Source organism: Sphaerisporangium sp. NPDC051011, assembly GCF_040653595.1.
GTDB lineage: Bacteria > Actinomycetota > Actinomycetes > Streptosporangiales > Streptosporangiaceae > Sphaerisporangium.
In genome coordinates, this window is the sequence record NZ_JBFAGG010000009.1 from 1 (window position 1) to 229,667 (window position 229,667).

Sequence of the window (229,667 nt, forward strand, 5' to 3'; positions counted from 1 at the left end):
GAAAACCCACACCACCTACGACCAAGCAACCGCATGGTCACACCGGCAACACGACCTCGCCGCTTGACATTCCGGCTCCAGGGATGTCTGACCCGCGACCGTCTCGGACGATCCAACGCCGTGGCGATCGGCCAGGACGCCCCTCACCGGAGTCCTGGCCCGACGCTGGTCCTTTGTGGCAGAGAGAGCGCCTAGGACGCCCCCCGGTGACGGCGGGCTCATTCCCGGTCGAGGATCTCATGAATGCGTTCGGAGATGCCGCCTTCGCCGCTGTGGCCTGCCCCGGCCGCGAGCAATCGCCGCTGGCTATTGCCGGGTAGATGTGCCTCGATCGCCTCTCGCGTCCACTCGGACATGGTCATGCCGCGTCGCTCGGACTCATGCAGCACGCGTGCAGCAAGATCATCCGAAAGCTTTATCGTGGTCCGCTTCACGTATGCCAGCATAATTTCTCACTTTCCGTCATAGTTTGGATTCAGAGCGAATCTGATCGCTCTGGTGACGGGCTCGGCGCCCGGCTTGGGAGTAGATGTGCCTCGATTGCCTCTCGCGTCCACTGGACACGGTCATGCCGGATGTGCCCCGTCTACCTCGCGCGCCGGTGGCCTCGCGTGAGTCCCGTCGCCCACTGCCAAACTATTTGGCTAATAGAGGTAGACAGATATTGGCTAGCATCCATTGAATATCTTCATGCAACCGCGAATAGACACGATCTTCGACGAGGGTGACATTCCCGAGGACCTCGAGCAGGCCGAGCTCGAGATCACGACTGATTACCACGTCACGGTCGCTCGCACCGGCAAGATGTGGACCGCCACCGTCGAGGACCTTCCGGACGGCCAGGTCATCAGGGCCCAGGGCGCGACCTGGGCGGAAACCCGCGACAACGTCATGGACTGCGTGCTCGACGCGCTCGCCCCGGACCCCGACACCGTGGGCTTCTACTTCGTGCCGGCCGACCCGGCGGCGGTGGAAGCGCTGAATAGCGTCCGCGACGCCCGCGTCGCACGCGTCTATGCCGAGCAGGCCGAGCGGGACGCTGTCCGCGGCGCCGTCCGCACCCTGATCGCCCAGGGCTGGACCAACCGCGACATCGGCAGCGCGCTGGGCCTATCCCACCAGCGCATCTCCCAGATCGCCCCGCGCGCCGCGGCTAGCATCTAAGACGTCCCCGATCGCCTGATTGGGACGAACTGCCGCTCTCGGGCTGGCTACCCGACACACACGGCGGCAGAAAGCCCCCGCCGGCCACGCGCCGACGGGGGCCTCCTCACTCCGGCCCCTGGGCCAGCTCCTACGCGCCAGTTATTCGCTTCCCCGGTTCCGGCGCGGCCGTCCTCCTTTACGAGCGCGACGCAGATTGTCGCCAGCGAAGGGAACGACCAGGCGGACGATGCCGTCGGCAGTAGCGCGGCAGGGTAGGGGATCGCTCCTCCAATAGCCCGTCGATGTCTTTGGCGGGAGTCAGCCGCTGGACGCGCGGAGTTAGACGCGGGGGCGGAGGGAATTGGACGATGATCGCCGAGGTCGCCGCAACCGTCACCGTTCGGATTCACAGAGAATCTGATCGCTCTGGTGACGGGCTCGGCGCCCGGCTTGGGAATGGTCCTCGCCTTCGGCTCGGGCTGTGTTTTCGAAGGGGGCCTGACGGCCCCCTTCGGCCCCCAGTCGAAGGGTTCCGCCCCTCGCGCTCCCCGGGCCGGGCCCTGCGTCGGCAATCAATCAACCCGGACCAAGAACCGGCCATGCGCCTTGCCGTGGACGAGGATGTGGGCTCCGCTGTGGTTCTACGACACGGGAACGCGGTCGGGTCGGCTGGGACCGATCGTCCACTCCTGGGAGAGGATGACCTCGCCGAACTTCGCGGAGAGGTCGCCTTTCGGGCTGCCGTTTGTGTCGCTGGTTGTGGTGTTTTCAGGGGATTGGCACGTTCCCACCGAGAGTAACAGGCGGCAGGCGTCACTGATCAAGGGGTCCTCGATGGCCTCCCGGGACCAGTCCCAGATCATCAGGCTCCAACGCTCGCCTTCATGCGGGGCGCGTACGTCGAGGTCGTCCAATTGTGGCGAAGTGATCATTGTGTACCGTCCTTCGAGGTCACCTGAGGCATGTGATCACTCCTTGAGGCATGTGGGTGTGGGGAGATAGGGGCGACGGCACGCTCGGCGGCGCCAACGTCTCACCGGAGAAGCGCGCCCCCCTCGCGCATCGTGCCCTCAGCATCGCAGCCGGGTACGACAATTTCCGCGCTCCGATCACGCCCGAGGAGCCCACCACCTCAGACCCTTGGCAGAGAGGTGCCGTCGAGAACCTTCGCCCTGCGGGCCATGGCCTCGGGCACCTCCCGCTGTGGCTGGAAGGGTTACGCTGGCTCATGTACGCCCCGGGTATCGCCACTGCTGTGCACGCGACCCGGGGCAAGCTGTTTTCGGCGCGGTGAACGTTTCTCCTCTTACAGCCCCGAGGTCATGATTCGGCGGCAGCGTCCGATTCGCCGGCGCAGGGTAGGGGATCGGTCCGACAGGGAGCCATGGCCCGGTGGAGTGGCGTAGGTAGGGCCTCGGTCGGTCGGGGCGTGAACCTGATCCGGGTGTTGTGGCGAGATATGGCCGACATGTCTTCTACGGGAAGGCCGGCCTTCATGCCATGGTGCTATCAATGACCGCACCGCCCGCCACCGCGGCCTCCGACGCCGAGCTGATCGCCGGCTCGCGGGCCGAGCCGGAGGCGTTCGCGGCGTTGTTCGACCGCTATTCGGCGATGCTGTACCGGTACGTGTCGCGCCGCCTCGGCCCCGAGGTCGCCGAGGATCTGGTCGGCGAGACGTTCCTGGTCGCCTTCCGGCGTCGTGACCGATACGACCTGACCTGCCCCGACGCCCGTCCCTGGCTGTTCGGGATCGTCACCAAGCTCGTCTCCCGCCACCACCGCACCGAGGCCGCTCACTACAGGGCGCTGACGCGAAGCCCGGTGGAGGCCGTCGCCGAGAGCCCGGCCGACCGGGTGGCCGACGGGGTGACCGCGACGGCGTCCCGCCCGCTGCTCGCCGCCGCGCTCGCGGGGCTCTCCAAGGGAGACCGCGACGTCCTCCTGCTGATCGCCTGGGGCGACCTCTCGTACGAGGAGGTGGCGCGGGCGCTCGGCATACCGATCGGCACGGTGCGCTCCCGCCTGAACAGGGCCCGGCGCAAGGTGCGCGAAGCACTCGGCCACACCAACCCGATGCGGGACGAGGAATGACCATGGACGACCTGACGATGCTTCGCGACCTCGGCCGCGACCTGGAGTACGAGCCGCCCGCCACGCTCGTCCGCCAGCGCCGCCGCCTCCTCGACGCGGCCACGGGCGTCCGCCGTCGACGGCGCATGCCAGGCTGGGTGGCGCTCGGCCTGGCCGCCGCGCTCACGGCCGTCGTCCTGGCCGTCCCGAGCCTGCTCCTGCGCATGAACGCGGCGAATGTCATGACCGACGACCTCGACTCGTCCCCGTCCCCAAGGCCCGTCAGAGCGCTCACGATCCTGCTGGTGGGCACCGGCGACCGGACGACGGGGAGTCGTGGGGACCGCGGGGGCGCTCCCACCGGCTCAGGGCAGGTCTCCGATGCCATCGTCCTGCTCCACCTGCCCGCCGATCGCAAGGACGTGACGGTGGTCAGCCTGCCGAGGGATCTGCTGGTGCGCATCCCCGACTGCCGGGCCTCACGGGGAACGACGGTGAAGGCCCACGCCGGGATGATCGGCTCGGCGTTCACGGCGGGCGGCATGCCGTGTCTGGCGAAGACGGTGGAGGAGTCCACGGACGTCCGCGTCGACCATACGGTGGAGATCCCCTACTCCGGATTCAAGAAGCTGGTGGACGCGCTCGGCGGGGTCGAAATCACGCTGCCGAAGGCCGTCAACGACCCGAAATCGGGCCTGCGGCTGCCGGCGGGACGCAGTCTGGTCAACGGTGAGCAGGCGCTGGCGTACGCGCTGGGCGACGGGTCCCATCTGGGGCGTATCGAGTGCCAGCAGCACCTTATGGGCGCCCTGCTGAAGAAGGCCGACTCGCTGTTCACCGAACCGGCGCGCATGTTGGCGTTCCTTGATACGGTCACGCGGTCGGTCACCACCGATGCCGGTCTGAACGTCGAGACGATGCTCGCCATAGCCGACGGCGTACGACGCGCGGGGACCCCCGCCGTCCACACCGTCACCGTGCCGGTACGCCGCAGCGCGGCCGACCCGCACCGGTTTGAACTGGACCGCCCGGCGTACGACCGCCTCTTCGCCCGAATGCGTGCCGAGTGACGCGCCGCCGTCGATCCGTGCTGGTGGCCGTTCTCATGGCCGCCGTCCTCGTCGGGTGCGGGATCGATCTCGGATACGACGACGGGTTCGACGAGCAGGTCTGTATGGACCGGGCCGCGAAAGAGAACGCGCTGTATCTGAAGGCGATGGAAGGCGCTATTCCCGCCGAGCGTCGCGTGGAGGTCAATGAGTGGAGCGGTTGCGACTCGGCGCCCAGTGGGGCAGAGCTTCATGTTTTCCTGGATCCGGACGCCGATCAGAAGACGATCCGCGGCTGGTTCGAGAGCGGCGGGTGGTCTTCGGGCCTGGCCCGGGAAATCGCCGCCCAATGTGGCACGACCTGCGCGTATGACAATGATTTCGTGAAGAAGGTCGGGCGCCGGGTCATCGGCGTGACGCTGGACGACAACTGGGTAGGGGTTCATGCCGCCGATCAGTGCTGGGACGACAACGGGTACCGATGCGAGTGACACTGGCGGCGGTTCCTGATGATTCCCGACCGTCTGCGGATGTCCCGGGACGTCCCTGAGCGCGCAGGCGAGATCGGTCCCTGAATTGATGACGCCCCATCCATCCTTGGATGTCCGCCAAGCCCTCCAGGCGCCCGACTGGAGGGCTTGGCGAGGATGGGGCTGAGCCGTAGGGACGGCGATCAGGTCGGCCGCCGGTGAAGATCGCTGGTGGGCATCGGCCAGCACGTCACCCTCACCGAGACCTGCGGGTCATCTGTGGGCTTGCGGTCTGACCCGGCGTCGGCGGTTCACCGCGGGTTCGGCGGTTGTGGCGCCGGGGATGAGCGTCGTGGTCAGGAGGTGGCGATGGTCACCCTTGGGAAGTCTTCCTGCGAGTTGGTTGGTGAGCAGGTCGACGGCGGTGGTTCCGGCTTCGGCTGAGCGGGCGGAGACGGTGGTGAGCTGGGGGTGGGTCAGCGGGGACGGGACGTCATCGCAGCCGATCACGCTGAACTCGTCGGGCACCGAAACGCCGCGCTCGGCCAGGCCGGCCAGCAGTCCTTGCGCCAGCATGTCGTCGAAGGCGATGACGGCGGTGGAACCGGAGGCCAGGAGCGCCTCGACGGCTTGCTTGCCCGCTTCGTACGACGACCGCCGCCCAGCGGTGATGGCCACCGACATGCCGCGTAGTTCGCCCGTCCGCTTGACGGTGTCGCGCCGCTGGCCGTTGGACCAGGAGCGTGTCGGGCCGCTCAGGTAGGTGATCTCTCGGTGTCCGAGCTCGGCAAGGTGGTTGACCGCTTCGGCCACGCCGCTCGTGGTGTCGATCAGCACGCGCGGTAGACCGGTCAGGTCGCGGTTGATCAGGACGACCGGGTGCCTTTTGGCGTGCGCCTGAATCACTACCTCGGTCATTCGGCTGGAGGCGATGACGAACCCGTCGACCTTCTGGGTGAACCGGGTCAGTAGCTGGTCCTCCTGCCGCGGGTCTTCGTCGGCGTTGCAGAGGAAGACCGAGTATCCCGCCAGGTCGGCCTGCCGCTCGGCTGCCTGGATCATCGGGGGGAAGAACGGGTTCGAGGTGTCCGCGACGACGAGCGCGAGGTTGTGCGAGCGGTTGATGGGCTGGGTGTCCGCGTCCGGGTTCGGCTGCTGGTATCCGAGTTCGGCGGCCACCGCCCGGACACGCCGGACGGTGTCGGCGCTGAGCCGGTGTGGCTGGCTGAAGACCCGTGAGGCGGTGGCCCGGGAGACCCCTGCCTTCTCGGCCACGGTGGCCAGGGTCGGCTTGCTCGGGCCGGTCTCGGGTGAGGGCATTGTCCATCACGCTCCTCGTCGGCGGCTGGGCTGCGGGAGTTAGGAGTGATCCCGATATTGGGCAACCGATTGCACACCATTTTTCCGCCTCTGACAAGAGCTGCGCGATTCACGTCTTCCAGCGAATCGGGGGTGGAACGAAGCAAGCCGGGTCGTTGTCCGCGACGACGTGTCACGGCGCCGCCGGGCCATGGAGCGTTGCCAAGCCGGACGCGGAGTAGGCCGCGCGGAGGGTGAGCTGCGCGGCACTGCCGCCTCCGGTGCGATCCAGGCCGAGCAGGGCGGCTCCGATCACGGGCGGATCGGACACGGTCTTCGGCACCGCGTTCGGGGCGGCCTCTGCCAGCAGTTTCGTCACGGTGTCGTTGAGCTGCGGGTGGCCTGCGGCCAAGACGCCGCCGCCGAGGACGACGTCGATCGGAGTGTCCAGGACTTCGAGCCGGCGCAGTGCGACGACGACCATCCTGACGATCTCCTCGGCCTGCCGGTGGACGACCGCCGAAGCGACCTCGTCACCCTGGGCGGCGGCGAGGAACAGGACGGGAGCCGCCTCCAGTCTCCTGGACGCCGGAATGTCGCCGAGATGGATCGCCTCGATGACCGCGGCGACCGACGGCAGGCCGAAGTGGTCCGGCACGAGTTCGGCCAGCAGCGTCGCCGGACCGCGGCCGTCCTCGGCTCGGGCGGCCGCCCAGTAGGCCTCGTCGGCCAACTGCCGTCCGCCTCCCCAGTCACCGGACAAGGCGCCCAGGGCGTAGAAGCGAGCCGTCCGCCCGTCGGGCAGCAGCCCGGCGCAGTTCATGCCGGTTCCGCAGACGACCGCGACGCCGCGCGGTTCGTCGACGCCGGCGCGTAGCAGCCCGAAGGTGTCGTTGACGACGTGGACCTGGGCAGCCCAGCCGCGATCCCGCAGGGCCGCGGCGAGGCGCTCCTCCTCGATCGGGAGGTCGGCGTTCGCCAGGGAGGCCGAGAGATCGGAGACCAGAGGCCCCCGGGTGAGGTCCAGCCCCGCCCGCTCCGCGGCCTGTCCGACGAGGGGAACAAGGCCCGCGACGGCAGCGGCCGCGCCTATCTGCTGTGGTTTGAATCCGCCTCCGCGAGCGGTGCCCAGGAGCGATCCGTCTGCGCCGACGATGGCGACGTCGGTCTTGCTGTTGCCGGCGTCGATCGCCAGGACACCGCCGGGGATCGTCGGCGGCGCCGTGGGGTCGGTGAGGGACGGCATCGTCACGCCCACTCCAGGTGGTGGCGATTGTGGGCCAGCAGCCGGTCGGTCAGCCCGCGCGCGAGATCGACCTGGCCGACGAGCGGATGCGCGAGCAGCGCTTCGAACACACGCTGCTCACCACCCTTCAGCGCCGCCTCGAGCGCCAGGTCCTCATAGGCCGAGACATGGGCGACCAGCCCGGCGTACAGCGGTCGCAGCGGCGCCACCGGTCGCGGCTCGGGCCCTCGCGCAGTGATCGTCGCCGGTACTTCGATCACCGCGTCGTCGGGCAGGAACGGCAGGGTGCTGTTATTGAGGGTGTTGACGACCTGGATGTCGCCGGTGTCGTTGAGCAGGGAGGACGCGAGCGCCACGGCCGCTTCGGAGTAGTAGGCGCCGCCGCGCCGGCCGAGCAGCGCGGGCTTCTCGTCCAAGTCGGGGTCGGCGTACATGTCGAGCAACTGCCGTTCGATCTCGGCGACCTGAGCCGCTCGCGACGGCTTCGCCTGCTGCTCACGAACCATCTGGTCGTGGGCGTAGAAGTAGCGCAGGTAGTAGGAGGGGACGACACCGAGCTGGATCAGCAGGTCGGCCGGAAGCTTCAGATCGGTGGCCAGCGCGTCGGCGTGCTCCGCGAGCAGTTTCGGCAGGACGTCCTCGCCCTCCAGGCGCACCGCGCGAATCCAGGTCAGGTGGTTGAGGCCGGCATGGTCGAGCGCCACCTTCTCGTAGGGTACGCCGAGCAGTCGCGCGAACCGCCGCTGGAATCCGATCGCCACGTTGCACAGCCCGACAGCGCGGTGACCGTGCGACAGCAGGGCGCGCGTCACGATCCCCACCGGGTTGGTGAAGTCGATGATCCACGCGCCGGGGTTGGCGCGCCGGACCCGGTCGGCGATGTCCAGGACGACGGGAACGGTCCGCAGCGCCTTGGCCAAACCGCCGGCGCCGGTCGTTTCCTGGCCGACGCATCCGCATTCCAGCGGCCACGTCTCGTCCTCGTTCCGTGCGGCCTGGCCGCCGATCCGTAGCTGGAGCAGGACCGCGGACGCGCCGTCGATGCCCCTGTCAAGGTCGGAGGTGGTGGTCACCCGGCCGGGGTGGCCCTGCTTGGCGAAGATCCTCCGGGCCAGGCCGCCGACGAGTTCGAGCCGGTCGGCGGCCGGGTCGACCAGCACCAGCTCAGTGATCGGCAACGAGGCGCGCAGGCGCGCGAAGCCGTCGATGAGCTCGGGCGTGTAGGTGGATCCGCCGCCCACGACTGCGAGTTTCAACCTTTGACTCCTGTGAGGGTGACGCCTTCGATGAAGGCCTTCTGCGCGAAGAAGAACACGATGATCACCGGCGCCATCACCAGCAGGGTGGCGGCCAGGGTGAGGTTCCAGTTGGTTTGGTGGGCGCCCTTGAACGACTCCAGTCCGTAACTGAGGGTCCAGGCGGCGGGGTTCTCGCTGGCGTAGATCTGCGGGCCGAAGTAGTCGTTCCAGAAGTAGAAGAACTGAAAGAGCGCGGCCGCGGAGATGGCGGGCTTGGCCATCGGCAGGACGATGCGGACCAGGGCGGTGAACTCGCCACAGCCGTCTATCTTGGCCGCATCGACGTAGTCCTTCGGGATCGTCAGCAGGAACTGGCGCAGCAGGAAAACGGTGAACGCGTCGGTGAACGCCATCGGGATGATCAGCGGCCAGAGCGTCCCCGTCAGATGCATTTGCTGCGCCCAGAACAGGTACATCGGCACGATCACGACCTGCGGGGGAAGCATCATCGTGGCGATGACGACCATCAGCGCCAGGTTCCGGCCGCGGAACTTGAAACGGGCCAGAGCGTAGGCGACGGGGATGCTGGACACGAGGCTCAGCACGGTGCCGAGCCCGGCGTAGAGCAGGGTGTTCTTCCACCAGGTCAAGAAGCCGGGCGTGTTCCAGACGGTGCGCAGGTTCTCCCAGTGCCAGGTGCTGGGCCACAGGTCCCGGGTGAGGGCCTGCTGGTCGCTCATCAGGGCGGTCAGGAAGAGGAACACGAACGGCAGCACGAAGAACAGTGCCGCCGCGACCGCCAGGGAGTGCACGGCGATCCACCGCAAGATCTTCGTGCGCCGCGCCGCTCGGGAGGAGGTGGTTCGGGCGACCCGAGAGGTGGCAACGGTCATCGTCATCGAGACCCTCAGTCTTTGGTGGACAGGAAGCCGCTGCCGCGGCGCATCAGCAGGGCGGTGAAGGCCATGGCCAGCCCGAACAGCACCAGCGCGATCACGCAGGCACCGCCGGTGTCGAAGCGCTGGAAGCCGAGGTGATAGATCAGTTGCGGGAGCGTCAGGGTGGATTTGTCGGGGTATCCGGGTTCGAACTGCTGGCCGGAGCCGCCGATGACGCCGCTGGCGACCTTTCCGGCGACGAGGGGCTGGGTGTAGTACTGCATCGCCTGGATCACGCCGGTGACGACGGCGAACAGGATGATCGGGGAGATGTTCGGCAGAGTCACGTGCCGAAAACGGTGCCACCGGCCGGCGCCGTCGAGCGAGGCGGCCTCGTACTGTTCCTTCGGCACGTTGAGCAGCGACGCCATGAAGATCACCATGAGGTCGCCGATGCCCCACAGCGCCAAGAAGGTGAGGGCGGGCTTGGACCAGTTCGGGTCGTTGAACCAGCCTGGTTGCGGCAGCCCGAGGTCGCCGAGCACGTTGTTCACCGGTCCGGTGCCCGGATTGAGCAGGAACGCGAACACCATCGTCGCGGCGACCGGCGGGGCGAGGTAGGGCAGGTAGAACGCGGTGCGGAAGAAGCCGCTGCCGGTCTTCACCTTGGTGATCAGCAGGCCGATGCCGAGCCCGAAAAGGACGCGGAGCGTGACCGTGACGACGACCAGCCACAGAGTGTTGCTGAGAGCCGGCCAGAAGAACGGGTAACCGGTGAACACGTATTCCCAGTTCTTCGGGCCGGTCCAGGTCGGTGGCGTGTATCCGTCGTACCGCATGAAGCTGAAGTAGACGGTGGAGACCAGCGGGTAGAGGAAGAAGACGCTGACGCCGACCAGCCAGGGGGACAGGAAGGCGAGGTTGCGCAGGGTTTCCCGGCGGCGCGTCCGGCGACGGTTCCGGCCACGTGCCGCCCTGAGGGCCGTTCGGACGGGTGGTGCTGTCATGTGATCCGATATCTCGTGCGTCGGGGAGTCGTCGGGAGAAGGTGGGTCACCCGGTCTGGGCGAGGTCCTTGTTGATCTGCTCCTCGGCGTTCTTCAGCGCCGCCGCCAGGTCGGTGATCTTGCCGGACTCGTACTGGTAGCCGAGATCCTTGAGGGTGAGCAGGTAGGCGCCGCCGTTCGGGGTGACCGGGGGGCTGATGGTGTTGGGGTTCTCGGCGATGCCGATGAAGATCTCCATGTAGGGATCCTTGGTCAGGTTCGGCGACTTGAACGCGTCGAGCGTCGACGGCACGTTGTGGATCGCGTTGGAGAAGTTCACGACCGCGTCGGTGTCGGTGGTGACGAACTTGGTGAACTCCCAGGCGGCGTTCTGCTTCTCGCTCTTGCTCGAGATACCGATGATCGTGCCGGCGAGGACGCCGCGGCCGTAGGTGTCGGCCTGGTCGTCCGGGACGGGCATCGGCGCGACGCCCAGGTCGAACGTGATGCCTGCCTCCTTGGCCATGCCAGCGCGCCACTCGCCGTCGAAGGCCATCGCGACCTGGCCGGTGTGGAGGGGGTTCTTGGCGCCGAACTCATCCCCGAAGGTCGCCCGATACTTCTCCAGCTTGGCGTAGCCGCCGAGGGCGTCGACGAGCTTCTTCTGGGTCTGGTAGGCCTGGACGACCTTCGGGTCCTGAGCGACGTTGGACTTGCCCTGGTCGTCGAAGTAGGTGAGACCGAACTGGAAGCCGTACTGCTCGATGCCCGCCTCGTAGCCGTGGAAGTTCGGCATGTAACCGAGTTGGCTGTAGGAGTCGCCCTTGGTCTTGGTGAGCTTCTTGGCGACGTCCTCGAACTCCGAGAACGTCTTGGGCGGCGCGGTGATCCCGGCGGCCTTGAAGGCGTTCTTGTTGTAGTAGAGCCCAAAGGAGTCGGCCAGCAGCGGGAGCGTGCACCGCTTGCCCTGGTACTGGGTGTAGTTCTGCATCGCCTTGGGGAAGGTGGCGTCCAGGTCGATCCCCGACTTGTCCAGGAACGGCTTCAGGTCGGTCAGTACGTTGGAGGAGCAGAACGCGCCGACGTTGGTGGTGGTGAACGACGACACCACGTCAGGGGCGGTCGGGCCGCCGGCCCGCAAAGCCTGCTTGATCTTGTCGTCGTTGATGTTGCCGACGGCCTTCACGTGGATGTTCGGGTGCTTGGATTCGAAGGCCTTGATGTTGGCGTCGATGGCGGCCACCTCGCTCGGCGCGCTCCAGCCATGCCAGAAGGTGATCGTGACGTCCTTGGTGGCGTCGTCGTCGGCCTTGGAGGCGGTCGGCGTTCCTGTGCAGCCGGCGACGAGCAACGCGAGGGCGGCGGCCGTCGCGAGCGCGGTATGAACTCGAGGCATGTCCTTCAGCTCCTGATCTTGACATGACACTGTGCGCGCACCTCCTCGGCCGACGGGTCGTCGACGCGTCCGGCGCCGCCACAGCGTGAAACCGTTAGGCCTCGTTTGGAAGGATCCCTAACAGAGGCGGCACATTAACGTGCACGCTCAGTGAATGTCAATTGCCGTTAGCGTGCACTTCTTCGCGCGGAACAGAAAGCGCCGTCGTAGGTCGAAGAAGGCTGAAACCAGGGCGTGACAGAGCCCATCGTGCACTTTATAGTCGCGCGCCGCCTGGCCGTTCGAGGGCTTGCGGGACTCCCAAAAATGGGGGGTGACAGTCCTGGGGGTGCACCCTATAGTCCCGACCAACACGCCAGGCGCCGCCCGGGTCGGGTAGCGCTTTTCAGTGAGGAGAAGAAATGGGAATCTCAGGTCGCCGGACGGCGGTCGCCGGCATCTCCGCGATGCTCGTGGCCGGGTCCATGATGGTGGGAACGGCCGACGCGGCCACCGTCGTGAGAGACGAGTTCAACTCGCTCAACACGAGCGTCTGGCACTGCGAGATCACCTGCCCCACGGTGTCGGGCGGGCTGGCCAAGTTCGACCTGCAGCCGGGCGTCGCGCCCAGGCGGACCGGCTCCTGGACCAAGATCGGATACAGGCCCACGCGCTACACCCGCGGCTCGTTCACGATCCGGTTCGCCCTCACCAAGAGGCCCACCAACCGTGCCGTCTGGTGGGGCCTGGCCCTGTGGGACGACGGTCCCGCGGCGGACGGGAGCCAGTTCAACGAGATCAACTTCGGCTACACCACGAACCAGAGCTTCACCAACACCCAGCTGCGCTTCGAGAGCGCCAAGCGCGGCAAGGACGTCTCGATCAAGGTCGACACCGGCGTCGACCTGTACGACGGGAAGTTCCACACCGGAACCCTCGAGTACGCCTCGGACTACGTGGCGTTCTATCTCGACGACCGGCTCCTCAAGGTGATCAACGACGAGAGCGTGGTCCCGACCGACCCGATGGAGCTCGTCATCGGCCCGCGCCTGGTCGACGGCAGCCAGCCGCTGGATCAGAAGTTCACCGAGACGGTCGACTACGTCAAGATCGAGACCTGATCGGCGCGGCCTCTCACCTCTCTTGAATAGAAGTTCTGGAGTGGGTGAGAGGCCGCCACGCGGACAACTGCTGGTCGTTGCGACGGCGCCGATATTCTGGCGGGATCGCAAAGACCGGCAGTTTTCTGTATGCATGAAACCCTCATCTCCTTTCCGATGGAGATTCGGCTTCTCCGAAGATTTCAGAGCAGCTTCAATCAGGCCGCTCATCTATGGAACGAGCAACCCTCAAAAAGAACCGGAGCCGATGGATCGGCTTCTTTGGTCAGCCGTCGGGCGGAATGGATTCTCTTTTCGCCTGCCCGTCGCCGGGTGAGCGCACATGGGCGGCGCGTCGGATGCACGGATCCACTGGGCGTGCCGTCATTCAAAGCCGAGTGGCATTGTCACCGCGGCGCAGATCTCGAACACGCCCTCCTCTCGGGGGAGTACGGCCTAGGCGCGGGGACGGAATACGGGCTTACGGCGGCGCGGGGAGCCGACCGCGGCGCCAGGGGTCTCGATCATGCGCGACATTGAATCGTGCAACCGGTTGTACGTCAAGGTTCGCGTAGTTCGTCCTGGCATGTCCTATGGGGGGTCCAGCAGCGGTGCCCGGCTGGCATCCAAATGGCCGGGAGGCGGTGGGGCGTCAGGCCCGCTGTGCGGTGGTGGCGCGGACGACCAGCGAGGTGTCCAAGAGAACACGTACGTCCGCGGCCGCGCTCGTGCCCGCGATCAGGCGCTGCGCCAGGAGATCGACCGCCGTGGCGCCCGCCTCGGCGGCGCGGGCCGAGACCGTGGTCAGCGGCGGATAGGTCTGGGCGGCCATGACGTCGTCACAACCGACGACGCTGAAGTCCTGCGGGACCGAGACCTGGCGCTCGGTGAGGCCGGCCATGACACCCTGTGCGAGAAGGTCGTCGAAGGCGATGACGGCGGTGGCGCCGGATTCGAGCAGACCGGACGCCGCCTGCCTTCCGGCGTCGTAGCTGGGAATGAGGCCAGGGAGTAGGACGGGCTTGACGCCCAGGCGCTCGCACGCGCGTCTGAAGGCCTTCTTCCGCTGCGTATTCGCCCAGGACCGGGTGGGTCCGCCCAGGTAGGCGACCTGCCTGTGCTGGAGCTGGGCGAGATGCTCCATCGCCTGGGTCACGCCGACCGACGTGTCGATGAGGACACGGGGGATACCCGGCAGGTCCCGGTTGACCAGCACGATCGGGCGGCGTTTGGCGTGCTCGCCGATCTGGGCGTTGGTCATCCGGCTCGCCGCGAGAATGAACCCGTCGACCTGGAGCGCGAGCTTTCCGGTCAGCATGTCCTCACGCGCCGGGTCCTCGGCCGAATTGCCGAGCAGGAGGGCCATTCCCGCGGCCTCGGCCCGCTCGGCGGCCGAGCCGATCAAGGGCGGGAAGAACGGGTTGGCGATGTCGGGCACGATCGCCGCCAAAAGCCCGTGCCGCCCGGTCGACAGGGCCTGGGCCACCGGGTTGGGCACGTAGCCGAGCTCGCGCGCGGCCTCCTGGACGCGGTTGACGGTGTCGGGGCGAAGGATCCTGGGGTTGCTGAAGGCGCGCGAGACGGTCGAACGGGAGACGCCCGCGAGTTTTGCCACGTTGGTGATCGTCGGCGCTGCGTTTCCGGACTCGGATCCGGTGGCGCGGGGAGGCATGGGGCGCAGCCTACCCATGCATCACCTCGCAAATGCAAGGTCATCAAGACATTGACGTACAACCGGTTGCACGGTTACATGACGCTCTCCGGGGACCTCCCGGGCTCTGATCTTCTGTGCCGCTCCGCGTGGAGCGGTGCTCTTCTGGCAGGAACGGTTCGTGATGCTCAGTCCCACCTCTGCCCTCAACATCCGCGTCAAGGATGATCCGATCATGGCGGGCAGGGCCGCGGCCGCGGAAGCCGCGGAGGCCCTCCGGCGAGCTCAGGCGGCGCAGGGCTCGGCGCGTGTCGTCTTCGCCGCCGCGCCCAGCCAGCGGCACCTCCTGGAGGCACTGGCACTTGAGGAAGAGATCGACTGGTCCCGAGTGACGGCCTTTCACATGGACGAGTACATCGGCTTGGATCCGGGCGCGCCGCAGCGCTTCGGCAACTGGCTGCGGACCGCGTTCTTCGATCGTGTTCCCCTGGAGGCGGTGCATCTCATCGACCCCGATCCCGCACCCGAGGCCGCGGCCGGCGCCTACGCCCGGCTGCTGGCCGAAGGGCCGATCGACCTGGTGTGCCTGGGGATCGGGGTCAACGGGCATCTGGCCTTCAACGACCCGCCGGTGGCCGATCTCGACGACCCGCAGGAGGTGAAGGTCGTGGAACTCGACGAGATCTGCCGTCGCCAGCAGGTCGACGACGGCGGTTTTCCGGACCTCGACCAGGTGCCCCGCCGGGCGATCACGCTGACCATACCCCGCCTGCTCGCGGCCGATCGGCTGGTCGCCGTGGTGTCCGGCAAGTACAAGAGCGAGGCCGTCCGGCGCACCCTCTATGACCCCATCGGCGCCGCCTGCCCCGCGACGGCACTGCGAACCCACCCCCGGTGCACGCTCTACTTGGACGCCGACGCCGCCAGTCTGCTCCCCTCGGGAGAGACAGATGAGGGCTGAGCGAAGTCTGAGCGGGCGGGACCCCGCCACCGGACGTCCGATGACCGTCACCGTCCGGGACGGCCTGATCGCCGCTGTCGAGGACGGCCCGAGCGGGGAGGACCACTGGATCTCCGCGGGGCTGGTGGACCTCCAGGTCAACGGATTCGGCGGGCACGACCTCAACGCCCACGGGCTGACCGTCGAGACCGTGATCGGCCTGGCCCGATCCCTCCAGCGCCAAGGTGTCACCACCTTCCTGCCCACGCTGATCACCGCGGAGCACGAGAAGATCAGCCACGCGCTCACCGCGATCGCGGAGGCGCGCCGGACCGATCCGCTCGCCGCCCACGCCATCCCCTACGTCCATCTGGAGGGCCCGCACATCTCCCCGCAGGAAGGCCCCAGGGGAGTGCACGACGAGCACCACATCCGCCCGCCCTCGCTGGCCGAGTTCGACGCCTGGCAGAACGCCTGCGGCGGTCTGGTCGGCATGGTCACTCTGTCCCCGCACTACCCAGGCTCGACCACCTACATCGCCGAGCTGGCCTCCCGCGGTGTTCACGTGGCGATCGGTCACACGCACGCCGACCCCGAGCAGATTCACGCGGCGGCACGGGCCGGAGCCCGGCTCAGCACACATCTGGGAAACGGTGCCCACGCGGTCCTGCCGCGGCACCCGAACTACCTGTGGAGCCAGCTCGCCGACGACGACCTGACCGCCTGCTTCATCGCCGACGGTCACCACCTGCCGCCGGATACCCTCACCGTCATGATCCGCGCCAAGGGGCTGGACCGATCCATCCTGGTCTCGGACGCCGTCGCCGTCGCAGGCCTGCCGCCCGGCCGGTACCGGACACCGGTCGGCGGCAGCGTCGAACTGCACGACGACGGCCGTCTGGTCGCCGCCGGAACCCCCTACCTGGCCGGAGCCGCACGTTCCCTCGCCGACGGGGTCGCCCACACGGTGCGGGCCACCGGGCTGAGCCTCGCGCAGGCCGTGCGCCTGGCCACCGTCCAGCCCGGGAGGTTCGCCGGCGGACGCGGACGGCTCGAGGTCGGGCAGCCCGCCGACCTCATCCGCTTCACCCACGCTCCGGGGGACCGCGAACTCGGAATCGACACCGTCTGGATCGCGGGTCAGGACACGCCCGGCTGAACGCCCCCTGCGCACCACACCGATCGCGGCCGCCCATCCGACATCTGGAGAACCGTGAAGATCACCGAGGCGCGCGTCATCGTCACCTGCCCCGACCGCAACTTCGTCACCCTCAAGATCGTCACCGACGACGGGCTGACCGGCGTCGGGGATGCCACCCTCAACGGCCGCGAACTCGCCGTCGCCGCCTACCTCACCGACCATGTCGTGCCGCTTCTCATCGGCCGGGACGCCGCACGCATCGAGGACATCTGGCAGTACCTGTACCGCGGCGCCTACTGGCGGCGCGGGCCGGTGACCATGAGCGCGATCGCCGCCGTCGACACCGCGTTGTGGGACATCAAGGGCAAGGCCGCCGGGATGCCCGTCTACCAGTTGCTCGGCGGCCGCTCCCGGGAGGGCGTCACGGTCTACGGCCATGCCAACGCCGAGACGGTCGACGGAATCCTGGAGGAAGTCGCCCACTACACCGCCCTCGGCTACCAGGCCGTCCGCGTGCAGACGGGCGTCCCCGGCCTCGCCTCCACCTACGGCGTCAGCGCCGACCGCATGTTCTACGAACCCGCCGACGCCGCACTGCCCACCGAGAACGTATGGTCCACTCCTCGCTATCTCGACCACGTCCCCGGGGTCTTCCAGCGGGTCCGCGAGGAGTTCGGCCCGCACCTGCGGCTCCTGCACGACGTTCACCACAGGCTCACCCCGATCGAGGCGGCGCGGCTGGGCCAGAGCCTGGAGCCCTACCACCTGACCTGGATGGAGGACCCCGTCCCCGCGGAACTCCAGGAGGGATTCCGGCTGATCCGCCAGCACACCACCACGCCCATCGCCGTCGGCGAGGTCTTCAACACCATCTGGGACTGCAAACGACTCATCGACGAGCAGCTGATCGACTACATCCGCGCCACCGTCGTGCACGCGGGCGGCATCACCCACCTGCGCAGGATCTTCGACTACGCCGCGATCCACCACGTCCGCAGCGGCTCGCACGGCGCGACGGACCTGTCGCCGGTCTGCATGGCCGCTGCCCTGCACCTGGACGTCAGCATCCCCAACTTCGGGCTGCAGGAGTACATGCGGCACACCGAGGCGACCGACGCCGTGTTCCCGCACACCTACCACTTCGCCGACGGCTACCTCCACCCCTCCGAAGAACCGGGCCTGGGCGTCGACATCGACGAGGAGCTCGCCGCCCGCCACCCCTACCGGCCCGCACAACTTCCCATCAACCGGCTTGAGGACGGCACGGTGCACAACTGGTGAAACGACTCAGCCTCTCCACCCTGGCGGCACTCCCCTCCGGGACGGACCTTCGCCTGCCGGACTACGACGCCGCCGATCTGCGGGTCGGGATCGTGCACCTGGGGCTGGGCGCCTTCCACCGCGCCCACCAGGCGATCTACACCGAGGACGGCCTCAACGGCGAGAACTGGGGAATCTGCGCCTACACCCAGCGGTCGGACGCCGCGGCCGCCGCGCTGGCACCGCAAGACGGCCTGTACACCCTCATCGAACGCGGGCCTGCCCCGGCTCCACCGCGCATCGTGGGTTCCCTGCGCGAGGCGCGGTCGGGGCCCAGCGATCCGGTGCCCGTCCCCGAGCGCATCGCCGACCCCGCCGTCCGCGTCGTCACCCTCACCGTGACGGAGAAGGGGTACCGGCTGGCCCCGACCGGCCGCCTCGACCACCAGGACCTCCAGACGGTCAGAGACGCCGCCCGCTTCGGCCTGCCAGACCATCGGCACGTCACCGTGGCCGGGCAACTGGTCGCCGGCCTGCGGCTTCGCCGCGACAGGGGCTCAGGCCCGATCACCGTCGTGTCCTGCGACAACCTGCCCGCCAACGGTCAGGCCGTCCACACCATCGTCCACGATTTCTGCGGCCTGCTGCCCGGCGGGGACACCCTGCCGCAGTGGATCGAGGACAACGTCGCGTTCCCCTCGACCGTGGTCGACCGCATCGTCCCCGCCGCGACGGACGCCGACCACGCCGACGCCCGTCGCGTCACCGGTCTCGACGACAAAGCCACCGTCGTCTGCGAACCCCACCGCCAGTGGGTCATCGAGGACCGCTTCGCCGCGCCCCGGCCCGCCTGGGAGAAGGCCGGGGCGACCCTCACCGGCGATGTGCGTCCCTACGAGGCGGTCAAGCTCCGAATGCTGAACGCGGCCCACTCCACCATCGCCTACCTCGGAGCGCTCGCCGGCCACACGACCATCGCCGAAGCGGTCCAGGACCCTCCCATCGCGCACGCCGCGGCCCGCCTGATGGCGGTCGACGCCGCGCCGACTCTGACTCCTCCGCCGGCCCTCGACCTGACCGCCTACCAGGACGACGTCCTGCGCCGCTTCGCCAATCCCGCCTTGGGGCACACGACCGCGCAGGTCGCCGCCGACGGCTCGGCGAAGCTGCCCATCCGCCTGCTCGGCACGATAGCGGACCGCCTCGACGCGGGCGAAGAACCCTCCTGGGCCGCGCTTGCCGTCGCCGCCTGGATGGTCCACATGGCCCGCCGCACCGACCGGCACGGCCGTCCGCTCACCGTCCGCGACCCGCTGGCGAGCGATCTCGCCCGCACCGAGGCGCTGCTGTCCCGGCCGCCCGCTCTGGTCGAGGCGTTCCTGTCGCATCGTGGAGTGTTCCCCGAACGACTCCACGACGACAACACCCTGCGAGACCTGCTGATCCACCACACACGGCGCCTTCTCTCCTGACCCGGCACCAGATCGACGACGATGAACACCAGGAGCGCTGACGGATGAGTGACGCTCCCTCATGAACGCTCTGCCTGACCACCCCACGATGAGCGTGGCCCGGGACGCGAAGGCCCTCGGCGCTGCGTGTTCTTTGTCGGAGCGGGCGATCACGATCGTCGCGTCCAGGTCCACCGGGATCAGGGCGCCGTCCACCCCGGGGGCGCGTTCGCCGGCGAGTGTCCACGCCCTGGCCCAGGCCGCGGCGCGGTCAGCGGCGGGTGCTCGTGATCAAGGGGAGGGAGCTGAGGCGGTGGTCCATGTGGTCGGCCACGAAAGAGGGGACCGGTAGGTCGCGTTTGGCTTGGGGCCAGGTGTCGAGCAATGCCGCGACGGTATCGGTGACGACCTGCGTCACCTGATCCACGTCGAGGCGTGCGCGTTGTGCGAGGTTGCGGAAGTTGTTCATCGTGATCAGCTTGGCGATCCGTCCGCCGTTCACCGGAAAGGCCAGTTCTTCGGCCCTGAACTCGTCATAGGACGAAACGGACACGAAGTCGTACGCCGGTGACAACCGGGTCGAGCGCCCATCGGGATAGCGCAGCGTCCAGTTCTTGAGGTGTGCGTCCAGGTTGCCGATCACGACGATCATGGTCAGTCTGCGCACATATTCCTCGATGTCCTGTGGGCAGACGGCGTTGATGAATCGTGCCAGGCCGGTGTAGGTGGCTCTGTCGTACTTCGTGTCCACGGAGACCTCCCGGACCTGGGCGAAGTCCTCCTGATGGACACGCCCTTCCGGCAGCCGGTCGAATCGTCGGACGGCGAACGCCATCTCCTCTGCGGAGATCAGTCCGTTGGGCAGGCCGGAGAGCTCCGCTCCGGCGAGGAGCTTGATGTCGGGTACATCGACGCCGACCAGCTTCGCCCAGCCGAGCATGGAGTACTCATTGACGGGAACCTCAGGGAATCGCCGATCGGGGAGCTTGACGATCCAGTCCCCGCCCTGCCCTGACATCGGCAGGACCAGGCCCTTGCCCTCCCACCTCATGGAGAACTTGGCCTGTACACCTGCCAGCGAGAACCGTACTTTGGCCAGGCTGTCGCGATCGGCTCCTTCAGCCAACTCCGGGATGGTGGAGGTGTCGGATTCCGGCACGACACGGACGGCTCCGGGCAGATCTTCGCCCAGGAAATTGAGCACCTGGAAATCGTGCGGGTTGGATCGGCCGAGCTCGCGGCCGATCAGACCGGGCAGTCCACTACCGGGCTCGGGGAGTAGGTTGGCGAACCACTCTGGTATCGAACCGCTCGCGGTCCTGCGCTTCTCCGGATTTACCTCAAAGCCTTGTCCCAGGATGGGGTGAATCGGCTCGATGTCGTCGTAGTCGAACCATGTGTTCCCGTCGAGGTAGCCGAGCGTGCCCACCCGGCGGTTCCCGAGGAAGACCCCGGCGGTCGCTCTATTGGTCAAGATCGTTGTCCTCGTCGAACAGAGCTGCCAGATCCGGCCCATCGCGGAAGCCGAAGAGCGCCTGACTCTGGACATGGTCGGCTATGACCTTTCGAACGATCGCGGCGCGTCTTTCCAAGAATTGTGACTCGTGGCCGGAACGCAGCATTTCCATGGCTTTGGGGTCGAGGCAGTGGCTGGCCAGTACCCGCTCGTCGAATTTATACCCGGACAACCCGAACAAGATGGAGAGGTAGTCACGATCTTGGGGTGGGTGGACGATGCGGTTCGCGATGCCTTTCCCCAGGTCGCTGGAGTCGTTGAGTATCGCCACCAGGGGAGCGCCTGCTTCGAGCAATTGAGCGGCGTCGATCGGCTCGCCGACGTAGTCACCGTACACGGAAATGCGCCGCGGGCTCCGGGACAGCAGGCCAAGAACATTGACCTTCGCCTGCGCGCGGTTCAGGCGCGTCTGAGAAAGGTCGGGTCTCCATGGGGATGCCGGCGGGAGAAGGTCGAGAAGCCTTCCCGCGCTGGCGGAGGGATCAGTGTGGATCGCTCCCGCGCCTTGCCGCACACCGACGGTGTTGCCCTGGGGAGCCACGCCGAGAACAGCGCCTCGCCAGATCCATCTGCGGAGCAGCTCGGCGGCTCTGCCCTCCGGCGGGCCGAACGTCGCCATGAACCTCGCCAGCACCGGTATGAACAGGGAGTACGGAAGCAGTTTGCTGTGAGGGATATGGGCTTCGTCGCGGAGGAAGTCGATCACATGTCCGAGCGCCGCCTCGGTGTCGACGAAGCTCTGATGCCGGTCCTGGTCGTCTTCGAACTCCTCGCGGAAATCGCGGTCCACCTTCGGATCGCGGATCGCCAGGAGGCTCTGCATGAGGATCTGCTCGGACAGTTCACCGAACCCGAACGTTCTGACGCTCGTGGCCAGTGTGCGAAGGTCGCTGGGCTTCTGTTCGGCGGAGATCGAGTGCAACGCGTTGAACACTTCCGCACTCTTGAGTGGTTTGCCGAAGGTGTTCATGCGATCGAAGATGTCACGCAAGGCGTTCTCGTCGTCACCGGTGACGACGTACATGGGGATCTTGTAGTCGCGTATCGCGGCGACCACTCGATCGGCCAGCGCGATCTGGTCATCGCTCAGATGCGGCCGGTCGCGAATCCAGGAGTTCGTTCTGGCGGTACTCAGGAGGAGGGCCATGGGCAACTGGTCGATCCCGGAGTGGGCGCGGCGCGGCAAGGACACGAATTTGCCGCTGCTCAGGTCAAAGTAGATTCGGAAACGCGGATCGACCGTGTCCTCGGTGGCGGTCAGCGCGGCGACCAGGCTGGTGATCCGCTGCTGCCCGTCCACGACCCAGAAAGCATCGCCGAGGGCAGGGGCCTCGAAGTTCAAATGCCCGATGACGACCGTTCCGACGTCTGCGGGGCGCTGCCAGACCAGGAGGTTCCCGATCGGATAGCCGCGCAGGATGCTGTCGAACAGTTCGGTGACGTCCCTTCGTTCCCACCTGTAGGAGCGTTGGAACGACGGCATTCGTATCTTTCCCTGCAATGCGAACTCGACCAGTTCGCTCGGGAGCACGCTGTCGACTTTTGGTCGGGTCACCGCCGCCATGCCGTCCTCCTCACGTCCGCTCGCCCTTCGTGGTGGACTTCCGCGACCGCCGAGCACCTGTTCGTCCTGATCGATGCTGATGCGAGAGGTTCGAACGCCTCGACATCGTCGGTGGTAAGGGAGTCGCCGGCCACAATTCCGCCTGGAGGCGACTGTACCGGGGCGGCCCTGCTGATGCCGCACGGTGAGTTCGCCTCCCGAGTCCGGTGCGGGCACCGTGCCCGTTCGGCGTGTAGATCCTTTACTGTTTTCACACCTGGCGATTACTCTCCGCGCTAGCGTCGATACGTTCCGTGTTGGTGTTCCGTTGGGGGTCCGGGCCGGTGGGTGTTCGCGTGGTCTTCATAGGCGGGCTGGGGCGCAGTGGCACCACATTGCTGGAGCGGCTGCTGGGAGAGGTGCAGGGGGTGGCGCCGCTCGGGGAGGTGGTCCATCTCTGGGAACGCGGCGTCATCGGCAAGGAGCCGTGCGGCTGCGGGGAGCCCTTCACGTCGTGTCCCTTTTGGCGCAGGGTGGGCATCCGCGCGTTCGGCGGCTGGTCGACGGGCCTGGCCGATCGCGTTCTGACGTTGAGGCGGCGCGTCGACCGCACCCGGCACATCCCGGCCCTCGCGGCCCGCCGGTGCCGGGTCGGGCTCAGCGGTTACACGCGGGCGTACTCGCGGGTGTACGAGGCGGCGGCGCAGGTCGCGGGCGGTCGTGTGGTCGTCGACTCCAGTAAGCACGCCTCTCTCGCGTTCTGCCTGCGTACGTCCCCAGTGGTCGATATGAGCGTGGTCCACGTGGTGCGTGACCCGCGCGCGGTGGCGTACTCGTGGCGTAAGCAGATCACCCGGCCCGAGGACGGCAGGCCGATGACGCGGTGGCCGCCCCTGTGGACGGCCGTCCACTGGTTGGTGCAGAACCTCGCGTTCGAGCTGCTGGCCCGGCGCGGCGGCACCGTCATCCGGGTCAGGTACGAGGACCTGCTGGCCGACCCGCCCGCCGTGATGCAGGCGTTGCTGGCCCGGCTGGGGCTCGGCGGCGTGGAGCTGACCTTCCTTAGGCCGGGGGTGGCCGAGCTGTCGGTCGCCCACACGTGCGCGGGCAACCCCATGCGCTTCGCGGCCGGGCCGCTGGAGCTGTCCCGGGACGACAACTGGTGCGACCGCCAGCCCCGCCTGCACCGCTGGCTCGTCACCGCGCTGACCTGGCCGTTGATGCTCCAGTACGGCTACCGCCCGCGCGACCGCCGCACGCCCGAGGGCGCCTGCGCTCCGTGGCTCACGGCCGGCGTCGCCGCGCAGGAGTGCCGATGAGCGGGTTCACGGTGCCGACGTCCGGGAAGGATCCCGTGGCCGTTGCCCTGGGTGAAGACCGCGATGCCGGGTGCGTCGGCCGACGTGGCACGCCGCCGTCCCCGGACGGTCACGGGGTGACTCCGGTCGTCGGTGTGGTGGTGCCGACCCGGGGAGACCGGCCTCAGCAGCTTCGGGCCGCGTTGCGGGCGGCGCTCGCGCAGGATTGCCGTGGCGGCGTGGACGCGGTCGTGGTGGTCGACGGTGGTGACGTCGCGGCGGTTACGGCGCAGGTGGCGGTGCAGGTGGCGGAGGTCGCCGCGCGGTGGCCCGGCCGGGTGCGCGTCCTGGCGAACCGGCTCACCCCCGGCCTGCCTGGCGCGCGCAACACCGGCATCGCCGCCCTCCGCACGCCGATGGTCGCCTTCTGCGACGACGACGACGTGTGGCTACCGGGCAAGCTGAGCGCCCAGCTCGACGCCCTCGCGGCCGATCCGGAGGCCGAGTTCGCCGCCTGCGCCATCGAGGTCGAGTACGGTGCCCGCCGCGCCGTCCGTCTCGCCGGCACCGGGCGCGTCACCGTCCGGCACCTCACCCGCTCCCGCATGATGATGGTCCACTCCTCGACGTTCGTGTTCAGGCGCGGCTCGATCTGGCCGGACGAGAGCGCGCCCGGCGGGCAGAACGAAGACTGGGACCTCGCGTTGCGCGCCGCCGCGCGCCATCCGATCGTGTACGTCGACCGGCCGCTCGTCCGCGTCCGCTGGGGCGGGTCCGCGTACGTCAGCCGCTGGGCCGACCGCATCGCCGGGCTCGAATGGATGCTCGCCCGCCACCGCGGCCTCGCCGCCGACCGCCGCGGCGCCGCGCGGGTCTACGGCCAGCTCGCCTTCTGCAACGCGGCGCTCGGACGCCGCCGCGAGGCCGGGCGGTGGGCCCTGCGCGCGTTCGCCGCCCGCTGGGGCGAGCCGCGCGCGCCGATCGCGCTGGCGGTGGCGGTCGGCCTGGTCCCCGCGCGTTCCGTGCTGAGCGCGCTGCACACCTGGGGGCACGGAATCTGATGACTTCTCAGGCTTTGATCGGGCGGTCCCGCGTGGTGATCGCGGGCCTCGTGGTGGACGCGCTCACCGAGGACGCGGTGGTGCGTCACGTCGTCGCGGCTGTGGGACGGGGGCAGGGCGGCCATGTGGTCACCCCCAACATCGACATCTGCCGCGCCTGCGCCCGAGACCCCGAGGTACGGGCCATCGTGGCGGGCGCCGACCTCGCCGTCCCCGACGGCATGCCGCTGGTCTGGGCGTCCAGGCTGCTGGGGACGCCCGTTCCCGCGCGCGTCACCGGCGCCGATTTGATCTGGTCGCTGTCGGAGGCCGCCGCGGCCAACGGGTTGTCGATCTACCTGCTGGGCGGGCCGCCGGGAATCCCGTGCAAGGCGGCCGAGGCGCTGAGCGCCCGTTACCCGGGCCTGCGCGTCGCGGGTGGCGCCGCCCCGCCGTACGGGTTCGAGAAGTCAGCCGAAGGGCTCGCGGCGGTGCGGCAGGCGCTCCTCGACGCCGACCCGGACGTGGTGTTCGTGGGTCTCGGCTTTCCCAAGCAGGACCGGCTGATCGGGCTGCTGCGGGCCGAACTGCCAGGGGCCTGGTTCGTCGGCTGTGGTGGCGCGATCTCGTTCGCGGCGGGCGTGGTGCGGCGGGCGCCGCTGTGGATGCGGCGCGCGGGGCTGGAGTGGCTGTACCGCCTGTCCGCCGAGCCGGGCCGCCTCGCACGCCGGTACCTCGTGGACGATCTTCCGTTCGCGTTACGGCTGCTCGCGATATGTCTGGTGAAGAGGCTTCTACGGCGGTGGCTCGGTTCGTAGCACTGTGGTGGCGTAGGTTCGCCGGGGTGCTCACCGTGCCATGGCGTCGGGCTCCTCGTCACGCCAGCGCGTGGTGAGTTCGACGATCTGGGCGATCTGGTCGGGGGTGAGCCGGTCGCGGTGGCCGACGAGGGCCTCGGCCGGGTCCATGGGACGGTACGCGGTGCGCGACAGGCCGGTCCACGTGAACGCCCGAGCGACGGCGCGATCGCGGGTCCGCGCGTGGTCCGGGCCGTGGTCCGGCGGGCTCTTTGGGATGGCACTCGCGGGCGCGGGCACACCTCTGGGCGTCCGTCGCGCTGTGGGCGCGGATGATCGGCCGATCGTCCTTTCCGCTCGGGACGACCAGGTCAGGCCGCACCAGGCGTACAGGTCGCGGTAGCGGGCCACCGGGTCGGTGACGAGGTCTTCGTATGAGACCAGCCGGACGCCGGGGTGGCGTTCGGCGAGGGTTTCGACGGTGGCGCGGGCGGCGCTCCACAGTGCGCAGGTCGTGGCGAGGGCGTCGTCGGAGCCGGCCAGGGGGCGCAGCGCCCGTACGTACGGGTGGTCGCGGACCAGTAGCGGCTGGCGTAGCAGCTCGCCCAGGTCGACGCGCCAGCCGAGGCGCTGCCAGCTCGCCACGAGGGACACCGGGTCGCGGATCATCAGGACGACGCGGCAGCCGAGCCGTTCGGCGAACCATCCCGCCGAGAACAGGGCGAAGGGGTCGTCCAGCAGTGCGCGGCGGCCCCGTATCCGGCCGAGGGCGAAGGCGGAGGCGTTCTTCGCCAGGCGCGCCAGGTCGCGGGGACGGTGGTTGCGGCGCAGTTCGGCGGCGTACCGGTAGCGCAGGGCCACGGTGTCGGTGAACGCGCGCAGCCACGGGTGCTCGTCGTCGGGGCAGATGTACTGGAACCTGTGGCGGACGTCGGCGTTCAGCACACCCGGGGAGCGACCTGGGGGGCGCTGCGGGTTGAGCGGCTCGTTGACGTACACCGCCTCGCCGCCGGCCGCGAGCATCTTCCCGGCCCAGCTTGTCCCGCTTCTTGGCAGCCCGGTCACGAGAATGGGCGCCTGGTCGGCAGGGGCCGAGTGCCGTGGACGCGTCCGGTCGGTGGGATCCGGGTGCCTTGTGCTCGCCTGGCCGGCGGTGGTGCTCGTCCGGTACGCGGGGGCGTCGCTCATGAGGTCGTCTCGGCTTCTTGTGGGATGGAGCTGGGGGGAGTCGAGGTGCTGTGGACGAGCCGTAGGTGCCGTGCTCCCGTGGTGTTCTGGGGAGCACGGCCTGGCGGCCCGCTGCGCCACAGGCGGAGCGACGGCAGGCTGTGAGGGCCGAAAGGGCGCAAACCGTACGTGCGGGAGATCTGGAACAGCGGGAGGAGGTTCTTGGCGAGCACCCCGGCCGACCAGCCGAGTGCGGCGCCGAGCGCTCCGTGCGACGGGACGAGGACGACGTCCAGGGTGATGGTCACCATGATCGCGGTGAGCATGTTGGCCATGCTGGAGGCGGTGTGCCCGGCGGCTGTCAGGACGACGTCCACCATGCCGCAGGCCGTCGCCACCATCATCGTCACGCCCAGGACGACCGCCACCCCCGCGCCGCCGCCGTACCCGTCACCGAACAGTCCGAGCAGCCACGGCGCGAGCAGGGCGTATCCCAGCCAGACCGGCCATGTGAGCACGACCAGCCAGATCGTGGCCGTCTGGTACAACCTGCGCGCCACGGACAGGTCGCCGTCCGCCATGGCACGGATCAGGCGAGGCTGGGCCGCCTGGGCGAGGCCCTGGTTGACGAGCTGGCCGACCACTTTGAAGCGGGTCGCGGCGGTGTAGACGGCGGCCTCGGCCGGGCCGGCGAGCAGGGCCACGACGACGACGTCGAGCCGCTGGAACACGGCCTGCACGGCCCCGCCGAACGCGCGCGGACCTGTGTAGCGCCAGAACTCGGACGTGGCACCGCGGGCCCGGCCGGCGCCGTCCTCGGAGGGGGGTGCGGTGTTGAGGTGGAGGGTGCCGCGGCCCTTGGTAGGAGGCATGGTGCTGCGGAGAGGAACGGCGTCGACCCGGGGGCTGGTCGTGCCGGCTTGGAGATCGGGCGTCGATCCTTTTCGGTGCTTGGCCGTGGTCCTAGAGGTGTACGGTGCCCGGTGGCCTAGCCAGAGGGCGGCGAGGAGCAGGACCAGGAAGGCGGGGGCGGACCAGGCGGCCGGGAGCGCCCACGCCCGTCCGGCCGCCGCGCCGGTCATGACGACTGCCCCGACGAGGACCAGCTGCGCTGCTGGTTGCAGGATTCCGCTGAGCAGCGTCGTCGGCCGCATCGTGCCGAAGCCGCGCGTGGCGGACACCAGCACGTCGGCGCAGACGATGACCGGGAGCGCGAGAGCGAGCGTGCGCAGGATCGTCGCGACCGTCTCCGGGGACGGGCCGGTGAGCGCGACAAGCCCGGCGACTGTGCCCGCGCCGAGATACACGAGAACGGCCGCGACGAGAGAGAGGACGACCACCGGGGTCAGGGCTGGCCGGAGGAATCGGGAAATATCGCGATAGCGCTCCCCTCGCGTCCGGGCGATGAAGTAGATCAAGCCGTTCCCGGCGTCCAGGCGCAGGATCCCCGCGACCATCAGGCACAGCGAGGTGGTCGTGAACATCACGCCCGCCGACGCGGCGTCCAGTCCTCGGGCGAGCACGACCACGAGCAGCATCTGCGACCCGGCGCTGACCACCGCTCCGGCCAGCCCGGCGAGACCTCCCTTCGCCAGCGCGCCCACACCGCCGTCCTTTGTGGGTGGGCGCTGTATTAGCGGCGCCATGTGGGGGTGTCTCCTAGCCAGTCGCGGAGTTTGTGGTCCCACGGGAGGAAGTGGTCGGACAGGCTCTTTCTCAGTGAGTCGGGCATTGTGGTGGGGCGCGGGCGGGCGTTGTGGCGTTCGAAGACGGGGTCGCCGAGGCGGGGGAGCCCTAGAAACTCCAGGACCTGGTCGTACACCGGCTCAGGCGTGGTGAAGAAGCGTCCGCTGTCGATCACGAGGATGCGGCGGCGGCCGACCACGGACTCCAGCCGCGCGAGTTGTTCGGCGTACTGCCCTCGGGTGACGTACGCGTGGTGGCGGTGGGCGGTGCTCCGCGCGTACGGTTCCGCGCACAGCCGCTCGATCTCCCCTTCCAGCCGCGCCGGCTCCAGCTCGACGGCGCGCTCGAACGACGGCTCCGTCTCGAATCCGCGCGCGAGCTCGTGGGCGTGGGCCGAGTACGCCCGTTCGACCGGGTCGCGGACCAGCACGATCATCTTCGCCCCGGGCAGGTCACGCGCCATGCGGTACGGGGACAGCGGATGGAACAGGTAGTAGGGAGACGACTCGAAGGCGAGCGGTCGCGTGCCGTACCTGCGCTCCAGCCGGTAGGCGGTGGTTTTGAGGGGGAAATGCGCGCGGTACCAGGAAAGCCCCTTCTCGTATGCGATGTCGAAGTAGTGGACACCCTTGCGCAGCACGGGTTTGAGGACGAGCGGGTGCTGGGCCAGCGCCCGGTACAGGGAGGTCGTGCCGCAGCGCTGCGCTCCGACGATCAGGAAGCAGGGCAGCAGGCGGCCGCCCACGGTGAGCCGCCCGGCGGTGTGGGACACGGCGTGCGCGGAGCGTTTGACGGTGGGGTTCATGTCAGGACCTCCTGCAGGTCGACGAGGGGGGACAGCCACCGTGACGGCGGGCCGAGGGGGTGGTGGCCATCCCGCTCGTGACGGTCGGCCAGGGTGATCAGGTAGCGGACGGCCGTCTCGCGGGCCTGGGCCGCTGACAGGCCGTACGGCGCGAGCGTGGGCAGGGCCTGGGCGAGGCATGCGGCGGCGGCGACATCGGGGGGCACGCGTCGTAGCGCGCGCTGGAAGAAGTGGTGGACCGCGTCGAACCCCAGCGGCACCCCGCTGCCGAACCGCTCCCAGTCCCACACGAGCAGCCGCCCGTCGGGGGAGGGAGCGATGTTCCAGGGCGAGAAGTCCCCGTGCCAGCAGTGACCACCGATCAGATTCGCTCGGGTGATCGTCGTGCCGAGGGGTTCGGGTCGGGTGGGCGTCATCGCGAAGGGCTCGGGTCGGGCGGTCGCCGTGTTGTGAGGTTCCGGGCGGGTGGTCGCTGTGCCGGAGCCTCCTGGGGGGAGGGGTGCCGTGTCGTGAGGGGCGTGGAGGCCCAGGGTGGCGATTTCCAGGACGGCCTGGGTGAGGAGAGGGCTGGGGACGCGGCGGAGGCGGCGGATCGGGAGGGGTGAGACGGCCAGGACCTCCAGGCCGTTCCAGGTGTCGTGGTGGAGGAGCGTGGGGGCGACCACCGTCTTCAGCGGGGTGGCCGCGAGCAGGGCGAGGGTCATGGCCTCGTGGCGGACGAGGGCGCGGGTGGGGTCCGTGTCGCCGATCTTGACGAAGGCGAGGCACTCGCCCGTGGACGCGTGGACCTCCAGGACGGGCTTGCGGTTCGCGCGCCGAGCCGGCCGCACGTGCAGGACGAGCCCGACGCGTTGCCCGAAGACTTCGCTCAGATGGCCCTCGATCGTGCCGGGACCGCCGGGCAGGCGGCGGCGTCCGGGCAGCCACCGCGACCGTGGGACGAGGCGCCGCGGCAGGAACCGGCTCGGCGTCAGCGCGTACACGGTCTCAGCGGTCGCAGCGGCGCCGCCGCACGTCGAGCCGGTGCCGCCGGATGCGCGGGGCCTGTCCGGGGTGCCGGTGTCGCCGTTCGGGCCGGGGTCCCGGGGGGCGGTGTTCACGGGCGGGTAGAGCAGGGTGATCACCTCGTCGAGGTAGCGGAGGCGGGCATGGCGGTCTCTCATGGGTTCACCGCCGGGGCCTGCATGGGGAGGGTCGACCGGCCGGTCATCGGCACCGTCGCCGGCGTGCCGTCCTCGGAGACCGGTGTGGCGCCCGCAGAGAGCGGCGTGCCGTCGTCGGGGATCGGTCTGCCGTTCCCCGAGAGCGGTGTGCCGTCCCCGCGGGCTGGTCCGGTGTTTCCAGGGATCAGGGTGCCGTCCCCGGGGGCTGGTCTGGCGTCGTCGTAGGCGGCGGCCGGGGGTGGGGGGTGGGCGTTGCGCCAGAGGAGGGCGTAGGAGATCAAGTACAGGCCGAGGGCCGTGACCAGTCCGTCGTAGATGAACATGTAGAGCAGTACGAGGATCATCACGAGCGTCCCCGCCTGCCCGATCGGTGTGCGGTCGTGGCGGAAGCGGCGGATGGCGCCCACGAAGAACCCGATGTACAGCGCCGCCCCCGTGAAGCCCTGCGTGATCAGCAGCAGCCACAGTTGCCCGTCGCTGCCGAGCGGCGGGTGCCCGCACTCGGCGCACCAGTCGGTCTTGCCGGTGGTGATGGTCTGGTAGCTGCCGTACGCGTTGCGGGTGTTGCCGAACCCGATGAACGGCGAGTGGGTGGCGGCTTCCATGGTGGCCGTGACGGTGAAGGCGCGGATGCGGTTGCTGTGTGGTTTGTCCAGGCGCTGGGACACGATGTCGGTCAGCGGCCCGGCGGCGAGGACGAGCGCCCCGCACGCAAGGCCCGCACCGACGAGGAAGCCCCGGCGCGGGCGCACGCGCACGACCACGTACGCCGCCGAGAGGGCGAGCCCGGCCCACAGCCCCCGGTTGAGCGAGTACACGATGGGGATCGCCGAGACCGCGACGACCGCGACGCACACCGCCCGCCGCGCGGGCCCGCCCCATGTCCACCAGCCGACCACGAACCAGATGAGCAGCACCGACAGGTTGCCGCCCCAGGCGTTGGCCCACTCGAAGGGGGCCTCGGGACGCGGCGCCGCGTGCCCGAGGACGTGCTGGATCTGCGCCGCCGTCGGATGGATCAGGTTGCGCACGTAGGAGTTGCCGCTGATCCAGGACGGCAGGATCGACTCGACAGGCGAGGTGAACTCGAAGCGCGGCGCGAGGACGCCGAGCAGCCCGCCCGCGACGGTGGTGAGGAACAGCACGCCGAGCATGCCCACCAGTGCCCGCTGCGGCAGTTCGCGTTCGGTGAGGTTGCCGAGGTAGAGCACCATGACGACCAGCGCGAGGTACAGGGTGAGCCGCATGGCGTACCCGAGGACGCGGCCGGTGCCGAACTCGCCGTACGTGCCGGGGGGCGTCTCGCCGAGCATGAGGGCGCTCACCAGGTACCCGGCGATGATCAGCATCCACAGCCCCATGCCCTTCGGGACCGTGATCGGGCGGCGCCGCCAGAGGACGACCGCCATCGGGCAGGCGACGACGATGATCGACAGCCCGCCGAACCCGAGCGCCCACCAGACCGGGTAGCCGACGAGGAACGCGGCGATGGGCCAGGCGGCGGGCGCGGGCAGCCGGATGAGGCCCCAGCGAGGGGTCACGAGGCCCGGACGGTGGAATCGGGCGGGTTGCGGCGGCCGAGCCCCGGACGGGTGCCGCCGGGCGTGGCGGTGGCCGACAGCAGGATCACCCCGAGCGGCGAGACCTCGGTGCGTCGTAACTGGCGGACGGCCTGCGCGAGCTGCTTGGAGCGCGCCGCGCGGCTCTCGACGACCAGCAGGGCGGCGTCCGCGCGGGCCGCCTGGTCGGTGCGCACCCAGATGGGGGCGAGGCCGGTGAGCGCCAGGCGCAGATCGTCGGCGATGGGCTCGGGGTCCACGCCGGGGGTCGCGCCGCGCACGAGCAGTTCGCCGCCGTCGCGCAGGTGCCGGGCGACGGCCACAGCTAGTTCGCGCAGCTCGCGGGCGTTCCCGGCCTTGGCGAGTACGGGCAGGCCGGTGAGCCGTTCGATGTCGGCGGCCGTCCTGAGCCGGGTGTCGAGGCGGTCGCGGAGCATGGCCGCCCCGGTGCCGGCGAGCAGCCCGAGGAACAGCCCGCTGCCGAGGTAGAGCGGCGGGCGGGGCTGGGTGGGGGACGCGGGCGGGCGGGCGTCGCTGATGACGCTGCCGGGCGTGACGGCGACGGTCTTGAGCGCGTCGTACTTGAGGGTGAGCGCATAGACCTGCCTGCTCAGGACGTTCTGCCGCTGGGCGGCGATGGTGCGCGCGGCCGAGCCGGGCGTCGTGCGGGGCAGCCCGGCGACGGTGGCCGCGAGCGCGGAGTCGACCTGGCGGAGTTTGCCGGACAGGGCCTTGAGCTGGGCGTCGATGGTGTGCTTGGCCGCCGACTCCCGGTTGGCGAGGTACCCCTTGGCGAACGCCTGCGCCCCGGCGGCGGCGGTGACCGGGTCCCCGGCGGTGTACGACACCGCCAGCACCGCCGAGTTGGGCGGGACGGTGACGGTGACGCGCTCGCGGAGCGCCTCGGGGTCGCCGGCCTTGAGCGTGCGCGCGGCCCGCGCGGCGACGACGGCGGACCGGGCGATCTGGGCCTCGGTGTCGAGGTTGAGCGGCTCGCGCTGGCGCTGGGTGGTCTGGTTGGTCTGGTCCTGCACGCCGGTCGGGGAGACGAGGATCTCGGCGGTGGCGGTGTAGGACGCGGGGGACAGGGCGAGCGCGATGCCGCCGAGGCACAGGCCGGCGAGCAGGAACCCGGCGAGTGTGACGCGCCGGCGCAGCAGCATCGCCCAGAAGTCGGCGAGCTCGCGGTCGGGCGCCGGGCCTGGGACGCCGTGGACTGAGGACGCCGGGTGGCTCATGGAAGCGGCAGACCTCTCGGTGCGGGGTCGTTCATACGTATCGGGGGTTTTCGCGGCGTTTCGGCGGCCATGGAAAAGCGCCGCCAGGCCGGGAACGGATCCAGAGAACTATAGGCACAACCCAAGATTTCTCGATCGCATACGAGTGTTTTCGTGGACGACGGCCCGGCGTGCGACTCCAATATGCGGATATGTCGCTCCAGGCGATGCCGCAGCTCAGAGGAGAGGGGGCGAGTTTCCGGCCGATCGGTCGCCTTTAGTGGGAAGGTGAATACCAGCCTTCTGGGGAAACGATTAAAGGGAGGTTTGGTCGTCTTGCGTAGAGTGGCGGGAATATGGTTTTTCGGCATCGGGCTCGCCGCCGGATGCGGCTTGATCGTCTACGCCGTGGCGTCGGTGAAACCATCGGAGCGGACCGTCGCGAGTGACCGTGCGCCCGGCACCGAGATGCCCGTCCCGACCGGCGCCCCCGGCTGCGTGGCCACGGCCAAGCTGATCCCGAGCTGCGGCGCGTGGTGGGGCGTCGCGCCCGACGTCTTCGGCGGCAGTCCGCCCACCGAGGCCATCGCCGCCGCCGAGCAGCGCATGGGACGCCGGGCCGACATCGTCCACGTGTACCACCGGGGCTGGGACCCGTTCCCCACCCCCCAGGAACTGCGCATCGCCAGGAAACGGCTGCTGCTGATCAACTGGAAGCCCTCCGTGCGCCGCACCTGGGCCGAGATCGCCTCCGGGGCGATCGACGACCGCATCGACCGCATCGCCGCGACGATCCGGCACAGGCTTCCCCGCCGTTTCTTCCTGACCATCCACCACGAGCCGGAGAACGACGTACGCGAGCAGCCCGGGTCGGGCATGACCGCCGAGGACTACGCCGCGATGTACCGCCACGTCGTGCTGCGCCTGCGCGACCAGGGCGTGCGCAACGCCGTCACGGTCATGACGTACATGGGCGCGCCCAACTGGGCCGCCAAGCCGTGGTTCGAACGGCTCTACCCCGGCGACGACGTGGTCGACTGGATCGGCCTCGACCCCTACGCCGACCACCGCGTGAACGACTTCGCCAACCTCGTGGACAAGAGGCGGGACGACCACGCCGACTGGCCCGGCTTCTACCGCTGGACGCAGCAGCGGTTCCCCGGCAAGCCGATCATGATGGCCGAGTGGGGCGCGTTCGAGCGGCATGGCGACCCGGGGTTCAAGGTGTCGTTCTTCAACTCGGTCCGCCGGCAGATCCGGGGATACCCGCAGATCAAGGCACTGGTCTACTTCGACTCACCGATCGCGCCGCGCGGCGACACCCGCTTCGACTCCACCGTCGCCGCCGGGCGCGCCTTCGCCGAACTGGCCCGCGCCCCCTACTTCAGCTCGACTCCCGTCCCGGACCACTGACCTGTTCGGGGCGCGGCGGTGTTCTGGAGTCCTCACGCGCGAGGGTGAGGAACGATCCCTCGCGCGTGAGGGAGGAAGAACGCCGCCAAAAGGGGCGCCCGGAACCCGCCGAGCCGGAGGCTCGGCCATAGGCACTGCGAGGTCAGCGCACCCAGCCGCCGGAGGTGAGCAGGCCCAGCACCGAGTCCACGGCGCGGTCGACGGACATGCCGGTGGTGTCCAGCGTCAGGTCGGCGTCGTCGGGCTCCTCGTAGGGGTCCGAGATGCCGGTGAACGCCGGGATCACCCCCGCCCGCGCCTTGGCGTACAGCCCCTTGCGGTCGCGTCGCTCGCACTCGGCGAGCGGCGTGGAGACGTGGACCAGGATGAAGTCGCCGCCGACCGCCTCCACCATGTGCCGCACCTCGTCGCGGGTCGCCGCGTACGGGGCGATCGGCGCGCAGATGGCCAGCCCGCCGTGCCGGGCGACCTCGGCGGCGACGAAGCCGATCCTGCGGATGTTGAGGTCGCGGTCCTGTTTGGAGAACGTCAGCCCCGCCGACAGCAGCCGCCGCACGACGTCGCCGTCCAGGTAGGTGACCGTACGACCGCCGCGTTCGAGCAGGGCGTCGTGCAGGCCCCGGGCGATCGTCGACTTGCCCGACCCCGACAGGCCGGTGAAGAAGACCACGACGCCGCGCCGGTGCGGCGGACCGGGCAGCGTGACGGGCTCGGGGCCGGCCATGTGCTCGTGGGCCCCGAACGCGGCGGAGACGTGCTCGCGCAGCTCCAGGTCGATCTCGGGCTCGCGTGGCGCGAGGGGGACGACGGCGACGGCGGTGCCCTTCGGCAGGGCGTCGCGGGCCTTGAGCGCCGCGCGCACCACGGCCGGGCCGCCCTCGCCGAAGGCCAGCGGCAGCAGCAGGATCGTCGCGTCCAGCTCGCGGGCGGTCGCGGTGATCTCGTCCAGGCTGTCCAGCGGGCCGCGCATCGTCACGGCCAGCACGGGACGCTCGCCCAGCTCGGCGCGGACCTCGGCGGGGGAGCGGCGCAGGCGGGCGAAGGGGCCGTGCTCGGGCGCGCCCAGCGAGGTGACGGGGCCCGCCACCAGGCCGTCGGCGGTGCGCTCGGTCACCTTCACCACGGCGACGGCGGCGCCCTCGGGGTCGCGCAGCGTGAGTTCCTGGCCGGCCGAGACCGGATGATCGGACGGCACGGTGAGCGTGACCGCGTCGGGCCAGGGCGCGCCGTCGGTGAGCCGCCCGTTCTCGACGACCGACGCGAGGTCGGCCGAGCCGAGGAAGCCGGTCAGCGGGGCGAAGGCCCCGGACAGCAGCAACTCCAGGTCGGCGAGCTCGTGGGCGTCGGGCACCCACTCCAGGACCGGTTCGGCGCCGGCCGTCGTCTGCTCCGCGTTTGCCACAGGGCTCAGGATATTGGCGCGCCACGTCCGCCACGGCCACGGAAGGCATGGCGCGGTCGCCGCCGGCGCGTCCAAGGGGCGCCGGGCCGCTCAGATCAGGGCCGCTCAGATCAGGGAGGCTCGGACGGGCGGCTCAGATCAGGCGGGCGAAGTGGTTCTGCGGTTTGCGGATCACCAGCGTGATCTCGTCTCGCGTGGCGGGCAGCCGGTCGCCGGAGAGGCGGGCGACCAGCTTGCACGCCGCGCGGGCCAGCCTGGCGTGCGGGCCGCGCAGCGCGGGCCCCGACGTCCCGGAATAGTCCTCGGCGATCATGAGCCCGCGCATCAGGCAGTAGGAGTGGATGCCCTCGCGGGAGGCGACCTGCTCGTAGATCGCCGGCAGCGGGCCGACCGCGCCCGCCGGGGCGAACCTCGGCCACAGCAGCCTGCGGAACCAGGAGGGCAGGGCGCGGTCGCAGAAGCCGTACGCCGAGGCGCGGTCGCGCATTCTGATCAGCAGCAGGCCGCCGGGGCGCAGCGCGTTGACCATGCGGTCGAGCACGAGCTCGGTGTGCCGCACCCGTTCCAGCAGGAAGGCGGCGTGGACGACGTCGAACGTGCGGGGCAGCAGGGGCGCGGCGCGCAGGTCGCCGAGGAACCGCGCGTCCAGGTCGGAGCGGCGCTCCGTCGAGGCGCGCAGCACGGGCAGGTTTTCGTCGATGCCGGTGACGCGGGTCTCGATGCGCTCCAGATCGATGCCGCCGCCCCGGCCGCACCCGGCGACCAGGATGTCCAGGCGCCGGCCGAGCTGTTCCGTTCTCAGCTCGCGGATCCGGAGGCTGAACACGTCCCCTTGGGTGGCGGGCCACCATCGAACCTCTGACATGTCACTCAGGGTAGTCATTGAAACCCTTTCTGTAGTGGATTTACTTTACGAAGCGGCCACCCCGGGCCAGAGGAGGCCCGCCGCGTCCGGGGCCGTAACCGTCCGGACCGCCCCGGACGGTTAGTCGCAGATCACCTTTATCGGACGGACGGGTGGTTCCCGGCATGACGGCGCCCGGGGGAAGTAGCCTTGAGGTTGACCCCGGCGACTCGACGAACCGGGGTCGCGCGCGTCGTCGTATAGTGCACAGGGCACCAGGTGGGTCGTCATGGGTGCCGTCTGTGGCGACGCGGTGCGCGAGGTGGGTCGCCGTGTGGGGTGTTCGAGTCGAGCGCCGTCCCCGGGCGAACGAGTAGGCGGGCCTGACCACGTGGGGGCATTTCTGATGAGTCTTTCCGGACTGCTCGACCTTGTCATCGCCGAACCTCGGCTCGCCGGGGCGCTGGACCGCTCCGGTGAGGACGTCAACCTGATCGCTCCGCCGGCCCTGCGTCCCTTCGCGGTGGCCGCGCTGGCCCGGCGGCGTCCCGTGCTGGCCGTCACGGCCACCGGGCGCGAGGCCGAAGACCTTGCCGCCGCCCTGACCGGCCTGGTGGGGGACGACGCCATCGCGGTCTTCCCCGCCTGGGAGACGCTGCCCCACGAGCGGCTGTCCCCCCGTAGCGACACTGTGGGCCAGCGCCTGGCCGTGCTGCGCAGGCTCGCCCACCCCGTCTCCGGCGACCCGGCCGCGGGCCCGCTGAGCGTGGTCGTGGCGCCGATCCGCGCCCTGCTCCAGCCGCTGGTGACCGGCCTCGGCGACCTGACCCCCGTGCGCCTGCGCTCCGGCGACGACGCCGACCTGGACGGGGTCGTCGAACGGCTCGTCGCCAACGGCTACCACCGGGTCGACATGGTCGAGAAGCGCGGCGAGGTCGCGGTGCGCGGCGGCCTGCTGGACGTCTTCCCGCCCACCGAGGAACACCCGCTGCGGCTGGAGTTCTGGGGCGACACGATCGAGGAGATCCGCTGGTTCAAGGTCGCCGACCAGCGCTCGCTCGAGGTCGCCGAGGGCGGCCTGTTCGCCGCGCCCTGCCGCGAACTGCTGCTCACCGACGAGGTCCGCGCGCGTGCCCGCGAGCTGGGCGAGGAGCACCCGGCGCTGAAGGAGATCCTCGACCAGCTCGCCGAGGGCATCCCCGTCGAGGGCATGGAGGCGTTCGCGCCCGTTCTGGTCGACGGCATGGACCTGCTGCTCGACCACCTGCCCGCCCGCGCGTCGGTCTTCGTCTGCGACCCCGAGCGCATCCGCGGCCGCGCGGTCGAGCTCGTCCACACCAGCCAGGAGTTCCTGGAGGCGTCGTGGATCAACGCCGCCGCCGGGGGTGAGGCCCCGATCGACCTCGGCGCCGCGGCCTTCCGTGACCTGTCCGAAGTGCGCCGCCACGCCCGCGAGCTCGGCCAGCCCTGGTGGACGCTCGCGCCGTTCGCCGCCATCGACCAGGGCGGTGGGCAGGAGGCCCACCCGGCCGCGCCCGGCCCCGGCGACGAGTTGTACGGCGGCAGCGAGGTCATCGAACTGTCCGCCCGCGAGGCCGAGTCCTACCGCGGAGACACCCAGCGGGCGCTCGCCGACATCAAGGGCTGGCTCGGGGAGGGGCGCGCCGTCGTGCTGCTCAGCGAGGGCCACGGCCCCGCCGAGCGCATCGTCGAGCTGCTCAAGGGCGTGGACGTCGCCGCCCGGCTGGTCCCGTCGCTGGACTCCGCCCCCGGCAGGGACGTCGTGCACGTCACCACCGGCCGCGTCGAGCACGGCTTCGTCGGCGACTCGGTGGCCGTCCTCACCCACCTGGACCTGGTCGGGCAGAAGGCATCGACCAAGGACATGCGCCGCCTGCCGTCCCGCCGCAGGAACATGGTCGACCCGCTCCAGCTCAAGGTCGGCGACCACGTCGTGCACGCCCAGCACGGCGTGGGCCGGTACGTCGAGATGGTGCAGCGCTCGGTGCAGGGCGCCACGCGCGAGTACCTGGTGATCGAGTACGCCAAGGGCGACCGGCTGTACGTCCCGACCGACCAGCTCGACGAGGTCACCCGGTACGTCGGCGGCGAGTCGCCCACGCTCAACCGCATGGGCGGCGCCGACTGGGCCAAGGCCAAGTCCCGGGCGCGCAAGGCCGTCAAGGAGATCGCGGGCGAGCTGATCCGCCTCTACAGCGCCCGTATGGCCTCGCCCGGCCACGCCTTCGCCGCCGACACCCCCTGGCAGCGCGAGATGGAGGACGCCTTCCCCTACGCCGAGACCGGCGACCAGCTCGAGGCCATCGACGAGGTCAAGCGCGACATGGAGCGCGCCGTCCCCATGGACCGGCTGATCTGCGGCGACGTCGGCTACGGCAAGACCGAGATCGCGGTGCGGGCCGCGTTCAAGGCCGTGCAGGACGGTAAGCAGGTCGCCGTGCTCGTGCCGACCACGCTGCTCGTCCAGCAGCACCTGTCGACCTTCGGCGAGCGGTTCGCGAGCTTCCCCGTCGTGGTCAAGCCGGTGTCGCGCTTCCAGACCGACGGCGAGATCAAGGCGACGCTGGAAGGGGTCAAGGACGGCGCGGTCGACATCGTGATCGGCACGCACCGCCTGCTCAACCCCGACATCCGGTTCAAGCATCTCGGGCTGATCATCATCGACGAGGAACAGCGCTTCGGCGTCGAGCACAAAGAGGCCATGAAGCACATGCGCACGCAGGTCGACGTGCTCGCCATGTCGGCGACCCCGATCCCGCGCACGCTGGAGATGGGCCTCACCGGCATCCGTGAGATGTCCACCATCCTCACCCCGCCGGAGGAACGGCACCCGATCCTCACCTTCGTCGGTCCGTACGACGAGAAGCAGATCGCGGCGGCCGTGCGGCGCGAGCTGATGCGCGACGGCCAGGTGTTCTTCGTCCACAACCGCGTGTCGTCCATCAACCGGGTGGCCGGGCGGCTGCGCGAGCTGGTCCCCGAGTCCAGGGTCGCGGTGGCGCACGGGCAGATGAACGAGCAGCAGCTCGAGAAGATCATGGTGGGCTTCTGGGAGCGCGAGTTCGACGTGCTCGTCAGCACCACGATCGTCGAGTCCGGCCTGGACATCCCCAACGCCAACACGTTGATCGTCGACCGCGCCGACAACTACGGCCTCTCGCAGCTCCACCAGCTTCGCGGCCGGGTCGGGCGCGGACGCGAGCGCGGGTACGCGTACTTCCTGTACCCGCCGGAGGCGCCGCTCACCGAGACCGCGCACGAGCGCCTCGCCACCATCGCCCAGCACACCGAGATGGGCGCCGGCATGTACGTCGCGATGAAGGACCTGGAGATCCGCGGCGCCGGCAACATCCTCGGCGCCGAGCAGTCCGGCCACATCGCCGGGGTGGGTTTCGACCTGTACGTCCGCATGATGGCCGAGGCCGTGCAGGAGCAGAAGGCCAAGCTGTCCGGCGAGGAGGTCACCGAGGAGCGCGCCGACGTCAAGGTCGAGCTGCCGGTCAACGCGCACATCCCGCACGACTACGTCACCTCCGAGCGGCTGCGGCTGGAGGCCTACAAGCGGCTCGCCGCGGTCGCCTCCGACGACGACATCGCCGCGGTCCGCGAGGAGCTCGTCGACCGGTACGGACGCCCGCCGCAGGAGGTCGACAACCTGCTGGAGGTCGCCCGCTTCCGCGTCCACGCGCGCCGGGCCTCGCTGACCGACGTCGCCCTCCAGGGCCAGCACATCCGGTTCGCCCCGGTGAGGCTGAAGGAGTCGCAGCAGGTCCGCCTCGACCGGCTCTACCCCAAGTCGGTCTACAAGGTGGCCGCCGAGACGCTGCTGGTGCCCGTGCCGAAGACCAAGCCGATGGGCGGCCGTCCCCTGCGCGACCTCGAACTGCTCACCTGGTGCACCGACCTGGTCGAGGCCATGTTCCTGGAGCCCGCGAGAGCCGCGGCCAGGCGATGACGGGTGATGACGGGGGATGATGGGCAGGGCCGTGGCTCCGTGACGAGACGGTCGCCGGGTTTGAGTAGAGTAGCCCCGCGTCTGCTGAAGGGACCGCTAGTGAAGTCGATTCGTGTGCGCGCTCTGCCGGCCGTCGCGGCCGCCGCGCTGACCTGCGTCGTGCTGACCGCCTGCTCGTCGCCCGTGAGTCTCGGCTCGGCGGCGACCGTCGGCGATCACCGCATCAGCTCCAGCGAGCTGAACACCCAGATCGCGGAGTACCAGGCGGCGCTGAAGAAGGCCAAGATCTCCGAGGAACAGCTTCAGATCCCCTCGGTGCCGCGCGCGATCCTCCTCCAGCTCATCTACTTCCGCCAGTTCGAGCAGTTCGCCCAGCGCAACAACATCGTCGTCACCGACGGAGACGTCGACAAGTTCATCACCGAGCAGGGCGGCATGCAGCAGATCGGCCCGGCGGCGCTCAGCAAGGGCGTCCCGCCGTCCGAGACCCGCGAGTGGATCCGCGCGGCCATCGTCTACCAGAAGGGCCTGGAGCGCTTCGGCGCCAACCTGACCGACCAGGCGTCGGTGCAGCAGGCCCAGCTCAAGCTGTTCGGGCAGATGGACACGGTCCCCGTCAAGATCTCCCCGCGCTACGGCACCTGGGACACCCAGCGTGGCCTGGTCGAGGAGGCCCGGTTCGGCAAGCCCGCCGCCGGCGCCGACGCGGCCGCCCCGCAGGACCCGTCCCAGCAGCAGGCCCCCGACCAGTCGGACCCCGCGGCCGGCCAGTGACGCTCGTCGTCGTCACGACCTCGCCCCGGGTGGCGCCGGGGCTGCTGAGCGGGCGGGCGTGGGCGGTCCTCGGGTCGGGGCGGGTGCTCACCGGCTCCGCCGACCACCCGCTGCTGCCCTACCTCGCCGAAGAGGACATCCCGGTCGAGGTCATGACGCCCGACCCGGTGGCGCTCGCGCGCGAGAGCCTGGACGCCACGATCATCTGGCTCGCCGCGCAGGACGGCGACGAGCCGTTCATGCGCGCCGTCGGCCGCGCCGCGCTCGACATGCCCGAGCCGCCGGTCATCGAACTGGTCCCCGGCTCCTACGACCTGCCGGGCGCGCGGTTCGTGGACATGGTCACCGTCATGGACCGCCTGCGGCGCGAGTGTCCGTGGGACGCGCGGCAGACCCACGAGTCGCTGGTGCCCTACCTCCTGGAGGAGGCCTACGAGGTCCTGGAGACCATCGAGGAGGGCGACCACGCCGCCCTGCGTGAGGAGCTCGGCGACCTGCTCTTCCAGGTGGTCTTCCATTCCCGCCTCGCCCAGGAGCGCTCCGGGGAGGACGGCGGCTTCGACGTCGACGATGTGATCCAGGACCTCGTCGACAAGCTGGTCCGTCGCCATCCGCACGTGTTCGCCGGGACCGTGGTGGAGGGCGCCGAGGAGGTCAACGCCAACTGGGACGCGATCAAGGCCGCCGAGCGCGCGGCGAAGGGCCGCGAGTCGTTGCTCGACGGCGTCCCCATGGGCCAGCCCGCGCTGTCCCTCGCCCTCGGGCTGCAGAGCCGCGCCGAGCGGGCGGGCGTCCCCGACAGCCTTTCGCGGGCGGTCGGGCAGGGCATCGGCCGTGAGCTGTTCGACCTCGTACGCCGCGCCCGCGCCGCCGGCCTCGACCCGGAGGCCGAACTACGCGCCGCCGCCCGCGACTACCGCGACCGCGTCCGCGCCTGGGAACGCTCCCCGAAGCCCGGCGAAAAAGCCTGACAGATTCGGGACGCCCCGAACCCGCCGCTCCGCAACGCCCGCCATCCCGGTTCGGGGCGCGGCGGTGTTCTGGAGTCCTCAGGCGCAAGGGTGAGGAACGATCCCTTGCGGCTGAGGGCGGAAGAACGCCGCCAAAAGGGGCGCCCCGAACCCGCCGTGCCGGAGGCGCGGCCATAAGTACAGCCCGATAGGCTCGGGTGGCAAACCGTCCGTCACCACATCGCGCAACGATGGCGCGGTGAAGGGTTCCGGGGGCCCGACCCCGGGCTGACAATCTAGGAGCGCTTCGTGGCTGCCATCGAGGCCATCACCGCCCGCGAGATCCTCGACTCCCGGGGCAACCCGACGGTCGAGGTCGAGATCCTGCTCGACGACTACAGCACCGGCCGCGCCGCGGTCCCGAGCGGTGCGTCCACCGGCCAGTTCGAGGCCGTGGAGCTGCGGGACGGCGACGAGCGCTACGGCGGCAAGGGCGCCCAGAAGGCCGTGCTCAACGTCACCGACGAGATCGCCGAGGAGCTCATCGGCTACGACGCCGAAGAGCAGCGCCTCGTCGACCAGGCCATGATCGACCTCGACGGCACCCCCAACAAGAGCCGTCTCGGCGCCAACGCCATCCTCGGCGTCTCCCTCGCCCTGGCCAAGGCGGCCGCCGACAGCGCCGACCTCCCGCTGTTCCGCTACGTCGGCGGGCCGAACGCCCACGTGCTGCCGGTGCCGATGATGAACATCCTCAACGGCGGCGCGCACGCCGACAGCAACGTCGACATCCAGGAGTTCATGATCGCGCCGATCGGCGCGTCCACGTTCTCCGAGGCCGTGCGCGTCGGCGCCGAGACCTACCAGGCGCTCAAGAGCGTGCTCAAGCAGAAGGGCTACTCCACCGGCCTCGGCGACGAGGGCGGCTTCGCGCCCAGCCTGCCGAGCAACCGCGACGCCCTCGACCTGATCCTCGTCGCCATCGAGAAGGCCGGGTACACCCCGGGTGAGGACATCGCGCTCGCGCTCGACGTCGCGGCCACCGAGTTCCACTCCGGCGGCGTGTACACCCTGGACGGCAAGGGTAACTCCTCCGACGAGCTGATCGCCTTCTACGAGGACCTGGTCCGCTCCTACCCGCTGGTCTCCATCGAGGACCCGCTGGACGAGGAGGACTGGGAGGGCTGGAAGGCCATCACCGCCGCCCTCGGCGGCAAGGTGCAGCTCGTCGGCGACGACCTGTTCGTCACCAACCCCGAGCGCCTTGAGCGCGGCATCCGCGAGGGCGCCGCGAACGCGCTGCTGGTCAAGGTCAACCAGATCGGCACGCTGTCGGAGACGCTGGACGCGGTCGACCTCGCCCACCGCAACGGCTACCGCTGCATGATGAGCCACCGCTCCGGCGAGACCGAGGACACCACGATCGCCGACCTCGCCGTCGCCACCAACTGCGGCCAGATCAAGACCGGCGCCCCGGCCCGCTCGGACCGCGTCGCGAAGTACAACCAGCTCCTGCGCATCGAGGAACTGCTGGACGATGTCGCCCGCTACGCGGGTCGCGGAGCTTTTCCGCGCTTCCAGAGCTAGTTTTCTCCGTACGGCTTGCGCGGATATGCGCGCAAGCCGTACGGACCTGGGAGGAGCATGAGGAAACGACCGCAGCTGACGGGCAGGGCCGCGATCCTCGCGGTCGTGGTGTGCGCGATCGCCATGAGCCTCGCCTATCCCGTCCGCGAGTACGTCGCCCAGCGGCGCCAGATCGCCCAGCTCGAGCAGCAGCAGGCCCAGGCCCTGAAGGATCTTCAGGAGCTCGACGAGCGCGGCAGGATGCTCGCCGACCCGGCGTACATCGCGCGGCAGGCCAAGGCCCGGCTGCACTTCTGCGAGGTGGGCGAGAAGTGCATCGTCCTGCGCGACGCCTCGAAGAAGGCGCAGCGTCCCAAGCCCGGCGCGGCCCCCGCGGCGACGCCTCCCTGGTACCAGACCCTGTGGGAGTCGGTGGAGGCCGCCGACCGCGGCACCGGCCGCCGCGCCGAGCCTTCGCGCACCCCGGCCCCGTAGGGCGCCCGGAGCGCGCCGGGCCACGTATCGTCTCAGGGGGGCCCGGCGCGACGAGCCGACGCGCCCGGGGAACGTCCGTGAAGACCGCGCCGGGAGATCCCGGGCGGGGGAATGCTGGGGAGCAGCCGACGATGGTGGATCCGGCCGACGTGGCCGTGGTGGAGCAGCAGCTCGGCAGGCCGCCGAGGGGTGTGCGGGCCGTGGCGCACCGCTGCCCGTGCGGGCTGCCGGACGTCGTGGAGACCACTCCCCGGCTGCCGGACGGCTCGCCCTTCCCGACGCTCTTCTATCTCACCTGCCCGAAGGCGGCCTCGGCCATCGGCACGCTGGAGTCGTCCGGCGTGATGAAGCGCATGCAGGCCCGCCTCGCCGAGGATCCTGCCCTGGCCGAGGCGTACGCGCGCGCCCACGCCGGGTACGTCGAGCGGCGCGACAAGGCCGCCTCCGAGGACGGCGTCGAGCCTCTGCCCCACGGCATGCAGAGCGCGGGCGGCATGCCCGACCGCGTGAAGTGCCTGCACGCCCTGGTGGGCCACGAGCTGGCCGTGCCGGGCTCCAACCCCTTCGGCCGCGAGGCCCTCGACGCCCTGCCCGACTGGTGGTGCGACGGCCCGTGCGTCCAGTCGGGCACACCAGTCCCAGAGGCCACTCCAGAGGGCGCCTCCGCGGCCCCCAGAACCCCCCAGGAGGACGTATGACGCGCGTCGCGGCCATCGACTGCGGGACCAACTCCGTACGTCTCCTGATCGCCGACATCGACGACGGCGCCGCGCCGGCCGACGTCGAGCGGCGCATGGAGATCGTCCGCCTCGGCGAGGGCGTCGACCGCACCGGGCGGCTGGCCCCCGAGGCGCTGGAGCGCACGTTCACCGCCATGCGCGGCTACGCCAAGCTGATCGAGGACCACGGCGCCGCGCGGGTGCGCGTGGTCGCCACCAGCGCCACCCGTGACGCCGCCAACCGCGACGACTTCACCACCGGGGTCCGCGACATCTTCGGCGTCGACCCCGAGGTCGTCACCGGCGCGGAGGAGGCCCACCTGTCCTTCCTCGGCGCCACCACCGGGCTCACCGGCGTAGAGCACCCCGTGCTGGTCGTGGACATCGGCGGTGGTTCGACCGAGTTCGTCCTCGGCTCCTCCGACGTCGACAGCGCCCTGTCGGTCGACATCGGCTGCGTCCGCATGACCGAGCGCCACCTGGCCTCGGGCGCGACCCCCGAGGCCGTGGCGGCGGCCGTCGCCGACATCGAGGCCGCCCTCGACCGCGTCGCCGAGGCGGTCCCCGTAGGCCGCGCGCGTACGCTGATCGGCCTCGCCGGCTCGGTCACCACCGTCGCCGGCATCGCCCTCGACCTGCCCGCCTACGACCCGGCCCGCATCCACGGCGCCAGGGTCGCGGCCGCCCGCGTCCACGAGGTCTCCCAGCGCCTGCTCGCCATGACGCACGACGAGCGCGCGGCGATCCCCGTCATGCACCCGGGGCGGGTCGACGTCATCGGCGCCGGCGCCCTCATCCTGGACCGCATCCTCGCCCGCCACGCCTTCCCCGAGGTCCTGGTGAGCGAGCACGACATCCTCGACGGCATCGCCCGCAGCCTTCTCGGCTGAGCTCCAGCGGCTGAAGGCCCGAGCGGGCCCGGGTAAGTGGTCCCCGGCACACGGGTCACGCCGTCCGCAGGGGGGAAGGCGGGCGGGGCAGCTGTTCGCGTGTTGTTCACCCCGTGAGCGAGTGACGGTTCAAAAGGGCAGGGTGCGTCACCTTAGGTTCTCAGAGCCGGACCGGCAGATCTTGAACGATGACCGAAGGAAGCACCGTGCCCTCTCGCGTACGTACCGTCTTTGTGGGAGCGACCGCCGTGGTCGCCTCCCTGGCCCTGCCAACCGCGAGCTTTGCCGACCACGACCATGACCGGGACAAGAAGTCCTCCGTTTCGACGGGTCCCACCACGACCGTCTCGCCATACGTCCTTCCCGTCGCGAACGGCGTCAGCATCACCTCGCTCCTGACCGTCGGGGACAAGCCGGCGGGCAATGGTTACCGGATGGTCGGCATCCCCGACGGCCTCGGGGCCTACCGGAACGGCCGTGACCTGACCGTCTACATGAACCAGGAACTCGGCGCGACCTCCGGCATCGTGCGGGCGCACGGCCAGAAGGGCGCCTTCGTCTCCAAGCTGCAGATCGACGCGCGCACCGGCGCGGTCAAGAGCGGCTCCGACCTGATCACGTCCGTCAAGTACTGGGACTACCCCGGCCAGACGTGGGGGAGCGCCCCCGTGGCGCCGGCGGGTGCGGCCGCGGGCACGCATGTCGCCGCCTTCAACCGCTTCTGCTCCGGCGCGCTCACCGACCTCGGCCAGCTGTTCAACCGGCGGACCGGCAAGGGTTACTACGGCCGCGTCTACTTCGCCAACGAGGAGGGCGGCGACGAGAGCCGTGCCTTCGGCGTCACCGCGGACGGCCAGGCCGTCCAGCTTCCGCGCCTCGGCCTGTTCTCCTGGGAGAACACCCTGGCCGCGGAGAACAAGACCGACACCACCCTCGTGCTCGGGAACGAGGACGGCGGCTCGGGTCAGATCCGCGTCTACGCCGGGCGCAAGCAGTCTTCCGGCTCCCCGGTGGAGAAGGCCGGCCTGACCAACGGCACGCTGGGCGTCATCGACGTGGCGAGTCACGCGGTGGCCACCGACGCCGAGTTCCGCGCCAAGTACGGCAAGAACGCCCCGGTCAAGGTGACGGTCAACCAGCTCGACTGGACCGTGAACGGCAAGCAGCAGAACATCGACGCCGAGAAGGCGGGCCTGAGCCTCAACCGCATCGAGGACGGCGCCTTCGACCCGAACCGCCCCAACGACTACTACTTCGTGACGACCGCGGGCGGCGACTCCACTCCGGCCCAGGCCGGGGTGCCGCGCAACGGCGGTGGCCTGTGGCGGCTGCGGTTCGCCGACATCGAGCGTCCGGAGAAGGGCGGCACGCTGACCCTGCTGCTCGACGGCAGCGAGGCGCCGTACCTGAACATGCCCGACAACATTGCGATCGACCACGAGGGCAACCTGCTCCTGCAGGAGGACCCGGGCAACAACCCGCACATCTCTCGGGTGCTGGCGTACCGGATCAAGGACGGCGCTCTCGGCGTCCTCGCCCAGTTCGACCCCAAGCGCTTCGCCCCGAACGCCGACCCCGCTTCGTTCCTGACCACGGACGAGGAGTCGAGCGGCATCATCGACGCCAGTGACCTGCTCGGTGAGGGCACGTTCCTCCTCGACGCGCAGGTGCACACCGCCAAGGGCCTCGCTGTGGGCACCGGTCCGGGCACCGTCGAGGAGTACGTCGAGAACGGCCAGCTGCTGACCCTGACCGTGAAGTCATGGAAGTCGGTCTACGCCGCCAAGTGACGACACGAACGGCCCTTCCCGGCATCGCCCGGGGAGGGCCGTTCCCCATTGCCGGGGTCCCGGCTCGTCGTGGCCGTGCATGGTGTGCGGGCAGCGCGCGGAGCTGGCACGATCGGACGTATGAGTCACGTTCCCCCTGGTAGTGGATGGCCGGGCGACCCGGCCACGCCGGAAACGCCTGTGGCGGCCGGGCCCGAGGACGTGCGGGAGCTCGCCCGCGAGAGCCGTGATCTCAGGGAGCTCACCGCGAGGCAGTCGGTGTGCCGGGCGTGCCCGCGGCTGGTGGAGTGGCGCGAGGAGGTCGCGGACGTCAAGCGCCGGGCGTTCGCCGGCGAGACGTACTGGGGACGGCCCGTCGCGGGGTGGGGAGACGACAAGCCGCGCGTCCTGATCGTCGGGCTGGCCCCGGCGGCGCACGGCGGCAACCGCACCGGACGGGTGTTCACGGGCGACCGCAGCGGCGACTGGCTGTTCGCGTCCCTGTACCGCACGGGCCTGGCCGCCCAGCCCACCAGCACGCACGCGGCCGACGGCCAGCGGCTGATCGGCGCGCGCCTGGTCGCCGCCGTCCGCTGCGCCCCGCCGGCCAACAAGCCGACGATCGAGGAGCGCGCCACGTGCTTCCCGTGGCTGGTCCGCGAGCTGGAGCTGGTCGCCGACCCGCTGCGCGTGATCGTCGCCCTGGGCGGCTACGCCTGGCAGGCCGTCTGGCCCGCGCTGAAGGCCGCCGCGTACACCCTTCCCAGCCGCAGGCCGCCCTTCGGCCACGGCGTGGAGGTCGAGATCGCCTACGACGGGACGCCGATCCGCCTCATCGGCTGCTACCACCCGAGCCAGCAGAACACCTTCACCGGTCGCGTCACCGACCAGATGCTGGACGCGATCTTCGCCAGGGCCGCCGAGCTGGGAGGGTAGGGCGGTGCGCCGCCCGGCCGTGGGTGAAGTGCGGCACTAGAGGAAAGTTTCACGGAACTTCACCGGCGAAACCCGGGCGATGTGCGCCTTCCAGGAAAAATCTTGGTTCTGCGCAATTATCCGATTGGCGCTGAGACCTCCTCGTGACGTAAGATTGTGAATGGTTTCACAAGCGACCATGCGCAAAGGGGCACTTACGTGGACCACAAGGCGAAGCACATCCTCATCGTCGGTGGAGGGTACGTCGGTCTCTACACGGGCCTGCGGCTCCAGCGCGGCCTGCGCAAGGAGCTCGCGTCCGGCAGCGTCCGCATCACGGTCATCGACCCGCAGTCCTACATGACCTACCAGCCCTTCCTCCCGGAGGCCGCGGCGGGCAACCTGTCCCCGCGCCACGTCGTCACGCCGCTGCGCCGGGTCCTCCCCAAGGTCCGCATCCTCAACGGCAAGGTCACCAAGGTCCATCACGAGAACAAGACCGCGACGTTCGTCCCGAACTCGGGCCCGAGCGAGGAGATCGCGTACGACGTCATCGTCATGGCGGCCGGGTCGATCTCCCGCACGCTGCCCATCCCGGGCCTCGCGGACGCCGCGATCGGCTTCAAGACGGTCGGCGAGGCCATCGCGCTGCGCAACCGCGTCCTGGCTCTGTTCGACCGGGCCGACTCGACCGAGGACGAGCAGGTGCGCCGCCGCGCGCTGACGTTCGTCGTCGTGGGCGCGGGGTTCGCGGGCGTGGAGGCGCTGGCCGAGCTTGAGGACATGGGCAGGGACGCGGTGAAGTACTACGACTCGCTCAGCGAGAAGGACCTGCGCTGGGTGCTCGTCGAGGCGAGCGACCGCATCCTGCCGGAGGTCGGCCCCGAGATGGGCCGGTGGACGCTGGAGGAACTGCGCGAGCGCGGCATCGAGGTCAAGATGGAGACGCTGCTGAAGTCCTGCGTGGGCGGCAACGTGGTGCTCTCCGACGGCGAGGAGTTCGAGGCGGCCACGATCGTCTGGACGGCCGGCGTCAAGCCGAGCCCGGTCGTGAACGCCGGTGACCTGCCGCTGGACGAGCGCGGGCGCGTCAAGACCTCGACCAAGCTGACCGTCGTGGGCGTCAAGGACGCCTTCGCGGCCGGAGACGTCGCGGGGGTGCCCGACATGACCAACCCCGGCCAGTACTGCGCGCCCAACGCCCAGCACGCCGTCCGCCAGGCCAAGGTGCTGGCCGACAACATCGTCCGTAGCATCCGGGGGCTCCCGCTCGAGGACTACCGGCACAAGTACGCGGGGTCGGTAGCGGGGCTCGGCCTGTACAAGGGCGTCGCGAACGTCTACGGGGTCAAGCTTCATGGATTGCCTGCGTGGTTCATGCACCGGACCTACCATCTGTCCCGGGTGCCTACGTTGAACCGCAAGGTCCGCGTGGTCGCCGACTGGACCCTCGCCCTCTTCTTCAAGCGGGAGACCGTCTCGCTGGGCGAGATCGAGTCGCCTCGCGAGCAGTTCAAGGCGGCCGCCGCCACAGGCTGACGGCCTCACGGTTCCGGTACGGCTCGCGCCTGCACGACTCGGGCGCGGGCCGTACTGTTCTGTGGAGGGATAACGAAGGTGACGCGGTGAATTCTGGCGAGTTGAGCGGTCTGTTGTTCATTGCCCGAGTCGCGAGGGCGCGGGGCGTATACGGTTATCTTGCGCAGTACGGAAGGAAGAGCAGAGACGTGGGCTCTGACCCGTTACGCAAGTGTGGTCCGTTACGTATGATTTACGGCGCCCCCGTAGCCCAATGGCAGAGGCAAACCCCTTAAAAGGGTTCCAGTGTGGGTTCGAGTCCCACCGGGGGCACCCCTGCCGACTATATGAAACACCCCTGATGGCAGTAACGCTCCCGAAGAGCTATATCCTTGTCGGTTTGGCGCTCGCCACGGGACATTCTGGGTAAGCCCAGAAACCCCCCAAGAGGCGGACCGCTTCCCCTCCGCCGTGAATCGTTACCATTCCGTGCCGTCTCGCCGTTATCGGCTCCCGGCCCCCGCCAAGCCGCTCTCCGGCCCTACGGCGGCTCCCGCGGGCGAACGACCGCCGGGCGGTTCGGAACGGCAAACGACTTCTGGAGCGTATAGCCCGAAAAAACCGGTTTTCCGAAGAACGTAACGTAACAAGCCTCCTTATCCCCGCGAATCTCGCCACGCGTACACCGCGTCCCGTAGCATCCGCCCCCGCCCGAATCCCGCGGCGGGGCGCCAGGCCCGCCGCCTCCCGCCGGGCCTCCGCCGCAGGTGATCGAAACGCAATGTTCGGGGCGGAACTCGGGTGCGGGGCCGGTCGTTGTACCCGTTGCCGCTGGAGGTCGGTGTGTGCCGAAGTCCGGGGGCGATTCGCGCCAGGGTCTCTCCTGGCGCAATGACGGATGTAAAGCTATGCGCTACAGGCGGCACTCCCTGTGAGGCTCGACCGAACAGGCTGATCGCAGGTCGCAGTGGAGGCAGTGATGCAGAGCAGGAACCCGGTTCTCAGCAAACTGGGCCGAAACAACCAGTCCGGGGCAGGCTACGGCGTGAGCCCGCAGTACCTGCAGGACATGTACAACGCCCCGTCGTACGCACCGCCCACCGCGACGCGGCCGATGACGATCGACGACGTCGTCGTCCGGGGGTTCATCACCCTCGGCACGCTGGTGGTGGCGGCCGCGGCGGCCTGGTACCTCAACCTCGGCTGGGGCGTCGCCGCGCCCGCCGCGATCGTGGGACTGGTCCTCGGCCTGATCGTCTCGTTCCGCCAGAGCACGAACCCCGCGCTGATCCTCGGATACTCCGTCGCCTACGGCATCGCCATCGGCGTGATCAGCAAGATGTACAACTATCTGTACGAAGGCATCGTGTTCCAGGCGGTGCTCGGCACGATGGTGGCCTTCGCGGGCGTCCTCGCGGTGTACGCGCTCAAGGTCTTCCGGCCCACGCCGAAGTTCACCAAGTTCGTCGTCGCGGCGGGCTTCGCCGCGGTCGGCCTGATGCTGCTGAACTGGATCGTCAGCATCTTCACCCACGGCGGGCTCGGGCTGCGCAGCGACAGCCCCATCGGCTGGATCTTCAGCGTCGCGATGATCCTGCTCGGCTGCTTCTTCCTGCTCCTCGACTTCGACTCGATCGAGCAGGGCGTCCGCGCCGGCGTCCCCGAGAAGTACTCCTGGCTGATGGCCTTCGGCCTCACGGTGAGCCTCGTCTGGCTGTACCTGGAGATCCTCCGCTTCATCAGCTATTTCTTCAACAACGACTAAGGATTTCGGTCAGGACGTCCCGCCGCCGGGCGGCGGGACGTCGATCCTTCCGGCATGCTCACCTGAGCTTTGGGTAAGCCCACAGAACGCCACCAACGATCTACCTCGTGTAAGGGAAGCCTGGCCATTAGGGTCTTGCCATCGCGGGGCTGGTGATGCAGTGTCTAGCAAAAGAGGCTTCACTCATGGAGGTGCCCATGTCGTTGAACCACTCACCGGAGACGCAGAACAAGCTGATTGCCAGGGTTCCGGACATCACCGGACGCGCACTCCCAGAGTGGTTCCAAGCCATCGACAACGGCCCGGCGTTCCTTCGTTGTGACGAGCGGGCCAACTGGCTCGCCGACGAGCACGGGCTGACCCATGGCTACGCGGCCGCGATCGTCATCGAGCACGAGCGGCAGCGCCGTTCGCGTATGGGCTACATGTAAGCCCTACGCCCAGCCCAGTGCGCCCACGTCAGCACACGACGTGGGCGCACATGTTGTGTGGGGGCCGGGTCATCATGAAGACATGGATCTCGACAAGGCCCGTGACTTCATCCGAAACAACCACCCACGTTCAGCATGATCTGGGCGATCAGCTGAGCCGCTCCAGCACCATGGCCATGCCCTGGCCGCCGCCCACGCACATCGTCTCCAGGCCGATCGACTTGTCGTGGAAACGCAGGCTGTTGATCAGCGTGGAGGTGATCCGGGCGCCCGTCATGCCGAACGGGTGCCCGACGGCGATGGCGCCTCCGTTGACGTTCAGCCGGTCCAGGTCGATCCCGAGCTCCTGGTAGGACGGGATGACCTGCGCGGCGAAGGCCTCGTTGATCTCGACCAGATCGACGTCGCCGATCGCCATCCCGGCCCGTCCGAGCGCCTGCCGGCTCGCCTCGACGGGCCCGAGACCCATGATCTCGGGTGAGAGGCCGGTCACGCCGGTCGACACGATGCGCGCCAGGGGCGTGATGCCCAGCTCCGCGGCCTTCACGTCGCTCATCACGATCACCGCGGCGGCGCCGTCGTTCAGCGGGCAGCAGTTGCCCGCGGTGACGGTGCCGTCGGGCCGGAAGACCGGCTTGAGCCGCGAGACCGCCTCGTAGGTCGTGCCGGCCCTCGGCCCGTCGTCCTTGCCGACGACCGTCCCGTCGGGCAGCGTGACCGGGGTGATGTCCCGCTCCCAGAAGCCGTTCGCGAGGGCCTTCTCGGCGAGGTTCTGCGACCGGACGCCGAACTCGTCCTGCTCCTGACGGGTCACGCCCTTCAGCTCGGCGACGTTCTCGGCGGTCTGGCCCATGGCGATGTAGACGTCGGGCAGCAGGCCCTTCTGGCGGGGGTCGCGCCACTCGGGGCCGCCGCCCTCGGCCCGCTTGTCGGTGCGCCCCTTGGCGTCCAGGAACAGCGGGTTGGTGGTCTCGGGCAGGGTGTCGGAGTTGCCCTTGGTGAAGCGCGAGACCATCTCGACGCCCGCCGAGATGAAGATGTCCCCTTCGCCCGCCTTGATGGCGTGGAAGGCCATGCGCGTGGTCTGCAGCGACGACGAGCAGTAGCGCGTGACCGTCGTGCCCGGCACGCCGTCGAGGCCGAGCAGCACCGCCACCACGCGGGCCATGTTGAAGCCCTGCTCGCCGCCCGGCAGGCCGCAGCCCAGCATCAGGTCGTCGACGTCGTTCGGGTCGAGCTGGGGGACCTTGTCGAGCGCGGCCTTGATCATCTGAACGGTCAGGTCGTCGGGACGGATCTCCTTCAGCGACCCCTTGAAGGCTCGGCCGATGGGCGAACGTGCGGTCGCGACGATGACTGCCTCGGGCATGTGGCTCTCCTGAGTTCGTGGCCGGGCGGGGCTCCCACTGCGGAGGTTACCGCGCGGTAGGCCGGATGCCACGTCACGGGGGCCTAGAAACAGAACTATGTACGGTAAACAGGGCCCCGGCGCGCGACCGCGGGCCCTCGGCCGCCGCAGCGGCGGTCAGCCGTACATGCCAGGGGCGGCGGCCTTCGCGTCCTCCACGGCGTTCAGCGCGCCCTTCTCGTCCCGCCAGAGGCGCCAGCCGTCCTGGCCGCCGGTGAACCACACGGGCGGAGCGCCGGACCCGGGCACGCGCTTGCCGGTCGCCAGGTCGAACTCGCACAGCGATGCCACCGAGTAGAAGCCTCCGGGCGCGCCGGCGAGCGGCAGCGGCTTGGGGTCGGTGACGCAGAACGACCAGCCGCGCCGCCCGCCCACGGGGGTGGGCCGGCCCGAGGGCAGTTCGAACGCGGCCCCGGACGCGCCGGGCTTGAGGAAGTCGAGCCGCGCCATGTCGCCGGGGAAGGCCAGCCACCAGCCCGTGCCGGGCACCTGGTCGGCGGTGATCTGGCCGAGCACCCGGCCGGACACCGGGTCGAGCCGGGCGAAGCCGCCGTACTGCCCCCGCTCGTCCACGGGGCGGACCACCGGGGCGTACCCGGGGCTGCCGCTCGGGTACACGCGGACCACCGACGGCCGGAGCCAGTTGACCGTGCCGTCCGCGAGGGCGACCGAGAACAGGCCGAAGGACGACGCCTTCTTCTTGCCGGGAGGGGTGTACGGCGCGACGTACCCGACCAGGTCGCCGCCGGACGCGCCGAAGGCCCAGCCGCCGGACAGGTCGACGCCGGGGCTGAGCGCCTGCTCGACGGGGAGCCGCCAGGCGGGCTTGCCCGTCTTCACGTCGTGCGAGGCGAGGACGGGGTGCGTGGCGAGGTGGAGCATGACGACCTTTGAGGAGTCGGACCATTCGACCTCGGCGATGCCGGGCACCTTCCACAGCACCGTGCCGGTGAGCGGGTCGAGCACGACCATGCGCGCCGAGGCCAGCGCGGTGTTCTCCGACAGGCACAGGCGGCCGCCACAGGGCTGCGGGCCGAAGGTCGAGTGCACCGGGCGGGTCCAGAGTTGGCGCCCGGTGCGCGCGTCACGGGCGACGAGCGTGGCGTTCCACGTGCGGCCCTTGCCGCCGGGCCCGGCCGGGGCGACCGCGGCGACGACCGCCTGGCCGGGGGTGGTCTGGACGGCGGCGGGCGGCTGCACCCCCATGCCGGGCAGCCGGCCCGCGATCTCCGCCGGGTGCGCCCACAGCTTCTTCCCGCTGCTCAGGTCGAGGGCCGCGGTCTCCAGCGAGCCGTCCGGCGTCATGGAGGTGACGGTGGCCACGCCCGCGGCCACGGCGGCTCGGCTGACGGCGTTGACCTCGGCGTTGCGCCAGGTGCGATGGGTCTCCTCGGTGGCCGCCTTGCTGGTGGAGCAGCCGGTGAGGGCGAGCACCCCGGCGAGCGCCAAGGCCGGTTTCGTGAGGGGCCGGAACACGGGCATTGCACTCCAATGTGGGCAGAGTGACGACTCTGCCGCGGAGGGTGACCGTCATCAGGCGGTACGAGGCATGGCCCCCGGCCGGCGGCGAAGGATCGCGGCCCATCTTCCCTGGGGGCCGGTCGCGCGGCCGGCGACGCGGGTCGCGGTGACCTCGGTGCCGGGCTCCTCCGCGGCGATGGCCGCCGCGAGGTAAATCGATTGGGATGCCTCGCCGCGCTCGGATTCAGGCTCGGGCCACAACCCCAACGCAGCGCATACAGACGGTAGCACTACGTTAGCGGACTGTTGGTAGCCTCGAAGAGATGGGTGATATCGATCGGGTCCGAACATCTCGCCCGGGTTCATGTCGAATTCCGGCCCGAGGACGTCGGCGAACGCCACCGTGCGGCCGCCCTCCTCGATGACGGCCACCGTCTGCGCCGCCGCGAGCTGGCGGCTCCACCGCCGCGTCACCCAGCGGAGCGGCTGCCCGATCGGGCGAACCGTACCCAGGTCCGGACATGTGCCGACCACGACCTCCGCGCCCGCCTCGCGCAGCCTGCGCACCGCCGTCTTCAGATGCCCTACGGCCAGGGGGGGCTTGGTCTGGGTGGTCACGTCGTTCGCGCCGACGAAGATGACCGCGATGTCGGGGTCGGTGCGCAGGGCGCGGTCCACCTGGAAGGGCAGGTCCGCGGAGACCGCCCCGGAGCGCCCGAAGACGCTCAGCCGCACGGGCCGCTCGGCCACCGCCGCGAGGCCGCCGGCCAGCTGCACGGCGGGCGTGGTGTTCGGGTCGGTCATGCCGAGGCCCACCGACGTCGAGTCGCCCAGCATCACCATGTTGATCGGGTTGACCGGGTTGATCGGCTCGGCTGTCCCCTCAGAGGCCCACGTGCCGTAGAGCCCGTCGGCGTCCGGCCCGTCCATGCCGTGCGGGCGCCCGACCATCTTGCGCGCGAGCAGCGCCTCGGCCATGAGCAGGCCGTACACGGCCGCTCCCAGCGCGGTCGCGCCTCCGCCTCCGAGCGCGGCCGCGGTCGCGATCCGGCGGGCCGCCCGAGCGGTCCCCGGCGTCCAGATCACCATGCCCGCTGTTCCCTTCTTTGGTCCGTATTTTACGTCGTTGTTTGGTTCCGTCCTGGTTTCACGGGGTGCAGTGACCACGGCTTACGTGGTTCCTGGCTGGTTTTCTGGGTTGCCGCCTGTTTTGAGCACTATGATCGCGGCGGCACCGGTACGCGTGGGGCGCGACTCGCGGACGCCTGTCCCTTGAGGCGGTGGTCGTGACGGTACGGTGAGTAGTTGAACACGCTGGACGACCACCTGACCCCCTCGGAACTCCGGCATCGGTAAGCTGACAAAGCTCGGTAAATGAGGTGTTATTCCCGGTGCGCGTACACGATTCGCTGATCGAGCTGATGGGCAACACTCCGCTCGTCCGGCTGCGCAAGGTCACCGCCGGCGTGCCGGGTCAGGTTCTGGCCAAAGTGGAATATTTCAACCCTGGCGGCTCGGTGAAGGACCGCATCGCGCTGCGCATGGTGGAGGCGGCGGAACGCTCGGGCGCGCTGCGCCCCGGCGGCACGATCGTGGAGCCCACCTCGGGGAACACGGGCGTCGGCCTCGCGATCGTCGCCCAGGACAGGGGCTACCGTTGCCTGTTCGTGGTGCCGGACAAGGTCGCGCAGGACAAGATCGCGGTGCTGCGGGCGTACGGCGCCGAGGTCGTCGTCTGCCCGACGGCGGTGGCGCCCGACCACCCCGAGTCCTACTACTCGGTCTCCGACCGGCTGGCCCGCGAGATCCCGAACGCCTGGAAGCCCGACCAGTACTCCAACCCGGAGAACCCGGCGAGTCACTACCACTCGACGGGGCCCGAGATCTGGGAGCAGACCGAGGGACGCATCACCCACTTCGTCGCCGGCGTCGGCACGGGCGGCACGATCAGCGGCACCGGGCGCTACCTCAAGGAGGTCTCCGGTGGGCGCGTGCAGGTCATCGGCGCCGACCCGGAGGGTTCGGTCTACTCCGGCGGGTCCGGGCGTCCGTACCTGGTCGAGGGGGTCGGCGAGGACATCTGGCCCGCCACCTACGACACCACGGTCGCCGACCGCGTGATCGCGGTCTCCGACAAGGATTCCTTCGGCATGACCCGCCGACTGGCCCGCGAGGAGGCGCTGCTCGTCGGCGGCTCGTGCGGCATGGCGGTCGTGGCGGCGCTCCGGGTGGCCGCCGAGGCCGGTCCCGACGCCGTCATCGTCGTCCTCCTCCCGGACGGCGGGCGCGGCTACCTGTCCAAGATCTTCAACGACGACTGGATGGCCGACTACGGCTTCCTCACCAGCCCGAGCGAGGAAGGGCTGGTCCGAGACGTGCTCGGCCGCAAGACGGCCGGCCTGCCCGAGTTCGTCCACGCCCACCCGCACGAGTCGGTGAGCACGGCCATCGCCATCATGCGCGAGTACAGCGTGTCGCAGCTCCCGGTCATGAAGGAGGAGCCGCCGGTCATGGCGGCCGAGGTCGTCGGCTCGATCGTCGAGCGCGACCTGCTGGAGGGCCTCTACCGCGGCAAGGTCTCCGGTGAGGACCCGATCCAGGACCACATGTCCGCACCGCTGCCGATGATCGGCGCCGGCGAGCCGCTCTCGGTGGCGATCGAGGCCCTGGAGAAGGCCGACGCCACGGTCGTCCTGGACGACGGCAAGCCCGTCGGCCTGGTCACCCGCCAGGACCTCCTCGCCTACCTCGCCAGCGGCACCGCCTAAAGAGGCGCCCCGTTAAGCACAGGGAACCAGGCGCGTACTTCCCAGGCACCGTCGGGGGCGGGGCCGGCGAACATCCGGCCGCCCACGGCGGTGACCCGCTCGCTCATGCCCACCAGCCCGAACCCGCCGCCGAGCCGTGAGAAGCGCGGGTCCGACCCCGACCGGTGGTTGCGTACGCGCAGTACGGCCCCGCCCTCGGCGTGCCTCAGGTCGGCCTGCACCCAGCGGGCGCCGGGGGCGTGCCGGCGGACGTTGGTCAGGGACTCCTGCAGGACGCGGTGCAGGGTGGTGAGCACCTCCGGGGCCATGGACGCCTCGCTGACGCCCTGGGCGATGTCGAAGGCGACCTGCGGCCCTCCGGCGGCGAAGCGCTCGACCAGCAGGCGCAGGTCGTTGAACGTGACCCCGGGGTTGCGCGCCGCGTCGTCCTCGGCGCGCAGCACGCCGACCAGCCGGCGCATGGACGTCAGCGCCTCCGACCCGGCCCCGGCGATCGCGTCGAGGGCGGGCACGACGGCGTCGGGCCGCTGCGCGGCGACGGTCCTGGCCGCCTGGGCCTGGACGACGATGCCGGTGATGTGGTGGGCGACGAGATCGTGCAGTTCCCTGGCCAGTTCCAGGCGTTCGGCCCTGCGGACGGCGTGGACGGTCTGCTCGCGGCGTTCGACCTGGTAGCGCAGGTAGCTGCCGATGCCCATCGCGACGGCCCAGAGGACGAACAGCATGAATCCCCACAAGACGGCCATGTTGTCGGGCGTGCGCAGGCCGCTGTTCAACTGCAGGGCGAACATCGACAGCACCGTGAGGACGACGGCGGTCCGCAGCGGGCGCACCCAGCGCAGGACGCCGACGGTCAGCAGCAGCAGGGCGCCGCTCTCGGCGAAGCCGGGGGAGCCGCGCCACCGGAGCGCGAACATGACGATCGAGACGGCCACCGAGATGGCCATCAGCAGCACGACGCCCTGGACGCGGAACCGCCGCCGCCACAGGTAGGCGCCGATGCCGACCAGCCCGATCAGGGGGACGGCGACCTGTCCGTAGCGCAGCAAGGCGGCGAGCGCGAAGTCGGCGAGCAGGAGCACCACGAGCCAGCAGACCAGCGCGATCTCGCTGATCCGCTGGATCCACCAGACGATCCGGGGGGCGTCCCTCACGGACATCGAGCGTAAACCGGACGGCGGACTACGGGATCGGCCATTCGGACGATCGGCCGATGGTCATCTCGAACTTCCTGGCGAGGCGCGACGGGTATCGCGGCGGCGATGCTGGATCGTGAATGGAGGGGAAATGACTGTCTTCGGTGTGATCCTGCTCATCCTCGGCGTGTGCTCGTTCGCCCTTCTGGCCCTGGCCGACCCCGTGCTCCTCTCGCGCGTCGGCCGCGGGGGGACGGGCGAGGACCTCTAGCGCCTCCCGGCCACGCCCGCCGCGTCCACTGCGTCCACTGCGTCCACTGCGTCCGCCGGGTCCACCGGCTCCGGGGAGGGAGCCGGTGCCGGCCTCATGGCCTCCGGGGCGGTGTCCGGCCACCACGCCCGCCCGCCGAGCGTCGCGGCCAGCCCCGGGACGATGACCAGCGCCAGCCCCGCGCCCCCGGCCGCCAGGCACAGGCCCGACAGGACGCCCGAGCCGCCCGCGGTCAGCGTTCCCGCGGCCAGCAGGGCGGCCAGGGCGGGCGGGCCCGCGTACTTGACCGCGAGCGCCGAGCCGGTCCGCGGGTCGCGACCGGCACGGGTGGCGGCGCGCACCCTGGCCAGGACGAGCACCGCCGACGCGACGCTCGTCACCAGGGAGAACATGAACACGGCGAGCTGCCGGCCCGGGTCGGCGGCGGCCGTCCCCGCGGCCCACGCGACCAGCAACCCGCCGGTGGTCACGTAGATCGGGGCGACGAGGCTCCGGAGCACGAGCGCGAGCACCAGCGCGACCAGCACCCCGGCGACCGCCATCACCGTGAAGGGCAGCGGCTCGGGCTCCAGCACCGGCCCGGTCGCCCCCATCGCGAGGATCAGCGCCGCCGTCACGGCCGTCCACGCGCCTGGCCGGGCGACGACGGCCCGTCCCAGCCGCGCGAGGGCGGTCGGCGGCCCCGTACGGCGCCGCCCAGGCCACGCCAGGGAGCCGCCCAGCACCGCCAGGACCGCCGGCACGAGGGTGAGGACGACCAGCATCTGGACCGCCGAGGTCAGCGCCAGGGACGGCCCGAGGCCGCGAGGCAGGGCGCCGAGGGGGAGGGCGGCGCAGGCGGCCATCCAGGCGGCCCCGGAGGTGGCGACGACCGCCCCCACCTGTTCGAGGGCGGTGACGACGGCCCGCGCGGGCGGCTCGGCCGCGTGCAGGCGTTCCCGGACGCGGTGGGCCAGCATCGTGGCGGACCCGGCGGCGGTGCCGTAGGCGAACACCTCGGGGGCCGGGGGCAGGCCGAGGCCGATGAGCAGCCCGGCGGACAGGCAGTGGACGGCGACCGCCGCGAGCACGGCCGTGAGCGCCGCGGCCGGGGATCTGAGCACGACGATCAGGACGAGGAGCGCCAGGACCGTCCCCGCCGCTCCTCCGGGGCCGGCGGGCAGGGGCCCGTAACCGCCGGGAAGGGCCTCGGGCCAGGTGACCAGCGCGGCGGCGAGCACCGCGAGCCAGGTGGCGAGCACCCAGCCGGCGCGGCGGGTGGTGAGCCCGCCGATGACGTCGAGCATCGTCTTGGTCCCGTCGTCGGCCGTCGCGGGCGGAAGCCGCCTTGACGTCCCCGACCGCGGCGATCATGTCCGTTTCATGACCGGTACGTTCACCACGATGACTCGACAATAAGGATGTTCCGCCCTCCTGCCATCGGACGATCGGCCGATCCAGGGCTCGTTCTTCCGCCGTAGGGGACCGAGCAGGGGCTCCTCCTCAGGATGGGGCGATAGCGTGTGTGCATGATAGAAGGTTTCGAGACATTGGCCGTTCACGCAGGCCAGGAGGCCGATCCGCATACCGGCGCGGTGGTGCCCCCGATCTACGCCGTGTCCACCTACAAGCAGGACGGCGTCGGCGGGCTCCGGGCGGGTTACGAGTACAGCCGCTCGGCCAACCCGACCAGGACCGCGCTGGAGGAATGCCTGGCCGCCATCGAGGGCGGCACGCGCGGCCTGGCGTTCGCCTCCGGCCTCGCCGCCGAGGACACCGTGCTGCGCGCGGTCTGCGCCCCCGGCGACCACGTCATCATCCCGGACGACGCCTACGGCGGCACCTACCGCCTGTTCGCCCAGGTGCTCTCGCGCTGGGGCCTGCTCTTCGACCCGGTCCCGCTGCACGACCTGGACGCGGTGCGCGCCGCCGTCCGTCCCGAGACCAAGGCCATCTGGGTCGAGACGCCCACCAACCCGCTGCTCGGCATCGCCGACATCGAGGCGCTGGCCTCGATCGCCCAGCAGGCGGGGGCGCTGCTGATCGTGGACAACACCTTCGCCTCGCCCTACCTCCAGCAGCCGCTGGCGCTCGGCGCCGACATCGTCGTCCACTCGACCACCAAGTACGTCGGCGGGCACTCCGACGTGGTGGGCGGCGCGCTGGTGGTCCGGGACCGCGACCTCGGCGACCGCCTCGCCTACCACCAGAACGCGATGGGAGCCGTCGCCGGGCCGTTCGACGCCTGGCTGACGCTGCGGGGCGTCAAGACGCTGGCCCTGCGCATGGAGCGCCACTGCGACAACGCCGAGCGCGTCGTCGACCTGCTGCTGTCGCACCCGCGGGTCACCGAGGTGCTCTACCCAGGGCTGCCGGGCCACCCGGGCCACGAGATCGCGGCCAAGCAGATGCGGCGCTTCGGCGGCATGGTGTCGTTCCGGGTCGCCGGCGGCGAGGAGGAAGCCGTGCGGGTGTGCGACCGCACCAAGCTGTTCACGCTGGGCGAGTCGCTCGGCGGCGTCGAGTCGCTGATCGAGCACCCGGGGCGCATGACCCACGCCTCGGTGGCGGGCTCCGCGCTGGAGGTGCCGTCCGACCTGGTGCGCCTGTCGGTGGGCATCGAGACGATCGGCGACCTGCTGGCCGACCTCACCGAGGCGCTGCGCGACTAGCGGCCGCCGTCGCGTCCCGGGCTCAGGGGTTGAACCAGACCATGAGCACGAGGATCACCAGCCAGATCAGTGCCGTGATCGACGAGAGCATGGCGATCCTGCCGGTCTGCACCTTGGCGTCGTCCTCGGGGGTCTCGCTCGACAGCACGCGTACGGCGGTGCGCTGGTCGCGTTCGATCATGACCAGCAGCACCGCCGCCACGATGAACAGCGTCATCGAGACGGACAGGTAGGGCTTGGCCAGGGCGCTGCGGCCCAGGGCGATCCCGAACAGGAACACCGCGAGCGTCAGGACGCCGAAGACGCGCGTGGTGCGGTGCAGGTGCCGGAGCACGCCGACGTCCCGGGCGCGGATATAGCGCGGCGTGAAGCTGGTGGCGACGGTCACCGGGCCGATCGCGAAGATCGCGAAGCCGATGTGCAGCCAGAGCAGAAGCTTGTCCAGGAACGACATGCCGCCGAGGCTATCGCCTGGGTGATCAGCCAGGGAACGGTCTCGGCCCAACCGCGGGCAATCTCACGACCGGGGGACGTCGTGCGCGCCCATGGCGGACTCGGCGATCTCGTCCGCCTCGTCCTGCTTGGGCGGGGTCTGCGCGTGGAACCGATTGTTGACGGTGAGTTCGAACATCGTGACGGTGAGGACCATCACGAGGAGGAGAGCGACCGCCGCGATCATGGCACCCTCCTTTCACGACAGGCGAAACGGCGGAACCGCCTCAGGGGGGCCGTCGTCGGCATACTGCCAATAAATATCCTCGGCGCTTGCATTTGGATAGGCAACCGATTAACGGTCGGCGGGCGCCTCGGAATGCCAGTGATTCCATCGTTCCCGGCACGCCGCAACGATAAGGGTGATTGTCCGCAAATCCGGCGTTGAGCAGGGCGGGGCAGGGGCGGCGGCCTCAGCGGGCGCGGCGGGACCGCAGGAAGTCGCTGACGACGTACTCGCCGAGCCGGTCGGCGCTCGGCGAGAACACGCGCCCGCCGTTGCGCCGGGCGACCTCGTCCACGAACTCCTTCAGGCGCTCGTCGGTGGCCAGCATGAAGACGTTGATCGTGGCCCGGCGCCGGGTCATCTTGTCGACCTCGGAGAGCGTCAGCTCCAGCGTCTCGCGGGACGGCGGCCACTCGAACCAGTAGCGGCCGTTGCGGGTCAGGTGGGCGGTCGGCTCGCCGTCGGTGACGACGATCACCACGGGCTCGAAGTCCGGGTGCCGGTCCAGGTGGCGTCCGGCGATGAGCAGGGCGTGGTGCAGGTTGGTGCCCTGGACCATGTCCCATTCGAGGCTCGCCAGCTCCTCGGCCTGGAGCACCCGGGCGTAGTTGGAGAAACCGATGATCTGCACGGCGTCCCCGGGGAACTTCGAGGCCACCAGCGCCTGGAGCGCCAGCGCGGTCTGCTTGGCGGGCGCCCAGGTCTGGCGCAGCGCCATCGAGTACGACAGGTCGACCAGCAGGCACACCGCCGCCGCGGTCCGGCGCTCGGTCTCGGCCACCTCGAAGTCGTCCACCGACAGCGACACCCGGCCGCCCGCGCCGCCGCGCCGCACGCCGTTGACCAGCGTGCGGACGACGTCGATGGGCTGCTCGTCGCCGAACCGCCACGGGCGCGAGGAGCCCGTCAGCTCCCCGGCCGCGCCCGCGTCCCGCTGGTCGTGGTCGCCCCTGCGCCCGGCGTCCAGGGAGTCGAAGACGCGCCGCAGGGCGGTCTCGCCGAGCCGGCGCACGGCCTTGGGCGTGAGCTCCAGCTTGCCGCGCTGGCGGCGCAGGTAGCCCTGGCGCTCCAGCTCGCGCTCGATCTGCCTGAGGGCCTCCAGGTCGTCCACGGCGGACCGGCCGAGGGCACGGCGGATCGCCGCCTCGTCCACGTCGTCCAGCCGGGCCCCGGGGTAGTCCTGCTGGAGGGCCGCCTCCAGGTCGTTCAGGTCGGCGAGCTCCTCCAGGGCGGTCACGGCGTCGCCCATGCCGAGGCCCTGCTCGCCGTCCATGCGCTCGGAGGAGTCCCAGTTGAGGTCGGGGCGGCGGGCGTACAGGGACTGGCTGAGGCGGGCCATCTGCTCGGCGAGGCCCGCGTCCTGGAGGGTCTGGTCGATCAGCGCCTGCAGTTCGGCACGCTGCTCGGGGGTCATGGAGGCGAGCATCCGCTGGGCGGCGGCGGCGCGGCGGGCGAGAATATCGATGAGTTCATCGAGGTTACGGGGATTTTCCGGAAAGAAATCCCGGTATTTCTCCATGAACTGCTCGAAATCATTTTGGGTGTGCTCGCCGCGCGCGTCCCGGTCGAGCATGTCGTTCAAATCCGACATCATCTGCCGAACCCGGTTCATCGCCTCCGGGTCTGGATTCGCCAGGGCTTCGCGCATGCCGCGGAACCGGCTGTCGAGCACCTCCCGGCGCAGCAGATCACGCAGTTCCTCGAACGTCTGCCGCGCCGCCGCCGAGCGCCACTCGTACGAGCCGAGCCGCTGGACGGCGCTCGCCGTGTCGGACGGCACCGAGTCCAGCTCGACCTCGCGCAGCCGCGCCTCGTCGGAGGGGTCGGGGAACAGCTCGGCGCGCTCCTGGCCGATGGCCTTGTCGAGCAGCGCGCGGGCGCGGTCGAGCGTGCCGGAGAGATTGCCCCGCTCGGACAGCTCACGGCGGCGCCTGCGCACCTCGCGCAGCAGCTCGTCCAGCCCGCGCCGGTCCGGGGCGCCGGGCAGGCCGCGCCGGAGCAGATCACGAAGGGAGTCGAGGGGGGTGGAGCCCTGCAGGATCGCGTCGCCCATCTCGTCGAGCGCGGCGCGTACGTCGTACGGCGGTGCCAGCGGATCGGGTCCGTCGTGGTACTCGCCGTATCGGTATCCGCTCATCACTTGGCAGCCTAATCGTCAGATGTCCGATGTGCGATGAAGTGACCGATCCAGGGAACGCCTCGCGGGGCGGCGTACCGAAGCCGGCACGCCGCCCGCGGGAAACGCGCCTCAGGTGCGGTAGACGGCCCCGCCGTCCACCTCGTCCTTGGACAGGCGCCGCATCAGGAAGAGGCCCTCCAGGGCGAACTCCAGCGCCGCGGCGGCGTGCCCCGGAGACTCGTCGCCCTCGCCCATGCCCACCGCGGACATGATCTTGGCGAGGCCGTTGACCTGGCCGATCCGCTGGAGCAGGTCGGTCGCGGTGGTCAGCTCGCCGGACTCGATCTGGACGCCCTCGGTGAACTTGTCCAGCAGCGCGGACAGGTCCATGCCCCCGAGCGTGCCCCGGAAGGTCTCGGCGACGGCGCGGCGCAGCAGGTGGGCGAGCACCTCGACCTCGCGGCCCTCCTCGCTGACCTCGAACTCGACCTTGCCGCGCAGGGTCGGGACGACGGCCGGAAGGTCGGCCACCCGGGTCACCGGACGCTCCTCGCCGGTGATCGCGGCCCGCCGTACGGCCGAGGCGGCGGCGGTCTCGGCGGCGGCGATGGCGAAGCGCGCCGAGACGCCCGAGCGTGAGTCCACCGCCGTGGACTCCCGGACCAGGCGGGTGAAGCGGGCGATGACCTCCACGATGTGGTCGGGGAGCTCGGCGCTCAGGCCCGCGCCGTCCTCGGTGGCGAGGGGGAGCCCGTTCTGGACCTTCCAGTTGAGGGCGGCCTCCTGGCGGATGAGGTCGAGCTCGTCCTCCAGCGAGATCGGGTAGTGGGTGCGGATCTCGGCCCCGAAGCGGTCCTTGAGCGGGGTGATGATCCGTCCGCGGTTGGTGTAGTCCTCGGGGTTGGCGCTGGCGATCAGCAGCACGTCCAGGGGCAGCCGCAGGTTGTAGCCGCGCACCTGGATGTCGCGCTCCTCCAGCACGTTGAGCAGGGAGACCTGGATGCGCTCGGCCAGGTCGGGCAGCTCGTTGACCGAGAAGACGCCGCGGTTGGTGCGCGGCACGAGGCCGTAGTGTACCGTCTCCGGGTCGCCGAGCGTGCGGCCCTCCGCGATCTTGATCGGGTCGACGTCGCCGATCAGGTCGCCGACGGAGGTGTCCGGCGTGGCGAGCTTCTCGCCGTACCGGTCCTCCCGGTGCCTCCAGTCGACCTCCAGGTCCTCGCCCCGCTCGGCCGCGAGCTTGACGCAGCGGACGCACGCCGGCGCGTACGGGTGGTCGTTGATCTCACACCCCTCGATCACGGGCGTCCACTCGTCGAGCAGGCCGGTGATCGTGCGGATCAGGCGCGTCTTGCCTTGGCCGCGCTCGCCGAGCAGCACCAGGTCGTGTCCCGCCAGCAGGGCCCGCTCAAGATGGGGGAGCACGGTCTCGTCGAATCCGACGATGCCCGGGAATCTGGGCTCGCCTGCGCGTAACCTGGCGAGCAGGTTCTCGCGGATCTCCGCCTTGACCGTGCGATAGGTGTGTCCACTTTCGCGCAGGTCACGCAGTGTGCGGGCCTGCGGGGTCTCACTTCGCGGTGTGGGCGATTCATGCACGGGAACGAGACTACGTCGCGGGGGAAGCTTGTGGCAGCTTATACACATTTCGGATCTTGACCATTGTGTGACGCTACGCGCGCGTCGTTACTCCCGTAGTGGGGAGAATCCGGCCAAGAGGGTCAAAACCCAGCGACACACAACGACTCGCGCGGAAGGGGAGGCGAGGCGTGTGGCAGTGCTGACGAGCCGGTTCGCGGACGGTCTCGCCGTGGGCTCCGACCTGGAAGCCGTCGCCGAGCAGGCGGTGCGCCAGGCGCTCTCCGGCCTGTCGGGTCCGCCGGACCTGGTGTGTTTCTTCATCTGCGGAGAGGACCCCGACGAGGTCTCCCGCGCCGGGCTGCGGGCCATGCGCATGGCGCCCGGGGCCCAGGTCATCGGGTGCAGCGCCACCGGCGTGATCGGCGACAGCCAGGGCGTCGAGCACACCTCGGCGGTCAGCGCCTGGGCGGCCAGTCTGGACGGCGCCCGCGTGACGACGTTCGTCCTGGAAACCCTGCGCATGGAGGATCGGTTCGTGATCATCGGTCTTCCCGACCGCGATCCGGACGACCGGGTGGCGATCCTGCTCGCCGACCCGTACAGCTTCCCCACCGACGCCTTCGTCGAGCACTCCTCCGACGTCCTCGGCGACCTGCCCCTGGTCGGAGGGCTCGCCAACGGCATGCGCGGCCAGGGCTCGGTCCGCCTGTTCGCCGGCGGCGAGATGTACACCGAGGGGGCGATCGGCGTCATGCTGAGCGGGCCCGTCAACGTGAGCACCGTCGTCAGCCAGGGCTGCCGCCCGATCGGCCCCACCATGGTCGTCACCCGCTCCGAGGACAACCTGCTGCTCGAACTCGCCGGCCAGCCCGCGCTCGCCCGCCTGGAGGACATCGTCAGCGGGCTCGACGAGGACGACCGGGAACTGGTCGCCTCCGGGCTGCAGATCGGCATCGCCATGGACGAGTACGCCGAGAGCCACGAGCGGGGCGACTTCCTGATCCGCGGCATCCTCGGCATCGACCCCGAACGCGAGGCCGTGGCCGTGGGCGACGTGCTCGACATCGGCCAGAGCGTCCGCTTCCAGGTCCGCGACGCCGCCGCGGCCGACGAGGACCTGTACGAGCTGCTCGACGCGCACGTCGAGGAGCGCGGGCGCATCGACGGGGCGCTGCTGTTCTCCTGCAACGGCCGGGGCGCCGCCATGTTCGGCAGTCCCGACCACGACGCGCTGGCGCTGCACGACACGCTCGGCCCGATCGGCATGGCCGGGTTCTTCGCGGCCGGCGAGGTCGGCCCGGTCGCCGGCCACAACCACGTCCACGGCTTCTCGGCGTCCATCCTGGTCTTCTCCAGCCGCCCGGACGGCCCCGGCGGCGAAAGGGCCGCGCGCCGCGTCTGACGCCCTGACGGTGCCGGGTTCGACGCCTTGATGACGTCGGGTCCGGCTGGTGGCGCCGGGTCCCGTCGATGGTGCCAGGTCCGATTGATGGTGCCAGGTCCGGCGCCGTGACGCCCTGAGGGCGCGAGGGCCTGACGCCCTGGTGACCGCCGTGCTCGCCCGGCATGTGATCCTGTACATCGCGGGCGCGCGGGTCCCGCGACGGAGTAACGGACGTTCCCGCTCCGGACGTCTGGGAGGCAGGGCTCAGGTGACGTACGACGCGGCGCACGGCGCGGGGATCACACGGAACGCGGACCCGGCGGACGGGTCCGGCGCGGTGCTGGCGGTCGACATCGGCGGGACGAAGTTCGCCGCCGCCCTGGTCGGCCCCACGGGGCAGATCATCGTGGCCGACCGCGTCGCCACCCCGCCCGGCGGCGACGCCGAGGCCCTGTGGGAGGCCCTGGCCGCGCTGGTGGACTCCGTCGTCCGGCGCGTGCCCGGCGCCGATCCGATCGGCGTTGGAATCGGCTGCGGCGGTCCGATGAGCTGGCCCGACGGCCACGTGTCCCCGCTCAACATGCCCGGATGGCGCCGCTTCCCGCTCCGTGACCGGCTCGCCGCGCGCTTTCCCGGCGTGCCGGTGCGCATCCACAACGACGCGATCTGCATGGCCGCCGCCGAGCACTGGCGCGGAGCGGGCCGGGGCAGCGACAACATGCTCGGCATGGTCGTCTCGACGGGCGTCGGCGGCGGCCTCATCCTGGGCGGCCGCCTGATCGACGGCGGCACGGGCAACGCCGGGCACATCGGGCACGTCGTGGTGGACCCGGACGGCCCGGCCTGCGAGTGCGGCGGCCGCGGCTGCCTGGAGGCCATCAGCCGCGGCCCCGGCCTCGCCTCCTGGGCCCTCACCCAGGGCTGGATCCCGGGCTCCGGCACGGAACCGGCAGGGCCGGACAGGCCGGACGTGGCACTGAAAGCGGTCGCGACGCCCGGCGTGGAGGCGGCAGCGGTCGCGACGCCGGGCGTGGGGGCGGCAGCGGCCGAGACACCGGGGGTGGGGTCTGACTTGGGAGCTGTGGCGTCCGAGGGGGTGGGCGCGCCTCGTGGGCCGGCGGCCGGAGGGTTGTACGTCGAGGCGGCGCGGGCCAGCGGCCGTCAGCTCGCCCTCGACGCCGCCGCGGGCGACCCGATCGCGCGAAGCGCCTTCACCCGGGCCGGCCGCGCGCTCGGCATCGCCATCGCCTCGGCGACCCACCTGTGCGACCTGGACCTCGTCACCATCGGCGGCGGCCTGTCCCAGGCGGGCCCGCTGCTGTTCGAGCCGCTGGAGCAGGCCCTGCGCGCGCACGTCCGCATGGAGTTCGCCGCCCGCGTCCGCGTCGTCCCCGCCGCCCTCGGCCAGGACGCCGGCCTGATCGGCGCCGCCGCCCTGATCCTCGCCGAGGACCACTACTGGACCGGCCCCTTCTGAGGCAGGCCTTGCCTGAGCCGCCCGACCAGGCGCCTCCGACGTCTGTCCGGCCGATGTGCGGCTACGGTCGTGGTCCGCGCGCTTCACGGCAGGGATGCCGGCTCTCTCCCAAGGGCGATCCGTGCGGGCGGTTGCGCGCCGCCGGTCGGACACGCCGGACGCCCTATCACGGGGACGAATGGGGTGGAACAGGCTGGTCGCCACAGGCGTCCTAATTAGACCGATTTATACCCTCATGCTGCGAAAAGTTCACCGGAGCTTTGGCGGTCTTTGCCTTTATCTGACCCGATTTGAGCGGAGATCCTGACGAGTGTCGTAACACCCCCGCAAGGAGGCTTCGTGCACACCCTGCAACGCCCCCGGCTCGCCTGGCCCGCGCGGCTCACCGTCCTGCTCGCCACCCTCATGTCCCTGACCTTCGTGGCGGGCGTCACCCCCGCCGACGCGGCGGTCTACAGCTCCTGCACCATCTCCCGCTGCTCCGACGCCCGCTACGCCGCGAGCGTCTGGTCGAGCAAGGGCTACCCGACCACCGCCGGCTGGTACACCTGGCCCGACGGCCGGTACAACTACACTGGCGGCACCTTCCAGAACCGGGAGGGTCAGCTTCCCGCTGGCGGCACCTACAACGAGTACGACGTGTACTCGCGGGCGCGCGGCGCCGCACGTGACGCGTACCGGATCGTCGTGAGCCGCAGCACCGGCGCGGTTTGGTTCTCCCCGAACCACTACACCGACTTCTACAGGCTCTAGGAACTTCCATGACATCCGCCGCACGTCCACTGCCGCACTGGCTGACGGTGTCCACCGCCCCGGCGCCCGCCGCCGGGGATCCCGGCCGGGGTCACGGCGACGTCGTGGACGGGCGCGCGTGTCGCACCCGCGCCGCCTTCTTCGAGGAGGCGGCGCGGGCTCTGCGCCTGCCCGGCTACTTCGGCCGCAACTGGGACGCCCTGGCTGACTCCTTCCGCGACCTGACCACCGCTGGCAAGGTCGCCCTGGTCATCGACCACGCCGAGGACCTCCTCGCCGACGAACCCCCCGCCCAGCTAGCCACCCTCCTCGACATCCTCGCCGAATCCGCCCAAACTGGCCTAACCACAACCCTCCACACCACCCCCGACGCCCAACCAACCCTCCACACCCGCCTCACCGCCGCCTTCAACTGAGGGCAGCCCGACCGCTCCCCCCGGCCCTGGGCGCTGATTCGCCGATGAGCGCTCGTCGGCTGTTGTAACGGTTTGCGGGCCTTCGTCCAAGCAGGTGTGTAAGCAGGCGGACGACGAAGGGAGTGAGGCCGGTGCGCCTCAGACAGGCCGGGCCGGGGGAGATGGCCGGCGATCCGGAGGCCTTCGAAGCCTTCTACCGGCGGCACATCGACGAGGTGACCCGATTCCTGGCCCGCCGCGTCGACGACCCCCACACGGTCGCGGACCTCGTGGCGGAGGTCTTTCTCGCCGCGATCGACTCCGCACACACCTACCGTCCCGCCCTGGGGAGCGAGACGGCCTGGTTGTACGGCGTGACGCGCAACACCCTGCTGGCCGAACGGCGGCGGGCCGCGCGGGAACTCCAGGCCGGGCGGCGCATCGCGGGCCGCCGGTTGCTGGAGGCGGACGACGTCGCGCGCCTGGAGGAACGGATCGACGCGGAGGCCTCGGCACGCGAGGCGCTCGACGCCATGCGCGAACTGCCGGAAGGCGAGCGGGCGCTGCTGGAACTGGTCGTGGTGGACCAGCTCACCCTCCCGGAGGCCGCCTCCGTTCTTGGTATCCGCCAGGGCACCGCCCGTGTGCGGCTTCACCGCGCCAGGCGGTCGCTCCGGCGCGTTCCCGGCGTCGTGCCGCCCCTCGTCATGGAAGGACTCAGATGAACGGCACTTTCGAGGACAAGCTGCTCGGAGAACTCAAGGCGTACATGGCCGCGGGGCCGCAGAGGGAGCACGCCCCCATTCGTCGCAGGGTCGGCAGGCTACTGCTGGCCGCAGGTGTCGTCGGGGTCGCCGCCGCGGCGGTGGTCGTCGTGCCCTGGGCGACCGGATCCGGATCGCCCGCCTACGCGGTGACGAAGAACGCCGACGGGTCGGTGACCCTCACCCTCCGCGAGTTCCGCGCCCCGGAGACGGTGGAGAGGGATCTGGCGGCCGCGGGGGTGCGCGCCGACATCGCCTATATGCCCCTGGGCAAGCGCTGTGACGTGAGCCGGTACCGGCCCCTGGACGCGGATCAGGCGAACTTGCCGACCAGGGAGGAACTGGAGAGCAAGGACCCCGGGGTACGGGCCAGGGTCCGCGAGAAGCTGGAGAGCAGGCCGTCCGGCAAGGCCGTGCGACTGTGGGACGGCATCACGATCTACCCCCGCCGCATCGCTCCCGGGCAGACGTTGGTGATCGACATCGCGGAGAATCCGCGAACGCCGACCGTCAGCGATCCGGGCGTCGAATGGCAGTTCAGCGCCGGGCTCACCGAAGGCCCGGTCCGGCCGTGCCGGCCGGTCGACGATCCGTCGGCGTTCCGCATCGGCGACGCGACGCCTCCGCCGGGAAGCTGATCTCGGTGCCGTCGTGCCGTGCGGCGTCCGGAAGGCGTACGGCACGACAGGGGCGGGCAAGCCCTCTCATGGGGTGACACACGAGGGCGGCCCGGTGGCGGTGGTCAGTGAGGCGGAGTGGGAGACTTCGGGCATGGCGCGCCCTGAGGTGACCTACGACGACGTGGTCGCCGCACGTGAGTTGCTGGACGGCGTGATCGTCCAGACACCGCTGTTGCATTCCCGGCTTCTGTCGGAGATGGCCGGCGGTCCGGTCTATCTCAAGTGCGAGAACCTCCAGCGGGCGGGTTCGTTCAAGGTACGCGGTGCCTATGTCCGGATTGCCCGGCTCAGCGAGGAGGAGCGGTCGCGCGGGGTCGTGGCCGCGAGCGCGGGCAACCACGCGCAGGGGGTCGCCCTGGCGTCCGGGCTGCTCGGATGCAAGGCGATGGTCTTCATGCCGCACGGCGCGCCGCTGCCCAAGGTGGAGGCCACACGCGCGTACGGCGCCGACGTGATCTTCGCCGGGTCCACGGTGGACGAGGCGCTGGCCGCCGCGCGGCAGCACGCCGAGGAGACGGGGGCGATCTTCATCCACCCGTTCGACCACCCCGACGTCGTGGCGGGACAGGGCACGGTCGGGCTGGAGATCCTGGAGCAGCTCCCCGAGGTCGGCACGATCACGGCGGCCGTGGGCGGCGGCGGGCTCGCCGCCGGGGTCGCGCTCGCGGTGAAGTCGATGCGTCCGGGGGTGAGAATCGTCGGCGTGCAGGCCGAGCGGGCCGCCGCGTACCCGGCCTCGCTCGCCGCCGGGCACCCCATCCTGGTGGAGCCGGCCTCGACCATGGCGGACGGCATCGCGGTCGGCCGTCCCGGCGACATCACCTTCGAGATGATCCACTACCTGGTCGACAGCGTGGTCACCGTCTCGGAGGAGTCGCTGTCGCGGGCCCTGCTGCTCTGCCTGGAGCGGACGAAGCTCGTGGTCGAGCCCGCGGGCGTGGCCGGGGTCGCTGCCCTGCTGGAGCTGCCCCGCGCCTTCGAGCCGCCCGTCGTGGTGGTGCTCTCCGGCGGCAACATCGACCCGCTGCTGCTCTCGCGCGTCCTACGCCACGGCCTGTCGGTCGCCGGGCGCTACCTCGCGTTCAGGATCCGCCTGCCCGACCGCCCCGGTGCCTTGGCCACGCTGCTCGCCCGCCTCGCCGACCTCGGCGCCAACGTCCTGGACGTCGGCCACGAGCGCGTGAACCCGCGCCTGCACCTGGACGAGGCCGAGGTCCTGCTCCACCTGGAGACCCGCGGCCCCGTCCACTGCGACGAGGTCCTCGCAGGCCTCCGCCGCTTCGGCTACAAACTGATCTTCAGCTAGATCCTTGACTTGGCGGATGTGAGGGCATATAGCCGTGTTCGCGGTCAAGCGGCGGCAATGATTTTGAGGGCGAGCGCTCGCAGCGGGGCGATCCTCGTACGAGCGGTCCCGTGATAGACGGCGTTGGTGCAGATGACCAGGTAACGACCCGTCTCCGGAGCCAGGTAGAGACTCGTGCCGGTGAAGCCGTGGTGATAGGCGATCCGGCCCCCTTCGATCAAGATCCACGACAGCCCGCGTTCAAGGCCCGGCTCGATCGTGGCCTGTGGAATCAGGCTCACCCGTAGCCAATCCCCCAAACTGGAGGTGGAATCTGTGTACGCGGTGAGCAGATGCACGGCGTAGGTGGCCAGGTCCACACCACTGGAGAAAACGCCGGCGTGCCCCGCAACGCCGCCCAGCAGCGCGGCGTTGTCGTCGTGCGCGGCGCCCCAAATGCGCGGGGCGCCAGGGATGCGTTCTTCGGTCGGCGCGACCTGTGGCGTGCGGGCGATGGGCCCAAAGGTGGTGAACGGCATGCCGAGGGAGTTCCACAGATCGTCGGTGATCTCGTCCAGTCGCCGCCCGTTGACGTGTGCCAGGGCCAAGCCGAGCAAGATATAACCACGGTTGATATACCGGTGAGCGCCGGGGGCGTCTTCGAGTGGTTCGCGGCACAGGAGTTCGTAGAGCGGCGCGTCGGCGCCGCGATACTGGTCCAGACGGGTGGAGGCCCGCAGGCCAGAGGTGTGTGCGAGTAGTTGACGTAGGGTCGCTTCACCGCTGGGCGCTTCGCCGTTCATCGCGGGCAGGGCGTCGCGGATGGGCGCGTCAAGATCGAGCAAGCCGAATTCGAGAGCAGACCCGATCAGGGGCCACGTTGCGACGACCTTCGTCAACGAGGCGATGTCGTATCTGGTGTGCTCGGTTGGCGTGAGGTCGCCGAGTTCGGGCGCTACTGTGCCGGCCGCTAGGACGTGCCGGTCCCCGGCGGCCGTGCCGTAGACCACGACACCGCCGGGAGTGGCGCCGAGAGCGACCACCTGGTGCAACATCTCGGCGAGCCGCGCCGTGTCGTTGGCGGTGAACGGTAGGGACATTCTCTAAGCCTCCGCATCGGTGGTGATGTCGGCGCCCAGCGCGACGAGGTTGGCCGGCAACCGGCCATAGCCGCGCCGCAAGTGGTACACCCCCCGGATCGTAGAGGTCCCCTCCGCTGCCAGGGTGGCGATCAACAGCGCCGTCACAGCCCGGATGTCGGCGGCCTCCACCTGGGCGGCGGTGAGCCGTACGGGGCCACGCACGTGGATCGTCGCGCCGGTTGAGGAGATGTCCGCGCCAAAGGCACGCAGCCCCGTGACGTGGGTATCGCGGCGGGGATAGACGCACTCGTGAAGTTGATGCGTCCGGGGTCAGGATCGTCGGCGTGCAGGCCGAACGGGCCGCCGCGTACCCGGCCTGATGGGCCTCGCCTTCGGCTCGGGCTGTGTTTTCCTGGGCCTGACGGCCCCATCACGCTTCGCGGCCTTCCCCCGGCTCATATGTGAAAGGGCCATGCCGCGCCGACGTGGCATGGCCGACACGTCACCCGAGATCGCCCCTCTTCAGGCCGCCAATGAATGCCTGCCATGCATTGCCGCTCAGGCGCACGAATGGTCCGCTCGGGTTCTTCGAGTCGCGGATCGTTCTGCCGCTGCCGGGGAGGGAGGCGACTTCCACACAGTTGTCGTTCGAGGTGCTGCGAATACTCTTGCGCCAGGTGAGCGCGGCGCTGCGATCCACTGTTCACGCCTCTATTCGTGTTGAAGTTGCTCATGGCGGAGCTGTGCGTCCGGGTCACCGATCACGGGCCTGACCTGCCTCGGCATCTCGATCTCGGCATGGACGCCGTTCACGGCCGGGGCCTGCTCATCGTCGCCGCCCTGGCTGACGAGCATGGTGTCACTCCGTCCGCCGGTGGTCCCGGCAAGACCGTCTGGGCCCGCTGGTGGCACACCTCTCAGGCGTCCGGCGAGCCCCTCGGCACGTCCGTCACCCGCACGCCCGAGGAGCCGCGCGCCGCCGAGTGACGGATGCCTCTTCTCACCTGGAGGGTCAGCGCAGGGCGGGGCGTTCGGGTTTGTAGAGCCAGGCGTCGAAGAGGTCGCCGAGTTTGCGGCCGGACATCGACTCGGCGAGTTTGATGAACTCGTCGGTCGTAGCGTTGCCGTATTTGTGCTGGGTGGTCCAGGTCCTGAGCAGGTCGAAGAACTTCTGGTCGCCGATGCGCTCGCGCAGGACCTGGAGGGTCATCGCGCCGCGGATGTAGACCGAGTTGTTGAACAGGTCCTGCTTCTGGGCGATGCCCGGGGGGTACCGCCACATCGGGGCGTTTTTGGCGCTGTAGTAGTCCTCGAAGGTCTTGGCGGCGCTCAGGCCGCCGTTGTGCTCCGACCACAGCCATTCGGCGTACGTCGCGAAGCCCTCGTTGAGCCAGAGGTCCCGCCAGCGGGTGATGCTGACGCTGTCGCCGAACCACTGGTGGGCCAGTTCGTGGGCGATGATGCTCTGGTCGGGGTCGAAGCCGCCGTACATCGGCTTGGTCTGGTTCTCCAGGGCGTAGCCGGAGGAGAAATCGTCGATCACGCCGCCCGTGGACGAGAACGGGTATGGCCCGAAGACCTTCGACCAGTAGTCGGTGACCGTGGCCGAGGTCGTGTAAAGGTAGTCGAGCCGCCGGCGGAACGCCGGGTCGGTCGCGGCGTACACGGGGATGCCGCCCGGCGATCTGCCCGTCTTCACGTCGAACTTCCCGAGCGTGATCGTCGCGAGGTAGGTGGCCATCGGATGGGACTCGCGCCAGGAGAACGTGGTGGTGGGCCCGCCGTTGACCGGCTTGCCGCGCAGCTCGCCGTTGGCGATGACCGTCGTTCCGGCCGGGACGGTGATGTCGAAGTCGAAGGTCGCCTTGTCGGCGGGGTGGTCGTTGGACGGGAACCAGGTCTTGGCGCCGTTGGGCTCGCTGGTGACGAACGCGCCGTCCTTGGTGGGGATGAACCCGTATGTGCCGAGGTTGGATGAGTTGCGCACAGGGTCCGGCTTGCCGGCGTAGTCGACGGCGACCTCGAACGACGAGCCCTTCGCGATCTCCGTGGCGGGGCTCACGGTCAGCTCGTCCCCCTCGCGGGTGAAGGTCGCGGCCCTGCCGTCGACGGTCACCCTGCGGACGGTGAAGCCGTGCAGATCGAGGTTGAACCGCGAGAGGTTCTGGACGGCCTTCGCCGTGACGCTCGTCACGCCGGACAGGTTCTTGGTCGGCGGGTCGTAGGCGAGCTTGAGCCCGTAGTGGGCGACGTCGTAGCCGCCGTTGCCGTCCGTCGGGAAGTCAGGGTCGCCGATGCCCGCCGCGCCGATCGAGCCACCGGTGTCGGACGCCTGGGTGCCGCCGGGCGCGGGAGCCGCCGTGGGAGGCGTGGCGGGCATGGTCGCGCCGTTCGAGGGGGCGCAGGCACCGGTTCCGAGGAGGGCCGCCGACAGCACGGCCGTCGTCAGCCGCTTGGGCCACAAGAGCTGCATGTCTCGCAGCCTACGCGAGAAAGCGCAGGTCATCAGGCATCTACGACGATGGTAGAGGCGGCTTTGTCATGCAAAGCCTGCTTCTTTCCATCGAAGAGAATCCACAAAAGGTTTAGCAGACCGAGGCAACACACCATGCTGAAGATGCCATACAGGGCTTCTCGGACGGCCGCCTGCCCGGCCGTCACCGGCTCCTGGGTGGGGTCCTGCACGACGCGCAGCCGCATCAGCTTCTTGCCGGCCGTCTGACCGCGCCAGAAGGCCGTCAGCAGCCAGAAGTAGAGGAACCAGATCAGCCCCAGCACGATCCCGTTGCCCGTGTGGACGGCGGTCACGTCCCCTGTGGGCCCCCGCTCCACCGCCGTGGTGGAGAACGGCGAGGTGAGCACGCCCACGATGACCAGGTCGATCACGCCCGCGACCAGGCGCCGCACCCGGCCGCCGAGTGGCGCCGCCCGGCGTCCGTACGGCGGCTCGTCGGCCCCGTAGCCGTACGGCGGGGTGTGGCCGCCGTACGGGGGCTCGCCTGGTGGCGGTCCGTCGTACGGCGGCCCGGTCCCGGGTGATCGCATGAAGCGTTGATCACCAGGCGGCGCTCACCGCAAAGCCGGGGTCGCGCAAAGAACGATCACAGGTTGCCGCGGCGGTCCTGCTCGCGCTCGATGGCCTCGAACAGCGCCTTGAAGTTGCCCTTGCCGAAGCCGAGGGAGCCGTGCCGCTCGATGAGCTCGAAGAACACCGTCGGGCGGTCCTGCACCGGCTTGGTGAAGATCTGCAGCAGGTAGCCGTCCTCGTCGCGGTCCACCAGGATGCGGTGCCGCTTGAGCTCCTCGACGGGGGCGCGCACCTCGCCGATGCGGGCGCGCAGCTCGGGGTCGTCGTAGTAGGAGTCCGGCGTGTTCAGGAACTCGATCCCGGCCTCGCGCATGCGCTCGACGGTCCGGATGATGTCGTTGGTGGCGAGGGCGATGTGCTGGACGCCCGGGCCGCCGTAGAACTCCAGGTACTCGTCGATCTGGGACTTCTTCTGGCTGACCGCCGGCTCGTTGAGCGGGAACTTCACCTTGCGGGTGCCGTCGGCGACGACCTTGGACATCAGCGCCGAGTACTCGGTCGCGATGTCGTCGCCGATGAACTCGGCCATGTTGGTGAACCCCATGACCTTCTTGTAGAAGTCCACCCATTCGTCCATCTTGCCGAGCTCGACGTTGCCCACGCAGTGGTCGATGGCCTGGAAGAGCCGCTTGTCCGGCGGCGCCACGATGGGCTCGGCGGCCACGTAGCCGGGCAGGTACGGGCCGCTGTAGTTGGCGCGGTCGACCAGCGTGTGGCGGGTCTCGCCGTACGTGGCGATGGCCGCCGTCACGACCTTGCCGTACTCGTCCTCGACGACGTGGGGCTTCTCAAGACCCCGCGCGCCCGCCTTCACCGCGTGGGCGTAGGCGGCCTCGACGTCAGGGACGTCCAGGGCGAGGTCGACGACGCCGTCGCCGTGCCGCGCCACGTGGGAGGCGATCTCGGTGTCCGGGCGCAGGGAACCACGCAGGACGAAACGGGCGCTGCCCGAGGTCAGCACGTAGGCCGCCTCGTCGCGGCTCCCCGTCTCCGGGCCCTTGTAGGCCACCAGTCGCATGCCGAAGGCCGTCGAGTAGTAGTGGGCGGCCTGCTTTGCGTTGCCCACCGCGAAGACCACTGCATCCATGCCATGTACGGGAAATGCATCGCTCATGAGGCCAACTCTCAGATGTTGTGGCCTATATGTGCAAGCGTTACTAATTTTAGTGGACAAGTTGTCTGGCCAAACCGCCTCAAGGGCGGTAATCTTGTACAGCATGACGATCGACGGTCTGGACGTGCGCCTGATCTCCCTGCTCGCCGCCGAGCCGCGCGTCGGCATCCTGGAGGCGTCGCGCAGGCTCGGCGTCGCCCGGGGGACCGTCCAGGCGCGGCTCGACCGCATGGTCGAGAACGGAGTGATCACCGGGTTCGGGCCGGACATCGACCCGGCCGCCCTGGGGTACCGGGTGACCGCGTTCGTCACGCTGCAGATCCGGCAGATCGCCGGGCACGACCCCGTGAGCGGGCTGCTCGCCGCGATCCCCGAGGTGCTGGAGGTCCACACGATCACCGGCGGGGACGACATGCTGTGCCGGGTGGTCGCGCGCAGCAACGCCGACCTGCAACGGGTGATCGACCTGATCGTGGACGTCGAGGGCGTGATGCGCACGTCGTCGGTGATCGCGCTGGACACGCCGGTCGCGTACCGCGTGCTGCCGCTGGTGGCCGACACGCCCCGGCACACCGCTTCCTAGCCCGGCCGGGGTCCGCCCGCCTGGAGTCCCGGGTCCTGGGTCCGTCGGCGGCTTTCGCGGCCCGACGTTTCGGACGAAGTCGTGGCAATCAGCAGGCGCCGTCCGTACCGATCCGGGGTAACCGGGAGCGTCTCCCATGCATCCACCTGGAAATCTGCGAGCCTGTTCATACAGAGATCGACCGGTCACTCGACGCGCCGGACATCGGTGTTTATGGTTTATCGTGAACGATCCGCCCAGCTCACGGGGGTAGCTGAGCCGCAGATCGGGGGGACGCCGTGCGGGACGCAGGGAAGAAGCGCCGGCCGAGGCGCCGTCTTCTCCACCGTTTTCTCATCGCGGGTGGCGTGGCCATCCTGGGAGCCGTCGGGCTGCTGGCGCTCGCCTGGTTCCTCACGCCCATCCCCGACACGACCCAGAAGGAGGCCACCGCTCAGGGGTCTGTGTACTACTACCGCGACGGCAAGACCGTGCTGGCCTGGCAGGGGGTCAACCGCAAGAACGTCTCGATCGACAAGGTGCCCGTCCCGGTGCGTGACGCGGTCATATCCATAGAAAACCGGACTTTTTACCAGGATCGCGGCGTCTCACTCCAAGGGACGGCCCGCGCGATGTGGTCGACGTTCACCGGCAACCAGGTGCAGGGCGGCTCCACGATCACCCAGCAGCTCGTCCGGAACTACTACAGCGGGCTCGGCCAGGAGCGGTCGATCGTCCGCAAGCTCAAAGAGATCATGATCGCGCTGAAGGTCGACCAGTCCAAGCCCAAGTCCTGGGTCCTGGAGCAGTACCTCAACACGATCTACTTCGGGCGCGGCGCCTACGGCATCCAGGCCGCCGCCCAGGCGTACTTCGGCACGGACGTCGACAAGCTGACCCCGTCCCAGGGCGCCTACCTCGCGGCGGTGATCCAGCAGCCGTCGCGGTTCGCCAACCCCAAGGGCACCGACCTGGACGCGGTCAGGGCGCGCTGGCAGACCGTCGTGAACGCGATGGTGCAGACCCGGTCGATCACTCCCGCGCAGGCCGCCGAGATGGCTTTTCCCACGCTCGCCAAGCAGAAGAACCTCCTGTCGGCGACCGGCCAGAAGAGGTACATCCTCGCCCAGGTGCAGGCCGAGCTGAACCGCCGCGGATACTCGGACGAGGACATCCAGCAGGGCGGCCTGAAGATCACGACGACGTTCGACAAGAAGCTCATGGCGATCGCCGCGCGGGCCGTCACCGACACCCTGCCCGACGGCACGTCCGGCAAGGTTCGCACCGGCCTCGCCGCCGTCGACCCGGACACCGGCGAGGTCGTCGCCTTCTACGGCGGCAGGGACGCGTCCAACCAGTACGACAACGCGTTCTCGGCGAAGGTCCAGGCCGGGTCCACCTTCAAGCCGTACACGCTCGCCGCGGCGCTGGAGAACGGACTCGACCTCAACACGCTCGTCGAGGGCAACTCGCCGATCCGCGTCGCCTCCGCCAAGGACCCGATCCCGAACGCCGGCGGTGCGTCCTACGGCTCGGCCATCGACCTCGTCGAGGCCACCCGCGACTCCGTGAACACCGCCTTCGTCGACCTCGCGCAGAAGGTCGGGCTGAAGAAGGTCGCCCAGGCCGCCGAGGCGGCGGGCATCCCGGCCGCTCAGATCGCCAAGCAGAAGAACTACCCGACCTTCCCGCTCGGCACGGCGTCGGTCAGCGCCGTCCAGCAGGCGTCCGGGTTCGGCACGTTCGCGGCCGGCGGGATGCACCACGACGCGCACGTCATCCGCTCGGTGACCGACGCGAAGGGGCGCATCAGCAAGTTCACCGCCAAGGGCGTGCGCGCCTACAGCGAGAACACGGCCGCCGACGCGACGTACGCCCTGCGGCAGGTGGTCGAGGGCGGCACGGGCACCGCCGCGCGGCTGTACGACCGCCCGGTCGCGGGCAAGACCGGGACGAGTGACTCCTCCAGCTCCGTCTGGTTCGTCGGGTACACCCCGCAGCTGGCGGCGGCCGTGAACATGTTCCGCGACGACAACAAGACCGTCAGCGTGCCCGGGTACGGCGCGCTGTACGGCGGGTCGCTGCCGACGCAGGTCTGGCGGGCGTTCATGTCCGAGGCCATGGCCGGCAAGCCGGTGCAGGACTTCCCGGCGTCGTCCTACGAGCAGCAGTACAACAACTGGTACGGCGGCTGGGGCGACAACGGCAACGCCTGGGGGAACGGCAACGGCGGTGACGCCGGGTTCAAGAACCGCCAGAGGCCCGACAGGGCCCCGCGCGACCACCGGCCCACCACCGGCCCCAACGACTCCCCGCCGAGCGGCCCCGGCCCGTCCTCCCCACCCGACGACCACGGCGGCGGCCCCACCGCCCCCGGCCCCGGCCCCGACGACCCGGACGGGCAGATCCCGCCCCCGGACCAGCCCCCACCGGAAACCCCACCTCCACCAGCCTGACCCCTCCCGCAGGTGATGCGGAGACCCGGTCCGATCGGCCTGACCCGGCCCGCGGGTTGATGCCGCCCAGCCCCCGCTAGCCGGCCGTTAACGCGCGGAGTTCGCGGGTGAGGTCGGACGGGGTCGTCACGGGGAGGCGGCAGGTGAAGTCGCGGCAGACGTACGCCGCGGGCTCGCCGCCGACCAGGCCGCGCCCACGCATCAAGGGCACCTCGCCGTCGCCCAGGGCGATCACCGTTCCCGGTACGCCCGCCATGAGCGCGGCCCGTCGCAGCGCGGCCGTCCGAGGATCGTCCACGGGACCGCTGATCGCGACCTCCGGCGGCCCCGCCAGCGCGGCCTCGGCCACGGCCAGGCCCCACCCGGCGAACCGTGCGTGCCGCTCGGCGAGCACCGACACCGCGCCGAGGGCGGACTCCGCGGCCTCGCGGTGCCGCGCCGAGCCGGTCAGCGCCGCGTACGACAGCAGCGCCCCCGCCGCCGCGAACTGCCCGGACGGGGTCGCGTTGTCGGTCGGATCCGCGGGACGCTGGAACAGCCGCTCGCCGTCGTCCGCGGTGTCGAAGAAGCCGCCCGAGCCGTCGGGGAAACGCTCCAGCACGGTGTCCAGCAGGGCGCCGGCCCGCTCGAACCAGCGAGCCTCACCCGTGACGCCGTACAACGTCAGGAACCCCTCGGCGACGTCGGCGTAGTCCTCCAGGACACCCGCGTTGGGGCCCACCCGGCCGTCCCGCGAGGTGCGCGCCAGCCGCGACCCGTCGATGTGCACGCGGTCGAGCAGCTCGGCGGCCTCACGCGCCGCGCCGACCAGGTCGGGACGGCCGAACAGCGCCCCCGCCTCGGCCAGCCCGGCGATGACGAGGCCGTTCCAGGCCGCCACCACCTTGTCGTCCCTGCCGGGACGGACGCGGGCGGCACGGGCGGTCAGCAGCTCGGCGCGCACGTCGTCGAAGACGGCGCGGTCCGCGGGGTCGGACGGCAGGCGCAGCACCGACGTGCCGTGCTCGAAGGTGCCCTCGCCGGTCACGCCGAACATCGACGCCGCCCACGCCCCGCGCTCCTCGCCGAGGACCTCCGCGAGCTGCGCGGGCGTCCAGACGTAGAACCGGCCCTCCTCGCCCTCGCTGTCGGCGTCGAGCGCGGAGGCGAAGCCGCCCTCGGGGGTGCGCATCTCGCGCAGAAGCCACTCGGCGGTCTCCACCGCCACCCGCCGAGCCAGGGGAGACCCGCCGGACCGCCACCAGTGCGCGTAGACCCGCAGCAGCAGCGCGTTGTCGTACAGCATCTTCTCGAAGTGGGGGACCACCCACGCGGCGTCCACGCTGTACCGGGCGAAGCCGCCGCCGAGCTGGTCGTAGATGCCGCCCCTGGCCATCGCCTCCAGAGTGCGGCCCGCCATGTCCGCCGCCTCGGGGGTGCCGTGGCGGAGCAGGAACTCCAGCACCATGGACGGCGGGAACTTGGGCGCCGACCCGAACCCGCCGCGCGCGGCGTCGAAGCCGCGGGCCAGGTCGCGCACGGCCTCCTCGGTGACGCGGCGCGTGGGCGCGGGCCCCGGGGGCAGGGCCGTGGCCTGGTCGAGCGCCTCGACGACCTGGGCCCCCTGCGCCAGCACGGCGTCACGCTCGCTCGCCCACGCCTGCGACACGCCCGCCAGCAGCCGCTGGAACTGCTGCCGGGGGAAGTAGGTGCCCGCGTAGAACGGGTGGCCCGCCGGGGTGGCGAACACCGTCATCGGCCAGCCGCCGTGGCCGGTCATGGCGGTGGTGGCGCTCATGTAGACCGCGTCCACATCGGGACGCTCCTCGCGGTCGACCTTGACGTTGACGAACTGCTCGTTCATCAGGCGCGCCGTCTGGGCGTCCTCGAAGGACTCGTGCGCCATGACATGGCACCAATGGCACGCGGAGTAGCCGATCGAGACCAGCAGCGGCACGTCGCGGCGGCGCGCCTCGGCGAAGGCCTCCTCGCCCCACGGGAACCAGTCGACCGGGTTGCCGGCGTGCTGGAGCAGGTAGGGGCTCGTCGCGTCCTTCAAGCGGTTCATCAGACCTCCCCCGCGTACGCGGCCGCGTACGTCCGGATGACCGGCGGCGCGCCCGTCACGCGCCGTGCCCGCACCGTCGTTCCAACCCTAGCCCGAGGCTCCGACGGAAAATCCCAGGCGGCTCAGGCGCTTCTCAGATACCGGACGGACCGTATCTCCGTGCGGATGGCCGGACGCGGCCGTGGCACTTCCCGGACTGATGATCGCGGTTTAGGTTCCAGGAAGTGACTCCTCGGGGTACCCCATATCGCCGGTTTCTAGGAGAAGCTCCATGCGATTCACCCTCCGCAGGGGGTTCGGCGTCGCCACCGCGACCATGACCCTCATGCTCCCCCTGGTGTGGGCCGGACCGGCCGATGCCGGGTCCTCAGATCCCGACATCGCCGCATTAGCCCGTACGATCTCCGCGCCCGGCGTCGAGAAACACCTGCGGAAACTGCAGGAGATCGCCAACGCCAACGGCGGCACCCGCGCCGCCGGCACGCCTGGTCACGCCGCGTCCCGCGACTACGTGGCGGCGCAGCTCAAGAAGGCCGGCTACAAGGTGACGCTGCAGTCGTTCCCCTTCGACTTCTTCCAGGAGAAGTCGGCCGCCGCGCTCCAGCGGATCTCTCCCGACCCGAAGGTCTACACGCCGACCCCGCCCGACAACGGATCCCTCGGCGACTTCGCCACCATGACCTACTCGGGCTCCGGAGACGTCACCGCGCCGCTGCAGAAGGTCGACCTGGTGCTCCCGCCCCCGCCGACGCCCGGCTCCACCTCCGGATGCGAGGCGAGCGACTTCGCCGGGTTCACCCCGGGCAACATCGCCCTGATCCAGCGCGGCACCTGCACCTTCCAGGCGAAGGCGGCGAACGCCCAGGCCGCGGGCGCCAGCGGCGTGATCATCTTCAACGAGGGGCAGCCGGGGCGGACCGAGACCAACCGCGGCACCCTCGGGGACTCCAGCGTCACGATCCCGGTGGTGAGCGCGAGCTTCGCCGTCGGTCAGGAACTGGCCGCGCCCGCGTCGTCGGTCGTCCGGCTCAGGACGGACACGATCAGCGAGAAGCGCACCACGCAGAACGTGATCGCCGACTCGCGGTGGGGTGACCCGAACAAGGTGGTCCAGCTCGGGGCGCACCTGGACAGCGTCGTTCCGGGGCCGGGCATCAACGACAACGGGTCGGGCAGCGCGGCGATCCTGGAGGTCGCCTCCAAGATCGGCTTCCTGCCGACCAAGAACAAGCTGCGGTTCTCGTTCTGGAGCGCAGAGGAGCTCGGCCTGCTCGGCTCGGAGCACTACGTCGCCACCCTGTCCGCCGCGGACAAGGCCAGGACGAAGCTCTACCTCAACTTCGACATGGTCGCCTCGCCGAACTACGCGCTCAAGATCTACGACGGTGACGACTCCGACGCCACCGGCGCGCCCGCCGGGCCGCCCGGATCCGACGAGATCGAGGAGCTCTTCGAGAAGTACTTCGACACCCTGCGCCAGGGCCACGTGGGCACCGACTTCGACGGCCGGTCCGACTACGGCCCGTTCATCGAGGCCGGCATCCCCGCCGGAGGTCTGTTCACCGGCGCCGAGGGCATCAAGACGCCGGCCGAACAGGCGCTGTTCGGCGGCACCGCCGGGGTCGCCTACGACTCCTGCTACCACCAGTCCTGCGACACCATCGCGAACATCAACGGCAAGGCCCTGGCGCTGAACACCGGTGCCATCGCCACCGCCGCCCTGGTGTACGCGTTCAGCCGCGACCTGCCCGGGCCCGACACCAGGCCGGCCACCGCGGCGCGCACCACCGCGCCGCAGGCCCACGTCCACGCGCACGACGCGTCGGCGAGCTAAGACGCCGTCCGGACGGCCACGTGGCCGGGCGCTCACGCCGAGCGCCCGGCCACACTGGTGCCGGGACCGGTCAGATGATCGGGCAGCCCTCGCCTGGGACCGTGAGCGAGGTCCGGACATGGCTGATGACGACCTCGACGCCTTGATGTGAATCGCGTTGACCGTGAAAACGGCGAAGACGGCGCCGCTCGGGTGGCGGGGCGCCGTCTTCGGCTGAAGTTCTCGGGATCGCGGGGGTGGTCAGCCGGCGGTGACCATGAGGGCAATGCCGATCAAGATGACGATGGGGATCAGCCACATGATGGCCTCGATCGCGAACTCCTTGTACATCCTCGTACTACTCCCTTGCGATGATCTCTCAGGTCGCGCATGGCTTCGATGCAGCTTAACCGCATGTCACCCATGCCACGAGCGTCTCGCCCCAGCCATCCCGCCTCGACGACCATGCCGATCCCGCACCCGAGAAGGTGCTGAGAGACGACGCGACTGATTGGAACCGTATTTCTTTGGTGAGCGCTCTTTCCAAGTTTTCGTGTCCTCGGAAGAGTTGGTTGATCACACCGTTCATCATCACGCACTGAACAGGTGGGTGTTCGGTTCGCGGGCGGCGGGGGTCAGTTCTGGGTATTGGGTGACTTGTACGCCTGCCGCTTCGAGGGTTTCGGTGCCGGTGCAGTCGGCGAAGAGGGTCGGTTCCTGCCAGGCGTAGACGACGCGGGGGATGCCGGCGGCGAGGATCAGGGCCGTGCAGCTACGGGGGCGGGACGCGCGGGTGGTGCAGGGTTCCAGGGACGTGTAGATCGTGGCCGTGGCCAGGCGGGGGTCGTCGGGGGCGAGCTTGGCCAGGGCGGCTTCCTCGGCGTGGTCGTGCGGGGCGGTCTCACGGGAGTAGCCGGTCGCGAGGACGCCGCCTTCGCCGCCGACGATGACCGATCCCACGGCGAACGCGGTGAAGGACCTGGGACAGCGGCGAGAGAGCTCTACGCACTTGTTCAGCCACCGCAGGTCGGCCTCGGTGTCGTACTCAGGCGGGTTCGCGGTCATCGGTTCGTCGGTCATCGCGGCCGGTCGGAGGTGTGGTCGGCGGGCAGGTAGCGGAGGAGGACGACGTCGCCGATCGGGCGGGCCTCGGCCAAGGTCATGGGGTTGGCCGGGTTGTGAGGGAAGGCGCCATCGGTGACGAAGCGCGTCGCCCTGGAGTCGCCGACGAAGAAAGGGGCGATGACAAGGTGGAGTTCGTCGACCAGGCCTGAGGTCAGGAAGAGGGTGTGGACGGCCTGGCCGCCCTCGACCATGAGGCGGGTGACGCCGCGCTCCGAAAGGTCGGACAGGATGGCAGGGAGGTCGAGCGGGTCGCCGGCGTCCACGATGGTGGCGACGTCCGCCAGGCGGTCGCGGGCCTTGTCCGCGCAGGGGCTCGTGGCGTACACGATCTTCTCGACGTCGCCGAGGGAGAAGAAGCGGCGGCCCGGATCCAGGTCGCCGTCGCGGGTGATGGTGACCTTCAGGGGCGTCTCGGTGAGCCCGCGGGCGACGCGGTCCGCCCGCTGGGCCGGAGAGCGTACGAGCAGCCGGGGGTCGTCGGCGCGGATCGTCCCCGCCCCCACGAGGATGGCGTCACATCCGGCTCGGACCTCGTCCACGCGGTCGAAGTCTGCCTGGTTGGACAGCGCGAGCGGCGCGTCCGAGGAGTCGTCGATGTAGCCGTCGATCGACATCGCGACCGACAGCAGGACGTACGGGCGCTTCGCCAACCGAGAACCTCCACGACGGATGCCTACCATCATGGACCTTTCCAGGGCCGGCAGAGCACGTGACCCGCTCTTCGCGCGGGACGCCGATCCCTGGGACGAGCCGGGACGCGCGGCGTCCACGACCGTACGCCCGGGCGACCGCCGCACCAGGCGCCGATTTCGCCGTCGTCCCTATCACCGTCGCGGCGCCCAATTGGGGCTGTGTGGGGAGAGAGGGAGGGTGGCCCCAGGGTTAGGCGGTGGCGGTGGTGGCCTTGTCGAGCCAGGTTTGGACGAGGCGGATCACCACGGCCTCCACTACCAGCATGGCGGCCTTGGCGAGGACGGTGGCAAGGAAGCTGTACACGGTAACCTCACAGGGATTTAGGGGTGCTTCATCCATAATGCGGGATGTATGCAGTGATTTGTCCCATTTGAGGTGACTGTTTGGTGAACGTATGGTGACTCCGCGTCAGTGGTCCCCGGACGAGCCCCCCAGCCGCGTCACAACGCCCGCCACCGTCCCGCTGGCGAGCCCGATTCCCCAGCCCACAGGCCCGATCGGCCGGCAGCCGAACATGTGGCTGAGCCCGGGCACGGAGATCACCACGAACAGGGACACCAGCGACATCGACGCCGCGAGCAGAACCGTCCGGTCCCTGCCCCCGGCTGCCAGCGTCTGCGCGAGCTGGGCCGACACCAGGCCGATCAGCCCGACCGTGTCGGCGCGCGTGGCCGTGCCCGTGACGCGGGCGAGGGCCCACGACATCGAGGCCGCCGCCGCGGTGGCCGCGGCCCGGGTGTAGATGTCCCGGGTGAGCGCGTCGCCGAGTGACGCCTCCGGTCCCTCGGACAGCAGCGTCTCGGGGCTCGTCGCGCTCGGCGGGCGTATGGCGACGGCGAGCGCGGGCAGCATGTCGGTCAGCAGGTTGACCAGCAGCAACTGGCGGGCGTTCAGGGTGTTGCGCCCGGCGACCAGGTTGGACCCGACGGTGAAGACGATCTCGCCGAGGTTGCCGCCGAGCAGGATGCCGAGCGCGTCGCGGACCGAGCTCCACATGGCCCGCCCCTCGACGATGGCCTCCACGATCGTCTCGATGCGGTCGTCGGTGACGACGACGTCCGCGGAGGCGCGCGCGGCCGGGGTGGCGCGGGAGCCGAGCGCGACGCCGACGTCGGCGAGCCGGATGGCCGGGGCGTCGTTGGCGCCGTCCCCGGTCACGGCGACGACCTTGCCCGCCCGCTGGAGGCCCGCGACGATGCGCGCCTTGTGCGCGGGGGTGACCCGGGCGAAGACGGAGACGTCCGGCAGCAGCGCGGCCAGCGCGGCGTCGTCCACCCGGTCGAGCTGCGGGCCGGTCATCACGCGCAGGTCGCCTTGGAGGTTCAGCTCGGCCGCGATGGCCTCGGCCGTGCTCGGGTGGTCTCCGGTGATCATGACGACGCGGACGCCCGCGCGGGCGAGCCGCTCGACGCTGCGCGCCGCGGTGGGCCGGACCGGGTCGGCGAGCCCGAGGAAGCCGAGGAAGCACAGCCCGTCGATGCGCGATTCGTCCAGATCGCGACGGCTGGACGCGGCCCGCTCGGCGACGGCGAGCACGCGGTAGCCCTGCTGGGCGAGCCGGTCGACCTCCTTGGCGAGGGACGTGGCGGCCTCGTCGTCGAGGGGCGCCACCTGCCCGTCGCTGAGCATCGTCGTGCAGCGCGTGACCACGACCTCGGGCGCGCCCTTCACGGTGAGCACGTGCGGCTGCCCCGAACCCGGCCGCGAGGGCCGTCGCGTGCGGGTCGGCGGCGGGTCGCCGGGCTCGGTCGTGCCCAGCACGGCGTGGTAGCCCCGCGCGGACTCGAACGGCAGCTCGGCGATCCGATGCCAGCCGGGAAGCCCCTCGGTGGGGTCGACCCCGAGCTTCTCGGCCCCGTTGACGACCGCGCGGTCGGTGAGGTGCGGGACGACGCGCTCGCCGTCGAGGTTCGGGCCCGCGCGCAGCGCCGCCGCCAGGATGCGCCGGAACTCGGGCGGCAGGTTCTCGGCGGGGAGCTCCACGCGGCCGTCGGAGATGCTGCGCAGGCTGATGTGCCCCTGGGTGAGGGTGCCGGTCTTGTCGAAGCACAGCACCTCGACCCGTCCGAGCGCCTCGATGGTCGAGGGGTTGCGGACGAGCGCCTCGTGCGCCGACAGCCGTTTGGCGGCGGCGAGCTCGGCCACGGTGGCGATGAACGGCAGTCCTTCGGGGACGGCGGCGACGGCGAGGTTGACCGCCGGGGCGAGCGCTCCGGCGATGGGGGAGCGGCGCATCAGGTTGGTGGCCATCAACAGGACGCCAGACCCTATCGCGACCGGCATGATCTGCCTGCTCAGCGCGCGCAGCCGCAGCTCGACGCCGGTCGGCGGCGCCTGGACGTCCTCGAACTCGGCGGCGCGCCGCGCCTCGGTCGCCGTGCCGGTGGCGACGACCACGGCCAGGCAGTAGCCCGCCGCCACGGTCGTCCCCTGGTAGACCATGGAGCAGCGGTCGGCCACCGCGAGCGCGGCGGTCGGCAGGACGGACTTGGCGACGAGCTGCGACTCGCCGGTCAGCGGCGCCTCGTCGACCTCCAGTCCCCGGGCCTTGAGCACCCGGCAGTCGGCGGGAACGGCGTCGCCCGAGCGCAGTTCGATGACGTCGCCGGGCACGAGGTCGTCGGCCGTGGCGGACTCCGTCCCCGACGGGCGGCGCACGCGCACGGGGATCGCGGTGGCGCCGGTCAGGCGGTGCAGCGCGCGGTCGGCGTTGTTGCGCTGGGCGCCGCCGATCAGCCCGTTGACGGCCAGTACGCCCGCGATGAGCACGGCGTCCAGGGCGGACCCCACCGACGCCGACACCCCCGCCGCGGTGGCCAGCACGGGCGTGAGCGGGTTGGCGAGCTCCTCGGCGGTCGCGCGCAGCAGGGACGGGGGTCCGGTCTTCCGCCGGGTCCGGGAGGCGCTCCTGCGGCGGACGGCTTCCTCCTGGGTGAGCCCGTGGACGGTGGAGGACAGGCGTTCCAGCACGTCGGTGGCGGGCAGGGCGTGCCAGGGCGTGCGGTCGGGGTATTCGGGCAGCCCGAGGCGGCCGAGGTCGCGGGCCGACCACGCGCCCGTGGCCAGCGCGACCATCGACGCGCAGTCGCCGGCGAGCTGCACCCGGCGCACCGATCCGGCGGCGGGGGCGAGCAGCGTGAGCCCGGCCCCGAGCGCGGCCCCGGCGGCGGAGACCTTCATGCCGCGCCGGCTGGCGGCCCGCGCGGGGGCGAGGGCCCGCAGCAGCAGGTAGGCGACGTCGGGCCCGCCGAACACGTCCGCGTCCCACGGCGGGCGCCCGGACTCGGCCAGCACGCCGATGCCGAGGTCGGCCTCGCGCAGCCCGCGGCGCGCGCGGTGGGCCACCACCGCGACGCCGTGCCCGTCCCGCTGGAGGGCGCGTACCGACGAGGCCAGCCGGTCGCCGCCCTCGGTGAACGCCTCGACGCCGAGCCGCCAGGGGAGGCTCGGGTCGCCGCCCGCCAGCACCACGCGGCACGTTCCACGGGCCGCGCCGACCAGCGCCTCGGCGTACGGACGCACCTCGGGGACGACGCCGACGTAGGCCATGTTCCGGCCCTCGAAGGTGACGGCGACGGGCCGGACGCCCTTGTCGCTCCAGTGCGGCGCCCCCGCCGGCATCGCGGCGAGCGGCTCGGCGGCCCAGCCGTCCCGTTCGTGGCGTACGGTGGCGTCCGCGCCTTCGAGCATGGTGTAGATGCGGGCGTGCAGTTCGTCCACGTCCACGCCGGAGCCCAGGGTGATCACTTCGTGGACGGTCCAGGTGGCGGCCGTCAGCACGTCGGCGTCGAAGACCACCGTGTCGACGCGGTCCATGCCGCGCAGCGCGTCGCGGTCCAGCACCAGGGCGTCGCGTGTCGCGGCGGCGCGGCCCACGGTGGTGACGAACGCCTCCCGGCCGAGCCTGGCGGCCCTGGGCGTCGCCGAGACGAGCATCGCGAGCGCGCGCTCCCGGTCGGCGCCGACGGCGGCGGTGACACCGTAGGACGCCAGCGCGCCGACGCTGAGCGAGTCGGCGTACCGCTCGATCGGCCCGGAGGGCAGGGGGACGGGGCGCGGGGTGGTGGCGGCCCGGATGTGGCGGTAGGAGCCCTTCTTGGCGGCGAACCGGCCCTCCATGCTCTTCCACGCCCGCACGCCCGCGCGCGCCTCGGTCAGGCGTCCGGCGGCGGCGACGGAGTCGATGACCAGTCCGAACGGCCGCAGCGCGATCGTCTGGGCCGTGAAGCGCGTGGTGGCGAACATCAGGTTCGCGGTGGGACGCCCGACGCGGCGCTCCAGCTCGCTCCGGACGCGCGGGGTGGCCTCGGCGAGTTGCAGAAGCGCGGGCAGCGCGGCGGGCGCCTTGGCCACGCGCGTGATCCGGCCGACGACCGTCATGCCCACGCCCGCGACGCTCGCGCCGAGCTCTATGAGCGCGCGGGCGTGGTGGTCGGCCCCGTGGCGCGCCGTACACGGCACGTCATCGGCCTCCTCGGCGACGTCCATCTCGTCCACGATCGCCAGGAGCTTCCCGGTGTCGATGGACTTGGGGTCGCATGCCACGAACACGAAGCCCATCGCCCCGTTGACCTCCGCGCGCTCGGCCCCGCCGATCTCGCACAGCCGTTCTTCGAGGGCGCGGGCCGCGGCGGCGCCTCCGGGGCCGCCGGCGTGGCGCAGCTCGACGCGCACGCCGCCCGCGCAGTCGTGGACCCGCCGGGTGCCGGGCAGCAGCCCCCGGACCGGTCCGGGGAGCAGAGAGGCCAGCGCTGAGACCGGACCCCTGAGTTCACGCAGCAGGAACACGACGCCTCCGGGAGCCCGGTGCCAATACAGCGATCAGACCGCGTCGGGCCCGCGGTCTGATCGTTCGATCATAAGTGTGCCCAGGTCAGGCGCTTGGACGCCTCTCCGGCGAAGTGTCGGATTTCTGGGTGGCGGCGGCGTTACGCGACGCCGTGGCGCCGGTGCTGCGCGAGGACGTGCTCCCGGTGGCGCGCGTGGACCGGGGTGTGGTGCCGGTCGTACGTGACGCGGCCCGCGTCCCCGCGCGGGAGGTCGTCGCGCGCGTGGTGCCACGCGTCGTCCTGCTCGTGGACCTGCCGGTGGTGGTGGTCCGCGCGCCGGTGGTCGTGGACGGCCGCGCCGCCGCTTCGGACGGCTTGCGCTCGGCCCCCTTGGCCGCGGCGGCGCAGGCGCGCTGGGCGATCAGCGTGCCGGCCCCGATTGCGGCGGCCACGGGCCACTCCAGCAGGCCGACGGCCGCGAGCAGGCCGAGCCCGCCGTAGTAGGCGATGCGCTCGGGCGGCGGGAGGAAGGTCCTGGCGGTCTCCATGGCCCGGTTCATTTCCTGGCCGCGGCGCCGTGTCCCGCCCATCAAGCGCGGCATTCTCGGCATGTGGGGCCGGTGGACGCTCACGCTGACGACCGGCGTGTCCATACTGAACAGGTCGCCATCGTGTTCGGCCGCCGACGGCGTGCCTGTTCGACCGGTGCGTGACGTCTGGGTCACGGTCATAGCCCCCTCCTCAAGGTGCGAGGAAATACCTCATTTCACCTCCTGCCCAGCTCAAGGGCCATCACAAGGGCCTTTCATCCCGTCCTTCCAAATTCTTGGTCAAGCGGAAAGGCCGCCTCCGGGGCGCGCGTCGTGCCAACCGAGGGTGTGACGCTGTCGCGTTCGCCGCCATGAGCGTAATCTCAGAGGGCGTGAGGCTGGATCTCGACTTCGTGTGTGAGTACGCGGGCCGCCCCCCGGGCCGCCTGACCAGGCGGGACATCGCGCGGGCCCTGCTCGCCGTGCCCACCGGCCAGGCGCTGGTGGCCCTTCCCGACCTCCGCCGGGCGATGCTGGCGGCCGGTAACCCGCTGTCGGCCCGGTTCTGGGACTCGGCGAAGGCCACCCTGGCGTCCATCGAGATGGGCGTGGCCACGGTGGGGGACGTCCAGCGGTGGCTGGAGGCGACCGGCACCGAGCCGATCCTGATCACCCGCGCCTACTTCGTCTGGCCCGAGGAGGGCGAACGCGGGCCGGTGGCCTCGGAGCTGCACGACCGGCTCGTCGCCCACCTGGAGGACCAGGTCGCCGGCGGGCACATTGACCCCGACCGCCTCGCGTCCGGCGACACCGCAGCCCGCGAGGTGTACGAGGACATCCAGGACCGCTGGCTGATCTCGCCCCTGCCCGACGGCCGGGTGCCCGGTTCGGCGGTCAACGACGAGCTGGAGGAAGGGCTGTTCGCCACCTGGGACGAGGAGGAGGCGTTCGCCCTCAGCGAGCTGCGGCGGGTGCTCGCCGACCTGCCCGAGCCCGACCTGCCGTCCGACGACCTGCGGGACGCCGCGCGGCGGCTGCGCGTCCTGCTCGACGAGCCCGGCTACCCCGGCTCGGTGCTCAGGGCCTGCGCCGGCATCGACGACGAGCCGCTGCCCGAGAACGACACCGAGCTGTGGCTGACGGTGGCGGCGGGCATCGCCAGCCCGGTCTCCGACCTGCAGGACGAGGACGCCCACCAGTTCTGGAACCTGCAGGCCGAGCTCAGCGAGGAGGACGCCGCGCTGGCCGCGCTGTGCACGATCCACCACGCCGACTGGCTCGCCGCCGTGACGGCGCTCGTCCGGCGCGGGCCCGGCGTCCTCGCCTCCCCGGAGCGGATCGCCCGGTTCGTCGCCGAGTCCGAGGACATCGACGTCGAGATGGACGACCCCGAGGACCTGCGGACCACCGAGGAGCTGTTCACCTCGGTGATGCCGCTGTGGAAACGGCTCGGCATCGTGGACCAGCGGGGGATCCTCACCCCGCTCGGCTGGTGGGGCCTGCCGAAGGCGCTGGAACTGGCCTGGTCCCCGAGCTGAGCGTCCGAGCCCGGCTCTCGTCCGGCCCCGGGTCGTGGCCGGCGCGGGTCAGTGAGCCGGTGCGGCGGCCTCGGCCTCCGGCGGGTTCTCGGCCAGCAGGTCCTGGTACTCCGGGTGCCGCTCGATGTAGCGCGCGACGAAGGGGCAGAGCGCCACGACCTTCAGGCCGGTGTCGCGCGCGCCGTCGAGCGCCACGCGGATCAGGCGGCTGCCGAGCCCGTGGCCCTCGTACTCGTCGCCGATCTCGGTGTGCGTGAAGATCATTCGATCGGCGCGCAGGCGGTAATCGGCGAACCCGGCCAGATTTCCGTCGACCCGGATCTCGAATCGCCTGGCCTCGGCGTTGTCGGCGACTTCGACCGCATGCTCCATGGACGGCTCCCTCTCAGGTAGGACGGCCTCGGGGGTGGGACGATGCCTCAGTGGGTGCCGTCGGCCCTGCGCCCGGACCCGGACTCGCCGGGCGTGGACGTGGACGCGGACTCGGGCCCCGGCGCCGGCTCGGACGCCTCGCGCTTGGCCAGATCTTCCTCGTGCGGAACCTCGATCTTGGAGATCTGGCGGTTCATCGACTTCACCAGGAAGTACAACGCGACGCCGATGGCCGCGACCACCAGGAAGCCGAGGAGCCCGGGCCCGACCGGCGCGGCCGGCGCGGCGGCGGCCGCGAGTGCGGTGAAATCTGTCACCCGTCAAGTCTGCCACCCGGTGGCCGGGCTCCCGTCAGTACCTCCGTCAGTGGCGGGCGGACGCGACCTCGTCGGTGTGGATGCCCGCGAACAGATCCTTCTCCGGCAGCTCGGTGTCGACCAGCGAGCGGGCCAGGTGGTAGTCCTCGGTGGGCCAGACCTCGCGCTGGAGGTCGCGCGGGCACACGAACCAGGTGCCGTCCGGGTCGACCTGGGTGGCGTGGGCGAGCAGCGCCAGGTCGCGCACCTCGAAGAAGTCGCCGCAGTGGACGCGGGTGGTGACCTCCCACTTCTGCGGGCGGTCCTCCCAGCGGGAGATCCAGTCGGCGTACGGGGAGCCGATGCCGCGGTCGGTCATGGCCGTGTGCAGGGCCTCGAACCGGGCCCGGGTGAAGCCCATGTGGTAGTAGAGCTTCAGCGGCTGCCACGGCTCGCCCAGCTCCGGGTAGCGGTCCGGGTCGCCCGCCGCCTCGAAGGCCACGACCGAGATCTTGTTGGTCATGATGTGGTCGGGGTGCGGGTAGCCGCCGTCGTCGTCGTAGGTGAGGATCACCTGGGGCCTGAACTCGCGGACGGCCTTCACCAGCGGGGCCGCCGCGATCTCGACCGGCTGCAGCCCGAAGCACCCCTCGGGCAGCGGCTCGTTCTCGTCCTCGGGCAGGCCGGAGTCGACGAAGCCGAGGAAGGACTGCCGCACGCCGAGGATCTCGCGGGCCTTCTCCATCTCCTGGCGGCGCACCTCGGTGATGTTCTCGAGGACGTCGGGCCGGTCCATCTTGGGGTTCAGGATCGAGCCGCGTTCACCGCCGGTACACGTGACGACCAGCACGTCGACGCCCTCGGCGGCGTAGCGGGCCATCGTCGCGGCCCCCTTGCTCGACTCGTCGTCTGGGTGCGCGTGTACGGCCAGCAACCTCAGGGGTGCAACCACGGCTCGGTCTCCTCAAGTGTCCAGGACAGCTCTCAAGAGAGGTTATTTTCTCTTGGGGCGGCGCGGAGGGCGGTCGCCCCGCGGGGGACAATTGTCTCGTGCAACGTCCGGAGACCGCTGGGAGATTCCGCCATGTCCGAAAGAGGTACCGGTTCGCGTGCGGACGGGCCGGTGCTGGGCACCCCTGACTCCTTCAGGGAGCGTCCCGGACGAGGCGGGCGGGTCGGGCGATCCCTGTTCTTCGCGGTCGTCGCCGTCATCGTGGTCGCGGCCATGGGCGGCTGGGGCTATGTCATGATGTCCGCCAAGGGGAACCCCGAGGTGCTCACCGAGGTGATCGCCTTCGAGGTCGAGGGGCCCGGTTCGTTGACGGTGACCTTCCAGGCGCACAAGCCGGCCGACCGCGAGGCGGAGTGCCGGCTGCGGGCGACCGACACCGAGCACGTCGAGGTGGGCACCAGAAGCGTCACCCTCCCCCGCGGGCAGTCCGATGTCCGGCTGACCGAGCGCGTGCAGACAAGCGCGCGCGCGACTTCGGGCGACGTGCAGTACTGCTATCTCGTACAATGAGACTTTTGGGAAAGCGTTCGGGGGCGGGTTAATTTGTTAGTCTCCCCCAATTCGAACGCTCGCAACTCTCACGAGTACGCAAGGAGAACCCGTGGTCGACTCCCGCGAAGAGAACGTCACCTGGCTGACGCAGGAGGCGTACGACCGTCTGAAGTCGGAGTTTGAGTATCTCTCGGGACCCGGGCGTGTCGACATCGCCAAGAAGATCGAAGCCGCCCGCGAAGAGGGCGACCTCAAGGAGAACGGCGGTTACCACGCCGCGAAGGAGGAGCAGGGCAAGATGGAGGGCCGCATCCTCCAGCTCCGCCAGCTTCTCGACCAGGCCAGGGTGGGCGAGGCCCCCCGGGCCGAGGGCGTTGTCGGCCCCGGTATGACCGTGACGATCCGGTTCGACGGTGACGACGACGAAGTGACGTTCCTGCTCGCCTCGCGTGAGGAGAGCGGCGCGCCGATCGACGTCTACTCGCCGAAGTCGCCGCTCGGTGCCGCGATCAACGGCAAGAAGATCGGAGAGAAGGCCACGTACACGATGCCCAACGGCAGGTCGAACACCGTCGAGATCCTCGAGGCCGTCCCCTACATCGGCGGCTGAGCGCGGGCGGGGGCGCCGTTTCTCGCGGAGTTCCGTGGCTTCCCACAGCTGCCCCGGGCCTGGTCCGACGGCTGGGGCCGGGTAACTTGGTCCGCCGGAGCATGGCTCCGGCGGACCAAGACTGTTTAGGGTGAACTCCGGACATCGGCGACAGAGTCCGCAAGAATCAGGCATTGACCGGCTTGTGCTGAGATCAGGCTGTATGGGGGGAACGTGCTCGATCGGCGACCGCGTGGCTCGACCGTCGTCCGAAAGAGCCTCGTCCGCGTGCTGAGCGGCGTCCGTGACCAGCTCGGCGGCGCGCTCGCGGAGGTCCGCGAGGACCTGAGCTTCCACCCCGGCCTCCAGCCCACGCCGCGCCGGCTCCCGTCCCGGTGGCTGCGCCGTACGGTGCCGCTGATCGCGGTGGGGCTGGTCACCGTCCTCGCCGTCGACCTGGTGGTCATCGGCGAGCTGAACAAGCGGCAGCCCGACGTGGTGGCCGCGACCGCTCCCCGCGACTCGGTGCCCCGGCGCGAGGGGTACGTCGCCGCGGCCGGCGAGCTTCCCGTCGGGCCCACGAGGCCCATGGTGGCGCCGCTGGCAGGGCTGCGCGCGCCCGACCTGTTCGTGGTCTCGCGCCGCACGCTGCCGGTGGCCGCCGTCCGCGCCGTCAACGCGTACAAGGGCGTCAAGTCCGTCGAGGTCACCGACGCGGCCGACGTCATGATGGGCGGCAAGCGCGTGCAGACCATGGGCGTGAACCCCTCGACGTTCCGCGCCTACACCCCGCGCTCCACGGCCAGGTCGGACGCGCTGTGGAACAGCGTCGCCGCCGGGGACGTCGCGGTGTCCTTCGTGCTCGGCAGCGACGGCGGCGTGGTGCTCGGGTCGACGCTCGACGCGGGCGGCACGAAGATGCGCGTCGGCGCGTACGCGACCATGGGCATGGGCCTGATCAACGCCGTGGTCTCCCAGCAGACCGCGCGCGCCCTCGGCATCCCCGAGGGCAACGCGATGGTCGTGAGCGCGCCCGGGGTCGACCTGGAGAAGCTGCGGCTGGCGATCCTCAAAGCCTTGCCGAAGGGCACCCAGGTCGCGCTGATCAACCCGGTGCTCGCGCGTCCCACCCAGGCCCGCACCACCTGGCCGGTCAGCGCGTTCATGTCGCCCGACCAGATCCGCGTCGCGCTCACCGCCGCCGCGAGCAAGCTCGGCCGGCCGTACGTCTGGGGCGCCGAGGGGCCGGACACCTTCGACTGCTCCGGGCTCGTGCAGTGGGCGTTCGGGCAGGCCGGGGTGCGGATGCCGCGGGTCACCCACCAGCAGTGGGTGACCGGCCCGCAGATCCCGCTGGCCCAGGCCCAGCCCGGCGACCTGCTGTTCTGGCGCAGCGACCCCACCAACCCGGGGTACATCTCGCACGTCGCGATCTACTGGGGCGACGGCAAGATGCTGCAGGCGCCGCGCACCGGCGACGTCGTGAAGATCTCGCCGATCTCGACCAGGAACCTCGCCGGGGTCGTGCGGGTGAGCCCCTGGGTGGCCGCCCGCGTCCGCTGACGCGCCGCCCGCGGGTGTTCAGGGCTGGAGCGGCATGCCCCGGCCCAGGAAGACCAGCACCTCGTCCATCAGCTCGGCGAGGGGCCGCGCGCCCTCCAGTTCGACCCAGCGCTCGACGGCGACGATCCAGGCGCCCATGACCGCGCCCGCGAACACGCGCACCTCCATGTCGCCGGGGGAGCGGCCGGTGCGCCGGGCGGCGACGTCGGTGAGCATCGTCATGCTGGCGATCTGGCCCTCCACCATGCGGGAGCGCAGCGCCGGGATCGACCAGATGAGCCGGATGCGCCGCAGGATCGTCTGCTCGTCCTCGGCGAAGACCTCGGTGAAGACCTCGCTCACCGCCTTCCGCACCGCCTCCAGTGGGGAGAGGGACGCGGGCTGCCGCAGGTACGCCTCGGCGATCAGGGGGTCGTAGTCGTCCTGGATGACGACGTCTTCCTTGGTGGGGAAGTAGCGGAAGAACGTGCTGGGCGAGACCTCCGCGGCCTCGGCGATCTGCTCGATCGTCGTGGCGTCGTAGCCCTGCTCGGCGAACAGCCGCATGGCGTGGTCCTGGATCGACCGCCGGGTCTTGGCCTTCTTACGCTCACGAAGGCCGGTGTGCGGAGGTGAGCTCATCTCCCAATTGTGGCGTGACCGGCGGCCATGGCGCTCCCGGCGTCCCCGATCGCTCTCACCGACCACCGTCGCCCTGCCCCTTGATGGTGCGGTGTCGAGGTGTAATCTCGATTACATGGATACGGACGAATCAGTGATCATGTCATGGTTCACCGGGCGACTGCCCGAGCAGTGGTTCGGCGGGCGGCACGAGTTCGTCATCGACCGCGAGGAGATCGCGGTCGTCGGCGCCCTGCCTGTGCCGGCCGCGGCCGAGGAGGCCACCGGGGCCGAGCGGGCGGCGCTGCTGGACGGTCACATCCAGCGCTTCCGCGAGGAGACCCGCGAGCGGCGTATCGAGATCGCGCGGGAGGCCGAGCACCGCTTCCGCCGCAAGGTCTCCTGGGGGGTCTCCTGCGGCGGCGAGACAGTGATGTTCACCACCCTTTCCATCCCCGTCATGACCCGCCTGCGCCAGCAGGAGCGGCGCGTGCTCGACACGCTCGTCGCGGCGGGCGTCGCGCGCAGCCGCAGCGACGCGCTGGCGTGGTGCGTGCGGCTCGTGGGCAGCCACACCGACACCTGGCTCGCTGACCTGCGCGATGCCCTTCAACACGTGGATCGCGTGCGTTCCGAGGGCCCTGATCTGAATACGTGAATTGGACTGAACCAATGACACGAGAGGATTAGACCACTCGAATTGGCCTATACCAATGCGGGCCCCGGAACCCGGTGGGCAGTGCCCCCGGCGGCCGGGGCCCGCACTTTTAACCCGGTAAAGCGTGGGTAGACTGCCCGGCACCATGCGCGGCCCTCTGCCTGCTACGACACCAAGATCGGCGTGGCGGGCGGTGGCCACGGCGGGTGCCCTGGAATTTCGTGCGGCGAAAACGAAAGTGAAATACGCGGGACCGATCTCCCTTTTTTGAGGGTGCTTGAACCTCCGTTTCACCGACTGGTCTACGCCAATTGGATTCGGGGCGATTCGTCGTTGAAGATGTTTGGCCTAAGAGTAAGGAGCCGGCCCAGTGGCAGTTTCCATTGATTCCATCGAGACGACCGCGCCGACCTCCTGCGCGGAGCTGGTCGCGTGGGTGCGGGAGATCGCCGAACTGACCCGTCCGGACCGCGTCGAGTGGTGCGACGGCTCGGAGGCCGAATGGACGCGGCTGACCAACCTGCTCGTCGAGCAGGGCACCTTCACCCGTCTCACCAAGCGCCCGAACAGCTTCTACGCCGCCTCCGACCCCTCCGACGTGGCGCGCGTCGAGGACCGCACGTTCATCTGCTCGGAGGACCCCGAGGATGCCGGGCCGACGAACAACTGGATCTCGCCCAAGGAGATGCGCGCGACCTTCGACGACCTGTTCAGCGGCTGCATGCGCGGGCGCACGATGTACGTCGTGCCGTTCTGCATGGGCCCGCTCGGCGGGGAGATCTCGCAGCTCGGCGTCGAGATCACCGACTCGCCGTACGTCGCCGTCTCCATGCGGGTCATGACCCGCATGGGCGAGGAGGCCCAGCGGCTGATCGAGGAACGTGGGGAGTTCGTCCGCGCCGTCCACTCCGTCGGGGCGCCGCTCGCGCCCGGGCAGCGGGACGTGTCGTGGCCGTGCAGCCCGACGAAGTACATCAGCCACTTCCCCGAGACCCGGGAGATCTGGTCGTACGGCTCGGGGTACGGCGGCAACGCGCTGCTCGGCAAGAAGTGCTACGCGCTGCGCATCGCGAGCGTGATGGCGCGGGACGAGGGCTGGATGGCCGAGCACATGCTCATCCTCAAGCTCACCCCGCCGTCCGGGCCGGCGCGGTACGTCGCCGCGGCCTTCCCGTCCGCCTGCGGCAAGACCAACCTCGCCATGCTGCGCCCGACGGTCCCGGGCTGGAAGGTCGAGACGATCGGCGACGACATCGCCTGGATGCGCTTCGGCGAGGACGGCCGCCTGTACGCCATCAACCCCGAGGCGGGCTTCTTCGGGGTGGCGCCGGGCACCGGGCAGACGACCAACGCCAACGCCATCGCGACGCTGTGGGGCAACAGCATCTTCACCAACGTCGCGCTGACCGACGACGGCGACGTGTGGTGGGAGGGCCTCACCGACGAGCCGCCGGCGCACCTCACCGACTGGCGCGGGCGCGACTGGACCCCGGACTCGCCCGAGCCCGCCGCTCATCCGAACGCCCGCTTCACCACCCCGGCGTCCCAGGCGCCGACGATCGCCCCCGAGTGGCGCGACCCCAAGGGCGTGCCGATCTCGGCGATCCTGTTCGGCGGGCGGCGCGCGACGGCCGTCCCGCTGGTGACCGAGTCGTTCGACTGGCGGCACGGGGTGTTCCTCGGGGCGAACATCGCCTCGGAGAAGACCGCCGCCGCCGAGGGCACGGTGGGCGAGCTGCGCCGCGACCCGTTCGCGATGCTGCCGTTCTGCGGCTACAACATGGGCGACTACTTCGGCCACTGGATCAAGGTCGGCACGATGACCTCGCCGGAGAAGCTGCCGCGCCTCTACTACGTGAACTGGTTCCGTAAGGACGCCTCGGGCCGGTTCTTGTGGCCGGGCTTCGGCGAGAACATCCGCGTGCTGAAGTGGGTCGTCGAGCGCCTGAACGGCGAGGCGGACGCCGTCGAGACGCCGATCGGGCTGCTCCCGGCCGAGGGCGCGCTCGACGTCGAGGGCCTCGGCCTCGGCGAGGAGCAGCTCGGGACGCTGCTGTCGGTGGACCGCGAGGTGTGGCGGCGCGAGGCGGAGCTGATCCCGGACTTCTTCGAGACGTTCGGAACCCACCTGCCCCGGGAGCTGTGGGAGGAGTACCGCTCCCTGGTCGCCCGGCTGGGCTGATTTCGGGGGAGGTTTGGGGTGTTATGTCCGAGATGAGGCGGCTAGTGTAATTCTTATGCCTCATCGCGTAGGTCATCCTTGACCGTGCCACTCGGGTCGCCCGCGCCCCGTTCGCGGCTCCGCGCGCCGTCCGCGCGGAGCCGGCACGCGTGCGCCGCACGGTCCGGACCCCGGCCTCCCTCTCCCGGTGCGACCTTTGTGGCGGCGATGTGAAGACATCGTGAAGACGCCTTCCCCGCGCGGTCCGGTGGCCGAAGCTGGGGACGGGCGAGCGCCCGGGCACGTGATAATTGCGTGTTGTCAACGTCCGGATGCGGACGGGCGGCGAAGGGGAGGCTTCCATGGGCGTGCGCGACCTCGTGTACCGGCTGTACGAGCGCCGTCTCGAGTCGAAGCTGTCCTCCGACCAGATACCCCGCCATGTGGGCGTCATCGTCGACGGCAACCGCCGCTGGGCCCGGGCGATGGGCCTGCGCGACGTCAGCCACGGCCACCAGAAGGGCGCGGACAAGATCTCCGAGCTGCTGGAGTGGTGCCGCGAGGCGGGCGTCGAGATCGTCACGGTGTGGCTGCTGTCCAGCGACAACCTCTCCCGCCCCAAGGAGGAGCTCGACCAGCTCGTCGAGATCATCGAGGACACCGTCCAGGAATGGGTCGCCGGCGGCTGGCATATCAACCCTGTGGGCGCTTTGGACCTCTTGCCCGACAGTACGGCGAGAATTCTCAAAGAAGCGAAAGAAGTGACATCACGACGTCCTGGCCTGATTGTGAACGTTGCAGTTGGGTATGGAGGAAGACGTGAGATCGCTGATGCGGTGCGCTCCCTCCTCCAGGAGCACGCCAGCAAGGGCGCGAGCATCGAGGAGCTTGCCGAGGTCCTCGACGTCGAGCACATCGCGGAGCATCTCTACACGCGCGGCCTCCCCGACCCGGATCTCCTCATCCGGACCTCGGGAGAGCAGCGGCTCTCCGGCTTCATGCTCTGGCAGAGCGCCCACTCAGAGTTCTACTTCTGCGAGGCCTACTGGCCTGACTTCCGCAGGGTCGACTTCTTGCGGGCGCTTCGCTCGTATGCCGCGCGGCACCGACGGTACGGCAATTGAAACACGCGGTGAAATACATCTATCTCAGCCGTTCACGCTGTTGGGCCGGAGAACTTCACGACGTACCGTAGCCAGTAGGCAGTTCGATACGGCCTACTTCGGGAGAGGGTCCGCCTTGCGTCGCCACACGACGAGGAGGGCCGGTATCCGGCGTCGCCTCGCGGGTGCGCACGACCGGGCCCGGTCCGTTCACCACCTCATCTGGCAGGGCGCTCAATCCTGGCGCCCGGGGGAGAACGCGTGGCAGTGTCCTCGAGCAACCCGTCCACCGAATCCGGTGCGTCGTCCAGGCGCACCTACATTGTGGACACCTCTGTCCTCCTGTCCGACCCGGCGGCGATGAGCCGCTTCGCCGAACACGAAGTCGTCCTACCGATCGTCGTCATCACCGAGCTGGAGGCCAAGCGCCATCACCCGGAGCTGGGGTACTTCGCCCGCAAGGCCCTCCGCTTCCTCGACGATCTGCGGGTGCGGCACGGCAGGCTGGACGAGCCCATGCCGATCGGCGAGGGCGGCACCATCAGGGTTGAGCTCAACCACAGCGATCCCGCGATCCTCCCGGCCGGATTCCGGCTCGGCGACAACGACACCCGCATCCTGACCGTGGCACGGTCCCTCGCCGCCGAGGGCAGCGACGTCGTGCTCGTCTCCAAGGACCTCCCCATGCGGGTCAAGGCCGCCTCGATCGGCCTCTCCGCCGAGGAATACCGCGCCGACCTGGTGGTGGAGTCCGGCTGGACCGGCATGCACGAGCTCCAGGTGACGACCGATGACATCGAGGGGCTGTTCGAGAACGGCAATCTGGAGCACGAAGAGGCCCGCGAGCTGCCCACCCACACAGGCCTGCGCCTGCTGTCCGCCCGCGGCTCCGCGCTCGGGCGCGTCCTGCCCGACAAGTCCGTCCGGCTGGTGCGCGGCGACCGCGAGGTGTTCGGCCTGCACGGACGCTCGGCCGAGCAACGCATCGCCCTCGACCTGCTCATGGACCCCGAGGTCGGCATCGTCTCCCTCGGCGGGCGCGCGGGCACCGGCAAGTCGGCCCTGGCCCTGTGCGCCGGCCTGGAGGCCGTCCTGGAGCGCCGCCAGCACCGCAAGGTCATCGTCTTCCGCCCCCTCTACGCGGTCGGCGGCCAGGAACTCGGCTACCTCCCGGGCACCGAGAACGAGAAGATGGGCCCCTGGGCGCAGGCCGTGTACGACACGCTCGGCGCCGTCACCACGCCCGAGGTGATCGAGGAGGTCCTCGACCGGGGCATGCTGGAGGTCCTGCCGCTCACGCACATCCGCGGTCGCTCGCTGCACGACGCGTTCGTCATCGTGGACGAGGCCCAGTCGCTGGAGCGCGGCGTCCTGCTCACCGTGCTGTCGCGCATCGGCGCCAACTCGCGCGTCGTGCTCACCCACGACATCGCCCAGCGTGACAACCTGCGCGTGGGACGGCACGACGGCGTGGTGGCCGTGGTGGAGAAGCTCAAGGGTCACCCCCTGTTCGCCCACGTCACGCTGACCCGCTCCGAGCGCTCGCCGATCGCGGCCCTGGTGACCGAGATGCTGGAGGACATCACCCCCTGAGCCGGGGCGTCCGCGTCACGGCGGGAGGTTCACGCTGGGGGCCGCGAGATCGTGGTACTCCTTGCAGGTGTGCTCGCCGAGCGCCAGCGGCCCCTTGGGCGTCGTCTGAGTGATCTTCACGGCCCAGATCTCCTCGCGCAGCCGCGCTGTGCAGGTGATCTGGGCCATCGCCGTCCTGCCGAGCCGTCCCGGCCCGTTGACGATCACGTGCAGGCGCAGGCCCACGGGGTTCTCCGGGTCGTTGCGCACGCCGCTGTCCACCCCGTACCGGCCGACGACGCTCTGCTCCAGCCGGAAGCCCCGCAGCGCCGTCCCGAGGCCGTCCCCCGGCTGCCTGCCCACCTCGAACAGGGCCGTGACCAGATCCTCGACGGCCGGTGACGCGGTGGTCACGTTCTTCGGCGCGAGCCTTCCGTCCCGCAGCAGGTAGATCGTCGCCGCCGCGCCCCGGGCGCTGATCACCGGCGCGGGCCCGTCGTCGTCGACCCCCGTCGGGTCCACCCCGCAGGCCGCCGCCCCGGCCAGGGCCAGCGCCGCGACGGCGCACGTCAGGGCTCTCCGGGCGCTCATGGGTGGGGGATCCAGACGGTGAAGCGGGTCCCGGGGTCGCACAGCTCCACCCGGATCGTGCCGCCGTGCAGCTCGGCGTTGGCCTTGGCGATCGACAGGCCGAGCCCGCTGCCCTCGCTGCGCGCCCGTCCCGCGCCCACCTTGTAGAACCGCTCGAAGACGTGGGGCAGCGCCTCGCGCGGGATTCCCTGGCCCCGGTCGCGCACCCTGACCTCCAGCCCGCTGCGCAGGCGCCGCGCGGTGACGCTCACCGGCGGCGCGCCGTGGATGAGGGCGTTGCCCACCAGGTTGGCCACGATCACGTCGAAGCGGCGCGGGTCCAGGGAGAACGACAGCCCGCGCGCGACCTCCAGCCGCACCCGGCCCGTCCAGCCGCGGATCTCCAGGCAGTCCGCCAGCGCCACGCCCACGTCCACGTTCTCCCTGACCAGCACGGCCGTGCCCGAGTCCAGCCTGCTCGCCTCGATGAGGTGCTCGACCAGGACGCGCAGCCGGTTGATCTCGCGCACGACGATGTCCACGGCCTTGCCGGCGTCCGGGGGAAGGCGCTGCGCCTCCTCGGTCAGCATGTCGGTCACGGCGGTCATCGCGGTGAGCGGCGTGCGCAGCTCGTGGGAGACGTCGGCCACGAACCGCCGCGACATCGCCTCCAGCGCGCGCAGCTCCGACACCGTCTGCTCCAGCGCGGAGGCCGTGTCGTTGAACGTCGCGGTCAGCCCGGCCAGCTCGTCGCGGCCGTGGACGGGCAGGCGCGTGTCCAGGCGCCCGGCGCCGAGGGCCCGCGCGGCGTCACCCAGCCTGCGCACGGGCAGCAGGACGCTGCGCGCCGACACCAGCGCGACGGTCAGCGCGATGGCCAGGGTGATCCCGGACGACTGGGCGAGCGCGGTGCGCAGCCGCGCGAGGACGCCGTCCTCCTCCTTGAGCGAGACGAAGACGAACACCGTCATCCCGGTCGGCCGCACCGCGCCCGTCTTGGTCAGCCGGTGGACCTGCGTGCCGATCAGCAGCCAGGGCTCGTTCCGGATCAGCAGCCGCTGGTGGACCAGCCGGGAGGCGGCCTTCAGGCGCAGCTCGACCGGCACGTCGTCCAGGCCGAGCGTGGTTCCGTTGCTGAGCCGCTCGCGGTCGCCGTACTTGAGGATCACCTGCCGGTCGGGACCGTCCAGCGACTCGGCCAGGTTGGCGAGGTCGTTCTCCGACACCGCCGAGGCGGGCCACAGCAGGTCGCTGGTGCCGATGGGGATCGATATGCGCTGCAGGATGTCCCGGACGTCCGAGATGGCGCCGTTCTCGGCACGTTCCAGGAGCGCGCGGCGGACGAGCTGGTACCCGATGCCCGCGACCAGCGCCGAGGCGGTCACCGCCACGAGGATGAAGGTGATGACCAGCCGCGCGCGCAGTCCCGTGGGGCGGCGGCGGCCGATGTTCACGGCGGGCTGAAGCGATACCCGAATCCGCGGACGGTGTGGATGTACACCGGTTCGGCGGGGACGGGTTCGATCTTGGCGCGGATGCGCTGGACGCAGGCGTCGACCAGCCGCGAGTCGGCCACGTGGTTGTGGTCCCAGACGGCGCGCAGGAGGTACCGGCGGTTGAGCACCTGGCCGGGGTGGCGGACCAGTTCGAGCAGCAGCCGCAGCTCGGTGGGGGTGAGGTGCACCTCGCGGCCGGAGAGGGTGACCTTCAGCGCGCCGCGGTCGATCACCAGGTCGCCGAAGCTGATGCGGTCGGAGGAGGCGGACTCCAGACGGCGCAGGACGGCGCGGATACGGGCGTCCAGCACCCGGGGCTCCACCGGCTTGACGACATAGTCGTCCGCGCCCGCCTCCAGGCCGACCACCACGTCGAGGTCGTCGCCGCGGGCGGTGAGCAGGATGATGGGGAGCGAGTCGAGCCTGCGGATGCGGCGGCACACCTCCACGCCGTCGATGCCGGGCAGCATCACGTCCAGGATGACGATCTCGGGGCGGCGGGCGCGCACGTGGTCCAGGGCCTCTTCCCCGGTCGCGTAGGCCGTGACGGAGTGGCCCTGCCGCGTGAGGGCCAGCTCTAGGCCCGTACGGACGGAGGGGTCATCTTCAACCAGGAGGATGCCGGCCATCCGCACATTATTGCTGAAAGTCCGATATCCCCTTCTCTGTCATGGGACTGTGACGCGGTGCCGACGCGACCCCGACACCCGTCATGCACGCTGGGCCCTGGAATGTGTCGGCGTCCCGCCGCCCTCCGGTGCGGGGATCCGGAGGGCGGATCACGGGGGCGGTGTGAGGTAAGTCACATTATTTGCGAAAAGTGCACGTTACCGGCCAGTCAGGTCATGTAACGGTCAAATAACTTCCACGTTCCGGTTGCGAAGTACCCCCCAAGTCAAGGCAAGCTCATAGGCCGTGAGCTCAGGTCAGCAGTTGCGCGACAAACGAGGCGGACGGGACGACGCAGACGTCCGTCCTCCCCGCGGCCGCGCCCGCCCGAAATCGGCGCGCGGGTCCTGGATCACCCCCAAGCGCGTCGCCGGCATCGGGCTGACCCTCGCGGTCGTCGCGGCCCTCGGCGTCTTCACGGTCAAGACCATGAAGGAGAACGAGGCCGCCGCCGCGAACCCGCTCTCACTCGACGACCTCACCCGCATGGCCAACGACCCGTTCGCGCCCGACGCCAAGACCGACGCGCTCAAGGCCGCCGCCGCGCAGGCCCAGCGGGCGCGGGCCATGAAGGACGCCCGCGAGCAGGACGGCCCCGAGTGGGACTCGGTGAAGATCGTCAAGGAGGCTCCGGGAGGCGGCGGCTTCACCCCGCAGGCGTTCCCGCCCGGCTCCAAGCCCGACCCCGGCAGCAACAAGGCCATCGGCCAGAAGATGGCCGCCGCCAAGGGCTGGACGGGCGAATGGGGCTGCCTCGAGAAGCTCTGGGACAGAGAGAGCCACTGGAACGAGCGCGCCATGAACCGCAGCAGCGGCGCGTACGGCATCCCGCAGGCCCTTCCCGGCAGCAAGATGGCGAGCGCCGGCGGCGACTGGCAGGTCAACCCGGCCACGCAGATCGCCTGGGGGCTGGGGTACATCGCGGCCCGCTACAAGTCGCCCTGCGGCGCCTGGGCGCACTCGCAGTCCACCGGCTGGTACTGACGCCTTTCCCCTGATCCACCGGCCCGCGCGTGGTGTCCAGACGGGCGCGAAACTCTTGGTCAGAGTTGTTCGAGGTTTCGGCAAGCCTGACCATCCGCCGGGGGTGTCCGGCGCACGCTTGCCCACATGGGTGTCAAGGTCAGCGTGGTCGTACCGGTATCGGAGCCGGGGCCGGACGACGACGCGTTCGACGCGTGCGTGCGCTCGCTCCTGGAGCAGACCATGCCGTCGGACGAGTACGAGGTCATCTTCGCCGACGACCGGTCCGGGGACGGCACGCGCGAGCGCCTGGACGCGGTCGCCGCCGTCCGGCCCAACGTGCGCGTCCTGCACCTGGAGCACACCGGGACGCCGGCGCGCGGCCGCAACGTGGGCCTCGCCGTGGCGCGCGGCGAGTACGTCTACCTGCTCGGCCAGCGTGACCGGCTCGAACGCGTCGCGCTGGAGATGATGTACCGCGCGGCCGTCGAGGCCGACGCCGACATCCTCATCGGCAGGCTCGTCCGCGGCGACAACCCGCCGCAGCGGGCCTTCAGCCGCAACCGCGAGCGCGCCGACGTGCTGCGCGACCGTCTGCTCGCGCTGCCCACCGCGCACAAGCTGTTCCGCCGCGCCTTCCTCGAAGCGCGCGAGATCCGCTTTCCGGACATCGAGCCCGAGCTGTCGGAGCAGGCGTTCGTCGTCGAGGCGTACCTCACGGCGAAGGTCATCGCGATCCTCGCCGACCAGATCTGCTGCCACCTCGGCCCGCCGAACGAGCGCCGGCCCGACCCGGTGGCGTACGCCGCGGGCCTGCGGGCGATCCTCGCCATCGTCGACGCGCACAGCGACCCCGGCGACCAGCGCGAGCGGCTGTACGCGCACGTGTTCCGCGCGGGCGTGCTGCGCCTTCTCGGGGGACGGCACCTGCTGTCGGCCCGCTCCGACCAGCGCGCGGCGCTCTTCGCCGAACTGCGCGCGCTGACCGCCGAACGGTTCCCCGAAGAGCTGGACCGCCATCTCCCGGTCCATCTTCGTGCCCGGGCAGTTCTGGTCAGATCCGGTGAACTCGGGCGTCTGGTGGCCCTCAGCGACGCGTCCAGGGGCATTTCCGTCCGTGCCGAGCTGCGCGAGGTGCGCTGGGACGAGGACGCCCTGATCATGGACCTCGCGGTCGAGCTCCTCGGCCCCGACGGCGCGCCCATCACCTTCCGGGCCGACGGCGACCGCCTGTACTGGACACCCCCCCTCGCCGGGCTCGACCTCCCGGCGCCGCTGGCCGACGTCACCGAGGCCGTCGCCCGCGCCCGCATGGAGGTCTACATCCGCCACCAGGACTACGGGCTGATCTTCTTCATCCCCGTCCACGGCGAGGTGTGCCGCGCGCGGGAGGGCGACCGGGTGCGCGTCTGGGCCGTCGGACGGGCCCGGCTCGACGTCGGCGCCGCCGCGATCGGCCGCCCGCTGCGCTCGGGCGAGTGGGAGGTGCACGTGCGCATGTACGGCGGCGCCCAGCAGGCACGCACCCGCGTCGCCGGTCGCCGCGGCGCCCAGCTGAGCTGCGTCGGCGTCCTCGCCGGACGGCCGCGCAGGCTCGTCATCCCCTGCTGGTCGGAGCAGCGGGAGCTCAGCGTGTGCGTCGAACCCCGCTCGTTCGCCGAGTCCATCGTCCTGGTCTCGCCCGGCGCCTCGGTCACACACCGCGAGGGCAACGTATTCGTCGTCCTGCCCGTCCCGTACGTCCCGCCGAGCGGCGGGCCGCCCGCGGAGCTGGTGCTGCGGCAGCACGCCGGCCGGGGACGGGTCATCACCGTGCCCGCCCTGGTCGAACCGGGCGTACCCGGACGCTTCCCCGGCCAGCTCGTCGCCAAGGTCCCCGTCCGCCGCCTTCCCAGCGAAGGCCACCTCGGCAACGGCCTGTGGACGCCCCACCTGCGCGTCGACGGCAAGGAGTCGTCCCTGCGCTTCACCCTGGAGATGGCCCGCGGCCGGGCCAGGATCCAGGCGACCGGCGAACCCGCCGCGCTGGCGGTCCGCCGCTCCGCGCTCGGCAAACTGCTGTCCCACCTGCCCGGCGGCAAGTACCCCCTCCGCCTCGCCCAGGCCCTCCAGCAACGCTACCTGCCGTCCCCTCCACCGGACTGAGCGTCCTCGGGCTTCGGCGGCTCGGGCGGGGTGGTCATAGAGAGGACGTCGAGCAGGCCGTCGAGCCCGGCTTCGGTGAGCTTGCCGTTCTCGAGGTGGCCGCGTTCGATGACCACCTGCTTGATGGTCTTGCGCTCCTTGAGGGCCTGCTTGGCGATGGCGGCGGCCTCCTCGTACCCCACGTAGCGGTTGAGCGGGGTCACGATGGACGGCGAGGACTCGGCGTACTCCCGCAGGCGCTCGGTGTTGGCCGTGAGACGGTGGACGCACTTGTCGGCCAGCAGCCGGGACACCGCCGCGAGCAGCCGCGTGGACTCCAGCACGTTGCGGGCGATGACCGGCATCATCACGTTCAGCTCGAAGGAGCCGGACGCGCCCGCGAACGTGACGGCCGCGTCGTTGCCGATCACCTGGGCCGCCACCATGCACACGGCCTCGGGGATCACCGGGTTCACCTTGCCCGGCATGATCGACGAGCCGGGCTGGAGGTCGGGCAGGTTCAGCTCGCCGAGACCGGCGCGCGGGCCCGAGCCCATCCACCGCAGGTCGTTGGCGATCTTGTTGAGAGAGACCGCGACCACGCGGAGCTGCCCGGACAGCTCGACCAGCGCGTCCCGGGCGCCCTGGGCCTCGAAGTGGTCCCTGGCCTCGGTGAACGGCAGCCCGGTGGCCTCCCGGAGCTTCTCGATGACCTGCCGCGCGAAGCCGGGCGGGGTGTTGATGCCCGTCCCGACCGCCGTCCCGCCCAGGGGCAGCTCGGCCAGCCGGGGCAGCGTCGCGCGCAGGCGCGCGATGCCGTTCTCGACCTGGGTCGCGTAGCCGCCGAACTCCTGGCCGAGCGTCACCGGCGTCGCGTCCATGAGGTGCGTACGCCCGGCCTTGACCGTCTTGCCGAACACGTCCGACTTCTGGCGCAGCGCCACGGCCAGGTGTTCGAGCGCCGGGATCAGCTCGTATACCACGTCCACCATCGCGGCCACGTGGATCGACGTCGGGAACACGTCGTTGGAGGACTGTGAGGCGTTGACGTGGTCGTTCGGGTGGACCGGCCGGTCGAGGCGCTCCTCGGCGAGCGTGGCGACCACCTCGTTGGCGTTCATGTTGGACGAGGTGCCCGAGCCGGTCTGGAAGACGTCGACGGGGAACTCGTCGTTCCATTCGCCCTCGGCGACGTCGGTAGCGGCCTCCGAGATGGCCTCCGCCATGCCGGCGTCCAGCACGCCCAGCTCGCCGTTGACCTCCGCCGCGACCGCCTTGATCAGCCCGAGCGCCGCGATGTGGGCGGGTTCGAGACCGCGCCCCGATATCGGGAAGTTCTCCACGGCCCGCTGCGTCTGCGCCCGCCACTTGGCCGCCGCCGGGACGCGCACGTCGCCCATTGAGTCATGTTCGATCCGGAAATCCTCCATGACCCCAGTCTTGCCCCAAGAGCCCCAAGGTGCGCCGACCCGGGGTGGCCTGGGCCTGCTCTAGGAGCTTCCGGATGGGGTGATCCTGGCTAGGAGAGGGTGAGCCCGGCCTGCTCTAGGAGCCGCCGGGCGCGCCGGCCCGGGCCGGGCGGAAGGACGCGAGGACGGCCGCGAGCTGCGGCCAGTGCGCGTCCCACCGGGACTGCGGGGTGGACCAGTAGATCGCGTACGTCGAGCCGCCGGGCACCGCCACCCAGCGCGACAGCACGCGGACCGGGCCCGAGGCGGCGGTGTAGGTGAACTCCCAGTCGGCCACGTCCGTCCCCGGGTACGGCGTCGGGCGCTTCATGGTCAGGCGCAGCCGCTCGTACCCCGGATACGTGCCCGCCGCGAGCGCGCGTGCCTCCGCCGCTTTGGCCGTGTTCAGGATGTCGGCGCTGCTCTCCGGCGAGCGGCTGACCCGCGCCGCGCGGACGTCGCCGTGGGCGCCGAAGCCGACGCTGCGGCCCTTGACCGTGCTCTGGAACTCCTCCGGCAGGTCGATGGCGTAGCCGCTCAGGTCCTCGTAGCGGCGGAAGCCGGCGGCGGGGGCCGTGCTCGGGGTGGGCTGCTCCACGGAAGCCGCGCCCGGGGTGGGCTGCTCCACGGAAGCAGCGCCCGGGGCGAGTCGCACCTCGGGGGCCGTGCCCGAGATCGGCCGCCCGTCGGGAGCCGTGCCCGGGGCGGGTCGTCCTTCGGGGGCCGAGGCGCTGACGGGTTCGGTGTCGGTCGCCAGGCCCGGCGTACTCGGCCCCGTGACGGAACCGCCGTCGCCGGAGGTGCCCAGCGGGCCCAAGCCCTTGGCGCCCCCGGTGTCGGAGAGCGCGGCGACGGCGAGCATGACGATGGCCACCAGGCCGAGCAGGGCCACGGCGATCAGGACGATCATCCCCGCCGGGCTGTTACCCCGAGGGGCGGCCGTCTGCTGGAAGGAGAACAGGTCGGTACCGAGGCCTCTCTCCTGGTGGACGCCTTCTGCTTGGGGGTCTTCTCCGTAGGGCATCCCGGATGCGGGGGCCGCCGAGCCCGGTGCGGGTGTCGCCGACGCCGGGGAGACGCCCGGCGTCGCAGGCGTGCGCGTCCCGGGGGCGGATACAGGTCTGGACGGCGCATCTGCTCTGGACGGCGCATCGGCCTGGGAGGCGGCGAAGCCGGTGGGCGGGGTGGCGTCCGACGGCGCGGTCGACGTGCGCGGTCCGATCTGCTTGGACGGCGCGCTGACCTGCGCGGGGGACGGCGGGCGCGTGGGCGCGTCCGAGACGGACGCGTCCGAGGCCGACGAGGCCGGGACGGACGCGGCCGTACGACCGTCGGCTTCGGGACGGCCGGAAGAACCTGCCGGACGTCCGTGCGGGGTCGCGACGTGCTGCGACGGCCCCGCCGCCCCGGCGGTCCCCGGCGGCGAGAAGGGCTCGGCCGTGCGGGACGGAGTGCTCCCGGCCGTACCCGATGACGGGCTCATGGCCGTGATCGGGGGGAGTAGGCCCACCATTGTGGCCTGGTCGTCCTCCTCCTCGGCACCGTCGCGGTCGTCGTCCGCCGCGCGATCGACGGCCGGGGGCGCGGGCGGGGTGGGGCCGGGGGAAGCCTTACCGGCGGTCGGACCGTTCGGGGGAGTCTGGGGGTTCACGCCGGGAATGCGCAGTCCGCCCTTGGGACGGATGACCACCATCGTCTGGTCTGGGTCCGGCTCCGCCTCCGAGCCGTCCGTGGCACGCGGCTCCCACGCGGTACCGCTCCCCGCCTCCCTGGCCGCTTCCACCGGCGTCCTGGTCCCCGAACCCACCGGGGGCACGCCTATGGACTGGTGAGCCGGCCTCCTGCCGGCGCTGGTGTTCTGGCCCGTGCCTGCGGCGGGAGGAGGTTCCGTTGAACCGGGGCCCGGCTTCGCGGAAGTGGTGCTGGGCCTGGCTGAAGCCGGGGCGGGCTTCGCTGGGGCGGGAGTGGGGTTCGCGGGGTGGGCCGGTGGGGCCGCCGGGTTGGGGGTGGCGTTTGCCGTGGCTGCGGTGGGAGGAGTTTTCGTTGAACCGGGGGTGGGGTTCGCGGAGTCGGTGGAGGGGTTCGCTGGGCGGGCGGGTGGGGTGGGGGGTTGGTTTGTGGTGGAGGGTGGTTTGGCTGGTGTGGTGGCTGGCTTCGGCTTTGGGGTGGGGGTGTCGGTGGAGGGTGCGGGGGTGGCGGGGGTTCGGGCTATGGCGCGGAGGAGGGCGGTGGCGCGGTCGCGGGTCAGGCGTTTGGTGTGGTCCTTTTCCAGGAGGGCTTCGAGGACGGGGCGGAGGGGACCTGCCTGGGTCGCGGGGTCGGCCTGTTCGGTCATCAGGGCGGCGAGCGTCTCGCCGACCGTGCGGCGTTCGTACGCGGGCCGTCCCTCGACGGCGAAGTACAGGGTGGCGCCGAGCGACCACAGGTCGGACTCGGGGCCGGTGTGGTCGCCCCGCGCGCGCTCGGGGGCCGTGTAGCCGGGGGAGCCGATCACCATGCCGGTCTCGGTGATGTTGCTGTCGCCTTCAGCCTTGGCGATGCCGAAGTCGGTGAGGACGACGCGCCCGGTCTCGGTGAGCAGTACGTTGGCGGGTTTGACGTCGCGGTGCAGGATGCCCTGGTCGTGGGCGGCGCCGAGCGCTCCGAGCAGGTCGAGCCCGATCTCGGCGACGAGCCGGGGCGGCAGCGGTCCCTCCTCGTCGAGCACCTGGTCCAGCGATCTGGCCTCGACGAGCTCCATGATGATCCAGGGGCTGCCGTCGACGACGATGGCGTCGTGGACGGTGGCCACGGAGGGGTGGGTGATCTTCGCGGCGGCCCGGCCCTCGCGGATCATGCGCTCCCGCAGCTCGTCGCGCTGCAGCTCGCTGAGCCCCGGATCGTGGCGGATCTCCTTGACGGCGACGTCGCGGCCGAGGAGGCGGTCGTGAGCCCGCCAGACGGTGCCCATCGTCCCCCGGCCGAGGGGAGCGATCAGCTCGTACCTGGAGGCGAGCAACCGCGTCTGCTGTTCCGGCATGAGTAAGAAGATAGCGATTCCGTCTTGGGAATTGCTTTCGCCTCACTTACGCATGTTTTTTGGCCACAGGCGACGCGGAAGCAGAATCTTCACAAGTGCGGACAATTGCCGCCTCATCGGGCTCGGCTCGGAGCTCGCCGGAGTGCGGCGGCGGCCCAGCGCGGGGTCGGGCGGCTTGCGGTGCGATCCCTCGGACGACCGGCGCGGCGCGCGCGGCATCGGCACAGGCCCGGCGGAGGGCGTGGTCGGCGTGGGCGCGACGAGCGGGCGCTCCGGCCGGTGGTCGGTACGGTGGTCGGCGCGGTGCTGGCCGCGATGGGACGTCTTGCGCGGAGCCGGCGCCGCGCCGTGCGGCGGGCGCGACACGTTGGCAGGCGAGGACTGCGGCGCGACCGGGACGGCGGCCTGCCGGTGCGGGGCCGTGCGGTGGGCCGGGCCGCCCAGGGGCTCCTCGGCAGACCCGCCCGCCGCGACGCGCGCGAGCATGAGCGAAGCCCGCATCGCGTCCAGCCGGGCCTCGGGGTCGATCTGCAGCAGCCCGCGCAGGATGGGCGCCAGCGGCCCCGCCAGCTCCATGGGGATCGGCTCGCCGCTGGTGAGCGCGGCCAGCGCCGCCGCGGCAGTCCGGCGCCCGTGCAGGCCCCGGCCCTCGACGGCGGTGTACAGGGTCGCGCCGAGCGACCACAGGTCGGCCGCCGGGCTCGCGCGGTCGCCGAGGACGCGCTCGGGCGCGATGTACCCGGCCGAGCCGAGGACGATGCCGGCCTGCGTGATGGACGCGTCGCCCTCCAGCGCGGCCAGGCCGAAGTCGGTGAGCACCACGCGGTCCTCGGTGACGAGCATGTTGCTCGGCTTCACGTCGCGGTGCAGGATGCCCTTGGCGTGGACGGCGCGCAGCGCGCCGAGCACCTGATGGCCGATCTCGGCCACCCGGCGCGCGGGAAGCGGCCCCTGCTGCTTGACGAGCTCCTCCAGCGAGCGGGCGTGCAGGAGCTCCATGACGATCCACGGCCGGTCGTCCTCGGTGATGACGTCGAAGACCGTGATGACCGAGGGGTGGGTCACCATGGCGGTCGCCCGGCCCTCGCGTTCCGTTCTCGCGCACAGCTCCGCGCGCAGGTCTTCGTCGAGGACGAGCGGGAGCCGGACTTCCTTTACCGCGACGTCGCGGCCGAGCAGCCCGTCGTGGGCGCGCCACACCGTGCCCATGCCGCCACGCCCCACGGGCTCGAGAAGCCGGTATCGCGAGGCCAGCTCGTATCCGGACGGGGCGCGCATGGGGGGCAGCTTACCGATTCGTTTATCGCCGCCTGTAGAGGCCATGCCGATTCTCTGTTGAGGTCTTCTGTCAAATGCAGTCAGATTCTGCGGCCGATGGTGAGCACGGGGCCGGTGGCGTCTTGGAAGAAGTCGTCGCCCTTGTCGTCAACGACGATGAACGCCGGGAAGTCCTCGACTTCGATCTTCCAGACGGCCTCCATGCCCAGCTCCGGATATTCCAGGACCTCGACCTTCTTGATGCAGTCCTGGGCGAGCCGGGCCGCCGGGCCGCCGATCGAGCCGAGGTAGAAGCCCCCGTACGTCTTGCAGGCGTCGGTGACCTGCTTGGAGCGGTTGCCCTTGGCCAGCATGACCAGCGAGCCGCCCGCGGCCTGGAAACGCTCGACGTAGGAGTCCATGCGGCCGGCGGTCGTCGGGCCGAAGGAGCCGGACGCGTACCCTTCGGGCGTCTTGGCCGGCCCGGCGTAGTAGACGGCGTGGTCCTTGAGGTAGTCGGGCATGGGCTCGCCCGCGTCCAGGCGCTCGGCGATCTTCGCGTGCGCGATGTCGCGGGCGACGACCAGCGGGCCGGTCAGCGAGAGCCGGGTCTTGACCGGGTAGCGGGTCAGCTCGGCGAGGATCTCGCTCATGGGCCGGTTGAGGTCGATCGCGACCACATCATCCGACAGGTGCTCGTCGGTGGTCTCGGGCAGGAAGCGGGCCGGGTCGGTCTCCAGCTTCTCCAGGAAGACGCCCTCAGGCGTGATCTTGGCGAGGGCCTGCCGGTCGGCGCTGCACGAGACGGCGATGGCCACCGGGCACGAGGCGCCATGCCGGGGCAGGCGGATCACCCGGACGTCGTGGCAGAAGTACTTGCCGCCGAACTGCGCGCCGATGCCGAGCCGCTGCGTGAGCTCGAAGACCTTCTTCTCCATTTCGAGGTCACGGAAGCCGTGCCCCGACGTCGAGCCCTCGGTGGGGATCGTGTCGAGGTAGCGGGCCGAGGCGTACTTCGCGGTCTTGAGCGCGAACTCGGCGCTGGTGCCGCCGACGACCACGGCGAGGTGGTACGGCGGGCAGGCGGCCGTGCCGAGCGAGCGGATCTTCTCCTCGAGGAAGGCCAGCATGCGCTTCTCGTTCAGGACCGCCTTGGTCTCCTGGTAGAGGAACGACTTGTTGGCGCTGCCGCCGCCCTTGGCCATGAACAGCAGCTTGTACTCGTCGGGGTGGCCGTGCGGGTCCTCGGCGTACAGCTCGATCTGGGCGGGGAGGTTGTCACCGGTGTTCTTCTCGTCCCACATGGTCAGCGGGGCCATCTGGGAGTAGCGCAGGTTGAGCTTGGTGTAGGCGTCGTACACGCCGCGCGAGACGTGCTCGGCGTCGGCGCCGTCGGTGAGCACGTGGCGCCCGCGCTTGCCCATGACGATGGCGGTGCCGGTGTCCTGGCACATCGGCAGCACGCCGCCGGCCGAGATGCTCGCGTTCTTGAGCAGGTCGAGGGCCACGAACCGGTCGTTGCCGCTGGCCTCGGGATCATCGATGATCTTGCGGAGCTGGGCGAGGTGGGACGCGCGCAGGTAGTGGGAGATGTCGTGGATCGCGGTCTCGGTGAGCAGCCGGAGCGCCTCCGGGTCCACTTCGAGGAATGTACGGCCCGCCGCCTCGACCCGCCGCACGCCCTCGGCCGTGATCAGACGGTATTCCGTCTCGTCGGGGCCTAGCGGAAGCAGGTCGGTGTAGTCGAATCCGGGCATCTCGCCTGTACTCCTTCGTACTCCTGGACTCGTGGACGCCATGGGGACGGCAAGGGTTCCTCGTCCGCGATTCGTCCGCGATCGCCGCCGCCCAGTGCAGAGTACGGCCATCGCCGGAGTCTTCCTTACCCGGGGGCCTCCGCTCTTGGGGGAATCGTGGTGTGCTGCTTACGTCTTCTGGGCGCCCGGGGGCGAATACCCAAATATGCGCGTTCGATAATGAAGGTACGCGCGACATCCAAGATCGGGGGAATCATGGATCCGGGCTATTTCGTCGTGGTCATCTTCGGGGTTCTCGTGGTGGCCGCCGCCCTGGGAGTCGCGCTCGTCACCATCGTCCTGAACGGCATCAAGGGCGAGCACGCGCAGTGGCCGGTGCGCCCCGAGCGCCGCGCGCCGTCCGAGAAGCGCGCGCTCACCGGCCCCGCCCGGCGCGCGGAGATCCGCGGGGACGCGGGCGGCGAGCATCCGGAGTGGACCGGCCGCGAGCTCGCGGGCGACGACCTCAGGCCGGTGGGCACGCACGAGCACAGGCGGGCCGTCCCGGGACGGGCTCGCTGGTGGTGAACCAGCTCGGAAGGACCCGGACGTCCCGCCCGGACGGGCGGCGTCCGGGCCCGGTCCGGCGCGCATCGCCGGTGAGTTGGCCAAGACCACAGTTCATCTGAATGTCAGGACAAACTATTGACTCCGCGCACTCTGGTACTTAGAACTGGGGACGGATCGTCAAGAGCTGCGGAGGCGGTATGCGTGTGGGTCTGCTGGGTCTCGGCCGGATCGGGGCGTTCCACGCCGCGACACTCGCCGCCCACCCCGAGGTCGGCGAGTTGGTGGTGGCGGACGCGGACGCGACCAGGGCCGAGGAGATCGCCGCGCGGGTCGGCGCGGTCGCCGGTGACGCCTTCGACGCCGACGCCGTCGTGGTGGCCACCCCCACCTCCACCCACGCCGAGCTGATCCTGAAGGCCTGCGCGGCCGGGATCCCGGTGTTCTGCGAGAAGCCCGCCGCCCCGACCCTGGAGGAGACCGCCCGCGTGGCCGAGGCCGCGAAGGACGGCGGCGTGCTCGTCCACATCGGCTTCCAGCGGCGCTTCGACGCCGGGTACGCCGCCGCCCGCACGGCCCTGCGCTCCGGCGAGGTCGGCGACCTGCACCGCGTCCACATGCTGACCGCCGACCCGCGCCCCCCGGCGGCCGAGTACGTCCCGCTCTCGGGCGGTATCTTCCGCGACTGCCACATCCACGACTTCGACATCCTGCGCTGGGTGACCGGCCGCGAGGTCGAGTCGGTGTTCGCCACGGGCGCCAACCGGGGGGCCGCGTTCTTCGCCGAGGCCGGCGACGTGGACACCAGCGCCGCCCTGCTCACCCTCGACGACGGCACCCTGGTCACGATGCAGGGCTCGCGGTACAACGGCGCGGGGTACGACGTGCGCATGGAGCTGGCCGGAACCCGCGGCACGATGGTCGTCGGCCTGGACGAGCGCGTCCCCCTCACCTCGGCCGAGCCCGCCGTCGACTTCCCCAAGGGCGAGCCCTGGCCCGACTTCGGCGCCCGCTTCGAGGCCGCGTACATCGCCGAGATCGGCGCCTTCCTCGCCGCCGTGCGCGACGGCGGCCCGAGCCCCTGCACCGCCGAGGACGCCCTCGCCGCCCTGCGCGTCGCGGAGGCCGCCGAGCTGTCCCGCCGCACCGGCAGGCCCGCGCGCGTCGCGGAGGTGACCGCGTGACCGCCCTGACTCTGAAGATCGCGGCCGCACCCATCTCCTGGGGCGTGTGCGAGGTGCCCGGCTGGGGGTACCAGCTCGACCGGGAGCGCGTACTCGGCGAGATGCGCGCGCTCGGCCTCACCGCCACCGAGCTCGGCCCCGACGGCTTCCTGCCGCCGTCCCCCGAGCACCGCCGCACGCTGCTGGACTCCTACGGGCTGCGCGGCATCGGCGGTTTCGTCCCGGTCGTCCTGCACGACCCCGGCCACGACCCGGTCCCCGAGGCCCGCGCCACGCTGCGCGCGTTCGCCGAGGGGGACGTCGAGACGGTCGTGCTCGCCGCGGCGACCGGCGCCGACGGCTACGACGCGCGCCCGGTGCTGGACGACGAGGGCTGGAAGACCCTGCTCGGCAACCTCGGGCGGCTGCTCGCCGAGGCCGCCGATTTCGGGCGGGCGATCACCCTGCATCCGCACGTCGGGACGATGATCGAGAACCGGGAGGAGGTCGACCGCGTGCTCGACGGGTCGGACATGCCGCTCTGCCTGGACACCGGCCACCTTCTCATCGGGGGCACCGACCCGCTCGACCTGGTGTCCAGGGCCGCTGCAAGAGTCGCACACGTTCACCTCAAAGACGTGGACGCCACGCTCGCCGCCCAGGTGCGCGCCGGAAAGCTCACCTACACCGAGGCCGTCCGCGCCGGCATGTACCGGCCCCTCGGACGCGGCGACGTGGACGTCGCGGGCATCGTGTCCACGCTCACCGCCGCCGGATACGACGGCTGGTACGTCATGGAGCAGGACCTGATCCTCGACGCAGAGCCCCCGGCGGGCGAGGGCCCCGAGGCCGAGGTCCGCGCGAGCCTCGCGTACCTCGCCTCCCTCGCCTCTCTCGGCTCGCCGGCGGAAGGCCGCGCATGACCGAGGTGCTCACGATCGGCAGGGTGGGAGTCGACCTCTACCCCCTGCAGATCGGCGTCTCGCTGCGCGAGGTCGAGACCTTCGGCAAGTACCTCGGCGGCAGCCCGACCAACGTGGCCGTCGCCGCCGCCCGCCTCGGCCGCGACGCCGCCGTGATCAGCCGGACGGGCGCCGACCCGTTCGGGGCGTTCGTCCACGACGCGCTGCGCTCCTACGGCGTGGACGACCGGTACGTGACCGAGGTGCCCGGGCTGCCGACGCCGGTCACGTTCTGCGAGATCCACCCGCCCGACCACTTCCCGCTGTACTTCTACCGCTTCCCCAAGGCCCCCGACCTGGAAATACAGACCCAGGAACTGGACGTGGCCGCGATCAGCCGCGCGGGCCTGTTCTGGGCGACGGTCACCGGCCTGTCCGAGGAGCCCTCGCGCGGCGCCCACTTCGCCGCCTGGGAGGCGCGTGGACGGGCGCCGCTCACCGTCCTCGACCTCGACTACCGCCCCATGTTCTGGTCCTCGCCGGACGAGGCGGGGCGCTGGGTGCGCGAGGCCCTGCGGCACGTCACCGTGGCCGTGGGCAACCTGGACGAGTGCGAGGTCGCCACCGGCACGCGCGACCCGCGGGAGGCGGCCAAGGCGCTGCTCGGCATGGGCGTCGAGGTGGCGGTCGTCAAGCAGGGGCCGGGCGGCGTGCTGGGCATGACCGCGGAGGAGACCGTCGTGGTCCCGCCCGTGCCGGTCGAGGTGGTGAACGGCCTCGGCGCCGGCGACGCGTTCGGCGGCGCGCTGTGCGACGGCCTGCTCGCCGGGCGCGGCCTGGAACAGGCGCTGCGGTTCGCCAACGCCGCCGGGGCGATCGTCGCCGGACGGCTGGCCTGCGCCCCCGCCATGCCCACGACCGAGGAGGTCGAGGCGGTGCTGGCGCGCCTCGTCGAGGACGGCGACCACGCGAGGGGGATCGATGCGTGACGAGGACCGCGGGAAGCTCTCCGAGTACCGCGCCCGCTACCCGGAGAAGATCGCGCAGGCCGCCGCCGAGCGCCGGCGAAGGCCGCTGCTGGCCGGGCGCGACCAGCTCCTGATCATCGCGGCCGACCACGCCGCCCGGGGCGCGCTCGCCGTGCGCGGGCGTCCCATGGCGATGGCGAGCCGCGTCGACCTGCTCGACCGGCTGCGCGTCGCGCTGGCCAGGCCCGGCGTCGACGGCCTGCTCGCCACCCCCGACATCGTCGAGGACCTGCTGCTGCTCGGCGCCCTGGACGACAAGGTGGTCATCGGGTCCATGAACCGCGGCGGAATCCACGGCGCCGCGTTCGAGTTCGACGACCGCTTCACCGCCTACGACACCGACACGATCGTCCGCATGGGCCTCGACGGCGGCAAGATGCTGTGCCGCGTCGGCCTCGACTCGCCCGAGACGGCCCGTACCCTGGAGGCGTGCGCCGGGGCCGTCACGAGCCTCGCGCGGCAGGGGCTCGTCGCCATGGTGGAGCCGTTCTGGTCCCGCCGCGACGCGGGCGGCGGCACCCGGAACGACCTGTCCCCGGATGGGGTGATCCATTCCATCCACGTCGGGCAGGCGCTCGGCGCGACCTCCGCGCACACCTGGCTGAAGATCCCGGTGATCGACGAGATGGAACGGGTCATGGAGGCCACCACCCTGCCCACCCTGCTGCTCGGCGGCGACCCGACCGCCGCGCCCGACCAGGTGTACTCCTCCTGGGGCAAGGCGCTGCGGCTTGCCGGCGTGCGGGGGCTCGTGGTCGGGCGCGCGCTGCTCTACCCTCCAGACGACGATGTGGCCGCGGCCGTCGACATCGCCGCCGGTCTATTGGAGGTGTCCTGATGTCGTACATCCCCGCGGGTTCCACGGCGGCGGCCCCCTGGGCGCTGTGGATCTCCCCCGCGAGCGCCGGCTGGACGTACGCCGGGCTCCGCGCGCTCAACCTCTCCGGCGAGACGGTGGAGTTCGAGACGGGCGACGAAGAGATGCTGGTCGTGCCGCTGTCCGGCTCCTGCGTCGTCGAGTGCGACGGCGAACGCCTGGAGCTCCAGGGGCGTGAGTCGGTCTTCGCCGGCGTCACGGACTTCGCGTACCTGCCCGTCGGGGCCACGGCGCGCGTCACGGGCCGGGGCCGCTTCGGCATGCCCACCGCGCGCGCCACCCGTCGCCTGCCGGTGCGGTACGGCGCGGCGGCGGACGTCCCGGTCGAGGTGCGCGGGGCCGGGCAGGCCAGCCGTCAGGTCAACAACTTCTGCGCGCCCGAGGCGTTCGAGTGCGACAAGCTCATGGCCGTCGAGGTGCTCACCCCCGGCGGCAACTGGTCGTCCTACCCGCCGCACAAGCACGACACCCCCGGCGAGGGCGAGGCCGTGCTGGAGGAGATCTACTACTTCGAGGGCGGCCCCGGCTACCAGCGGGTGTACGGCGTACCGGGCCGGCCGATCGACGTGCTGGCCGAGGTCGGCTGCGGCGACGTCGTCCTCGTCCCGCACGGCTACCACGGGCCGTCCATGGCGGCGCCCGGCTACGACCTGTACTACCTCAACGTCCTCGCCGGTCCCGGTGAGAAGCGGTCCATGGCCTTCTGCGACGACCCCCGCCACGCCTGGATCCGCTCCACCTGGGCGGACCAGCCCGTGGACCCCCGCGTCCCCATGACCCCGCCCGCCGAGCCCAAGGGGAGGTGACGGCATGAAGACCGTCAGGCTGACCGTGGCGCAGGCGCTCGTGCGGTTCCTCGCCGAGCAGTGGAGCGAGCGCGACGGCGTGGAGCAACGCCTCATCGCCGGCTGTTTCGGGATCTTCGGGCATGGCAACGTCGCCGGCATCGGCCAGGCGCTCGCCGAGCGCGGCGCGGGCCTCCACGACCCGCTGCCGTACTACCTGGCCAGGAACGAGCAGGCCATGGTGCACACCGCCGTCGGTTACGCCAAGACCCGCAACCGGCTGTCCACCTACGCCTGCACGACGTCCATCGGCCCCGGAGCCACCAACATGGTGACCGGAGCCGCGCTCGCGACGATCAACCGGATCCCGGTGCTGCTGCTGCCCGGCGACATCTTCGCCACCCGCGCCGCCGGAGCCGTCCTGCAGGAACTGGAGGACCCGCGGTCGTACGACGTCAGCGTCAACGACTGCCTGCGCCCGGTGTCCCGCTTCTTCGACCGGATCAACCGGCCCGAGCAGCTCCCGTCCGCCCTGATGGCGGCCATGCGCGTCCTGACCGATCCCGCCGAGACCGGCGCCGTGACGCTGGCCCTGCCGCAGGACGTCCAGGCCGAGGCGCACGACTGGCCCGCCGAGCTGTTCGAACGCCGCGTCTGGCACGTCGCCCGGCCGATCCCGGACGCCGCCTCGGTCGAGCGTGCCGTCGAGGTCATCAAGTCGTCCCGGCGCCCGCTCATCGTCGCGGGCGGCGGCGTGATCTACAGCGAGGCGTGGGGCGAGCTCACCGCGTTCGCCGAGAAGCACGGGGTGCCTGTCGGCGAGACCCAGGCCGGCAAGGGCGCGCTGCCGGACGACCACCCGTGCGCGCTCGGCGCCATCGGGCACACCGGCACCGCCGCCGCCAACACCGTCGCCCGCGAGGCCGACCTGGTGATCGGCGTCGGCACCCGCTACACCGACTTCACCACCGCCTCGCGCACCCTCTTCGGCGACGCGCGCTTCGTCAACCTCAACGTCACGGCGTTCGACGCGGCCAAGCACGCCGGGATCATGCTCGTCGGCGACGCCCGCGAGGGGCTCGCGGTGCTCGACCTCGGCGGCTGGCGGGCCGACCCCTCGTGGACGGCGCGCGCCGCCGGGCTGAGCCGCGACTGGCGGTCCAAGGTCGCGGTGCTCCAGGCCGGGGAGGCGCTCACGCAGCCGGTCATGCTGGGCGTGCTCAACGAGGTCGCGGGCACGGACGGGGTGGTCGTCAACGCCGCCGGGTCGATGCCCGGTGACCTGCACAAACTGTGGCGGGCCTCCGACCCGAAGGCGTACCACGTCGAGTACGGCTACTCGTGCATGGGGTACGAGATCGCGGGCGGCCTCGGCGTCAAGCTCGCCGCGCCGGAACGCGAGGTGTTCGTCCTGGTCGGCGATGGGTCGTACCTCATGATGGCCCAGGAGATCGCCACCGCCGTCCAGGAAGGGCTCAAGCTGGTCGTCGTCATCGTGGACAACCACGGCTTCGCCTCGATCGGCGGGCTGTCGGAGTCGGTCGGCGCGCGGCGGCTCGGCACGTCCTACCGCATGCGCTCGCCCGAGGGGCACCTCGAGGGCGCGTACCTGCCCGTGGACCTCGCCGCCAACGCGGCCAGCCTCGGCGCGGACGTCCTGCGCGCCACCGATCCCCACGGCTTCCGCGTCGCCCTCCTCAAGGCCCGCGAGGCCGGGACCACGACGGTCGTCCATGTGGAGACCGTCCCCGGCCCGAGCGCGGAGACGACGGCCTGGTGGGACGTCCCGATCGCCGAAACCTCCACGACCCCCGCGCTCCGCGAGGCCTACGACGACCACAAACGCGCCCAACGCCCCTATCTCTGACCCCCACCCCGCGGGCGCAACGCCGGCCGTCCCGGGGCCCATTGACCGGTTGAGGGTGTAACCGTAGCCTTACCGAACTTGAACCAGCCTCATGTTTAGTGGAGGCCGCAGTGCCCACCCCCCGAGACCGGCGTGCGCGCCTCGCCACCTTCGCCGTCTTCTTCGTCCAGGGCCTGACGTTCGCCACCCTGCTCACCCAGGTGGCCGCGCTGCAGGAGAAGCACGGCCTCAGCGACGGCGAGCTGTCCATCCTGCTGCTGGTGGTGCCGGTCATCGCGGGCGTCGGCAGCGTTCTGGCCGGTGAGATCGCCAAGCGACGCGGCAGCCGGGTCGTACTGCGAATCGCGCAGCCGCTTGCGGGGTCGGTCGTCGTGCTCGCCGGACTCGCCGCGAACGTCCCCCAGCTCGTCGCCGCCAACGTCCTGTTCGGGCTGTGCCTCGGGTCGGTCGACGCGGGCATGAACATGCAGGCGGTGGCGGTCGAACGCCGGTACGGCCGGCCGATCCTGACCGGGTTCCACGCGCTGTGGAGTGCCGCCGCCGTCATCGGCGCGGCGTGGGCTTCGGCGGCGGGCGTGATGGGGCTCGGCCTTCCCGCGACGTTCGCGGTCGCGATGGCGGCGGGCGTCGTGGTCGCCGTGGTCGCGGGGCCGACGCTGTGCGCTCCCGAGGAGGAGCATGTGGAGCCGGTCGCGGACGCGCTTCCTCCGGGGTCCTCGGCGTCGCCGCGTTTCCCCTGGAGGCCGATCCTGCCGCTGTGCCTGGCGATGGCGTTCCTGTACGTGGGGGACGCGTCGATCTCGAACTTCGGCTCCGTCTACATGGACAAGATCATGGACGCGTCGGCGGCCGTCATTCCGCTGGCGCTCGGGGCCTACCAGGCGACGACGTTCGTGGTCAGGGTCGGTGGTGATCTGGCCGTCCGCCGGTACGGGCCCGCGGTGATCGTCCGTATCGGCGGGGCGCTGGCGGCGCTGGGTTTCGCCGGGATCGTCGCGGCGCCGAACCAGCCCCTGGCGGTCGTCGCGTTCGGGATCGCGGGCGTCGGCCTGTCGGTGGTGGCTCCGCAGTCGTTCTCGGCCGCCGGACGGCTCGACCCCGCGGGCACGGGCGTCGCCATCGCCCGCGTCAACATGTTCAACTACGTCGGTTTCATCGTGGGAGCGGCCCTGGTGGGCGGCATCGCGGACGCGGCGAACTACCAGATCGCGTTCGCCGCCCCGCTCGTTCTCGCCGCCGCCATCGTCGCCCTGGCCCCCGGCTTCCAGCCGAACCGCCCTGCCCGCCTCCCTCACCCGACCCAGGCCTGATCGGCGTGCGGAGGGCGGCCACGGCTCAGCGTGTGAGGGTGGACAGGGCGAGGGCCGAAGGCGCTGCCGTTACAGGGGAGCTCAGGGCCAGACGCGGTCGCGGGCGGGAACGTCGGGCGGCGGCGAGACACGGACGGCGCGGGTCTCCTGCACGGTGAACTCGTCCACCACGTGCCGGTTGTGGAGGAGAAAGCCGATCAGCCCGGCCACGGCCTGCGCCCCGAGTACGGCGTGCGCCCGTCCGGTCAGCAGGTAGATGTGGGGAGCCGAGAGCTTGTCCAGGTTGAAGCGGTTGCCATGCCGGTGGACGTCCCGCAGCGTTTTAACCGGGATCGGGCGGTGGGAGATGAACCACACGGCGACGTCCCAGGCGACCCATTCCGGGTCGGGATCGGTCGACTCCACGAAACAGGTGACGCAGCCCGCACGCGCGTCGTACCCGTGAGGGCACGCCCAGTAGGCGGCGTCGTCCGGGTGGATCACGCGGCGGGCTCCTTATGGCGCGGATCGGCGATCGGCGCCCTCCGGCGAGCGGCGCCGCCGGAACGACCGAGGTCATACGATTCTGGCTGATCTTCCGTCCTGATGTACTGACCTGGCGGTTTTCGACCCGTGGCGCGGCGGGGGTACGCCCTGGGCGTGACGGCGGTTAGTGTCGAATCGTGGAAGCCGAGCGCGGAGCGCGCCATGATCGCTGGGGCGCCCGATGGAACGAGCGGGGCGTTCCGGCCCTGCGGCAGTTCCTGACGGGCGTGCTCAGCAGCACGCAGAACGGCCCGGGGCCGGCCCCGTCCGACCTGCGGGCGTCCGATGACGATCGCGAACGCGTGGTGGCCGTGCTGCGCGACGCCGTGGCGGACGGCCGCCTGACCCATCTCGAGCACGAGGAGCGCGTCGAGCGTGTGTACGGCGCCCGCACGCTGGGCGAACTGGCCGCGCTCACCGCCGACCTGCTGCCCGAGGACCTCCAGCCCCTGCGCGCCGACGGCCGGCCGGTGATGGCGTTGTTCCAGTCCGAGAAGCGGGAGGGCCGCTGGGTCGTGCCCTCGCGGTACTCGGTGACGGCCGTCGGCACCGGTGTGACCCTGGACCTGCGCGAGGCGCTGCTCCAGAGCGCCCACATCACCGTGCAGGCCACGGTGGTGGGGGCGACGCTGACGCTGATCGTCCCCGAGGACGTCCATGTGATCATCCCTGCCTCGGCCGTGCTGGGCGGGAAGAAGAACCACGTACCGAAGTCGCCGACGCCGGGCGCGCCCGTCATCGAGATCACCGGCATGATCATGATGGGAAACGTCGTGGCGAAGTCCCCCAAACCTCCCCGGCGGGGCTGGGGCCGCCGGGGCTGACATCGGGCCGAGGCTGAAGATCAGGTGGCGGTGTCGAAGTTGATGGCGCTGTAGGCGCGCAGCTTCCAGAGCTGGTGCTCGCTCTCGACCTTGCGCACGGTGCCCGAGCGGCCGCGCATGACCAGCGAGTGCGTGACGGCGACCCCGGAGCGGTACCGCACCCCGGCCATCAGCTCGCCGTCGGTGATGCCGGAGGCCGCGAAGAAGACGTCATCCGAGGTCACCAGGTCGTCGGTGGTGAGGACGCGGTCCAGGTCGTGCCCGGCGTCCAGCGCGCGGCGGTGCTCGTCGTCGTCCCGCGGCCACAGCTTGCCCTGGATCACGCCGCCGAGGCACTTCAGCGCGCAGGCCGCGATGATGCCCTCGGGGGTGCCTCCGATGCCCATCATCATGTCGATGCCCGTGTCCCGGCGGGCGGCCATGATCGCCCCGGCGACGTCGCCGTCGGTGATGAACTTGATGCGCGCCCCCGTCTCGCGGATCTCCTTGACGAGCCGCTCGTGGCGGGGCCGGTCGAGCACCACGACCGTGACGTCGGACGGCGAGCAGTCCTTGGCGCGGGCCACCGCCTGGATGTTGACGGCGACCGGGGCGTTGATGTCCACGGCGTCCGCGGCCTCGGGCCCGGTGACCAGCTTGTCCATGTAGAAGACCGCCGACGGGTCGTACATCGAGCCGCGCGGGCTCACCGCGATCACCGATACCGCGTTCGGCATGCCGAGCGCGGTCAGGCGGGTGCCGTCGATCGGGTCCACGGCGACGTCGCACGCGGCGCCGCTGCCGTCGCCCACGCTCTCGCCGTTGTAGAGCATGGGGGCGTTGTCCTTCTCGCCCTCACCGATCACGACGGTGCCGTCCATGGACACCGTGTTGATCAACTGGCGCATCGCGTTCACCGCCGCGCCGTCTGCGCCGTTCTTGTCACCGCGGCCCACCCAGCGCGCCGCGGCCATCGCCGCCGCCTCGGTGACGCGGACCAGTTCGAGAGCGAGGTTACGATCGGGAGCGCGCTCGCCCGTGGCGAGTGCGGGTGGTACGGACGTCTGTTCCGACATGGCGAAAAGCCCCTCTTATCCACACGAACGTCGATCGGGACGCCCTGTACGGGACCTACCAGGTTCCCTGCTTCTTAATCCAGCCGACGCCAACGATGGTAGTTGTCTCACTTCGACGGCCGACGGGGGGATACTGTCGCCCTCATGAGCAGTGACACGGAACGACCGGTGGCAGTGCGCACCTCGGAACGCGGCGCCGCCACACGGGGAGCGCTGCTGGACGCCGCCCGGGAGATATTCGTCACACGCGGCTTCGCCGATGCCGGAGTCACCGACGTCGTTTCCCGTGCGGGGGCCAGCGTGGGCTCCCTGTATCACCACTTCTCCGGCAAGGCCGACCTGTACCTCACACTCTTCGAGGAATTCCAGGTCCGCCAGACCCAGCGCACCAAACAGGCCGTCCAGGCGGCGCGCGCCGAGGGCGAGACCGACCCGATGCGGCTGTTCATCGCCGGAGCCCGCGCCTACCTCGAAGGGTGCTTCGACGAGCGCGAACTGGCGGCCCTGTTCCTGCGCGGGGACGGCCCGCCCGGGTTCGAGGTGATCATGCGCGACCGCATGCGCCAGTGGGCCCGGCGCAACGCCGCCCTGTTCGAGGACGACGAGGGCGCGCTGGTCGTGGTGATCACGGGGGCGCTGGCGGCGGCCACCTCGGAGATCACGCTGTCCCAGGACGTCGAGGCCTCCCGCGTGCTGGCCGAGAACGTCCTGACGATCATCAGCCAGGTCCACCGCCCGTAGTCCGGACCCCGCGGCGGGGTGGCTCGCGTCCCGGACCGCCGGTCGCGGCCGGTAATCTTGCTGGTCGTGAGCCGTTTCACGCAAGGCTTCTACGGGTACGCGTTCGCCCTGCTGTTCTGTCTGGCGATCGTCGGCATCTTCCTGCTGATCACTCCGCAGAGCCGCACTCCGCACATTCCGCGGGTCGACTACTCGGTGACCGTCAACAACCTCCGGCGCGCGGCTCCGTACGAGGTCAGGACGCCCGAGCCGGTCCCCGCCGGCTGGACGCCCAACAGCTCCGAGGTCGACCAGGACAAGTACGTCACCTGGCGGCTCGGCTTCGCGACCGCCAAGGGGTCCCACGCGCTGCTCGCCCAGAGCGACGAGCCCGCGCAGGACTTCGCGAACCGGCTCGCCAATAGCGACAAGGTGATCGGCAGCAAGCAGATCGGCGGGCAGACCTGGCAGCAGCGCTTCCGCGAGGACAAGAACCAGCGCACGCTGATCAGCCTTCAGCCCGGCGTCACCATCGTGGTCACGGGCCTGGCCGACTGGGACGAGCTCACACAGCTCGCGGGCTCGCTCAAGACCCAGCCCAGGCTCACCACCACCCCGGCCCCGCCGGGAAGCGCCACCCCATCTCTGATCCCCTCCTGACGTCCCCGATCCGCTCCTGACGAACGGACGAACGGACGACGTGGGGCGGCGGCAGGTCGCGTCGAAGTCGAAGCTGTGTGAGCGCCGAAGTCGAAGCGGTGTGAGCGCCGTGGGCCGCCCGCGCGGTCAGGCCGGGGGCCATCCGCGCGGTTAGAACGCCTCCGCGGCGCCGTCCGCGGTCAGAAGGGCGCTTCCTCGGAGCCGTCCTCGGCCTCCTCGCGGCGGGCCATCGCCGCCGCCAGCCGGACGCGCGCCCCCTGGAGCCACTCCTCGCAGATCGCGGCGAGCCGCTCGCCGCGCTCCCACAGCTCGATCGACTGCTCCAGCGTGAGCCCGCCCGCCTCCAGGCGGCGCACCACGTCGGTCAGCTCTTCACGGGCCCGCTCGTACGACGGGGTCTCAGCTTTCTGCTCGGCCACGTCCCCACCTTACGGGCATCGGGGCGCCACGACCGGTCATGAGCCCGGCTCGCCGCCGCCCGGCCGACCGCTGCCCGACCGACCGGCGCCCTGCTCGTCGGCGCCCGGCTTGGACACCATGACGCCCACCCTGCCGTCGGAGAACCGCAGGCTGAGCTCCTCGCCGCCGCTCACGTCCGCCGCCCGCCGCACGACCTCGCCGGACGGGAACTGCACGATCGCGTAGCCGCGTTCCAGGGTGGCCGCGGGGGAGAGGGCGACCAGGCGGGCGCGCACGTGCTCCAGGGCGTCCTCGGCGCGGTCCAGGGACGAGCCCAGGCAGCGGCGCGCGCGGTCGCGCAGGCCGTCGACCTGCTCGGCGCGGCGCTCGATCTCGCGGACCGGATCGGCCAGCGACGGCCGCGAGCGCACCGCCGCCAGCCAGGACGCCTCGCGGTCGAGCCCGCCGATCACCACGCGCCGTCCCCGGTCGCGAAGCTGCCTGATCAGCGTCATCTGCTCCCCGACGTCCGGGACGATCTTCTTCGCCGCGTCGGTGGGCGTCGAGGCGCGCAGATCGGCCACCAGGTCCAGCAGAGGGTTGTCCTGCTCGTGGCCGATCGCGCTGACGACGGGCGTCCGGCACGCCGAGACGGCCCGGACGAGCGACTCGTCGGAGAAGGGCAGCAGGTCCTCCAGCGACCCGCCGCCCCGGGCGATGACGATCACGTCGATCTCGCGGTCGGCGTCCAGCTTGTGCAGGGCCTCGGTGACCTCGGCGACGGCGTACGGGCCCTGGACCGCGACGGCCTCCACCTTGAACCGCACGGCCGGCCAGCGGCGCCGGGCGTTCTCCAGCACGTCGCGCTCGGCCGCCGAGTCACGGCCGCAGATCAGCCCGATCGTGCCGGGCAGGAACGGCAGCCGCCGCTTGCGGTCGGCGTTGGCGAGGCCCTCGGCCACGATGATCTGCCGCAGCCGCTCCAGCCTGGCCAGGAGCTCGCCGATGCCCACCGGGCGGATCTCCAGCGCGGTGAAGGCGAACGAGCCCCTGTTGACCCAGAAGTCCGGCTTGACCAGCACGACGACCCGGGCGCCGTCCACCGGCCGGGGGACGGCCGTCTCGTAGACGTTTCGCGGGCAGGTCACCCGGGCGGACACGTTGGCCACGGGGTCGCGCAGCGTCAGGAAGACCGTGCCGCCCCGGGACGACAGCTCGGTGATCTGCCCTTCGGCCCATACGGTGCCGAGCTTGCCGATCCACTGCGCCACCATCTGCAACACCGAGCGGATGGGCAGCGGCTGCTCCGGTGAAGTCTTCGCGGCCATGCGGGCAGCCTACAAACGATCCCGGTTACTCTCCCGCTTCCAGCTTGGCGAGGCGCTTGGCGTACATCTGGACGATCTCGTCGCGCGCGGAGGTCTTCCGCTCGTACTCCAGCAGCTCGCGGATCTGGTCGGCGGACTTGCCGCGCATGCGGGCGCGCAGGGAGGCCATGGTCAGCTGGGAGTAGCCGGGCAGGGGCTCGGCCAGGGTGGACGTGGTGCCCGCCTCCGATATGGGCGCTGCGGTCGCCGTGGCCGCCTCGGGGGTCGCCGGGGTGCCGGCGGTGGCGGCGTCGGCGAGTTCGCCGGCGTCGGCCTTGGGCTTGCGCGTCCGCGGCTTCGCGGCCGGCTTGGCGGCTGTGGTCGCGCGGGGCTTCCTGGCCCTCGGCGCGGGCTTCACCGTCTCCGCCTCGGGGGTCACGGCGGCGTCTTCGACGGTGGCGGGCTCACTCGCGGCTTCGGCGACCGTCTCGGCAACCGGTTCGGCGGCGGGTTCGGTCACGGGCGCGGCGACGGGCTCGGTGGCGGGCTCGGCGACGACCGCCGCGGCGCGCTCGGCGGCCTTCGCGACCGGCTCCGCGGGCTCAGGGGTGGGCTTGGCGGCTTCCGAAACCGGCTCGGCCGCGGGTTCCGCGACCGCTTCGGCCGTGGCGTCCGTGACCGGCTTGGCGGCGGTTTCCGTGCTCGGCTGGGCCGCGGCCTCGGACACCGGCTTCATCGTGGGCGCGGGCGGCGCCGGCGGGACCGGCGTCACGGCCGGCCCGGCCTTGGGCGTGGACCCGTTGGCGCTCTCCTCCACCGGGGCGGCGGCGCGGGGGGCGAAGATGACCGGCTCGCGCCGGGCGGGCTTGCGCACCTCCTCTTCCTCGTCTGGGAAGAAGAGGGGCTCCACGGGCTCGACGGGCTCGGGCGCGGCCTTGGCCTGCCGCGGCGCCCCCTCGTCGTCATCGGTGAGCAGCCGCTTGATGCCCGACCGGATGCGGTCGCTGATCATCAGCGCCTGCCCGACGCCGGTGAGGGCGGTCTGCAGCACGGTGAGGGGAAGGTCCTTCGCCTTCTCCTTGAGCTCGCCGGGGTTGGTGATGGTTTGCCGGACGTTCTTGGCCATGGTGCGGACGATGTCGCTCAGTGACATGCCGGCTCCTACAAGATCTGAAAATGGACGGCCAGTCTGTCCTGAACTGTGCCGATTGAGTGCAAAGGGGCGGACGGACACTGCCGTCGCACACTCCCTCAAGCATAGGAAAGCAGATAAACGGTACGTGCCCACGTAACACAAGCTCATGGCCTCCCGGGAAGCCCCGAGCACATAGCATGAGCACATGACTTCGGAGACGCCTGTGACCCGTCGTGTCCTGGTGGCCAAGCCGCGCGGCTACTGCGCGGGGGTCGACCGCGCAGTCCAGACCGTCGAGAAGGCCCTCGAGCTGTACGGCGCGCCCATCTACGTCCGCAAGCAGATCGTCCACAACACACACGTGGTGAAGACGCTCGAAGAGCGCGGCGCGATCTTCGTCGACGAGACCGAAGAGGTCCCCGAGGGCGCGATCGTCGTCTTCTCCGCCCACGGCGTCGCCCCGATCGTCCACGAGGAGGCCGGGCGGCGGTCGCTGAAGACGATCGACGCGACCTGCCCGCTCGTCACCAAGGTGCACAACGAGGCCAAGCGCTTCGCCGCCGCCGACTACGACATCCTGCTGATCGGCCACGAGGGCCACGAGGAGGTCGAGGGCACGGCGGGGGAGGCCCCGGCCCACATCCAGCTCGTCGACGGCCTGGACGGCGTCGGAAGCGTGAAGGTGCGCGATCCCGAGCGGGTCGTGTGGCTGTCCCAGACCACGCTGTCGGTGGACGAGACCACCGAAACCGTCACAAGGCTTCGCGAGCGCTTCCCCAACCTGATCGACCCGCCGAGCGACGACATCTGCTACGCCACGCAGAACCGCCAGGTCGCGGTGAAAGAGATCGCCCAGGAGGCGCAACTCGTCATTGTCGTCGGCTCCACCAACTCGTCCAACTCCAAGCGCCTGGTCGAGGTCGCCAAGGACGCCGGGGCGGACGCGTCCTACCTGGTGGACAACGCCTCGTTCATCCAGGACGAGTGGCTGGAGGGGGTCACCACGGTCGGCGTGACCAGCGGCGCCTCCGTGCCCGAGGAACTGGTCGAGGGCGTGCTCGCCCGCCTCGCCGAGCACGGCTTCGCGGACGTCCAGGAGGTCGAGTCGGTGCCGGAGAGCGTCCGCTTCGCCCTGCCGCACGAACTCCGTCGCAGCCTCCGCACCAACACCCACTGACCCTGTTCGGGGCGCGGCGGTGTTCTGGAGGAGGAGGGAGGAAGGGGTGAGGAACGAGCCCCTTCCGAGTGACGACGGAAGAACGCCGCCTCCGGGGCGCCTCGAACCGCCGTGCCGGAGGCGCGGCCATAGGCACCGCCCCCGAAGCCACTGCCTGCCGCCGTCCCTCGAACGCGCTGATCTCCGCCGTCCCTGGACGGGTCGACTGCCGCGGTCTCTCGAACGGGTTGACCGCCGCCATCCCTGGACGGGCTGATCTCCGCCGTCCCTCGAACGGGGCTGATCTCCGCTGCCCCTGGAGGTGTTGACTGCCGACGTCCCCGGACCTGGTACGCCCGCTGGGGTCGAGGGACGACAAGCTGAGGCGACATTTCCGACTTTTTCCGGACTCGTGGCTGATCCGCGTCAGGTCGTGTCGATGATCACGTCCGCGCGGTCGCGTACGCGGTCGGCGGTGAAGTACGCCTCCTCCTGCCGCGCCCACCGATCCCAGTGCGGAGCGTACGCCGCCCCGTCCTCGGGACGGCCGAGCGCACGCGACTTCCTGATCGCGAGCGGCGCCTCCACCCAGATCAGCGACGACACGTACGGCCGCGCGGCGAGCGCCCCGGTGCCCACGCCCTCGACGATCACGACCTCCGACGGCGGCAGCTCGCGCCACTCGGCGTACGCCTCCAGCGCCCAGTCGTAGCGCCGCCAGCGCGCGGCCCTCCCGGCCGCGAGGGGACGCAGCACCCACTCCACGAGCCGTTCCACGCCGCCCAGCAGGCCGTCCCAACCGGGATACAGCGCATCCATATGGACAAGACCAGCGTCCAGTTCGGCGGCCAGCGCCCGGCCCAGCGTCGTCTTCCCCGCCCCGGACGGCCCGTCCAAGGCCACCACCCACGCCGGGCACGCCTCGCCCCGAGCCCGGCCCGCCTCGGCGCCCGTGCGGCCCGCCTCGGCCCGCGCCAGGCCCGTCCTGGCCCGCGCACGCCCGGCGCGCAGCCCCGAGCCCAGCTCCGCGGCCATGCGGGCGGCGGCGATCGTCCCGGGCTCAGGCACGCGATCAGAGCCAGGCACGCGCTCACGCTCACGCGAGGACCCGGCGGACACCCCCGCGTCGGACCCTCGCCAGCCTTGCCGGACCTTCGACAGACCCCGTCAGTCCTTGGATTCCCTCGGCGAGCCGTACACGCGCGGCTCGAAATAGCCCTCAGGCTCCGGCGCGTAGACCGGCACGTCCCCGGGCTCGGCGGCCTGCCGTCCCTGGGCCTTCGTCCCCTTACCGGCGGGGCCTCCGGAGGTCTGCGCACCGGCCGGGCCGGTGGAGGACTGAGCGGCCCGGTTCGCCCGCAGCTCGGCACGCAGCTCGACGACGTTGTCCGGCAGGCCGCGGAACCAGGCCACCCCGAGCACCAGCACCGAGCCCGCGAACAGCCAGGGAGCCCCCGCCGAGAGATCGGTGAAGAGGCCGACCCCGAGGGCCTGGATCAGCGAGGGCGCGCCGAACGTGCCGATCACGGCGCTGATCAGAGTGGCGGCAAAGAACACCAGCGGAGGGGTGACGACGAGGGACAGCAGCTCACGCGGCTGCACGAGCAGCACCGCCGCCAGGCAGGCCACGCAGAAGACCAGCCCGACGATCACCGAGGACCCGGCCGCCTCGGCGACCAGCGTGCTCACGAATACGAGCGCGATCGCGCCCCGGGCGGTCAGCCTGACGCCCGGTCGCGCTCGCTCCTGTGTCACCACTGTCGCCCCTCCCGGCCTGGTCGGCGGCATCACGGCCGGCGGGTCGGCCCTACGACGAGTCTCGCGCCAACTTACCGTTCACACGAGTGCCCGGGTACGCGCTTGCCGTCTCTTCACCCGCCGGTGGCGGGCTCTCTGCCTCCCCACGGACGTCCCCGGCGTCCTCCTGGGCGTGCTCGGCGTGCTCGGCGTTCACCGGTTCGCCGAGCGGTTCGCCGGCCGCGGCCTCGTCGTGCTCGTGAGGCTCGTGCGGCTCTTCCTCCGCCACCAGTTCCGGCATCGCGGGCTGCCTCGGCATGTCCTCCACCAGCTCGGGCGCGGGCAGCGGGCCGTCCACGACGCCGAGATCGCTCAGCTTGCGGGCGCTCACCAGCACGCGCCCCTCCAGCGACCCGACGCTCTTGTTGTACGCCACCACGGCCCGGCTCAGCGCCTTGCCCACCGCGTCCACGTTCCGCCCGAGGACGCCCAGCCGCTCGTACAACTCCTTGCCCAGGTCGAACACCGCGCGCGCGTTCTCGCTCAGCGCCTGCTGCTGCCAGGCGTACTGCGCCGTGCGGAGCATGGTGATCAACGTGGTCGGGGTGGCGATGTGGACGCGCCGCGCCATCGCGTGCTCCAGCAGCCCCGGGTCCCGCTCCAGCGCGGGCGACAGAAACGCCTCGCCGGGGACGAAAAGGACCACGAACTCGGGAGCCGGGCTGAACGCCTGCCAGTACGCCTTGGAGGCCAGCCGGTCCACGTGGTCGCGCAGGTGGCGGGCGTGGGAGTCCAGGCGGGCGTCCTGCATCTCGGTCTCGCCAGTCTCGGCGGCCTCGAGATAGGCGGCGAGCGACACCTTGGAGTCCACGACGATGTTCTTGCCGCCCGCGAGCCGGACGACCATGTCGGGCCGTACGACGCCGTCGGCGGTCGTGGCGCTCGCCTGCTCGTCGAAGTCGCAGAACCGGGCCATCCCGGCGATCTCGGCGACCCTGCGGAGCTGCAGTTCCCCCCACCGGCCCCGCGCCTCCGGCCGTCGCAGCGCCCGCACCAGCGCCGACGTCTGCGCCTTGAGCTGCTCGGAACTCTGCCGGACGAACTCCATCTGCTTGCCCAGCTCGGCACGGGCGACGCGGTGGCCCGTCTCGCTCTCGCGCAGCTGCTCCTGCACCTTGGCCAGGGTCTCGCGCAGCGGCGCCACGAGGTTCTCGACGGCCTGCCTGCGCTGCTCCAGGTCACCGGCAGCGTCCGCCCGGGAGGCGGCGAGGCGACTCTCGGCCAGCTCCAGGAAGCGCAGGTTGTTGACGTCCAGCGCCCGGTTCGACAGCGTCTGGAAGCGCTGGGTCATCTGCTCCTCGACGTAGGCGACCTTCTCCTCGGCGGCGAGGGCCCGGGCCTCGGCCAGCGCGACCTTCGTCTCGGCCTGGGACGCCCGCGCGCCCGCGTGTGCCCGGCCCACGTAGAAGCCGATGACCAGCCCGGCCGCCAGCCCGACGGCCAATTGGAAGGCGAGTGCCATCACGTCCATTTCCCGCATGATTCCAGTCCGCGCCTCCGCCCGTGTCCGCGAAGGGGCCGCGGCACCGTAAACTCGGCGAACGTGAGCCTGAGCATCGGCATCGTCGGCCTGCCCAACGTCGGCAAGTCCACGCTTTTCAACGCGCTGACCAAGAGCGGCAACGCGCTCGCGGCGAACTACCCGTTCGCCACGATCGAGCCCAACGTGGGCATCGTCGGCGTGCCCGACCCCCGGCTGGCGAAGCTGGCCGAGGTCTACGGTTCGGTGCGCATCCTGCCGGCGAAGGTCGAGTTCGTCGACATCGCGGGCCTGGTCAGGGGCGCCTCGGAGGGGCAGGGGCGGGGCAACCAGTTCCTCGCCAACATCCGCGAGACGGACGCGATCTGTCAGGTCATCCGCGTCTTCAGCGACCCCGACGTCACGCACGTCGACGGAGAGATCTCGCCCCTGCGCGACATCGAGACGATCAACACCGAGCTGATCCTCGCCGACCTCCAGACGATCGAGAAGGCGCTGCCCCGGCTCACCAAAGAGGCGAAGACCAACAAAGACCGCAAGGGGACGCTGGAGGCCGCCGAGGCCGCGTCCAAGGTCCTCGACTCCGGCACCACGCTGTACGCCTCCGGCCTCGACCTCGCCGACCTGCGCGAGCTGCACCTGCTGACGGCCAAGCCGTTCCTGTACGTCTTCAACCTCGACGCCGACGAGCTGATCGACGAGGACCTGCGCACCCGCCTGTCGCAGCTGGTCGCCCCGGCCGAGGCCGTCTTCCTGGACGCCAAGATCGAGTCCGAGCTGGTCGAGCTGCCGGACGACGAGGCGCTGGAGCTCCTGCAGTCCGTAGGCCAGCAGGAGTCGGGCCTGACCCAGCTCGCCCGCGTCGGTTTCGACACCCTGGGCCTGCAGACCTATCTCACGGCCGGTCCCAAGGAGACCCGCGCCTGGACGATCCGCAAGGGCGCCACCGCCCCGGAGGCCGCGGGCGTCATCCACACCGACTTCCAGCGCGGCTTCATCAAGGCCGAGGTCATCTCCTTCGACGACCTGATCGCCGCAGGCTCCATGACGGCGGCCCGTTCGGCGGGTAAGGCGAGAATCGAAGGCAAGGACTACGTGATGCGCGACGGCGACGTGGTGGAGTTCCGCTTCAACGTGTAGCGGGTGCTATACGACCACGTCGCTGATCTGGCGAACATGCAGATCAGAAGGGGTCGGGCCTTTCGAGGCCGGGCCCCTCGTTCTGCCGTGCTGGGATGGTGCTGGGAAACCTGACCGCCAGGTCCCCGGGGTGCTTCGCTACGAGCCCGAGGACGGCCCGGTGCTCTCGTTGATCGGCACCTTTGAAGACCGCATCATGACGACGCACACTCCAGGCGTCGTGGCGGTCCACGAAGGGCACCAGACGTGGGATGTGATCCACGGTGCGGCCGAGCAGCGCGAGATCACCCTCCTCGGCTGCGTCCCGACTGGCGGCAAGCGAACCTTTGGCGCGCGGGTGAAGAGCCCTGACAAGCAGACCGTGGTGGCGACGACGGCGCACGTCAGTAGCGAAGACGAGGCTGGTGGACGTGACCACCGCTGTCGTGATCCTCAACCTGTTGAACGAGCTGGGGTTGTCGACCGAGCGCCAACGAGAGATCGTGCAGGAGCATCCGCAGCTCCGCTCCACGGCCAGAAGTGCACGGGAGTGGCTGGTCGCGCGCGGAGTCGGTTCCTGAGTCCGGTCGCTCGCCACTGAGAGGGGCCCGCGCGGCGGTCAGCCGATTCACTGTTCGTTGATACGATCCGAGTGCTATCATGGCTGATATCAGTTGAGGAGGTGGCCTGATGCCAGCCATCGTCGTCCGCGGGCTCGAGGAGTCCGTGAAGAAGCAGCTCGCCACCCAGGCGAAGGAGCACGGCCGCTCCCTGGAAGCCGAGGTCCGCGACATCCTCACGAAGGCCGCGCGCCGGCCCCACATCGGCCTGGCGCTCATGCGGGCGGCGCAGGAGGCTGGCGGGATCGACGATCTCGTCATCCCTGAGCGCAACGACGTCGCGCGAGCGATGGACTTCGAGTGATCGTCCTCGATACGAACGTCATCTCGGAGATCTTCCGGCCGCAGCCTGATGCCCGCGTCGTCGCGTGGCTGGAGTCCCTCGCCGGTGACGTCGCTATCACATCCGTCACACTCGCCGAGCTCCTGGCCGGCGTGCGCCGTCTCCCGGATGGTCGCCGCAGGTCGGCGCTGAGCGCGATGATCGAGAGCGCGTTGCACCCCTACCGGGAGACCAAGGCTGTGCTGGCCTTCGACGACGAGGCGGCAGACCACTACGCCGAGGTGCTCGTCGCGCGCGAGCAGGCAGGGCTGCCGATCAGCACGGCCGATGCCCAGATCGCCGCGATCTGCCGGTCTCACAAGGCCGCGTGCGCGACCCGGAACACCAAGGATTTCGCGCAGACCGGGGTCGAATTGCTCGACCCCTGGACCGGCTGACTCCCGACTCCCTTGATATGACCGACGCCGGCACAGTCGGTGCTGACTCCCGCTGCCGTCGTGCTCCTCGGGCGGAACTTCCGAAAGAGTTCCGGCACGGAGGCCGTCGATCCCGCAGCTGGGCTTCGGGGTCTGGCAGGTCTCCTCCTCGCAGATTGTCCCCACCGTCACTGCCGCCCTGGAGGCCGGCTACCGTCACATCGACACGGCCGCCGCCTACGGCAACTAGCGGGGCGTCGGCCGGGCGGTCCGCGAGTCGGGGATCCCGCGCGAGGAGTCGAGCTGCCGGACGACGAGGCGCTGGAGCTCCTGCAGTCCGTAGGCCAGCAGGAGTCGGGCCTGACCCAGCTCGCCCGCGTCGGTTTCGACACCCTGGGCCTGCAGACCTATCTCACGGCCGGTCCCAAGGAGACCCGCGCCTGGACGATCCGCAAGGGCGCCACCGCCCCGGAGGCCGCGGGCGTCATCCACACCGACTTCCAGCGCGGCTTCATCAAGGCCGAGGTCATCTCCTTCGACGACCTGATCGCCGCAGGCTCCACGACGGCGGCCCGTTCGGCGGGTAAGGCGAGAATCGAAGGCAAGGACTACGTGATGCGCGACGGCGACGTGGTGGAATTCCGCTTCAACGTGTAGCGGGTGCTATACGACCACGTCGCTGATCTGGCGAACATGCAGATCAGAAGGGGTCGGGCCTTTCGAGGCCGGGCCCCTCGTTTGCCGTGCTGGGATGGTTCTGGGAAATCTGACCCCTCGCCCGGGGAGGGCCGCCCAGGTGGCCGGGCCCGCTGGGCCCGTGGAAACCGCCGGGCTTGGCGTCGGGGGAGGACCGCGTAGAGGGCGGGAAGCTGCGCGGTCTGAACGGTCCCGACGAGGATGCCGCTCTGGGCCGCGGTGCCCGGTGTCTCGATACCCTGTCGCCATGACCGGTTCTGCTGCCCCGGGGCGTCCTCGCAGTGAGGCCGCCCGTGTTGCCGTCTTGCGCGCCGTCGACGACCTGCTCGTCGAGGTCGGCTATTCCGCGATGACCATGAAGGGCATCGCGGAGCGCGCCGGAGTGGGGCGGATGACCGTGTACCGGTGGTGGCCGACCAAGGCGCACATCCTCGTCGAGGCGTGCGACAAGGACGCGCGCAGCGAGCTGACCGTCACCCTGCATGCTGATCCGGTGCGCACGATGGCCGATTTCCTGGTCACGTTGGGCCGCTTCCTGACCGTTTCGCCCGCAGGGGTGGCTTACCGGGCGCTGCTGGGGGAGGCTCAGCACGATCCCGAGTTGGGTCGGCTGGTGGCCGAGGCCGATCTGCTGGCCGCGCCGGCCGGTGCCGTGCTGGAGCACGTCGGCACCCGGCTCGGCGGGGTGCCGCAGGGTCAGAGCGGCGTCGCGGAACTGTGCGGTCCGCTCGTGCTCATGGTGATGACCGGCGCGCCGGTTCCCTCGCGCCCGACCCTGCGGGCGATGGCCCGCCGACTGGCCACGGCCTGGGCCTGACCTGCGGCGGGTGCGCAGCTCCTCAGGACGCTGAGGGGATGTATGCCAGGCCGTGGGCGCCGGGCTCGGCGCGCTTGGGGATGTCCAGCCGTGCCAGCCTCTTCAGCGCGGCCAGGTCGATGACGTCCACGGTCGACTGTATGACGCCGGCGACGTAGCCGAGCGCGCCGTCGGGCGAGGAGGTCATGGTCAGAGGGCCGCTGCCCACATCGAGGGAGCCCAGCTTCTGGTGGTCGAGGGCCGAGAACACCGTCAGCCGGCCCGGCTCGCGCTCGGGCAACCCGTCGCCGGCCTCAGGCCGTACCCCCATCTCCCCGGCCAGCAGGCGCCCGGTTGAGGTCAGGTGCACCGGGACCACCACGCTGGCGGTGGGCAGGACGTCGATGACCGCGCGCCGCACCGTGTCGATCACCCGGATTCCGTTGGGTGCGGACGGCTTGGGGCCGCCGAAGGAGGCATAGGGCGCCGCGGTGTAGACCCGGGAGCCGTCCTGTGACACGGCGATTCCCTCACTGCCGGGCACCTCGATCTGATCGGTGAGCGTACCTTCGATCAGGTCCACGACGGACACGAACGGGGCTTCCTTGTTGCTGGCGTAGCCGGTGCGCCCGTCGGGCGCGGCGACGAACCAGTGCGGGCCCGGCGCGCCGGTGTCGATCCTGCCGATCACCTTGCGGGTGTGGGTGTCGATGACGACCACACCGCCGGGGTGGCTCGTGGAACCCTCCACGCTCACATACAGCCGCCCGCGGGGGGCGTCGAGCGCCAGGCCGTGCGGAGCCCACTCCGGGGCCAGGTCGACGACCTGTACGATCTCTCGCGCGTCGGGGTCGATCACAGTGAGTTCGCTGCGTCGGCCGCTGTTCGCGTGGTAGTAGCCCGAATGGTAAGCATGAGCGCACCACAGCAGCCGCTGTGTGGGGTCGAAGCACAGCTCGTGCGGTTCGGCCAGTACCTCCAGGGTGCCTAGAAGCCGGTCTGACGCGGCGTCGAAGAAGGACACGGTCGGGCCGCTCTGGCTGACCACGGCCAGCACATCGCCGGCGTAGGGGTCACGGTCTAATTGCTGCACGTCTACCTCGCAGTGACAGGGGCCCCGCACGGCGCGGGGGGCTTTCGAGTCTCCGAGCCCCCGGACAATGACCGCAATGCAAAGATCGGCAAGGGGTCGTTCCGGTCTGAGCAACTCCTTTCGCAGGAGGTACCAGTTGGATTTGAATCTGCTCGCCGTACTCGACGTGCTCCTGCAAGAGCAGAGCGTGACCCGGGCCGCCGAACGGCTCGGCTCCTCACCCGCGGCGGTCAGCCGCAAACTCGCCACCCTCAGGCGGATCACCGGCGACGGGCTGCTGGTCCGCGCCGGCCAGCAGATGGTGCCCACACCGCGGGCCCTGGAACTGCAGGCCGAGGTGCGCGCGCTCATCGAACGGACCGAATCCGTACTCGCCCCCGCCGGCGCACTGCGCGCCGCCGACCTGGCCCGAACGTTCACCATCCAGGTCGGCGAACTGCTCCAGATCAGCCTGGGCGCACCGCTGCTGGCCCGGCTGCGCTCGCAGGCCCCCGGGGTGCGCGTCGTCTTCTTGCCCGAGACCCTCGAGGACACGCCCGCACTGCGGCAGGGCGTGGTGGACCTGGAACTGGGTGTGCTCGCGCATCTTGATCCGGAGATCCGCTCGGCCCGGCTGGCCACCGTGCCGATACTGGCCGCGGCCCGCAGCGGGCACCCCCTCTTCGATGGCCCCATCGACGCCCGCCGGTTCGCCGAGGCGGACCACATCAGCATCTCCCGCACCGGCAAACCGCGCGGCCCGCTCGATGCGGCGCTGGCCGACCAGGGCCTGTCCCGCAACGTCACGGCCGTGGTGCCCGACCACTTCAGCGCGATGATGCTGGCCAGAACGACCGACCTGGTGTGCTTGACCATCGCCGCCGCCGCGACCGACACCATGGCCGAGCTGGGGCTGCGCACCTTCCCCATCCCCCTGGATGTTCCGCCCGTCGTCATCGGCATGGCCTGGCACCCCAGGCACCACACCGACTCCGCTCACCGCTGGTTCCGCACCCAGGTCCGCGCCACCGTCACCGAGCACATCGCCCGCCACACGGCCACCTGACCGGACGGACCCGGCGCAGACGGAGCAGATACGCGGCGCCCACCCCTCCTCTGCTCGCCGCACGGGCACCACCACCCCGCGTTAACGAGACATCATGCATCGAATCGTGTAGGGTTTCTATACGGCGTGACTCGAAACGGTGGGTGATGGTGGTCCCACCCCACCTGTGCTGCTTTCGTGCGACGCCCCTCAGTAAAGGAGGGCCCACCAATGCCCACACGCGGCACCCAAGACCGCGCCCGCCTGCAGGCCCCGTCCCTGAACCGCTCGCGCAGGCGGTGGGCCGCGAGTGTGAGCGCCGTCGCGCTCGCACTCGGCCTGACCGCCTGCACGAGCAGCGAGGACACCCGGCCCGCCCCGGGTGCGAGCAAGCCCTCCAGCAACGGCTTCCTCGCCTCACCCGGGGGCTCCGGCGATCCGTATCCGGCGATCCTTCAGCGCGCCGACGCCTTCAAAGCCGCCCTCACCGAGAAGCAGCGCGCCCAGCTGCTGCAGCCCTACACCTTCGAGAACGCCTCCAACTGGCACACCTACCCGCAGTGGTACCTCGGAGACAGCGGACGCGTCGGACTGGACCTCGGGACCCTTTCCGACGAGCAGTGGGACGCCCTGAACGCGCTGCTCGCCGCCGCGACCGGCACCGGCAAGAATGAGGGCTTTGACGAGATCCAGCAGCACCTGACAGCCGACGACCACCTCCGCCAGATCGGCGCCGGAGACGGATACGGACGGGGCGACTTCCGCGTCGCCTTCCTCGGCAAGCCGTCCCCGACGGGGGCCTGGCAGCTGCAGTTCGGCGGGCACCACCTCGCCCTGTCCAACACCTACAGTGACGGCGCCCTGGTCGGAGCGACACCCTCGTTCCGCGGCATCGAGCCCCTGGACCCGTTCCGGTACCAGGGCAACACCTACGCGCCCGAGCGCCAGGAACACCAGGCGTTCGTGACCCTGCTCGACTCGCTCAACGCGGCCCAGCGGGTGAAGGCCGAACTTGATCAGAAGTTCGCCGACGTCCTCCTCGCGCCCGGCAAGGACTGGGCCTTCCCGGCCACGCCCGAGGGCATCGCTGTGTCCTCGCTCAGCGACCGCCAGCGCGCCCTGGTCATCGCGGCGATCACCCACTACGTCCAGGACATCGACGACGCCGACGCCGCGGCAATCCTGAAGAGGTACCAGGGCGAACTCGATGAGACGTACCTGAGCTACTCGGGTTCGACCTCGATGACCTCGGCCGGCGACTACGTGCGGATCGACGGGCCGTCCCTGTGGCTCGAAATGGTCATGGACACCCCCTACACGATGGACAAGCCCCACCCGCACGCGGTGTGGCGCGACAAGACCACGGACTACGGCGGTCTCGGCCGAGCGAGCTGACGCCCGTCAGCCGCCCGACCGCCTCCTCCTCCCTCTTCTTCTGCTGTAAGCGACTGGAGACCCATGTTGCCCCTGCGCTCCAAGCGTGCTGTGCACACCGCCACCGTGACCGCCGTGTGGGAGCTCACCCCGCGGATGGTGCGCGTCACAGCCACCGCCGAGACCTTTATCGGCCTGGAAGTACGTCCTGCCCAGGACATCGAACTGTTCCTGCTGAACGCCTCCGGCCTACCCGTCAAACGCCGCTACACCATCCGCAGCTACCGCCCCGGTCAAGGCGAGATCGACGTCGATGTCTTCCTGCACCGGCACGGCCTCGGCAGCGCTTGGGCCTCCACCGTGCAGCCAGGCGACACCATGGAGTTCGCTGGGCCTCGCGGCAAACTCGAGCTGCGCCCCGCCGACTGGCACCTCTTCGTCGGCGACGAGGCGTCCGTGCCGGCCATCTCGGCCCTCACCGAAGCACTCGGCGAGCAGGCCGCCACCTTCGTCGTCGCCGAAGTGACCGACGCCGCCGACGAACTGCCGATGCAGGCGCACTCCGTGCGCTGGCTGCACCGCCGCGATCATCCGACCGGCACGACCGCACTGGTCGAACCGGCCGTCCAGGACCTCCCCCTGCCGCCGGGCACGGGGCACGCCTACCTCCTCGGCGAAAGCCGAGTCGTCAGCCGCCTGCGCACCCTGATGCCGGCCCTCGGCGTCCCCCACAACAACATCTTCGCCAAGGGCTACTGGAATGCCCCCGGCCGCGACCGCAGCTGACCCACTCCAGCCACCCCGCTCACCCTGCCCGGCGCGCGAGCCGCAAGAGAAGCCGGGCCGGACGCGCACCGACCGCATGTCGCAACTGCCCACGAAAGCCATATTCCAGAACAACCCCCACCATTCAGCGCAAACCATTGAAGGGATCGCAGCATGGCCCGCATCGCACTCATCACCGGCGGCAACCGCGGCATCGGCCGCGCCTCCGCCCTCGCCCTCGCAGACGACGGCACCGACGTCATCGTCACCTACCGCTCCAACCCCGACGAGGCGAAGGAAGTCGTCGCCGAACTGACAGAACGCGGCCGCACCGCCCTCGCTCTCCAGCTCGACACCACCGAGCACGACAGCTTCCCGGCCTTCGCCGACGAGCTCCGCCGCAACCTGCAGGAGCATTGGGGGCAGAGCCAGTTCGACATCCTGGTCAACAACGCCGGCTTCGACCGCCTCACCCCCTTCGGTCACATCGACCCCATCACCATTGACGACCTCTACGCCGTCCACGTGAAGGGGCCGATCCTGCTGACTGAGCTGCTTGCCTCGACGGTCCGCGACGGCGGGCGTGTGCTGTTCACCTCGAGCGGGCTGACGCGGTACGTCGCCAACCCCAACTACTCGGTGTACGCCTCCATGAAGGGAGCCATCGAGGTGTACACGAAGTACGCTGCGAAGGTGCTCGGCTCCCGGGCGATCACGGTCAACGTCATCGCTCCCGGGGCGACCGCGACCGATTTCGCCAACGGTGTCATCCGAGACAACGACGACTACCGGGCCATGGTGACCGCCAACCACGCCTTCGGACGCGTTGGGGAACCGCAGGACATCGGCGGCGCGGTACGCGCCATCACCGCCGAAAGCGCCGGATGGATCACCGCCCAGCGCATCGAAGCCTCCGGAGGGCAAAGCCTCTAACCTCAGCACCACGTGTGGCACAGAGCCGGTGACGCCAACGCGGCGTTCACCGACTCCACCGCATGCGGTGCCGCTGGTGCCCGGGGCGAGCTGGGCGGTCAGGCGTCACCGGCCGCAGGAAGGCCGCCTCACGGGGCCCCGGTGGCCATCGAGCCCGACCGGATCCTCCCGGTCGGGCTGCCGCCGCTGCTGTCCGCCGCCGCCCGGCGCACCTCCTGGGGGCTTTCGCCGCCAACGCCAAAGTCATCTACAACACCGATGGTGCGTGCACTCGGACCGGTACAGGGCTGTGTGGGCGGGCCGATCGCAACCGGCACCGAACCCGCATCACCGTGTGCCGCGGGCGAGCCGTGTGTGCTGCACGGCGGCGTCGGTAAGCACGACGGCATCGGTGAGGGCATTGACCAGGCGGGCTCCGCCCTTGCGGTATTCCGCCGCGGTGTGGCCCTCGCCGGTGTGCACGCCCACAGCGACGCCCCGGTCGATGCAGCGCCGCACCACGTCGGCGATGATCCCGGCCATGTGCTTGTCGTGCGGCGTGGCGGCATGCCCCAGCGCGCAGGCCAGGTCCACCGGACCGATGTAGACGCCATCGAGCCCGTCGAGGTCGAGGATCTGGTCCAGATCGCCGAGCGCCTCCCGGGTCTCAAGCACGATGAACCGCAAGGGGTCTTCGGCGCCGGGCATGAGCGGCCCGTAGGAGCGCACGCCGGTGGGAGCGTACCGGCAGAAGCCGAGCACCTCGGCCACGTGCTCCACGCCGTACACGTTCGGGAGGAAGACGCCGTGGGCCCCCAGATCGAGGGCGCGGCCGATGTCGCCGACCGTGGAACTGCGCACCCGAGCGAGTGGTGTCACTCCCTGACTGCTGACCGCCGCACAGATGCCTGGAAGGTCGGCTTCGCCGGCGCTGCCGTGCTGCAGGTCGGTGACGAAGTAATCGATTCCGCCCGCCCTGGCGATCAATGATGCTGCGGCCGTGCTGGGCAGCGTGCTCCAGGCGCCGATGAGCGTCTCGCCCGCGGCAAGCCACGCGCGCAGGCCGCGGGCCGCTGCCGGATTTGTTGGGTCGTTCATCTGTGCCTCCAGTGGCGTGTCGACGATGCCGCGCTCCCGGGCCTGCCCGCTCGCCCGGCCAGGACGTGGCGATCCCCGTCGTGTGTGGTGCCGCAGCGTCCGCCTCGTTGTTCACTACGTTGCGAGCAGTTGCTTCCAGCCCGCGCGCAGGCCGGCTGCCGCCCCGCGCAGCAGCACCGCGTCGCTGCTCATGGCGAGCAGGCGATAGCCGCGGTTCAGCAAGCGACGGGCCTGCTCCGGGTCCGCGCTCGCCGCAGTGCCCAGGAAGACTCCGCCTTCGGCACAGGACTTCTCCAACGCGGCCAGCAAAGACGCCGTGCCGTCCGCCGCCGTGGAACCCACGGCGGCGGACAGATCGGCCGGGCCGACCAGCAGACCATCGACGCCGGGGACGGCGGCGATCCGCACCGCCTCGTGCACGGCCCGCGGGCTTTCGATCTGCATCAGGAGCGTGCTGCTGCTGTTTTGCGCGGCCATGTACGCGGACTGCTCCGTGAGACCCCATCGCCCCGCACGCGCGCTGGTGGACAGCCCGCGGGATCCCAGAGGCGGGAACTTCACCCTCGCGACGACGGACTCGGCCTCCTGCACCGATTCGACATTCGGCACCACGATCCCGGCGGCACCGTTGTCGAGGGCGACTTTGGCCACGGAACTCGCATGATCGGGGATGCGGACCAGCGCCTTCAGGTCGAGGGCGCCGGCGATCGACAGCATGGCCGACAGCGTCGACGTGCTGATCAGCGAGTGCTCGAGATCGATGATGACGAAGTCCAGGCCTGCCGCCGCAGCGATCTCCACCGTCTCAAAGGTGTCGAGCTTGAGCCAGGTACCGATCACAGGGCGCCGGGAGCCGGACGTCCAGGCAGGGCCGGTGCCGCTCAGAGCATTCTCACCCATCGCTGCCGCGATTCAGCGCGGCAGCGGCTGCGGGCAGGTCGCTGTCGTAGGGATTCAGCACCCAGCCCTGAGCGGTGAAGTCCTGGCGTGGCGGGGAGAACACGTCGATCATCTGGTTCGGCCCGCGGCTGACGCTGTTGGCGGTGTGCACCACCCCGGGCGGGATAACGGCAATGGCAGGGCTGTCGTACGCCAGGTGCAAGTCCTCGCTCCACTCGCGGAGATCGGAGGTCCAGGGCGTTCGCCAGTGATGTACGTAGGAGCCCTTCGTCGTGATGCAGCACTGCTCGAAGTCGGCGTGGCTGTGCGGCGACAACCGCGTCACATCGCGCGCCTCTCTCTCTGTCTCGAGCAGATTGGCCATGATGTTGCTCGACGCGATGATGCGCCCGAACCGCCCGGGGGTTGGGGGGTAGGGGGCCATCGGGTAGAACCTGACGCCGGCCTGGAGCCCCGGGACCCGCCGGGTTCGTGCGTCCCCGATCCCCGGCACGGGGTCCGCGAAATCCGGCTCGTTGAGCGCTTCGGGGACCTCGGCGAGATCGGCGAAGGCTGCTGCTTCGATCACTGTCGCGTTCGCGTGTGCGGTCAGGATGGCCGGCCCTGCGGCGACGAACATACCGGCGCAGTCCACCGGATACCGGCCGATGTCGAAATCGAGGGTCACCGGTTCGTCGTCGTGCGGCACGAGCACGATGCGGTCGGAAGCCGCGTGAAGCAGAGGGACGGCATCGCCGGGGACCAACTCGTAGTAGGCGACGACGAAGTGGGAGAACCTCACGTGCCAGATACGGGTCCCGCCCGCCGTAGTGGAACTCGGACTGATCTCATGCAGCCGGAAAAGCCTCGGCGTGCCATAAGAGGACGGCGGCGCCGCCCTGTCACGGCTGAGGTCGAGACTGCTGCGGGGATCGCTTCGGTGGTACACAAGGACCTCACTTTCGCGAGCCTGAGGTGATGGTCAGCGCAGCCCCACGGGCGGTACCGCAGGTCGACTCGACTCGATGAAGAGTGGAGTTATCACTCGGCGGGCGATCAGCAAGGTGTCTCCCACCGCTGCGTAACTGTCGGCGACGTCGGCGACGACGATCGGGGACGCGAAGTCGAATGGCGGCCGCCCGTCCGCACCGAACAGCAGCATGATCGACCCCCCACCGAGAGCGCCCCGACCGTCCCGGAACGAGGACACGTTGGTGAACACGTGGCGCGCTGTGCGGGGACCCCGAGCCCGCCGGGCCGCATAGGCGCGGCCGATCTCGTCTCTGCCGGTGCAGGACCGGCCGTCGTACTCGAAATAGCCGTCCTCGGTGAAAAGGAGTTCGGTATCCGCTCCCTCATCGAAATCGACCCGTCGCGCGAACTCGTAAACGAGTCGCTCCACCTCTCGATGGCGGCCGGCCTGGACCTCCCCGTCGATCGGGGCAGCGCGTTCCATGGTCTCCTCCTCGAAGAATCGAATGGGCCTGCCGTTGCCGAGCGATGCCGTCCGCATGGGAGCCGACGGCACCCGGCCGATGCCGCTGCTGCCCAGCTGACTGGGCTCCGTGCGGCCATCGCCCTACCACCCGCCCGCGTGGCCGTGCGCCGCGTCCCTTGCAGCTGGCATGGGGCGGTCAGGCGCGCCCGCACCACGATCGCTGCTGCACATCCATTCGCGTGCTATGCGTGTCCAGAATCACGCGCACTCCGACATGGCAGCAATGCAATAACCGGCAATCGATCATTTCTCCAGGCGAAACGGAAATGGCCTCGGCAAAGCCGGGAAGCAGCCAGACCCTGGGCGTGAGCGATCACGCGCTGAACCTGTCTGGAGCGGTAACGACTTGCGACGGACGGCCGCCTGCCTTCGCGGCGTTCTGCGTGATGCTGCGCGCGTCAGGCCTCCGGGGCAGCAGGTCATCGCCGGTCGAACGCATCACCTACGTGCGCCCCCGTCCTCTCGTGTCGGGGCGACGGGGAGGCCAGGTTAACTAGACATCATGTCTCGTAATGCCCTATGTTTCGAGGCATGAAGATTCGTAATTCGTCGGGCCTCCTCGGCTTCCTGGTCGTGATCGCCGGGCTGGAGGCGCTCGCCACGACCGCGATGCTGCCGTTCGTCGTGGTGTGGGCGCACGACACCGCCGGGCTCAAGGGGGCCGCGGCGGGCACGCTGTTCATGGTCCAGGCGGTGGGCGAGTTCGGCGCCGGACTCGTCGTCGGCCGCCTCGCCGACCGTTGGGGGCGGCGGCGGGTTCTGGTGCTCTCGACGTTCGGGATGGCGCTCGGATACGGCCTGCTCGCCATTACCTCCGGGCCGGCGGCATCCATCCTGCTGTTCCTCGCCGCCGGCATCTTCGAGTCGGCATTCCACCCCTCGATCGGCGCGCTCGTCGGAGACGCGGTGCCCGCGGACCGCCTGGTGTCCTCGTTCGGCTTCATACGCGTCGCCTACAACGTCGGCCGCATCGTCGGCCCCATGCTCGGCGCGCTCGCCGCGCTGGTCGCGACGTCTATGGTCTTCGCCCTCACCGGCGCGATGCTGCTCGTCGCCACACTGCTCGCCCTGGCTTTTCTGCCGGCCGATCTCGGCAGCCACGCCGAGGCCGATGACGAGGAGCCCGAGGTCCCGCCGGGCACGCTCCTCGCCCTGGTACGCGACCGCGGCCTGCTCACGTTGGTCATCTCAGGCGGCCTGATCAGTGTGACGTTCACCTGGTTCGAAAGCGACGGGCTCCTGCTCTTGCGGCATCAGATACCGCTGACCCAGACCGCCTACGCCGGGCTGTTCACGGTGGCCGCCGCAGTGATCGTGCTCGCGCAGTGGCCCGTCTCCCGCATCACCTCCAAGACACCGGCCGGACCCACCATGCTCGTCGGCGGCGTGTTGCAGGGCATCGGACTTGCCGCACTCGCCTTCGCCGCCACCGGATACCAGGTTCTCGTCGGGGCGGTCGTGCTCATGGCGATCGGCGAAGCGATCTACGGCCCCGTCCTGTCCACGGTGGTCGCCCGGCGGGCCGGTAGCAGCCGACGCGCCAGCTACATGGCGGCACTCTCCATCTCCGAAGACATCGGCAGCGCCATCGGGCCGACATCGGGCCTCGCGCTCGCGGACAGGACCCACGCAACCCTGGTCTGGGTCATCGGTGGAATCCTCTCCGCTGTCGCAGGCGCGCTGAACGCTTTCGTGAGCGCACGCTCCGCCACATCGCGCTCCGAGCCCACCCCTGAGAGCCCCGTGCAGAAGGAGCCGTTGAGGACTTCCCCGGACGCCCCCTAAACGCCTACGGAACCTGATCGACCCGGATGCCGGGTACCGGGAACGGGTGCTGCGTGCCGCCCTGCTGGGACTTCGCAGCCGCAGCCAGGACCGACGTACGCTTGGGCTCCACGGTCTTCTGTGACGAGCGCTGGGTCCCTCTTGTCGGGTAGCGGCGACGCATTGCTGCGCCGGCGCCCCTTCAATGTCCGACAGGCGGCGGTGTCCACCTGTTCAGTCGGTTTCCCAGAGGTAGGACATCGGGAGGCTGGTGAGGCGGTCGCCGAAAGGCAGGGGGGTGTCGGTGAAGCTGAGCACCACGCCGTGCATGAAGTCATCGCCGAGCGCATCTCTCAGCTTGCCGAGTTGAGCGAAATCCTTGCCCGTGACGGTGAGGGCCGTCTTGACCTCGATCGCCGCGACCCGGCCGTCCGGGGTCTCGGCGACGATGTCGACCTCGCTCCCGTCGCGGTCGCGGAAGTGATGAAGCTCGGCTCGCGTGCGCGACCAGCCGAGCTGTTTGCGCAACTCGTTGACGACGAAGGTCTCGCCCAAAGGCCCTCTTCGCTTGTCCTCGGGCCGGAGGAGCCCTCTCGTGTCGGCCCCGAGGAGGTGGCTTGCCAGTCCGGTATCCGTCAGATACGACTTCGGGCGCTTCCTCGCGCGGTTCGTGAGATTTCGGGACCAGGCTGGTAGCTCATGGACCAGATGGGTAATACGCAGGAAGCCGGTGTACGCGTCCACGGTGTCGCGGGCCAGTCCGGTGTCCGCGTGTAGCTGCGTCATCACCAGCTCGTTGGCGGTGCGGGCCGCGAGCAGCCGGAGCAGACGTGGAAGTTCGCCGGCTCGCTTGGCCCCGGTCAGGTCGGCGATGTCCCGCTGGGTCACGGTGCGAACGAGACTGTCGAACCACGGGCCGCGATCGTCGGAGTGCATCCTGACGGCCTCGGGGAACCCGCCACGGCAGATCGCGTCCAGATAGTCCTCTCGCTGGACGTCCGAGCGTGGCCCGCTCTTCAGACTCGCGGGGTCCTCGAACAGCCGGTCCAGGAAGGCGTCGGGCCGCCCACGCAGTTCTCCTTGGGAGAACGGCCAGAGGTCGAAGAACACGGCCCGCCCCGCCAGGGACTCGGAGAGTCCGGGCACCGACAGGAAGTCGGCCGAGCCGGTCAGCAAGTACTGACCGGGCATGTTGTCCCTGTCCACCTGTAGCTTTATCGCCCGGATGAGGTTGTCGCCGGCAAGCTGTACCTCGTCGATGACTCTGGGAGGGGTGCCCAGTGTGGCGAAGCCCTCGGGATCGACGATCGCCGCTGCCAGCGTGTCGTCCCTGTCCAACTGCCTGAACGTTCCCTGGGCACCCAAAAGCTCTTTGGCCAACGTCGTCTTGCCGACCTGGCGGGGGCCGCCGACCACGACAACGCGGTACGCAGCGAGCGCACGCTCGATCCGAGCTCTCAACCGTCGTGGGATCTGGTCCGACATGCCTGCTGACCTCGCAAACCTTAATTTCGCGGTGGCTCTGGTAGGCAGTTTGCCAGAGGTCTGGTAGTCATTTCGCGGACTTCCCGGTAGTCATTTTGACGATCTTGTTGCCCGAGGCGACGCGGAACTCATCGGCATGATCCAGCAACTCGATCACGATCAGGTCGGCCTCGTGTTGCCCGCACTGGCGGCGTCCGCCGCGGTTCTCGACGTAGGCGGCGCGCAGGATCAGGTGGCGGTCATCAGAGGGATCTGCCGGCTCGACCGGGCGCGGTTCGCCGGGGTGGTCGCCTTCGACGACGCCGTGGAGACGGCCCGTGTCCAGCTCGCCAGCTCATCTGTCGGCACATTATGGGATGCGCAGACCGCCGAGGCCGCGCTGCGCCGCCGCGCCCCGATCCTCACCCTCGACCACGGCCGCTGGAAGGAAGCCGTCCACGAAACCGCCGGCGCGCTGGCCGTGATCGAAGTAGCCGACCTGGACGATTGAGCCGACGCCTCCCCAGCCGAACTCTCCCGCGGCCTCAGGCGGCTCCCCGAGCCCTGCTCACCGAACTCCACGCCACTGCCCCGGCCTCGCTGATCTTTGAAGAAGCCTCTGCTCGGCCTGGCTGCGGTACGGCTGGCTTACTGGCGGAACTCCCGGGATCACTCGGTGCGGCACGGCCAGTTCCGTAAGCACAGTTCGGCCCCGAGTCAGCGGTCCTGGGCGGCCACGGGTGTCGAGCCGTTCTTCTCGGCGTCGGCGAAGAGAAGGGTGGGCTCGGCGAGGATGTCGCGGTCGGCCTCGCTCTTGTAGATCTCGTCGACGCTGCCGAATCGGGCCTTGGAGTAGTCGAGGTCGAGGAAGGCGGCGGCCTGGCGGACCGATGCCTCGTCGGGGCCCTCGATCTCGACGAAGGTGGGAAGGTCCGGCCAGGTGTCGAAGTCGAAGGCGACCTCGCCGAGGCGCCATTCCTCTCGGTAGTTCTCCTGGTAGCGGACCTCGTGCATGCCGAGGTGGCGGAGGATCTCGGCCATGGCGTGCAGGTCGGTGACCTCGGTTTCGATCTCGGTGGTGCCGTCGATCGTGGTGGAGTCGGTGACCTGCTTGAGCGTCAGGGTGGTGCGGGTGCCCTCGTCACGCAGGCGGACCCAGGCACCGCTGTCGAGGGCGTCGTTCTCGAAGATCTTCCGGGTGAGGAGAGTGCGCGGGAACGCCTGGACGGCGCCCAGGGCGGTTAGCTTCGCCTGGAGGTCGGCGACGTCCACCGACAGGAACTTGGCCTCGTATTCGTGCTTCATGTTTCCCCTTATCGGCTTGCTGACTGGGTTACTTGGGAGTGCGGGCTGCCAGGAGCAGGCCCATGCGGTGAGTGTGGTCCTGGAGCCGGCCGACGTGGGCCCGCTCGGTGAATTCGCCGGTCCGCAGTGTCAGCAGGACGGTCCAGGCGTTGGCGAAGTGGCGGCTGAGCCTCTCGGGGGAGGTGTAGTGCTCGGTCAGGTGGTGGCGCTGTTCGACGGGCATCATGAACTCCGCTCCGAACAGGCCGTTCGGACGCACCAGGAGCTGCATGCGGGCGACGAACTCGGCGAGTGGGCGGTGGTGGTTGGCACTGTAATGCCAGGAACAGCTCGTCCAGATCGCGTCGCAGAGGGTGTCGAAAGGGTTGGTGTCGAGGAAGTCCTGTTCTACGACCTGGACTCGGTCGTAGAGCTCTTCGAGCTTGAGCCGGTCGAGCAGCCCCATCGCGTGGGCGTTGACGTCACCCGGAAGTTGGACCTCGCCGCCGTGGAGGGCCTGCGGGTCACGCTCGATGGCGATGACGCGGTAGCCGGCGACGGCCAGCGGTAGGACGAACTTGCCGTCGCTGGCGCCGATCACTGCGACCGTGGCGTCAGGGGAGGTGTGCTCCTTCAGCACGGCGAGGAACTGGGGGAAGAACGTAAGGGTGTGCTCCCACGGGCTCTGTGTCTGCACGGTGGTGGGCTCCTTGGGCGTCGGTGGCGAGGATGGCCTTGACGACCTGGTCCGGTTCGAGGCCCGTGGTGTCGACCCGGTGCATCGGGAACTGGGTGTAGGCGTCGGCGATCCGGTCGGCGGCGTCTTCGCCGAGGGCGTCCCAGCGGGAGATCGGCTTGTGCCGTTCGGCCAGGCGGCGCTGGCGCTCGTCCTCGGCGCACACGAGCTGGTAGGTCACGGGTTGTGGCAGGTCGGGTGGCAGCGTGGCGCCCAAGCGGGCGCCGAGCGCCTGGTGGTTGGCCAGGCAACGGGCGAAGTAGCTCTCCACCACAACGGGGATGCCCGCGGATAGATAGCGCTGGATCTCGTCGACGGCGGTAAACAGCGCGGAGAGGTAGAAGCACATCCGTGCCTCGACGTTCTGCCGTATGTCGATCTCCCGACGAAGCGGTTGATAGAAGATCGGCACCGTGGGAACGAGGACGGCCTCGCGGGCTGCCGAGAGTAACGGCGCGATGGTCGACTTACCGGTACCGCGCAGTCCTTCGAGGCTCTCGAACAGTGGCAGGTCAGACACGACCGTACACCACATCGGGCACGGCGAGCGTGAGTTCGTCCGTGTCAGAGGGCCGGTGGAGGATTCGGTCGGCGAGCTTGTCGTACCAGAAGGCGTGGGAGTCCTTGCCGACGGCCTTGCACGACATGGTGAGCGCGCCGCGCGGGTCGGCCTCGATCCGCTCGATCTCACGCGGGCCGCTGACGGGAGCGCAGACCTCCGGGGCACCGTCGGCGGACAGGTCCTCGTCAACAACGACTTCGATGGCCAGGTCGGACGTCTGGAGCTGCTCGCGCAGGCGGGTGTAGGCGGCGGGGTCGGTGACGAGGAGCTCGGGGTGGTCGGCGGCGTTGCCGACCGGCCGCAGGCAGTGCAGCTTCAGCTGCCGTGCGCCGAACTCCTGGAGGGTGCGGGCCAGCGGGAGAACCTCGTCGATGTTGCGGGAGGTGACCGTCATGGTCGCGCCGGTGGTGACGCCGAGCTCTCGTGCGAGGTCGAGTGCGCTGAGAGCGCCCTGGTAGCTGCCGAACTTGCGGATGCCATCGTTGGTCGCGCCGATCCCCTCCAGCGAGATCCGCAGGAAGTCGAGGTACGGGGCGATCTCGGTGAGCCGGCGCTCGATCCGGTAGCCATTGGTGCAGATCTCGACCTGCAAACCGAGCTGCTGCTTGGTGTGCCGGACCACCTGGGTGAGGTCCCTGTAGACGAATGGCTCGCCGCCCAGGAGCGTGACCGCCTCGGTGCCGTACTGGTCGCGCATGAGGGCGAGGAGGTTGATGGCCTCTTCGGGACTGAAGGCGTCTGTGTGCTTGAGCCGCTCGCCGTGGAAGCAGTGCAGGCACTCGAAGTTGCAGCGGTACAGCAGCTGCAGGTACAGCATCCGGATCCTACGGATCCCGGTGACTTCCTCGATCACATGGGCCTCCCTCGGCCAGTTGCCTGGTAGAGACCCGATCGTTTCGGAGGGCGGCGGGACCGCATCACCACGTACGTGGACAGTTAAGGGACGTCCTGGGACGTTTTCAGCGCGCCGCAAAGGACTCCAGCCGGATGAGGAGCCCGGCCGTGTCTGACAGGTCCGGGAGGACGACGGACGCTCCAGCGGCTTCCAGTTCGGCCTGGCTGTGGATGCCCGTGGCGACCGCGATGATCCCGGAGCCGGTGGCAAGAGCTGCCTCGACGTCCCTCGGCGTGTCTCCGACCAACACGACCGGGACATCGATGGACAGGCCGCGGTCCCGATGGACGCGCTCACGGGCGACGGCGACGAGATCGGGACGCTGCTCGGCGTCGGCACCGTAGGCCCCGACGGCCAGGTCCAGCAGTGGATCGAGGTCGAAGGCAGCCAGCTTCACACGGGCGTTGGCCGCGATGTTGCCGGTCAGCACTGACGACACCCAACCAGCCTGCACCGATGCCGCCTTGAGTGCATCGCGGACGCCTGGAAGCGTCACCCCGCGCCTGCGGAGGTCATCGAAGCGCTCCCCGCCGGCCCGGGTGAGGGCGGCCTCGATGGTCGGCCAGTCCGGCTCGGGAAGATCGTGCCGACGGAACATGTCGCGCATGATCAGGCGATCCGTACGGCCCTCCGTTGACGCTGGCAGGCTCGGCGATACACGGGTCAGCGCGGCGAAAGCGGTGGCATAGATCTCCTTGCTCACCCCTGCGTTCTCGATTAGCGTGTGGTCGATGTCCCACAGGACGATGAGCTGCATACCGCCAACATAAGCACCTTCTCATACCATCAGCTCCAGCAAACGTCCCACAACGTCCTTGCGCTCCTCCGCTTGCCTCGGCTTGTATAGCCTCCGTGAACGAGCGACTTCACTCCGTACTCGCCCAGCGAGGCGTCTCACCCGAGTCGCTCGCCGAAGCCTGCGAGGTGGACCCCAAGACCGTCGGTCGCTGGCTCGGCGGGCGGGTGCCCCACCCGAGGCACCGCTTCCGTGCCGCCCAGCACCTGCGTGTCGAGGAGACCTTCCTCTGGCCCGCCCCCCAGCCACGCGCAGGCCGGCGGACCGGCGGGTTAGGCACCGAACTCGTCGGCACCTACCAGAACCGGGCCAGCGTTCCCCGAGATACGTGGCTCACCCTGCTGGCGGAAGCCCAGCAGCAGATCGACGTCCTCGTCTTCTCCGGCACCTTCTTTGCCCAGTCCAACCCACACGTCGCCAAGATGCTCGCGGAACGCGCCGCCGAGGGAGCCCAGGTACGCCTGTGCTTCGGCGACCCGAGTGGGCAGGCCATTGCCGTCCGGGGCCGCGAGGAGGGCATCGGCGACACCCTCGCCGCCAAGATCCGCGCCTCCCTCACCTACTACCGCCCCCTGCTGACCGAGGAAGGCTGCACGGTGAGGCTGCACGACACCACGCTGTACAACTCCCTCTTCCGCTACGACGAAAACCTGCTGGTCAACCCGCACATCTTCGGCCAGCCGGCCAGCGCCAACCCCCTGCTCCACCTCAAGCGCGTGGATGCCACCGGCTGGTTCGACAACTACGCTCAGAGCTTCGAAGCCGTCTGGGCCACCGCACGGCCCTGGACGCCCGACCAGGAGGGGACCGCCACGCATGGGCAGGACTGAGTACTACAACGACCCCAACGCCCCCAAGGCCAACACCCTCATCCCCGCAAGCAACCTGCTCGTCGTCGACGACCACGGCGCCATCCTGCTCCAGCGCCGCCGCGATACCGGCCAGTGGGCCCTGCCCGGTGGCGCCCAGGACATCGGTGAGACCGCCGCCGAATGCGCCGTGCGCGAGTGCCTGGAGGAGACCGGTATTCGCGCCGAGATCACCGGCTTCCTCGGCGTCTATACCAACCCGAACCACATCGTCGCGTACACCGACGGCGAGATCCGCCAGCAGTACGAGAACACCTACATCGGCCAGTCCATCGGCGGCGAGCCCACGATCAACGACGAGGCCGACGGGGTCCGCTTCGTCCAACCCGCCGACCTCGACCAGTACGACATCCACCCCAGCATGCGCCAGCAGATCGGCGACTACCTCGCCGGCACCTACCCCTACCTCGGCTGAGCCACCAGCGCGGCCTCCACCCGCACCACCGCCGCGAAGATCTCCGGCGACGCCCGACGAATGAACCGCCCCACCACGCTGCCCGCGCCGTACCGGCTGACAATCTCCACCACCCGCGCCTCGGCCGTAGTCGGCTCCCCGTCGGGCGTCGTCGTCATGTCACACCACACCAACGCGTCCACCAGAAGCTGGTCCTCCAGTAGCGGAAACTCCCCCTCCAGCACCTCCCGCAGCCCACGTTCCTCAGCCTCCAACAACGCGAACGAGTGATTCGCCACCAGCCGCACCAGCCTCTCATCAGCACCATGGGCATCACGAAGGAACCGGGCACCGTCAAGGGGATGGAACCCTGTCACCGCCAGCCTCGGCGCGTACCCGATGTCGTGCAGGATGGCAGCCGCGCGAAGGAGACCTTGCTGGTCAAGCGGCAGGGGAGCGAGTTGACTCGCACGCGCTGCCACCCCCTGGGAATGCGCCCACCGCCGAGGACGGACTCCAGCAAGCTCAGCTGCGGCGAGTTCCGTGGCCCACCGCTCAAGGTCGTCCTTCATGCCTCCGTACCTGCCCAACGGTGCCAGAAACACGACGACCGGGCGCGGTTCGCCGGGGTGGTCGCGTTCGATGACGCCGTGGAGACCGCCTCGCGTACAGCTCGCGAGTTCATCTGTCGACACGTTGTGGGAGGCGCAGACCGCCGGGGCCGCGCTGCGCCGTCGCGCTCCGATCCTCACCCTCGACCACGGTCGGTTGGAACGAAGCTGTACATGAAGCCTCCGGCGCGCTGGCCGTGATCGAGGTGGCCGACCTGCACGATTGAGCCGGACGCCTTTCGGTGGGCTGTCCTCCAAGGCTCTGCCCTCGAACTCCCCGCTTGAACTCACCCTCTCCTTGGAGAAGCCGCTACTCAGCCTGACGGCTATCTCGTAGCGCCCCGGGTCCTTTCCCACGACGTGTCTCGTGGTGGTTCTCGGGGCGTGGTTCGGTGAGGGCGCGCGGGCCGTAGTGCGGAGTCGACGGCGGCGCGAAGGTCGGGGAAGCGGTCCAGGTGATTGCGAACGGTGATGGGGCTCTTGTCCAACCGCCTGGCCGCTTGAGGGATGGACAGGCCAGCCGCGAGCAGTGAGGGCAGCCGGGGATGCCAACTGGTGTCCGGGGCGGGGCCGTGCAGTCGGCGAGCGCGTCGGGTTTCGGCCTGCCTGTAGAAACTCCGGTCGGCGTGGAAGTGTTTGTTGAGAGTGGCCGGGCTCACGCCCAGCCTCTCCACCGCGGCCTTGAACGTCAGGCTGCCTTTCACCAGGCGCAGGAATTCGGCGTGCCAGGCGGTGTCACGGCGGCGGGCCATCATCGGGCACGTCCGAGAAGCAGTAGTTCCCACAGGTCGGCGAGGGGGGCGTATCGCAGCCGGGGGCTTTGGACGGTCGTCTGGCCGGGGGCGGTGCGTTCGATGTGGCCGTGCCCTCCTGCCGTGATCAGGTAGTACACGACCGGCTTGCACTGGCAGGTCCAGCGGACTACCCGGCGCCGGTCCTCGGCCTGCGTGGCGCGCTGCCAGTCGATGGGGACGCTGTCGGGCTGTGGTTCGGGTACGTGCGGCCCGTGCCCTACGGTGCCGCCGGTCGGCGTGAGGGGCGTCATCCGGTGCCCTCCCGCTGTGCCCGGCCGGTGACGACCGCAGCGCAGTCCTGGCACATCAGCACGCCCGGCATCCATATGACCCGCGACCCGGAGATGTCCGCGACCCGAACCTTGATGCCGCATGCCGCAGTGGCCTCGGCACGGGGGACGGCGGCGGACCATCGCACGGCGTGTTCGGTCATGGACCCGATCACCAGTGCCACGGCGTACAACCGGCCGTCCCGACGCGGGGCGCCGCCTGTGGTCGCTGGGGCTTCGAGACCATCCGGCGTGCGCCGCCCGGTCGTGGGCGGAAAGTAACCGCCCACAGAGATTCGCGCCGTCGGCCCGAACCCGTACGGATCGTCCTTGATCTCCTCGGCGGCCCGCGCCGGCTGGACAGGTTCGGGGGCGTGCGCGTCCGGGCCGGTCATGCCACCCACGCCCACGGTTCCCCCGACCCGCTCACCGTCCCCGCAGGAGCACCCAGTTCGGCCTCGCGCATCAGTTCGCGCAGTTCGTCTACGGTGGTGGCCTCGATGCGCAGCGGGGCGTGTGCGTGCCAGAGGGCGATGGCGACGAATCGACGGCATCCCACGCCGTAGGACACGAACCAGCCCGGCTCCAGTTGGTCGAGTTGGGCGGCTGCGGCCCGTTTGGCTGGATCCCAGCGCCGGGACTCCACCTGTACGGGCGTCGCGCCGATCCGGTGCCGCCCCGGTTCGCGGTTCACGCGGCAGCCCCGAACTCGTGAGGTTGGACTCGGTCCTCGCCGCGCCCGTACGGCCGGACTTGGTTCTCGTCGCGCCGGTACGGCTGAAGCCGGTGTTTCCCGTGCTGGTACGAGTCGGCGGACCGGTCGCGGTCAGGGCCGGGGGAACGGACATGGTCGAACGGGACGGCCGACGTCAGGGGCCGCGCGTGCCTGGGCAGGTGGGGAACCGCGGGCGGGTGGAGCCTCAGCGGACGTACGGGGGCCGCCGCCGGCAGCGAGCCGCCCAGCCCGAGACGCCGCCGCGCGTCCAGACGGGCGCGCATCTGGGCGGGCGTCGGCTGCTCCCACTGGTGGTGACGGCGGTGGGGCAGGCTGGAGGCATCGTGCGCGTGCGGCGGGTGCCCGCACCAGCGACAACCAAGCGGCAATGGCGGGGCATCGGCCCCCCAGCGGATCCTAGTCTTAAGCATGGGTCAGGACCTCGATTCCTGATCAAGGCCCCGGGTTCCCGGTGTTACCGCACCGGGCCGGGGCCGCCAAGCGATTCGCATGACGTGCTGCCATGCAAACAGGCGGCCGGTTACCGTGGCAGAGTTGACCTGTTGCTCTCCGTGGCGAGTCAACATGGTCAACACCCGTCGATCCCCCAGGACAGGCCATGACGATGACCTTCGGTGAGCGGATGCGAGTCCTTATGGGTGAGCGCGGGATGTCGCTGCGCGGGCTCGCCAAGACGATCCACTACGACGTCGGTTATTTGTCAAAGGTCGCAAATGACCGTAAATGCCCGTCACTTCAGGCGGTCCAGAGGATCGATGGCGCGTTGGAGGCGGGCGGCGAGTTGGTCGCGCTCGTGCAGGCCGGTGCTACGTCCGGTACGCGGGATGGGGGCTTCGCCTTCGATGATGAGATCGATGCTTTGGAGTTCGCGGAGCGCGTCGCCGCCAGCGATGTCGGGAATGAGACGCTGACCAGGCTGGAACTGGCCATTGACGATCTGGCGACGGCTTATCCGAGTACGCCACCGGGGGAGCTCCTCGAACGCGTTCGCCGCCACTTGTCCTACATCGCGCGCCTGATCGATGCTCGTAAAACTCTTTCCGAGCATCGGCGGCTGCTCGTCGTCGGTGGCTGGCTCTCCCTGCTCGCCTCGACATGCCACGTCGATCTGCGCCAGTTCCCGGCCGCCACAGCCCGTCTTCGAACGGCCGCCCAGATGGCGCGGGAAGCCGAGCACGCCGAGATCGCGGCTTGGTGCCTGGAGACCGAGGCGTGGCAGGCCGTCACGAATGGCGACTACCGGCGGGCCCTGAGCTTGACCCAGGGCGCGCAGACGGTCGCGCCGCGAGGAGGCTCGGCGTACATCCAGGCGACCGCCCAGGAGGCCAGGGTGTGGGCGCGTCTGGGCGCGGGACCGGAGACCCGTGACGCGCTCGACCGCGTCGCCGCGTTGGTCTCCCCGCTGCCGATGCCCGAGCGCCCCGAGCACCACTACCAGTACGACCCCGCGAAAAGCGACGCCTACATCGCGACGACCCTGTCATGGCTCGGCGATCGGGCGGCCGAGCCGTACGCGCGGCAGGTGATCAGGCGCCTGGAATCGACCACGGATGGCCCGCCACGTCCGCGCAGAGCGGTGAGCGCGCGGCTGGACTTGGCCCTGGCCCTCCTCGCCTCCGAGCAGTTCGACGAGGCAGGGCAGCTCACGCTCACGGCCGTGACCAGTGGCCTGCTCGTCCCCTCGAACTACTGGCGCGCCCGTGAAGTGATCGCCGCCATCGAAGCACGGCGTATGTCTGCTTCCGGCGAGCTACGCGAGGCATACCGGGAACTGTATGCGCCTACTCGTTCAGGCCAGCGGTGACCGAGGACGCGTAGTTCCAGCTTCCGGTCTCTGCTCTCCTGGCTTGAGGTCAGCGGGGAGTTCGAGGGGCGGCAGGTCGTCGCCGGGAGATGCCGCCGAGGCTCGGAGGTGAGGTCCCTGGGCTGGAGGTGAGAACCTTTGGCGGGCTGAGCTGCGGTGATGCGCGGGGCGATATCAGTGCGAACTTGATGAGGATATTAGACATCTATAGCTATGGTCGTGTTTCCTCATCATCTCTGATGGACGAAGGCAAGGAAGAGGCTGTGCTGCGGGATCGGTCGGGGGCCGGGGCGAAGATCGGACGGCTTGTCGCCATTGGGGCGGCGGCGGGAGTGCTGGTGGCGGGGATCGCCCTGCCGACGGTCGGAGGCGCGGGCTTCGGCCTGGTGTCGGCGGCCAACGAGATCGACCTGAAACCGGAGGGCCTGCCAGAGCCGCCGCCGGCCGAGGTCTCGATCGTCCAGGACGCCAAGGGCAAAGAGATCGCGCGGTTCTACGAGCAGTACCGCCAGGTCGTCGGGCTGGACGCGATCGCCCCGATCATGCGGACGGCGATCGTCTCGATCGAGGACTACCGCTTCTACGAGCACGGCGCGATCGACCTGGAGGGCACGCTGCGCGCGCTGGCCACGAACCTGCGGTCCGGCGGGGTGAGCCAGGGCGGGTCGAGCATCACGCAGCAGTACGTCAAGCAGGTGCTGCTGAACTCCGCCTCCACCCAGGAGGAGAAGAACCAGGCGGTCGAGGCGAGCTACGCGCGCAAGCTCAAGGAGCTGCGGTACGCGATGGGGGTCGAGCAGAAGTACGCCAAGGACGAGATCCTGGCGAAGTACCTCAACATCGCCTACTTCGGCGCGGGCGCATACGGGGTGGAGGCGGCGGCGAAGCGGTTCTTCGGTGTCAGCGCGAACGACCTCACCCTGCCGCAGGCGGCGACGCTGGCGGGCGCCGTTCAGAGTCCGTACGCAACCGACCCCAACCTGGGCAGGAAGCAGCGTGAGCGGTTGCTGAACCGGCGCAACGTCGTCCTGGGCCGGATGGCCGAGTTGGGCAAGATCACCGCGGCGGAGGCGGCGCAGGCGAAGGGCGCCAAGCTCGGCTACAAGGGTACGAAGCTTCCCGGAGGCTGCGAGACCAGCAAATATCCGTACTTCTGCATCTACGTCCGCAACGAGATCCTGAACAACCCCGACTTCGGCGCGACCACGAAGGCGCGCGGGCAGTTCCTCAACCGCGGCGGGCTGACGATCAAGACGACGATCGACCCGTCCATGCAGGCCGCCGCGGACAAGGCGATCAGGAAGTGGGTGAGCCCCTCCGACAACCCCGTCGCGGCCGAGGCACTCGTCCAGCCGGGCACCGGCGCGATCAAGGCCATGGCGGCCAGCCGCGAGTACGGCCGGAGCAGGGCCCGCAACGAGATGTCCTACAACCTGGTGGCGGACGCGGCGCACGGCGGCGGCGTCGGCTTCCAGGCGGGTTCGACCTTCAAGACGTTCACGCTGCTCACCGCCCTGAGCGAGGGCTACAAGATCGACGACGGCATCAGCGCCGGGGCCGGCTTCCGCGCCTCGGGGTACTCGGCGTTCAAGGACTGCAAGGGCCAGAACATCGGCGACCCGAGCCACACCGTCACCAACGACGAGGGATCGCCCGGCTGGAAGACCCTGCAGACCGGCACCTGGCAGTCGGTGAACACGTTCTTCATGGAGTTGGAGCAGCGCGTCGGGCTCTGCGACGTGGTCAAGACCGCCCAGTCGCTGGGCGTCCACCGTTCCGACGGCGGCAAGCTCCAGCAGTACGAGACGTTCACGCTCGGCATCAACGAGATGGACCCGGTCACCGTGGCCACCGCGTACGCGGCGATCGGCGCCCGCGGCCAGTACTGCGCGCCCATGGCGATCAGCCAGATCACCGACAGGGACGGGAAGGTCACCACGTACAGGCCGAAGTGCAAGCAGGCGCTCGACCCGGAGGTCGCCGACGCGGCGGCCGACGTGCTGTCCGGCGTGTTCACCAAGGGCACGATGCGGTCGGTGGGCGGCATCGGCCGCGACGCGGCGGGCAAGACCGGCACCACCGACGCGTACGCCAGCGCGTGGTTCGCCGGGTTCACCCCGGATCTCGCGGGCGCGGTCAGCATCGGCGACCCGCGCGGCTCCCAGCAGCACAAGCTGATCGGCGTCACGATCGGCGGCCGGTACTACGGGTCGGTGTTCGGCGCGAGCATCCCGGGTCCGATCTGGAAGGACACGATGCTGGCCGCGCTGAAGAACGTCGACCCGACGCCGTTCACGGCGATCAACGCGGACCGCTTCGGCGGTTGCGGCCAGAGCTGCCGTCCCGCGCCGTCCACCCCCGACCCCAACGCCGGGGACGGCGACCCCAACGTCTTCACCATCCCCAACGGTCGCGACGGCACGGGTGGCGGCGACCCCTTCGCGGGCACTCCCTGACCTGCCGGTTTGCGCGGGTAGTAAGGCGTGGCCGTCAGGTAATCCAGGTGGGGTCGCGGGGACGCGTACTCTCCTTTGTTTGGGTCGGTTGTGCGTCTCCGCGAGGGTCGGCGGCCGTGGGTGTGGCCGTCCGGCGTCGTGCGCGCGCGGGCGGCCCCGGGAAGGGAGGTCGGTGCGTGCGGACGTGTCGCCGTCTCGCGACCGGTCCCGGCGCCTCCGTTCCCGCGCGAAGTGATCTCCTGCTCACGTACGGTACTGGCAGCACCGGCAGCACGGAGAGCTTGGTGTGGATCGGCCCGCGCGCTGCGATTAGGCGGTTGAACAGGAGTTATGCCGTAATCGCATGCCGCGCTCATGGTGTTTTGATGTCCGGTGCGAGCTTTGTCCCTAGTGCGAACTTTGTCGCGGAGGTCGATGGTGGCTCGCGTGCGGACGCAGGCGCTGTGTGCCGTGTGAACTGGGCGGTCGCGTTCCCGAAACCGGAGGAAGACCGACTTGGTCTGCTACGGCGATGCCTGCAGCATGGGCGTGGCTTTCCTGGAACAATTGGTGAGGCGGCTAAAGTGTGAATACTTCACCATGGATAACGGGATCGATAGTAAGACGAGAGCGCGCCAGCCGGGGGGATCGGCGCGAGCGGAGGCGTGATGGCTCGCAGGTCAAACGTCCAGCACGGTCCGCGGACCGCTGGCGAAAGCGAGCATTCGACGTACCCTCCCTCGCCCTACGACCCGGATCCTGAGCGCGTGCCGGCACGTGGCAGGAGCGCGGTTCGCCGCGGCGGCTGGTCCGGTGGGGGCGGGCGGTGGCTTGTCTGGACGGGCAGGATCATCCTGTGGGTCCTGATCGTCGTGATCGTGGTCAACGGTGTGCGCGCGGTCATCGAGCGGATGACCCAGTCGGACACGCCGGCGAGCACGGCGGCCACCCCGACGGGCTCCGGCTTCCCTGAGAAGGAGGCGACGGCGTTCGTCAGCCAGTTCGCGAACGCCTATCTCAACTTCGACGGTGCGAAGCCGGACGACCGCGCTGAGCGATTGAAGCCGTTTCTTCCCGAAGGTGCGGCCGACCGCCAATTGGGATGGAATGGTGTTGGCAGAATGTCCGCCGGAACTTTTCAGCTAGCGGACATAGAGGTGCAGGATGCGCAAAATGCGGTCGTGACCGTTTTCGCCCAATCGGGCCCGCAGCGCTGGAAGCTATCCGTCCCTGTTTACACCTCTGGCGGCAGTTTCGTGGTCTCCGGTGAGCCCGCCCTGCTGCCGGCCGGCGGTCCCGCCGGGCTTCCCCAGGTCGCCGGGCCTGAACACGACGAAACCGCCGAAGCGGAGCTGCGCCCGCAACTCGATGGCTTCTTCAAGGCGTACGCGCAAGGCGACGCCACCCAATTGCAGCGATATGTCGTCCAGGGTGTGACGCTGGAAGGCTTCGGCAACAAGCTCACCTTGTCCGAGCTGAAGAGCGTCACGGTTCCGCCCGGGGGCACCAGCCGCGAGATCACCGCGGTCGTCGTGTGGGGCATGCCGACGACCGCCACCGCCTCGCCGGCCGCGACGGCCGGCGCCGGCGGGCAGCCCGCTGGCCTGGAGCAGGCCTACCGGCTCACCGTCGAGAAGCAAGGCGACAACTGGTACATCAAGGACATCCGCGGCGCGACCCGGTCCACAGGATGAGGCCGGGAGCCATGACGAGCGAGGGAGCGGAAAAGGTAACGCGACGACGCGGGACCGCCTCGCGGACCGCCCGGCGCGACCACAAGCAGGAGGACGGAAGTTGATTCTTAAAGTCATCGTCGAGAACGCGCTGGAGGCTCTCGCGCCGACGGCGCCGGCAACGCCACCGCCGACAGGTGGGGTCAACACCGCGGGCCTCGCGGACTTCCTGCGAAAGTTCTTCGCCCCGCTGTTCCTCGTCGTGGTGTCCGTCGTGGCGATTTTCTTCCTCTTCACGCGGGAGATCACCAGATTCGTCCAGTTCATCATTCTGGCGGTCGCGATCGGAGTGATCTTCTACGTGCCCAACGTCATCGAGGTGACGGCCAGGGCCATCGCGGGGGCGCTCGGCATCAAGTGAGCGAGATCGTGTGGCTGTGACTGGGAGAGGAGGATCGGGTGGACCTGCCTACCTATACCAATATCTGGCGAATTGAGAAGCGGCTCTACAAGCTGTACGACCTCCGGCTGCCGATGCCGCTTCCGATCGTCTGGATCGGTGTTTTCCTGGGAGTGCTGGTCCCGTGGTCGGTCCTCCTGGCGGTCGTCGGGGTTCCGTTCGAGGCGCCGTGGCACGTCGTCTACCTCGTGCCTCCGGGAATCGTGACCTGGCTGTCCACGCGGCCGGTCATCGAGAGCAAGCGGCTCAACGAACTGCTCCAGTCGCAGTTGCGCTACCTCGGCGAGCCCAAGACCTGGTGCCGCCTGGCGCCGGCCGAGGAGCCCGACGAGATCACGTTCACCGCCAAGGTGTGGCGGACGGCGCCGGGGGCCGCGCGGGCCGTCGCCGCCGCGAGCGTGAAGTCCGCGTCCACGGCGGGGGCCAGGTCCGGGTCCAAGTCGCGGCGTGGCAACCGGGCGAAGCCCAAGCACACGGCTCCTCGTCGCCGGCCGCTGGAGGCGTTCGGTTCGGCGCGGCAGGTTCCGTCCGTCAAGCGGGGCGACGCCCTCGTGCCGGGCGAGGTCCGGTCCGTGCCCGGCGACGCGCGGCCGGTTCCCGGTGAGGTGCGCCCGGCGGTGGCCGCCGCGGCCGCCGCGGTGACCACGCTGCCCGGGGCCGAGGCGCCCGCGCTCATGCCGAGCGTGCGGGGCCGGGCGTCCGGGCGTGCCAGGGGCGGTACGGCCGTCCAGTCCGACGCCGCGATCCCCGCCCTGCCGCCGAGCCCTGGCCGGGAGGGGCCGGCCCAGGAACGTCACGGCCTGCCGCCGAAGCCCGACCGCCTCGTCGACCTGCCGAGGACGGTCGCGCCCCGGCCCGCCGCGGAGGCCGAGACGCCCGCCGCGGAGCCGTCCAAGCCGTCCAAGCCGTCCACGGGTCTGTCGACGTCGGCCCCCGAGGTCGCCAAGCCCGCCAGGGGTCTTTCCACGTCGGCCCCCGAGGTCGCCGGGCCTGCCAGGGGTCTTTCCAGGTCGGCCCCCGAGGTCGCCGAGTCGGCCACGGGTCTTTCGAGGTCGGTGCCCGAGGTCCTCAGGCCCGTCACCGGTCTGTCGAGTACAGCCCCCGAGGTCGTGAAGCCGGTCACCGGGCTGTCCAGGTCCGATGCCGATGGTCCCAAGCCGGTTGCCGATGTTCCCGAGCGGGGAGCGGAGGCGCGGCCCGGGGCGCCCTCGGCTCCCGCCGCCGCGTCGCGGACGGTCGTTCCTCCTCCGGCGCGCCCGGGGCTTCCCCCCGCGCCGATGACCCTCCCTCCGCTGCCGACGAGTGGTTCCAGCACTTCTCCTGCTTCGTCTGGTCTGTCCGCCGAGGCCGGGGCCGAGGCGGGCTCCGGTACGGACGCCGCCTCGTCGGCCCCCGCGCCGATCGGCACCGAGGCGCTTCGCCGTCTGCGCAGGCTCGCGGCGTCCGCCGAGAACAGGGACGCCGCCCCTGGCCGCAGTTCGGCGGGCGCCGGTGCGGGTGCGGGTGCGTCGGAGCGCATGGCGTCCCACGAGTGGCCCACCCTCGGCCACGACCGCCCGGCGTCCACCGGCACTGGTGAGCCGGTCTCCGGCCGGCGGTCGAATGACGAGTCGGACGTCGAGGTCGGCCCGAACGTCCCGTCGAATGTCCGAGTCGGATCGAACCTCCCGTCGGATGCCCAAGCCGGGGCGAACGACCTGGCCGATGTCCAGGCTCGGACGAAGTCCACGGACGCGGATGTCCGCGCCGAGAGCACCGGCGAGCAGCGAGCCGCGGAGACGCTCGGCGGTCCCGAGACGCCGGGAGCCGTTCCCGCCGAGGCGTCACGGGCTCGTGCCGGTGGCCTCGCGAGTGAGGGGCGGGAGCAGCACCGCAAGGGGCAGCCGCCGCGCGCGGCGACTCCGCGCGAGGGAGGCCGGGGGCTCGCCGCCTCCCGGCCCGCCCGTCCCGAGGCCGCACCCGGGACGAGGGCGCCTGTGCGGGGTGCTGCCGGGCGCGAGCAGGTGGCGCCGCCGTTGTCGATTCGGGCGGTTCCCGGGACGGGCGATCCGGCGGTGCCGTCGCTGCCCGTTCCGGTGCCCCGGCCGGGGGACGAGCCGCGGGTGCGGCGCGTCGAGTCCGTCGTGGGACGTGAGCAATCCGGTGGCTGGCGGAGGCTGGCGCAGGTGGTGGTCGGCGGTGGCGCGCCGAGCCGTAACGACGGCATCGAGGCCGACGAGGCGCGGGCGCGCACCGTGCTGAACGGCAGCCGCCGCGTCGTCGTGCTCGGGTGCACCGGCGGCGCGGGCCAGACCACGACCACGCTGATGCTGGGCCACACCTTGGCCCGCTACCGCGAGGACCGCGTCCTGGCGGTGGACGCCAACACCGGCGACAACACCCTGACCGGCCGCATCCACGCCGACTCGCCCGAGTCGCTGACCTCGCTGATGGCGGGCCTGGACGGCGTGAGCGGATACCTGAGCATGCGCGCGTACACGACCCGCTGCGAGTCCGGCCTGGAGGTCGTCGGCTCCGACGCGGACGCGGGCGCGGCGCGCAGGCTGGCCGACCGCAGGCTGTTCTCCGATGAGCGGCTGGCGCAGGCGATGCGCGTGCTCGACCGGCACTACCGCCTGATCCTGGTGGACCCGGCGGCGGCGGTGGCGGCGCGCATGCTCGCGTACGCCGACCAGCTCATCCTGGTCGCCCCGGCCAGCGAGGACGCCCCGGACGCGGTGGCGATGACCTTCGACTGGCTGGACGGGCAGACCTCCGCCGACCTGAGGCGGCGGTCCGTCATGGTGATCAACGGGGTCAGCCGCCGGAGCATGGCGGGCGTGGAGCAGGCGGAGGCGGTCGCCCGCGGCCGGTGCCGCGCGATCGTCCGTATCCCGTGGGAGGACGAGCTGGCCCCCGGGCGTCCCGGGCCGGCGCAGCCGTCCCAGTTGCGGGCCGGTGGGCGCAGGGCGTACGTGGCCCTGGCGGGTGTCGTGGCAAGCGGGCTGGCGGCGGCGAGCCGCCCGAGCGAGGAGGAAGTGGCGCAGTGACCTTGCAGCGAACCCTGCGGCGAGCCGTGCGGCGAACCGGGGAACGGGCGGCCTGATGGGCCGGTCGTCGCGGTCGAGGAGCAGGCTGGCCGTACGGTATTTCGACGATCGGATCCTTCTCACCGACTCATCCGCATGGGCGTATTTCCGGCTTCCGACGGTGAGCTACGAGTTCGTCACCGCCGAGGAGCGCGAGGCCCTCGCCACCAACATCACCATCGCGCTGGCCGCGATCCGCATGTCCGACGCCGAGGTGCACCTGCGGGTGGCGCACCGGGCGTACCCGGCCGCCGAGTGGGCGATGGCGCTGAACGCCACCTCCGACGAGGGGGAGGGCTGGCGAGACTACCTGGAAGACATGTACCGGCACGTCTGGGCGAAGGACTTCTGGACCAAGGAGGTCTACGTCGGCGTGCGGCTCGGCCCGCGCGGCGCCCAGCTCGGCACGGGCGTGTTCGGCCAGTTGTTCGGCTTCTACCAGCGCAGCGAGGCGGCGCTCGGGTTGGAGGACGACCACGTCCCGGCGAGCGAGATCGCCAAGTGGACCGACCAGGCCGAGCGTCTCGGCCGGGCCCTCGGCTCCAGCGCCCTGTACGCTCGCCACGCGTCCTCCGGCGAGATCGCGTGGCTGTTCCGGCACGCCGCGTCCGGCTCGCTCGGCGACCCGCCGTCGTCGGCGACGCCGTCCAGGAGGTGGGGGGAGGGCGAGATCGAGTCGCTGGTCGAGGGGCAGATCCACAACGGCCGCTCGTTCCTGCGCATCGAGCAGCCCGGCGGCGACTCCTATGTCGCGCACCTGTCGTTCGCCCGGTTCCCGGACCTGATGCCGTTCCCGGACGGCGAGCCGTGGCTGCACTTCATCGACCAGTTACCGTTTCCGGTCGAGGTCAGCTCGCGGATGCGCCTCATCCCGCCGGTCAAGGCGAGCAAGGACGTCGCGCGCAAGCTGGCCCACGCGCGGGACATGGACATCCACATCCGCGAGGCGGGGGCGGAGGCGCCGATCGCGCTGGCCGAGCAGATCGACGCCGCCCGCATGCTGGAGCACGGCATCACCAAGGAGCGCCTGCCGTTCGTGTACGGCTGGCACCGGCTGATCGTGGCCGCGCCGACCGAGGAGATGTGCCTGCAGCGGGTCGAGGCCGTGGTGGAGCACTACCGCGACATGGGCATCGACATCGTCAACTCGACGGGCGACCAGTTCTCGCTGTTCTGCGAGGCGCTGCCCGGCGAGCGGGTGCGCGTCAACGCGTACGCCCAGCGGCAGCCGTTGCGGACGATCGCGGGCGGCATGGCCACGGCGACCGTCGACCTCGGCGACCGCATCGACGAGAGCGGGGCCGGGTGGGCGGGGCCGTACATCGGTGAGACGCTGGGCCGTGCCCGGTCTATCGTCCACTTCGATCCGCTGGTCGCGGCGACGCGCAACCGTCCGACGGCCATCGCGATCACCGGCGAGCCGGGCGGCGGCAAGACCACGCTCGCGCTGCTGCTGATCTACCAGATGGCGCTGCGCGGGGTGACGGTCGCGGTCATCGACCCCAAGGGGGACGCCGAGTCGCTGGTGCAGCTCCTGCAGAAGCGCGGACGCAAGGCGCGCATCATCCCGCTGGGCTCGGCGGCGCCGGGCCTGCTGGACCCGTTCTCCTTCGGCGACGACATCGCCGCGAAGAAGACGATGGCGACCGAGACGCTGCGCCTGCTGCTGCCGCGCATGTCGGAGGAGCGCGAGTCGGCGATGATCCAGGCCGTTTCCACGGTCTCCAACGGGGTGGACCCCTCGCTGGGCAAGGTCGTCGACCACCTGGAGCAGGCCGAGGACCCCGCGTCCAAGAACCTTGGCGCGGTGCTGCGGTCGATGGCCGAGATGCACCTGGCGCGGCTGTGCTTCGACGCCTCCGGCGGCGACCAGATCGACACCGAGGGCTGGACGACGGTGTTCACCCTCGGCGGCCTGACCCTGCCCGACGTCACGACCGTCCGGGACGACTACTCCTACGAGCAGCGGCTGTCGGTGGCGCTGCTGTACCTGGTGTCGCAGTTCGCGCGGCGGCTGATGAACGGTCTGGACCGCCGGGCGCCGAAGGCGATCTTCCTGGACGAGGCGTGGGCGATCACCTCCACGCCCGAGGGCGCCAAGCTGGTGCCCGAGGTCTCGCGCATGGGCCGGTCGAGGAACACGGCACTGGTGCTGGTCTCACAGAACGCGGGTGACCTGCTGAACGAGCAGGTCACCAACTGCCTGTCCTCGGTGTTCGCCTTCCGGTCCACCGAGCGCACCGAGGTCGACAGCGTGATGGCGCTGCTCGGCGTGGAACCGTCCGAGGAGCACAAGGGCGCGCTGCGGGCGCTCGGCAACGGCGAGTGCATCTTCCGCGACCTGGACGGACGGGCCGGGCGCATCGGCGTCGATCTCATCTCCGAGGAGTTGCTTCGGTGGCTGGACACGAATCCGACCCACGACAAACCCGGCGAGAGCGTGCATGATCCTCGTGGGCGAGCGAGTAGGTCGGCGGCTGCGCAGGAGGTGCGGTCATGAGAGATCGTGGGCGGAGTGAGGGGCGGGCCGACGTCGGCGAGGGGCGTCGGAAGGTGAGCGGAGCGGCCGTCGCGGGCCGGGTGATCCGGGCGATCCAGGACCGGATGGACGAGACGGCCGGGCGGATCGCTTCGGCCAGGGCGGCGCGGGCGGCCGGGCTGGCCGCGCCGGTCACGCCGACCAGGCGGGCACGTAAGCAGAGAAGTCGTGGCGCGCGGCTGCGGCGCAGGGCGCTGGTCGTGCTGGCGATCCTCGTCGGCGTCGTCGTGGTGCCGATCGCGTTCTCGCCGACCGTGGCGGGCGCGGCGGGCCCGTGCGACCTGTCCCCGGACCTGGCGCCCGAGATCGTGGGCGCCGGCATGGACGGCCTGGTCAAGCCGCCCCCGGCGGAGATCCCCGGGGCCGTCACGGGCGCGCCCTCGACCGAGACGCTGCCGCCGGGCGCGGCGACCGGCACGACGTCCCAGGCCGCGTCGAATCCGGCCACCAACTACGAGCGGTACGGCATGTCGGGCCTGTTCTGGCACACCTACCAGCTCGGCTGCACGGACGTGACCGCCGTCCTCGGCAACGCGTGGGCCAACACGGTCTTCCTCTGGGCCAAGACCATCGACCGGATGACCATCTCGACCTACCAGGCCGCGGCCACGGAAGGACCGCTCCAGTCCATCAAGGACGTCGTCGACGACATCGTCACGAACCTCGCCAACGCCATGTACTGGCCCTACCTGCGGGTGGTCATCCTGCTGGGGGCGGTCTGGCTGGCCTGGTACGGGCTGATCCGCAAGCGCGCCAGCACCACCGCCGAGGGCGTCATCTGGATGATCCTCGCCGTGACGGTCGCCGTGTGGTTCTTCAGCCGTCCCGGCGACTTCACCGGTCTCGGCAAGGCCGTCACCGACAGGACCACCGAGGTCGTGAACTCGGCGTTCAGCGGGCTGCCCGGGGCGGGCGGCGCCTCCTGCCTGCCGCTCAAGGGAGAGACCAACCCCAAGGCGGGGCCCGGCGGCTACGGCCAGAGCGGCGTCCCGGGGGTCGACCAGAACGCGGACGCGCTGTGGTCCACGCTGGTCTGCAAGCCGTGGCTGATGGGCGAGTTCGGCACCGCCGACCCCAAGGTCGTGGCGAGCTTGGGCGTCAAGCTGCTGGACATCCAGGCCACGGACGTCCAGGAGCAGAACTCCGGGCAGCAGATGACCAGCGGCGCGCATCAGGCGCGCTACGAGCAGGAGATCGCCAAGCCGCTGGAGAACACGCCGCTGTTCTTCCTCTTCCAGGGCAAGGACTGGACGAGCCGGCTCGGCATCGCGATCGGCGCGCTGATGGCGGCCATGGTCGCGGGCGTGCTGATCTTCCTGGTGGCCGTCTCGCTCATCGCGCTCAAGGTCGGCTTCCTGCTGCTGCTGATCCTCGGCCCGGTGTTCCTGCTGATCGGCGTCCACCCCGGCTCGGGGCGCATCATCGCCATGCGCTGGGTCGAGATGCTCATCGGCACGCTGCTGCGCCAGGCGGTCCTCGCCTTGGTCCTCGGCGTGCTGGTGTACGGGTACGCGCTGATCATCTCCACGGCCCTGCCCTGGGGCATGCAGATCATGTTCATCGCGTTGCTGACGATCGCCGTGTTCTTCTACCGGCGTCCCTTCCAGCACCTGTTCGCCAGAATGGACGGGCACACGCTCACGACCCGGATGCTCGGCGAGGCGGCGTCCGCGCCCACGCTCTCGCGGGCGACGAACGCGCTTCCCCCGGTGGCGGCTGCGCGCATGGGCCGCTGGGGCCTGCGCAAGGCCGAGCCCATCATGAACGCCGCGGCGATGGCCGGGGCCGCGGGAGCGGGTACGGGGGCGGCGGCCACGGCCGCGTCGGTGTCCCAGGCCCGCGTGCGCGACCAGGAGGTCACGCCGGGCGCCACGCAGCAGACCGGCACCCGCGTGCCCGTGGGCGCCCAGCCGGCGCCGCTGGACGCCGACGCGCAGGCGGGGGCGCGCCGCAAGGCCACCGGCCGCGGCGCCGCCGTCCCGCGTCCCGGCGCGGCCCCGCCCCTCAACCTCAACGGGCGTTCAGGCGGCGGAGCGCCGGGCACGCCCGCGCGTTCCGGAGGCGCTCCCGGCGCCGCCGGTTCCCGTCCGGCCACGCGGACGAGCACCGGCTCGGGCTCGGGCAGCGCGGGTTCGGCGGGGAGCTGGTTCGGTGGCGGGTCCGGCGGCGGCTGGGCCTCGCGGCCGGGGTCCTCGGGCTCGGGAGGGTCCTCCAGGGGCTCGTCCAACGGCTCGTCGGGCGGCTCGCGCCGGTCGGAGGGCTCCGAGCCGCGGGCTCCGCGCTCGACGGCGGGAGGCCCCCGCGGCATCCTCGGCGGAGGCGGTGGCGGTGGTGGCGGGTCGTCCTCGAACCGCGGCTCGTCCGGCGGCTCCTCGCGGGGCTCCTCGGGCGGGTCGTCACGCGGATCGTCCGGCGGTGGGTCGTCGCGTTCGGCCACCAGCATCTTCGGTTCGTCGGGCAACGGCGACCGCGGGTCCGGCTGGCTGTCGGGAGGGCGCTCGGGGTCGGACGAGGCCCCGCCGCTGTGGCTTCCCCCGCGCTCGGACGCCGGGCGCGGTGAGGACGCGCCGTTCTGGCTGCGACCGGCAGACGGCGACAAGGACTGACGATGGCGCAGGTCAACGACCGGCGAAAGTTCGTTTTCGCCGGCGTCGTCGTCGCACTCGCGGCCGTCGGCATCTATCTGTCCATGCGGCCGGCCGGGGGCTCCGGCGAGGCCGTTCCACCTCCCGGGGCCGTGTCCAGCACGGCCCCGGGCACGCCCGTGACCGAGGGCACCGCGCCCCCGGTCAAGTCCGGAAATTTCGACATCTACTCCTACCTGCCGCTGTCGAAGAACCAGATCGCGCAGGCGGCGGACGCGGCCCAGCGGTTCGCGGTCTCCTACGCCACGTACCGCTGGGACGAGGACCCGGCCTCGTACGCCGAGCGCCTGAAGGGCTACACGACGCCGGACCTCGGGGTGATCCTCACCAGGGACGTGACCTCGCCCGCCACGGTCGAGCAGAACCGCGCCGACCAGGTGGTGTCCGCGGGCTCGGCGCGGCTGAAGACGATCCGTGACATCGCGAGCGGGTCGGTCGTCTTCGTGGTGACCGCCGTCCAGCGCATCACCGCCAAGAGCGGCACGCGCGAGAGCGACGCCGACTACGCGATCACGCTCACCCAGGTGGGCGACCAGTGGCGCATCTACGACATGCAGCCCGCGGACGCGGGACAGGACGGCGACCCCGGCGGGGGGACGGTGGAGTGAGCTCCCGTGCACGTATCGCCCTGATGGTGGGGCTCGCCGGGGTCTTGCTGGTGACCCTGGTGATGGCACCCATGCTCATGAGCACGTTCCCGTCGTTCCTCGGCGCGGGCGGCGGGGCGCAGGACTGCAATGACGACACGATGCAGGTGACGAACGTCTCGAACACCGCGCAGTCGGACATCCCAGCGGACTACCTGGAGCTCTACAAGAAGTGGGGCAAGAAGACCGGCGTGCAGTGGACCGTCCTGGCCGGCGTCGGCAAGCGGGAGACCGACCACGGGCGCTCGAACCTGCCCGGGGTGAAGAGCGGGACGAACTACGCGGGCGCCGCCGGGCCGATGCAGTTCCTGATCAGCACGTGGGGCGGCCAGGCCAAGATCAAGATCCCGTCGAAGTTCAACGGGTACGCCTCCGACGGCGACGGGGACGGCTGGGCCGACGTCTACAACCCCGCGGACGCGATCCTGGGCGCGGCCAAGATGCTCAAGCGCAACGGCGCCCCCGGCGACCTGACCCGCGCGCTGTTCGTCTACAACCACGCGATGTGGTACGTCGAGCAGGTGCTCCAGATCGCCCGCCGGTACGCCACCGACGGCACGCTGGAGGTGCCGCCGGAGGACGACCCCCAGTGCGACCCGCCGCTGGTGGACGCGGCGCCGACGGACATCGTCAAGAAGATCATGGAGTACGCCCTGGCGCAGCGCGGCAAGCCGTACATCTGGGGCGGGACGGGGCCGCACGGCTACGACTGCTCGGGCATCATCTACATGGCCTACCGCGCGGCCGGGTTGTCGATCCCCCGGACGACGTTCGGCCAGTGGCCCTTCGGCACGAAGGTCGCCAGGGGGTCGGAGCAGGCGGGCGACCTGGTGTTCTTCAACGCCGGGCCCGGCACGTCGGCCAACAACCCCGGTCACGTCGGCATGGTGGTGTCACCGGGCAAGATGATCGAGGCCAGGTGCACGCTCTGCGGCCCGATCAAGATCTCCACCTACCGTGACCGTCCCAACATCGTCGGCTACACCCGCCCGCTGGAGAACCCGACCGTCATAGAACAGCTCAAGCGACTCGGCCTTACGTAGATCGGTCATTCCGGTCGCCTGGCGCGACGCCGGGGCGTCCGGCGGCGGAGATGGACGGGGACTCCTTAGTCTTTACCCGCATGGAGACGATTGTTGTGGCGGCGATCATCGTCGACGGGGGCAGGCTTCTCGCGGCCCAGCGGGCGCGCCCCCCGGCCACCGCGGGGGGCTGGGAGTTCCCCGGGGGCAAGGTCGACCCCGGGGAGACCGACGAGGAGGCGCTGGTCCGCGAGTGTCGCGAGGAGCTGGGCGTCGAGATCGCCGTCGGGGCGAAGGTGGGCGGCGACTGGCCGCTCGGCCCGGGGTATGTCCTGCGCGCGTGGTTCGCCCGGCTTGTGTCCGGCGACCCGCACCCCCACGAGCACTTGGCGTTGCGCTGGATGACCCGTGACGAACTCTTCGACATCCCGTGGTTGCCCGCCGACCTCCCCATCGTCCAGGCTGTACAAGATCTGATCCCCGAGGGTTGAGACCCGGCACGATGTGAGATAACAGCTACACAACGTGACGAGTTTGTCGCGTACCGTATCGGGGAACGGGGGGCTGTAGTGGCCGGTTGGTGGCAACGTGCCCGGGTGGTGTCCATGGTGGGCACCGGAGCGCTGATCCTGGGCGGGGGCGGATCCGCCGTGACGGCGGCCGCGGCCGAGCAGGTGCCGGAGGGCCCGCCGGATTCGACCGGCGTCAAGCTCAGCGTGCGGCTGGTGACGGGCACCCAGAGCGGGCAGCAGAGGACGATCCACACGGGCGATGTCCTGCACTTCCGAGTCAGGTTCGACGGCCCGGCTCCGCGCACCCGCCTGGCGGTGGCCATGACCCCGGCGGACGCCCCGGCCCTCGTGAGCTGCGAGGACCGCGAGGCGACGCCCGCCAAGCCGGCCCCGCGCCTGCGCATCTGCGAGTTCGACCAGGTCACGGACGGCAAGACCGTCGACGTGGCGATGCGGGTGCCCCGCGAGGCCCAGGAGGTCGGCGTCAGCGCCATCGCCCACATGCACGATCCGGTCGGCGTGCAGTGGATCCGGCGCACGGCCGACGTCAGGCTCCCTGTCGAGAATGCCGAGCAGGCCGAGCAGGTAGAGAAGGACGGGAACGCCGAGAACGTCGAGAAGCTCGCGAACGTCGCGAACGTCAAGAACGCGGCTGGCGATCCCGAGGCGGACGCGCAGAAGGCGGAGACGCAGAAGGCGGCCGTCCAGCCGTCCGGGGCCGTGACGACGCCGCGCGGGACCACCGGCGACGACATCGGCGACATCGGAGACACGGGCACCGGCACCGGCGCGGTGGCCAACGCGGGCGGGGGCGTGGTGGCGGGCCCCGGCCCCGTGGCGACCACGGGGGACGAGACCACCGACACGGGAACCGGAACCGGCATCGGCATCGCCGACATCGCCGGCACGGACGACGAGGACGAGCTCACGGACACGACCGACGACGGCGATACCGGCACAGGCATCGACTCCCTCTTCAACACCGCGCTCAAGGGCGGCCTCGGACGGGACTTCCACGCGGACGGCTCCGGCGGGCGTCCGTCCCCGACCGGGGGACCCGTCCCGATCGACGGCGCCAAGGGCGTGGCCGCGATCGGCGGCGTCCCCGGCAAGCCGCATCCGAGCGGCGCGGACGCCGTCACCGTGGACGTGGGGCCCGCGAAGACCCCGTCGACGGCCGATCCGGACCAGTTCGGGGTGACGGCGCCGGCCAAGGCGGTCGTGGAGGACGGCGAGGTCAAGGCCGTCAAGCCCGTCCCCGCCACGGCCGCCAAGCCCCTTCCGGCCACGGTCGTCGTGCCGTTCCAGAACACGGGGACCGACCCGGTCCCGGTGGCTCAGGGCACTCCGGACGTCGCCGGGGCTCCAGGGCAGGGCGCGCTCGCCGTCGCCCCGATCTTCCCGGGCCAGAAGCCGGTCGCCGCGCAGAAGCCCTTCACCGCCGCGGTCCCGCGGTCGACGACCAGCGCGATCCCGAAGCCTGCGACCAGCGCGTCGCCGAAGCCGGTGGCCGGCGCGCCCGGCAAGCCCGGAACGGCCGTGTCCGCTCCTGCCGCGTCCCTGGGCACAGTGATCCCTGGCAAGCAGTCGGACGCCAAGGCCAAGGTCAAGCAGCCCGCCAAGCACGTCGCCAAGGCGAAGGACACCGCGGTCCCGCATCCGGCGCCCGGCGCGCCCGCCACGCCGGCGGGGGTGCACGCCCCGGCGCCGGTCGCCGCGCCGATGCCGATGCCGATGCCCGTCCCGGCGCCCGCCCCGGTCCCGCCGGCGGCGCCTCCGGTCACGGCCAAGTTGCCCGCCGCGCTGCCGCAGGCCCCGGCGGCGCCCGCGATCACTCCGGCTCCCGGGCAGGCCCAGCAGCCCACGGGCGTCCTCGCGCCCGGCGGCGTTCCCGGCCAGCCCGTCCCGCCCGTCCAGGCGGCGATGAAGCCCCCCGTCCCCGGACAGGTGGGCGCGCCGGGTCAGGTCCCCGGGGCTGGTGTGCCCGGGGCGGGTGTGCCGGCGGCCGAGGTCCCGGCTCCCGGACAGGTCCAGGCGGCGGTCCCGCTCGGCGCGCCGTTGCCGCAGGAGATCCGCCCGGACAAGCAGGACCTGATGGCGAGTGCGGACCACGAGGACTTCGAGATGGGCCGCGGTCTGCCCGCCGCCGTGGTCGCGGTGGCCCTGCTGCTGATCGCGCTGGCCCTGCAACTGCGGCTGCGGCACCGCAGGGCGCGCAGGTCACACGTCATGTAGGCGCGAAACACGCCGGGAAAACGGAGGAAACAAGGCGCGAAGATCGGACACCGCGTAGGAAGAGTGTCGCCAAACGCCCGTTACTGTTAGTTTTGCCAAACTAGGATTCCTCTTGGTACGGCAACGCTCAGTCAGGCGGAGGGCAAGCGGTGAATGGACGCGCGCGAGTGACGACCGTGTCCGCGGTCGTCGCCTCGCTGGGGCTGACGGGCGCCGTGGTACTGGCCGCGGCGCCCTTGACCTCCAATCGGGCCAACGCCGCGCAGGTCGTACGGGCCGAGCCCACGCGGGTGGTCGAGCCGACGGACCCGACGATCACCGACCTGCCGGATTCGTCGAACCCCGGGCCCGAGCCGACCGTGACGGTGACGATCACGGAGAGCCCGGACCCGACGGTGACCAAGACGCACACCGTCACCCCCAAGCCGGCCAAGTCCCCCACGAAGACCCCCAAGCCGACTCCATCGGGGAGCAAGACCTCTCCGGTCGCGCCGCCTCCCACGCAGGACACGTTCCCCACCACGCCGACGATCCCGACCAGCCCGCCGCTGGTGGAGACGACCCCGCCGCCGGTGGAAACGCCCGCGGCCGATCCTCAGGTGAACCTGCCCCCGGCGACGACGCCCCCGGCGACCCCACCGGACACGACGACGAACCTGGCGTTCGAGGACCCGACGCCCGACTCTGTGCCGGTCGTGATCCGCCGCGCCGCTCCCGAGTACGACCAGATCACGCTGAGCAGGAAACTCGCCATCCCGGGCGTGCTGCTCGCCGTGCTGGTGATGCTCGGCGTGCTGATCTTCGAGGGCCGCATCCGCCGGGTGGCGCACGCCGCGGCCATCCGCACGGTGGGTCCCCGCGCGCGGGGTCGTCACCGCGGCGACGACTACTACGGCTACCCCGTGCCGCCCTACCCGATCTACCACGGGGGCACGACGTACGCGCCGGTCGTCAGCTTCGTGCCGGTGCACGGCTACCCGAGCTCGCCGCCTCCCGGCTACCAGGACCCGTACGGCGTCCACCAGCAGGGTGACCCGATGGCCCCCGGTCAGACGGCACCGCAGGCCGGCCAGGCCGAGCCGTGGCCGCACGTCCAGGGCGACCCCTCCGCTCCCCAGCCGGTCGCGGGCGACGCGACGGCCACGATGCCCGCTCCGGGCGGCCAGACGCCTCCCACGGCGTCCGCGCCGCGCTCAGGGGTCGTCCTTCCCGGGCAGTTCCCCGGCGACGAGAAGCGGACGCTCCAGGGCCCGCTGCCGGACGGCAAGCAGGGCCGCGGTCCCCTCGGCCGCTTCTGGCGCGGCCGCTCCTCCTGACGGCCACCCGTCCGGCCCGCACAAAGCGAAGGCCCGCCGCAAAGCGAAGGGCCGCGCAAAGCGAAGGGCCGCCGTCCGTACGTGGTGTACGGACGGCGGCCCGTCTCGTGTGGAGAGGCCCGTCTCAGCTCGTCTTGGACCCCGACGAGCTCTGTGAACCCGGCCGCTTGAAGATCTTGTTGCCGAGCCACACCAGCGGGTCGTACCTGCGGTCGACGACGCGCTCCTTCATCGGGATCAGCGCGTTGTCAGTGATCTTGATGTGCTCGGGGCACACCTCGGTGCAGCACTTGGTGATGTTGCAGTAGCCGAGGCCGTGCTCCTCCTGCGCGGAGTCCTTGCGGTCGGCCACGTCGTACGGGTGCATGTCCAGCTCGGCGATCCGCATGAGGAAGCGCGGCCCGGCGAAGGCCGGCTTGTTCTCCTCGTGGTCGCGGATCACGTGGCAGACGTTGTTGCACATGAAGCACTCGATGCACTTGCGGAACTCCTGGCTCCGCTCGACGTCGATCTGCTGCATGCGGTACTCGCCGGGCTTGACGTTGTCCGGCGGGGTGAACGAGGGGATCTCGCGCGCCTTCTGGTAGTTGAACGAGACGTCCGTCACCAGGTCCTTGATGACGGGGAACGTCCGCATCGGCGTGACGGTGATCGTCTCGTCCTCGGTGAACGTCGACATGCGCGTCATGCAGCCGAGGCGCGGCTTGCCGTTGATCTCCATCGAGCACGACCCGCACTTGCCCGCCTTGCAGTTCCAGCGGACCGCGAGGTCGGGCGCCTGCGTGGCCTGCAGGCGGTGGATGACGTCGAGCACGACCTCGCCCTCGTTCACCTCGACGGTGAAGTCCTCCAGCTTGCCCTCGCCGCCCTCGCCGCGCCAGACGCGGAACTTGGCCTTGTATCCCATCAGGACTCCTTCACCAGGGCGTCGTAGTCCGCCAGCTCGTCGGCGGTGACGTACTTGCTGATCTCCGCCCGGTCGAACAAGCTGAGCAGGTCCGGCCGCATGGTGGTCTGCTCGCGCTCCTCGACGGTGACCTCGCCGGCGGGGGTGAGCCCGCAGCGCAGCAGCTTGCGCCGCCACTCGGCCGACATCGCCGGGTAGTCGTCGCGGGTGTGCCCGCCGCGGCTCTCCTGGCGCAGCAGCGCGGCGCGCGCGACGCACTCGGAGACCAGCAGCATGTTGCGCAGGTCGATCGCGAGGTGCCAGCCGGGGTTGTAGATGCGCCCGCCCGGGGCGCCGGCGCCGGCCGCGCGCTCCTTGAGCTTCTCGACGACCTCCAGCGCCTCCTTGACCTCCTCCGCCTTGCGGATGATGCCCACGAGGTCGTTCATCGTGCGCTGGAGCTCGTGGTGGACCTCGTACGGGTTCTCGCCGCCGCTCCGCGAGAGCGGGGCCACGGCCTCGTCCTCGGCGTCGCGCAGCGTCTCCTCCGGCGTGACGGGACGCGCCGCGAGCCCGTCGACGTACTCCGCCGCGCCCGCGCCGGCCCGGCGGCCGAACACCAGCAGGTCGGACAGGGAGTTGCCGCCGAGGCGGTTGGAGCCGTGCATGCCGCCCGACACCTCACCGGCCGCGAACAGGCCCGGGACCGAGGACACGGCGGTGTCGGCGTCGACCTCCACGCCGCCCATGATGTAGTGGCAGGTCGGGCCGACCTCCATGGGCTCGGCGGTGATGTCGACGTCGGCCAGCTCCTTGAACTGGTGGTGCATCGACGGCAGCCGCTTGACGATCTCGGCGGCGGGCAGGCGGCTCGACACGTCCAGGAACACGCCGCCGTGCGGGGAGTTGCGCCCGGCCTTCACCTCGGAGTTGATCGCGCGGGCGACCTCGTCGCGCGGCAGCAGCTCCGGAGGACGGCGGTTGTTGGCCTGGTCGTCGTACCAGCGGTCCGCTTCCTCCTCGGTGGTGGCGTACTTGTCCTTGAACACCTCGGGGATGTAGTCGAACATGAACCGCTTGCCCTCGGAGTTGCGCAGTACCCCGCCGTCGCCGCGGACGGACTCGGTGACGAGGATGCCGCGCACCGACGGCGGCCACACCATGCCGGTCGGGTGGAACTGGATGAACTCCATGTTGATCAGCTTGGCCCCGGCCAGAAGCGCCAGCGCGTGCCCGTCCCCGGTGTACTCCCAGGAATTGGAGGTCACGACGTAGGACTTGCCGATGCCGCCGGTGGCGAGGACCACCGCGGGCGCGTCGAAGCAGATCAGGCGGCCGGTCTCGCGCCAGTAGCCGAACGCGCCGCTGATCGCGGCGTCCTCGGCGGGGCCTTCCTTCAGCAGCTTGGTGATCGTGCACTCGGCGAAGACCCGGATGTAGGCCTCGGGGTCGCCGTGCAGCTTCTCGTCCTCCTGCTGGAGGGCGACGACCCGCTGCTGGAGCGTGCGGATCAGCTCCAGGCCGGTGCGGTCGCCGACGTGGGCCAGGCGCGGGTACTCGTGGCCGCCGAAGTTGCGCTGGCTGATCTTGCCGTCCTTGGTGCGGTCGAACAGCGCGCCCCAGGCCTCCAGCTCCCAGACGCGGTCCGGCGCCTCCTTGGCGTGCAGTTCGGCCATGCGCCAGTTGTTGAGGAACTTGCCGCCGCGCATGGTGTCACGGAAGTGCACCATCCAGTTGTCGGCGGGGTTGACGTTGCCCATCGCGGCGGCGGCGCCGCCCTCGGCCATGACCGTGTGGGCCTTGCCGAACAGCGACTTGCAGACGATCGCCGTGCGCTTGCCCTGCTGGCGGGCCTCGATCGCCGCCCGGAGCCCCGCGCCGCCGGCTCCGATGACGACGACGTCGTATTCGTGACGCTCGATTTCCACTGGATGATCCTTAAGCGAGCGGGAAGTTGACGATGCCCTTGGCGACCAGCCGCACGTACAGGTCGGCCAGCATGACCGAGTACATGGACAGCCAGGCGAGCAGCATGTGGCGGCGGTTCAGCTTCGAGACGAAGGTCCACATCTTGTAGCGCAGGGGGTGCTTGGAGAAGTGGTTGAGCCGGCCGGCCGTGATGTGCCGGCAGGAGTGGCAGCTCAGCGTGTACGACCAGATCAGCACCACGTTGATCCACAGGATGGCCGTTCCGAGCCCGAAATGACCCCACGCGCCGTGCTCGTCCCGCAGGGCCAGCACGGCGTCCCACGTCAGCACAATGGCGATCAGCACCGCGCCGTAGAAGAAGTAGCGGTGGATGTTCTGGATGATCAGCGGCAGGCGCGTCTCACCGGTGTACTTCTTGTGCGGCTCGGCCACCGCGCACGCGGGCGGCGAGAGCCAGAACGCGCGATAGTAACCCTTGCGGTAGTAGTAACAGGTGAGACGGAAACCGGCCGGCAGGCCGAGGATCAAAATGCCGGGCGGCAACGTCCACCAGTCGCCGAAGGGGGCGAGGCCGAGGAATCGCGCGCCTTCCGGACACGACGTCGCCAGGCAGGGCGACGAGAATGGGGCGATGTAGGGTTCGACGAAGTAGCTCTTGTCGAAGATCGCCCAGAGTCCGTAGACGAGGAACGACGCCAACGCCGCGAATGTGATGGCGGGGGCCAGCCACCATCGATCCGTGCGCAGGGTGCGGGCCGCGATCTGCGCCCGTTGCTTCCTTTGCGCCGGTTCGCCGGTCGGACGACCGGCCGTTGTCTGGGTCATGGGAGAACTCTCCACCTTCCCCGGCCTTTGCCGCCTGAGGGGCGAGGGTCCGGGCTTTCAACTTGGCTGGGGTGCCGCGCGCGTGTGCTCCGCGCCGGACGCAGCCGCGCGCGTGGCCGGTGCGGGCTACGTTACGACGGGTGGAACCCTGCGTGTGGACAGGGTCACTCACTTTTTCGACTGACCTCGTGTGATTCCCGTCACGTCGCTGTCAGGCTCGAGAACCCGTCAGGAACGCTGTCCACCTCTTGGCAGTTTAACGACTGTCGCGAAGAAGTCGTCGATCCGGCGGACCACGCGAATGAACTGGTCGAAGTCGACCGGCTTGGCGACGTAGGCGTTGGCGTGGAGACCCCGCGTCACGCGTCCGCCTGAGGTCTCGCCAGCTCGACACCCTGCGGCAACGACCCCTCCTCCGCGGCCTCGGACAGGTAGGAGAGCAACGTGGCGCGGAAGGCGTGCGCCGCCCGGGTGGGCTCCACGTCCTTGCGCCGAGCGAGCGCTATCGCGCGACGAAGCCCCGGCGGGGCGAGTGGAGTGCCCGACAGCCCCGGCCGCCCGTCGAGCACCATCGACGGCACCACCGCCACCCCCAGCCCCGCCTCCACGAAGCGCAGCACCGCGTCCATCTCGCCGCCCTCGACGGCGAAGCGCGGCTCGAACCCGGCCTGGCGGCAGGCGTTCAGCGTCGCCTCGCGCAGGTCGTACCCCCGGCGGAACATCACCATCGGCCGTCCGCGCAACTCGTCGATCCTGAAGTACGGCCTGCGCCCGCCCACCCCGGTCGGGGAGGCCACCACGAGGTTCTCCCGCAGGATCTCCTGGGTGACCAGGGACGGATCGCTGCTCTGCAACGGCAGGATGATCAGGGCCAGGTCGAGCCCGCCGCGCGCCAGGTCCCGCACCAGGTCGCGCGAGCCGCCCTCCTCCACCAGCAGGTCGATCCCGGGATAGTCCCGGTGGAAACGGGCCAGCGCCTCGGCCAGCAGCCCCGCGCACAGGGAAGGGGTCGCGCCCAGCCGCACCCGCCCCCGGCGCAGCCCCGCCAGCTCGGCCACCTCGCGGCGGGCGGTTTCGGCGTCGGCCAGCATGCGCCGGGCCAGGGGGAGCAGCGCCTCACCCGCCGGGGTGAGGGTCACGTTGCCCCGGGCGCGGCTGAACAGGGGCGCGCCGAGCTCGGTCTCCAGCGCCTTGATCTGCTTGCTCAGGGACGGCTGGGCCAGCCGCATGCGCTCGGCGGCGTGTGTGAAATGTGCGGTCTCCGCCACAGCGACGAACGAGGCGAGTTGCTGGAGCTGCACGATTCACAGCGTACGGTGGCCGTTTCCGCCGATCTTCCCCGGCCTCATCGCCGCCCGCACGGTGAGCCTCCTCCGGCCCGGCCGCCGCCCGCATCGTGCGTCTCCTCCGGTCTCGCCGACGCCCGCATCGTGAGTTTCCCGCGGCCTCATCGCCGCCCGCGTTGTGATATTGCTCGCACGCGCGGCCCCCCGGTCGCGGCCGCGCGAGGTTGGGGCCACGGTGCATAGCCTCCGGCTATCGAGACAAGGCACGCGATGACTTGGACGGCTTATGTCTGCCTTACCTACCGTCGGAAAATGTGACATCGACGATCGAACGAGGCGCGGCGACGGCCGAGGTGCCCCGTGTCCCCACGACCCCCAGGAAGCCGGGCCCTGACCGGCCGGTCCGGGGAGGGCGCCCGAGCCTGCTCGGGACGTCCAACGGCAGGAAAGCGGTCATGGCCGTCAGCGGCGCCGTTCTGGTGCTGTTCCTCATCGGTCACATGCTGGGCAACCTGAAGATCTTCCTCGGCGAGGACTCCTTCAACTCCTACGCCGAGTGGCTGCGCACCGTCGGCGAGCCCGCCCTGCCCGGCCGGACGCTGCTGACCCTCACCGAGATCGGCCTGGCCGCCGCCGTCGCGCTGCACATGTGGTCGGCCGTCTCGCTGGCCCGCCGCGCGCGCAGGGCCCGGCCCGTCAAGTACGCGGCCAAGCGCAGATCGCAGGCCAGCGGCTACGTCGTCCACACCATGCGGTACGGCGGGGTCGTCATCCTGCTGTTCGTGATCTGGCACCTGCTGGACCTCACCTTCGGCGCCGTCAACCCCAAGGGCTACGACGCCACCCCGTACGACCGCGTGGTCGCCGGGTTCGACCTCTCCCGGTGGTGGGTCACGGCCTTCTACATCGTCGCCCTCGTCATGGTGGGCCTCCACCTGCGCCACGGCCTGTGGAGCGCCTTCCAGACCCTCGGGCTGGCGAACGGCCGCAGGCGCCACCTGCTCAACGGCCTCGCCGCCGTCTTCGCGGCCGTGCTGGTCCTCGGCTTCGTGTCCGTCCCCGTCGCCGTGATGATCGGAGTTGTGAAGTGAACTACACGACCGGCGCGCCGATCCGCGACACCAAGGCCCCGGACGGGCCCATCGAGGACCGCTGGGACCAGCGCCGCTTCTCCGCCAAGCTGGTCAACCCGGCCAACAAGCGCAAGCTGAACGTCATCGTCGTCGGCACCGGGCTCGCGGGCGGGTCGGCCGCGGCGACGCTGGGCGAGCTCGGGTACAAGGTCAAGTCGTTCTGCTACCAGGACTCGCCCCGGCGCGCGCACTCGATCGCGGCGCAGGGCGGCATCAACGCGGCCAAGAACTACCGCGGCGACGGCGACTCGATCCACCGCCTGTTCTACGACACCGTCAAGGGCGGCGACTTCCGGGCCCGCGAGTCGAACGTCTACCGGCTCGCGCAGGTCAGCGTGAACATCATCGACCAGGCCGTGGCCCAGGGCGTGCCGTTCGCCCGCGAGTACGGAGGGCTGCTCGACACCCGGTCCTTCGGCGGCGCGCAGGTCTCCCGTACGTTCTACGCGCGGGGGCAGACGGGCCAGCAGCTCCTGCTCGGCGCGTACCAGGCCCTGGAGCGGCAGATCGCGGCCGGGACCGTCGAGATGCACACCCGGCACGAGATGCTCGACCTGGTCATCAGCGGCGGGCGGGCGCGCGGCGTGATCGTCCGCGACCTGGTCACCGGCGAGATCGAGACGCACCTGGCGGACGCCGTCGTGCTCGCGACCGGCGGGTACGGCAACGTGTTCTTCCTGTCGACCAACGCCAAGGGGTGCAACACCACGGCCATCTGGCGGGCGCACCGGCGGGGGGCGTACTTCGGGAACCCGTGCTACACGCAGATCCACCCCACCTGCATCCCGGTGAGCGGCGAGTACCAGTCGAAGCTGACGCTGATGTCGGAGTCGCTGCGCAACGACGGGCGCGTGTGGGTGCCGGTGCAGGCGGGGGACACGCGGGCGCCGGGGGACATCCCGGAGGCCGAGCGCGACTACTACCTTGAGCGGATTTATCCGGCTTTCGGCAACCTGGTGCCGCGCGACATCGCGTCCCGTGCCGCCAAGAACGTCTGCGACGAGGGCCGAGGCGTCGGACCGGGCGGCCTCGGCGTGTACCTGGACTTCGCCGACGCCATCGCCCGCCTCGGCAAGGACGCCGTCGAGAAGAAGTACGGCAACCTCTTCGAGATGTACGAGCGCATCACCGGCGAGGACCCCTACACCCGGCCCATGCGCATCTACCCGGCCGTCCACTACACGATGGGCGGGCTGTGGGTGGACTACGACCTCCAGTCGACCATCCCCGGCATGTTCGTCATCGGCGAGGCCAACTTCTCCGACCACGGCGCCAACCGCCTCGGCGCGTCCGCCCTCATGCAGGGCCTCGCCGACGGCTACTTCGTGCTGCCCACCACCATCGGCGACTACCTCGCCGCCGGTCCCTTCGGCGAGGTCGCGCAGGAGGACGTCGACGAGGCCGTCGGCCAGGTCACCGGCAAGATCGGACGGCTGCTCGCGGTCGGCGGCACCCGTACCGCCGACTCCTACCACCGCGAGCTCGGCAAGCTCATGTGGGACCACTGCGGCATGGAGCGCACCGAGGAGGGCCTGCGCAAGGCCCTGGAGCGCATCCCCGAGCTGCGCGAGGAGTTCTGGAACAACGTCAAGGTGCCCGGCGAGGGGGAGGGCCTCAACCAGGCGCTGGAGCGGGCCGGCCGGGTCGCGGACTTCTTCGACCTCGCCGAGCTGATGTGCCTCGACGCCCTGCACCGCACCGAGTCCTGCGGCGGGCACTTCCGCGCCGAGTCCCAGACCGAGGAGGGCGAGGCGCTGCGCGACGACGAGCACTTCGCCTACGTCGCCGCCTGGGAGCACAACCCGGACGGGGACCCGGTGCTGCACAAGGAAGAACTCCAGTACGAGTACGTCAAGATGAGCCAGCGGAGCTACAAGTGAACCTGACCCTCAAGGTCTGGCGGCAGAACGGCCCCGCCGACAGCGGGCGCATGGTGACTTATCGGGTCACGGACGTCTCGCCGGACATGTCCTTCCTGGAGATGCTCGACGTCCTCAACGAGCGGCTCATCCTCGAAGGCGACGACCCCGTCGCGTTCGACCACGACTGCCGCGAGGGCATTTGCGGCATGTGCGGCATGGTCATCAACGGCGTCGCCCACGGCGAGCAGCGGGCCACCACGACGTGCCAGCTCCACATGCGGCACTTCCAGGACGGCGCCACCATCACCATCGAGCCGTGGCGGGCCGCGCCGTTCCCCGTCGTCAAGGATCTCGTCGTCGACCGGAGCTCCTTCGACCGCATCATCCAGGCGGGCGGCTTCATCTCCGTCCCCGCCGGCTCCGCGCCTGACGCGCACAGCGTTCCGGTGAAGAAGGAGGACGCCGACGACGCGTTCGACGCCGCCACCTGCATCGGCTGCGGCGCCTGCGTGGCCGCCTGCCCCAACGGCTCGGCGTCCCTGTTCACCGCCGCCAAGATCACCCACCTGGGCCTGCTGCCCCAGGGCCAGCCCGAACGCGACTCCCGCGCGGTGGCGATGGTCGAGCAGATGGACCTGGAGGGCTTCGGCGGCTGCACCAACACCGGCGAATGCACCGCCGTCTGCCCCAAGGGCATCAGCCTCGACGTAATAACCCAAATGAACCGCGACTACCTAAAAGCCGCCAAGTAGCTTTCTCGCCCACGAGAGCCGTGCACCGACCACCCGCCCGGTGCACGGCTTTCACACGCAGCGGCGAGGCACTCACGCGCCGCGCGGCGATCCCCTCAGCGGAAGTCCGGGAGATGCGTGGCCTCGACGTACAGTAAGCCCGGCGGCCGGTGTGTGATCGCGGCCGGAAGTGAGGGACATCCGCTATCCTGGGCTCATATACCACCCGGTTCCTTGTGGGCCGGGTTTTCTTATGCGCACGTACGGTGTGACGGTGGGGCGGTGTACCCGTCCGTTGGCTTGAGCGCCGGTTCGCATGAGGCCAGGGTGCACTGGCGAAGATAGGACGACAGCGTCAGCCCGGCTCCCTCTGCTGCGTTGCGCAGACGAACGGACTCCTCTGGCGTGAACCGGACCGACACCATGCTGGACAATCGGCTCGGTTCAGTGCGAAGCACCTCTTCGCCCAGTGCGCCAGGGTCGTTGCGATGCGCATAGTAGAATTCGGCCAGCTCGGCCTCGCTCATTTGTTCTGCATCTTCCATCACACCTCCCACGCGGTGCGTCGGCGCGTACGAAGCGGTCCTCGCCTTCGGCTCGGGCTGTGCTTCCCAAGCCTGGCGGCAGGGCTGGTGCTGGTAGCCAGGTCGATTCCTACCTCTAGCGAAGTTCGGCACCATCCATAGTTCCTGGACCACAGCGTCGCGCCGATCAGCCGACCAAGCAGCGCTAACTTGAAGGCGACAGAGTACAGATCAAAAGCGGGTGGCGAGGCTACCGTTCTTGATGGCGGCGGTGAACACGTTCCACTCGTCGCGGGCGAACTTCAGCACCGCTCGGTCGAGACTCTTGGAATCGCGTACAAGGTTCAGGCCGCCGTACGTCGTCGCGCCGAGCTTCGCCGGGCCGTCGAGCGTGGCGACCTCCACGCAGTTGCCGCCCTGGCCGCTGCTGTACGGCATGGACCCAGGCGCCTTCATCGACGCCGTCACCGAAGGCCGAGGCCCGACCAGCACCCGGACCCTGGTCACCGCCCGCATGCCCTACGCACACGAACGCCAGCGCCTCCAGATGGAAGCAGGCGCGCCCATCCTGCTCATCCGCCGCCTGCTCTGCGACAAAGACGACCGCCCCCTAGAGGTCACCGAAGTCAAGGCATCCGCCGAGCAGTTCGAGACCACCCACGCAGGCGAAAACCGCCACCTCATCCCTGAGGAAGTACTCGACGCCATGGACGAGCACACCCCGCCCGAGCAGTACGTCAAAGGTCGGGTCCTGCTCGCCCTATGATGCCGGACCTCGGTTGATGCTTGACGCTTCCGCCCCGCCTGAGGCTTTACATGATCACGACGTGGCTATCGACTCAAACTCTGCGCGGTCTGGCCATCATGTCGCGCGACACTTCCGCTCATGCCGATGACAGGACGTACGCCTATGGATTTAGACTCGACTGTTCGGTTCGCATAGACTATTCCGCTGAGAACGATCCGGGCTTGAGCCACTGATGCGTGCCGAGGAGATCGATGCCGGAGCCGATGCCCGATCTGCAGGGGTTTGCTGCTCGGCTCGCCAACGGGCCGGCATTTCTCATTCTCGGCCGATCGGCGGATCGTGACGAGAGTCCCGCCGCGGAGTACCGCTGGAGCGGGATATACACGACGCGAACCGATGCCGCGGTGGCAGCGCAATTCCGCACCGACTGGCGTACGGTCATGCCGGTCGGCGCCATGTCGTCCACTCCCTCGCGCAGCCAGACCGAGCTCGAGGTCCGCTATCTCCTCGGCGGGCAGGACCTGCCCGAGTCCGAGCGGCCTCCGACCAACCCGCTGCAGATGGCGGATGCCCGGATGCGCTGCGTCCAAGAGCTTGTGCGTCTTGTGACGGAGACCGTCACACCGCGAGGCGTCGTCGTGATCGAGGGCTGGGCGCCAGGCGACGACCTCGCGGTCACCGACCTGGTGCCGACCCTGCGCTCTCTCGGTCCCGGCCAGGTGCACCTCTTCTCGGGACGGCCCTGGGCCGGAGACCCCTTCGTCTCAAGCTTGGTCAGCACCGGCCAGCTCGTCCTGCACTCCGAGTCGCTGGACGACGCGGTCAGCCGACTCGCCGAAACTGGCGCGCTCACCACCGGCAGCCCGGCTGGGCCGGGTCGTGGTTCCCAGCACGTCATCGCGCTCGGCGACGGCTTCGTCGAGATCGACATCCACACGTGGAACCAGATCCGACGCTCCGCCCGGCCCGTCGACCTCGAACTGCTGACGCCACCTGTCTTTAGCTCCGAGGCGGCGCGGTACCAGGGGTTTCGCCGTTTCGCCGGCGCCACCGAGGGCTCACCGCAGTGGCGGGGTATCGCCGCCGGCATGAACATCCGCCGCGATTTTGAGGAGAACCTCGCAGAGAAGGTCGCGGAGGCGCTCAAGGAGCCGGACCTTCTCGCACCGCTCATCCTGCTGGGACAGACGACGACCGGAAAGAGTGTCGCGCTGGCCGCACTTGCCATGGAACTGGCCCGCAGTGGTGAGTGGGCGGTGCTGCACCAGTCCCGGCGCACCGTGCGACCGTCGCTCGACGACATCGACATGTACGCCACCTGGGCGGAGGATCACGGCGCGAAGGCCACCGTCCTGGTCTGGGACGGGATGGTCGACCCGGACGAGTACGCGGCGCTTCTGCGCCAGCTGCGCAGCCGGGGCCGCAAGGTGCTCATTGTCGGCTCGGGGTACGCCACACGAAACAGCAACTCCCTGTCCGTCGACGCCCCAGCGCAACTGACTGACAACGAGTTGACGCAGCTCCTCGCCCTGCTGAAGTCCTTCGGCATCGAGATCCGCGCCCCCAAGGCCGCCCTGGACACCAGCTTCCTCGCGTTCCTCTACCACACCCTGCCGGACTCCCACTTCAACCTCACCAGCGGCCTGGCGCACGAGATGCGGGCCGCCGAGAAGGGAATGGAAAAGCTCGTCCGGGAGCGGGGCAAGCAGGCCAGCCAGCGCGAGCGTCTCACCGCCATGACGGCGGCGTTCCAGGCTGCCGGGTTCGACATCGGCGAGATGCTCCCCGGCCCGGCGGCGGACGAGAAGCCACTCATCGAGCAGACCTTCGGCGAGCGTAGCCCGATCCAGCAGGTGACAGCTCTGGCACTGGCGGCCACCCGGCATGGCGTGCCCGTCCCGATCGACCTGGCGCTGCGCATCCTGGGTCGTGAGGGTTCGCAGAGCATCCTGGACGTATTGAACTCGTTCGACATCGTCCGCGATATTGAGGACGACAGCGGCGAGTACTTTCTGACCATCCGCTCTCATCTCGAGGCAGAACTCCTGGCTCAACACGAGATCTCCCTCGAGGCGGAGATCGAAATCATCACCGAGGTGATCCGGAAGGTCCGGATCAACGAGGGCTACACCGGCGAGACGGACGAGGTTTCGTTCGTGGTCTCGCTCCTCGAACGGCTCAGCCCGAAGTTGAACGACTCCAGGTACAAGCCGCACTACGGTGAGATAGCCGAGGCACTCGCCGATCGGCTGGCGGAGGCCGGACGCCTCCACCCCCGCCTCGTGCTGCAGGAGTCGATCTTCGTACGCGGCTTCGTCCACTGGCGTCAGGGACGAGGTGACGGAACCTCGGAAGAGCGGATCGCCGATCTCGAGTACAACCGCGACCTGATCGAGGAGATGCTGTCCGAAAGCAGCGTCAAGGGGATGATGCGCCTGTCGCTGACGGTAGAACTGGCCTCGACGCTGGGTGCGATAACTCATGAAATCTCCACGCAGCCCGAGGCTGCCGGGGCAGCCGGAATCGTCGGCCGGCTCGACGACATCCTCCGGGCGGTGCTCCAGGCGCGGGCCATCGATCCGGGGAACCTCTATCCAATCGACGTGCTGGCATGGTCGACCCGTGACGCGATCAAGACCAACGCGCTCTCTCTCCATGAGCGGCTCGACCGCCTCACCAATGCCGTCGCCACGCTGGACTCGGTCGACCGGGTGCCGCTGAGCGAGGCGCAGCGGGCGAACCTCGACCGGCGCAGCGCCGAACTCAACAAGCTCCTGGCCAATGACGACGCGCTGTGGGCGAACCTCCGTAGCCTGGAACAGAACGCTGATCCGGCCGCGATCTACTTCCTGGCTAAGTTCGAAGCCGATGAGGGACCGGTGGGCGAGGTCAATGCGCTCACCCGTCTGCGAGAAGCACCGCCGACGACCCGCAGCGACTGGCGTTGCGCCCAGTTGCTCCTGGAGCTGACCTGGAAGAAGATCACCGGACAACGGCTGCTTCGAGGCGGCCGCATACCGATCCACTTCTCACAGGCGGACCTGGCCACCCTGCTCGGGCTCGCCGCCGACCTCAGAGACACCGAGCTTCCCGATCGCTACAAGCTCACCTTCGTCAAGGCGCTGGCTCTCTTCGTCTCAGGCAACTACACCGAGGCCAAGCACACGTTCCGGCAAGTCGAGCAGATGACCAGGCAGTTGCCACGGCGCATCCACACCCTGGTGCTGCTTGGCGACGAGTCTGGCGCCCCGAGGATCTTCACCGGCAGGGTCGAGTGGACGGACGAGCAGGGTGGTGAGGTCTGGGTCGACGAACTGAGCACGAAGGTCTACTTCGAGCCGCGCCTCTTCTCGATCTCTCAGCAGTTCGCCAGGCACCAGCGACTGCCCGCCTTTATGATCGGATTCAAGCTTACGCGGGGACCCGTTGCCGAGCCCCGTACCCTGTACCGCGAGACGCGGCTGCGATGACCGATCCCCTCGCCGGGCTCGCCCGTAATAAGCTGATATGCACAGGTATGACACTGAGCTACGAGGCGCCGGTCGATCCAAATCCGCGACCGGGCACCGAAGCCGCCTTCGACGCGCTGGTCACGCAATACTACAAGCTCTTCCGCGAGAGCATCCGTACCGATGTGACCTTTCTTCGTTCGGTCGAGGATTCACCGTACGTCGCGAACTTCAACAACGCCGTCTACCAGCTACGGACGGCGAAGCAGCACGACGACAACCTGAAGGCGAAAGACTTCTATACGGAGTGGACCCGTGACCGGTCCTGGGAGGCGGCGGCGGAGGCATTCTTGCGCGAGTCGGCGAAGGCACTGTCCGACCTGGAACGCGTCAGCCTGCTGGTCCGGCGCGATACGAAGCTGACGAAAGCGTGGAGGGACAACGCCTCCGTCGAGCCGGAAACCATATTCGAGGCGGTGTGCCGGGACCTGAACGCCCGCTTCAATTACGGCTATCGGCAGAAGTTGCTGCGCAACGTCAACCTCCGCCGAGAGCGCCTGGCCTCGGGACTCGACGTACGCGCAGCCGTCGAGCAGTTCTGCGTGCAGGAGATCAGCGCCGCTCAGAATCTCACCTTGCCGGTGCCGTATTACGAGATCCTCGACAGGCTGGGCCTCCTGGGTAAACGCAACGCACGCGCGGCGCTGCTCGTGGCGTACTCGGTCTGCGCGGCGACCGAACTCACCGGCGAGGCGTTCCTCCAGCGCGTCGAGGAGACTTGGCGGGTCGGCAGTTCCTGAAGAGGGACGGAGCCCCGCAGACGAACGGGTCGGCACCGCAGACAGCGGTTGTCGGGATCCGCTGGTACAGGTCAGGTCGGAGGTCGGCAGGCGGCCGGAATCCAGGTAGGCGCCGACCTCTCGCCGGCGTAGGGATGCTCGTGGAACACGTAGGCGCCGCGGGTGCGTGCCCCCCGGTCAGAGTGACCATACGGGAACCGGTCAGCGCCTGGGACATCGCCTGCACCCCAGGCAGTTGGGCGACGATGTCCCCCTTGGCCTGCACGATAACGGCCGGCTCCGGTTCGCGATCGGCCAGCCCCAAGGCTTCGCCGTACACTCGGCCCGGACACTGCTGGCCCTATGAGCTCGTCTAGATTTTCTTTACGGGTGCAAGGCGGCAGCGCTCCGCGCCGCCGCACCCGGCCCGGAGCCCTTCCGCACGCCGGGCGTGCGGCCCTGGCGGCCGGTCCCGGCGGCGGAAACTCCGGGCCGCTCCGCCGCACCGAGCGCCCGCCGCACCAAACGAACCCGCCGCACACCGGAGCACTGCCGCCCCGGCAACTCATACGCCCACGAGGCAGGGGACATCACTCCTCCGCAGGAGACAAAGATCCTTGGGTAGTCCGCGGACCTTAGCAAGATCCACTTTCAGCCGCAGTGGCGCCGGCCGAACTCCCTCACGGTCGCCCTACGGCATTCCGCCGGCCCCATCGCTCAACAGCGAGTAAGCAGGATGTCACCAAACCGAGATGTCTCATCTCGACGCGTCAATCAATTCTGTCGGTGCTCCGCAGTAACCTGCCAGAGCGCCAGGGCGAGCAGTGGAGGAGGCTGCGGCATGATCGAGCGAGATCCACAGCGATTCTTCAGCTCGACGCAGCGACAAATCCTTTATTTGCATGCTGGCGGCCTGTGCCAAGTGTGTGGTAGCCCACTTGATGTGGACTGGCATGCCGACCATCGAATCCCTTGGGCCGCTGGCGGGCCGACCGCTCTGGAGAACGGCCAAGCTCTTTGCTCTGTCTGCAATTTGACCAAAGGACGTGAGATGTCGTACGTCGACGCCTTCCAGCCACGGCCCTTCCAGGCAGATGTGATCACCCAGGTCATGGATGGCGTGAGGTCGGGTCGCGATCGGACGATCGTTTTGGCATCGCCAGGGTCTGGCAAGACACTCGCCTATCTAGCGCTAGGCACGAGGCTCTTCCGTGAAGGGTTGATCGACAACATCGCTGTTTTTGTTCCGCGCGTAGCGCTCGCGCAGCAGTGCGAGATCGACTGGATGCACGGCAGACCCTCTGAGCCGCCGTCCGGAACGTGCCTTCTCTTTGATAGCACACGACGGCTCGGCAAGATCCGTCACCGCGTCAAGGAGCTTCCTCTCACGTTCGACTATGAGCCTGGGTCGGGGTTTGTCTCAACGTACAGTGCGCTTGCAATTAACGAGCGTATCTTCGCCGAATGGGCGCACAGACACCAAGGGCGATTCCTGCTTGTTGCCGATGAAGCCCAATTCTGCGGAGATTCAAAAGACAGCGAGGGCGGCGGAACGAAAGCCGGCGCATTGATTGAGAAGCTTCATGGCTTCGCAATGCACACCCTCCTCCTCACGGGCACGCCGTATAGGGCAGACAATCAGCCGTTGGTATTGGCGGAATACAATGACCCGAAGGCAGGCGACTCCCGCGGCCTCCGCTCTCTCGTTCGTCACGCGGAAGCTACTTACGCCGATGGTATTGCAGAGCGTTATCTGCGCACATTCGAATTGCATCTCACGAACTCTCAGGTCACACAAAAAACGCTCGGAGATCCCGCAGACCGCATGAAAGGTGAGAACACCCTCACCTATAACCTATCCGACAATGGCGAAGACCTTGCTGACGTCTTGAGAGACCCAAAGACATGGGAACCGCTGGCGGATAGAGTCGTAACTAAAGTCCGCGACAAGCAGAAGTTCAATTCCTCGTATCGAGGCTTGATTTCCTGCATGGGACAGAACGAAGCGAAAGCGGTCCAAAAATACCTCCAAAGCAAGTATCCGGGCTTGAGAGTTGGTATTGCGGTCTCTTCAGATACGGATGCTCCGGTGGCCCTTGCGGACTTCAAGGCAAAGCCGATGGACGTCCTTGTTACAGTTCGAATGGCCTTCATTGGCTATGACTGCCCACAAATCACGGTCGTAGGCATTCTGACGCACTACCGAGACGGCGGTCATCTGATGCAGCTGGTAGGTCGCGGACTACGGGTATGGAAGGACATGCCGGCCAGAGAGCAATCTTGCGTCATTGTCGCACCCGACGACCCGAAGATGAAGGAATTCCTCAGCCTTCTGCGTGGAGAGCTAGATCAAGGCCTTCGCCGCGTCCAAGAACGCGACATTATCAGCGAAGGTGGCACAGCTGAGATACAGCGCCCTCTTTCATATGTGGAATCGGCTATCGCGACAACGACGCGTGCAGCGAGCAACGACACTGACGTGGAGTCAGATGAACTGATGTTAATCGAGTCCATCAAGGTCGCGGTGGATTCTGCGGAGGACGCGACCAAACTCGTGAAATTCCTCGACCTATACGGAATCAGAACCAAGCAGGCAGGCGGTGAATCAAGCCCGCAAACGGAGCCGGAACGAGAAGTTTACGTCGAGGTTCCAACTATTCAGGTTCCGAAGACCGACAAAGAACTTATTGAGGACTACAAGAGTCGGACCAGAAACGCTATCACTAAGTACCTGGCCGCCACTGGTATCCTTCCTGGCGCACCTGGGTATCAAGAGGCCATCACTAGGGTTACGGGCCGCGTCAATGATGCGTGCGGATACAACGCCACTACCGCCAACACCGTAGAGCGTGCGGAGAAGCGACTCCGGGCCGCACTGGCACTCATGTAGGAGGCAATGATGACTGTTCGCATCGAGTCAAACGCTCACCTCACTCCCGAACAGGAGCGTATTTACCGACTGCGCCATACGTTGGAGCGGGACGGAGGGACCCCGGGCGGCTTTTTGGAGCTGCTGGCTTCCGTGATCGCCGACAATACGTGGCGGCAAGTTCCGTCGGGGGTTAACACAGATAAGCCGTTTACCTCCTTCAGGGCTTTCGTCGAAGCTAAGCCGCCATTTGGCCTCGGGCATCGCGCGGAAGACATCCATGCTCTCCTGCAGATTCGTCATCCACACGAGGGAGCAAAAAGCGTCCGTCAAGAGATGGCTGCGATGCGGGCTGAGGTAATTCGTTTGCTCGCCAAGGATGGGATTACCGGATACACAGAAGACCAGCGTAACCGTGATATCAAGGCATGGGTTGCCCTGGATCGGTCTGGAGGTTGGTGGCTCGGATTCTTCGTCGCCTGCCAGGTCCGACTAAGCAAAAGTACTGTCACTGCAAGCACGAGTACGACAACCCACGAATCCAACAAAATATCAGCCCAAGAGTTCGCGAAACGTGCTGGTATATCTGCTGACCGAGTCATGCGATACTATCGCGCTTGGGAAGCTGCGAGTGCAGATGGCGTGGTAACGAAAGGGCCGGATGATCTATATCCTGGTCATGAGCCAATTGAGTTGCCCCCAGCCGAGGAGTGGAATCTATACTACAGTAGTCGCAAGGGAGCATTCACTGAGCGTGGCGCTCTGATAGCGGCTGCGGCAGAAGCTGAGGGAATCAAACCTACGAAAGCCCTCGAGGTTTCCGAGAATCCCACCGCACTGCGGGCTGCAATTCTCGCCGATTGGAAGACAGCAGAGGCTGCACGTTCCGCTTTGCTGGACCGCATGCGGGACGATATCGAGCTTCAGGCTACGATGGCTAGCACCCTTATTTCGGATACCGATTTCAAGAGAGCAGTCACCGTCGAGACAAGGCGAATCGACCAGCTCGGATTCATTAGGCGAGTGGCCGAAGAGGGGACCATAAAAACTCCTGCCGGCCAAATTGTGAAGGCACCGGAAAAGGTACAGGCCGAGGCAAGACAACACTTGGCATTAGCTGAGCGGGCTGAGACGCCTAGTGCTGCACTGTCGGCAGCGAGTGCTTACGACAGGTTGCAGCAGCTCATCGGTCAAGTGATCGATGACAATCCGGAGATTCAATCTAACGAGCGTCGAGCACTCCTCAACGGGCGCATCCGAAGAGCTGCACGAGCTTTCGCGGATCTGGACTTTGACGCTGCGGACGGCCTATCCGATCAGGAAACCGTCGAAAGCTTGGAACGACTTCTTGAGACTGTCACAAGATGCCTAGCTCTCATCAAGAGAGCGGCACCAGTAGAGCAGAGCCGAACGTCCGAGGATGCGTGACCCATTCTGTGGGTAATATCAGCCAAGGCCAGTATCGACAGTGAGCGGCCGGACGTGGGTTTTATCTCCCGATAGCTGCGTGGTACAAGCATCGTTTGACCAGAACGGGTTGCTTGTGGGGCGGGTAGCGGGTTATGCGGTGGGCCGAGACTGAGGAACGAGGTCTCGGCCCACCGATCGCCCCCAACTACCTGCGGTGGCTGGCCACAGCATGGCGATCGTCGTGCTGTATCTGTGAGACGGTGGCGCGTCCTTTGTCGGTGGGTGCGGTCTGGTATGGCGAGCGCCGCGTACGGCGGGCGGCTCGCGTTCCCGCCGCGGACCGGGACCGGCGGGCGCCCACACCCGCACGCCCGGACGGCGGGCGAGCGGCGGGCCGTGCGGCGGCGCAGAGCGTCGGCGCCTTGACACATAAGAGCGAAGTCGGAAGCGATCTCAGAAAGTCAGAAGACGTCCGCATGCCTGTGACCAAAGCATGAGCTATTCCAGCCTGGGGTTCGCAGTCAGGCCTTAGCCTGAATCCACCGCGCTGCTCTGTGCGTGATCTTGTGGGTTCAATTTCCCCGTGAGCGGTTGGGCCTGGTGAATGTGGGCGTGGGGGTGCGGCCGCCCGGGTCTCGTCGGCTTGTCCACGGTGTGTTGGCTCGGGGATGTGGTGCTCGGGGCGCGTGTGGGTGACCGCGTGGTCGTCTCAGGTGTGGTGACCGGGGGGTTGGGGCTGGTCAGGCCGCCTTGGCCGGGGGTGGCCGGTGGGTGATGTCGAAGATGTTGGTGAAGGGGCGCTGCCAGGGCCAGTGCCGGGGCAGGTGCAGGGTGATGTGATCGCGTCCGGTGCGGGCGAGCCGGGCGGGAAGGCTGATCAGGTGGCGGCGCAGGGTCGCTGTGCGGGCACGAGCGTGGATGGGTCCGGCCAGGCAGCCGACCGCGCGGGTGAGGTTGTGAGTGAGGGCGGCCAGGGTGAGCCAGGCGGCGTTGGCGTTGAAGTCGCCCGAAGGCAGATGGGCGAGCGGGCCGTCGAACAGGTCGGCGAAGACCTGCTCGACGATGGCGTGGCCGCGGTGGTGCCGTTCGGCCTGGATGAGTTCGAACGGGCTGTTGGTGAAGACGGCGTGGTAGCGCCAGGCGGTGAACAGTTCGTCTTGTCCGGTGGCCGCTCGGGGGTTGAGGTCTTTGACCCGGCGGACGATCAGCCGGGCGGTCACCGCCTGGTTCTTCTTGGAGGTGAAGGCGGTGTAGGTGGTTTCGGCGACTTCGGCATCGGAGATCCACCGGCCCGATGGGTCATCGAATACCGCATCGGTGTACTTGATCGCCTGCCAGGCGGCTTCGGGGATCGCCGCGATCGTGGCTTTGATCTTCTTGTCCATCTTCGCGGTGATGGAAAAGTGGGCGTCTTGGCGCAGGCAGGCGTGCGCGACCGATGCGGAGTAGTAGGCGGAGTCGAAGCGGGCCACCAGGATGCCGCCGCCCCCGGCGGCGCGTGCCACGCCGATGGACTCGGTGACCAGCGAAGCCGCGCCGCGGGCGGAGTTGGCGGTGCCGCCGCGCAGCCGGGTGGCGGCGATCACGGGAGCTGAAAGCGGTGTGGAGATCACCGCGGCCGGCGCGTTCAGCCCACGGATCATCACCGATTTGCCCTGGATCTTGGTGTGGCCGAACCCGGCGCCCTGTTTGCCGGGGCCGTAGATCCGCTTCTGGGTGGAGTCGATGTCCAGGAACGCCACCACGCCGGCTCCGGGCAGCAGCGGGGTGTGCCCGGCGAGCTGGATCAGCAACTGGCGGCCGGCTTTCTCCAATTGCCGGACGTTACCCCAGGTGAAGGCGCGCAGGAACGAACCCAGCGTGGGGCACGCACGTCGTCGAACAGCTTGGTCATCGCGCCGTGCCGCAGCAGGTCCAGATCATTGATCGAGTCGGCCCCGGCGGCCATCCCGGCCACAATCGAGCTGATCTTCGCCGGCGCGTTCACCCCGCACGGGCCGGCAACGCGGACATGCTCGCCCACCAGCCCTGCCAGACCACAGCGTTCGGCCAGTCGCATGACCGGTACCAGCCCTGCGTACGCGATCAGATGGTCATCGTCGAACACCGCATGGGTCTTGCCAGGAGCGTGAGAGACTTGCACTTACGAGGTGTCCTTTTGGTTTGGCCGATGGAAGCGTAGACAACTCCCATCATCCCAGGCCGGAGGGCACCTCCTTTCATTTCAGGGCATTCAACTCAGATTGACCTCGGTGGATCCAGGCTTAGGCCCCGCACCTGTGCTTCCAATGCCTTCTAGATCATTTGTGCTCGGCCGCTCTTGATCGACTTCTCATGCGCACACCTTAACTTCCAGACGAAAAGCGGCGTTTATCCTTTTTGTCGCATACCGACTTATGCGGCTTGTTGCAGTCCGGGATTACGCTGGCAGTAGTGGTACCTTCTTGGGCGTAAGATGGCGGGTCTGACATTACGTCCTGCCACCTAACGGAACTTGGGAGGTCTGGCCATGGCACGGTATGGCTACGTGGTGTTCCAGTTGCGCGCGCACCTACGTGGACGCCCGGCCGATGAACGTCAGCTTGACGATCTGGATCGTCAAGGGACGGACCTTCTCCCCCTTCTTGAGAAGCATCTCGCGAAGTGTAAGGGTGAAATCCTTACTGAGAAGCGCTTCGAATATGCGCATCGTATTGATCGTGCTGCAAGCTCAGACAGAGCGATCTTGATTCATGGAACATCGGGTCCATATGGACTTCTGGGTAATGCCGTACATCTTGACACTGGCGAAGAGAGTGAAATCGACGAGCGAACAGCGATGATGACATCCATGCGCTCTATGATCTTCCTTCCCCCAAACTCCCATGACGGACTGATTTTCTGCGAGCGGATAGGTGCACGCCACTTCCGAAACGCTATCGATCGTCATATTTTGGGTCCAATCGCACGAGATTACAACGTTCAGCTCAAAACCTACGCTCATGTCGACCCGAAGGCTTGGAGTGCCTTTCTGGAGCATGCCGAGGTAAATCAGATCACATCTGTTTACCGTTCGACCCGGATAGAGGATGTCGGTCCCGATAGGAGTCGAGCCAAGGACCTGCGGATAACGGCGGGCGGTTTGGTAGCCCACAGAATCGGTAGAAACCTGCAAGCATCTCTACGCAATCTCACGGAGAAGGGTACACCTGTCGCATTCAATCTAGACGAGTATCCGGATCTCCGGCCAGGAAACCCCAGTCAATACGAGAGAGAGGCGTCAGAGTTGCAAGTTGAGAGTGGAGACGCGCGGCGAACCATAGTCATAGAGCGCGAACAGCTGCCTCAATTCGTATACGACTTGGGAAGTCATGTCCCCGTGCACGCTCTCCGTGAGACCTGGACGCATCATGCGAGCCAACTTTTGTCGGACCAGGGCGTTAGGATGAGTCCGTAGAACCAAGGTCGCCTTGCGTGGTCGTGTGACCTGGGAGAGCCTGGAGGTGGCGCGATGCGCATCATACCTGATCTTGGCCGACTCGGACTCAGGTACCTTGTACGCGATCACCTGGATACTCTTTACGAGATAGACCGTAATGACACACACAGAAAGAGTCGTTCCGACTATCTCATATTCTTCGGCCTTCCGGGCATTCTTTTCTTCGCTGCAATTCTCTTCGACTGGCGACTGAAAGGGATCGAGGAGCTGCTAGGTGGCGTCTCCATCCTGACTGGCCTGCTGTTTGGTCTCCTCATTCATGTGTTCTCGCTCGGACTGAAGGTTGCTGAGGACGCGCGGCTTTCGCGGCGTGATCGATTGAGTGCACTCATAGAAGAACTGAGGGCGAACGTGTCCTACGCCTGCGGGGTAGGTCTCCTACTAACAGCGATACTGATGGTGGGTGCGGGGTTCGATTTGGCGGGACCCAAGGGGCTGCCGCCATTTCTCTCTGGATCGGTCTGCGCGCTATTTATGCACCTAGTTTTGACGCTGCTGATGGTAATAAAGCGAGTACGTACAACCTACAAGCTGATGGTACTCTAAGCGACTGCGTATCGGCGGTACCACTGTAGACGTGGGCGCATCGCTTCGCGGCCAAGAGCCCATGACAACCGAATAAATGCCTAGTCGAGTAGTTCAAGATGTCTGGCTTCGAGGGCTGGGCGGGCGGTTGCATAGCGTTCGTGAAACCCTTGGGCGAGTGCTTCGCGGCGGTAATTTCGATTAAGGATGCGGTCGAGGTCAGCAGCGCGATTGACGATATCTGGTAGGGACCTGCGTTCGATGTCGAATGCGGTGAAGCCGTGGTCTACGGGGGCGTCGAGGTTGCCTCGGCGGGCTTGGATGATGCGGAGTTGGATGGGGCGGGGATGCGGGTTAGGGGAAGTCACCGCACCACCACCCCGGCTTGACAACAACCTGTCACCGGTCGAGAATTCACCCAGCTGTCACGGAGGTGCGCCGGCCAGTGCCGAAATATCGACCGGAACGAGCGAGCACATCACCCTCGGACTGTGAACCAGACCGTGCGGCCCTTGGCGTTCTCGCTCCAGCCCCACGACGAGGACAACTCCCGGACCAGCCACAGCCCCCGGCCGCTCTCGCTGAACGGCCCAGCCTGCTCCGGAATCGCCGGGGTGCTGCTGGGTGATCCCTCGTCGGTCACCTCGACCCGGACCATCTCGCCGTCGTCGTATACCCGGACTTCAACCACGCCCCCCGGCTGACGCCCCGACTTCGAGTGCCGCACCGCGTTGGTGAAAACCTCGCTGACCAGGATCTCAACGTCGTCCAGGTCTAGCCGTCCGGCCACGTACAGCACTGAGCGCACATACGCCCGCGCGACCTTGACTGAACTGCCAAGGCCGAGAAGCTCGACCTTGCCGAGTAGGTCACCGGTGGTCCTCATTACACAAGCTCCCAGATTCGGTCAGGCGCGTCGTCGGCGAGCACCCGCACTCGCTGATCCGGACCCTGGCCCCAGGTGTAGACCCATGTCCCCTTGGCGTTGAACGCCATGACTCGCAAGGCCCCCGTCGTCCGAGGCACCACCAGAACGGGTTCCGTCTTCAGGGGCAGATCAACTGCCACGCGAAGCCCCCGCCGGTTCAGGTTCCAGGCCAGCCGAACCAGGTGGTAATACTGCTGCTCTTTCACCGTCCGGGGAACACGTTGACTGTTCGCCGACGTACCAGCGTTGCTACGCGACCGGGGGTGTCCGTCGTTCTGGGCTTTCATGTCTCGGCCCTTCGTGAGCACGGCAGTTGACCTTGCAACAGCGTGGCCATCCGACCACCGACGAGCAGTCAGGAGCGCTACACTCCCGGAAGCTACCGGAAAACCACTTCCTCCGGAAGTTGCCTTTGGAAGTTTCCAACGGGAGATGCCATGCCGCCAGAGACAAGCCCGACCGTGCGCCGCCGTCGCCTAGCTTCTGAACTGCGAAGACTCAGGATCGAACGCGGCATGACCATGCAAGAGGTGGCGGATCAGATAGAGATCACCGCCGCGTCGCTCAGCCGCCTCGAAACCGGACGCCGCGGAATAAGGCCCCGCGACCTGCGCCTGTTCCTCGATCTGTACCAAGTGGGCGAACCCGGACGAGACGACCTGCTCGCCCTCGCGCGTGAAGCCCAGCAACGCGGCTGGTGGCAGAACTACAGCAATGTGCTGCCGAGCGAGTACGCGACGCTGATCGGACTTGAGGCGGAAGCGGCCACCATCAGGAACTACGAGCAAACCCTGGTGCCGGGACTGTTGCAGACCGAGGACTACGCGCGGGCGGTCATCCAGGCGTTCCGTCCCAACGATTCCCCAGAGGAGATCAGCCGCCTCGTCGCTGTGAAGATGGAGCGACAGAAACGACTCACCGGTGAAAGGCCGCTTGAGGTCGCCGTGATCGTCGGTGAAGGTGTCTTGCTCCAGCGCATCGGGACGCCAGAGGTCACGGCTGAGCAGTTGCGGCGGCTGGCCGACCGACGACCGAACGTCATGGTTCAAGTCCTGCCGTTCCGAGCAGGGGCGCATCCGGCACTGACAGGCTCGTTCAACATCGTCGGCTTCCCCACGCCCAGCGACCTCGACGTGGTCTATCTGGAGAACATGTCCAGCGCGCTGTACCTTGAGGAAGTCGAAGAGGTCCGAACCTACGGCATGGTGTTCGACTACCTTCGAGCAGCGGCACTCAGCCCCAACGATTCGGCCGATAGGCTGTTGCAAGCGGCGGATAGACTCACCTGAGTGATCCAAAGAGAGGAGCGCGGGATGCCCGACACGGACCTGTCCCGCGCCACATGGCGCAAAAGTTCCTACAGTGGCGGCAACGGGAACTGCGTCGAGATGGCCGAGCTGCCCAACGGCATGATTGCCGTTCGCGACTCCAAGGTGCCCAACGGACCGGCAGTGACGTTCAACCATGCCGAGTGGACCGCCTGTATCGCCAGCCTCAAGCTGGGACAGATGGACAACCTCGGCTGATGCATCACCAGCCGTAATCTTGCTTCCTAGGTCAGATTGCGCCCAATCGCTCGCTGGCGGTTGGGCGCTTTCATTCACCGGCACAGGTTCCCTGGAGGCGGGCGTAGGAACGCGCCTCCGGCGGGGGAATCCGGTTCCGGGGCTGAAGACCGTAAGAGTTGCTGTGGAAGCCCGGCCGTCCCTCCTGCCGTCACCCCGGGCAGAGCCAAGCAGACCGGGGGATAGGGCGCAAGATCGTTCGTCCAGTGGGGCGCTGCATCTTGCGCCCTATCCCCCGGGCAGAGCCAAGCAGACCGGGGGATAGGGCGCAAGATCGTTCGTCCAGTGGGGCGCTGCATCTTGCGCCCTATCCCCCGGCCCGCTTCCCTACGGGACGGGATGACGGCATACGGGACGGCCAGGCACGGCGGGGATGCGGTTGATCGAGATCAGCCCGTGGATCATCACGATAGAGGTACATTCTCAGAACTTACTGGCGAGTTGCTCGCGAACGCCGTCACATACGGAGAGCCGCCCATCAGGCTCTCGATGTGGATGGGGAACGGCGAGCTGTGCGTACGGGTCACCGATCACGGTCCCGAGCTACCCCGCCATCTCCGCCTCGGGGCTTGGGCCGTACACGGACGTGGGCTCGTGATCGTCGCGGCCCTCGCCGACGACCACGGCGTCACGCAGCCGTCCGAGGAGCCGGGGAAGACCGTCTGGGCCCGCTGGTGGTTGCCTGGGAGAGAGACGACAGACTCTCACGCCACCCAAGAGGCATCCATCCCTCAGCAGTCCGTTCCTCAAGGGCCGATCAGAGGACCTCGGCATAGCCTCAACGGGTTGTAGCTCTTCGGGTTAGACAGGCTTGACCGAGCGCATGGCTTCTAACGCCAGGCTCTGGGGCGGCCCGGTGAGTTGGTGTGACCGTCCGCCGAGGTCGGTGTCGGCGGACGGTCACCACGCGGGGTCAGGGGCGGGTGGCGGTGGCTTTGTAGCCGCCGCCGGGCCAGTGCCAGGCGCCCGCGTAGGATCTGCCGTCTTCGGCGAAGGTGCCTTCGAAGTAGGCGGGGGAGCCGGGGGCGTCGTACCAGATCGTGAGGGTGCCGTTCTGCACCTGCCAGGTGTAGGGGAGGACGTCGCCCGCGGTGCTGAAGACGTGCGAGCGGAGGGTTCCGGTCTCCTCGTCGTGGCCGATGTACTCCACGCCTCGCACCTGGCCCAGTTCGAAGCGCTGGATGAGGAAGAAGCCGCCCTCCATCCATTCGAAGGTGACCTGGCCGTCGCTCGCGCCCTGGCCGCCGTCGGACGTGGTGACGTTCCACGTCCCGACCAGGACGTCCAGTTGCCGGAGCGCCGGGTTCGGTGTCTTGTCGCTCATCGCGAGCCCCTCTCGTCGATCGGTATCGGTATCTGTTGAGACGGGGCCGTGAGAGAAAAGGAATCGGTCGAGTGAAGGGCGGAGCCGAAGGCGGGATGCGAGCGGCCCGGTGTTCCGGACGGCTCGAAGGTGGGCTGACGTCAGCCGAGCGTCTTGGACGGGGAGACCCCGGCGGAGGTGCTCGTCTACATGATCTCTGTCAGTCGAGGGTCTCGGGGAGGGTGAAGGCGGGGAAGAGGGACGGGCCGAAGGTGGTGATTTCCAGCACCTCGCCCGCCTCGATCCGTAGGACGTCGAGGGACTGGGCGCGGTACGTCGTCTCGCCTGGGCGCCGGTTGTACTTGGCCGCGGCGGGCCGGCGGTTCGCGTGGACGGGGACGAGCCGCCAATCCCCGTGGTAGCCCGGGGATCCGGGATCGAAGACCTCGGCGGCGAAGGCGGTGATGGCGTCGCGGCCCGCGAACCACATCGGGAGCGGCGGCATCGTCAGCCGGACGTCCTCGCTCAGCAGTCCGGCCAGGGCGTGGGTGTCCGCGCTCTCCATCGCGGCCATGTACCGGTGCAGCAGCGCGCGTTCGTCCTGCGTCGGCTCCGAGGAGGTCGCCCATTCCAGCCGCCGTCCGGGCAGCCGCTCCCGCAGCGTCGGCCGGGCCCGCTGGAGCGCGCTCTTCACCGCGGCGACGCTCATCTCCAACACCGTGGCCACCTGCTCGGCGGGCCAGCCGAGCACGTCGCGCAAGATGAGCACCGCCCGCTGCCGCGGCGGCAGGTGCTGGATCGCGACCAGGAAGGCCAGCTCGATCGTCTCCCTCGCGACGGCCACGGCATCGGGTTCGCCCTGGCGCGGCGCCACCGGCTCCAGCAGCGCGTCCGGGTAGGGCTGCAACCACGGGATCTCGTACGGCCGTTCCACCGGATCCGTACCGGAATGTGAGGGCGACCGGTACGGCTGCGGCCGGCGCGGGTTGCGGTCGAGGAAGTCCAGGCACGCGTTCGTGGCGATCCGGTACAGCCAGGCCCGGAACGTGGAACGGCCCGAGAAGGTTTCGCGTCCGCGCCAGGCGCGCAGGAACGTCTCCTGCGTCAGGTCCTCTGCGTCCTCGAAGGAGGCCAGCATCCGGTAGCAGTGCACCTGAAGCTCGCGCCGGTACCTCTCGGTGAGTCCGGCGAACACCGACTCGTCCCCCGCGAGGGCGGCGGCCACGGCCGCGCCGTCGTCCACCTGACCAACCCGATCCACCGAATCCACCCGAGCACGATAGCCATCGCCAGAGCGTTCAAGGCGTAGCGGGAGGAGCAACCGTAGGTACCTGGATGCTTCGTATCCTTACACGAGCGCCAGAGCCATGAAAGGATACGGCTTATCCTTTCACGCTGGGGGTGTGCGTGAAAGGATAAGCCCGTGGCGGGGTACGGGGAGGCATTGTGGCCTGTGGCATGGGACGCCCCTAGCAAACGGGACAGGCGGGGCGGGATCTACCGTCCCTATCTTCCCGATCGGCTGCTGGGAGGCCACCTTGTCGTTTCTCCCGAGGTGGCGCGAATGGCCGCCGACGCCGAGAAGCTCGTGCGGTCGCTGATCGCTCATCCGGCCAGTGACGGTGTCGACGGGCTGGCGAGATTTCTCCTGCGATTCGAGGCGATCGCGTCGTCGAGAATCGAAGGGCTCCAGGTCTCGCCGCAGCAGGTGGCACTGGCCGAACTCGCCGATACTGATGCCGGAGTGTCGAAGGAGTTCACCGCGACGGCACGGCTGGTCGCCAACAACGTGACAGTGGTGCGGCGGGCCGTGACCGCGCTGGTCGCCGCCAACACGGTTTCGCTGGACGACGTCCTCGATCTCCATCGCGTCCTGCTCCCCGAGGAGCGGCACCATGGGCTACGGCAGGTGCAGAACTGGGTCGGGGGCGGTCATCGGCATCCGCTGGACGCGGAGTTCGTTCCACCTCCGCCGGAGTATGTCGCCCCGCTCATGGAAGACCTCCTCGGCTATCTCAATGGTGCTCAGCATGCGCCGCTCCTCCAGGCGGCCATGGTGCACGCGCAGTTTGAGACGATTCATCCGTTCACCGATGGCAATGGACGGGTAGGCCGCGCCCTCATCCATACGGTCCTGGCGCGACGCGGTCTGACGCCGAACGCGATTCTCCCGATCAGCCTGGTGTTGCTGACCCAGTCGGATCGATATGTGGCCGGGTTGACGGACTATCGGTATGCCGGTGAGCCTTCCTCCGCTGAGGCACGGTCGGCCCTCGATTCATGGTTGCGTGTCTTTCTTGCCGCTTCGACGAAGGCGGTCGAGCAGGCGGAGGCGTTCGCCGACGAACTGACGCAATTGCAGGAGGAGTGGCGGCAACGTCATCATGCCTACCGTGCGTCCCAGGGGCTGCGGCCGGTTCCGCGAGCGGACGCGGCCGTGGCGCGGCTTCTCGATGTCCTGCCGGCCGTGCCGGTCGTGACCGCGCGCACTGTCGAGCGTCTGCTGTCGGTCACGCATCCGGCGGCCCGGCAGGCGCTGGAGGAGCTTGCCAAGGGAGGCATTCTTCATCCCAAGCAGGTCGAGCGGAACACCACCGGATATCTCGCGCGGGAGATCTTCGATCTGCTCACGCTGACGGAACGCCGGCTTGCCAGTACGCGGTGGGACACCCGCGAATCCCTGCCCAACCGGACGGTCCCGGCTCGGCCGCAGCAACGTTGAGCAGCGCACCGGGGGTCATCGCCCAGGTGGCGCCTATCCTTTCAGGGACACCAATGGCGTGAAAGGATACCGCTTATCCTTTCACGCCGGTGACCTGCGTGAAAGCATCTCCACCTGGGCACCGAGAACTGCCGGGTCTCCGGTTGCGAACGCCCGTGGATCAACTTGGGCAACGAGCCAGTGTGTCGGGCTCACCGCTGGCAGATGATCAAGCACGCACGCTTGAGCAGTTTCTCGCGGACCCGGCCGTCAAGGGCCTGCCCGGCCGGGGAGCCTGCGGAGGGTGTGCCTGTGACTGAGCGCTCTCCGCGCGGGCCTCAACTCTTGACGGCCTCTGCGATCTGCAGGGCGGCCTGGGCGGGCGTGAGGTGCGTGGTGTCGACGACCTCGGCCTCGCCGTGTAGCCACGTGCGGGCCGCGTCGGCGTAGGGCTCGAGGTATTTGAGGCGGAAGGGGGAGGGGCCAAGAAGAGTGTCCCCCTCGATGCGCCTGCGGAGGGTGTCTTGGTCAGCGTGGAGGACGAAGTGCCGTATTGGGATGGCATGTTGGGAGAGGCCCGAGCTGATCTCGCGCCAGTACTCCTCGACCAGGACAGTCATGGGCATCACCAGAGTGCCGCCGGTGTAGTCGAGTACGCGGCGGGCGGTCTCGACTACGAGTGGCCGCCACGGCGGCCAGTGCTGGAAGTTGTCCGTCTCGGGCAGCCCTGGCGTGATGTCCATGAGTGTCTCGCCGACCTTCTCGGCGTCGAACACCCGTGAATCCGGGATCAGTTGCTGCACGAGTGCACTGGTCGTCGTCTTGCCTGCGCCGTGGGTGCCGTTGAGCCATACGATCACGGGATCCGACGCTAGCGCTTTACGGGCCGCGGGAACGGGCACGGCAGGAATCCGCGAGGAGTGCCTGCGCGAAGGCGTCGTCGACCCGCACACCGCCGTCGAGGTCGAAGCCCTCCGCCCCGGGCTGCTGCGGCAGCGGCTCGACGAAAACTCCAGTCGCACGCTCGCGGCGCCCTACAGTCCCCGGAGGGGCCGGAGCAGTGGGAGGCCGTGGCGCTGGACTCGGCTGAGCCTCGCCGCCTGGTACTGGACGTCGACCTTCTACGTCGACCTCCTGCTCACCAGTACCCCCTCAACCAGATACCGCCGCAGTGTCATCGATCGCTTCGATGTCGTCTTTCGCCGGCCGGGCTGCCCGCCCGGTGACCATCCCGAGGATCGAACTGATCTCCGGGATGCGCGTCTTGTGGGCTATGCCTAGGTAGAGCAGCATTCCGAGGCCTCCACCGACAGCCAAGACGGCGAGCGCGCTGACGAATCCGAGGCCTCCGGACAAGTGCTGGGCAGCCCAGACTGAGGCCAGGGCCAGCACGGCGGCGGGCAGCGATGACCAGTACATCCGGACGATGGCCGACCCGATGGCCCAGCCACCGAGCCCCTGTACGCGGCGGCTGGCCAGAACCCAGGCGACGATCCCGCCCAGCGTGTAGGCGATGGCGTAGGCGAAGGCCAGTCCCATGACGACATATCGGGCGGGGAGTGAGACGTACAAGATCATCATGAGCAATGCGTTGACAGCGGTCGTGCCCGCGCCCACGAACACCGGCGTACGAGTGTCGCCGAAGCTGTAGAAGACGCGTAGCAGCAGCTGGAACACCGCAAACGGCATTAGGGCCAAGCCGTAAACCTGGAGGACATTGCCGATGTAGATGGCATCGGCCACCGAGGTGGCTCCATGGGCGTAGATCGGCACGGCGATGGCGGGCCCCAGGAACCATCAGCAGGATCGAGACCGGCACCATCACCGAACTGATAAGCCGCACGCTCAACTGGAATTCGTCGCGGACGTCGTCGAGTCGTCCCTGGCCGACGGCCCGGCTCATACGCGGCAGCATGGCGGTGATCACCGAGACGCCGATGATGCCGTAGGGCAGCTGGAAGAGCTGGAAGGCCAAGATGTAGGGGGTGATGCCATGGCCAGGCGCCTGGTCACCGGCTGCGCTGGACAGATTCATGGTGAGCATGAAGCCGAGCTGGGTGATCACCACGTACCCGATGGTCCAGACGCCCATCTTGGCCATCTCACCCAGTCGAGCGTTCCGTAGATCGAAGCGGGGGACGAAGGAGAACCCGGCTCGCTTCAGCGAGATGATCAGGACGATCGACTGAGCCACGATCCCGGCCGTCGTGCCCAGGCCAAGAAGCGCCAGCTGTGCATCACTGACCTGTGAGACGTTGCTGCCTGCTCCACCCGTGACCATCGCGAAGGCCAGCAGTACGCAGATCACTACGAGGTTGTTGACCACTGGTGCCCACATCGGCGCAGCGAAACGATCACGGGTGTTCAGGATGGCGCCGGCGACGGCCCCAATGCCGAAAAAGGCGAGTTGCGGCAAGATGAACCTGGCCAGCATCACCGCCACCTGGAACTTGTCGCTGTCGGGCGCCCAGTTGGTGGTATAGAGGTCGATCAGCAACGGTGCTGAGAGCGCGGCCGCAACCGCGACCACGATCAGTGCGAGCGTGACCACCGTCAACAACCGCTGCTCGTAGGCCCGCCCGCCATCGGGGTCTTGCTGCTGCGCTCTGACGATCATGGGGACCACGACGCTGCTCAGAACGCCGAGCAGGAGCAGGTCCAGGATGCTGTACGGGATGGCATAGGCGGCGTTGTAGGCATCGCCCATCGCTGCGGTGCCAATGGCGTAGGCGAGCACCATGGTGCGGACGAATCCGGTGACCCTGGACACTGTCGTGCCTGCGGCCATGATGGCGCTGGCGCGCAGGCTGCGACTCATGACGTTTCACACTCCAACCGGTGTTCTACCAGCGACGATGAGGGCCCTGGCCTCCCATTCGACGAGGATCGACGAGTCGGCGCCGGCGGGTGGCACCTCATGGCGATGGGATGGCGATGGGAAGTGGGGGTCTTACGGTTTTCGGGGACGGGCGGGCGGCTTGCTTGCTGTGTCCTGGTGTGGTTGCCGGTGCGGGGGCGCGCGGCTCGGGAGTCCTGGGGGCGCGCCGCCGTTCGTACGGAGGGCGGTGGTGGGGTTGGTTGTGGAGGTTAGTTCAGTTCGGTGCGGATATTGCGGCGGAGGGCTTCGAAGTCGAGGCCGGCGTCGGCGAGGACGCGGGTGGCGAGGCCCTTCCCCTCGCGCATCAGGCCGAGCAGGATGTGGCCGTCGCTGATGTAGTTGTGCTGGAGGGCGAGCGCCTCGCGCAGGGAGAGTTCCAGCACCTTCTTGGCCCGAGAGGTGAAGGGGCTGCGCCCGCCGAGGCGCCAGGGCCGGTCGCGGCGGTTGCGGGGCCCGCGGTCGAGGGCGCCGGGGCCGAACGCCGCCTCGACCTTCTCGCGGACCGCGCCGAGGTCGATGCCGATCGTCTCCAGGGCCTCCGCGTCGAGCGCGTCGGGGGCCGTGCCCGCCAGTAGCCCTCTGACCCTGTCGCCCACCTGGTCGTGGTCGAGCCCGTGCCGGAGCAGGACCTGGCCGCCGACCGACGGGTTCGGGCGGAGGAGGGCGAGCAGGAGGTGCTCGGTGCCGATGTGGTCGTGGCCGAGGACCCGGGCCTCCTCCTGGGCCTGGACGACCGTCAGGCGGGCGTCCGCGGTAAACCGCTCGAACATGCTCATTTCTCCCGTCTGAGTAGACCGCGGCCGCCCGCGTACTTCTTGTGAACCGCCTGCCTGCTCACGCCGAGCAGAACCGCGATCTCCTGCCAGGACCAGCCCATTTCGCGGGCGTTGTCCACCTGGAGCGCCTCCAGACGCTCGACCAGCGTCCGCAGGGCCCGTACCGCGCGAAGGCCGACGGCGGGATCGCGGCTGCCGGCGTCCGAGGCCAGTTGTGCCGTATCACTCATGACTGTCAATATAGGTTGACACTCGGCGGGTGTCAACCATGGTTGACGTACGCGTCGGTGGAGTATCGCCGCGTCCTCCCCTGACACGCGCCCCGAACCCGCCGAGCGGAGCGAGGCCAAAAACGCGCCTGTCATGTCTTCCCTGGTCGGAGGGTATGCGCGGCAGAAAATCGATTGCCGCTCGGCTGCCCGGCTGCGAGTGTGGAAGGGTTATGCGCCCCCTGCCCCACGCCGATCCCGGCGTTCCCGATGCCCGCAGCCCGATGCGCTACCTCTGGTGGACGGCCCGCGGGCAGGCGGTGCCTCTGCTCATCGGCATCGTCTACGCGGTGCTGTGGTGGCTCGCGCAGGCGTTCGTCCCCTTCGCGCTCGGCCGCGCCGTCGACGGCCTGATGGCCGGCGACACGGCCGCGCTGGTCCGCTGGTCGGCCATCATGCTCGGCCTCGGCGTCACCACGGCCTTCGGCGGCGTGATGCGCCACCGCATGGCCGTCTACAACTGGCTGTCCGCCGCCTACCGCACCGTCCAGGTGACCGCCCGTCAGGCCACCCGGCTCGGCGCGACGCTGCCGAAACTGCTGTCCACCGGCGAGGTGATCAGCGTGGGCAACTCCGACATCGCCCACATCGGCAACTCCCTGGACATCCTGCTGCGCGGCACCGGCTCGCTGGTCGCCATCGTGGCGGTCACGGTGATCCTGCTCACCACCTCGCCCCAGCTCGGCGTGATCGTCCTGATCGGCGTCCCGCTGATGGCCCTCGCCGTCGTCCCGCTGCTGCGCCCGCTGCACCGCCGCCAGCACGCCCAGCGCGACCTTCAGGGCGAGCTCGCCACCCGCGCGTCCGACATCGTCGCCGGCCTGCGGGTGCTGCGCGGCATCGGCGGCGAGCAGGTGTTCGCCGACCGCTACCGCGAGGAGTCCCAGCGCGTGCGGGCCGCGGGCGTGCGCGTGGCCGCCGTGGACGCCACCCTGGAGGGCGCGCAGCTCCTGCTGCCCGGCCTGCTCATCGCCTTCGTCACCTGGCGCGGCGCCCACCTCGCCCTGGACCACATGATCTCGCCCGGCGAGCTCGTCTCGTTCTACGCGTACGCGCTGTTCCTGGTCGGCCCGCTGCGCACGCTCACCGAGATGGCCGACAAGCTCACCAAGGGCCACGTCGCGGCGCGCAGGGTCGTTCGTATCCTGTCCCTGGACCCCGAGGTCAGCGGCACGGGCACCGCCGCGGGGGCGCCCGGGGGCGACCTCGCCGACGCCGCGTCGGGCGTCACCGTCCGGCGGGGCACGTTCACGGCCCTCGCCAGCGCGGTGCCCGAGGACGCCATCGCCGTCGCCGACCGCCTGGGCCTGTACGTGCCCGCGGGCGACGTCACCTTCGGCGGCGTGCCGCTCGCGGACCTGCCGCTGGAGGAGGCGCGGCGGCGCGTCCTCGTCGCCGACAACGGCGCCCGGCTGTTCAGCGGGCGGCTGCGCGACCAGCTCGACGTCACCGGCGCGGCCTCCGAGGACGACCTGCGTCGGGCGCTGAGCGCCGCGTGCGCCGAGGACATCGTCGAGGCGTTACCGGAGGGCCTGGACTCGCACATCGCCGAGGCCGGACGCGAGTTCTCCGGCGGCCAGCAGCAGCGCCTGCGGCTGGCCCGGGCGCTGGTCGCCGACCCGGAGGTGCTGATCCTCGTCGAGCCCACCAGCGCCGTGGACGCCCACACCGAGGCGCGCGTCGCCGAGCGGCTCGGCGGGGCGCGACAGGGCCGCACGACGCTGGTGTGCACCACCAGCCCGCTCGTGCTCGACCGCGCAGACCACGTGATCTTCATGGACGACGGGGTGGCCCGCGCCGAAGGCGACCACCGCACCCTCCTCGCCACCAGCCCCGACTACGCCGCGACCGTGACCCGGTCCGAGTGATGAGAACTATGAGCAGCGACCGTAGTAAACGCATCCTGCCGGTCGCCGACCGGCGGCAGGTGCGCGCGTACGCCCGGCGGCTGGCGCTCAAGTACCCCCGGCAGCTCTCGCTGGCCCTCGGTCTGCACGGGCTGGGCGCAGCCACGGGGCTGGTCGCGCCGCGCATGCTCGGCGAGCTGGTCGAGCACGTGCGCGACGGCACGGGCGTCTCCGTCGACACCGTCGCCCTGACCATCGCCGCGTTCATCGTCGCGCAGGCCGTGCTGATCCGCGCGGCGGTGTACGCCTCGGCCAAGCTCGGCGAGAAGGTGCTGGCCGAGCTGCGGGAGGACTTCGTCGACCGCGTCCTCGCCCTGCCGCTCTCGACCGTCGAACGGGCCGGGTCCGGCGACCTGGTGACCCGGACCTCGCGCGACGTCGACGCGCTGTCGCGCACCGTGCGTCAGGCCGTCCCCGAGACGCTGATCGCCGTGGTGGCGGGGTTCTTCGTGCTGGGCGCGCTGGCCCTGACCGGCCCGTTGCTGCTGCTGCCCTCGCTCATCGCGGTCCCGCTGCTGTGGGTGTCCACCCGGTGGTACCTCAAGCGGGCCAGGGATGGCTATCTGCGCGAGAACGCCGCGTACGCCGAGATGACCGAGGGCCTGGCCGAGACCGTCGAGGGCGCGCGCACCGTCGAGGCGTTCGGCCTGCAGCGCCGCCGCCACGCGCGCACCGACGGCGACATCGCGCGGTCGTGGGTGGCCGAGCGGTACACCCTGGGCCTGCGCACGGTGTGGTTTCCGGCGGCCGAGATGGGCTACGTGATCCCGGTCGTAGCGACGATCCTGATCGGCGGCCTGTTCTACGTCAACGGCTGGGTCGGGCTGGCCCAGGTCGCCACGGCCACCCTGTACGCCCAGCAGCTCGTCGACCCGCTCGACCGGCTGCTGTCCTGGGTGGACGAGCTGCAGGTCGGCGCGGCGTCGCTGGCACGGCTGCTCGGCGTGGCCAACGTCCCCGACGACCGCAGCGCGGGCACCGGGCGGCCCGACGGCGAGGAGATGGTCGCCGACGGCGTCCGCTACGCCTACCGCGAGGGCCACGACGTCCTGCACGGCGTCTCGCTGCGGGTCGCGCCCGGCGAGCGACTGGCGATGGTCGGCCCGTCGGGCGCCGGCAAGTCGACGCTCGGACGGCTGCTCGCGGGCATCCACGGCCCGCGCACCGGCACCGTCACCGTCGGCGGCGTCCCGCTCGTCGAGCTGCCGCTGGACGAGCTGCGCGGCCACGTCGCCCTCGTCACCCAGGAGCACCACGTGTTCCGGGGCACGCTGCGCGACAACGTGCTGATCGGCCGTCCCGACGCCGGCGACAGCGAGGTCAAGGAGGCGCTCGCCGCCGTCGACGCCTGGGAGTGGGTGGAGGCGCTGCCCGCCGGGCTGGACACGGTGGTCGGCTCGGGCGGGCTCGCGGTCTCGCCCGCGCAGGCCCAGCAGGTCGCCCTGGCCCGGCTGGTGCTCGCCGACCCGCACACGCTCGTGCTGGACGAGGCGACCTCGCTGATCGACCCCCGCGCCGCGCGCCACCTGGAGCGGTCGCTCGCGGCCGTGCTGGACGGGCGCACGGTGATCGCCATCGCCCACCGGCTCTACACCGCGCACGACGCCGACCGCGTGGCCGTCGTCGAGGACGGGCGCATCAGCGAGCTGGGCGCGCACGACGAGCTGGTCGCCGCGGGGGGCGCCTATGCCGCGCTGTGGGAGAGCTGGCACGGCGCCCCGCGCCGGTAGCGGCCGGTCACGAGCCCAGCGACCTGCGCAGGAACTCGACCTGGAGCAGCAGCAGGTTCTCGGCGACGACCTCCTGAGGCGTCATGTGGGTGACCCCCGACAGGGGCAGCACGGTGTGCGGCCGGCCCGCCGCGAGCAACGCCGAGGACAGGCGCAGCGTGTGCGCGGCGACCACGTTGTCGTCGGCGAGACCGTGGATCAGCAGCAGCGGGCGTTCCAGCTTCTCGGCGTCGGCCATCAGCGAGGACCGGTCGTACACGTCGGGCAGCTCGTCGGGGTGGCCGAGGTAGCGCTCGGTGTACCCGGTGTCGTAGAGCCGCCAGTCGGTGACCGGCGCCCCGGCGATGGCGGCGTGGAAGACGTCGGGCCTGCGCAGGACGGCCAGCGCGGCGAGGAACCCGCCGAACGACCAGCCCTTGATGCCCACGCGCGACAGATCGAGGTCGTCGGGGTGGAGCTGGGCGGCTGCGCGCAGCGCGTCGACCTGGTCGTCCAGGACGGGGGTGGCCAGGTCGTGCAGCACCGCCCGCTCGAAGGCGGGACCCCGCCCGGGCGTGCCGCGGCCGTCGGCGATGACCACGGCGAAGCCCTGGTCGGCGAACCACTGGGGCTCCAGGTAGGCGCGGGCGGCCGACAGCACGCGCTGCGCGTGCGGGCCGCCGTAGGGGTCCATGAGGACGGGCAGGCGGCGGGAGCCGGGCACGTGGCCGGTCGGGAACAGCACGGCCGTGCGCAGCTCGCGCTCGCCCGCACGGATCAGCGACACCCGGGGCTCCAGCTTCGGGCGCTCGGCGACGGAGGCGACGGCGAGCCGACGGCCGCCGGAGGTCACCCAGACGGTGGTGCCGGGGACGTCGAGGGTCTGGCTCGCGACGAGCAGGGTGCCGCCGGTGAGGTGGCCGGTGTGGACACCCGGCTCACTGGTCAGCGGGGAGATCGTCCCGGCGGACCACGTCCACAGGTGGGCCTCGGTGGGCTCGGCGCTCGCCCGGAACAGCACGGTGTCGCCGTCCAGGCCGAGCACGTTGAGGACCTGCAGGGCCCGCGGGGTGACGGGCTCGTCGCCGATGACCAGACGCCGGCCGCCGTCCGCGTCGGCCGTCCACACCAGAGTGCCGTCGGACAGGCGCGCCGGGACGCCGGTCACGACGTCCACCCATGCGTCGTCGACGTCCTCGCGCAGCAGGGTCGTGGCGCCGGTCGCGGCGTCGACGGCGAACACCCGCAGGGCCTTCTGGTCGCGCGGCATGGTCACGATCAAGGGGCCGTGCCGGTCCCAGCTCGCGGACACCAGGTACTCGTCCTCGAACGGGACCTCCACGCGCGAGCCGTCGAGCCCGAGGATCACCAGCTCGACGACGGCGTTGGGTGTGCCGGCGGCGGGATAGCCCACCGTGACGGGCGGGCTGGACGGGTTGGCCGGGTCGGCGATGTGCCACCGCCGCACGGGCGAGTCGTCGGCCCGCTCGGCGAGCAGCGCGGCGCCGTCCGGGGACCACCAGTGGCCGCGCATGCGGTCGAGCTCTTCGGCGGCGATGAACTCGGCCAGGCCGTACGTCACCCCGCCGGACTCGGGGGTGGCGAGCGCGCGGTCCTCACCGGTGGCGACCGCGCGCACCCGCAGCGCGCCGCCGCTGACGTACGCGACGTGGGCGCCGTCGGGGGAGAGGCGCGGGTCGATCACGGCGCCCTCGGTGTCGAGCCGGCGCACCGCGCCCGAGGCGAGGTCGGCGAGGTAGAGGCCGCCGGAGAGCGCGAAGACGGCTGAGGAGAGCGCCGAGTCGGAGGAGTACGCGACCACGCCGCCGGCCTGCTCACGGGCGCGCTCACGGCGGGCGCGCTCCTCGGCGGGGAGGTCTTCGTCGGCCGCGCCGAGATCGGCCGGGTCGACCAGCAGGCGCTCGGCTCCCGAGGAGATGTCCAGCTCCCACAGGCACGTCACCGGGTCGGTGCCGGACCGGCTGCGCAGGAAGACGACGCGGCCGCCGTCGGGCGCGATCGTGAAGCCTCGGGGAACACCGAGGCTGAACCGGCGGGTCCGTGCGTAAAGGCGCGGGAAGCTCTCACTCATGCCCCTCATCCTGCCAGGCGGGCGGCAAACCGAGATGACCCGCGCTTTGAGCTGTGGATAACCTCGGGACATGACCGATCGTCGTTTGATGTTGGTACACGCGCACCCCGACGATGAGAGCAGTGGCACGGGGGCCACGATGGCGAAATATGCGGCAGAAGGCGCGCAGGTCACGCTCGTGACCTGCACTTTGGGGGAAGAGGGCGAGATCGTGGTGCCGGACCTGGCCCACCTCGCCTCCGACCGCGAGGACCGGCTCGGCGAGCACCGCGTCGGCGAGCTGGAGGCCGCCTGCAAGGCGCTCGGCGTCGAGGACCACCGTTTCCTCGGCGGCCCCGGCCGCTGGCGAGACTCGGGCATGATGGACACGCCTACGAACGAGAACCCCCGGTGCTTCTGGCGCGCCGACCTGGACGAGGCCGCCGGCGAGCTCGTAGAGATCATCCGTGAGGTCCGCCCCCAGGTGCTGGTCACCTACGACGAGAACGGCTTCTACGGCCACCCCGACCACATCCAGGCGTACCGGGTCGCCTGGCGGGCCTTCGAGCTCGCGGCCGACCCGTCTTTCGGCGAGGGCGAGCCCTGGAAGATCGCGAAGTTCTACTTCACCACCATGTCGAAGTCGTCGATGCGGCGCGCCGTCGAGGCCGTTCGCGAGGCGGGCGTCGAGTTCTTCACCGGGACGAACGTCGACGAACTGCCGTTCGGCGCCCGCGACGAGGCGATCACCACCGAGATCGACGCCCGCGCCCACGTGTCCGCGAAGCTGGACGCCCTGCGCGCCCACCGTTCTCAGGTGAACCTCGAAGACCCGTGGTTCAAGATGTCCGAGATCATGGGTGAGGGCGCGATGGGCCTCGAGTACTACATCCTCACGGCGGGGGAGCGCGGCCCGGCCGGACGCGGGATCCCCCAGGAGGCCGGGGGGCTCGGCGCGCCCCACGACCGCGAGGACGATCTCTTCGCGGGCATCGGCTAGCCTTGCGAACCATGGAGGAAGAGCAGGTCGAGGCCGGGACGCCACCGGTGGGCGGAGCGCTGTCCGCGCTCGTGACGGGCGTCGTCTACGGCCTGCTCTTCGTGTTCGGCGTCGTCTACGGGGTGGTGGCGGGCCTGGAGCACTCCTGGCCCTTGGGCGACCTCGGCGGCCTCGGCGACACGGTGCCGCCCATCCCGATCGTCCTGGCGCTGGTGCTCTTCGGCCTGTTGTACGGCGCCGGCCGGCTGATGAACTCCAAGCTGGGCGCCTTTGTGCCCGGCATGGGGTGGATGTTCGCAGCGCTGGTGTTCTCGATGAAGCGGCCCGAGGGCGATCTGATCATCGCGGCCAACGTCCCCGGGTACTACTACCTGGGGGCCGGGGCCGTGGCGCTGGTGGCGGCCGTCCTGCTCATCCCCTCGTCGGGGTCGTGGCTGCTGCGTCAGCCGTACGGCAGAACAGGGCACGTCAATGTCTCGGGTGAAATGTCCGCGTAAACAGGCATAAATGGTGGGACGTCCCATCGGTCGCGAGGGGTACCGCCCGCCGCGGCCCCGGGTGACAATCGAGACATGCGGGCACGTCACAGGGCCAGGCAGGTGCTCAACTGGGCCAACCTGTCCACGCCGCTGGGGTTGCTGATCGCGCTGGCCGGCCGGGCCGGCGTGCGCCGCGGCGAGCACGGCCTGCTGTACGCCCACGGCTACCGCATCCCCTTCCCCGTCGCCGGGGCCTTCACGGTGGGGAACGTCATCCTCACGGCCCACGGCGAGGGGTACCTGACCGGCCCGCTCCTGCGGCACGAGGCCCGGCACGCGACCCAATACGCCTTCTGCGCGGGCCTGCCCCTTCTGCCGCTGTACCTCCTCGCCGTGGCCGTCTCGTTCGCCCTGTGCGGGCACCCGGCGTCATGGAACCCGTTCGAACGCCTTGCCGATCTGGAGGAGGGAGGCTACCCGCGAGGGTCCTCGCGCTGGCGCAGAGGGAACCCTTGAATAGGGGCCCCAGTATGCGGGCCCCGAAATGGAGAGCGGAGCCGCTCACGATGGACGCTTGCGGGCGGAGCGTCGAGCGGCCCGGAACGGAGGCGACGACGGCGCAGGGCCCGGCATCCGAGGCCACCCGGCTACGCATCTGGGAGGACGTGACGATACCCCGCGGGACTGAGGCATGAACCTCGCCCACGGGGCATCATCGCGTCAGAGTGGTTAAAGATCTCGTTGAGGATCGAGCGCACCTCCCACTCGGCGATGAACAGGAGGGTCGAATGTCGCAAACCGTCAGCCCTGAGATCACCCCGGCCACCCCGCCCCGTCGGCGGACCTGGCCCTCCAGCTTCAAGGACCGCCTGACCTGCCCGTTGCCCGACTTCCGCGAGATCGTGAGCGTCGCCTGGTACGGCGGGTTCCGCGCCGACACCGGGGACGCGGACCAGATTCCCGTGCTGCGCGCCGGGCTGCCGCCCGTAGGCCCCAAGGAGGCCGGGGTGACGTGGGTGGGCCACGCGACCTACGTGCTGCGCATCGGCGGCCTGACGGTGCTGACCGACCCGGTGTGGTCGCGCAAGATCCCGGGGGTGCGGCAGCGGCTGACCCCGCCCGGCGTGGCGTGGAGCGACCTGCCGCCTGTGGACGCCGTGGTGATCAGCCACAACCACTACGACCATCTTGACGCCCCGACCCTGCGCCGCCTGCCGAAGCACACCCCCATGTTCGTCCCCGCCAACCTCGGCGGCTGGTTCGCCAAGAAGGGGTTCACCAACGTCACCGAGCTCGACTGGTGGGAGAGCGCCCGCATCGGCGAGGTGACCTTCGACTTCGTGCCCGCCCACCACTGGAGCCGCAGGACGCTGTTCGACACGTGCAAGACGCTGTGGGGCGGCTGGGTGCTGACGTCGCGGGACCAGCGGATCTACTTCGCCGGGGACACCGCCTACGGCGACCGGTTCAAGCTCATCGGCAGGCGGTACCCGGGCATCGACGTGGCGCTCATGCCCGTCGGCGCGTACGAGCCGCGCTGGTTCATGCATGTCTCGCACGTCGACCCGGCCGAGGCCGTACAGGCCTGCGCGGACGTCGGCGCGCAGCGCATGGCGACGATGCACTGGGGGACGTTCGTGCTGTCGCGCGAGCCCCTCATGGCCCCCGTCCAGGAGGCCCGCGCGGCCTGGATGGCCTCCGGCCGCGACCACGCCGACCTCTGGGACCTCGCCATAGGCGAAACCCGCATCCTCACCGGCTGACGGCCCTCCGCCGTCCCCTTTCACGCGGCTCGCGTCCCCGGACGCGAGCCGCGTCGCGTCCACGCACGCGCGTCTGCGTTGAGTCCTCGTCTCGTTCTTCGCGCACCCCGGTCGGGACGGCCGGCGGAATATCGGATCGCGTACACGAGATCGAATACGGTGGCCATACGCTCCGCACCGATATGCGATCGGTTATAGCGATCTTATCCGGCCCGCGGATCATCATGTCCGGAAGTGGACGTCGCTCAGGGCCGGTCCTTTTTAGCGATTCTGGTGCGGGATGAATCGCGTCCCCTGATGGACGGCCGATATCCGCGATCTCGCTCCCATATTCGCGAAGCCGGAATCCCCGCATGCGGATGGCAACTATAGGGCTTTACCAGTTTACTCAAGCGCAGTCAAGGCGTTGATTATCCGTTAAATGCATGGAATATCGGATGTATCACCGCAGTAAAGGCGCAGAGGAGTATTCAGGTGAAAACCCCCCCGAGCCCCCAAAGAGCACCACGTTCCACCCGCCGTCTGGCGGTCGCACTGGGAGTCGCCCTCGTCACGATCGGCATGGGCGCCGCCCAGGCGAACGCGGCCCCCACCCCCGTCAAGGACACCACGACCCAGGCCGTCCAGCAGACCGGCAAGGTCCCTGGCGGCTTCGCGTCCTGGACGGACCTCCTGGCCACCCAGGAGAAGCTGGTCAAGGCCGCCGACCGGATCACCACCGCCGCCAAGACGCAGGGCGGCGCCGGGTACGCAGGCATCATCGCCGCTCCGGAGAACCACGAGTTGCGCGTCTACTGGAAGGGGAACACCCCCGACCGCATCGGCGACCTGGTCGGCGAGTTGCGAAAGGACGTCGCCGTCAGCGTCCTTCCCGCGGCGTACTCGGCCCGTGAGCTGGAGCGGGAGATGTCCCGCCTGACCCACAAGGCCGGGAACGCGATCACCTCGATCGCGCCGAACGCCGACGGCTCCGGGCTCACCGTCTCGGGCGCCGACGCGGGCCTGACCCGCTCGGCGGTCGCCGATGCGACGGTGGCGGTCACCGTCGAGACCGGCGTCAAGCCCGCGCTGGCGTCCCGCTGGGACGACTCCCCGCCCTGGTGGGGCGGCGCGGCCTGGCGAAACGCCAACACCGGCGGCGGCTGCTCGACCGGCTTCGGCGTCGTCTACGGCGGGACCACCCGCATCCTGACCGCGGGCCACTGCGGCGACATCGGCCAGACCGCGACCGACCCGACGGGCGAGGTCATCGGCCCGGTCTCGGGCGACAACAACTCCTACGACGTCGCGCTGATCGGCACCTCTGCCGGCGGCCGCGTCTTCAACAACAACGCGGGCTCCACCTCGCCGGAGTTCAGCAACCCCGTGATCGGCACCTCCAGCTCCTACGTCGGCCTCTGGGTGTGCGCCTCCGGCGCGTACTCGGGCACCAACTGCAGCGTCCAGGTGCAGCAGGTCGGCGTCACGATCAACGTGGGCTACCTGATCTTCAACACCGTCCGGGCCGAGCACTCCGCGCGCACCAACGCGGTCGGCCAGGGCGACAGCGGCGGCGCGGTGCAGGTCGTCAACTCCGCCAACACCAGCCAGGTGTACGCGGCGGGCGTCAACACCGCCATCGACACTTCGACCGCCGTGCCCTGCACCGGCTACGTCACCAGTGGCCGCACCTGCGCCTGGCGGATGTACTACGCGCCGTGGGCCAACGCCACCACCGCGTTCCCCGGAATCTCGGTCATCTTGGGCTGACGACCCGGCTGATCGGACGAGGTCTCCCACGGCGGTCGTCGTCCCGATCGGATTCGGGAAATCAGTAGGGGCCGGTGCCGCAGCACCGGCCCCGTTTTTCCATTTCACCGGCGCGGAGAAATCATGGTGATCCCTCCGGATGGCGCGATAATCGGGATCATCGGAAACGGAACGCGAACACCGGTTATGTTTCCGATCAATAACGCGCCGCCCGCTTTTTGTCCTATGAACGACGCGGTGCCCGATCGGATGTGCGCCCTCAGCTCCAGGTCTGCCCCTCGGGGGTGTCGGTGACCTTCACGCCGAGCGCGGCCAGCTCGTCGCGGAGGCGGTCGGAGGCCGGCCAGTCCTTGGCCTCACGGGCCTGGGCGCGGGCTTCCAGCAGCTCCGCCGCGCCGGGCGGCAGGACGGGTGCGACCCGGGGCTTGCCGATGTCGATCGACAGGTCGAGGCCGAGCACGTTGTCCAGGTGCAGGAACGTCTCGAAGCGGGCTCCCGGCGGCACGGACTCGTCCTTCTCCAACTCGCGCAGGACGCGCAGCGTGGTGGGCGTGTCCAGGTCGTCGTCCAAAGCGGTCTGCGCGCGGTCGCGGTACTCCTTCGCGATCGGGGCGCTCGGCGACTCGGCCCACTCGGCGACCCGCTGCCGCCACCGGCGTAGCGTGCGATCGGCCGCCTGCAGCGTGTCCCAGGTGAGGTTCATCTGCTGGCGGTAGCGGTGTTCGAGCAGCGCCAGCCGTACGGCCAGCGGGTCGAGCCCGGCGGCCTCGACATCGGAGAGCAGAACGACGTTGCCCGTGGACTTGGCCATCTTGCGGCCGTCGAACAGCAGGTGCTCGCCGTGCACCCAGTGCTTGACGACGTCGTGGCCCACGGAGGCGTTGGACTGGGCACGCTCGTCCTCGTGGTGGGGGAAGCGCAGGTCCTTGCCGCCGGTGTGGATGTCGATGTGCTCACCGAGGAAGCGCAGCGACATGGCCGAGCACTCGATGTGCCAGCCCGGGAAGCCGCGGCCCCAAGGCGTCTCCCACGTCATGTCGCGGTCGGACCCCTTCCACAGGGCCCAGTCGGCGTGGAAACGCTTGCGCGGGTCGACGGCCTCCAGGCGGTGGGCGGGCTTCAGCGCGTCCAGCCGATTTCCCGAAATTTCGCCGTACGTCGGGAAGCTGCGCGCGTCGAAGTACACCGACCCGTCGTCCAGCGCGTAGGCGTGCCCCTTCTCGATGAGCCCCTCGATCATCTCGATCATGAGGTCGATCGTCTCGGTGGCCCGGGGTGTGTACTCGGGTGGGCGCATGTTCAGCGCTGCCGTGTCGCGGCGGAAGGCGTCCTCGTAGAACCGGGCGATCTCCAGCGCCGAGCGCCCCTCGCGGCGCGCCTGCTGGAGCACCTTGTCCTCGCCGGAGGCGTCGATCTCGTCGTCATCGACGAGATGCCCGACGTCGGTGATGTTCTGACAGAGGACCGTCCCCACACGGTGCCGTTCGAGCACCCGCCGGATCAGATCCGGCAGCAGGTAGGACCGCAGGTTGCCCACGTGCGCGTACCGGTAGACGGTCGGCCCGCAGGTGTACACGCGCACGACACGCGCCCCCGGGGCGACGACGCTTTCGAGCTGCCTGGACCGAGTGTCATACAGCCGCAACATACGGCCGAGCCTAGAACATGCCTCGTGGACGGGCCTAGTCTCCTTAGCCCAGGGCAGGGAACGCGCGGGTGAATAGGGCCCTACTGAATAGGGGCCGTGTGCATGCGAAGGAGGGGACGGCGGCGCGAAACGCCTGAAGCGAACGACATTCCCCTTCCGCTCCCTCCTGACCGGAGGGGAACGATCTCAGGAGATGGACAACTTCTCGGGCTGAGGTTGTGTCAACCCACCCGTACCACGCCGTCGTGCTTGCTCGCCGCGATCCCACCCGCAAACCTCGCGGCCTGCGGCGGTAGAGCCCGTGGATGGGTGGCTGGGAGGAGAGACTCTGCCCAGCCACCCGACCAATTGTTGCGAGCGGGTACAGCGGCGGACTCAACCAAATGCACAACACCTTTTGGGGTTGATTCCACCAGGTACCGACGAGGGAGAGGAGCCCGAACCGTCTTCTCAGGAAGCTCTCCGTTGCCTTTCGGAAGGGTCATCCCCATTTAGCAGGGCGTCCAGATCCGCACGGATGAGCCCCCTGTAGGGGTTGGGCTGGATGAGGACGGTGCGGGCTCCGTCCTGCGTCCTGCGCACGGCCCACGCATGGTCGGCGGGCGTGAAGTCGTCATCGACCCAGACGAGGGGCTCGTCGCGGCCGAACATTTCGGCGATGGTGTCACGTTTCCACAGGTAGCCGTTCGGGTGGCTGGTGGTGAGGGGGAGACGTGGCAGGTCGATGTGGTCCCAGGCGGGGAGACCGAGTCGAGGAGCGATGAGGGTGGAGGCGTCAGCCCGCCAACTGGTGCACCACAGCGGGGTGAGGGGGTGGCGGGTGAGGAGGTCGCAGATGAGGTGGCCGGTGGCGGGGTTGAGCCAGATCGTGACGGGCTGCTCGTAGCCGGTCGGGGTGACGTGGTGGCGGTGGAAGCCGTGGGGGAGCCGGCCAGTCGGTCCAGGGAAGGGGATGTGGACGCCGTCGATGTCGCACAGCAGGTACATGGTCAGTTCCTTGTGAGGATGAGGACCAGGTCGGTGGTGTCGTTGGTGCGGAAGGTGAGCGCGAGGAGGCCGCCGGGACGGAGTGCATGGGCGACGGCGGCGACGAGAGGCGCTGGGTCGGTGAAGGAGAACGCCCCGAAGATGGACAGGCAGAGATCGAGGGAGCCGGCCGGCTGTTCACGCAGGTGGGTGGTGGCGTCGGCGTGAACGAAGGTCAGGCCGGGGATCGCTCCGTAGCGAACTCGCGCGCGCCGGATCTTGGTGGGGTCGTGGTCGATGCCGACGGCGTGGAGGCGGTGGTGGGCGGCGAGGTGGGCGAGGTTATGGCCGCTTCCGCAGCCGAGTTCTGCGATGCGTCGTCCGGAGAGATCGCCGAGGACGCTGAGGGGCGGCCCGACCCCGGGGGCGCGAGTCCACTCGAAGGATGCGGTCAGGTCAGCAGGTCGGCGGCTTCTGCGAGGTGGCGGGTGATCGCGGAGGTCCATGCCTGTTCGGCTCCCTGCGCCCATCCGATGATCATCTGGTGGGTGAACCAGCCGGCCACCCAGACGCGGTGCCAGCCGAGCGCCCAGCGGGCGGCGGGCAGGCCGCCGCGTTCAGCGGCCGTCTCGTGCGGGCCGCCCGCGTCGACATAGGCGGCGATGGTGCCGGCGAGACGGTGTTCGTCGGGGGTGTCGAGGGTGCCGTGCCAGGACGCCAGGTCGAGCAGGCCAGGGCCGTGGAACGCGCGGGCGAAGTCCACAAGGTGTGTGCCATGATCGCCGACGTGGACGGACGTCGGATGCCACTCGGAGTGGCACAGCCCGAACGGCGGCAATTCCACGCCCTTCAGCCGGACGGTCGTCGCGTCGGCTATCGCGCGCGCCGCATCGGCTGCCTGGCTGTCGAGGCCGAGCTCGGGGAACCGCTCAAGCATGAGCAGCGGCATCGCCGCGAGTCTGGGCCCGTCGAGGATGTCGAGCGGGCCGGTAGCGGTGATCTGGTGGAGACCGACGGCGAGCGCCGCGCCCTCGCCGTCGGTCGGCTCCCGCCTCGCCGGACCAAGGTCGTCGAGAAGCATCCCGAGCAGGCCGGGCGTGCGGGCAACGGCGAGGCGGCCCGGCACCGGCAGCCCGGCCGCCTGCGCGACGCCGAGCGCGACGTCTTCGCCGGCGAACGGGCCTTCGGCGTACTTGAACACCACTGTCCCGCCACCGTCCAGGTGGAGGCGCTCCACCCCGGAGCGGGCCCACACGCGGATCGGCTCGCGCCTGGTCATCCGCCCCCCGGCCTGGTCGAGTAGCCGGGCAAGGAGAGCGTCGGTCTCGGTGGCGTCCATGGGAGGTCCGTTCCTTGTGATGCTGCTGGGTTACCGGCTGGCCGGGACGCGGCAGGCTTCGACGGCCGCGATCCACTCGTGCTTCATCGCAGCCAACTCGGCGCGGAACCGTTCCAGCGGGGCGCCGTAGGGGACGACCGCGCCGCCGGTCTGATCCGGCACCGACTGACAGCCGTGCACGAGCCGCCCGCCGAGTGCGGTGTGCGCCCGCACCAACTCAAGACGGCGAGTCTCGTTGAACCAGCCCCCGTGATACACCTCGTCCAGCAGATCGCCCTGCGTGTCGGTCAGGTCGAATACAGCGCGTGTGGTGGAGTTGAAGAACCAGGCCGGGCCGATCACCGAGATCTCGCCGGTCAGCTCGACCTTGTTGAGCGCCATGAACGTCCCCGCCTGCCGCAGCATACGCAACTGCTCCGGCCCGATCCCTGGCAGCCCCAGGTCGGTCAGGTGCTCCTCCCGGAACACGTACCGGTACACCTCCCACCCGATCCGTAGCACCGTCGCCGCGTCGTCGGTACGGGTGGCGTTCGCGCGGATGTAGTCCAGCGCGATTTGCTCCAACGACCGGTCGGCGGTCTCCCTCGCATCGAGCATGTCGCGCTCGACCTGCGGCCACGGGATGACGAGCCA

General features: G+C 69.9%; 200 protein-coding genes, 1 tRNA gene and 6 pseudogenes (1 of these 207 running past the window's edge). 109 read left to right on the forward strand and 98 right to left on the reverse strand.

Annotated elements, in window-relative coordinates; all coding sequences use genetic code 11:
- Positions 1-218: 218 nt before the first annotated feature.
- A complete protein-coding gene (locus tag AB0H21_RS21315) occupies positions 219-434 on the reverse strand; it encodes a CopG family transcriptional regulator (RefSeq protein WP_358519038.1) in 216 nt (71 codons plus the stop codon).
- 256 nt (positions 435-690) lie between these two features.
- Here AB0H21_RS21315 and AB0H21_RS21320 point away from each other — a divergent pair, with 256 nt between their 5' ends.
- A complete protein-coding gene (locus tag AB0H21_RS21320) occupies positions 691-1,164 on the forward strand; it encodes a hypothetical protein (RefSeq protein ID WP_358519041.1) in 474 nt (157 codons plus the stop codon).
- A 623-nt stretch (positions 1,165-1,787) separates the two neighbouring features.
- On the opposite strand, the gene AB0H21_RS21325 is transcribed toward AB0H21_RS21320, so the two are convergent.
- The gene (locus AB0H21_RS21325) at positions 1,788-2,078 is read right to left on the reverse strand and encodes a hypothetical protein (protein WP_358519044.1); all 291 of its coding nucleotides are present in this window, start codon (positions 2,076-2,078) and stop codon (positions 1,788-1,790) included.
- A gap of 580 nt (positions 2,079-2,658) precedes the next feature.
- Here AB0H21_RS21325 and AB0H21_RS21330 point away from each other — a divergent pair.
- Genes AB0H21_RS21330 through AB0H21_RS21340 form a run of 3 tightly spaced genes read left to right on the forward strand, consistent with a single transcriptional unit; the run spans position 2,659 to position 4,759 of the window.
- Positions 2,659-3,240 carry an RNA polymerase sigma factor gene (locus AB0H21_RS21330; RefSeq protein ID WP_358519047.1) on the forward strand — a complete coding sequence of 194 codons (582 nt, stop codon included), beginning with the start codon at positions 2,659-2,661 and terminating at the stop codon, positions 3,238-3,240.
- A gap of 2 nt (positions 3,241-3,242) precedes the next feature.
- Positions 3,243-4,289 (forward strand): LCP family protein, encoded by a 1,047-nt coding sequence (locus AB0H21_RS21335; protein WP_358519051.1) that lies wholly within the window; start codon positions 3,243-3,245, stop codon positions 4,287-4,289.
- 17 nt (positions 4,290-4,306) lie between these two features.
- The gene (locus tag AB0H21_RS21340; RefSeq protein WP_358519054.1) at positions 4,307-4,759 is read left to right on the forward strand and encodes a hypothetical protein; all 453 of its coding nucleotides are present in this window, start codon (positions 4,307-4,309) and stop codon (positions 4,757-4,759) included.
- 252 nt (positions 4,760-5,011) lie between these two features.
- Here AB0H21_RS21340 and AB0H21_RS21345 read toward each other — a convergent pair whose 3' ends face one another.
- From AB0H21_RS21345 to AB0H21_RS21370, 6 genes are all read right to left on the reverse strand, one after another.
- Positions 5,012-6,058 (reverse strand): LacI family DNA-binding transcriptional regulator, encoded by a 1,047-nt coding sequence (locus AB0H21_RS21345; protein WP_358519057.1) that lies wholly within the window; start codon positions 6,056-6,058, stop codon positions 5,012-5,014.
- Between the two features lie 172 nt (positions 6,059-6,230).
- Positions 6,231-7,283, reverse strand: a complete 1,053-nt coding sequence (locus AB0H21_RS21350) for a BadF/BadG/BcrA/BcrD ATPase family protein (RefSeq protein WP_358519800.1) — start codon at positions 7,281-7,283, stop codon at positions 6,231-6,233.
- A gap of 2 nt (positions 7,284-7,285) precedes the next feature.
- Positions 7,286-8,539: a 6-phospho-beta-glucosidase gene (locus tag AB0H21_RS21355; protein ID WP_358519060.1), complete on the reverse strand. Its 1,254-nt coding sequence runs from the start codon at positions 8,537-8,539 to the stop codon at positions 7,286-7,288.
- A complete protein-coding gene (locus AB0H21_RS21360; protein WP_358519063.1) occupies positions 8,536-9,420 on the reverse strand; it encodes a carbohydrate ABC transporter permease in 885 nt (294 codons plus the stop codon). The genes AB0H21_RS21355 and AB0H21_RS21360 overlap by 4 nt, the downstream gene beginning before the upstream one ends.
- A gap of 8 nt (positions 9,421-9,428) precedes the next feature.
- Positions 9,429-10,406, reverse strand: coding sequence for a sugar ABC transporter permease (locus AB0H21_RS21365; protein ID WP_358519066.1), 978 nt, complete (start codon positions 10,404-10,406; stop codon positions 9,429-9,431).
- Positions 10,407-10,452: 46 nt separating this feature from the next.
- Entirely contained in the window at positions 10,453-11,781 is a 1,329-nt protein-coding gene (locus AB0H21_RS21370; RefSeq protein WP_358519069.1) for an ABC transporter substrate-binding protein, read from the reverse strand.
- 401 nt (positions 11,782-12,182) lie between these two features.
- Here AB0H21_RS21370 and AB0H21_RS21375 point away from each other — a divergent pair, with 401 nt between their 5' ends.
- The gene (locus AB0H21_RS21375) at positions 12,183-12,881 is read left to right on the forward strand and encodes a hypothetical protein (protein WP_358519071.1); all 699 of its coding nucleotides are present in this window, start codon (positions 12,183-12,185) and stop codon (positions 12,879-12,881) included.
- 631 nt (positions 12,882-13,512) lie between these two features.
- Here AB0H21_RS21375 and AB0H21_RS21380 read toward each other — a convergent pair.
- The gene (locus AB0H21_RS21380; RefSeq protein ID WP_358519074.1) at positions 13,513-14,475 is read right to left on the reverse strand and encodes a LacI family DNA-binding transcriptional regulator; all 963 of its coding nucleotides are present in this window, start codon (positions 14,473-14,475) and stop codon (positions 13,513-13,515) included.
- Positions 14,476-14,695: 220 nt separating this feature from the next.
- On the opposite strand from AB0H21_RS21380, the gene AB0H21_RS21385 reads away from it, so the two are divergent.
- The 4 genes from AB0H21_RS21385 to AB0H21_RS21400 are packed head-to-tail and all read left to right on the forward strand — an operon-like array spanning position 14,696 to position 19,324.
- A complete protein-coding gene (locus AB0H21_RS21385) occupies positions 14,696-15,472 on the forward strand; it encodes a 6-phosphogluconolactonase (protein ID WP_358519803.1) in 777 nt (258 codons plus the stop codon).
- Complete coding sequence (locus AB0H21_RS21390) at positions 15,462-16,610, forward strand: amidohydrolase family protein (RefSeq protein ID WP_358519077.1); 1,149 nt, start codon at positions 15,462-15,464, stop codon at positions 16,608-16,610. The genes AB0H21_RS21385 and AB0H21_RS21390 overlap by 11 nt, the downstream gene beginning before the upstream one ends.
- 54 nt (positions 16,611-16,664) lie before the next feature.
- Positions 16,665-17,873: a D-mannonate dehydratase ManD gene (manD, locus tag AB0H21_RS21395; RefSeq protein WP_358519079.1), complete on the forward strand. Its 1,209-nt coding sequence runs from the start codon at positions 16,665-16,667 to the stop codon at positions 17,871-17,873.
- Positions 17,870-19,324, forward strand: coding sequence for a mannitol dehydrogenase family protein (locus tag AB0H21_RS21400; RefSeq protein ID WP_358519082.1), 1,455 nt, complete (start codon positions 17,870-17,872; stop codon positions 19,322-19,324). Before manD ends, AB0H21_RS21400 begins: the two co-directional genes overlap by 4 nt.
- 250 nt (positions 19,325-19,574) lie before the next feature.
- Here the strand turns inward: AB0H21_RS21400 and AB0H21_RS21405 are convergent, their stop codons facing one another.
- Together AB0H21_RS21405 and AB0H21_RS21410 are read right to left on the reverse strand one after the other, a co-directional pair.
- The gene (locus AB0H21_RS21405) at positions 19,575-20,777 is read right to left on the reverse strand and encodes a type II toxin-antitoxin system HipA family toxin (protein ID WP_358519805.1); all 1,203 of its coding nucleotides are present in this window, start codon (positions 20,775-20,777) and stop codon (positions 19,575-19,577) included.
- A complete protein-coding gene (locus AB0H21_RS21410) occupies positions 20,767-22,383 on the reverse strand; it encodes a DUF262 domain-containing protein (RefSeq protein WP_358519085.1) in 1,617 nt (538 codons plus the stop codon). Before AB0H21_RS21410 ends, AB0H21_RS21405 begins: the two co-directional genes overlap by 11 nt.
- Before the next feature lie 335 nt (positions 22,384-22,718).
- Here AB0H21_RS21410 and AB0H21_RS21415 point away from each other — a divergent pair, with 335 nt between their 5' ends.
- Genes AB0H21_RS21415 through AB0H21_RS21425 form a run of 3 tightly spaced genes read left to right on the forward strand, consistent with a single transcriptional unit; the run spans position 22,719 to position 25,518 of the window.
- Positions 22,719-23,681, forward strand: a complete 963-nt coding sequence (locus tag AB0H21_RS21415; protein ID WP_358519087.1) for a sulfotransferase — start codon at positions 22,719-22,721, stop codon at positions 23,679-23,681.
- Positions 23,678-24,721 (forward strand): glycosyltransferase family 2 protein, encoded by a 1,044-nt coding sequence (locus AB0H21_RS21420; protein WP_358519090.1) that lies wholly within the window; start codon positions 23,678-23,680, stop codon positions 24,719-24,721. The genes AB0H21_RS21415 and AB0H21_RS21420 overlap by 4 nt, the downstream gene beginning before the upstream one ends.
- The gene (locus tag AB0H21_RS21425) at positions 24,721-25,518 is read left to right on the forward strand and encodes a WecB/TagA/CpsF family glycosyltransferase (RefSeq protein WP_358519093.1); all 798 of its coding nucleotides are present in this window, start codon (positions 24,721-24,723) and stop codon (positions 25,516-25,518) included. The genes AB0H21_RS21420 and AB0H21_RS21425 overlap by 1 nt, the downstream gene beginning before the upstream one ends.
- Before the next feature lie 30 nt (positions 25,519-25,548).
- On the opposite strand, the gene AB0H21_RS21430 is transcribed toward AB0H21_RS21425, so the two are convergent.
- From AB0H21_RS21430 to AB0H21_RS21455, 6 genes are read right to left on the reverse strand one after another with little or no spacing between them, the layout of a single operon-like run.
- Positions 25,549-26,685: a sulfotransferase gene (locus tag AB0H21_RS21430; protein WP_358519095.1), complete on the reverse strand. Its 1,137-nt coding sequence runs from the start codon at positions 26,683-26,685 to the stop codon at positions 25,549-25,551.
- Complete coding sequence (locus AB0H21_RS21435; RefSeq protein ID WP_358519097.1) at positions 26,682-28,268, reverse strand: lipopolysaccharide biosynthesis protein; 1,587 nt, start codon at positions 28,266-28,268, stop codon at positions 26,682-26,684. Before AB0H21_RS21435 ends, AB0H21_RS21430 begins: the two co-directional genes overlap by 4 nt.
- A gap of 29 nt (positions 28,269-28,297) precedes the next feature.
- Positions 28,298-29,155 (reverse strand): sulfotransferase domain-containing protein, encoded by an 858-nt coding sequence (locus AB0H21_RS21440; protein WP_358519100.1) that lies wholly within the window; start codon positions 29,153-29,155, stop codon positions 28,298-28,300.
- The gene (locus AB0H21_RS21445; protein ID WP_358519103.1) at positions 29,152-30,318 is read right to left on the reverse strand and encodes a hypothetical protein; all 1,167 of its coding nucleotides are present in this window, start codon (positions 30,316-30,318) and stop codon (positions 29,152-29,154) included. Before AB0H21_RS21445 ends, AB0H21_RS21440 begins: the two co-directional genes overlap by 4 nt.
- Positions 30,315-31,859 (reverse strand): hypothetical protein, encoded by a 1,545-nt coding sequence (locus AB0H21_RS21450; protein ID WP_358519105.1) that lies wholly within the window; start codon positions 31,857-31,859, stop codon positions 30,315-30,317. Before AB0H21_RS21450 ends, AB0H21_RS21445 begins: the two co-directional genes overlap by 4 nt.
- Positions 31,856-33,115, reverse strand: coding sequence for a Wzz/FepE/Etk N-terminal domain-containing protein (locus AB0H21_RS21455; RefSeq protein ID WP_358519107.1), 1,260 nt, complete (start codon positions 33,113-33,115; stop codon positions 31,856-31,858). The genes AB0H21_RS21450 and AB0H21_RS21455 overlap by 4 nt, the downstream gene beginning before the upstream one ends.
- A gap of 324 nt (positions 33,116-33,439) precedes the next feature.
- Between AB0H21_RS21455 and AB0H21_RS21460 the strand changes: the two genes are divergently transcribed.
- Positions 33,440-34,507, forward strand: coding sequence for a glycosyl hydrolase (locus tag AB0H21_RS21460; protein ID WP_358519808.1), 1,068 nt, complete (start codon positions 33,440-33,442; stop codon positions 34,505-34,507).
- Between the two features lie 142 nt (positions 34,508-34,649).
- Here the strand turns inward: AB0H21_RS21460 and cysC are convergent, their stop codons facing one another.
- Entirely contained in the window at positions 34,650-35,909 is a 1,260-nt protein-coding gene (cysC, locus tag AB0H21_RS21465; protein ID WP_358519109.1) for an adenylyl-sulfate kinase, read from the reverse strand.
- A 133-nt stretch (positions 35,910-36,042) separates the two neighbouring features.
- Complete coding sequence (locus tag AB0H21_RS21470; RefSeq protein WP_358519112.1) at positions 36,043-36,774, reverse strand: class I SAM-dependent methyltransferase; 732 nt, start codon at positions 36,772-36,774, stop codon at positions 36,043-36,045.
- 385 nt (positions 36,775-37,159) lie between these two features.
- On the opposite strand from AB0H21_RS21470, the gene mfd reads away from it, so the two are divergent.
- From mfd to AB0H21_RS21535, 13 genes are all read left to right on the forward strand, one after another.
- Positions 37,160-40,729 carry a transcription-repair coupling factor gene (mfd, locus tag AB0H21_RS21475; RefSeq protein WP_358519115.1) on the forward strand — a complete coding sequence of 1,190 codons (3,570 nt, stop codon included), beginning with the start codon at positions 37,160-37,162 and terminating at the stop codon, positions 40,727-40,729.
- A gap of 99 nt (positions 40,730-40,828) precedes the next feature.
- On the forward strand, positions 40,829-41,503 hold the full coding sequence (locus AB0H21_RS21480) for a SurA N-terminal domain-containing protein (protein ID WP_358519117.1): 675 nt from the start codon (positions 40,829-40,831) through the stop codon (positions 41,501-41,503).
- A complete protein-coding gene (locus AB0H21_RS21485; RefSeq protein ID WP_358519120.1) occupies positions 41,500-42,474 on the forward strand; it encodes a MazG family protein in 975 nt (324 codons plus the stop codon). The genes AB0H21_RS21480 and AB0H21_RS21485 overlap by 4 nt, the downstream gene beginning before the upstream one ends.
- A gap of 288 nt (positions 42,475-42,762) precedes the next feature.
- Positions 42,763-44,040 carry a phosphopyruvate hydratase gene (gene eno / locus AB0H21_RS21490; RefSeq protein ID WP_358519122.1) on the forward strand — a complete coding sequence of 426 codons (1,278 nt, stop codon included), beginning with the start codon at positions 42,763-42,765 and terminating at the stop codon, positions 44,038-44,040.
- 57 nt (positions 44,041-44,097) lie between these two features.
- Positions 44,098-44,514 carry a septum formation initiator family protein gene (locus AB0H21_RS21495; RefSeq protein WP_358519124.1) on the forward strand — a complete coding sequence of 139 codons (417 nt, stop codon included), beginning with the start codon at positions 44,098-44,100 and terminating at the stop codon, positions 44,512-44,514.
- A 131-nt stretch (positions 44,515-44,645) separates the two neighbouring features.
- The gene (locus tag AB0H21_RS21500; protein ID WP_358519127.1) at positions 44,646-45,212 is read left to right on the forward strand and encodes a DUF501 domain-containing protein; all 567 of its coding nucleotides are present in this window, start codon (positions 44,646-44,648) and stop codon (positions 45,210-45,212) included.
- On the forward strand, positions 45,209-46,123 hold the full coding sequence (locus AB0H21_RS21505) for a Ppx/GppA phosphatase family protein (RefSeq protein WP_358519129.1): 915 nt from the start codon (positions 45,209-45,211) through the stop codon (positions 46,121-46,123). Before AB0H21_RS21500 ends, AB0H21_RS21505 begins: the two co-directional genes overlap by 4 nt.
- A gap of 206 nt (positions 46,124-46,329) precedes the next feature.
- Positions 46,330-47,913, forward strand: coding sequence for an alkaline phosphatase PhoX (locus AB0H21_RS21510; protein ID WP_358519131.1), 1,584 nt, complete (start codon positions 46,330-46,332; stop codon positions 47,911-47,913).
- 120 nt (positions 47,914-48,033) lie between these two features.
- Complete coding sequence (locus AB0H21_RS21515; protein ID WP_358519133.1) at positions 48,034-48,828, forward strand: uracil-DNA glycosylase; 795 nt, start codon at positions 48,034-48,036, stop codon at positions 48,826-48,828.
- 198 nt (positions 48,829-49,026) lie between these two features.
- Positions 49,027-50,346 carry an NAD(P)/FAD-dependent oxidoreductase gene (locus AB0H21_RS21520; protein ID WP_358519135.1) on the forward strand — a complete coding sequence of 440 codons (1,320 nt, stop codon included), beginning with the start codon at positions 49,027-49,029 and terminating at the stop codon, positions 50,344-50,346.
- 239 nt (positions 50,347-50,585) lie between these two features.
- A tRNA-Leu gene (locus AB0H21_RS21525) sits at positions 50,586-50,658 on the forward strand.
- 646 nt (positions 50,659-51,304) lie between these two features.
- A complete protein-coding gene (locus tag AB0H21_RS21530; RefSeq protein ID WP_358519136.1) occupies positions 51,305-52,090 on the forward strand; it encodes a Bax inhibitor-1/YccA family protein in 786 nt (261 codons plus the stop codon).
- A 197-nt stretch (positions 52,091-52,287) separates the two neighbouring features.
- A complete protein-coding gene (locus tag AB0H21_RS21535; protein WP_358519139.1) occupies positions 52,288-52,521 on the forward strand; it encodes a DUF4287 domain-containing protein in 234 nt (77 codons plus the stop codon).
- A gap of 148 nt (positions 52,522-52,669) precedes the next feature.
- Here the strand turns inward: AB0H21_RS21535 and AB0H21_RS21540 are convergent, their stop codons facing one another.
- The 3 genes from AB0H21_RS21540 to AB0H21_RS21550 form a co-directional block, all read right to left on the reverse strand.
- A complete protein-coding gene (locus tag AB0H21_RS21540; protein ID WP_358519142.1) occupies positions 52,670-53,890 on the reverse strand; it encodes an acetyl-CoA C-acetyltransferase in 1,221 nt (406 codons plus the stop codon).
- A 156-nt stretch (positions 53,891-54,046) separates the two neighbouring features.
- Complete coding sequence (locus AB0H21_RS21545) at positions 54,047-55,411, reverse strand: PQQ-binding-like beta-propeller repeat protein (RefSeq protein WP_358519144.1); 1,365 nt, start codon at positions 55,409-55,411, stop codon at positions 54,047-54,049.
- Positions 55,412-55,462: 51 nt separating this feature from the next.
- A complete protein-coding gene (locus AB0H21_RS21550) occupies positions 55,463-56,479 on the reverse strand; it encodes an SGNH/GDSL hydrolase family protein (protein ID WP_358519147.1) in 1,017 nt (338 codons plus the stop codon).
- Positions 56,480-56,781: 302 nt separating this feature from the next.
- On the opposite strand from AB0H21_RS21550, the gene AB0H21_RS21555 reads away from it, so the two are divergent.
- Positions 56,782-58,158, forward strand: a complete 1,377-nt coding sequence (locus AB0H21_RS21555; RefSeq protein WP_358519148.1) for a cystathionine beta-synthase — start codon at positions 56,782-56,784, stop codon at positions 58,156-58,158.
- Here the strand turns inward: AB0H21_RS21555 and AB0H21_RS21560 are convergent.
- A complete protein-coding gene (locus tag AB0H21_RS21560) occupies positions 58,155-59,312 on the reverse strand; it encodes a histidine kinase (protein WP_358519151.1) in 1,158 nt (385 codons plus the stop codon). The two genes, AB0H21_RS21555 and AB0H21_RS21560, sit on opposite strands and share 4 nt — an antisense overlap.
- Positions 59,313-59,561: 249 nt before the next feature.
- Positions 59,562-60,851, reverse strand: a complete 1,290-nt coding sequence (locus AB0H21_RS21565) for an MMPL family transporter (RefSeq protein ID WP_358519153.1) — start codon at positions 60,849-60,851, stop codon at positions 59,562-59,564.
- A gap of 222 nt (positions 60,852-61,073) precedes the next feature.
- On the opposite strand from AB0H21_RS21565, the gene AB0H21_RS21570 reads away from it, so the two are divergent.
- Complete coding sequence (locus AB0H21_RS21570; RefSeq protein ID WP_358519156.1) at positions 61,074-62,216, forward strand: cystathionine gamma-synthase; 1,143 nt, start codon at positions 61,074-61,076, stop codon at positions 62,214-62,216.
- A gap of 22 nt (positions 62,217-62,238) precedes the next feature.
- Here the strand turns inward: AB0H21_RS21570 and AB0H21_RS21575 are convergent, their stop codons facing one another.
- The 4 genes from AB0H21_RS21575 to AB0H21_RS21590 form a co-directional block, all read right to left on the reverse strand.
- Positions 62,239-62,670 carry a hypothetical protein gene (locus AB0H21_RS21575; protein WP_358519157.1) on the reverse strand — a complete coding sequence of 144 codons (432 nt, stop codon included), beginning with the start codon at positions 62,668-62,670 and terminating at the stop codon, positions 62,239-62,241.
- Positions 62,671-62,733: 63 nt separating this feature from the next.
- Positions 62,734-62,895 (reverse strand): hypothetical protein, encoded by a 162-nt coding sequence (locus AB0H21_RS21580; protein ID WP_358519160.1) that lies wholly within the window; start codon positions 62,893-62,895, stop codon positions 62,734-62,736.
- Positions 62,896-63,121: 226 nt separating this feature from the next.
- Positions 63,122-65,071: a hypothetical protein gene (locus tag AB0H21_RS21585; RefSeq protein ID WP_358519162.1), complete on the reverse strand. Its 1,950-nt coding sequence runs from the start codon at positions 65,069-65,071 to the stop codon at positions 63,122-63,124.
- 111 nt (positions 65,072-65,182) lie between these two features.
- On the reverse strand, positions 65,183-66,652 hold the full coding sequence (locus tag AB0H21_RS21590; RefSeq protein ID WP_358519164.1) for a sigma 54-interacting transcriptional regulator: 1,470 nt from the start codon (positions 66,650-66,652) through the stop codon (positions 65,183-65,185).
- 172 nt (positions 66,653-66,824) lie between these two features.
- Here AB0H21_RS21590 and AB0H21_RS21595 point away from each other — a divergent pair, with 172 nt between their 5' ends.
- The 7 genes from AB0H21_RS21595 (at position 66,825) to ilvA (ending at position 73,393) form a co-directional block, all read left to right on the forward strand.
- Positions 66,825-68,036 carry an FIST N-terminal domain-containing protein gene (locus AB0H21_RS21595; RefSeq protein ID WP_358519167.1) on the forward strand — a complete coding sequence of 404 codons (1,212 nt, stop codon included), beginning with the start codon at positions 66,825-66,827 and terminating at the stop codon, positions 68,034-68,036.
- A 250-nt stretch (positions 68,037-68,286) separates the two neighbouring features.
- Complete coding sequence (locus AB0H21_RS21600) at positions 68,287-69,495, forward strand: ROK family protein (protein WP_358519170.1); 1,209 nt, start codon at positions 68,287-68,289, stop codon at positions 69,493-69,495.
- Positions 69,496-69,834: 339 nt separating this feature from the next.
- Positions 69,835-70,248, forward strand: a complete 414-nt coding sequence (locus AB0H21_RS21605; RefSeq protein ID WP_358519173.1) for a ribonuclease domain-containing protein — start codon at positions 69,835-69,837, stop codon at positions 70,246-70,248.
- Positions 70,249-70,256: 8 nt separating this feature from the next.
- Positions 70,257-70,664 carry a barstar family protein gene (locus AB0H21_RS21610; protein WP_358519175.1) on the forward strand — a complete coding sequence of 136 codons (408 nt, stop codon included), beginning with the start codon at positions 70,257-70,259 and terminating at the stop codon, positions 70,662-70,664.
- Between the two features lie 131 nt (positions 70,665-70,795).
- Positions 70,796-71,368: an RNA polymerase sigma factor gene (locus AB0H21_RS21615; protein WP_358519177.1), complete on the forward strand. Its 573-nt coding sequence runs from the start codon at positions 70,796-70,798 to the stop codon at positions 71,366-71,368.
- Positions 71,365-72,045 carry a hypothetical protein gene (locus tag AB0H21_RS21620; RefSeq protein ID WP_358519180.1) on the forward strand — a complete coding sequence of 227 codons (681 nt, stop codon included), beginning with the start codon at positions 71,365-71,367 and terminating at the stop codon, positions 72,043-72,045. The genes AB0H21_RS21615 and AB0H21_RS21620 overlap by 4 nt, the downstream gene beginning before the upstream one ends.
- Before the next feature lie 133 nt (positions 72,046-72,178).
- A complete protein-coding gene (gene ilvA, locus AB0H21_RS21625) occupies positions 72,179-73,393 on the forward strand; it encodes a threonine ammonia-lyase (RefSeq protein ID WP_358519183.1) in 1,215 nt (404 codons plus the stop codon).
- Between the two features lie 44 nt (positions 73,394-73,437).
- Here the strand turns inward: ilvA and AB0H21_RS21630 are convergent, their stop codons facing one another.
- From AB0H21_RS21630 to AB0H21_RS21640, 3 genes and pseudogenes are all read right to left on the reverse strand, one after another.
- Positions 73,438-74,472 carry a serine hydrolase domain-containing protein gene (locus tag AB0H21_RS21630; protein WP_358519185.1) on the reverse strand — a complete coding sequence of 345 codons (1,035 nt, stop codon included), beginning with the start codon at positions 74,470-74,472 and terminating at the stop codon, positions 73,438-73,440.
- A gap of 3 nt (positions 74,473-74,475) precedes the next feature.
- Positions 74,476-74,760 (reverse strand): annotated as a pseudogene (locus tag AB0H21_RS21635) (UDP-N-acetylglucosamine 1-carboxyvinyltransferase); the annotation flags it as partial.
- Positions 74,761-74,956: 196 nt separating this feature from the next.
- Positions 74,957-75,154 (reverse strand): DUF397 domain-containing protein, encoded by a 198-nt coding sequence (locus AB0H21_RS21640; RefSeq protein WP_358519188.1) that lies wholly within the window; start codon positions 75,152-75,154, stop codon positions 74,957-74,959.
- Positions 75,155-75,171: 17 nt separating this feature from the next.
- Between AB0H21_RS21640 and AB0H21_RS21645 the strand changes: the two genes are divergently transcribed.
- Complete coding sequence (locus AB0H21_RS21645; protein ID WP_358519191.1) at positions 75,172-75,441, forward strand: ATP-binding protein; 270 nt, start codon at positions 75,172-75,174, stop codon at positions 75,439-75,441.
- A gap of 25 nt (positions 75,442-75,466) precedes the next feature.
- Here the strand turns inward: AB0H21_RS21645 and AB0H21_RS21650 are convergent, their stop codons facing one another.
- The 3 genes from AB0H21_RS21650 to hppD are packed head-to-tail and all read right to left on the reverse strand — an operon-like array spanning position 75,467 to position 78,629.
- Positions 75,467-76,927: a M1 family metallopeptidase gene (locus AB0H21_RS21650; protein WP_358519194.1), complete on the reverse strand. Its 1,461-nt coding sequence runs from the start codon at positions 76,925-76,927 to the stop codon at positions 75,467-75,469.
- A gap of 32 nt (positions 76,928-76,959) precedes the next feature.
- Positions 76,960-77,499, reverse strand: coding sequence for an RDD family protein (locus AB0H21_RS21655; RefSeq protein ID WP_358519197.1), 540 nt, complete (start codon positions 77,497-77,499; stop codon positions 76,960-76,962).
- A 56-nt stretch (positions 77,500-77,555) separates the two neighbouring features.
- The gene (gene hppD, locus AB0H21_RS21660; RefSeq protein ID WP_358519200.1) at positions 77,556-78,629 is read right to left on the reverse strand and encodes a 4-hydroxyphenylpyruvate dioxygenase; all 1,074 of its coding nucleotides are present in this window, start codon (positions 78,627-78,629) and stop codon (positions 77,556-77,558) included.
- A gap of 130 nt (positions 78,630-78,759) precedes the next feature.
- Between hppD and AB0H21_RS21665 the strand changes: the two genes are divergently transcribed.
- A complete protein-coding gene (locus AB0H21_RS21665; protein ID WP_358519203.1) occupies positions 78,760-79,239 on the forward strand; it encodes an Lrp/AsnC family transcriptional regulator in 480 nt (159 codons plus the stop codon).
- Positions 79,240-79,586: 347 nt separating this feature from the next.
- Positions 79,587-81,674: a transglycosylase domain-containing protein gene (locus AB0H21_RS21670; RefSeq protein WP_358519206.1), complete on the forward strand. Its 2,088-nt coding sequence runs from the start codon at positions 79,587-79,589 to the stop codon at positions 81,672-81,674.
- 76 nt (positions 81,675-81,750) lie between these two features.
- On the opposite strand, the gene AB0H21_RS21675 is transcribed toward AB0H21_RS21670, so the two are convergent.
- The gene (locus tag AB0H21_RS21675) at positions 81,751-83,721 is read right to left on the reverse strand and encodes a thioredoxin domain-containing protein (protein WP_358519209.1); all 1,971 of its coding nucleotides are present in this window, start codon (positions 83,719-83,721) and stop codon (positions 81,751-81,753) included.
- Between the two features lie 271 nt (positions 83,722-83,992).
- Here AB0H21_RS21675 and AB0H21_RS21680 point away from each other — a divergent pair, with 271 nt between their 5' ends.
- Entirely contained in the window at positions 83,993-85,555 is a 1,563-nt protein-coding gene (locus tag AB0H21_RS21680; RefSeq protein WP_358519210.1) for a M28 family metallopeptidase, read from the forward strand.
- Between the two features lie 570 nt (positions 85,556-86,125).
- Here AB0H21_RS21680 and AB0H21_RS21685 read toward each other — a convergent pair.
- The 4 genes from AB0H21_RS21685 to AB0H21_RS21700 all read right to left on the reverse strand — a co-directional run bounded on the left by AB0H21_RS21685 (position 86,126) and on the right by AB0H21_RS21700 (position 92,852).
- Positions 86,126-86,599, reverse strand: a complete 474-nt coding sequence (locus AB0H21_RS21685; protein ID WP_358519811.1) for a deaminase — start codon at positions 86,597-86,599, stop codon at positions 86,126-86,128.
- Between the two features lie 11 nt (positions 86,600-86,610).
- Positions 86,611-87,309, reverse strand: a complete 699-nt coding sequence (locus AB0H21_RS21690) for a dihydrofolate reductase family protein (RefSeq protein ID WP_358519212.1) — start codon at positions 87,307-87,309, stop codon at positions 86,611-86,613.
- Positions 87,310-87,760: 451 nt separating this feature from the next.
- The gene (locus AB0H21_RS21695; RefSeq protein WP_358519214.1) at positions 87,761-92,140 is read right to left on the reverse strand and encodes a cation-translocating P-type ATPase; all 4,380 of its coding nucleotides are present in this window, start codon (positions 92,138-92,140) and stop codon (positions 87,761-87,763) included.
- Positions 92,141-92,225: 85 nt separating this feature from the next.
- Entirely contained in the window at positions 92,226-92,852 is a 627-nt protein-coding gene (locus AB0H21_RS21700; protein WP_358519217.1) for a hypothetical protein, read from the reverse strand.
- 191 nt (positions 92,853-93,043) lie between these two features.
- Here AB0H21_RS21700 and AB0H21_RS21705 point away from each other — a divergent pair, with 191 nt between their 5' ends.
- A complete protein-coding gene (locus AB0H21_RS21705; protein WP_358519220.1) occupies positions 93,044-94,189 on the forward strand; it encodes a hypothetical protein in 1,146 nt (381 codons plus the stop codon).
- Between the two features lie 48 nt (positions 94,190-94,237).
- Here AB0H21_RS21705 and AB0H21_RS21710 read toward each other — a convergent pair whose 3' ends face one another.
- From AB0H21_RS21710 to mca, 3 genes are read right to left on the reverse strand one after another with little or no spacing between them, the layout of a single operon-like run.
- Positions 94,238-94,612, reverse strand: coding sequence for a GNAT family N-acetyltransferase (locus AB0H21_RS21710; protein ID WP_358519814.1), 375 nt, complete (start codon positions 94,610-94,612; stop codon positions 94,238-94,240).
- The gene (locus AB0H21_RS21715; protein ID WP_358519841.1) at positions 94,609-94,878 is read right to left on the reverse strand and encodes a hypothetical protein; all 270 of its coding nucleotides are present in this window, start codon (positions 94,876-94,878) and stop codon (positions 94,609-94,611) included. Before AB0H21_RS21715 ends, AB0H21_RS21710 begins: the two co-directional genes overlap by 4 nt.
- Before the next feature lie 46 nt (positions 94,879-94,924).
- Positions 94,925-95,809, reverse strand: coding sequence for a mycothiol conjugate amidase Mca (mca, locus tag AB0H21_RS21720; RefSeq protein WP_358519222.1), 885 nt, complete (start codon positions 95,807-95,809; stop codon positions 94,925-94,927).
- Between the two features lie 132 nt (positions 95,810-95,941).
- On the opposite strand from mca, the gene AB0H21_RS21725 reads away from it, so the two are divergent.
- From AB0H21_RS21725 to AB0H21_RS21735, 3 genes are all read left to right on the forward strand, one after another.
- Positions 95,942-96,379 (forward strand): DUF4307 domain-containing protein, encoded by a 438-nt coding sequence (locus tag AB0H21_RS21725; protein WP_358519224.1) that lies wholly within the window; start codon positions 95,942-95,944, stop codon positions 96,377-96,379.
- 91 nt (positions 96,380-96,470) lie between these two features.
- The gene (gene greA / locus AB0H21_RS21730) at positions 96,471-96,971 is read left to right on the forward strand and encodes a transcription elongation factor GreA (RefSeq protein WP_358519226.1); all 501 of its coding nucleotides are present in this window, start codon (positions 96,471-96,473) and stop codon (positions 96,969-96,971) included.
- Positions 96,972-97,184: 213 nt separating this feature from the next.
- Positions 97,185-98,513: a C40 family peptidase gene (locus AB0H21_RS21735; RefSeq protein WP_358519228.1), complete on the forward strand. Its 1,329-nt coding sequence runs from the start codon at positions 97,185-97,187 to the stop codon at positions 98,511-98,513.
- An 18-nt stretch (positions 98,514-98,531) separates the two neighbouring features.
- On the opposite strand, the gene AB0H21_RS21740 is transcribed toward AB0H21_RS21735, so the two are convergent.
- Positions 98,532-99,134 carry a TetR family transcriptional regulator gene (locus AB0H21_RS21740; RefSeq protein WP_358519230.1) on the reverse strand — a complete coding sequence of 201 codons (603 nt, stop codon included), beginning with the start codon at positions 99,132-99,134 and terminating at the stop codon, positions 98,532-98,534.
- Between the two features lie 115 nt (positions 99,135-99,249).
- Between AB0H21_RS21740 and AB0H21_RS21745 the strand changes: the two genes are divergently transcribed.
- From AB0H21_RS21745 to AB0H21_RS21760, 4 genes are all read left to right on the forward strand, one after another.
- The gene (locus tag AB0H21_RS21745; protein ID WP_358519232.1) at positions 99,250-99,771 is read left to right on the forward strand and encodes a hypothetical protein; all 522 of its coding nucleotides are present in this window, start codon (positions 99,250-99,252) and stop codon (positions 99,769-99,771) included.
- Positions 99,772-100,141: 370 nt separating this feature from the next.
- Positions 100,142-101,953, forward strand: a complete 1,812-nt coding sequence (locus tag AB0H21_RS21750) for a phosphoenolpyruvate carboxykinase (GTP) (RefSeq protein WP_358519234.1) — start codon at positions 100,142-100,144, stop codon at positions 101,951-101,953.
- A 341-nt stretch (positions 101,954-102,294) separates the two neighbouring features.
- On the forward strand, positions 102,295-103,056 hold the full coding sequence (locus AB0H21_RS21755; RefSeq protein ID WP_358519236.1) for an isoprenyl transferase: 762 nt from the start codon (positions 102,295-102,297) through the stop codon (positions 103,054-103,056).
- A 300-nt stretch (positions 103,057-103,356) separates the two neighbouring features.
- Entirely contained in the window at positions 103,357-104,628 is a 1,272-nt protein-coding gene (locus AB0H21_RS21760) for a PhoH family protein (protein WP_358519816.1), read from the forward strand.
- A gap of 15 nt (positions 104,629-104,643) precedes the next feature.
- Here the strand turns inward: AB0H21_RS21760 and AB0H21_RS21765 are convergent, their stop codons facing one another.
- The 3 genes from AB0H21_RS21765 to AB0H21_RS21775 are packed head-to-tail and all read right to left on the reverse strand — an operon-like array spanning position 104,644 to position 107,302.
- Positions 104,644-105,198: a hypothetical protein gene (locus AB0H21_RS21765; RefSeq protein WP_358519238.1), complete on the reverse strand. Its 555-nt coding sequence runs from the start codon at positions 105,196-105,198 to the stop codon at positions 104,644-104,646.
- The gene (locus AB0H21_RS21770; protein WP_358519239.1) at positions 105,195-106,631 is read right to left on the reverse strand and encodes an ATP-binding protein; all 1,437 of its coding nucleotides are present in this window, start codon (positions 106,629-106,631) and stop codon (positions 105,195-105,197) included. Before AB0H21_RS21770 ends, AB0H21_RS21765 begins: the two co-directional genes overlap by 4 nt.
- Entirely contained in the window at positions 106,628-107,302 is a 675-nt protein-coding gene (locus AB0H21_RS21775; protein WP_358519241.1) for a response regulator transcription factor, read from the reverse strand. Before AB0H21_RS21775 ends, AB0H21_RS21770 begins: the two co-directional genes overlap by 4 nt.
- A 286-nt stretch (positions 107,303-107,588) precedes the next feature.
- Between AB0H21_RS21775 and AB0H21_RS21780 the strand changes: the two genes are divergently transcribed.
- On the forward strand, positions 107,589-108,326 hold the full coding sequence (locus AB0H21_RS21780; RefSeq protein ID WP_358519242.1) for a lytic transglycosylase domain-containing protein: 738 nt from the start codon (positions 107,589-107,591) through the stop codon (positions 108,324-108,326).
- A gap of 126 nt (positions 108,327-108,452) precedes the next feature.
- A complete protein-coding gene (locus AB0H21_RS21785) occupies positions 108,453-110,450 on the forward strand; it encodes a glycosyltransferase family 2 protein (protein WP_358519245.1) in 1,998 nt (665 codons plus the stop codon).
- On the opposite strand, the gene AB0H21_RS21790 is transcribed toward AB0H21_RS21785, so the two are convergent.
- The 4 genes from AB0H21_RS21790 to AB0H21_RS21805 all read right to left on the reverse strand — a co-directional run bounded on the left by AB0H21_RS21790 (position 110,423) and on the right by AB0H21_RS21805 (position 117,910).
- The gene (locus AB0H21_RS21790) at positions 110,423-111,859 is read right to left on the reverse strand and encodes a class II fumarate hydratase (RefSeq protein ID WP_358519247.1); all 1,437 of its coding nucleotides are present in this window, start codon (positions 111,857-111,859) and stop codon (positions 110,423-110,425) included. The genes AB0H21_RS21785 and AB0H21_RS21790 overlap by 28 nt on opposite strands.
- 115 nt (positions 111,860-111,974) lie before the next feature.
- Positions 111,975-114,896, reverse strand: a complete 2,922-nt coding sequence (locus AB0H21_RS21795) for a protein kinase (protein ID WP_358519250.1) — start codon at positions 114,894-114,896, stop codon at positions 111,975-111,977.
- Positions 114,897-114,938: 42 nt separating this feature from the next.
- On the reverse strand, positions 114,939-116,174 hold the full coding sequence (locus AB0H21_RS21800) for a protein kinase (protein ID WP_358519253.1): 1,236 nt from the start codon (positions 116,172-116,174) through the stop codon (positions 114,939-114,941).
- A gap of 80 nt (positions 116,175-116,254) precedes the next feature.
- On the reverse strand, positions 116,255-117,910 hold the full coding sequence (locus tag AB0H21_RS21805) for a fumarate hydratase (protein WP_358519256.1): 1,656 nt from the start codon (positions 117,908-117,910) through the stop codon (positions 116,255-116,257).
- Between the two features lie 255 nt (positions 117,911-118,165).
- Here AB0H21_RS21805 and AB0H21_RS21810 point away from each other — a divergent pair, with 255 nt between their 5' ends.
- From AB0H21_RS21810 to AB0H21_RS21845, 8 genes are all read left to right on the forward strand, one after another.
- Positions 118,166-118,477 carry a hypothetical protein gene (locus tag AB0H21_RS21810; RefSeq protein ID WP_358519257.1) on the forward strand — a complete coding sequence of 104 codons (312 nt, stop codon included), beginning with the start codon at positions 118,166-118,168 and terminating at the stop codon, positions 118,475-118,477.
- 179 nt (positions 118,478-118,656) lie between these two features.
- Positions 118,657-119,640, forward strand: a complete 984-nt coding sequence (locus AB0H21_RS21815) for a Gfo/Idh/MocA family oxidoreductase (protein WP_358519259.1) — start codon at positions 118,657-118,659, stop codon at positions 119,638-119,640.
- Between the two features lie 11 nt (positions 119,641-119,651).
- Positions 119,652-120,542 carry a TIM barrel protein gene (locus AB0H21_RS21820; protein ID WP_358519819.1) on the forward strand — a complete coding sequence of 297 codons (891 nt, stop codon included), beginning with the start codon at positions 119,652-119,654 and terminating at the stop codon, positions 120,540-120,542.
- On the forward strand, positions 120,539-121,510 hold the full coding sequence (iolC, locus tag AB0H21_RS21825; RefSeq protein WP_358519262.1) for a 5-dehydro-2-deoxygluconokinase: 972 nt from the start codon (positions 120,539-120,541) through the stop codon (positions 121,508-121,510). Before AB0H21_RS21820 ends, iolC begins: the two co-directional genes overlap by 4 nt.
- Complete coding sequence (locus AB0H21_RS21830) at positions 121,503-122,387, forward strand: deoxyribose-phosphate aldolase (RefSeq protein ID WP_358519264.1); 885 nt, start codon at positions 121,503-121,505, stop codon at positions 122,385-122,387. Before iolC ends, AB0H21_RS21830 begins: the two co-directional genes overlap by 8 nt.
- On the forward strand, positions 122,387-123,232 hold the full coding sequence (gene iolB, locus AB0H21_RS21835; protein ID WP_358519267.1) for a 5-deoxy-glucuronate isomerase: 846 nt from the start codon (positions 122,387-122,389) through the stop codon (positions 123,230-123,232). Before AB0H21_RS21830 ends, iolB begins: the two co-directional genes overlap by 1 nt.
- Positions 123,233-123,236: 4 nt before the next feature.
- On the forward strand, positions 123,237-125,078 hold the full coding sequence (gene iolD / locus AB0H21_RS21840; RefSeq protein ID WP_358519270.1) for a 3D-(3,5/4)-trihydroxycyclohexane-1,2-dione acylhydrolase (decyclizing): 1,842 nt from the start codon (positions 123,237-123,239) through the stop codon (positions 125,076-125,078).
- A 110-nt stretch (positions 125,079-125,188) separates the two neighbouring features.
- Positions 125,189-126,388 (forward strand): MFS transporter, encoded by a 1,200-nt coding sequence (locus AB0H21_RS21845; protein WP_358519273.1) that lies wholly within the window; start codon positions 125,189-125,191, stop codon positions 126,386-126,388.
- An 81-nt stretch (positions 126,389-126,469) separates the two neighbouring features.
- Here AB0H21_RS21845 and AB0H21_RS21850 read toward each other — a convergent pair whose 3' ends face one another.
- The gene (locus tag AB0H21_RS21850; protein WP_358519275.1) at positions 126,470-126,871 is read right to left on the reverse strand and encodes a hypothetical protein; all 402 of its coding nucleotides are present in this window, start codon (positions 126,869-126,871) and stop codon (positions 126,470-126,472) included.
- A gap of 179 nt (positions 126,872-127,050) precedes the next feature.
- On the opposite strand from AB0H21_RS21850, the gene AB0H21_RS21855 reads away from it, so the two are divergent.
- The gene (locus tag AB0H21_RS21855) at positions 127,051-127,737 is read left to right on the forward strand and encodes a DUF1707 domain-containing protein (protein ID WP_358519278.1); all 687 of its coding nucleotides are present in this window, start codon (positions 127,051-127,053) and stop codon (positions 127,735-127,737) included.
- A gap of 20 nt (positions 127,738-127,757) precedes the next feature.
- On the opposite strand, the gene glpX is transcribed toward AB0H21_RS21855, so the two are convergent.
- Entirely contained in the window at positions 127,758-128,792 is a 1,035-nt protein-coding gene (gene glpX / locus AB0H21_RS21860) for a class II fructose-bisphosphatase (protein WP_358519280.1), read from the reverse strand.
- Positions 128,793-128,936: 144 nt separating this feature from the next.
- Between glpX and AB0H21_RS21865 the strand changes: the two genes are divergently transcribed.
- A complete protein-coding gene (locus AB0H21_RS21865; RefSeq protein ID WP_358519281.1) occupies positions 128,937-129,533 on the forward strand; it encodes a TetR/AcrR family transcriptional regulator in 597 nt (198 codons plus the stop codon).
- 66 nt (positions 129,534-129,599) lie between these two features.
- Positions 129,600-130,172, forward strand: coding sequence for a DUF4245 domain-containing protein (locus AB0H21_RS21870; protein WP_358519284.1), 573 nt, complete (start codon positions 129,600-129,602; stop codon positions 130,170-130,172).
- Positions 130,173-130,351: 179 nt separating this feature from the next.
- On the opposite strand, the gene AB0H21_RS21875 is transcribed toward AB0H21_RS21870, so the two are convergent.
- The 3 genes from AB0H21_RS21875 to AB0H21_RS21885 are packed head-to-tail and all read right to left on the reverse strand — an operon-like array spanning position 130,352 to position 133,031.
- The gene (locus AB0H21_RS21875) at positions 130,352-130,591 is read right to left on the reverse strand and encodes an exodeoxyribonuclease VII small subunit (protein ID WP_358519286.1); all 240 of its coding nucleotides are present in this window, start codon (positions 130,589-130,591) and stop codon (positions 130,352-130,354) included.
- A 36-nt stretch (positions 130,592-130,627) separates the two neighbouring features.
- Positions 130,628-131,899 (reverse strand): exodeoxyribonuclease VII large subunit, encoded by a 1,272-nt coding sequence (gene xseA, locus AB0H21_RS21880; protein ID WP_358519289.1) that lies wholly within the window; start codon positions 131,897-131,899, stop codon positions 130,628-130,630.
- A gap of 25 nt (positions 131,900-131,924) precedes the next feature.
- Positions 131,925-133,031, reverse strand: a complete 1,107-nt coding sequence (locus AB0H21_RS21885; RefSeq protein WP_358519291.1) for a hypothetical protein — start codon at positions 133,029-133,031, stop codon at positions 131,925-131,927.
- 187 nt (positions 133,032-133,218) lie between these two features.
- Here AB0H21_RS21885 and AB0H21_RS21890 point away from each other — a divergent pair, with 187 nt between their 5' ends.
- A complete protein-coding gene (locus AB0H21_RS21890) occupies positions 133,219-134,190 on the forward strand; it encodes a 4-hydroxy-3-methylbut-2-enyl diphosphate reductase (protein ID WP_358519294.1) in 972 nt (323 codons plus the stop codon).
- A 405-nt stretch (positions 134,191-134,595) separates the two neighbouring features.
- Here the strand turns inward: AB0H21_RS21890 and AB0H21_RS21895 are convergent, their stop codons facing one another.
- The 3 genes from AB0H21_RS21895 to AB0H21_RS21905 all read right to left on the reverse strand — a co-directional run bounded on the left by AB0H21_RS21895 (position 134,596) and on the right by AB0H21_RS21905 (position 137,437).
- The gene (locus tag AB0H21_RS21895; protein ID WP_358519297.1) at positions 134,596-135,255 is read right to left on the reverse strand and encodes a hypothetical protein; all 660 of its coding nucleotides are present in this window, start codon (positions 135,253-135,255) and stop codon (positions 134,596-134,598) included.
- An 81-nt stretch (positions 135,256-135,336) separates the two neighbouring features.
- Positions 135,337-135,924, reverse strand: coding sequence for a DUF6542 domain-containing protein (locus AB0H21_RS21900; RefSeq protein ID WP_358519300.1), 588 nt, complete (start codon positions 135,922-135,924; stop codon positions 135,337-135,339).
- A gap of 52 nt (positions 135,925-135,976) precedes the next feature.
- On the reverse strand, positions 135,977-137,437 hold the full coding sequence (locus tag AB0H21_RS21905) for a DNA recombination protein RmuC (RefSeq protein WP_358519302.1): 1,461 nt from the start codon (positions 137,435-137,437) through the stop codon (positions 135,977-135,979).
- 72 nt (positions 137,438-137,509) lie between these two features.
- Here AB0H21_RS21905 and ychF point away from each other — a divergent pair, with 72 nt between their 5' ends.
- The 8 genes and pseudogenes from ychF to AB0H21_RS21945 all read left to right on the forward strand — a co-directional run bounded on the left by ychF (position 137,510) and on the right by AB0H21_RS21945 (position 141,397).
- On the forward strand, positions 137,510-138,586 hold the full coding sequence (ychF, locus tag AB0H21_RS21910) for a redox-regulated ATPase YchF (RefSeq protein ID WP_358519304.1): 1,077 nt from the start codon (positions 137,510-137,512) through the stop codon (positions 138,584-138,586).
- Positions 138,587-138,746: 160 nt separating this feature from the next.
- Positions 138,747-138,920 (forward strand): annotated as a pseudogene (locus AB0H21_RS21915) (hypothetical protein); the annotation flags it as partial.
- 76 nt (positions 138,921-138,996) lie between these two features.
- On the forward strand, positions 138,997-139,146 hold the full coding sequence (locus AB0H21_RS21920; RefSeq protein ID WP_358519844.1) for a hypothetical protein: 150 nt from the start codon (positions 138,997-138,999) through the stop codon (positions 139,144-139,146).
- Between the two features lie 109 nt (positions 139,147-139,255).
- Positions 139,256-139,489 carry a toxin-antitoxin system gene (locus tag AB0H21_RS21925; protein WP_358519307.1) on the forward strand — a complete coding sequence of 78 codons (234 nt, stop codon included), beginning with the start codon at positions 139,256-139,258 and terminating at the stop codon, positions 139,487-139,489.
- Positions 139,486-139,905, forward strand: coding sequence for a type II toxin-antitoxin system VapC family toxin (locus tag AB0H21_RS21930; protein ID WP_358519309.1), 420 nt, complete (start codon positions 139,486-139,488; stop codon positions 139,903-139,905). Before AB0H21_RS21925 ends, AB0H21_RS21930 begins: the two co-directional genes overlap by 4 nt.
- Before the next feature lie 154 nt (positions 139,906-140,059).
- Positions 140,060-140,134 (forward strand): hypothetical protein, encoded by a 75-nt coding sequence (locus tag AB0H21_RS21935; RefSeq protein WP_358519820.1) that lies wholly within the window; start codon positions 140,060-140,062, stop codon positions 140,132-140,134.
- Positions 140,135-140,184: 50 nt separating this feature from the next.
- Positions 140,185-140,541, forward strand: a pseudogene (locus AB0H21_RS21940) (DUF933 domain-containing protein); the annotation flags it as partial.
- 286 nt (positions 140,542-140,827) lie between these two features.
- The gene (locus AB0H21_RS21945; RefSeq protein ID WP_358519311.1) at positions 140,828-141,397 is read left to right on the forward strand and encodes a helix-turn-helix domain-containing protein; all 570 of its coding nucleotides are present in this window, start codon (positions 140,828-140,830) and stop codon (positions 141,395-141,397) included.
- Positions 141,398-141,419: 22 nt separating this feature from the next.
- Here the strand turns inward: AB0H21_RS21945 and AB0H21_RS21950 are convergent, their stop codons facing one another.
- Positions 141,420-142,469, reverse strand: coding sequence for a hypothetical protein (locus tag AB0H21_RS21950; protein WP_358519313.1), 1,050 nt, complete (start codon positions 142,467-142,469; stop codon positions 141,420-141,422).
- A gap of 136 nt (positions 142,470-142,605) precedes the next feature.
- Here AB0H21_RS21950 and AB0H21_RS21955 point away from each other — a divergent pair, with 136 nt between their 5' ends.
- The 4 genes from AB0H21_RS21955 to AB0H21_RS21970 all read left to right on the forward strand — a co-directional run bounded on the left by AB0H21_RS21955 (position 142,606) and on the right by AB0H21_RS21970 (position 146,565).
- Positions 142,606-143,514 carry a LysR family transcriptional regulator gene (locus AB0H21_RS21955; protein ID WP_358519315.1) on the forward strand — a complete coding sequence of 303 codons (909 nt, stop codon included), beginning with the start codon at positions 142,606-142,608 and terminating at the stop codon, positions 143,512-143,514.
- A 210-nt stretch (positions 143,515-143,724) separates the two neighbouring features.
- Positions 143,725-144,888, forward strand: coding sequence for a DUF3500 domain-containing protein (locus AB0H21_RS21960; RefSeq protein WP_358519316.1), 1,164 nt, complete (start codon positions 143,725-143,727; stop codon positions 144,886-144,888).
- A 63-nt stretch (positions 144,889-144,951) separates the two neighbouring features.
- The gene (locus AB0H21_RS21965; protein ID WP_358519318.1) at positions 144,952-145,653 is read left to right on the forward strand and encodes a siderophore-interacting protein; all 702 of its coding nucleotides are present in this window, start codon (positions 144,952-144,954) and stop codon (positions 145,651-145,653) included.
- Positions 145,654-145,806: 153 nt separating this feature from the next.
- Positions 145,807-146,565: an SDR family oxidoreductase gene (locus tag AB0H21_RS21970; protein ID WP_358519320.1), complete on the forward strand. Its 759-nt coding sequence runs from the start codon at positions 145,807-145,809 to the stop codon at positions 146,563-146,565.
- A 327-nt stretch (positions 146,566-146,892) separates the two neighbouring features.
- Here AB0H21_RS21970 and AB0H21_RS21975 read toward each other — a convergent pair whose 3' ends face one another.
- The 4 genes from AB0H21_RS21975 to AB0H21_RS21990 all read right to left on the reverse strand — a co-directional run bounded on the left by AB0H21_RS21975 (position 146,893) and on the right by AB0H21_RS21990 (position 149,977).
- On the reverse strand, positions 146,893-147,642 hold the full coding sequence (locus AB0H21_RS21975; RefSeq protein ID WP_358519321.1) for an aldolase/citrate lyase family protein: 750 nt from the start codon (positions 147,640-147,642) through the stop codon (positions 146,893-146,895).
- A 114-nt stretch (positions 147,643-147,756) separates the two neighbouring features.
- On the reverse strand, positions 147,757-148,482 hold the full coding sequence (locus AB0H21_RS21980) for an aldolase/citrate lyase family protein (protein ID WP_358519324.1): 726 nt from the start codon (positions 148,480-148,482) through the stop codon (positions 147,757-147,759).
- A gap of 52 nt (positions 148,483-148,534) precedes the next feature.
- Positions 148,535-149,323 carry a hypothetical protein gene (locus AB0H21_RS21985; protein ID WP_358519327.1) on the reverse strand — a complete coding sequence of 263 codons (789 nt, stop codon included), beginning with the start codon at positions 149,321-149,323 and terminating at the stop codon, positions 148,535-148,537.
- Between the two features lie 180 nt (positions 149,324-149,503).
- Positions 149,504-149,977, reverse strand: coding sequence for a nuclear transport factor 2 family protein (locus tag AB0H21_RS21990; RefSeq protein WP_358519330.1), 474 nt, complete (start codon positions 149,975-149,977; stop codon positions 149,504-149,506).
- Positions 149,978-150,550: 573 nt separating this feature from the next.
- Here AB0H21_RS21990 and AB0H21_RS21995 point away from each other — a divergent pair.
- Positions 150,551-151,804 carry an MFS transporter gene (locus AB0H21_RS21995; protein WP_358519333.1) on the forward strand — a complete coding sequence of 418 codons (1,254 nt, stop codon included), beginning with the start codon at positions 150,551-150,553 and terminating at the stop codon, positions 151,802-151,804.
- A 213-nt stretch (positions 151,805-152,017) separates the two neighbouring features.
- Here AB0H21_RS21995 and AB0H21_RS22000 read toward each other — a convergent pair whose 3' ends face one another.
- A complete protein-coding gene (locus AB0H21_RS22000; protein WP_358519335.1) occupies positions 152,018-153,268 on the reverse strand; it encodes an ATP-binding protein in 1,251 nt (416 codons plus the stop codon).
- Between the two features lie 136 nt (positions 153,269-153,404).
- On the opposite strand from AB0H21_RS22000, the gene AB0H21_RS22005 reads away from it, so the two are divergent.
- Positions 153,405-153,758, forward strand: a complete 354-nt coding sequence (locus AB0H21_RS22005; protein WP_358519337.1) for a hypothetical protein — start codon at positions 153,405-153,407, stop codon at positions 153,756-153,758.
- A gap of 206 nt (positions 153,759-153,964) precedes the next feature.
- Here AB0H21_RS22005 and AB0H21_RS22010 read toward each other — a convergent pair whose 3' ends face one another.
- The 5 genes from AB0H21_RS22010 to AB0H21_RS22030 all read right to left on the reverse strand — a co-directional run bounded on the left by AB0H21_RS22010 (position 153,965) and on the right by AB0H21_RS22030 (position 157,481).
- Positions 153,965-154,552: a class IV adenylate cyclase gene (locus tag AB0H21_RS22010; RefSeq protein ID WP_358519340.1), complete on the reverse strand. Its 588-nt coding sequence runs from the start codon at positions 154,550-154,552 to the stop codon at positions 153,965-153,967.
- Positions 154,553-154,580: 28 nt separating this feature from the next.
- Complete coding sequence (locus tag AB0H21_RS22015) at positions 154,581-155,228, reverse strand: hypothetical protein (protein ID WP_358519342.1); 648 nt, start codon at positions 155,226-155,228, stop codon at positions 154,581-154,583.
- The gene (locus AB0H21_RS22020; RefSeq protein ID WP_358519343.1) at positions 155,146-155,787 is read right to left on the reverse strand and encodes a hypothetical protein; all 642 of its coding nucleotides are present in this window, start codon (positions 155,785-155,787) and stop codon (positions 155,146-155,148) included. The genes AB0H21_RS22015 and AB0H21_RS22020 overlap by 83 nt, the downstream gene beginning before the upstream one ends.
- A complete protein-coding gene (locus AB0H21_RS22025; RefSeq protein WP_358519346.1) occupies positions 155,780-156,682 on the reverse strand; it encodes a radical SAM protein in 903 nt (300 codons plus the stop codon). Before AB0H21_RS22025 ends, AB0H21_RS22020 begins: the two co-directional genes overlap by 8 nt.
- 106 nt (positions 156,683-156,788) lie before the next feature.
- On the reverse strand, positions 156,789-157,481 hold the full coding sequence (locus AB0H21_RS22030; RefSeq protein WP_358519349.1) for a haloacid dehalogenase-like hydrolase: 693 nt from the start codon (positions 157,479-157,481) through the stop codon (positions 156,789-156,791).
- Between the two features lie 95 nt (positions 157,482-157,576).
- On the opposite strand from AB0H21_RS22030, the gene AB0H21_RS22035 reads away from it, so the two are divergent.
- Together AB0H21_RS22035 and AB0H21_RS22040 are read left to right on the forward strand one after the other, a co-directional pair.
- Positions 157,577-158,350, forward strand: a complete 774-nt coding sequence (locus AB0H21_RS22035; protein ID WP_358519352.1) for a helix-turn-helix transcriptional regulator — start codon at positions 157,577-157,579, stop codon at positions 158,348-158,350.
- Positions 158,337-158,804 carry an NUDIX domain-containing protein gene (locus AB0H21_RS22040; RefSeq protein ID WP_358519355.1) on the forward strand — a complete coding sequence of 156 codons (468 nt, stop codon included), beginning with the start codon at positions 158,337-158,339 and terminating at the stop codon, positions 158,802-158,804. The genes AB0H21_RS22035 and AB0H21_RS22040 overlap by 14 nt, the downstream gene beginning before the upstream one ends.
- On the opposite strand, the gene AB0H21_RS22045 is transcribed toward AB0H21_RS22040, so the two are convergent.
- The 5 genes from AB0H21_RS22045 to AB0H21_RS22065 form a co-directional block, all read right to left on the reverse strand.
- Positions 158,792-159,478 carry an HD domain-containing protein gene (locus AB0H21_RS22045; protein ID WP_358519358.1) on the reverse strand — a complete coding sequence of 229 codons (687 nt, stop codon included), beginning with the start codon at positions 159,476-159,478 and terminating at the stop codon, positions 158,792-158,794. The two genes, AB0H21_RS22040 and AB0H21_RS22045, sit on opposite strands and share 13 nt — an antisense overlap.
- Before the next feature lie 667 nt (positions 159,479-160,145).
- Positions 160,146-160,439: a hypothetical protein gene (locus AB0H21_RS22050; RefSeq protein WP_358519359.1), complete on the reverse strand. Its 294-nt coding sequence runs from the start codon at positions 160,437-160,439 to the stop codon at positions 160,146-160,148.
- On the reverse strand, positions 160,436-160,861 hold the full coding sequence (locus tag AB0H21_RS22055) for a hypothetical protein (RefSeq protein WP_358519362.1): 426 nt from the start codon (positions 160,859-160,861) through the stop codon (positions 160,436-160,438). The genes AB0H21_RS22050 and AB0H21_RS22055 overlap by 4 nt, the downstream gene beginning before the upstream one ends.
- Entirely contained in the window at positions 160,849-161,151 is a 303-nt protein-coding gene (locus AB0H21_RS22060; protein ID WP_358519363.1) for a hypothetical protein, read from the reverse strand. The genes AB0H21_RS22055 and AB0H21_RS22060 overlap by 13 nt, the downstream gene beginning before the upstream one ends.
- Entirely contained in the window at positions 161,148-161,603 is a 456-nt protein-coding gene (locus AB0H21_RS22065) for a hypothetical protein (protein ID WP_358519366.1), read from the reverse strand. The genes AB0H21_RS22060 and AB0H21_RS22065 overlap by 4 nt, the downstream gene beginning before the upstream one ends.
- A gap of 188 nt (positions 161,604-161,791) precedes the next feature.
- Here AB0H21_RS22065 and AB0H21_RS22070 point away from each other — a divergent pair, with 188 nt between their 5' ends.
- The 12 genes from AB0H21_RS22070 to AB0H21_RS22125 all read left to right on the forward strand — a co-directional run bounded on the left by AB0H21_RS22070 (position 161,792) and on the right by AB0H21_RS22125 (position 181,549).
- On the forward strand, positions 161,792-162,997 hold the full coding sequence (locus AB0H21_RS22070; RefSeq protein WP_358519368.1) for a helix-turn-helix transcriptional regulator: 1,206 nt from the start codon (positions 161,792-161,794) through the stop codon (positions 162,995-162,997).
- Positions 162,998-163,236: 239 nt separating this feature from the next.
- Positions 163,237-165,453, forward strand: a complete 2,217-nt coding sequence (locus AB0H21_RS22075) for a transglycosylase domain-containing protein (protein ID WP_358519371.1) — start codon at positions 163,237-163,239, stop codon at positions 165,451-165,453.
- 746 nt (positions 165,454-166,199) lie between these two features.
- Entirely contained in the window at positions 166,200-167,126 is a 927-nt protein-coding gene (locus AB0H21_RS22080) for a conjugal transfer protein (protein WP_358519374.1), read from the forward strand.
- Between the two features lie 130 nt (positions 167,127-167,256).
- Positions 167,257-167,526, forward strand: coding sequence for a hypothetical protein (locus tag AB0H21_RS22085; RefSeq protein ID WP_358519823.1), 270 nt, complete (start codon positions 167,257-167,259; stop codon positions 167,524-167,526).
- A gap of 38 nt (positions 167,527-167,564) precedes the next feature.
- Positions 167,565-170,594: a TcpE family conjugal transfer membrane protein gene (locus tag AB0H21_RS22090; RefSeq protein ID WP_358519377.1), complete on the forward strand. Its 3,030-nt coding sequence runs from the start codon at positions 167,565-167,567 to the stop codon at positions 170,592-170,594.
- A gap of 55 nt (positions 170,595-170,649) precedes the next feature.
- Positions 170,650-173,133: an ATP-binding protein gene (locus AB0H21_RS22095; protein WP_358519380.1), complete on the forward strand. Its 2,484-nt coding sequence runs from the start codon at positions 170,650-170,652 to the stop codon at positions 173,131-173,133.
- Positions 173,130-175,778: a type IV secretion system protein gene (locus AB0H21_RS22100; RefSeq protein WP_358519383.1), complete on the forward strand. Its 2,649-nt coding sequence runs from the start codon at positions 173,130-173,132 to the stop codon at positions 175,776-175,778. Before AB0H21_RS22095 ends, AB0H21_RS22100 begins: the two co-directional genes overlap by 4 nt.
- Before the next feature lie 2 nt (positions 175,779-175,780).
- Positions 175,781-176,425 (forward strand): hypothetical protein, encoded by a 645-nt coding sequence (locus tag AB0H21_RS22105; protein WP_358519386.1) that lies wholly within the window; start codon positions 175,781-175,783, stop codon positions 176,423-176,425.
- Positions 176,422-177,507 carry a bifunctional lytic transglycosylase/C40 family peptidase gene (locus tag AB0H21_RS22110; protein WP_358519389.1) on the forward strand — a complete coding sequence of 362 codons (1,086 nt, stop codon included), beginning with the start codon at positions 176,422-176,424 and terminating at the stop codon, positions 177,505-177,507. The genes AB0H21_RS22105 and AB0H21_RS22110 overlap by 4 nt, the downstream gene beginning before the upstream one ends.
- Positions 177,508-177,587: 80 nt before the next feature.
- Entirely contained in the window at positions 177,588-177,977 is a 390-nt protein-coding gene (locus tag AB0H21_RS22115) for a (deoxy)nucleoside triphosphate pyrophosphohydrolase (RefSeq protein ID WP_358519392.1), read from the forward strand.
- A gap of 105 nt (positions 177,978-178,082) precedes the next feature.
- Positions 178,083-180,233 (forward strand): hypothetical protein, encoded by a 2,151-nt coding sequence (locus AB0H21_RS22120; RefSeq protein WP_358519395.1) that lies wholly within the window; start codon positions 178,083-178,085, stop codon positions 180,231-180,233.
- 167 nt (positions 180,234-180,400) lie between these two features.
- On the forward strand, positions 180,401-181,549 hold the full coding sequence (locus AB0H21_RS22125) for a hypothetical protein (RefSeq protein ID WP_358519397.1): 1,149 nt from the start codon (positions 180,401-180,403) through the stop codon (positions 181,547-181,549).
- A gap of 124 nt (positions 181,550-181,673) precedes the next feature.
- On the opposite strand, the gene AB0H21_RS22130 is transcribed toward AB0H21_RS22125, so the two are convergent.
- The 5 genes and pseudogenes from AB0H21_RS22130 to AB0H21_RS22150 all read right to left on the reverse strand — a co-directional run bounded on the left by AB0H21_RS22130 (position 181,674) and on the right by AB0H21_RS22150 (position 186,490).
- On the reverse strand, positions 181,674-182,456 hold the full coding sequence (locus AB0H21_RS22130; RefSeq protein ID WP_358519399.1) for a succinate dehydrogenase/fumarate reductase iron-sulfur subunit: 783 nt from the start codon (positions 182,454-182,456) through the stop codon (positions 181,674-181,676).
- Positions 182,456-184,363, reverse strand: coding sequence for a fumarate reductase/succinate dehydrogenase flavoprotein subunit (locus tag AB0H21_RS22135; protein ID WP_358519401.1), 1,908 nt, complete (start codon positions 184,361-184,363; stop codon positions 182,456-182,458). The genes AB0H21_RS22130 and AB0H21_RS22135 overlap by 1 nt, the downstream gene beginning before the upstream one ends.
- A gap of 10 nt (positions 184,364-184,373) precedes the next feature.
- A complete protein-coding gene (locus AB0H21_RS22140; protein ID WP_358519403.1) occupies positions 184,374-185,189 on the reverse strand; it encodes a hypothetical protein in 816 nt (271 codons plus the stop codon).
- Positions 185,190-185,417: 228 nt separating this feature from the next.
- Positions 185,418-185,540, reverse strand: a pseudogene (locus AB0H21_RS22145) (response regulator); the annotation flags it as partial.
- 8 nt (positions 185,541-185,548) lie between these two features.
- On the reverse strand, positions 185,549-186,490 hold the full coding sequence (locus AB0H21_RS22150; RefSeq protein WP_358519405.1) for a LysR substrate-binding domain-containing protein: 942 nt from the start codon (positions 186,488-186,490) through the stop codon (positions 185,549-185,551).
- 299 nt (positions 186,491-186,789) lie between these two features.
- Between AB0H21_RS22150 and AB0H21_RS22155 the strand changes: the two genes are divergently transcribed.
- The 3 genes from AB0H21_RS22155 to AB0H21_RS22165 are packed head-to-tail and all read left to right on the forward strand — an operon-like array spanning position 186,790 to position 190,222.
- Positions 186,790-187,566 carry a succinate dehydrogenase cytochrome b subunit gene (locus AB0H21_RS22155; protein WP_358519407.1) on the forward strand — a complete coding sequence of 259 codons (777 nt, stop codon included), beginning with the start codon at positions 186,790-186,792 and terminating at the stop codon, positions 187,564-187,566.
- A complete protein-coding gene (locus AB0H21_RS22160; protein WP_358519410.1) occupies positions 187,563-189,488 on the forward strand; it encodes a fumarate reductase/succinate dehydrogenase flavoprotein subunit in 1,926 nt (641 codons plus the stop codon). Before AB0H21_RS22155 ends, AB0H21_RS22160 begins: the two co-directional genes overlap by 4 nt.
- Positions 189,485-190,222 carry a succinate dehydrogenase/fumarate reductase iron-sulfur subunit gene (locus tag AB0H21_RS22165; RefSeq protein WP_358519412.1) on the forward strand — a complete coding sequence of 246 codons (738 nt, stop codon included), beginning with the start codon at positions 189,485-189,487 and terminating at the stop codon, positions 190,220-190,222. Before AB0H21_RS22160 ends, AB0H21_RS22165 begins: the two co-directional genes overlap by 4 nt.
- A 230-nt stretch (positions 190,223-190,452) precedes the next feature.
- Here AB0H21_RS22165 and AB0H21_RS22170 read toward each other — a convergent pair whose 3' ends face one another.
- Complete coding sequence (locus AB0H21_RS22170; RefSeq protein WP_358519414.1) at positions 190,453-190,746, reverse strand: hypothetical protein; 294 nt, start codon at positions 190,744-190,746, stop codon at positions 190,453-190,455.
- 210 nt (positions 190,747-190,956) lie between these two features.
- The gene (locus AB0H21_RS22175; protein WP_358519417.1) at positions 190,957-191,163 is read right to left on the reverse strand and encodes a DUF397 domain-containing protein; all 207 of its coding nucleotides are present in this window, start codon (positions 191,161-191,163) and stop codon (positions 190,957-190,959) included.
- On the opposite strand from AB0H21_RS22175, the gene AB0H21_RS22180 reads away from it, so the two are divergent.
- The 5 genes from AB0H21_RS22180 to AB0H21_RS22200 all read left to right on the forward strand — a co-directional run bounded on the left by AB0H21_RS22180 (position 191,162) and on the right by AB0H21_RS22200 (position 199,998).
- On the forward strand, positions 191,162-191,491 hold the full coding sequence (locus AB0H21_RS22180) for a UTRA domain-containing protein (RefSeq protein ID WP_358519420.1): 330 nt from the start codon (positions 191,162-191,164) through the stop codon (positions 191,489-191,491). The two genes, AB0H21_RS22175 and AB0H21_RS22180, sit on opposite strands and share 2 nt — an antisense overlap.
- A gap of 233 nt (positions 191,492-191,724) precedes the next feature.
- Positions 191,725-194,943, forward strand: a complete 3,219-nt coding sequence (locus tag AB0H21_RS22185; protein WP_358519423.1) for a hypothetical protein — start codon at positions 191,725-191,727, stop codon at positions 194,941-194,943.
- On the forward strand, positions 194,940-195,722 hold the full coding sequence (locus AB0H21_RS22190; protein WP_358519426.1) for a hypothetical protein: 783 nt from the start codon (positions 194,940-194,942) through the stop codon (positions 195,720-195,722). The genes AB0H21_RS22185 and AB0H21_RS22190 overlap by 4 nt, the downstream gene beginning before the upstream one ends.
- A gap of 820 nt (positions 195,723-196,542) precedes the next feature.
- Entirely contained in the window at positions 196,543-198,591 is a 2,049-nt protein-coding gene (locus AB0H21_RS22195) for an HNH endonuclease (RefSeq protein ID WP_358519429.1), read from the forward strand.
- Between the two features lie 9 nt (positions 198,592-198,600).
- On the forward strand, positions 198,601-199,998 hold the full coding sequence (locus AB0H21_RS22200) for a hypothetical protein (RefSeq protein ID WP_358519431.1): 1,398 nt from the start codon (positions 198,601-198,603) through the stop codon (positions 199,996-199,998).
- 722 nt (positions 199,999-200,720) lie between these two features.
- Here the strand turns inward: AB0H21_RS22200 and AB0H21_RS22205 are convergent.
- A pseudogene (locus AB0H21_RS22205) lies at positions 200,721-202,051 on the reverse strand (IS1380 family transposase).
- Positions 202,052-202,531: 480 nt separating this feature from the next.
- A complete protein-coding gene (locus AB0H21_RS22210; protein ID WP_358519433.1) occupies positions 202,532-202,669 on the reverse strand; it encodes a hypothetical protein in 138 nt (45 codons plus the stop codon).
- An 801-nt stretch (positions 202,670-203,470) separates the two neighbouring features.
- On the opposite strand from AB0H21_RS22210, the gene AB0H21_RS22215 reads away from it, so the two are divergent.
- Positions 203,471-204,004: a hypothetical protein gene (locus AB0H21_RS22215; protein WP_358519436.1), complete on the forward strand. Its 534-nt coding sequence runs from the start codon at positions 203,471-203,473 to the stop codon at positions 204,002-204,004.
- Between the two features lie 457 nt (positions 204,005-204,461).
- On the opposite strand, the gene AB0H21_RS22220 is transcribed toward AB0H21_RS22215, so the two are convergent.
- Positions 204,462-204,869 (reverse strand): ATP-binding protein, encoded by a 408-nt coding sequence (locus tag AB0H21_RS22220; RefSeq protein ID WP_358519439.1) that lies wholly within the window; start codon positions 204,867-204,869, stop codon positions 204,462-204,464.
- Positions 204,869-205,117 carry a hypothetical protein gene (locus AB0H21_RS22225; protein ID WP_358519441.1) on the reverse strand — a complete coding sequence of 83 codons (249 nt, stop codon included), beginning with the start codon at positions 205,115-205,117 and terminating at the stop codon, positions 204,869-204,871. Before AB0H21_RS22225 ends, AB0H21_RS22220 begins: the two co-directional genes overlap by 1 nt.
- A 231-nt stretch (positions 205,118-205,348) precedes the next feature.
- Between AB0H21_RS22225 and AB0H21_RS22230 the strand changes: the two genes are divergently transcribed.
- The 3 genes from AB0H21_RS22230 (at position 205,349) to AB0H21_RS22240 (ending at position 207,268) form a co-directional block, all read left to right on the forward strand.
- Positions 205,349-206,200 (forward strand): helix-turn-helix transcriptional regulator, encoded by an 852-nt coding sequence (locus AB0H21_RS22230; protein WP_358519444.1) that lies wholly within the window; start codon positions 205,349-205,351, stop codon positions 206,198-206,200.
- Between the two features lie 24 nt (positions 206,201-206,224).
- Entirely contained in the window at positions 206,225-206,437 is a 213-nt protein-coding gene (locus AB0H21_RS22235; protein ID WP_358519447.1) for a DUF397 domain-containing protein, read from the forward strand.
- A 378-nt stretch (positions 206,438-206,815) separates the two neighbouring features.
- A complete protein-coding gene (locus AB0H21_RS22240; RefSeq protein ID WP_358519450.1) occupies positions 206,816-207,268 on the forward strand; it encodes an ATP-binding protein in 453 nt (150 codons plus the stop codon).
- Positions 207,269-207,389: 121 nt separating this feature from the next.
- On the opposite strand, the gene AB0H21_RS22245 is transcribed toward AB0H21_RS22240, so the two are convergent.
- Together AB0H21_RS22245 and AB0H21_RS22250 are read right to left on the reverse strand one after the other, a co-directional pair.
- Positions 207,390-207,800 carry a hypothetical protein gene (locus AB0H21_RS22245; RefSeq protein WP_358519451.1) on the reverse strand — a complete coding sequence of 137 codons (411 nt, stop codon included), beginning with the start codon at positions 207,798-207,800 and terminating at the stop codon, positions 207,390-207,392.
- 199 nt (positions 207,801-207,999) lie between these two features.
- Complete coding sequence (locus AB0H21_RS22250; protein ID WP_358519454.1) at positions 208,000-209,049, reverse strand: sigma-70 family RNA polymerase sigma factor; 1,050 nt, start codon at positions 209,047-209,049, stop codon at positions 208,000-208,002.
- Between the two features lie 294 nt (positions 209,050-209,343).
- Between AB0H21_RS22250 and AB0H21_RS22255 the strand changes: the two genes are divergently transcribed.
- Positions 209,344-210,501: a Fic family protein gene (locus tag AB0H21_RS22255; RefSeq protein ID WP_358519457.1), complete on the forward strand. Its 1,158-nt coding sequence runs from the start codon at positions 209,344-209,346 to the stop codon at positions 210,499-210,501.
- Between the two features lie 317 nt (positions 210,502-210,818).
- On the opposite strand, the gene AB0H21_RS22260 is transcribed toward AB0H21_RS22255, so the two are convergent.
- The 5 genes and pseudogenes from AB0H21_RS22260 to AB0H21_RS22280 form a co-directional block, all read right to left on the reverse strand.
- Complete coding sequence (locus tag AB0H21_RS22260; RefSeq protein ID WP_358519459.1) at positions 210,819-211,340, reverse strand: AAA family ATPase; 522 nt, start codon at positions 211,338-211,340, stop codon at positions 210,819-210,821.
- Positions 211,341-211,632: 292 nt separating this feature from the next.
- The gene (locus AB0H21_RS22265; protein ID WP_358519825.1) at positions 211,633-212,253 is read right to left on the reverse strand and encodes a lipid II flippase MurJ; all 621 of its coding nucleotides are present in this window, start codon (positions 212,251-212,253) and stop codon (positions 211,633-211,635) included.
- Positions 212,254-212,329: 76 nt separating this feature from the next.
- A pseudogene (locus AB0H21_RS22270) lies at positions 212,330-213,298 on the reverse strand (lipid II flippase MurJ); the annotation flags it as partial.
- A gap of 269 nt (positions 213,299-213,567) precedes the next feature.
- Positions 213,568-214,128: a Clp protease N-terminal domain-containing protein gene (locus AB0H21_RS22275; protein ID WP_358519462.1), complete on the reverse strand. Its 561-nt coding sequence runs from the start codon at positions 214,126-214,128 to the stop codon at positions 213,568-213,570.
- A 2-nt stretch (positions 214,129-214,130) separates the two neighbouring features.
- On the reverse strand, positions 214,131-214,364 hold the full coding sequence (locus tag AB0H21_RS22280; RefSeq protein WP_358519465.1) for a helix-turn-helix domain-containing protein: 234 nt from the start codon (positions 214,362-214,364) through the stop codon (positions 214,131-214,133).
- A 212-nt stretch (positions 214,365-214,576) separates the two neighbouring features.
- Between AB0H21_RS22280 and AB0H21_RS22285 the strand changes: the two genes are divergently transcribed.
- A complete protein-coding gene (locus AB0H21_RS22285; RefSeq protein WP_358519467.1) occupies positions 214,577-216,271 on the forward strand; it encodes an ABC transporter ATP-binding protein in 1,695 nt (564 codons plus the stop codon).
- An 8-nt stretch (positions 216,272-216,279) separates the two neighbouring features.
- Positions 216,280-218,040 (forward strand): ABC transporter ATP-binding protein, encoded by a 1,761-nt coding sequence (locus AB0H21_RS22290; RefSeq protein ID WP_358519469.1) that lies wholly within the window; start codon positions 216,280-216,282, stop codon positions 218,038-218,040.
- A 7-nt stretch (positions 218,041-218,047) separates the two neighbouring features.
- Here the strand turns inward: AB0H21_RS22290 and AB0H21_RS22295 are convergent, their stop codons facing one another.
- Positions 218,048-220,111, reverse strand: a complete 2,064-nt coding sequence (locus AB0H21_RS22295; protein WP_358519472.1) for a prolyl oligopeptidase family serine peptidase — start codon at positions 220,109-220,111, stop codon at positions 218,048-218,050.
- A 70-nt stretch (positions 220,112-220,181) separates the two neighbouring features.
- Between AB0H21_RS22295 and mshB the strand changes: the two genes are divergently transcribed.
- From mshB to AB0H21_RS22320, 5 genes are all read left to right on the forward strand, one after another.
- Positions 220,182-221,090 (forward strand): N-acetyl-1-D-myo-inositol-2-amino-2-deoxy-alpha-D-glucopyranoside deacetylase, encoded by a 909-nt coding sequence (gene mshB, locus AB0H21_RS22300; RefSeq protein ID WP_358519474.1) that lies wholly within the window; start codon positions 220,182-220,184, stop codon positions 221,088-221,090.
- An 11-nt stretch (positions 221,091-221,101) separates the two neighbouring features.
- A complete protein-coding gene (locus tag AB0H21_RS22305) occupies positions 221,102-221,587 on the forward strand; it encodes a DUF6113 family protein (protein ID WP_358519477.1) in 486 nt (161 codons plus the stop codon).
- 75 nt (positions 221,588-221,662) lie between these two features.
- Complete coding sequence (locus AB0H21_RS22310; protein ID WP_358519479.1) at positions 221,663-222,085, forward strand: hypothetical protein; 423 nt, start codon at positions 221,663-221,665, stop codon at positions 222,083-222,085.
- 272 nt (positions 222,086-222,357) lie between these two features.
- A complete protein-coding gene (locus AB0H21_RS22315; protein WP_358519481.1) occupies positions 222,358-223,332 on the forward strand; it encodes an MBL fold metallo-hydrolase in 975 nt (324 codons plus the stop codon).
- A gap of 474 nt (positions 223,333-223,806) precedes the next feature.
- A complete protein-coding gene (locus AB0H21_RS22320) occupies positions 223,807-225,081 on the forward strand; it encodes a hypothetical protein (RefSeq protein ID WP_358519484.1) in 1,275 nt (424 codons plus the stop codon).
- 259 nt (positions 225,082-225,340) lie between these two features.
- Here the strand turns inward: AB0H21_RS22320 and cysS are convergent, their stop codons facing one another.
- The 5 genes from cysS to AB0H21_RS22345 all read right to left on the reverse strand — a co-directional run.
- Positions 225,341-226,729 carry a cysteine--tRNA ligase gene (cysS, locus tag AB0H21_RS22325; RefSeq protein ID WP_358519487.1) on the reverse strand — a complete coding sequence of 463 codons (1,389 nt, stop codon included), beginning with the start codon at positions 226,727-226,729 and terminating at the stop codon, positions 225,341-225,343.
- A 450-nt stretch (positions 226,730-227,179) separates the two neighbouring features.
- On the reverse strand, positions 227,180-227,716 hold the full coding sequence (locus AB0H21_RS22330; RefSeq protein ID WP_358519489.1) for a hypothetical protein: 537 nt from the start codon (positions 227,714-227,716) through the stop codon (positions 227,180-227,182).
- 2 nt (positions 227,717-227,718) lie between these two features.
- On the reverse strand, positions 227,719-228,201 hold the full coding sequence (locus tag AB0H21_RS22335) for a class I SAM-dependent methyltransferase (RefSeq protein WP_358519491.1): 483 nt from the start codon (positions 228,199-228,201) through the stop codon (positions 227,719-227,721).
- Entirely contained in the window at positions 228,147-229,034 is an 888-nt protein-coding gene (locus AB0H21_RS22340) for a hypothetical protein (RefSeq protein ID WP_358519495.1), read from the reverse strand. Before AB0H21_RS22340 ends, AB0H21_RS22335 begins: the two co-directional genes overlap by 55 nt.
- 30 nt (positions 229,035-229,064) lie before the next feature.
- On the reverse strand, positions 229,065-229,667 hold the 3' portion of the coding sequence (locus tag AB0H21_RS22345; RefSeq protein WP_358519497.1) for a hypothetical protein. It continues 150 nt past the right edge of the window; the window shows 603 of its 753 coding nt (coding positions 151-753); its start codon lies off the right edge, out of view; it ends in the stop codon at positions 229,065-229,067.

Excerpts from the sequence above, each read along its gene's own strand:
- AB0H21_RS21890 (WP_358519294.1), top strand. The coding sequence starts at position 133,219 with ATGACTTCGGAGACGCCTGTGACCCGTCGTGTCCTGGTGGCCAAGCCG.
- AB0H21_RS21570 (WP_358519156.1), top strand. The coding sequence starts at position 61,074 with ATGATAGAAGGTTTCGAGACATTGGCCGTTCACGCAGGCCAGGAGGCC.
- AB0H21_RS21540 (WP_358519142.1), bottom strand. The coding sequence starts at position 53,890 with ATGCCCGAGGCAGTCATCGTCGCGACCGCACGTTCGCCCATCGGCCGA.
- AB0H21_RS21535 (WP_358519139.1), top strand. The coding sequence starts at position 52,288 with ATGTCGTTGAACCACTCACCGGAGACGCAGAACAAGCTGATTGCCAGG.
- AB0H21_RS21700 (WP_358519217.1), bottom strand. The coding sequence starts at position 92,852 with ATGACCGTGACCCAGACGTCACGCACCGGTCGAACAGGCACGCCGTCG.
- hppD (WP_358519200.1), bottom strand. The coding sequence starts at position 78,629 with ATGGATGCAGTGGTCTTCGCGGTGGGCAACGCAAAGCAGGCCGCCCAC.
- iolD (WP_358519270.1), top strand. The coding sequence starts at position 123,237 with ATGAAGACCGTCAGGCTGACCGTGGCGCAGGCGCTCGTGCGGTTCCTC.
- AB0H21_RS22005 (WP_358519337.1), top strand. The coding sequence starts at position 153,405 with ATGATCCAGCAACTCGATCACGATCAGGTCGGCCTCGTGTTGCCCGCA.
- AB0H21_RS21580 (WP_358519160.1), bottom strand. The coding sequence starts at position 62,895 with ATGATCGCGGCGGTCGCTCTCCTCCTCGTGATGGTCCTCACCGTCACG.
- AB0H21_RS21885 (WP_358519291.1), bottom strand. The coding sequence starts at position 133,031 with ATGTCACTGAGCGACATCGTCCGCACCATGGCCAAGAACGTCCGGCAA.
- AB0H21_RS21430 (WP_358519095.1), bottom strand. The coding sequence starts at position 26,685 with ATGAGCGACGCCCCCGCGTACCGGACGAGCACCACCGCCGGCCAGGCG.
- AB0H21_RS22075 (WP_358519371.1), top strand. The coding sequence starts at position 163,237 with ATGGACGAAGGCAAGGAAGAGGCTGTGCTGCGGGATCGGTCGGGGGCC.
- iolC (WP_358519262.1), top strand. The coding sequence starts at position 120,539 with ATGACCGAGGTGCTCACGATCGGCAGGGTGGGAGTCGACCTCTACCCC.
- AB0H21_RS21335 (WP_358519051.1), top strand. The coding sequence starts at position 3,243 with ATGGACGACCTGACGATGCTTCGCGACCTCGGCCGCGACCTGGAGTAC.
- AB0H21_RS21905 (WP_358519302.1), bottom strand. The coding sequence starts at position 137,437 with ATGGACGTGATGGCACTCGCCTTCCAATTGGCCGTCGGGCTGGCGGCC.
- AB0H21_RS22185 (WP_358519423.1), top strand. The coding sequence starts at position 191,725 with ATGCCGGAGCCGATGCCCGATCTGCAGGGGTTTGCTGCTCGGCTCGCC.
- AB0H21_RS22245 (WP_358519451.1), bottom strand. The coding sequence starts at position 207,800 with ATGAGCGACAAGACACCGAACCCGGCGCTCCGGCAACTGGACGTCCTG.
- AB0H21_RS22140 (WP_358519403.1), bottom strand. The coding sequence starts at position 185,189 with ATGACCCAGACAACGGCCGGTCGTCCGACCGGCGAACCGGCGCAAAGG.
- AB0H21_RS21325 (WP_358519044.1), bottom strand. The coding sequence starts at position 2,078 with ATGATCACTTCGCCACAATTGGACGACCTCGACGTACGCGCCCCGCAT.
- AB0H21_RS22190 (WP_358519426.1), top strand. The coding sequence starts at position 194,940 with ATGACCGATCCCCTCGCCGGGCTCGCCCGTAATAAGCTGATATGCACA.
- AB0H21_RS21865 (WP_358519281.1), top strand. The coding sequence starts at position 128,937 with ATGAGCAGTGACACGGAACGACCGGTGGCAGTGCGCACCTCGGAACGC.
- AB0H21_RS21350 (WP_358519800.1), bottom strand. The coding sequence starts at position 7,283 with ATGCCGTCCCTCACCGACCCCACGGCGCCGCCGACGATCCCCGGCGGT.
- AB0H21_RS22305 (WP_358519477.1), top strand. The coding sequence starts at position 221,102 with ATGGAGGAAGAGCAGGTCGAGGCCGGGACGCCACCGGTGGGCGGAGCG.
- AB0H21_RS21765 (WP_358519238.1), bottom strand. The coding sequence starts at position 105,198 with ATGAGCGCCCGGAGAGCCCTGACGTGCGCCGTCGCGGCGCTGGCCCTG.
- AB0H21_RS21470 (WP_358519112.1), bottom strand. The coding sequence starts at position 36,774 with ATGTCAGAGGTTCGATGGTGGCCCGCCACCCAAGGGGACGTGTTCAGC.
- AB0H21_RS22195 (WP_358519429.1), top strand. The coding sequence starts at position 196,543 with ATGATCGAGCGAGATCCACAGCGATTCTTCAGCTCGACGCAGCGACAA.
- AB0H21_RS22130 (WP_358519399.1), bottom strand. The coding sequence starts at position 182,456 with ATGGGATACAAGGCCAAGTTCCGCGTCTGGCGCGGCGAGGGCGGCGAG.
- mfd (WP_358519115.1), top strand. The coding sequence starts at position 37,160 with ATGAGTCTTTCCGGACTGCTCGACCTTGTCATCGCCGAACCTCGGCTC.
- AB0H21_RS22100 (WP_358519383.1), top strand. The coding sequence starts at position 173,130 with ATGAGAGATCGTGGGCGGAGTGAGGGGCGGGCCGACGTCGGCGAGGGG.
- AB0H21_RS21370 (WP_358519069.1), bottom strand. The coding sequence starts at position 11,781 with ATGCCTCGAGTTCATACCGCGCTCGCGACGGCCGCCGCCCTCGCGTTG.
- AB0H21_RS22215 (WP_358519436.1), top strand. The coding sequence starts at position 203,471 with ATGCGCATCATACCTGATCTTGGCCGACTCGGACTCAGGTACCTTGTA.
- cysS (WP_358519487.1), bottom strand. The coding sequence starts at position 226,729 with ATGTTGCGGCTGTATGACACTCGGTCCAGGCAGCTCGAAAGCGTCGTC.
- glpX (WP_358519280.1), bottom strand. The coding sequence starts at position 128,792 with ATGTCGGAACAGACGTCCGTACCACCCGCACTCGCCACGGGCGAGCGC.
- xseA (WP_358519289.1), bottom strand. The coding sequence starts at position 131,899 with ATGGCCGCGAAGACTTCACCGGAGCAGCCGCTGCCCATCCGCTCGGTG.
- AB0H21_RS21805 (WP_358519256.1), bottom strand. The coding sequence starts at position 117,910 with ATGCCCGGATTCGACTACACCGACCTGCTTCCGCTAGGCCCCGACGAG.
- AB0H21_RS21330 (WP_358519047.1), top strand. The coding sequence starts at position 2,659 with ATGACCGCACCGCCCGCCACCGCGGCCTCCGACGCCGAGCTGATCGCC.
- AB0H21_RS22065 (WP_358519366.1), bottom strand. The coding sequence starts at position 161,603 with ATGCTTAAGACTAGGATCCGCTGGGGGGCCGATGCCCCGCCATTGCCG.
- AB0H21_RS22040 (WP_358519355.1), top strand. The coding sequence starts at position 158,337 with ATGGGCAGGACTGAGTACTACAACGACCCCAACGCCCCCAAGGCCAAC.
- AB0H21_RS22010 (WP_358519340.1), bottom strand. The coding sequence starts at position 154,552 with ATGAAGCACGAATACGAGGCCAAGTTCCTGTCGGTGGACGTCGCCGAC.
- AB0H21_RS21585 (WP_358519162.1), bottom strand. The coding sequence starts at position 65,071 with ATGAGCGGATACCGATACGGCGAGTACCACGACGGACCCGATCCGCTG.
- AB0H21_RS21970 (WP_358519320.1), top strand. The coding sequence starts at position 145,807 with ATGGCCCGCATCGCACTCATCACCGGCGGCAACCGCGGCATCGGCCGC.
- AB0H21_RS22310 (WP_358519479.1), top strand. The coding sequence starts at position 221,663 with ATGCGGGCACGTCACAGGGCCAGGCAGGTGCTCAACTGGGCCAACCTG.
- AB0H21_RS21725 (WP_358519224.1), top strand. The coding sequence starts at position 95,942 with ATGTCCGAAAGAGGTACCGGTTCGCGTGCGGACGGGCCGGTGCTGGGC.
- AB0H21_RS21385 (WP_358519803.1), top strand. The coding sequence starts at position 14,696 with ATGCTCAGTCCCACCTCTGCCCTCAACATCCGCGTCAAGGATGATCCG.
- AB0H21_RS21650 (WP_358519194.1), bottom strand. The coding sequence starts at position 76,927 with ATGCAGCTCTTGTGGCCCAAGCGGCTGACGACGGCCGTGCTGTCGGCG.
- AB0H21_RS21500 (WP_358519127.1), top strand. The coding sequence starts at position 44,646 with ATGGTGGATCCGGCCGACGTGGCCGTGGTGGAGCAGCAGCTCGGCAGG.
- AB0H21_RS22175 (WP_358519417.1), bottom strand. The coding sequence starts at position 191,163 with ATGCCGTACAGCAGCGGCCAGGGCGGCAACTGCGTGGAGGTCGCCACG.
- AB0H21_RS21815 (WP_358519259.1), top strand. The coding sequence starts at position 118,657 with ATGCGTGTGGGTCTGCTGGGTCTCGGCCGGATCGGGGCGTTCCACGCC.
- AB0H21_RS21420 (WP_358519090.1), top strand. The coding sequence starts at position 23,678 with ATGAGCGGGTTCACGGTGCCGACGTCCGGGAAGGATCCCGTGGCCGTT.
- AB0H21_RS22330 (WP_358519489.1), bottom strand. The coding sequence starts at position 227,716 with ATGTACCTGCTGTGCGACATCGACGGCGTCCACATCCCCTTCCCTGGA.
- AB0H21_RS21610 (WP_358519175.1), top strand. The coding sequence starts at position 70,257 with ATGACATCCGCCGCACGTCCACTGCCGCACTGGCTGACGGTGTCCACC.
- AB0H21_RS22220 (WP_358519439.1), bottom strand. The coding sequence starts at position 204,869 with ATGAGGACCACCGGTGACCTACTCGGCAAGGTCGAGCTTCTCGGCCTT.
- AB0H21_RS21990 (WP_358519330.1), bottom strand. The coding sequence starts at position 149,977 with ATGGAACGCGCTGCCCCGATCGACGGGGAGGTCCAGGCCGGCCGCCAT.
- AB0H21_RS22095 (WP_358519380.1), top strand. The coding sequence starts at position 170,650 with ATGGGCCGGTCGTCGCGGTCGAGGAGCAGGCTGGCCGTACGGTATTTC.
- AB0H21_RS21680 (WP_358519210.1), top strand. The coding sequence starts at position 83,993 with ATGCGATTCACCCTCCGCAGGGGGTTCGGCGTCGCCACCGCGACCATG.
- iolB (WP_358519267.1), top strand. The coding sequence starts at position 122,387 with ATGTCGTACATCCCCGCGGGTTCCACGGCGGCGGCCCCCTGGGCGCTG.
- AB0H21_RS21445 (WP_358519103.1), bottom strand. The coding sequence starts at position 30,318 with ATGAGAGACCGCCATGCCCGCCTCCGCTACCTCGACGAGGTGATCACC.
- AB0H21_RS21810 (WP_358519257.1), top strand. The coding sequence starts at position 118,166 with ATGGATCCGGGCTATTTCGTCGTGGTCATCTTCGGGGTTCTCGTGGTG.
- AB0H21_RS21620 (WP_358519180.1), top strand. The coding sequence starts at position 71,365 with ATGAACGGCACTTTCGAGGACAAGCTGCTCGGAGAACTCAAGGCGTAC.
- AB0H21_RS21545 (WP_358519144.1), bottom strand. The coding sequence starts at position 55,411 with ATGCCCGTGTTCCGGCCCCTCACGAAACCGGCCTTGGCGCTCGCCGGG.
- AB0H21_RS21965 (WP_358519318.1), top strand. The coding sequence starts at position 144,952 with ATGTTGCCCCTGCGCTCCAAGCGTGCTGTGCACACCGCCACCGTGACC.
- AB0H21_RS21945 (WP_358519311.1), top strand. The coding sequence starts at position 140,828 with ATGACCGGTTCTGCTGCCCCGGGGCGTCCTCGCAGTGAGGCCGCCCGT.
- AB0H21_RS21800 (WP_358519253.1), bottom strand. The coding sequence starts at position 116,174 with ATGCGCGCCCCGTCCGGATACGAGCTGGCCTCGCGATACCGGCTTCTC.
- AB0H21_RS21775 (WP_358519241.1), bottom strand. The coding sequence starts at position 107,302 with ATGGCCGGCATCCTCCTGGTTGAAGATGACCCCTCCGTCCGTACGGGC.
- AB0H21_RS21530 (WP_358519136.1), top strand. The coding sequence starts at position 51,305 with ATGCAGAGCAGGAACCCGGTTCTCAGCAAACTGGGCCGAAACAACCAG.
- AB0H21_RS22280 (WP_358519465.1), bottom strand. The coding sequence starts at position 214,364 with ATGAGTGATACGGCACAACTGGCCTCGGACGCCGGCAGCCGCGATCCC.
- AB0H21_RS22180 (WP_358519420.1), top strand. The coding sequence starts at position 191,162 with ATGGACCCAGGCGCCTTCATCGACGCCGTCACCGAAGGCCGAGGCCCG.
- AB0H21_RS21320 (WP_358519041.1), top strand. The coding sequence starts at position 691 with ATGCAACCGCGAATAGACACGATCTTCGACGAGGGTGACATTCCCGAG.
- AB0H21_RS21975 (WP_358519321.1), bottom strand. The coding sequence starts at position 147,642 with ATGAACGACCCAACAAATCCGGCAGCGGCCCGCGGCCTGCGCGCGTGG.
- AB0H21_RS21655 (WP_358519197.1), bottom strand. The coding sequence starts at position 77,499 with ATGCGATCACCCGGGACCGGGCCGCCGTACGACGGACCGCCACCAGGC.
- AB0H21_RS22210 (WP_358519433.1), bottom strand. The coding sequence starts at position 202,669 with ATGCGCATATTCGAAGCGCTTCTCAGTAAGGATTTCACCCTTACACTT.
- AB0H21_RS22315 (WP_358519481.1), top strand. The coding sequence starts at position 222,358 with ATGTCGCAAACCGTCAGCCCTGAGATCACCCCGGCCACCCCGCCCCGT.
- AB0H21_RS21550 (WP_358519147.1), bottom strand. The coding sequence starts at position 56,479 with ATGGTGATCTGGACGCCGGGGACCGCTCGGGCGGCCCGCCGGATCGCG.
- AB0H21_RS21960 (WP_358519316.1), top strand. The coding sequence starts at position 143,725 with ATGCCCACACGCGGCACCCAAGACCGCGCCCGCCTGCAGGCCCCGTCC.
- AB0H21_RS22275 (WP_358519462.1), bottom strand. The coding sequence starts at position 214,128 with ATGTTCGAGCGGTTTACCGCGGACGCCCGCCTGACGGTCGTCCAGGCC.
- AB0H21_RS21515 (WP_358519133.1), top strand. The coding sequence starts at position 48,034 with ATGAGTCACGTTCCCCCTGGTAGTGGATGGCCGGGCGACCCGGCCACG.
- AB0H21_RS21495 (WP_358519124.1), top strand. The coding sequence starts at position 44,098 with ATGAGGAAACGACCGCAGCTGACGGGCAGGGCCGCGATCCTCGCGGTC.
- AB0H21_RS21745 (WP_358519232.1), top strand. The coding sequence starts at position 99,250 with ATGGATACGGACGAATCAGTGATCATGTCATGGTTCACCGGGCGACTG.
- AB0H21_RS21410 (WP_358519085.1), bottom strand. The coding sequence starts at position 22,383 with ATGGCGGCGGTGACCCGACCAAAAGTCGACAGCGTGCTCCCGAGCGAA.
- AB0H21_RS21925 (WP_358519307.1), top strand. The coding sequence starts at position 139,256 with ATGCCAGCCATCGTCGTCCGCGGGCTCGAGGAGTCCGTGAAGAAGCAG.
- mshB (WP_358519474.1), top strand. The coding sequence starts at position 220,182 with ATGACCGATCGTCGTTTGATGTTGGTACACGCGCACCCCGACGATGAG.
- AB0H21_RS22255 (WP_358519457.1), top strand. The coding sequence starts at position 209,344 with ATGGCCGCCGACGCCGAGAAGCTCGTGCGGTCGCTGATCGCTCATCCG.
- AB0H21_RS21675 (WP_358519209.1), bottom strand. The coding sequence starts at position 83,721 with ATGAACCGCTTGAAGGACGCGACGAGCCCCTACCTGCTCCAGCACGCC.
- AB0H21_RS21505 (WP_358519129.1), top strand. The coding sequence starts at position 45,209 with ATGACGCGCGTCGCGGCCATCGACTGCGGGACCAACTCCGTACGTCTC.
- AB0H21_RS21740 (WP_358519230.1), bottom strand. The coding sequence starts at position 99,134 with ATGAGCTCACCTCCGCACACCGGCCTTCGTGAGCGTAAGAAGGCCAAG.
- AB0H21_RS21785 (WP_358519245.1), top strand. The coding sequence starts at position 108,453 with ATGGGTGTCAAGGTCAGCGTGGTCGTACCGGTATCGGAGCCGGGGCCG.
- AB0H21_RS22200 (WP_358519431.1), top strand. The coding sequence starts at position 198,601 with ATGACTGTTCGCATCGAGTCAAACGCTCACCTCACTCCCGAACAGGAG.
- AB0H21_RS22290 (WP_358519469.1), top strand. The coding sequence starts at position 216,280 with ATGAGCAGCGACCGTAGTAAACGCATCCTGCCGGTCGCCGACCGGCGG.
- AB0H21_RS22340 (WP_358519495.1), bottom strand. The coding sequence starts at position 229,034 with ATGGACGCCACCGAGACCGACGCTCTCCTTGCCCGGCTACTCGACCAG.
- AB0H21_RS21685 (WP_358519811.1), bottom strand. The coding sequence starts at position 86,599 with ATGACCGCGAACCCGCCTGAGTACGACACCGAGGCCGACCTGCGGTGG.
- AB0H21_RS21365 (WP_358519066.1), bottom strand. The coding sequence starts at position 10,406 with ATGACAGCACCACCCGTCCGAACGGCCCTCAGGGCGGCACGTGGCCGG.
- AB0H21_RS21830 (WP_358519264.1), top strand. The coding sequence starts at position 121,503 with ATGCGTGACGAGGACCGCGGGAAGCTCTCCGAGTACCGCGCCCGCTAC.
- AB0H21_RS21755 (WP_358519236.1), top strand. The coding sequence starts at position 102,295 with ATGGGCGTGCGCGACCTCGTGTACCGGCTGTACGAGCGCCGTCTCGAG.
- AB0H21_RS21995 (WP_358519333.1), top strand. The coding sequence starts at position 150,551 with ATGAAGATTCGTAATTCGTCGGGCCTCCTCGGCTTCCTGGTCGTGATC.
- ilvA (WP_358519183.1), top strand. The coding sequence starts at position 72,179 with ATGGCGCGCCCTGAGGTGACCTACGACGACGTGGTCGCCGCACGTGAG.
- AB0H21_RS21455 (WP_358519107.1), bottom strand. The coding sequence starts at position 33,115 with ATGAGCCACCCGGCGTCCTCAGTCCACGGCGTCCCAGGCCCGGCGCCC.
- AB0H21_RS22285 (WP_358519467.1), top strand. The coding sequence starts at position 214,577 with ATGCGCCCCCTGCCCCACGCCGATCCCGGCGTTCCCGATGCCCGCAGC.
- AB0H21_RS22230 (WP_358519444.1), top strand. The coding sequence starts at position 205,349 with ATGCCGCCAGAGACAAGCCCGACCGTGCGCCGCCGTCGCCTAGCTTCT.
- AB0H21_RS21375 (WP_358519071.1), top strand. The coding sequence starts at position 12,183 with ATGGGAATCTCAGGTCGCCGGACGGCGGTCGCCGGCATCTCCGCGATG.
- AB0H21_RS21575 (WP_358519157.1), bottom strand. The coding sequence starts at position 62,670 with ATGTCGTTCCTGGACAAGCTTCTGCTCTGGCTGCACATCGGCTTCGCG.
- AB0H21_RS22295 (WP_358519472.1), bottom strand. The coding sequence starts at position 220,111 with ATGAGTGAGAGCTTCCCGCGCCTTTACGCACGGACCCGCCGGTTCAGC.
- AB0H21_RS22000 (WP_358519335.1), bottom strand. The coding sequence starts at position 153,268 with ATGTCGGACCAGATCCCACGACGGTTGAGAGCTCGGATCGAGCGTGCG.
- AB0H21_RS22235 (WP_358519447.1), top strand. The coding sequence starts at position 206,225 with ATGCCCGACACGGACCTGTCCCGCGCCACATGGCGCAAAAGTTCCTAC.
- AB0H21_RS22105 (WP_358519386.1), top strand. The coding sequence starts at position 175,781 with ATGGCGCAGGTCAACGACCGGCGAAAGTTCGTTTTCGCCGGCGTCGTC.
- AB0H21_RS21440 (WP_358519100.1), bottom strand. The coding sequence starts at position 29,155 with ATGAACCCCACCGTCAAACGCTCCGCGCACGCCGTGTCCCACACCGCC.
- AB0H21_RS21425 (WP_358519093.1), top strand. The coding sequence starts at position 24,721 with ATGACTTCTCAGGCTTTGATCGGGCGGTCCCGCGTGGTGATCGCGGGC.
- AB0H21_RS22115 (WP_358519392.1), top strand. The coding sequence starts at position 177,588 with ATGGAGACGATTGTTGTGGCGGCGATCATCGTCGACGGGGGCAGGCTT.
- AB0H21_RS22240 (WP_358519450.1), top strand. The coding sequence starts at position 206,816 with ATGACGGCATACGGGACGGCCAGGCACGGCGGGGATGCGGTTGATCGA.
- AB0H21_RS21390 (WP_358519077.1), top strand. The coding sequence starts at position 15,462 with ATGAGGGCTGAGCGAAGTCTGAGCGGGCGGGACCCCGCCACCGGACGT.
- AB0H21_RS21360 (WP_358519063.1), bottom strand. The coding sequence starts at position 9,420 with ATGACGATGACCGTTGCCACCTCTCGGGTCGCCCGAACCACCTCCTCC.
- AB0H21_RS22070 (WP_358519368.1), top strand. The coding sequence starts at position 161,792 with ATGACGATGACCTTCGGTGAGCGGATGCGAGTCCTTATGGGTGAGCGC.
- AB0H21_RS21790 (WP_358519247.1), bottom strand. The coding sequence starts at position 111,859 with ATGGAGGATTTCCGGATCGAACATGACTCAATGGGCGACGTGCGCGTC.
- AB0H21_RS21630 (WP_358519185.1), bottom strand. The coding sequence starts at position 74,472 with ATGTCCCTACCGTTCACCGCCAACGACACGGCGCGGCTCGCCGAGATG.
- AB0H21_RS21795 (WP_358519250.1), bottom strand. The coding sequence starts at position 114,896 with ATGCCGGAACAGCAGACGCGGTTGCTCGCCTCCAGGTACGAGCTGATC.
- AB0H21_RS22170 (WP_358519414.1), bottom strand. The coding sequence starts at position 190,746 with ATGGAAGATGCAGAACAAATGAGCGAGGCCGAGCTGGCCGAATTCTAC.
- AB0H21_RS21345 (WP_358519057.1), bottom strand. The coding sequence starts at position 6,058 with ATGCCCTCACCCGAGACCGGCCCGAGCAAGCCGACCCTGGCCACCGTG.
- AB0H21_RS22335 (WP_358519491.1), bottom strand. The coding sequence starts at position 228,201 with ATGGACCTCCGCGATCACCCGCCACCTCGCAGAAGCCGCCGACCTGCT.
- AB0H21_RS22050 (WP_358519359.1), bottom strand. The coding sequence starts at position 160,439 with ATGACGCCCCTCACGCCGACCGGCGGCACCGTAGGGCACGGGCCGCAC.
- AB0H21_RS22030 (WP_358519349.1), bottom strand. The coding sequence starts at position 157,481 with ATGCAGCTCATCGTCCTGTGGGACATCGACCACACGCTAATCGAGAAC.
- AB0H21_RS21565 (WP_358519153.1), bottom strand. The coding sequence starts at position 60,851 with ATGCTCGACGTCATCGGCGGGCTCACCACCCGCCGCGCCGGCTGGGTG.
- AB0H21_RS21665 (WP_358519203.1), top strand. The coding sequence starts at position 78,760 with ATGACGATCGACGGTCTGGACGTGCGCCTGATCTCCCTGCTCGCCGCC.